General features: G+C 65.7%; 224 protein-coding genes and 3 tRNA genes (2 of these 227 cut by a window edge). 114 read left to right on the top strand and 113 right to left on the bottom strand.

Annotated features, from left to right (window positions below; all coding sequences use genetic code 11):
- The 14 genes from fliF to ssb all read left to right on the top strand — a co-directional run.
- Positions 1-151, top strand: partial view of a flagellar basal-body MS-ring/collar protein FliF gene (gene fliF, locus IEQ11_RS06490; RefSeq protein ID WP_191821657.1) — the 3' end only. 1277 nt of this gene lie to the left of the window's left edge; 151 of the gene's 1428 nt are visible here — the last part of the coding sequence; its start codon lies beyond the left edge, outside the window; its stop codon occupies positions 149-151.
- Positions 148-624 (top strand): hypothetical protein, encoded by a 477-nt coding sequence (locus IEQ11_RS06495; RefSeq protein ID WP_096413909.1) that lies wholly within the window; start codon positions 148-150, stop codon positions 622-624. Before fliF ends, IEQ11_RS06495 begins: the two co-directional genes overlap by 4 nt.
- The gene (locus IEQ11_RS06500; protein ID WP_191821656.1) at positions 624-1298 is read left to right on the top strand and encodes a FliH/SctL family protein; all 675 of its coding nucleotides are present in this window, start codon (positions 624-626) and stop codon (positions 1296-1298) included. Before IEQ11_RS06495 ends, IEQ11_RS06500 begins: the two co-directional genes overlap by 1 nt.
- Positions 1295-2626, top strand: a complete 1332-nt coding sequence (locus tag IEQ11_RS06505; RefSeq protein WP_191821655.1) for a FliI/YscN family ATPase — start codon at positions 1295-1297, stop codon at positions 2624-2626. Before IEQ11_RS06500 ends, IEQ11_RS06505 begins: the two co-directional genes overlap by 4 nt.
- Positions 2623-3072, top strand: coding sequence for a hypothetical protein (locus IEQ11_RS06510; RefSeq protein WP_191821654.1), 450 nt, complete (start codon positions 2623-2625; stop codon positions 3070-3072). The genes IEQ11_RS06505 and IEQ11_RS06510 overlap by 4 nt, the downstream gene beginning before the upstream one ends.
- Positions 3069-3866: a hypothetical protein gene (locus tag IEQ11_RS06515; protein ID WP_191821653.1), complete on the top strand. Its 798-nt coding sequence runs from the start codon at positions 3069-3071 to the stop codon at positions 3864-3866. Before IEQ11_RS06510 ends, IEQ11_RS06515 begins: the two co-directional genes overlap by 4 nt.
- Entirely contained in the window at positions 3866-4285 is a 420-nt protein-coding gene (locus tag IEQ11_RS06520) for a flagellar hook assembly protein FlgD (RefSeq protein WP_036101693.1), read from the top strand. The genes IEQ11_RS06515 and IEQ11_RS06520 overlap by 1 nt, the downstream gene beginning before the upstream one ends.
- A gap of 78 nt (positions 4286-4363) precedes the next feature.
- Positions 4364-5530, top strand: a complete 1167-nt coding sequence (gene flgF / locus IEQ11_RS06525) for a flagellar basal-body rod protein FlgF (RefSeq protein ID WP_191821652.1) — start codon at positions 4364-4366, stop codon at positions 5528-5530.
- Positions 5530-6300 (top strand): FliM/FliN family flagellar motor switch protein, encoded by a 771-nt coding sequence (locus IEQ11_RS06530; protein WP_191821651.1) that lies wholly within the window; start codon positions 5530-5532, stop codon positions 6298-6300. Before flgF ends, IEQ11_RS06530 begins: the two co-directional genes overlap by 1 nt.
- Positions 6297-6599, top strand: a complete 303-nt coding sequence (locus IEQ11_RS06535) for a FliM/FliN family flagellar motor switch protein (protein WP_082124179.1) — start codon at positions 6297-6299, stop codon at positions 6597-6599. The genes IEQ11_RS06530 and IEQ11_RS06535 overlap by 4 nt, the downstream gene beginning before the upstream one ends.
- The gene (locus IEQ11_RS06540) at positions 6596-7060 is read left to right on the top strand and encodes a hypothetical protein (protein WP_191821650.1); all 465 of its coding nucleotides are present in this window, start codon (positions 6596-6598) and stop codon (positions 7058-7060) included. Before IEQ11_RS06535 ends, IEQ11_RS06540 begins: the two co-directional genes overlap by 4 nt.
- 31 nt (positions 7061-7091) lie before the next feature.
- Positions 7092-7808, top strand: coding sequence for a flagellar type III secretion system pore protein FliP (gene fliP, locus IEQ11_RS06545; RefSeq protein WP_096418215.1), 717 nt, complete (start codon positions 7092-7094; stop codon positions 7806-7808).
- A 16-nt stretch (positions 7809-7824) separates the two neighbouring features.
- Entirely contained in the window at positions 7825-8517 is a 693-nt protein-coding gene (locus IEQ11_RS06550; protein WP_191821649.1) for a sigma-70 family RNA polymerase sigma factor, read from the top strand.
- Positions 8518-8887: 370 nt separating this feature from the next.
- Positions 8888-9436 (top strand): single-stranded DNA-binding protein, encoded by a 549-nt coding sequence (gene ssb / locus IEQ11_RS06555; RefSeq protein ID WP_057921022.1) that lies wholly within the window; start codon positions 8888-8890, stop codon positions 9434-9436.
- Positions 9437-9767: 331 nt separating this feature from the next.
- Here the strand turns inward: ssb and IEQ11_RS06560 are convergent, their stop codons facing one another.
- On the bottom strand, positions 9768-10592 hold the full coding sequence (locus IEQ11_RS06560; RefSeq protein WP_228464557.1) for a universal stress protein: 825 nt from the start codon (positions 10590-10592) through the stop codon (positions 9768-9770).
- Between IEQ11_RS06560 and IEQ11_RS06565 the strand changes: the two genes are divergently transcribed.
- A complete protein-coding gene (locus tag IEQ11_RS06565) occupies positions 10533-11303 on the top strand; it encodes a GNAT family N-acetyltransferase (RefSeq protein ID WP_228464555.1) in 771 nt (256 codons plus the stop codon). The genes IEQ11_RS06560 and IEQ11_RS06565 overlap by 60 nt on opposite strands.
- Before the next feature lie 56 nt (positions 11304-11359).
- A complete protein-coding gene (locus tag IEQ11_RS06570; protein ID WP_191821646.1) occupies positions 11360-11731 on the top strand; it encodes a low affinity iron permease family protein in 372 nt (123 codons plus the stop codon).
- Between the two features lie 50 nt (positions 11732-11781).
- On the opposite strand, the gene IEQ11_RS06575 is transcribed toward IEQ11_RS06570, so the two are convergent.
- Together IEQ11_RS06575 and adhP are read right to left on the bottom strand one after the other, a co-directional pair.
- Entirely contained in the window at positions 11782-13038 is a 1257-nt protein-coding gene (locus IEQ11_RS06575; RefSeq protein ID WP_191821645.1) for an MgtC/SapB family protein, read from the bottom strand.
- Between the two features lie 15 nt (positions 13039-13053).
- Positions 13054-14091 carry an alcohol dehydrogenase AdhP gene (adhP, locus tag IEQ11_RS06580; RefSeq protein ID WP_191821644.1) on the bottom strand — a complete coding sequence of 346 codons (1038 nt, stop codon included), beginning with the start codon at positions 14089-14091 and terminating at the stop codon, positions 13054-13056.
- A gap of 143 nt (positions 14092-14234) precedes the next feature.
- Here adhP and IEQ11_RS06585 point away from each other — a divergent pair, with 143 nt between their 5' ends.
- Positions 14235-14981: a response regulator gene (locus tag IEQ11_RS06585; protein ID WP_191821643.1), complete on the top strand. Its 747-nt coding sequence runs from the start codon at positions 14235-14237 to the stop codon at positions 14979-14981.
- Positions 14978-17020: a PAS domain S-box protein gene (locus IEQ11_RS06590; RefSeq protein WP_191821642.1), complete on the top strand. Its 2043-nt coding sequence runs from the start codon at positions 14978-14980 to the stop codon at positions 17018-17020. The genes IEQ11_RS06585 and IEQ11_RS06590 overlap by 4 nt, the downstream gene beginning before the upstream one ends.
- On the opposite strand, the gene IEQ11_RS06595 is transcribed toward IEQ11_RS06590, so the two are convergent.
- Positions 17014-17736: a helix-turn-helix domain-containing protein gene (locus IEQ11_RS06595; RefSeq protein WP_191821641.1), complete on the bottom strand. Its 723-nt coding sequence runs from the start codon at positions 17734-17736 to the stop codon at positions 17014-17016. The genes IEQ11_RS06590 and IEQ11_RS06595 overlap by 7 nt on opposite strands.
- A gap of 442 nt (positions 17737-18178) precedes the next feature.
- Between IEQ11_RS06595 and IEQ11_RS06600 the strand changes: the two genes are divergently transcribed.
- Complete coding sequence (locus IEQ11_RS06600; RefSeq protein WP_191821640.1) at positions 18179-18850, top strand: hypothetical protein; 672 nt, start codon at positions 18179-18181, stop codon at positions 18848-18850.
- A 24-nt stretch (positions 18851-18874) separates the two neighbouring features.
- Here IEQ11_RS06600 and IEQ11_RS06605 read toward each other — a convergent pair whose 3' ends face one another.
- Both IEQ11_RS06605 and IEQ11_RS06610 read right to left on the bottom strand, forming a co-directional pair.
- Entirely contained in the window at positions 18875-19123 is a 249-nt protein-coding gene (locus IEQ11_RS06605) for a hypothetical protein (RefSeq protein WP_191821639.1), read from the bottom strand.
- Between the two features lie 58 nt (positions 19124-19181).
- On the bottom strand, positions 19182-20018 hold the full coding sequence (locus tag IEQ11_RS06610) for a universal stress protein (RefSeq protein ID WP_191821638.1): 837 nt from the start codon (positions 20016-20018) through the stop codon (positions 19182-19184).
- A 201-nt stretch (positions 20019-20219) separates the two neighbouring features.
- Here IEQ11_RS06610 and IEQ11_RS06615 point away from each other — a divergent pair, with 201 nt between their 5' ends.
- From IEQ11_RS06615 to IEQ11_RS06645, 7 genes are all read left to right on the top strand, one after another.
- The gene (locus tag IEQ11_RS06615; protein ID WP_191821637.1) at positions 20220-20870 is read left to right on the top strand and encodes a BON domain-containing protein; all 651 of its coding nucleotides are present in this window, start codon (positions 20220-20222) and stop codon (positions 20868-20870) included.
- Entirely contained in the window at positions 20867-21073 is a 207-nt protein-coding gene (gene cydP / locus IEQ11_RS06620; RefSeq protein WP_191821636.1) for a cytochrome oxidase putative small subunit CydP, read from the top strand. The genes IEQ11_RS06615 and cydP overlap by 4 nt, the downstream gene beginning before the upstream one ends.
- 5 nt (positions 21074-21078) lie before the next feature.
- Positions 21079-22662, top strand: coding sequence for a cytochrome ubiquinol oxidase subunit I (locus IEQ11_RS06625; RefSeq protein ID WP_191821635.1), 1584 nt, complete (start codon positions 21079-21081; stop codon positions 22660-22662).
- On the top strand, positions 22659-23792 hold the full coding sequence (gene cydB, locus IEQ11_RS06630; protein ID WP_191821634.1) for a cytochrome d ubiquinol oxidase subunit II: 1134 nt from the start codon (positions 22659-22661) through the stop codon (positions 23790-23792). Before IEQ11_RS06625 ends, cydB begins: the two co-directional genes overlap by 4 nt.
- On the top strand, positions 23792-23917 hold the full coding sequence (gene cydX, locus IEQ11_RS06635; RefSeq protein ID WP_191821633.1) for a cytochrome bd-I oxidase subunit CydX: 126 nt from the start codon (positions 23792-23794) through the stop codon (positions 23915-23917). The genes cydB and cydX overlap by 1 nt, the downstream gene beginning before the upstream one ends.
- Before the next feature lie 11 nt (positions 23918-23928).
- Entirely contained in the window at positions 23929-24171 is a 243-nt protein-coding gene (locus IEQ11_RS06640) for a cyd operon YbgE family protein (RefSeq protein WP_191821632.1), read from the top strand.
- 106 nt (positions 24172-24277) lie between these two features.
- A complete protein-coding gene (locus tag IEQ11_RS06645) occupies positions 24278-24700 on the top strand; it encodes a universal stress protein (protein ID WP_191821631.1) in 423 nt (140 codons plus the stop codon).
- A 479-nt stretch (positions 24701-25179) separates the two neighbouring features.
- On the opposite strand, the gene IEQ11_RS06650 is transcribed toward IEQ11_RS06645, so the two are convergent.
- A complete protein-coding gene (locus IEQ11_RS06650) occupies positions 25180-26049 on the bottom strand; it encodes an SDR family oxidoreductase (RefSeq protein ID WP_191821630.1) in 870 nt (289 codons plus the stop codon).
- 98 nt (positions 26050-26147) lie between these two features.
- Between IEQ11_RS06650 and IEQ11_RS06655 the strand changes: the two genes are divergently transcribed.
- From IEQ11_RS06655 to IEQ11_RS06670, 4 genes are all read left to right on the top strand, one after another.
- Entirely contained in the window at positions 26148-27038 is an 891-nt protein-coding gene (locus IEQ11_RS06655; protein ID WP_046658858.1) for a LysR family transcriptional regulator, read from the top strand.
- Between the two features lie 152 nt (positions 27039-27190).
- Positions 27191-27769 (top strand): TetR/AcrR family transcriptional regulator, encoded by a 579-nt coding sequence (locus IEQ11_RS06660; protein ID WP_057921039.1) that lies wholly within the window; start codon positions 27191-27193, stop codon positions 27767-27769.
- Between the two features lie 96 nt (positions 27770-27865).
- The gene (locus IEQ11_RS06665; RefSeq protein WP_191821629.1) at positions 27866-28693 is read left to right on the top strand and encodes an oxidoreductase; all 828 of its coding nucleotides are present in this window, start codon (positions 27866-27868) and stop codon (positions 28691-28693) included.
- Entirely contained in the window at positions 28690-29691 is a 1002-nt protein-coding gene (locus tag IEQ11_RS06670) for an NADP-dependent oxidoreductase (protein ID WP_191821628.1), read from the top strand. The genes IEQ11_RS06665 and IEQ11_RS06670 overlap by 4 nt, the downstream gene beginning before the upstream one ends.
- A 230-nt stretch (positions 29692-29921) precedes the next feature.
- Here IEQ11_RS06670 and IEQ11_RS06675 read toward each other — a convergent pair whose 3' ends face one another.
- From IEQ11_RS06675 to IEQ11_RS06685, 3 genes are all read right to left on the bottom strand, one after another.
- Positions 29922-31028 (bottom strand): MFS transporter, encoded by a 1107-nt coding sequence (locus IEQ11_RS06675; protein ID WP_343226530.1) that lies wholly within the window; start codon positions 31026-31028, stop codon positions 29922-29924.
- 145 nt (positions 31029-31173) lie between these two features.
- On the bottom strand, positions 31174-32208 hold the full coding sequence (locus IEQ11_RS06680) for an alpha/beta hydrolase (RefSeq protein WP_191821626.1): 1035 nt from the start codon (positions 32206-32208) through the stop codon (positions 31174-31176).
- The gene (locus IEQ11_RS06685; RefSeq protein ID WP_191821625.1) at positions 32205-33272 is read right to left on the bottom strand and encodes an NAD(P)-dependent alcohol dehydrogenase; all 1068 of its coding nucleotides are present in this window, start codon (positions 33270-33272) and stop codon (positions 32205-32207) included. Before IEQ11_RS06685 ends, IEQ11_RS06680 begins: the two co-directional genes overlap by 4 nt.
- A gap of 130 nt (positions 33273-33402) precedes the next feature.
- Between IEQ11_RS06685 and IEQ11_RS06690 the strand changes: the two genes are divergently transcribed.
- The gene (locus IEQ11_RS06690) at positions 33403-34290 is read left to right on the top strand and encodes a LysR family transcriptional regulator (RefSeq protein ID WP_191821624.1); all 888 of its coding nucleotides are present in this window, start codon (positions 33403-33405) and stop codon (positions 34288-34290) included.
- Positions 34291-34389: 99 nt separating this feature from the next.
- On the opposite strand, the gene IEQ11_RS06695 is transcribed toward IEQ11_RS06690, so the two are convergent.
- Together IEQ11_RS06695 and IEQ11_RS06700 are read right to left on the bottom strand one after the other, a co-directional pair.
- On the bottom strand, positions 34390-35040 hold the full coding sequence (locus IEQ11_RS06695) for an NAD(P)-dependent oxidoreductase (RefSeq protein ID WP_191821623.1): 651 nt from the start codon (positions 35038-35040) through the stop codon (positions 34390-34392).
- A gap of 214 nt (positions 35041-35254) precedes the next feature.
- Positions 35255-35659, bottom strand: a complete 405-nt coding sequence (locus tag IEQ11_RS06700) for a DoxX family protein (RefSeq protein WP_191821622.1) — start codon at positions 35657-35659, stop codon at positions 35255-35257.
- A 95-nt stretch (positions 35660-35754) separates the two neighbouring features.
- Here IEQ11_RS06700 and IEQ11_RS06705 point away from each other — a divergent pair, with 95 nt between their 5' ends.
- Complete coding sequence (locus IEQ11_RS06705; RefSeq protein WP_191821621.1) at positions 35755-36135, top strand: winged helix-turn-helix transcriptional regulator; 381 nt, start codon at positions 35755-35757, stop codon at positions 36133-36135.
- Between the two features lie 261 nt (positions 36136-36396).
- On the opposite strand, the gene IEQ11_RS06710 is transcribed toward IEQ11_RS06705, so the two are convergent.
- Both IEQ11_RS06710 and IEQ11_RS06715 read right to left on the bottom strand, forming a co-directional pair.
- Positions 36397-37992 (bottom strand): pectate lyase family protein, encoded by a 1596-nt coding sequence (locus tag IEQ11_RS06710; protein ID WP_484502702.1) that lies wholly within the window; start codon positions 37990-37992, stop codon positions 36397-36399.
- A 150-nt stretch (positions 37993-38142) separates the two neighbouring features.
- Positions 38143-38937, bottom strand: a complete 795-nt coding sequence (locus IEQ11_RS06715) for a pectate lyase (RefSeq protein ID WP_191821619.1) — start codon at positions 38935-38937, stop codon at positions 38143-38145.
- 578 nt (positions 38938-39515) lie between these two features.
- Between IEQ11_RS06715 and IEQ11_RS06720 the strand changes: the two genes are divergently transcribed.
- Positions 39516-40571 (top strand): LacI family DNA-binding transcriptional regulator, encoded by a 1056-nt coding sequence (locus IEQ11_RS06720; RefSeq protein WP_425494678.1) that lies wholly within the window; start codon positions 39516-39518, stop codon positions 40569-40571.
- A 32-nt stretch (positions 40572-40603) separates the two neighbouring features.
- Here IEQ11_RS06720 and IEQ11_RS06725 read toward each other — a convergent pair whose 3' ends face one another.
- From IEQ11_RS06725 to IEQ11_RS06760, 8 genes are all read right to left on the bottom strand, one after another.
- Complete coding sequence (locus IEQ11_RS06725; protein WP_247024742.1) at positions 40604-41044, bottom strand: cupin domain-containing protein; 441 nt, start codon at positions 41042-41044, stop codon at positions 40604-40606.
- Positions 41045-41065: 21 nt separating this feature from the next.
- Positions 41066-41827: a 2-dehydro-3-deoxy-D-gluconate 5-dehydrogenase KduD gene (kduD, locus tag IEQ11_RS06730; RefSeq protein ID WP_191821617.1), complete on the bottom strand. Its 762-nt coding sequence runs from the start codon at positions 41825-41827 to the stop codon at positions 41066-41068.
- A gap of 10 nt (positions 41828-41837) precedes the next feature.
- Entirely contained in the window at positions 41838-42683 is an 846-nt protein-coding gene (gene kduI / locus IEQ11_RS06735) for a 5-dehydro-4-deoxy-D-glucuronate isomerase (RefSeq protein ID WP_191821616.1), read from the bottom strand.
- Positions 42684-43045: 362 nt separating this feature from the next.
- Positions 43046-44116, bottom strand: coding sequence for a LacI family DNA-binding transcriptional regulator (locus IEQ11_RS06740; RefSeq protein WP_191821615.1), 1071 nt, complete (start codon positions 44114-44116; stop codon positions 43046-43048).
- Between the two features lie 135 nt (positions 44117-44251).
- Complete coding sequence (locus IEQ11_RS06745; protein ID WP_096413932.1) at positions 44252-45535, bottom strand: TRAP transporter large permease; 1284 nt, start codon at positions 45533-45535, stop codon at positions 44252-44254.
- Positions 45535-46062: a TRAP transporter small permease gene (locus tag IEQ11_RS06750; RefSeq protein ID WP_247024744.1), complete on the bottom strand. Its 528-nt coding sequence runs from the start codon at positions 46060-46062 to the stop codon at positions 45535-45537. Before IEQ11_RS06750 ends, IEQ11_RS06745 begins: the two co-directional genes overlap by 1 nt.
- A gap of 10 nt (positions 46063-46072) precedes the next feature.
- Positions 46073-47065 carry a TRAP transporter substrate-binding protein gene (locus IEQ11_RS06755; protein ID WP_191821614.1) on the bottom strand — a complete coding sequence of 331 codons (993 nt, stop codon included), beginning with the start codon at positions 47063-47065 and terminating at the stop codon, positions 46073-46075.
- Between the two features lies 1 nt (position 47066).
- Positions 47067-47897: a 2-keto-4-pentenoate hydratase gene (locus tag IEQ11_RS06760; RefSeq protein ID WP_191821613.1), complete on the bottom strand. Its 831-nt coding sequence runs from the start codon at positions 47895-47897 to the stop codon at positions 47067-47069.
- Between the two features lie 2 nt (positions 47898-47899).
- Between IEQ11_RS06760 and IEQ11_RS06765 the strand changes: the two genes are divergently transcribed.
- Both IEQ11_RS06765 and IEQ11_RS06770 read left to right on the top strand, forming a co-directional pair.
- Positions 47900-49405: a pectate lyase family protein gene (locus IEQ11_RS06765; protein ID WP_247024746.1), complete on the top strand. Its 1506-nt coding sequence runs from the start codon at positions 47900-47902 to the stop codon at positions 49403-49405.
- Between the two features lie 7 nt (positions 49406-49412).
- Positions 49413-51002 (top strand): carboxylesterase/lipase family protein, encoded by a 1590-nt coding sequence (locus IEQ11_RS06770; protein WP_191821611.1) that lies wholly within the window; start codon positions 49413-49415, stop codon positions 51000-51002.
- On the opposite strand, the gene IEQ11_RS06775 is transcribed toward IEQ11_RS06770, so the two are convergent.
- Together IEQ11_RS06775 and IEQ11_RS06780 are read right to left on the bottom strand one after the other, a co-directional pair.
- Positions 50999-51901: a rhamnogalacturonan acetylesterase gene (locus IEQ11_RS06775; protein ID WP_247024748.1), complete on the bottom strand. Its 903-nt coding sequence runs from the start codon at positions 51899-51901 to the stop codon at positions 50999-51001. The genes IEQ11_RS06770 and IEQ11_RS06775 overlap by 4 nt on opposite strands.
- A 34-nt stretch (positions 51902-51935) precedes the next feature.
- On the bottom strand, positions 51936-54734 hold the full coding sequence (locus tag IEQ11_RS06780; RefSeq protein ID WP_191821609.1) for a TonB-dependent receptor: 2799 nt from the start codon (positions 54732-54734) through the stop codon (positions 51936-51938).
- Between the two features lie 201 nt (positions 54735-54935).
- Between IEQ11_RS06780 and IEQ11_RS06785 the strand changes: the two genes are divergently transcribed.
- Complete coding sequence (locus IEQ11_RS06785; RefSeq protein ID WP_191821608.1) at positions 54936-55955, top strand: sugar kinase; 1020 nt, start codon at positions 54936-54938, stop codon at positions 55953-55955.
- 126 nt (positions 55956-56081) lie between these two features.
- On the opposite strand, the gene IEQ11_RS06790 is transcribed toward IEQ11_RS06785, so the two are convergent.
- The 7 genes from IEQ11_RS06790 to IEQ11_RS06820 form a co-directional block, all read right to left on the bottom strand.
- Entirely contained in the window at positions 56082-56333 is a 252-nt protein-coding gene (locus IEQ11_RS06790) for a hypothetical protein (protein ID WP_191821607.1), read from the bottom strand.
- Positions 56334-56478: 145 nt separating this feature from the next.
- Positions 56479-57255 (bottom strand): hypothetical protein, encoded by a 777-nt coding sequence (locus IEQ11_RS06795; RefSeq protein WP_191821606.1) that lies wholly within the window; start codon positions 57253-57255, stop codon positions 56479-56481.
- Positions 57256-57432: 177 nt separating this feature from the next.
- Positions 57433-58086 carry a DUF6766 family protein gene (locus IEQ11_RS06800; protein WP_191821605.1) on the bottom strand — a complete coding sequence of 218 codons (654 nt, stop codon included), beginning with the start codon at positions 58084-58086 and terminating at the stop codon, positions 57433-57435.
- Between the two features lie 138 nt (positions 58087-58224).
- The gene (locus IEQ11_RS06805) at positions 58225-59490 is read right to left on the bottom strand and encodes a phospholipase D-like domain-containing protein (protein WP_191821604.1); all 1266 of its coding nucleotides are present in this window, start codon (positions 59488-59490) and stop codon (positions 58225-58227) included.
- Positions 59491-59693: 203 nt separating this feature from the next.
- Positions 59694-60539 (bottom strand): exodeoxyribonuclease III, encoded by an 846-nt coding sequence (gene xth / locus IEQ11_RS06810; RefSeq protein WP_191821603.1) that lies wholly within the window; start codon positions 60537-60539, stop codon positions 59694-59696.
- Between the two features lie 42 nt (positions 60540-60581).
- Positions 60582-61199: a ferritin-like domain-containing protein gene (locus tag IEQ11_RS06815; protein ID WP_046655934.1), complete on the bottom strand. Its 618-nt coding sequence runs from the start codon at positions 61197-61199 to the stop codon at positions 60582-60584.
- Positions 61200-61340: 141 nt separating this feature from the next.
- Complete coding sequence (locus IEQ11_RS06820) at positions 61341-62390, bottom strand: SDR family oxidoreductase (RefSeq protein WP_191821602.1); 1050 nt, start codon at positions 62388-62390, stop codon at positions 61341-61343.
- Between the two features lie 216 nt (positions 62391-62606).
- Between IEQ11_RS06820 and IEQ11_RS06825 the strand changes: the two genes are divergently transcribed.
- Positions 62607-63104: a hypothetical protein gene (locus IEQ11_RS06825; RefSeq protein ID WP_191821601.1), complete on the top strand. Its 498-nt coding sequence runs from the start codon at positions 62607-62609 to the stop codon at positions 63102-63104.
- 154 nt (positions 63105-63258) lie between these two features.
- Entirely contained in the window at positions 63259-63606 is a 348-nt protein-coding gene (locus IEQ11_RS06830; protein WP_191821600.1) for a hypothetical protein, read from the top strand.
- Between the two features lie 50 nt (positions 63607-63656).
- Here IEQ11_RS06830 and IEQ11_RS06835 read toward each other — a convergent pair whose 3' ends face one another.
- The 6 genes from IEQ11_RS06835 to IEQ11_RS06860 all read right to left on the bottom strand — a co-directional run bounded on the left by IEQ11_RS06835 (position 63657) and on the right by IEQ11_RS06860 (position 69494).
- Positions 63657-63935, bottom strand: coding sequence for a hypothetical protein (locus IEQ11_RS06835; protein ID WP_191821599.1), 279 nt, complete (start codon positions 63933-63935; stop codon positions 63657-63659).
- A gap of 155 nt (positions 63936-64090) precedes the next feature.
- Entirely contained in the window at positions 64091-65197 is a 1107-nt protein-coding gene (nagA, locus tag IEQ11_RS06840; RefSeq protein ID WP_191821598.1) for an N-acetylglucosamine-6-phosphate deacetylase, read from the bottom strand.
- Complete coding sequence (locus tag IEQ11_RS06845; RefSeq protein ID WP_191821673.1) at positions 65194-65970, bottom strand: DeoR family transcriptional regulator; 777 nt, start codon at positions 65968-65970, stop codon at positions 65194-65196. Before IEQ11_RS06845 ends, nagA begins: the two co-directional genes overlap by 4 nt.
- 33 nt (positions 65971-66003) lie before the next feature.
- Positions 66004-67326: a D-tagatose-bisphosphate aldolase, class II, non-catalytic subunit gene (locus IEQ11_RS06850; protein ID WP_191821597.1), complete on the bottom strand. Its 1323-nt coding sequence runs from the start codon at positions 67324-67326 to the stop codon at positions 66004-66006.
- A 49-nt stretch (positions 67327-67375) separates the two neighbouring features.
- Positions 67376-68317: an ROK family protein gene (locus IEQ11_RS06855; protein WP_057921067.1), complete on the bottom strand. Its 942-nt coding sequence runs from the start codon at positions 68315-68317 to the stop codon at positions 67376-67378.
- A complete protein-coding gene (locus IEQ11_RS06860) occupies positions 68310-69494 on the bottom strand; it encodes an SIS domain-containing protein (RefSeq protein ID WP_191821596.1) in 1185 nt (394 codons plus the stop codon). Before IEQ11_RS06860 ends, IEQ11_RS06855 begins: the two co-directional genes overlap by 8 nt.
- A gap of 334 nt (positions 69495-69828) precedes the next feature.
- Here IEQ11_RS06860 and IEQ11_RS06865 point away from each other — a divergent pair, with 334 nt between their 5' ends.
- The 3 genes from IEQ11_RS06865 (at position 69829) to IEQ11_RS06875 (ending at position 77135) form a co-directional block, all read left to right on the top strand.
- Positions 69829-73179, top strand: a complete 3351-nt coding sequence (locus IEQ11_RS06865; RefSeq protein WP_191821595.1) for a TIM-barrel domain-containing protein — start codon at positions 69829-69831, stop codon at positions 73177-73179.
- 217 nt (positions 73180-73396) lie between these two features.
- A complete protein-coding gene (locus IEQ11_RS06870) occupies positions 73397-76399 on the top strand; it encodes a TonB-dependent receptor domain-containing protein (RefSeq protein ID WP_191821594.1) in 3003 nt (1000 codons plus the stop codon).
- 190 nt (positions 76400-76589) lie between these two features.
- Positions 76590-77135, top strand: coding sequence for a DUF2867 domain-containing protein (locus tag IEQ11_RS06875; protein ID WP_191821593.1), 546 nt, complete (start codon positions 76590-76592; stop codon positions 77133-77135).
- Between the two features lie 34 nt (positions 77136-77169).
- Here IEQ11_RS06875 and IEQ11_RS06880 read toward each other — a convergent pair whose 3' ends face one another.
- The 3 genes from IEQ11_RS06880 to IEQ11_RS06890 all read right to left on the bottom strand — a co-directional run bounded on the left by IEQ11_RS06880 (position 77170) and on the right by IEQ11_RS06890 (position 80865).
- Entirely contained in the window at positions 77170-77940 is a 771-nt protein-coding gene (locus tag IEQ11_RS06880; protein WP_057921071.1) for a thioesterase II family protein, read from the bottom strand.
- 319 nt (positions 77941-78259) lie between these two features.
- Positions 78260-79408, bottom strand: coding sequence for a carbohydrate-binding protein (locus tag IEQ11_RS06885; RefSeq protein ID WP_191821592.1), 1149 nt, complete (start codon positions 79406-79408; stop codon positions 78260-78262).
- A 524-nt stretch (positions 79409-79932) separates the two neighbouring features.
- Positions 79933-80865 (bottom strand): SDR family oxidoreductase, encoded by a 933-nt coding sequence (locus tag IEQ11_RS06890; RefSeq protein WP_228464549.1) that lies wholly within the window; start codon positions 80863-80865, stop codon positions 79933-79935.
- A gap of 206 nt (positions 80866-81071) precedes the next feature.
- Between IEQ11_RS06890 and IEQ11_RS06895 the strand changes: the two genes are divergently transcribed.
- The 6 genes from IEQ11_RS06895 (at position 81072) to IEQ11_RS06920 (ending at position 89262) form a co-directional block, all read left to right on the top strand.
- A complete protein-coding gene (locus IEQ11_RS06895; protein WP_191821591.1) occupies positions 81072-83102 on the top strand; it encodes a hypothetical protein in 2031 nt (676 codons plus the stop codon).
- Between the two features lie 400 nt (positions 83103-83502).
- Entirely contained in the window at positions 83503-84555 is a 1053-nt protein-coding gene (gene rfbB, locus IEQ11_RS06900) for a dTDP-glucose 4,6-dehydratase (RefSeq protein ID WP_191821590.1), read from the top strand.
- Between the two features lie 24 nt (positions 84556-84579).
- Complete coding sequence (gene rfbA, locus IEQ11_RS06905) at positions 84580-85464, top strand: glucose-1-phosphate thymidylyltransferase RfbA (protein WP_036101814.1); 885 nt, start codon at positions 84580-84582, stop codon at positions 85462-85464.
- Between the two features lie 10 nt (positions 85465-85474).
- Positions 85475-86032, top strand: a complete 558-nt coding sequence (gene rfbC, locus IEQ11_RS06910; protein WP_191821589.1) for a dTDP-4-dehydrorhamnose 3,5-epimerase — start codon at positions 85475-85477, stop codon at positions 86030-86032.
- A gap of 11 nt (positions 86033-86043) precedes the next feature.
- Positions 86044-86946, top strand: a complete 903-nt coding sequence (gene rfbD, locus IEQ11_RS06915) for a dTDP-4-dehydrorhamnose reductase (RefSeq protein ID WP_191821588.1) — start codon at positions 86044-86046, stop codon at positions 86944-86946.
- Positions 86947-87243: 297 nt separating this feature from the next.
- Positions 87244-89262 (top strand): alpha/beta hydrolase family protein, encoded by a 2019-nt coding sequence (locus tag IEQ11_RS06920; protein WP_191821587.1) that lies wholly within the window; start codon positions 87244-87246, stop codon positions 89260-89262.
- 270 nt (positions 89263-89532) lie between these two features.
- Here the strand turns inward: IEQ11_RS06920 and IEQ11_RS06925 are convergent, their stop codons facing one another.
- Positions 89533-91323 (bottom strand): peptide MFS transporter, encoded by a 1791-nt coding sequence (locus IEQ11_RS06925; RefSeq protein ID WP_425494664.1) that lies wholly within the window; start codon positions 91321-91323, stop codon positions 89533-89535.
- Between the two features lie 389 nt (positions 91324-91712).
- Between IEQ11_RS06925 and IEQ11_RS06930 the strand changes: the two genes are divergently transcribed.
- The 4 genes from IEQ11_RS06930 to IEQ11_RS06945 all read left to right on the top strand — a co-directional run bounded on the left by IEQ11_RS06930 (position 91713) and on the right by IEQ11_RS06945 (position 98712).
- Positions 91713-93659 carry an OPT family oligopeptide transporter gene (locus tag IEQ11_RS06930; RefSeq protein ID WP_036102120.1) on the top strand — a complete coding sequence of 649 codons (1947 nt, stop codon included), beginning with the start codon at positions 91713-91715 and terminating at the stop codon, positions 93657-93659.
- 87 nt (positions 93660-93746) lie between these two features.
- A complete protein-coding gene (locus IEQ11_RS06935) occupies positions 93747-95828 on the top strand; it encodes an alpha/beta hydrolase family protein (protein ID WP_191821586.1) in 2082 nt (693 codons plus the stop codon).
- Positions 95829-96647: 819 nt separating this feature from the next.
- Positions 96648-97907 carry a DUF819 family protein gene (locus IEQ11_RS06940; protein ID WP_191821585.1) on the top strand — a complete coding sequence of 420 codons (1260 nt, stop codon included), beginning with the start codon at positions 96648-96650 and terminating at the stop codon, positions 97905-97907.
- A gap of 133 nt (positions 97908-98040) precedes the next feature.
- Complete coding sequence (locus IEQ11_RS06945; RefSeq protein ID WP_191821584.1) at positions 98041-98712, top strand: SMI1/KNR4 family protein; 672 nt, start codon at positions 98041-98043, stop codon at positions 98710-98712.
- 123 nt (positions 98713-98835) lie between these two features.
- Here IEQ11_RS06945 and IEQ11_RS06950 read toward each other — a convergent pair whose 3' ends face one another.
- From IEQ11_RS06950 to IEQ11_RS06970, 5 genes are all read right to left on the bottom strand, one after another.
- Complete coding sequence (locus tag IEQ11_RS06950) at positions 98836-99057, bottom strand: YbdD/YjiX family protein (protein ID WP_036101825.1); 222 nt, start codon at positions 99055-99057, stop codon at positions 98836-98838.
- Between the two features lies 1 nt (position 99058).
- Positions 99059-101131, bottom strand: coding sequence for a carbon starvation CstA family protein (locus IEQ11_RS06955; protein WP_191821583.1), 2073 nt, complete (start codon positions 101129-101131; stop codon positions 99059-99061).
- Positions 101132-101884: 753 nt separating this feature from the next.
- Positions 101885-102877, bottom strand: a complete 993-nt coding sequence (gene corA, locus IEQ11_RS06960; protein ID WP_036101827.1) for a magnesium/cobalt transporter CorA — start codon at positions 102875-102877, stop codon at positions 101885-101887.
- A 39-nt stretch (positions 102878-102916) separates the two neighbouring features.
- Positions 102917-104248 (bottom strand): lipoprotein N-acyltransferase Lnb domain-containing protein, encoded by a 1332-nt coding sequence (locus IEQ11_RS06965; RefSeq protein WP_096413963.1) that lies wholly within the window; start codon positions 104246-104248, stop codon positions 102917-102919.
- A gap of 639 nt (positions 104249-104887) precedes the next feature.
- Positions 104888-105757, bottom strand: coding sequence for a CorC family transporter (locus IEQ11_RS06970; protein WP_036101828.1), 870 nt, complete (start codon positions 105755-105757; stop codon positions 104888-104890).
- A 537-nt stretch (positions 105758-106294) separates the two neighbouring features.
- On the opposite strand from IEQ11_RS06970, the gene IEQ11_RS06975 reads away from it, so the two are divergent.
- Positions 106295-106822: a GspH/FimT family pseudopilin gene (locus tag IEQ11_RS06975; protein ID WP_191823296.1), complete on the top strand. Its 528-nt coding sequence runs from the start codon at positions 106295-106297 to the stop codon at positions 106820-106822.
- 183 nt (positions 106823-107005) lie between these two features.
- On the opposite strand, the gene IEQ11_RS06980 is transcribed toward IEQ11_RS06975, so the two are convergent.
- Positions 107006-107539 carry a GspH/FimT family pseudopilin gene (locus IEQ11_RS06980; protein WP_343226532.1) on the bottom strand — a complete coding sequence of 178 codons (534 nt, stop codon included), beginning with the start codon at positions 107537-107539 and terminating at the stop codon, positions 107006-107008.
- A gap of 428 nt (positions 107540-107967) precedes the next feature.
- Here IEQ11_RS06980 and IEQ11_RS06985 point away from each other — a divergent pair, with 428 nt between their 5' ends.
- The 7 genes from IEQ11_RS06985 (at position 107968) to IEQ11_RS07015 (ending at position 115631) form a co-directional block, all read left to right on the top strand.
- Positions 107968-108525: a pilus assembly FimT family protein gene (locus IEQ11_RS06985; RefSeq protein WP_036101831.1), complete on the top strand. Its 558-nt coding sequence runs from the start codon at positions 107968-107970 to the stop codon at positions 108523-108525.
- Positions 108509-109054 (top strand): type IV pilus modification protein PilV, encoded by a 546-nt coding sequence (pilV, locus tag IEQ11_RS06990; RefSeq protein WP_228464972.1) that lies wholly within the window; start codon positions 108509-108511, stop codon positions 109052-109054. Before IEQ11_RS06985 ends, pilV (IEQ11_RS06990) begins: the two co-directional genes overlap by 17 nt.
- Positions 109051-110073 (top strand): PilW family protein, encoded by a 1023-nt coding sequence (locus IEQ11_RS06995; RefSeq protein WP_191823291.1) that lies wholly within the window; start codon positions 109051-109053, stop codon positions 110071-110073. Before pilV (IEQ11_RS06990) ends, IEQ11_RS06995 begins: the two co-directional genes overlap by 4 nt.
- Before the next feature lie 11 nt (positions 110074-110084).
- Positions 110085-110675 carry a pilus assembly PilX family protein gene (locus IEQ11_RS07000; protein ID WP_191823290.1) on the top strand — a complete coding sequence of 197 codons (591 nt, stop codon included), beginning with the start codon at positions 110085-110087 and terminating at the stop codon, positions 110673-110675.
- Between the two features lie 118 nt (positions 110676-110793).
- Entirely contained in the window at positions 110794-114504 is a 3711-nt protein-coding gene (locus tag IEQ11_RS07005) for a pilus assembly protein (RefSeq protein ID WP_191823289.1), read from the top strand.
- A gap of 21 nt (positions 114505-114525) precedes the next feature.
- Positions 114526-114963 (top strand): type IV pilin protein, encoded by a 438-nt coding sequence (locus IEQ11_RS07010; protein ID WP_057921087.1) that lies wholly within the window; start codon positions 114526-114528, stop codon positions 114961-114963.
- A 167-nt stretch (positions 114964-115130) separates the two neighbouring features.
- On the top strand, positions 115131-115631 hold the full coding sequence (locus IEQ11_RS07015) for a hypothetical protein (protein WP_191823288.1): 501 nt from the start codon (positions 115131-115133) through the stop codon (positions 115629-115631).
- Between the two features lie 294 nt (positions 115632-115925).
- Here IEQ11_RS07015 and ybeY read toward each other — a convergent pair whose 3' ends face one another.
- From ybeY to IEQ11_RS07035, 4 genes are all read right to left on the bottom strand, one after another.
- Positions 115926-116408: an rRNA maturation RNase YbeY gene (ybeY, locus tag IEQ11_RS07020; RefSeq protein ID WP_036101849.1), complete on the bottom strand. Its 483-nt coding sequence runs from the start codon at positions 116406-116408 to the stop codon at positions 115926-115928.
- A 205-nt stretch (positions 116409-116613) separates the two neighbouring features.
- Positions 116614-117600: a PhoH family protein gene (locus IEQ11_RS07025; protein WP_046655969.1), complete on the bottom strand. Its 987-nt coding sequence runs from the start codon at positions 117598-117600 to the stop codon at positions 116614-116616.
- Positions 117601-117761: 161 nt separating this feature from the next.
- Positions 117762-118004, bottom strand: coding sequence for a hypothetical protein (locus IEQ11_RS07030; protein WP_191823287.1), 243 nt, complete (start codon positions 118002-118004; stop codon positions 117762-117764).
- An 81-nt stretch (positions 118005-118085) separates the two neighbouring features.
- Positions 118086-118739: a phosphatase PAP2 family protein gene (locus IEQ11_RS07035; RefSeq protein ID WP_191823286.1), complete on the bottom strand. Its 654-nt coding sequence runs from the start codon at positions 118737-118739 to the stop codon at positions 118086-118088.
- A gap of 497 nt (positions 118740-119236) precedes the next feature.
- Here IEQ11_RS07035 and IEQ11_RS07040 point away from each other — a divergent pair, with 497 nt between their 5' ends.
- The 7 genes from IEQ11_RS07040 to IEQ11_RS07070 all read left to right on the top strand — a co-directional run bounded on the left by IEQ11_RS07040 (position 119237) and on the right by IEQ11_RS07070 (position 126261).
- Positions 119237-120328, top strand: coding sequence for a 3-oxoacyl-[acyl-carrier-protein] synthase III C-terminal domain-containing protein (locus tag IEQ11_RS07040; RefSeq protein ID WP_191823285.1), 1092 nt, complete (start codon positions 119237-119239; stop codon positions 120326-120328).
- Between the two features lie 75 nt (positions 120329-120403).
- Positions 120404-121420, top strand: coding sequence for an NAD-dependent epimerase/dehydratase family protein (locus tag IEQ11_RS07045; protein WP_191823284.1), 1017 nt, complete (start codon positions 120404-120406; stop codon positions 121418-121420).
- Entirely contained in the window at positions 121417-122328 is a 912-nt protein-coding gene (locus IEQ11_RS07050) for an MBL fold metallo-hydrolase (RefSeq protein ID WP_191823283.1), read from the top strand. Before IEQ11_RS07045 ends, IEQ11_RS07050 begins: the two co-directional genes overlap by 4 nt.
- A 120-nt stretch (positions 122329-122448) precedes the next feature.
- Positions 122449-123132: a TetR/AcrR family transcriptional regulator gene (locus tag IEQ11_RS07055; protein WP_191823282.1), complete on the top strand. Its 684-nt coding sequence runs from the start codon at positions 122449-122451 to the stop codon at positions 123130-123132.
- Positions 123133-123197: 65 nt separating this feature from the next.
- On the top strand, positions 123198-124169 hold the full coding sequence (locus IEQ11_RS07060; RefSeq protein WP_191823281.1) for an HlyD family secretion protein: 972 nt from the start codon (positions 123198-123200) through the stop codon (positions 124167-124169).
- A gap of 74 nt (positions 124170-124243) precedes the next feature.
- Positions 124244-125176, top strand: coding sequence for an ABC transporter ATP-binding protein (locus IEQ11_RS07065; RefSeq protein WP_425494679.1), 933 nt, complete (start codon positions 124244-124246; stop codon positions 125174-125176).
- A complete protein-coding gene (locus IEQ11_RS07070) occupies positions 125173-126261 on the top strand; it encodes an ABC transporter permease (RefSeq protein WP_036101861.1) in 1089 nt (362 codons plus the stop codon). The genes IEQ11_RS07065 and IEQ11_RS07070 overlap by 4 nt, the downstream gene beginning before the upstream one ends.
- A gap of 79 nt (positions 126262-126340) precedes the next feature.
- Here IEQ11_RS07070 and IEQ11_RS07075 read toward each other — a convergent pair whose 3' ends face one another.
- Entirely contained in the window at positions 126341-126784 is a 444-nt protein-coding gene (locus IEQ11_RS07075; protein ID WP_191823280.1) for a hypothetical protein, read from the bottom strand.
- A 191-nt stretch (positions 126785-126975) separates the two neighbouring features.
- Here IEQ11_RS07075 and IEQ11_RS07080 point away from each other — a divergent pair, with 191 nt between their 5' ends.
- The 3 genes from IEQ11_RS07080 (at position 126976) to IEQ11_RS07090 (ending at position 130803) form a co-directional block, all read left to right on the top strand.
- Positions 126976-127383 (top strand): hypothetical protein, encoded by a 408-nt coding sequence (locus IEQ11_RS07080; RefSeq protein WP_191823279.1) that lies wholly within the window; start codon positions 126976-126978, stop codon positions 127381-127383.
- Positions 127384-127556: 173 nt separating this feature from the next.
- On the top strand, positions 127557-129386 hold the full coding sequence (locus IEQ11_RS07085; RefSeq protein WP_191823278.1) for a DUF1800 domain-containing protein: 1830 nt from the start codon (positions 127557-127559) through the stop codon (positions 129384-129386).
- A 22-nt stretch (positions 129387-129408) separates the two neighbouring features.
- The gene (locus IEQ11_RS07090) at positions 129409-130803 is read left to right on the top strand and encodes a DUF1501 domain-containing protein (RefSeq protein WP_191823277.1); all 1395 of its coding nucleotides are present in this window, start codon (positions 129409-129411) and stop codon (positions 130801-130803) included.
- Between the two features lie 286 nt (positions 130804-131089).
- Here IEQ11_RS07090 and IEQ11_RS07095 read toward each other — a convergent pair whose 3' ends face one another.
- A complete protein-coding gene (locus IEQ11_RS07095) occupies positions 131090-131632 on the bottom strand; it encodes a GNAT family N-acetyltransferase (protein ID WP_191823276.1) in 543 nt (180 codons plus the stop codon).
- 23 nt (positions 131633-131655) lie between these two features.
- Entirely contained in the window at positions 131656-133068 is a 1413-nt protein-coding gene (gene miaB / locus IEQ11_RS07100; RefSeq protein ID WP_046655985.1) for a tRNA (N6-isopentenyl adenosine(37)-C2)-methylthiotransferase MiaB, read from the bottom strand.
- 169 nt (positions 133069-133237) lie between these two features.
- Here miaB and IEQ11_RS07105 point away from each other — a divergent pair, with 169 nt between their 5' ends.
- The 6 genes from IEQ11_RS07105 to IEQ11_RS07130 all read left to right on the top strand — a co-directional run bounded on the left by IEQ11_RS07105 (position 133238) and on the right by IEQ11_RS07130 (position 139029).
- Positions 133238-134257 carry a lytic transglycosylase domain-containing protein gene (locus tag IEQ11_RS07105; RefSeq protein ID WP_057921102.1) on the top strand — a complete coding sequence of 340 codons (1020 nt, stop codon included), beginning with the start codon at positions 133238-133240 and terminating at the stop codon, positions 134255-134257.
- Between the two features lie 417 nt (positions 134258-134674).
- Entirely contained in the window at positions 134675-135295 is a 621-nt protein-coding gene (gene petA, locus IEQ11_RS07110; RefSeq protein WP_191823275.1) for a ubiquinol-cytochrome c reductase iron-sulfur subunit, read from the top strand.
- A 3-nt stretch (positions 135296-135298) separates the two neighbouring features.
- Positions 135299-136558 carry a cytochrome b gene (locus IEQ11_RS07115; protein WP_096413985.1) on the top strand — a complete coding sequence of 420 codons (1260 nt, stop codon included), beginning with the start codon at positions 135299-135301 and terminating at the stop codon, positions 136556-136558.
- 160 nt (positions 136559-136718) lie between these two features.
- On the top strand, positions 136719-137378 hold the full coding sequence (locus tag IEQ11_RS07120) for a cytochrome c1 (protein ID WP_228464974.1): 660 nt from the start codon (positions 136719-136721) through the stop codon (positions 137376-137378).
- A 174-nt stretch (positions 137379-137552) separates the two neighbouring features.
- Positions 137553-138188: a glutathione S-transferase N-terminal domain-containing protein gene (locus IEQ11_RS07125; RefSeq protein WP_036102142.1), complete on the top strand. Its 636-nt coding sequence runs from the start codon at positions 137553-137555 to the stop codon at positions 138186-138188.
- A gap of 343 nt (positions 138189-138531) precedes the next feature.
- Positions 138532-139029 (top strand): ClpXP protease specificity-enhancing factor, encoded by a 498-nt coding sequence (locus IEQ11_RS07130; RefSeq protein ID WP_036101880.1) that lies wholly within the window; start codon positions 138532-138534, stop codon positions 139027-139029.
- A 271-nt stretch (positions 139030-139300) separates the two neighbouring features.
- Here IEQ11_RS07130 and IEQ11_RS07135 read toward each other — a convergent pair whose 3' ends face one another.
- Genes IEQ11_RS07135 through IEQ11_RS07145 form a run of 3 tightly spaced genes read right to left on the bottom strand, consistent with a single transcriptional unit; the run spans position 139301 to position 140810 of the window.
- On the bottom strand, positions 139301-139624 hold the full coding sequence (locus tag IEQ11_RS07135; RefSeq protein ID WP_036101881.1) for a DUF3301 domain-containing protein: 324 nt from the start codon (positions 139622-139624) through the stop codon (positions 139301-139303).
- 41 nt (positions 139625-139665) lie between these two features.
- Positions 139666-140544 carry a carboxylating nicotinate-nucleotide diphosphorylase gene (gene nadC / locus IEQ11_RS07140; RefSeq protein ID WP_191823274.1) on the bottom strand — a complete coding sequence of 293 codons (879 nt, stop codon included), beginning with the start codon at positions 140542-140544 and terminating at the stop codon, positions 139666-139668.
- Positions 140541-140810 (bottom strand): Trm112 family protein, encoded by a 270-nt coding sequence (locus IEQ11_RS07145; protein ID WP_036101886.1) that lies wholly within the window; start codon positions 140808-140810, stop codon positions 140541-140543. Before IEQ11_RS07145 ends, nadC begins: the two co-directional genes overlap by 4 nt.
- 64 nt (positions 140811-140874) lie before the next feature.
- Between IEQ11_RS07145 and purE the strand changes: the two genes are divergently transcribed.
- The 3 genes from purE (at position 140875) to IEQ11_RS07160 (ending at position 143122) form a co-directional block, all read left to right on the top strand.
- Positions 140875-141411 (top strand): 5-(carboxyamino)imidazole ribonucleotide mutase, encoded by a 537-nt coding sequence (gene purE / locus IEQ11_RS07150; protein ID WP_046655987.1) that lies wholly within the window; start codon positions 140875-140877, stop codon positions 141409-141411.
- Positions 141408-142547: a 5-(carboxyamino)imidazole ribonucleotide synthase gene (locus IEQ11_RS07155; RefSeq protein ID WP_191823273.1), complete on the top strand. Its 1140-nt coding sequence runs from the start codon at positions 141408-141410 to the stop codon at positions 142545-142547. The genes purE and IEQ11_RS07155 overlap by 4 nt, the downstream gene beginning before the upstream one ends.
- Before the next feature lie 107 nt (positions 142548-142654).
- Complete coding sequence (locus IEQ11_RS07160) at positions 142655-143122, top strand: hypothetical protein (RefSeq protein ID WP_191823272.1); 468 nt, start codon at positions 142655-142657, stop codon at positions 143120-143122.
- 58 nt (positions 143123-143180) lie between these two features.
- On the opposite strand, the gene IEQ11_RS07165 is transcribed toward IEQ11_RS07160, so the two are convergent.
- On the bottom strand, positions 143181-143708 hold the full coding sequence (locus tag IEQ11_RS07165) for a CcdC protein domain-containing protein (RefSeq protein WP_191823271.1): 528 nt from the start codon (positions 143706-143708) through the stop codon (positions 143181-143183).
- A 307-nt stretch (positions 143709-144015) separates the two neighbouring features.
- The gene (locus IEQ11_RS07170; RefSeq protein WP_036101893.1) at positions 144016-144594 is read right to left on the bottom strand and encodes a superoxide dismutase; all 579 of its coding nucleotides are present in this window, start codon (positions 144592-144594) and stop codon (positions 144016-144018) included.
- A 192-nt stretch (positions 144595-144786) separates the two neighbouring features.
- Between IEQ11_RS07170 and grxD the strand changes: the two genes are divergently transcribed.
- The 6 genes from grxD (at position 144787) to IEQ11_RS07200 (ending at position 151987) form a co-directional block, all read left to right on the top strand.
- Complete coding sequence (gene grxD, locus IEQ11_RS07175) at positions 144787-145107, top strand: Grx4 family monothiol glutaredoxin (protein WP_036101896.1); 321 nt, start codon at positions 144787-144789, stop codon at positions 145105-145107.
- Complete coding sequence (locus IEQ11_RS07180; protein ID WP_247024752.1) at positions 145104-145862, top strand: SDR family NAD(P)-dependent oxidoreductase; 759 nt, start codon at positions 145104-145106, stop codon at positions 145860-145862. Before grxD ends, IEQ11_RS07180 begins: the two co-directional genes overlap by 4 nt.
- Positions 145863-145875: 13 nt before the next feature.
- Positions 145876-146469, top strand: a complete 594-nt coding sequence (locus tag IEQ11_RS07185; RefSeq protein ID WP_036101900.1) for a MarC family protein — start codon at positions 145876-145878, stop codon at positions 146467-146469.
- A 456-nt stretch (positions 146470-146925) separates the two neighbouring features.
- Positions 146926-150237, top strand: a complete 3312-nt coding sequence (locus IEQ11_RS07190; RefSeq protein WP_191823270.1) for a TonB-dependent receptor — start codon at positions 146926-146928, stop codon at positions 150235-150237.
- 202 nt (positions 150238-150439) lie between these two features.
- Positions 150440-151822 (top strand): nucleotide 5'-monophosphate nucleosidase PpnN, encoded by a 1383-nt coding sequence (gene ppnN / locus IEQ11_RS07195; RefSeq protein WP_046655992.1) that lies wholly within the window; start codon positions 150440-150442, stop codon positions 151820-151822.
- A gap of 88 nt (positions 151823-151910) precedes the next feature.
- Positions 151911-151987: transfer RNA gene (locus IEQ11_RS07200), tRNA-Asn, on the top strand.
- Between the two features lie 68 nt (positions 151988-152055).
- On the opposite strand, the gene IEQ11_RS07205 is transcribed toward IEQ11_RS07200, so the two are convergent.
- The 17 genes from IEQ11_RS07205 to IEQ11_RS07285 form a co-directional block, all read right to left on the bottom strand.
- On the bottom strand, positions 152056-153051 hold the full coding sequence (locus tag IEQ11_RS07205) for a tyrosine-type recombinase/integrase (protein ID WP_191821344.1): 996 nt from the start codon (positions 153049-153051) through the stop codon (positions 152056-152058).
- The gene (locus IEQ11_RS07210) at positions 153051-153293 is read right to left on the bottom strand and encodes a DUF4224 domain-containing protein (RefSeq protein WP_191821345.1); all 243 of its coding nucleotides are present in this window, start codon (positions 153291-153293) and stop codon (positions 153051-153053) included. Before IEQ11_RS07210 ends, IEQ11_RS07205 begins: the two co-directional genes overlap by 1 nt.
- Positions 153290-153562, bottom strand: coding sequence for a hypothetical protein (locus IEQ11_RS07215; protein ID WP_191821346.1), 273 nt, complete (start codon positions 153560-153562; stop codon positions 153290-153292). The genes IEQ11_RS07210 and IEQ11_RS07215 overlap by 4 nt, the downstream gene beginning before the upstream one ends.
- A complete protein-coding gene (locus tag IEQ11_RS07220; protein WP_191821347.1) occupies positions 153559-153894 on the bottom strand; it encodes a hypothetical protein in 336 nt (111 codons plus the stop codon). Before IEQ11_RS07220 ends, IEQ11_RS07215 begins: the two co-directional genes overlap by 4 nt.
- Complete coding sequence (locus IEQ11_RS07225; protein WP_194735088.1) at positions 153887-155680, bottom strand: DNA cytosine methyltransferase; 1794 nt, start codon at positions 155678-155680, stop codon at positions 153887-153889. The genes IEQ11_RS07220 and IEQ11_RS07225 overlap by 8 nt, the downstream gene beginning before the upstream one ends.
- Complete coding sequence (locus IEQ11_RS07230) at positions 155677-155970, bottom strand: hypothetical protein (RefSeq protein ID WP_191821348.1); 294 nt, start codon at positions 155968-155970, stop codon at positions 155677-155679. The genes IEQ11_RS07225 and IEQ11_RS07230 overlap by 4 nt, the downstream gene beginning before the upstream one ends.
- 49 nt (positions 155971-156019) lie before the next feature.
- Positions 156020-156295, bottom strand: a complete 276-nt coding sequence (locus tag IEQ11_RS07235; RefSeq protein ID WP_191821349.1) for a hypothetical protein — start codon at positions 156293-156295, stop codon at positions 156020-156022.
- Entirely contained in the window at positions 156285-156671 is a 387-nt protein-coding gene (locus IEQ11_RS07240) for a DUF7673 family protein (RefSeq protein WP_191821350.1), read from the bottom strand. The genes IEQ11_RS07235 and IEQ11_RS07240 overlap by 11 nt, the downstream gene beginning before the upstream one ends.
- Positions 156668-156850, bottom strand: a complete 183-nt coding sequence (locus IEQ11_RS07245; RefSeq protein ID WP_191821453.1) for a hypothetical protein — start codon at positions 156848-156850, stop codon at positions 156668-156670. The genes IEQ11_RS07240 and IEQ11_RS07245 overlap by 4 nt, the downstream gene beginning before the upstream one ends.
- Positions 156843-157256 carry a hypothetical protein gene (locus IEQ11_RS07250; RefSeq protein ID WP_191821351.1) on the bottom strand — a complete coding sequence of 138 codons (414 nt, stop codon included), beginning with the start codon at positions 157254-157256 and terminating at the stop codon, positions 156843-156845. Before IEQ11_RS07250 ends, IEQ11_RS07245 begins: the two co-directional genes overlap by 8 nt.
- A gap of 79 nt (positions 157257-157335) precedes the next feature.
- A complete protein-coding gene (locus IEQ11_RS07255) occupies positions 157336-157605 on the bottom strand; it encodes a hypothetical protein (protein ID WP_191821352.1) in 270 nt (89 codons plus the stop codon).
- Entirely contained in the window at positions 157602-157823 is a 222-nt protein-coding gene (locus tag IEQ11_RS07260; RefSeq protein WP_191821353.1) for a hypothetical protein, read from the bottom strand. The genes IEQ11_RS07255 and IEQ11_RS07260 overlap by 4 nt, the downstream gene beginning before the upstream one ends.
- A 311-nt stretch (positions 157824-158134) precedes the next feature.
- Complete coding sequence (locus IEQ11_RS07265) at positions 158135-160855, bottom strand: toprim domain-containing protein (protein WP_191821354.1); 2721 nt, start codon at positions 160853-160855, stop codon at positions 158135-158137.
- Positions 160856-160860: 5 nt separating this feature from the next.
- A complete protein-coding gene (locus IEQ11_RS07270) occupies positions 160861-161079 on the bottom strand; it encodes a hypothetical protein (protein WP_191821355.1) in 219 nt (72 codons plus the stop codon).
- The gene (locus IEQ11_RS07275) at positions 161076-161363 is read right to left on the bottom strand and encodes a hypothetical protein (protein WP_191821356.1); all 288 of its coding nucleotides are present in this window, start codon (positions 161361-161363) and stop codon (positions 161076-161078) included. The genes IEQ11_RS07270 and IEQ11_RS07275 overlap by 4 nt, the downstream gene beginning before the upstream one ends.
- A gap of 7 nt (positions 161364-161370) precedes the next feature.
- Positions 161371-161697: an ogr/Delta-like zinc finger family protein gene (locus IEQ11_RS07280; protein ID WP_191821357.1), complete on the bottom strand. Its 327-nt coding sequence runs from the start codon at positions 161695-161697 to the stop codon at positions 161371-161373.
- Positions 161697-161927, bottom strand: a complete 231-nt coding sequence (locus IEQ11_RS07285) for a DNA-binding protein (RefSeq protein ID WP_191821358.1) — start codon at positions 161925-161927, stop codon at positions 161697-161699. Before IEQ11_RS07285 ends, IEQ11_RS07280 begins: the two co-directional genes overlap by 1 nt.
- 85 nt (positions 161928-162012) lie before the next feature.
- Here IEQ11_RS07285 and IEQ11_RS07290 point away from each other — a divergent pair, with 85 nt between their 5' ends.
- Positions 162013-162627 (top strand): helix-turn-helix domain-containing protein, encoded by a 615-nt coding sequence (locus IEQ11_RS07290; protein WP_191821359.1) that lies wholly within the window; start codon positions 162013-162015, stop codon positions 162625-162627.
- A gap of 73 nt (positions 162628-162700) precedes the next feature.
- Entirely contained in the window at positions 162701-164236 is a 1536-nt protein-coding gene (locus IEQ11_RS07295; protein ID WP_191821360.1) for an MASE1 domain-containing protein, read from the top strand.
- Here the strand turns inward: IEQ11_RS07295 and IEQ11_RS07300 are convergent.
- The 26 genes from IEQ11_RS07300 to IEQ11_RS07425 all read right to left on the bottom strand — a co-directional run bounded on the left by IEQ11_RS07300 (position 164185) and on the right by IEQ11_RS07425 (position 182855).
- Positions 164185-164628, bottom strand: a complete 444-nt coding sequence (locus tag IEQ11_RS07300) for a hypothetical protein (RefSeq protein ID WP_191821361.1) — start codon at positions 164626-164628, stop codon at positions 164185-164187. The two genes, IEQ11_RS07295 and IEQ11_RS07300, sit on opposite strands and share 52 nt — an antisense overlap.
- Positions 164629-164867: 239 nt before the next feature.
- Complete coding sequence (locus IEQ11_RS07305; protein ID WP_191821362.1) at positions 164868-165116, bottom strand: LPXTG cell wall anchor domain-containing protein; 249 nt, start codon at positions 165114-165116, stop codon at positions 164868-164870.
- A gap of 40 nt (positions 165117-165156) precedes the next feature.
- A complete protein-coding gene (locus tag IEQ11_RS07310; RefSeq protein WP_191821363.1) occupies positions 165157-166170 on the bottom strand; it encodes a phage late control D family protein in 1014 nt (337 codons plus the stop codon).
- Complete coding sequence (locus IEQ11_RS07315; protein ID WP_191821364.1) at positions 166167-166583, bottom strand: phage tail protein; 417 nt, start codon at positions 166581-166583, stop codon at positions 166167-166169. The genes IEQ11_RS07310 and IEQ11_RS07315 overlap by 4 nt, the downstream gene beginning before the upstream one ends.
- 11 nt (positions 166584-166594) lie before the next feature.
- Positions 166595-169285, bottom strand: coding sequence for a phage tail tape measure protein (locus tag IEQ11_RS07320; protein WP_191821365.1), 2691 nt, complete (start codon positions 169283-169285; stop codon positions 166595-166597).
- A gap of 1 nt (position 169286) precedes the next feature.
- The gene (locus tag IEQ11_RS07325; protein ID WP_191821366.1) at positions 169287-169400 is read right to left on the bottom strand and encodes a GpE family phage tail protein; all 114 of its coding nucleotides are present in this window, start codon (positions 169398-169400) and stop codon (positions 169287-169289) included.
- A gap of 8 nt (positions 169401-169408) precedes the next feature.
- A complete protein-coding gene (locus IEQ11_RS07330; RefSeq protein ID WP_191821367.1) occupies positions 169409-169711 on the bottom strand; it encodes a phage tail assembly protein in 303 nt (100 codons plus the stop codon).
- Between the two features lie 51 nt (positions 169712-169762).
- Positions 169763-170272: a phage major tail tube protein gene (locus IEQ11_RS07335; RefSeq protein WP_191821368.1), complete on the bottom strand. Its 510-nt coding sequence runs from the start codon at positions 170270-170272 to the stop codon at positions 169763-169765.
- 31 nt (positions 170273-170303) lie between these two features.
- A complete protein-coding gene (locus IEQ11_RS07340) occupies positions 170304-171473 on the bottom strand; it encodes a phage tail sheath protein (protein WP_191821369.1) in 1170 nt (389 codons plus the stop codon).
- Between the two features lie 14 nt (positions 171474-171487).
- On the bottom strand, positions 171488-171847 hold the full coding sequence (locus tag IEQ11_RS07345; RefSeq protein ID WP_191821370.1) for a GPW/gp25 family protein: 360 nt from the start codon (positions 171845-171847) through the stop codon (positions 171488-171490).
- Positions 171844-172416 (bottom strand): phage baseplate assembly protein V, encoded by a 573-nt coding sequence (locus tag IEQ11_RS07350; RefSeq protein WP_191821371.1) that lies wholly within the window; start codon positions 172414-172416, stop codon positions 171844-171846. Before IEQ11_RS07350 ends, IEQ11_RS07345 begins: the two co-directional genes overlap by 4 nt.
- An 84-nt stretch (positions 172417-172500) precedes the next feature.
- On the bottom strand, positions 172501-173286 hold the full coding sequence (locus tag IEQ11_RS07355; protein WP_191821372.1) for a Hint domain-containing protein: 786 nt from the start codon (positions 173284-173286) through the stop codon (positions 172501-172503).
- Positions 173286-175145: a tail fiber domain-containing protein gene (locus tag IEQ11_RS07360; protein ID WP_191821373.1), complete on the bottom strand. Its 1860-nt coding sequence runs from the start codon at positions 175143-175145 to the stop codon at positions 173286-173288. The genes IEQ11_RS07355 and IEQ11_RS07360 overlap by 1 nt, the downstream gene beginning before the upstream one ends.
- Positions 175146-175174: 29 nt before the next feature.
- Complete coding sequence (locus IEQ11_RS07365) at positions 175175-175717, bottom strand: phage tail protein I (protein WP_191821374.1); 543 nt, start codon at positions 175715-175717, stop codon at positions 175175-175177.
- Positions 175710-176600, bottom strand: a complete 891-nt coding sequence (locus IEQ11_RS07370) for a baseplate assembly protein (protein ID WP_191821375.1) — start codon at positions 176598-176600, stop codon at positions 175710-175712. Before IEQ11_RS07370 ends, IEQ11_RS07365 begins: the two co-directional genes overlap by 8 nt.
- Before the next feature lie 104 nt (positions 176601-176704).
- Complete coding sequence (locus IEQ11_RS07375; RefSeq protein ID WP_191821376.1) at positions 176705-177151, bottom strand: phage virion morphogenesis protein; 447 nt, start codon at positions 177149-177151, stop codon at positions 176705-176707.
- A gap of 2 nt (positions 177152-177153) precedes the next feature.
- Positions 177154-177642, bottom strand: a complete 489-nt coding sequence (locus IEQ11_RS07380; RefSeq protein ID WP_191821377.1) for a phage tail protein — start codon at positions 177640-177642, stop codon at positions 177154-177156.
- Complete coding sequence (locus tag IEQ11_RS07385; RefSeq protein WP_191821378.1) at positions 177639-178157, bottom strand: hypothetical protein; 519 nt, start codon at positions 178155-178157, stop codon at positions 177639-177641. Before IEQ11_RS07385 ends, IEQ11_RS07380 begins: the two co-directional genes overlap by 4 nt.
- The gene (locus IEQ11_RS07390; protein WP_191821448.1) at positions 178157-178795 is read right to left on the bottom strand and encodes a glycoside hydrolase family 19 protein; all 639 of its coding nucleotides are present in this window, start codon (positions 178793-178795) and stop codon (positions 178157-178159) included. Before IEQ11_RS07390 ends, IEQ11_RS07385 begins: the two co-directional genes overlap by 1 nt.
- A complete protein-coding gene (locus IEQ11_RS07395; protein ID WP_191821379.1) occupies positions 178795-179070 on the bottom strand; it encodes a phage holin family protein in 276 nt (91 codons plus the stop codon). The genes IEQ11_RS07390 and IEQ11_RS07395 overlap by 1 nt, the downstream gene beginning before the upstream one ends.
- Positions 179063-179419, bottom strand: coding sequence for a putative holin (locus IEQ11_RS07400; protein ID WP_191821380.1), 357 nt, complete (start codon positions 179417-179419; stop codon positions 179063-179065). Before IEQ11_RS07400 ends, IEQ11_RS07395 begins: the two co-directional genes overlap by 8 nt.
- Positions 179420-179424: 5 nt before the next feature.
- Positions 179425-179640 (bottom strand): tail protein X, encoded by a 216-nt coding sequence (locus IEQ11_RS07405; RefSeq protein WP_191821381.1) that lies wholly within the window; start codon positions 179638-179640, stop codon positions 179425-179427.
- Positions 179640-180104 (bottom strand): head completion/stabilization protein, encoded by a 465-nt coding sequence (locus IEQ11_RS07410; protein ID WP_191821382.1) that lies wholly within the window; start codon positions 180102-180104, stop codon positions 179640-179642. Before IEQ11_RS07410 ends, IEQ11_RS07405 begins: the two co-directional genes overlap by 1 nt.
- 97 nt (positions 180105-180201) lie before the next feature.
- Positions 180202-180921, bottom strand: coding sequence for a phage terminase small subunit (gene gpM, locus IEQ11_RS07415; protein WP_191821383.1), 720 nt, complete (start codon positions 180919-180921; stop codon positions 180202-180204).
- A 5-nt stretch (positions 180922-180926) separates the two neighbouring features.
- On the bottom strand, positions 180927-181943 hold the full coding sequence (locus IEQ11_RS07420; RefSeq protein ID WP_191821384.1) for a phage major capsid protein, P2 family: 1017 nt from the start codon (positions 181941-181943) through the stop codon (positions 180927-180929).
- Positions 181944-181994: 51 nt separating this feature from the next.
- Positions 181995-182855, bottom strand: a complete 861-nt coding sequence (locus IEQ11_RS07425; RefSeq protein WP_191821385.1) for a GPO family capsid scaffolding protein — start codon at positions 182853-182855, stop codon at positions 181995-181997.
- Positions 182856-183010: 155 nt separating this feature from the next.
- On the opposite strand from IEQ11_RS07425, the gene IEQ11_RS07430 reads away from it, so the two are divergent.
- From IEQ11_RS07430 to IEQ11_RS07445, 4 genes are read left to right on the top strand one after another with little or no spacing between them, the layout of a single operon-like run.
- Positions 183011-184774 carry a terminase ATPase subunit family protein gene (locus tag IEQ11_RS07430; protein ID WP_191821386.1) on the top strand — a complete coding sequence of 588 codons (1764 nt, stop codon included), beginning with the start codon at positions 183011-183013 and terminating at the stop codon, positions 184772-184774.
- Positions 184774-185781, top strand: a complete 1008-nt coding sequence (locus IEQ11_RS07435; RefSeq protein WP_191821387.1) for a phage portal protein — start codon at positions 184774-184776, stop codon at positions 185779-185781. The genes IEQ11_RS07430 and IEQ11_RS07435 overlap by 1 nt, the downstream gene beginning before the upstream one ends.
- On the top strand, positions 185781-186005 hold the full coding sequence (locus IEQ11_RS07440) for a Com family DNA-binding transcriptional regulator (RefSeq protein ID WP_191821388.1): 225 nt from the start codon (positions 185781-185783) through the stop codon (positions 186003-186005). The genes IEQ11_RS07435 and IEQ11_RS07440 overlap by 1 nt, the downstream gene beginning before the upstream one ends.
- Positions 185953-186663 carry a DNA-methyltransferase gene (locus IEQ11_RS07445; RefSeq protein ID WP_191821389.1) on the top strand — a complete coding sequence of 237 codons (711 nt, stop codon included), beginning with the start codon at positions 185953-185955 and terminating at the stop codon, positions 186661-186663. Before IEQ11_RS07440 ends, IEQ11_RS07445 begins: the two co-directional genes overlap by 53 nt.
- A 60-nt stretch (positions 186664-186723) precedes the next feature.
- Here the strand turns inward: IEQ11_RS07445 and IEQ11_RS07450 are convergent, their stop codons facing one another.
- The 4 genes from IEQ11_RS07450 to IEQ11_RS07465 all read right to left on the bottom strand — a co-directional run bounded on the left by IEQ11_RS07450 (position 186724) and on the right by IEQ11_RS07465 (position 191453).
- Positions 186724-188163, bottom strand: a complete 1440-nt coding sequence (locus tag IEQ11_RS07450) for an XVIPCD domain-containing protein (RefSeq protein ID WP_191821390.1) — start codon at positions 188161-188163, stop codon at positions 186724-186726.
- Positions 188160-188789, bottom strand: a complete 630-nt coding sequence (locus IEQ11_RS07455) for a hypothetical protein (protein ID WP_191821391.1) — start codon at positions 188787-188789, stop codon at positions 188160-188162. Before IEQ11_RS07455 ends, IEQ11_RS07450 begins: the two co-directional genes overlap by 4 nt.
- Positions 188790-190078: 1289 nt before the next feature.
- Complete coding sequence (locus tag IEQ11_RS07460) at positions 190079-190432, bottom strand: hypothetical protein (protein WP_191821392.1); 354 nt, start codon at positions 190430-190432, stop codon at positions 190079-190081.
- A 487-nt stretch (positions 190433-190919) separates the two neighbouring features.
- The gene (locus tag IEQ11_RS07465; RefSeq protein WP_191821393.1) at positions 190920-191453 is read right to left on the bottom strand and encodes a GspH/FimT family pseudopilin; all 534 of its coding nucleotides are present in this window, start codon (positions 191451-191453) and stop codon (positions 190920-190922) included.
- 225 nt (positions 191454-191678) lie between these two features.
- Here IEQ11_RS07465 and IEQ11_RS07470 point away from each other — a divergent pair, with 225 nt between their 5' ends.
- The 8 genes from IEQ11_RS07470 to IEQ11_RS07505 all read left to right on the top strand — a co-directional run bounded on the left by IEQ11_RS07470 (position 191679) and on the right by IEQ11_RS07505 (position 201065).
- A complete protein-coding gene (locus IEQ11_RS07470) occupies positions 191679-192197 on the top strand; it encodes a GspH/FimT family pseudopilin (protein WP_096418239.1) in 519 nt (172 codons plus the stop codon).
- On the top strand, positions 192194-192679 hold the full coding sequence (gene pilV, locus IEQ11_RS07475) for a type IV pilus modification protein PilV (RefSeq protein ID WP_191821395.1): 486 nt from the start codon (positions 192194-192196) through the stop codon (positions 192677-192679). Before IEQ11_RS07470 ends, pilV (IEQ11_RS07475) begins: the two co-directional genes overlap by 4 nt.
- Positions 192676-193902: a PilW family protein gene (locus tag IEQ11_RS07480; RefSeq protein ID WP_191821396.1), complete on the top strand. Its 1227-nt coding sequence runs from the start codon at positions 192676-192678 to the stop codon at positions 193900-193902. Before pilV (IEQ11_RS07475) ends, IEQ11_RS07480 begins: the two co-directional genes overlap by 4 nt.
- 8 nt (positions 193903-193910) lie before the next feature.
- Positions 193911-194432, top strand: a complete 522-nt coding sequence (locus tag IEQ11_RS07485; RefSeq protein ID WP_191821397.1) for a pilus assembly PilX family protein — start codon at positions 193911-193913, stop codon at positions 194430-194432.
- A gap of 10 nt (positions 194433-194442) precedes the next feature.
- Complete coding sequence (locus IEQ11_RS07490) at positions 194443-198243, top strand: pilus assembly protein (protein WP_191821398.1); 3801 nt, start codon at positions 194443-194445, stop codon at positions 198241-198243.
- 12 nt (positions 198244-198255) lie between these two features.
- Positions 198256-198693 carry a type IV pilin protein gene (locus IEQ11_RS07495; RefSeq protein WP_191821399.1) on the top strand — a complete coding sequence of 146 codons (438 nt, stop codon included), beginning with the start codon at positions 198256-198258 and terminating at the stop codon, positions 198691-198693.
- Between the two features lie 159 nt (positions 198694-198852).
- Positions 198853-200883 (top strand): excinuclease ABC subunit UvrB, encoded by a 2031-nt coding sequence (gene uvrB / locus IEQ11_RS07500; RefSeq protein ID WP_046656008.1) that lies wholly within the window; start codon positions 198853-198855, stop codon positions 200881-200883.
- A gap of 107 nt (positions 200884-200990) precedes the next feature.
- Positions 200991-201065: transfer RNA gene (locus IEQ11_RS07505), tRNA-Val, on the top strand.
- Here the strand turns inward: IEQ11_RS07505 and IEQ11_RS25865 are convergent.
- Entirely contained in the window at positions 201036-201161 is a 126-nt protein-coding gene (locus IEQ11_RS25865; protein ID WP_281439912.1) for a hypothetical protein, read from the bottom strand. The genes IEQ11_RS07505 and IEQ11_RS25865 overlap by 30 nt on opposite strands.
- 983 nt (positions 201162-202144) lie before the next feature.
- Here IEQ11_RS25865 and IEQ11_RS07510 point away from each other — a divergent pair.
- The gene (locus IEQ11_RS07510) at positions 202145-202312 is read left to right on the top strand and encodes a hypothetical protein (RefSeq protein ID WP_157753871.1); all 168 of its coding nucleotides are present in this window, start codon (positions 202145-202147) and stop codon (positions 202310-202312) included.
- Positions 202313-202504: 192 nt separating this feature from the next.
- Here IEQ11_RS07510 and IEQ11_RS07515 read toward each other — a convergent pair whose 3' ends face one another.
- Together IEQ11_RS07515 and IEQ11_RS07520 are read right to left on the bottom strand one after the other, a co-directional pair.
- Positions 202505-203638 (bottom strand): MvdC/MvdD family ATP grasp protein, encoded by a 1134-nt coding sequence (locus IEQ11_RS07515; protein ID WP_191821400.1) that lies wholly within the window; start codon positions 203636-203638, stop codon positions 202505-202507.
- Positions 203635-205461, bottom strand: coding sequence for an ABCB family ABC transporter ATP-binding protein/permease (locus IEQ11_RS07520; protein WP_228464505.1), 1827 nt, complete (start codon positions 205459-205461; stop codon positions 203635-203637). The genes IEQ11_RS07515 and IEQ11_RS07520 overlap by 4 nt, the downstream gene beginning before the upstream one ends.
- Before the next feature lie 656 nt (positions 205462-206117).
- Here IEQ11_RS07520 and thrS point away from each other — a divergent pair.
- The 12 genes from thrS to IEQ11_RS07580 all read left to right on the top strand — a co-directional run bounded on the left by thrS (position 206118) and on the right by IEQ11_RS07580 (position 218148).
- On the top strand, positions 206118-208019 hold the full coding sequence (thrS, locus tag IEQ11_RS07525; protein WP_191821402.1) for a threonine--tRNA ligase: 1902 nt from the start codon (positions 206118-206120) through the stop codon (positions 208017-208019).
- Between the two features lie 73 nt (positions 208020-208092).
- Positions 208093-208617, top strand: a complete 525-nt coding sequence (infC, locus tag IEQ11_RS07530) for a translation initiation factor IF-3 (protein WP_198339052.1) — start codon at positions 208093-208095, stop codon at positions 208615-208617.
- Between the two features lie 463 nt (positions 208618-209080).
- Positions 209081-209278, top strand: a complete 198-nt coding sequence (rpmI, locus tag IEQ11_RS07535; protein WP_027083463.1) for a 50S ribosomal protein L35 — start codon at positions 209081-209083, stop codon at positions 209276-209278.
- Between the two features lie 12 nt (positions 209279-209290).
- The gene (gene rplT, locus IEQ11_RS07540) at positions 209291-209650 is read left to right on the top strand and encodes a 50S ribosomal protein L20 (protein WP_036101921.1); all 360 of its coding nucleotides are present in this window, start codon (positions 209291-209293) and stop codon (positions 209648-209650) included.
- A gap of 33 nt (positions 209651-209683) precedes the next feature.
- Positions 209684-210220 (top strand): hypothetical protein, encoded by a 537-nt coding sequence (locus tag IEQ11_RS07545; protein ID WP_228464506.1) that lies wholly within the window; start codon positions 209684-209686, stop codon positions 210218-210220.
- A 15-nt stretch (positions 210221-210235) separates the two neighbouring features.
- Positions 210236-211246 carry a phenylalanine--tRNA ligase subunit alpha gene (gene pheS / locus IEQ11_RS07550; RefSeq protein ID WP_057921155.1) on the top strand — a complete coding sequence of 337 codons (1011 nt, stop codon included), beginning with the start codon at positions 210236-210238 and terminating at the stop codon, positions 211244-211246.
- Between the two features lie 136 nt (positions 211247-211382).
- Complete coding sequence (gene pheT, locus IEQ11_RS07555) at positions 211383-213812, top strand: phenylalanine--tRNA ligase subunit beta (RefSeq protein WP_191821403.1); 2430 nt, start codon at positions 211383-211385, stop codon at positions 213810-213812.
- Positions 213813-213870: 58 nt separating this feature from the next.
- Entirely contained in the window at positions 213871-214185 is a 315-nt protein-coding gene (locus IEQ11_RS07560; protein WP_036101930.1) for an integration host factor subunit alpha, read from the top strand.
- Positions 214166-214522, top strand: coding sequence for a MerR family transcriptional regulator (locus IEQ11_RS07565; protein ID WP_036101932.1), 357 nt, complete (start codon positions 214166-214168; stop codon positions 214520-214522). Before IEQ11_RS07560 ends, IEQ11_RS07565 begins: the two co-directional genes overlap by 20 nt.
- 132 nt (positions 214523-214654) lie before the next feature.
- A tRNA-Pro gene (locus IEQ11_RS07570) sits at positions 214655-214731 on the top strand.
- A gap of 285 nt (positions 214732-215016) precedes the next feature.
- Positions 215017-215283, top strand: coding sequence for a hypothetical protein (locus tag IEQ11_RS07575; RefSeq protein WP_036101934.1), 267 nt, complete (start codon positions 215017-215019; stop codon positions 215281-215283).
- Positions 215284-216198: 915 nt separating this feature from the next.
- Positions 216199-218148 (top strand): acyltransferase family protein, encoded by a 1950-nt coding sequence (locus IEQ11_RS07580; protein ID WP_191821404.1) that lies wholly within the window; start codon positions 216199-216201, stop codon positions 218146-218148.
- A gap of 131 nt (positions 218149-218279) precedes the next feature.
- On the opposite strand, the gene IEQ11_RS07585 is transcribed toward IEQ11_RS07580, so the two are convergent.
- Positions 218280-219293: a TraB/GumN family protein gene (locus IEQ11_RS07585; RefSeq protein WP_036101941.1), complete on the bottom strand. Its 1014-nt coding sequence runs from the start codon at positions 219291-219293 to the stop codon at positions 218280-218282.
- A gap of 258 nt (positions 219294-219551) precedes the next feature.
- Here IEQ11_RS07585 and IEQ11_RS07590 point away from each other — a divergent pair, with 258 nt between their 5' ends.
- From IEQ11_RS07590 to IEQ11_RS07600, 3 genes are read left to right on the top strand one after another with little or no spacing between them, the layout of a single operon-like run.
- On the top strand, positions 219552-219902 hold the full coding sequence (locus IEQ11_RS07590) for a hypothetical protein (RefSeq protein WP_228464507.1): 351 nt from the start codon (positions 219552-219554) through the stop codon (positions 219900-219902).
- A gap of 19 nt (positions 219903-219921) precedes the next feature.
- Positions 219922-221502, top strand: a complete 1581-nt coding sequence (locus IEQ11_RS07595; RefSeq protein WP_191821405.1) for a PepSY-associated TM helix domain-containing protein — start codon at positions 219922-219924, stop codon at positions 221500-221502.
- A 12-nt stretch (positions 221503-221514) separates the two neighbouring features.
- The gene (locus IEQ11_RS07600; protein ID WP_051546703.1) at positions 221515-221847 is read left to right on the top strand and encodes a DUF3325 domain-containing protein; all 333 of its coding nucleotides are present in this window, start codon (positions 221515-221517) and stop codon (positions 221845-221847) included.
- 24 nt (positions 221848-221871) lie between these two features.
- Here the strand turns inward: IEQ11_RS07600 and IEQ11_RS07605 are convergent, their stop codons facing one another.
- From IEQ11_RS07605 to IEQ11_RS07615, 3 genes are all read right to left on the bottom strand, one after another.
- Positions 221872-222150 carry a hypothetical protein gene (locus tag IEQ11_RS07605; protein ID WP_191821406.1) on the bottom strand — a complete coding sequence of 93 codons (279 nt, stop codon included), beginning with the start codon at positions 222148-222150 and terminating at the stop codon, positions 221872-221874.
- A 13-nt stretch (positions 222151-222163) separates the two neighbouring features.
- Positions 222164-224071, bottom strand: a complete 1908-nt coding sequence (dxs, locus tag IEQ11_RS07610; protein WP_191821407.1) for a 1-deoxy-D-xylulose-5-phosphate synthase — start codon at positions 224069-224071, stop codon at positions 222164-222166.
- A gap of 195 nt (positions 224072-224266) precedes the next feature.
- Positions 224267-224375: the 3' end of a hypothetical protein gene (locus IEQ11_RS07615; protein ID WP_191821454.1), read on the bottom strand. Its footprint extends 1079 nt past the window's final position; 109 of the gene's 1188 nt are visible here — the last part of the coding sequence; its start codon lies beyond the right edge, outside the window — the gene reads right to left on this strand; it ends in the stop codon at positions 224267-224269.

Below are 224375 nucleotides of genomic sequence, written 5' to 3' on the forward strand. Positions count from 1 at the left end.
GCTCGGCGCGATCTTCGCCTTCGCCGCGCAGCGCAAGCCGCGCAAGCTCAGCGCCGAAGAACGCGAAGCGGTGCTGGCCAAGCTGCGCGGCTGGCTGTCGGAAGGGCAGATGCCGGTCGAGCATCGCATCGTCGCGAGCAAAACCCCATGAGCACCCTGGGCGAACGCAAGAGCGCGCTGTTGCTGCTGAGCCTGGGCGCGTCCGACCAGCGCCAGCTGCTGGCGCGGTTGCCGGCGGCGTCGGCGCGCACCATCCGCGCGCTGATGCACGACCTGCGTCGCAGCCAGCTGCCGGCGGCGGAACTCGTCGACGCCTTGCTCGGCGACGAGATGCGCGGCCTGACCGCGCGCACCTCGCTGGACGTCGATCAACTGGTCGCGTTGTCGACCACCTTGCCGCATGCCTGGTTCGCGCGGGTGCTGTCGGTGTGGACCGGGGTCGATCGCAATTTCTGCCTGGCCTTGCTCGATAATCGGGTCGCCGCGTCGGTGCGCGAGGAACTCGATCGCATCGGCCGGATGCCGCCGAAGCTGGCCGATGCCCTGCGCGCCGAATCGCTGCAACTAGTGTCCGAAGCGATGGCCGTGCCCGTCGCCGCGTCGCCGGCCAGGGGGCGCGTGTGATGGAGCGCATTCCCGCCAGCCACGGGCGCATCGTCGACTTGTCGACCTTGTTGCAGCCGGCCGCGGCGCCGAACACGGCGCCGTCGCAGCCGCGCCCGGATCCGGCCGCCGAACTCGAACGCGAACGCAAGGCGGTGCTGGAGCGCGCCGAAGCCGAAGGGCTCAAGCGCGGCCTGCAGCGCGCCGACGAACAGATCCTCGCCAGCCAGCAGAAGGCCGAGGCGCGGATCGAACAGGCGCATGCCGCGCAGACGCGCAAGCTGGATAACGCCAATGCACAACTCGCCGCCTTGCTGAAGGCCTGGCCGGCGGCCGCGGACGAACTCGACCAGCGCCTGGAAACCCTGTCGCTGGATATCGCGTTCGCCTGCGTGACCCGTCTGCTCGGCGAAATCGGCGCCGACGGCGAACTGATGAAGCGCTTGTGTCGTCAGGCCTTGAGCGAATACCGCCAGCGCCCGGTGACCGTGCGCGTGGCCGCGGCCGATGTCGAAGCGGTCAGCGAACTCGCGTCCGATGCCGAGGTGCGGGTGATCGCCGATGCGCGCCTGAGCCCCGGACAGTGCCGCCTGGAAACCCACAAGGGCCTGTACGACACCAGCCTGGAAGTGCGGCTGGACGCGTTGAAGCAGGCGCTGCTGCGCAGCGTCGACGGCGGAGACGCCGACGCATGAACGCTTTGACGGCGCGCGCCCAGGCCCATATTCAACTTGCGCCGATGGGACGCAGGCTGGGCCGCATCGTCTCGTTCAACGGTCTGGTGATCGAAGCGCTCGGGCCCGAAGCGCACCTGGGCGAATTGTGCGAGATCGAATCGGCCGCGCCGGGTCCGCGGGTGATGGCCGAAGTGGTCGGCTTCCGCGACGAGCGCGTGCTGTTGATGCCGTACGGCCATGTCGGCGCGATCTCCACCGAAAGCCATATCCGCGCGACCGGTCAGCCGGTCACCGTGCCGGTCGGCGAAGCCATGCTCGGCCGGGTGATCGGTGCGTTCGGCAATCCGCTCGACGATCACGGCCCGATCACGTACTCCGATGCGTACCCGCTTTACCGCGAACCGATCAATCCGATGGCGCGCGCGCCGATCGACAGCGCGCTGGACACCGGCGTGCGCGCGATCGACACCTTGCTGACCCTCGGCGCCGGCCAGCGCGTGGGCGTGTTCGCCGGCAGCGGCGTGGGCAAGAGCACCTTGCTCGGCATGCTCGCGCGCCAGGTGCGCAGCGACGTGACCGTGTTGGCGCTGGTCGGCGAACGCGGCCGCGAAGTCGGCGAATTCCTGACCCACGCGCTCGGCGCCGAAGGCCTCAAGCGTTCGGTGGTGGTGGCGGCGACCTCCGACGAACCGGCGCTGCTGCGCGCGCATGCCGCCCACGCCGCGCACGCGATCGCCGAATACTTCCGCGACCAGGGCCGCTCGGTGCTGCTGATCGTCGATTCGATGACCCGCTTCGCCATGGCCCAGCGCGAGATCGGCCTGGCGATCGGCGAGCCGCCGACCTTTCGTGGCTACACCCCGTCGGTGTTCAGCCAATTGCCGAAATTGCTCGAACGTTGCGGGCGTTTGCGCGGCGGCGGTTCGATCTCGGGCATCTACAGCGTGCTGGTCGAAGGCGACGACATGAACGAGCCGGTCACCGATCACATGCGCGCGATTCTCGACGGCCATATCGTGTTGACCCGCGACCTGGCCGCGCGCGGCCACCATCCGGCGATCGACCTGCTGCAAAGCACCAGCCGCCTGATGAGTCAGGTCGCCAGCGAATCCGAACAGGCCATCGCCCGCGATGCGCGCAAGCAGATCGCCGCCTATGCCGCATCGCGCGATCTGATCGAACTGGGCGCGCATCAGCGCGGGGCCAATCCGGCGCTGGATCGCGCGGTCGACCTCAAGCCGGCGCTGGACCGGATCATGCAGCAGACCCCGCTCGAAGCGACCGCGCGCGCCGAGGCCTATCGCCAGCTCGCCGTCGCGATCAAGCACGAAGACGGCGCGGCATGAACCGCAAACCTTCCGCCGCCGTTTCGACCCTGCTGCGCTGGCGCGAATTCGAAGAAGCGCGCGCCTCGACCGCGTTCCTGCAGCGCTGCCACGAAACCCGCCAGGCGTTCAGCCGCATGCAGGAAGCGCAGGACGTGCTGCAGGCGATCAACGCGCGGCGCGAGGAACTGCTCGCCGCCGACAGCGTCGACCTGGTGTTGCTGCAGGCGGTGGATAGTTTCGAAGCGCAGGCATGGAGCCGGCTCGACACCCGCCGCGACGAACACGCCGCCGCGCGCCGGCAACAGGATGCCGCGCAGGACGAACACGTCGCCGCGCGCGCCCGCACCCGCGTGGCCCAGACCCGGCACGAGCGCCTGCGCGCCGGCGAACGCGATCAAGAGGAAAAACTGATGTTCGATCGCATGGCCGATCTGTACGCGAGTCACCGGAGCGATCGCGCATGATCAAACCCACCTCCATCGCCGCCGCGGCCTTGTTGCCGCGTCACAACGCGACCCCGCGCGAAGGCGGCTCCGATTTCAGTCGCTGGATCGGTTCCGACCAGGGCCGCGCGCCGGCCTCGGATGCGCCCGATGCCCACCGAGATGCTCAACGCGAATCGCGCGCGGCCGGCGACATCGATGCGCCGTCGTTGGCGTTCGACCTGGCGATGGCCGACAAGGCCGATCTGCTGCTGGAGTTCCACGTCAGCGGCCGCGGCGGCGAACAGGAACTGCTGGCCCTGCCGTGGCGGCTGTCGGCCAACGGCCGCCTGTCGCAATTGCTCAGCGCAACGCAGCGGCCGGGCGGGCAGGGCTTGGCCTCGTCGCCCGCGCGCGACGCCGCGACCCGCGCCAACGCGAGCCTGGCCGATGCCTGGGTCGAATACAGCATTCGCCATTTGGCCCAGGCCGACGCGGCGTCGCCGCAGGTGTTGCCGATGCCGAACCTGGCCGATCCGCTGCAGTCGAGCGCCGCGAGCTCCAGCGAATCCACCGCTTCGGCGAGCGCGTCGCGCAACGCATCCGACGGCGCGGCCGCGCCGTGGGCCAGCCGATTGCTGCGCTGGATCGAGAGCGAGGGCGGCGACGCCACCTTGTGGATCCGTGACTACCGACTCGACCCGGACGCCGCGCAACGGCTCAGCCGGCTGATGCACACGCTCGCCGAAGAACACGGCACCCAACTGCAACGCATCGTCGTCAACGGCCGCGAACACTGGCGCGCCGATCGCAACAGCTCACAGGAGAACCTCTAATGGCCATCGACGCCATCGGCAGCACGCCGAATCCGCAGAACCAGGTCCTGACCCGGCAGAAGAGCATCGACCAGGAAGATTTCATCAAGCTGTTCCTGGCTCAGCTGCAGTTTCAGGACCCGCTGGAACCGGTCGACAACCGCGAGTTCCTGGCTCAGCTGGCCCAATTCACCTCGCTGGAGCAATCGCGCCAGACCAGCGAGAACACCAACGAGCTGTTGTCGATGAACGCCACCAGCCAGGCCCTGGCGCTGATCGGCCGCGGCGTCGACGTGCAAGGTCAGGCGATCCCGCTGACCGGTTCGGTCACCGCGGTCCAGTTCACCGAAAACGGCCCGACCCTGAGCGTCACCGACGCCAACAAGCAGGTCACCACCGGCATCCGCCTGTCCCAGGTCACCCTGGTCAAGCAGCCCTAACCGACCGCCGCGGCAGCCTGAGTAAACCGTCGTACCAAGCAGCCATACCAAGCAGTCTTAAGTCGCAGGAGCGCGCTCATGTTCCAAGCCTTGTTCAACAGCCTGTCGGGACTATTCAGTTTCTCGCGCGGGCTCAACACGATCAGCAACAACGTGTCCAACATGAACACGCCCGGGTTCCGCGGCAGCGATGCGTTCTTCGAGAACGTGCGCGGCGGTCTGGGCTCGCGCATCAGCGGCGAGGGCATGCGCACCGAACCGGGCGACATCCGCCAGACCGGCAACGCCACCGACATGGCGGTCGACGGCGAGGGCTATTTCATTCTTCGCGATCGCAGCGGCGAGTTGCACTACACCCGCGCCGGTCAGTTCCGTTTCAACGAGAAGGGCGTGCTGGTCGACACAGTGTCGGATTACGAGGTGATGGGCTACGACGGCGACGGCAACCTGGCCGCGATCGATCTCACCCCGATGCGCACCTTGCCGCCGGAGCTGACCAGCAAGGTCAACTTCAAGGGCACGCTGACCCCGAGCATGACCACGCCGTACACGATCACCTCGATCGACGTGTTCGATTCCAACGGCACCGCGCGGCGCCTGTCGGCGGTGTTCACCCGCACCAGCGCCAACAACATGCCGGCCGAGTTCAACGTGGTGATCAAGGATTCCACCGACGCCACTATCGCCACGCATACCTTGAAGTTCGATACGCTCGGCACGCCGACCCGCGAGACCAACGAGTTCACCGCGCAGTTCGCCTTCGGCGGCGCCACGCCGCAGCCGGTGACGTTCAACTTCGGCACGCCTGGCGGCTTCGACGGCATTTACTCGTTCAGCGGCGGCAGCGTCAACGTCACCGCGACGGTCGCCGACGGTCACGCCATCCTCGGTTACAACGACGTGGCCTTCGACGAGAAGGGCGTGTTGCAGCTGTCGTATTCGGCCAAGGAAAAGCGCCAGGGCCCGCGTCTGGCGCTGGCCTCGCTGCCTAACGAAAGCTCGCTCAAGCTCGACGGCGGCCGCCTGGTGTCGGGGCCGAGCGTGCAGGACAAGGAACTCGGCCGTCCCGGCGAATCGCGTTACGGCCGCATCGTCGGGCGCAGCCTGGAACTGTCCAACATCGACCTGACCCGCGAGTTCGCCGACATGATCATCATCCAGCGCGGCTATCAGGCCAGCTCGCGGGTGATGACCGTGAGCAACGAGATGATCGAGCAGCTCTACAACAGCACGAGGGGCAGCTGATGGCCGTGTTGTTGCCGGTGCGCTGGCATGGCGCGAGCCGCCTGGCGCGTCTGCGTTCGCTGCTGTCGGCGCGCGGCGGCGAATGGCTGCGCGAGTGGTCGAGCGACAAGGCCGCGCTGGAGTTAGGCCTGGAACCGCTCGACAGCGGCGTCGGCGCCGGCCAGTGGTTCGCCACGCGCGCCAGCGGCGGCACCGTGCATGCGTGCATGGCGTCGGCCGCGTTCGATCAACTGGGCCGGCGCCTGCTCGGCAGCAACGAATCCGACACGCTCGGTCTGGCCGAAGGCGTCGGCCGCCGCGCCTGGAGCGATCTGATGCGCGCCTGGTTCGCCGCCGCGTCCGACGCCGATGCGTTGAGCGACGCGGTCGCGCCGAGCGAACGCGCGCTCGCCGCGCGTCACGGCGTGGTCGGTCTGCTGGTGCAGGTGGCCGGCGTGCGCATCGCCTTGTACCTCGACGCCGGCGTCTGCGATGTGCTGGTGCCGGTCGACAAACCCGCCGCGGCGCTCGCGTTGAGCAAGCGCGGCGACGCGATGACCCAGGCGCAGGTTGGCCTGGACGTCGTGCTCGACTTGGGCATGGCCGAAATCGGCCAGGCCTTCGATCTGCGCCCGGGCGAAATCATTCGCACCGCGGTCAAGCTCGACACCGCATTGATCTTGCGTTCGGCGACCGGCGCGGCGCTCGCGCGCGGTCAGCTGATCGCCCAGGACGGCCAACGCGCCATTCGTATTTCCTCGATTTCCATGCAGCAAGGGGCAACCTCATGAAGAACAGTGCAGCCGCCGAAGTCATCCCGGCCGACAAGACCACCCTCGATCTGCGCGACGCCGGCGCGCGCCAGGACATCGGCCTGATCGGCCACGTGCAGGTTTCGCTGGCCGCCCAGGTCGGCACGATCAATCTGTCGGTCGAGCGTCTGTTCGGCCTCAAGGCCGGCGACGTGATCGACATGAACGAAGCGCTGGAAGCGCCGATCACCTTGATGCTCAACGGCCGCGCGGTCGCGCGCGCCGAGCTGCTCGCGGTGGACGACCACTTCGGCGTGCGGATCCTGGAACTGGCGTGAGCGCCGAGGCAACGCAAACCGCCGCGAAGCAGAGCGCGCCGAAGGCGACCACGCCTGACGTTGCGCCTGTCGCCGCGCCCGCAACGGCGCCTGTCGTCGCGCCCGGCGCGGTGCACAGCGCGGCGCCGATCGGCTTTCGCGACGAGCACGCATCGGTCGCCGATTCGGCGGTCGGCGTGCTGCTGGTGTTGGTGGTGCTGCTCGGCGCCTGCCTCGGCGGCCTGCTGTTCGCCAAGCGCAAGGGCTGGTTGAACCGCTGGCTGCCGGCACCGAGCGGCGCGGCCGACGACGCCTCGCGCCTGCGCGTGGAGCAGGTGCTGCGGCTGAGCCCGCGCACCGTGCTGTATCGCGTGGCCGACGAACGCAACCGTTATCTGATTCTCGAATCGACCGCGAGCGCCCAGCTCGGTCCCGCGCAACCTCTCGATCAAGCGACCCCGCCTCATGACCCGCACGCCTGACCGCCGCCGTTGGCCGATCGCTGTCGGCGTCATGGCCGCAAGCTTATTGTTCGCCGGCGCCGCCGTGGCCGCGGGCGCGACCGCGCCGAGCGACTTGGTGGGCGAAGCGCTCAAGCAGGACTATTCGCCGGCGATCCGCAATCTGATCGCGCTGACCGCGTTGTCGCTGTTGCCGGTGGCGCTGATCGCGATGACCTCGTTCACCCGCATCGTGATCGTGCTGTCGCTGCTGCGTCACGCCCTGGGCCTGCCGCAGACGCCGCCGAACGCGGTGGTGGTGACCTTGTCGATCTGCCTGACCTATTTCTCGATGGCGCCGGTGCTCGACAAGGTCAACGACAGCGCGCTGCAACCCTACATGGCCGAGCAGATCGGCAGCGGCGAAGCGGTGCGTCGTGGCCTGCTGCCGATGCGCGAGTTCATGGTCGGCCAGACCCGCGAATCGGACCTGACCGCGGTGCTGGAAATGGCCCGCGTGCCGGCGCCGAAGACCATCGACGACATCCGCTTCCGCCATCTGCTGCCGGCGTTTCTGCTCAGCGAGCTCAAGACCGCGTTCCAGATCGGCTTTGTGATTTTCCTGCCGTTTCTGTTGATCGACCTGGTGGTGGGCGCGGTGCTGATGGCCTTGGGCATGATCATGGTGCCGCCGGCGACGATCAGCCTGCCGCTGAAGATATTGCTGTTCGTCTTGATCGATGGTTGGGTGCTGGTGTCCAGGGCCTTGTTGAGCAGTTACTGGACGTGAGGGACGCCGGGACGTGATGGAAGCGGCGACGGCCGACGGCGAGGACGCCGAACTGTGGCAGCGCTACCGCGGCGGCAGCGACGACGCGCGCGACCGGCTGTTCCTGCGTCACGTCGGCTGGGCCAGGGCGATCGCCTCGCAGGTCCACAGCCGCATACGCGCCTATCCGGTCGACCGTCAGGATTTCATCCAGAACGCGACCATCGGCCTGCTCGATGCGATGAGCCGCTTCAACCCCGAGCGCGGCGTGACCTTCCGCGTCTACGCCAAGCCGCGCGTGCGCGGCGCGGTGTTCAACGGCTTGCGCGCGATCCTCGGCGACCGCCCGCCGCCGCGCGATGAGGCCACCATCCGCGAACGCCTGCAGAGCCTGCAGGACAACGGCGGCCAGGACACGCTGGAAAGCATCGTCGACTCGGTGGTCGGCCTGGGCCTGGGCTTCCTGCTCGACGAAGCCGGCCGCCATGGCGGCGCCAGCGACACCCGCGACGGGCTGGCCTATGTCGACCGCCAGCAGACCGAGCATCGCCTGAGCGCCGCCCTGAACAACCTGCCCGAGCGGCTGAAGCTGATCATCCAGACCCACTATTTCCACTATGTCCCGTTCCAGGACATCGCCCAGAGCCTCGGCCTGACCAAGGGCCGGGTGTCGCAGCTGCACCACGCGGCCTTGACCAAGCTGCGCGAGAGTTTGCGGGATATGCAGTAGGCCGGGCCAGGGCAGCCCGGGCGGGTGGATCGCGATGGCTTGGCATGTGCCTGGGCGGAGGCGGTCATCCCGCCCTTGGCAAAAGCGGCCAGCCCGGTCCCGCGGTGAGAGGCTTCAGCCCCGACGCCTTTCGTTCCAGGCGCCGCGCAGCCTGCCCAGGCCGGCGCGCCCGGCCGAAGCCGGCTTGCACAGACGACAGCGAACAGCCGTTCAGAGCCCCTTTCGAGCCCGCAAGCCCACCCGGCGAGGCCCGTCCGGCCTACGCTTCAACCGGATTAGTCCGACCCGCCGCCGCGCCCGGGACCCATGGCGGAGCGGGGGGCTATAATCCATCATCTCAGCCGTATCCCGGCAATAGTTAAGGAATCCCATGGCACGCGGCGTCAACAAAGTCATCCTGGTCGGCAACCTCGGTAACGATCCGGAGACCAAATACACCCAGGGCGGCATGGCCGTGACCACCCTCAGCCTGGCGACCACCAGCGTCCGCAAGGACAAGGACGGCAATCAGCAGGAACGCACCGAGTGGCACCGGGTCAAGCTGTTCGGCAAGCTCGGCGAGATCGCCGGCGAGTACCTGAAGAAGGGCCGTCAGGTCTACATCGAAGGCTCGATCCGCTACGACAAGTTCACCGGTCAAGACGGCGTCGAAAAGTATTTCACCGACATCATCGCCGACGAGATGCAGATGCTCGGCGGCGGCGGTGAAGGCGGCGGTGGCGGCGCGCGCGAAGGCGGCGGCCGCAGCGACTTCCGCGGTGGCGGCGGTGGCGGTGGCGATCGCCCGGCGCGCGCGGCCGGCGGCGGTGGCGGCAACTACGGCGGCAATCGCGATGCCGGTCCGCCGCGCCGCGAAGCGCCCCCGGCCAAGTCGAACGACTTCGGCGACGACTTCGCCGACGACGATATTCCGTTCTGATCCGCGGTTCGCGTTGTTCGCTGCATCTGTCGCAAAAGGCCCGCAAACGCGGGCCTTTTGCTGTCTCCGGTTGGACGCCGCATCTTCGGCAACGGGGCGGCGGAGACCATCCAGGGACATCGCGCAGCGAGTCGATATTGAAGCCGGTATCGCGTCCGCGGCATTCGCAGTTGACGCTCGCGGCTGACGGGCGATACCCGATACAGCCGGTGGGCGCAGGTCGACGCGCGTAGGCTGACGCCAGGGCCACGGTACGGGCCGCGACCTGAAGACCCGGGCGACCCTTCGCCAGGTTCGACGGACATCCGTTCGTCTCGCCGAACCCGGCGACCTAATGCGAAAACAGCACCGGGCAAGGCGCGTGGTCCGAAAGGTGGCGGGTCGTTCCGCCCAGGATCTGCTCGATCAGCCGGGAATGGCTGTAGGCGCCGGCCACGATCAATTCGGCGTGATATTCGCTCGCATGATCGACGATTGCGCGCCCGACGTTGGCATGCGCCGCGGATCTGCGAACCCATTTGACCTGTACCCCATGGCGCTCCAGATAGCTCGGCAAGAATGCATCCAGCGGGTACGCGATCGATGAGGTTTCGTCCACGCTCAGCAGGTCGACCGAGCGCATGCGGACCAGCCAGGGCAAGGCATCGCGCAGCGCCCTGGCCGCTTCCCGGGAGGCCTTCCAGGCCACCACCGCATGGCCGAAGTTCGTCGGCAGGGCCTTGAAGGCCGGCACGCACAGGACCGGTCGGCCGGAGCCCGCGGCGACGGCCGCGAACACGCGGTGGCGGGCGTCGCGCTCGTTCGCGCCCATGCCGAGCACGGTGACGTCGGCATAGCGAGCGTGTTCGACGGTGATCTCCGAGGGCGTCAGCCAGAAGGATTCCGAGCGGCGAATCTCATAGGGCACCTCGTCGTAACGCAATCGCGCGTCCGCGGCTTCGGCCATGCTTTCGACGGTGGCCAGCGCGCATTCGCGCATGCTTTCGTAGACGCCCGCGGGGTAGTACTCCCAGGCCTCCGGAATCGGCGCGACCTGGCTCACGCCCACCAGGGCGACCACCCTGCCGCGCCAGGCCTTGGCCATCGCGCAGGCGGTTTGCAGCACGGGCGAGGGAATGTCGCCCATCAACAGCGGTACGAGGAACTCCTTGAACATGGCACGCGCTCCGAAATCCGTGTCTGCAGCGTGGCAGTCGCGGCGACGGAGGCATTGACGCGGATCAATCAAGCCGATGTGGCGCCGTCGCGGCGATTGATCCAGATCAAGAGCGAACTGCGGCGAAGCCCTAGGCTGGACCTGAACCCATCGCAGGAGCCCGCCGTGAACATCGCATCGCCCGCCACCCGCGTTTCAGCGCCGCTGAGATGGACGCAAACCTTGCGCGACCGCAGCCACGTCGTGATCCGATCCATTTCGCCGCTGGACCGCTCGGCCGAACGCAGTTTCCTGGAAGGGCTGTCGGCGGAGACCCGTCGATTTCGCTTTCTCGGACAGATGCGTTGCCCCAGCGAGCAATTGCTCGATCAGCTCACCGATATCGATCCCGAACACGAAATCGCCTTCGTCGCGGTGATTCCGGAAGGAAGCGCCGAACGCATCGTCGGCGCCAGCCGGTACAGCGCGTCGGCGGACGGCGAGTCCTGCGAATGCGCGGTGATCGTCGCCGACGAATGGCAGAACAAGGGCCTCGGCAGCGCGTTGATGAAGCACTTGATCGAGATCGCGAGGCAACGCGGCATCCGTCGAATGTATTCGGTGGATCTGGCCGAGAACCTGCAGATGCGCGACCTGGCGACTTACCTCGGTTTTCACATGCGCGCCGACCCCGACGATGCCAACCAGGTCATACACGAGCTGTCGCTGTAAACACCGGCGCCGCGCCCAGCGCGGCGTTTTTTTTACGAAGCTGGGTGGCGCGGCGGATGAAACTCACGCATGCATTCGATCGATTTTCGAAACTGGCGGCCCGGTTTTCCGGCCGGCCGCTGGCGTTCACCGCGGCGGTGGCGATCATCGCGGCCTGGCTGGTCACCGGGCCGCTGTTCGCCTTCAGCGACACCTGGCAGCTGGTGATCAACACCGCGACCACGGTGATCACGTTCCTGATGGTGTTTCTGATCCAGAACACGCAAAGCCGCGATACCGAGGCGATCCAGATCAAGCTCGACGAGCTGATCCGCGTGACCGAGGCCGCCAGCAATTCGCTCATGGACCTGGAAGAACTCGACGAAGCCACGCTCGAAGCGTACCGGCGCAAATACGAACTGCTGGCGCGTCGGTCGCGCGAAGGCTGAGCCGCGAAGTGCGAGCCATCGCCAGGTCGCGGCGCGGGCCGGGATTGCGTTCAACCCGGCCAGGCGACGAGCACGAAGCAGGCCGCCATCAGCAGCGTTCCCGGGATCAGTCGCGAGGCGAAAGCTCGGCCGCCCCGGGCCGCGGCGACGAAGCACTTCATCAGCGAATTGGCGATGACCGCGCCCATCAGCCCCTGTTGAGCCAACGGCGCATCGAGCGGGTCGCGCGCGATCGATTGCGCGGCCGATGCGGCGGCGGCATGCACGTCGGCCAGCCCGGACAGCGCCAGCACCCACGGCAGGCTCGCGTCGCCGAGGCTGCTTCGCGCGATCGCCGAACCCAGCATGATCGCGCCGAGCAAGGCCACGAACCGCAACGCGGCCATCGGCTCGAACGGCCGTTGCGAGACCAGCTTGCGCATCGGAATGGCCGTCGTGGCGGAGGCCGAGCGAGTGGACAGCCACGCCGCCGCCGCGACGGCCGCGCCCGCCGCGATCAAGGCCGGCGTGGCCCAGCGCAGCATCGCCGGCGACAGCGCGCCGATCACGACCGCCAGTTGCACGATCGTGGCGACATTGGACATCAGCCCGGCGCTCGCCGCGGCCGGCGCCAGGGCGGGATCGGCACGCGCGCGATCGGCCATCGCGGCGATCGTGGCGGTGCTCGACACGAAACCGCCGGCCAGGCCCGCGATCGAAAGCCCCAGGCGGGCGCCGAAGATCCGAAGCGCGACATAACCCACCGAACCGATCGCCATGACCGCGACCACCAGCACCCACAGACGGTGCGGGTTGATCGATCGCCAGGGGTCGATGGTCCGGTCGGGCAGCAGCGGCAGCACCACGAAGGCCGCCGCGGTCAGCAACAGCAGATCGTGCAGTTCCTGCCGCGTCAGCACCCGCCGGCTGAATCGGTGCAGGCGCTGTTTGCTGGCCAGGACGATGGCGACCAGCACGCCGAGCGCTGCGGCGATGTCGGGTGAGCGCATCGACAATGCGCCCAGCAGCCAGGTGACCAGCAATGCGATTTCCGTGCTCAGTCCTGGGTCGCGATCGCGCGTGCTCAGGTACCCGGCGGTGACCAGCGCGCTCAGGAACAATCCGGCCGTCAGCAGGCCGAACTCGCCAAGGCTGACGGCGACCGCGCCGGCCAGGCTACACAGCACGAAGCTGCGAATGCCCGCCGGTTCGTGCAATGGGCCGCGTCCCCTGGCGCGTTCGCGATCCAGACCCACCAGCAGGCCGATGCCCAGCGCCACGCTCAGGCCGGTGATCGGAGACGGCGGGGTGATCGAAAGCGGCATCATGGGGCGGCAACCCGCCTAAGCGACCAGGCTCATGTCGAGCACCGCGCGGCCTTCGATTCCGCCCACCCGCAAACGGTCGAGCACCGTGTTGACCTGGCTCAGCGGAAAGGGTTCGACCTGGGCCCGCACCTTGCCGTAGGCCGCCATCGCGACGGCTTCGGCCAAGTCCTGACGATTGCCGACGATCGACCCGCGCAAGGTGATGCGCTTGAGCACGACATCGAAGATCGGCGTGGCGAATTCGCCCGGCGGCAAACCGACCAGGCTGATCGTGCCTTTGCGGCGGACCATGCCCAGCGCCTGAGTGAACGCACTGGGCGACACGGCGGTGACCAGCACGCCTTGCGCGCCGCCACCGGTGGCGCGGCGAATGTCTTCCAGCGCGTTTGCATCGTTGGCGTTGACGACGATTTCCGCGCCCAGCGAACGCGCCAGCGCGAGCTTGCTTTCGCTGACGTCGATCGCCGCGACATGCAGGCCCATGGTCTTTGCGTACTGGATGGCCAGATGGCCCAGACCGCCGATACCGGAAATCGCGATCCACTCGCCGGGTCGCGCCTCGGTCTCGCGAATGCCCTTGTAGCTGGTGACGCCCGCGCACAGGATCGGCGCGAGGGCGATGAAGTCGCAATTGTCCGGCAGGCGCGCGACATAGGCCGCGTTGGCGATGGCATAGTCGCTGAAGGTGCCGTTGACGCTATAGCCGCTGTTGCGCTGGCGTTCGCACAAGGTTTCCCAGCCGCTGATGCAATACTCGCAATGCCCGCACGCGTCGTGCAGCCAGGCGATTCCCACCGGATCGCCGCCGCGCAGATGTTTCACTCCCGCGCCGACCTCGGTGACGACGCCGGCGCCCTCGTGTCCGGGAATGAACGGAAGGCCGGGTTGGATCGGCCAATCCCCCTGCACCGCATGCAGATCGGTATGGCAGACCCCGCTGGCGCGGATCTTGACCAGCACCTCGCCGGGGCCGGGACTGGGGATGGGCAGATGCTCGATCGACAGCGGTACCCCGAGGCGATGCGCGACCGCCGCTCGCATGGTGCCCTTCATCGCATGCTCCAGGTAGTGAGTCGATCTGGACTCTAGGCCCGCGCGCGAACGACGCCTTGATTTGGATCAATGGGGGCCGACGGTTGCGATGATCGGGGGATCGGACCATTCTTTCCGCCTACCCACGGAGTTATTCGATCGCCATGTCACCGGGAGCGAAGGACAAGGCATCGTCGGCCGGGCACCTGCCTGGTCTGCTGATAATCGACGACGACCCCGATATCGTCGCGCTGTTGTCGCGTTACTTCGGCGCCAACGGTTATCGGGTGATCGGTGCCGCCAACGCGGCCCAGGCGCGGGCGCTGATCGTGTCGGAGACGGTCGAACTGGTGCTGCTGGACCTGGGCCTGCCGGACGAGGACGGTCTGTCGCTGCTGCGCCATCTGCAGATGAACTGGCGAGGGCCGGTGATCGTGGTCAGCGGGCGGGGCGAAGCGGTCGAGCGCGTCGTCGGCCTGGAGCTGGGCGCCGACGATTACGTGACCAAGCCCTTCGATCTGCGCGAGCTGCTGGCGCGAACCCGATCGGTATTGCGCCGCTCGGTGGTCAAGGCGGAGGCGCCGGTCGCGGGCGAGTGCCTGGTCTTCGAAGGATTCAGCCTGGACATGCCCGCGCGCCGCCTGACCGATGCGTCGGGCAATGAGGTGCCGCTGACCACCGGCGAGTTCGAATTGCTCAAGGCGCTGCTGCAGCGTCCGCGCCAGGTGCTCAGCCGCGATCAGCTGATGACCAGCGTGCATGGCCGCGACGCCGGTCCGTTCGATCGAACCATCGACGTCGGCATCGGCCGGCTCAGGCGAAAAATCGAACGCAATCCCAGCGAGCCGACGCTGATCAAGGCGGTGCGTGGCGCCGGCTACCTGCTGGCCGCCGAGGTGCGCAGGACATGAGCGAAGACGCGCTGTTGCACGGCCTGTTCGAAGCCGTTCCGGATGCGCTGGTCGTCGTCGACGGCAACGGACGCATTGTTCAGGCCAACCGTCAGGCGGAACGACTGTTCGGTTATCCGCAAGGCGGCTTGAACGAGATCGCCGTCGAACAGCTTATTCCCGAGGACGCGCGCGAGCGGCATCACGCCCATCGCGCGGGCTATATGGCGCGGCCGCATGTGCGCCCGATGGGCGTCACCGGCCAGAGTTTGATCGGGCAGCGACTGGATGGAACGAAATTTCCGGTCGAGATCGCCCTGAGTCCGATCGACAGCGATCAGGGGCCGCGTTATCTGGCGTCGGTTCGCGACATCTCCGAATCGCAGCGCGCGCGCCAGGCGCTGGTACGCGCGCGCTACGACGCCTTGGCGGCGAGAATCGGACAACTCGCCCTGGAGGCCCAGGACGAGTCCGCCGTGGTCGACCATGTGCCCGCATTGTTGGCCGCGGCGTTGGACGCGCAAATCGTTGCCGTCGTGTTCGTGTCCACCGATCGGCAGACGGTCGAGACCCGAGCCTCGATCGGGTTGGATGGTACGGACGCCGGCGACGGGTCGCTCGCCCGATTCGACGAATCAATGTTGCTGGAGTTGATTGCCAAGGGCGAAACCCTGGTGGTGGACGATCTGCAAGGCACCGCCGCTGCGGCGAGCGGCTTTCCGATAAGCGCCGCGCGCGAGGGCAGCGGCGTGCTGCTGCCGCTGTCGGACCGCGGCTGGGCGATGGGGGCCTTGCTGGTGATGTCGGAAAAATCGCGTCACTTCGATCATGACGCCTTGCACCTGCTGCAATCGGTGGCCAATCTGATCGCCGCGTTCGTGCAGCGACGGCGTACCGAGGAACAGCTGGCGCATTCCCAGCGTCTGGACGCGGTGGGCCAGCTCACCGGCGGCATCGCCCACGATTTCAACAATCTGCTGACCGTGATATCCGGCAGCCTGCAGTTGCTGGAAATGGAGTGCGAGGACAAGCCCGACGCCAGCGAGATCATCGCCAGCGCATTGCGCTCGGTGGGGCGCGGCGCGGAACTCACCGGCAAGCTGCTGGCGTTCGCGCGTCGGCAGCGACTCATGCCGCACGCCGTCGATACCTCGGCATTGCTTCGCGACCTCGAACTGATGCTCAAGCGCACCCTCGGCGAAAGCATCCGGCTGCAGGTCCATTGCGACGACGATCTGCCCGCGGCCTATGTCGATCCCACCCAGTTGGATGCGGCGCTGGTGAATCTCGCCCTGAACGCTCGCGATGCGATGCCGCGCGGCGGGGAAATCATCATCGAGGCACGCGCGCATCACAATGGCGATCAGGCCATGCCGGGCGAACTCGCCATCGGCCGCTACGTCAGGATCAGCGTGACCGATACCGGCCGCGGCATGGGGCCGGACACCTTGGCCAGAGCGATGGAGCCGTTCTTTACCACCAAGGAAGCCGGGCGCGGCAGCGGCCTGGGCTTGAGCATGGTCTACGGCTTCGCCAAGCAGAGCGGAGGGCATCTGCGGATCGAAAGCGCGCTTGGATACGGAACGCGCGTGGACTTGTTCGTGCCGTCGGCTCAGGCGAACGCGACCGCCGCGGCGCCGGCCAACGCCGTACGCATCCAAGGCAAGGGCGAGACGGTGCTGGTGGTCGAGGACGACGAGGCCGTGCGCAATATCGCCGTCGCGTTCCTGCGTTCGTTCGGCTATCGGGTGCTTGCGGTCGGCTCGGCCGAAGCGGCGCTGAGCCGACTGGCGAGCGACGAGTCCATCCGCATCCTCTTCAGCGATGTGATGCTCGGCGAGGGCATGAACGGCAAGGAGCTGGCATTGGCGGCGCGCGCGCTCCGGCCCGATCTGCCGGTGCTGCTGACATCGGGTTACGAGACCCAGAGCGTCGGCGAAAAGGATGCGCCGGCCGACAGTTTCGAACTGCTGCGCAAGCCGTATCGGCGCGAACAGCTCATGGCGGCGGTCGGTCGTGTACTCGATCCGCGCGAACAGGCACCGCCCGCGGCTCAGTGACAGGCGGTGCTTTCGCGCAGCACGGTCTGCAGTCCGGCGCGGTTCTGGATCCGGATCTCCCGGCCGGCCACCGCGATCAGGCCCCGTGCCTGCAGGCGCGACAGCACCCGGGTCACCGTCTCCAGCGTCAGCGACAGGAAGTTTCCGAGTTCGGCGCGGGTCATCCGCAGTTGCAGATGGCTCGGGCTGAAGCCCAGCCGTTCGAATCGCGACGCCAGATCGAACAGAAACGTAACCACGCGCTGATCGGCGCCGAGGGTGCCCAGCGCCAGCATCCAGCCCCAGTCGCGGCGGATCTCGCCCGCGAGCAAGGCGGTAATGCGTTCCTGGAACTGGGGCATTTCGTCGCGCAATTGCGCGTACGGCAGTTCCCACAGTTCGCCGGTGTCCAGCGCGATCGCATCGCAGGTGTAGGTCGGCATGTCCAGCGAGTCCAGTCCGAGCAGATCGCCGCGCATGCGAAAGCCGGTGATCTTTTCGCGGCCGTCTTCGCTGATGAGGGCGGTCTTGAAGAATCCCGCGTGCACCAGATACAGCGCGTGGCGAGGCTGCCCGGCGCGGAACACATGCTGCTTGGCATGGACCCGCCGGCGTTGCAGCGGCCAGTTCTGCAACAGTTGCTCGAGACTGTGGGTTTCCCGCGCGCGTCCCGCCGAGGATGCGCCGGAATAGGTTTCGAACGACGGCTCTGGGCGGGAGGCGGTTTCGAGCAACATGGCGGTGATCCGACGGCTGGGTTGGGATGAGCCTAGAGCGCTCGGGCGCCGGAATGATTCCAGCGCGGTAACCAGCGGTAACAGTTTGTAACAAGCGCACGGAAGCGGTCGCCGGCTGACGAGACGCGCGCGGCCATCGAAGCTTGATCCGGATCAAGGCCCGATCGGCAGCGCAGGTCACAGTGGCGGGGACGCAGCGCGGCGATGGCCGCTGGAAAAGGCTTTGACCTCCCCGACGCGATTCACGGACCCGCATGCGGTCGATCTTTGGGACAGCCAGTTCCGCTGGCGCAGCGGCCATCGGCTGTGCGACCGGACGATCGATGCGACATGGCAACGCGTCGCCACGGCCCTGGCGGATCGCGAAGGCGAAGAGTGCGCGTACTGGCGCAGCCGCTACGCGTTCGCATTCGGTCAGTGGCAGCTGTTGCCCGATCCGAGGTTGCTGCGTTTCGCCGGAACCGACATGCCGGTTCCGGCGTTGCGCGAGCCGATCGCCGCCGTCAACGCCGCAGCGTTCGTCACCGATTCGCATACGCGACGCGCCCGCTTCGACCATCAGCGCTTCGGCGCGGCCGCGGCCGTGGCCGTGCGGATGCTCGACGATGCCGCGATCGCCTTCGGACCCGACGACGATCCGTCGATGCGTTTTGGAATCGGGATGATCGGCCTGGGCGATGCCCTGGCCTCGCTGGGACTGGCTTACGACTCTCCGCAAGCGATCCGCGCGGCGCAGGCCATCGCCCGGAGCCTGGCGCTGGGCTGTCTGCACGGTTCGCTGAAGATGGCCCAAGAACGCGGCGATCGGTGCGGCCAGGGCGGTCAGGGCGGTCAGGGCCTGGCGGAGCTTTGGAGAAACCGCGCGCTCCCGGCCGAACTGGCCGAGGCGGTCGCACGCAATCATCGGCACGAAGGCTTGACGCGCATCGATGGGTTTTCCGAACTCGCGCGTCTCGCCAACGGGGCCAGCGATGGGTTCGACCCGTCGAAGGATGCACTGCACGATTCGCTCGGGGCGGCGTCGGTCGACAGGCAGGCCGCGCAACGGGCGATCCGCGGCGCGGTCGCGCCCTGGATCGACGCGCAGCCGCAAACCTCGCCGCTCGAGGCCTGATCGCGGCGCAGCCGGTGCGCAGCGCTAGACGTCGCCAGCGACGCGGCGACGCAAGGCCGACCACCAGCGGTGAACGCGCGCGATCGCGCGGGTCCATCCGGATGGCGCGGTCGCCGGCGGTAGCGCCGCCGACAAGCGATGCAATGTCGCGTCGGCACGATCGGCTTGCGGATCGCGGCCGCGCAACGTGATCATGACATCGTCTTCGATCCAGCGCAGCTGGCGCCGGAGATCTTCTTCAACGCGGCGGGAATCGTCCGGGCCGTCAGGCATTGCCATGGTGTGCTTCCACGAATGAGGATGCATCGACAGGGGCGCGCAGCCGTCGATGTCAATGTCCGAACAACATGGGAAGGTCGGTGGCGATCAGCAGTTCCCGCGTGACCCCGCCCAGCGCCCACTCGCGCAGACGCGAGTGGCCGTAGCCGCCCGCGATCAGAACGTCCGCGCGCATTTCGCGGGTGTATTGCAGGATCGCGGTCGCCACGGTCTGACCGAGCGTCGGGCGGCTGACGAGATACGCTTCCACGCCATGCCGCGCCAGGCACTTCACCATGCGCCGTCCGGACGGTTCGACATCCGGCATGTCGTCACCATGGACGATCAGCACGTCCACCCGCTCCGCGGCCTTTAAGAAGGGCAATGCATCGTGCACGGCGCGGGTGCTTTCGCGCGTCGGTTGCCAGGCGATGGCGATGCGCTTCATCGGGGTGGTCGCCACGCAGCGCGGTGGAATCACCAGCAACGGACGCCCCGATTCGAGCAACAGGGCTACGAAGTAGTCGTGCGGCACGATGGCTTCGACCGTATCGCCGACCGATCCGGCCACGACGACCAAGTCGGCGTCGAAGGCCTCGCGCGCCGCCAATCTCGGCGACTCGGTGTATAGGGCCTCCACCAGCCGTGCCTCCGACGAGATGGGCTCGCCGGCGAGTTGTTGCTTGAGTTTTTCCAGGTTCTCCCGGCCGCGCTCGCGAAGGCTGTCGTGGATGCCGGCCGAGATGGAGTCGGGGATCAAACCCCAGGGATGGGCGAGCGGCATGGGCAGGTCGACCATCTCCAGCACCGACAGATGCGCGGCATGGAGCCGGGCCAGGGCCATCGCGACGTTCAGGGCGCCGACGTCGCCTTCGGTGCCGGTCATTGGAATCATCAGATTCTTGTACATGCGGGCTCTCCACGGGCCGGGGTTGGCCGACATCTCAAGGTCCGTCCGCCGGTGGCGGCGCGTATTGATCTGAGTCAAGCCGGGGCGTTCAAGGTGAGCCGCGGCTGGATCGCCATGCCGCGGTGCGGGTGGTTGATCTGGATCAAGTCGTCCCGCGGCGGCCGCTGGCGTAATGAGGCCGGGTTTTCACCGGAGCCGGGCATGAACAGCGAACGTTTGCGCAAGTACGTGGTGGAGGAATTGGCGTTCGACCCGCGGGTCGATGCTTCGGGCATCGGCGTGAGCGTGGACGAGCGCATCGTCAAGCTCACCGGGCACGTCCACAGCCTCGCCGACAAGATCGCGGTGGCGCAGGCGGTGGAGCGGGTGAAGGGCGTGCGTGGCGTGGTGCTCGATGTCGAGGTCCGTTGCCCGCCCGACGCGCATGTGTCCGACGAGGTTCTGGTCAAGCGCGCCACCGACGTGCTGGCCTGGGACACTTCGCTGCCGAAAGGATCGGTGAAAGTCACCGTCGACCATGGCTGCCTGACCTTGACCGGCTCGGTCGACTGGCAATTCCAGCGCAGCGAGATCGAGAACGATCTGCGCTGCCTGGCCGGTGTGATCGACATCGACAACCAGATCGCGATTCGCGCGATTTCGTGCAAGCAGGACGTCAAGCGTTCGATCAAGGACGCGATGCACCGTCGCGCCGACGTGCAGGCCTCGAATATCCGCGTCGACGTGGACGAGGGCGGGCGGGTGACCCTTAAAGGCAAGGTCGACGACTGGCAGGCGCGAAACGCGGTCGAGGACGCCGCCTGGCTGATCGCCGGCGTCAAGGATGTCGACAACCGGGTCCGCATCCGGTGAGCACGCCCGCCGCGCCGCCACGTCGCGCGCGCAAGCGCGATACGACGGCGCGCCACGGCGGCCGGCTCAAGCGACGAGTCGCCATGGCGATCGCGGCGAAGCTGGTCTTGTTGACCTTCCTGTACCTGATGTTCTTCTCGCCGTCGCACCGGCCGCGCATCGACGATGCCGCGGTGGACCGGCATCTGATTCCCACAAGGTGAACGCCATGCCGGATCTCCATGTCGTCGATCTGTCCCGATTGCAGTTCGCGCTGACCGCGCTGTACCACTTCCTGTTCGTGCCGTTGACCATCGGCCTGGCCCTGATCATGGCGATCATGGAAAGCGTCTACGTGATGACCAACCGGGTGATCTGGAAGCAGATGACCCGGTTCTGGGGTGTGCTGTTCGGCATCAACTTCGCCATGGGGGTGGCCACCGGCATCACCATGGAGTTCCAGTTCGGAACCAACTGGGCGTATTACTCGCATTACGTCGGCGATATCTTCGGCGCGCCGCTGGCCATCGAAGGGCTGATGGCGTTCTTTCTGGAAAGCACGTTCGTGGGCTTGTTCTTCTTCGGCTGGGGCCGGTTGACCAAGCTGCAGCATCTGATCGTGACCTGGCTCACCGCGCTGGGCGCGAATCTGTCCGCGCTGTGGATATTGATCGCCAACGGCTGGATGCAGAACCCGGTCGGCGCGCAGTTCAACTTCCAGACCATGCGCATGGAAGTCACCGACTTCGCCGCGGTGGTGTTCAATCCGGTCGCTCAAGCGAAATTCGTGCATACCGTCAGTGCCGGCTATGTCACCGGCGCGATGTTCGTGCTGTCGATCAGCGCCTGGTATCTGCTGCGCGGGCGCAACATCGAGATCGCGCGCCGTTCCATCGTGGTGGCCGCGAGCTTCGGCCTGGCGTCGGCCTTGTCGGTCGCCGTGTTGGGCGACGAGAGCGGCTACACCGCCTCGGAAAACCAGAAGATGAAGGTCGCCGCGATCGAGGCCGAGTGGCGCACCCACCCGGCGCCGGCGTCGTTCACCCTGGTCGGATGGCCGGACATGCAACGGCGCGAAACCGCGCATGCGGTGCATATCCCCTGGGCACTGGGCCTGATCGCCACGCGCTCGCTCGACAAGGAAGTGCCTGGCATTCACGACCTGGTCGAGGTCAATCGCCAGCGCATCCGCCGCGGCATCGGTGCGTACGCGGCGCTGCGCGAATTGCGCGCCGACCGCGACGATCCGGACAAGGCCGCCGCATTCCTGGCCCTGCGCGAGGATCTCGGTTTCGGCCTGTTGACCCTGCGCTATGTCACCGATCCCGCGCTCGCCGACGAAACCGTCATCGATCGCGCGGCCTGGAGCACGGTGCCGAACGTACCGGTGCTGTTCTGGTCGTTCCGGATCATGGTGGGGCTGGGCGTGTTCTTCATCGTGCTGTTCGGCTGGGCGTTCTATCTGGCCACGCGCGGACGATTGGAACGTCCGCTGTTCCTGCGTGTCGCCTTGTGGAGTCTGCCGTTGCCGTGGGTCGCGGCCGAACTGGGCTGGATCGTCGCCGAGTACGGCCGCCAGCCGTGGGCGATCGACGGCGTGTTGCCGACCTTCCTGGGCGTGTCCTCGACCAGTTCCACGCAAGTGATCGCGAGCCTGGTGGGCTTCGTCGTGCTCTACACCGGACTGGCGGTGGTCGACGTGATGCTGATGCTGCGCGCGATCCGTTCCGGGCCGGATCGACTCAAGTTCTGGCCGGCGTCGCGCAGCGGCCACGCCGTCGTCCCAACCCAACTTGCGAGGACCGACCGATGATCGACTATTCGCTGCTACGCATGATCTGGTGGGTGCTGCTCGGGGTGCTGCTGATCGGCTTCGCCGTGACCGACGGCTACGACCTGGGCCTGGGCGCGATCCTGCGGTTGATCGGCCGCGACGATGTCGAACGGCGCATGGCGCTGGAGTCGATCGAGCCCAACTGGGAAGGCAACCAAGTCTGGTTCATCCTCGGCGGGGGCGCCGTGTTCGCTGCTTGGCCGCTGCTGTACGCGGCATCGTTTTCCTCGTTCTACTTCGCCATGTTGCTGCTGTTGGTGGCATTGATCCTGCGGCCGGTCGGCTTCGCCTTCCGCAACCGATTGCCGCATGCGCGCTGGCGCGGCGCGTGGGACTGGGCGCTGACGATCGCGGGCGCGGTGCCGTCGCTGGTGTTCGGCGTGGCTTTCGGCAATCTGCTGCTCGGCGTGCCGTTCCACTTCAGCGACGAAATGCTGCCGATCTACGACGGCAGTTTCATCGGCCTGTTCCGGCCGTTCGCCCTGCTCGCCGGCGTGGTCAGTCTGGCGATGCTGGTGATGCACGGCGCGTGCTTCGCCGCCATGCGCGTCGAGGATCCGGTCGGACAACGGGCGCGGCGTATCGCCCGCATCGCCGCGATCGTGGCCTCGATCGGTTTCGTGGTGGCGGGCCTCTGGCTTCGCTATCTTCCTGCCCCGGCGATCGTCGGCGGTCTGCACGCGGATGCGCCGTCCGACCCGCTGGTCAAGCATGTGACGCTGATCGACGGAGGATGGTTCGCCAACTACGCGCTCAATCCCTGGATGATCGCGGTGCCGGTGCTGACGGTGCTGCTGTTGATCGCGGTGGTGCTGTGCCGCGTGCGTTGGCTGGCCTTTCTGGCGAGCGGCGCAGCGGTGGCGGGGATCATCCTGACCGCCGGTCTGGCGATGTTTCCGTTCCTGATGCCGTCCTCAACGAATCCGGGCCACGGCCTGACGGTCTGGGACGCGTCTTCGAGCCAGCGCACGCTGGGGATCATGCTCGTCGCCGCGGCGATCTTCCTGCCGCTGATCCTGGCCTACACCAGTTGGGCGTTCCGGGTCATGCGCGGCACGGTGACGCGCGCTCATGTGCAGTCGCAGGACGAACTCGGAGGTGGCTACTGATGTGGTATTTCGCCTGGATACTGGGTTTGTCCCTGGCCTGCAGCTTCGGCGTGCTGAACGCCATGTGGTACGAATTGCGCAGCGACGAGGAGCGCGATCGTCGCGAAGTGCTGGAGGACGACTGATGGCGCGGGTCGTGTCCCTGCTGCTGGCCTGCGGCCTGACGCTGGGATTGCTGTTCCTGCCGGCGATGCGCGGCGGCGGCATGACCGCCGCCGGGCACGGCTTGCTCAGTCCGCTGTTGCTGTCGATCTGCGCCGGATTCGTCCATGGCGTCGGTTACCGGCCGCTGCGGCCGTGGCTGCGCGCGCTTGTGCATCCGTTGCTGCTTTGGCCCGCGATGCTCGGACTGGCCATCTTGTGGGCACGCAGCTTCTGAGAAGCTCCGGGGCACCGCGCAGGATTGATCTGGATCAAATCGGCGCTGCCCGGCCCGGACGAAGCTGTCGGCTCACCGGCGCACTCGCGTCGACCGGAGAAGATCGATGCGTATCCTGATTGCGATCGACGGCAGCGACGTCGCGCTGCGCGCGGCCCGTTACGCCATAAAGCTCGCTGGTAATCTGAAGAAGACGCCCGAGCTGCATCTGGCGTATGCCGACGAGCCGCTCATGCGCAGCGTCGCCCTCAACCTCGGCCTGGAAGGCACGGCGCGTTATCACGCCGAGAACAGCGACGCGGCGATGCGCAAGGCTCGTGCGGCGTTCAATCGCGCCAAGCTCGAGGTGCGCGAGCATCTGTCCGTAGGCGATCCGGCCGCCACGATCCTCAAACTGGCCCAGTCCAATCGCTGCGATCTGATCGTCATGGGGTCGCATGGCCGATCGCCGATCAAGAGCCTGTTCCTGGGCTCGGTGACCAGCAAGGTGCTGGGCGCCGATGCGGTGCCGGTGCTGATCGTGCGCTGAGGCCTGGGTTCGTGCGCGGCGCCTCGGCGCGGCGCCGCGTCCGGTTCAAGGAGTCGCTCGATCATGTGGGATGTGCTTGCTGCATCTCATGACACCGGACGGTTGCAGGTGCCGGCGTCGATCATGATCCGCTATGGTTTTGGCGACCTGGTCCATCGGCTGAGCCTCGCCACGACGCTCGCACGTGTCGGCAAGATCCTGCGATTGGACCATTCGAAGCACTGGCCGCGCCGCCGAGCGTTGCGCGCATCCGGCGGAACCCGCAGTGCGAGATCAAGATGGTCGCCTCGCGAGCCAGATACGAGGCGTTTTCTTCGACGATCTCGCAGCGTGTGCATTCATCGGGCGCGAATAATAGTCTGGCGTCGCGCGTGTCTCGCGGACCAACCCCGCCCATGCTCGAGCGCGGCTGAGCGGTGCCTCGCCCGGGGCATTCACCGGCACGGTGGCGCTTGCATGCGAGCGGGGTTGGTTTCGAGTCAGACGGCGGCCGCGGTTTCAGCGGCGAAGTCGCGATAGGAGCGCAAGGGGCGGCCCAGCAGCCGGGTCAGTCGCTCGACGTCGCCCTGATCGGGCACCATGCCCTCGGTGAGAAAGCCTTCGGCCATCTGGCGCATGTCGTAGGCCATCCACGCCGGCATGAACTGGCGCAGGTTCTGCTCGAAGCCGGCGGTGTCGTCCCCGCCGTAGGCAATCGCGCGACCCAGCGCATCCGACCAGATGCCTGCCACGTCGGTACCGGTCAGCGTGTCTGGACCGACCAGGTTGATGCGGGTCAGCGCGCTGCCATCGGGTGCCCGCTCGCGAGAGAGCAATTCGATAGCGGCGATCTCGCCGATATCGCGCGCATCGATCATGGCCAGGCCCTTGCCGCCGATGGGCATGGGATACACGCCGTAACCCAGCACTACGTCCTTGATCGTCAGGTCGTTGTCCATGAAATAGGCCGGACGCAGGATGGTGGCGTTGAAGCCCATCTGCTCGATCATGCGCTCCACCCCGAACTTGCCCGCGAAGTGCGGCACGTTCACATAGCGATCGCTGTGGATGACCGAGAGGTAGACGAGCCGCTTGACGCCGGCCTCGCGGGCCACGTTGAGCGTGATGAGGGCTTGAGTGAATTCATCGGCCGCCACTGCGTTGAGCAGGAAGAGGGTGGAGACGCCCTCGAAGCCGCGCCGCAAGGCGTCGACATCGAGCATGTCGCCCTGGACGACGTCCACCCCGTCGGGCAGGTCGGCGGCGGCCGGATCGCGCACCAAGGCCCGCGGCTTGGCGCCGCGCTGGATGAGTTGCTGGATGACGTGCCGGCCGATTTTGCCAGTGGCGCCGGTTACGAGAATGGTCATGGGACTGCTCCGGTTTGGTTTGGAGTCCCTATGGTTGGTGATTCGCCAATGAGCCGATAGACCATATAATTAGACCTGCTGTCTTGCTGGTGGAACACATGGACCTGTTGGCTCTGGCTGATTTCAATCTGGTGGCGCGCCATGGCGGCTTTGGCCGGGCGGCCAGGGCGGCCGATCGACCCAAGGCGACGCTGTCGCGGCGGGTCGCGGAGTTGGAGGCCAGCTTGGGCGTACGCCTGTTCGAGCGTGGCTCCCACGCCTTGAAGCTGACTCAGGAAGGCCGGGCCTTGTTCGAGCGCACCGACACCTTGCTTGTCGAGCTGGGCGAAGCGACCTCCGCGGTCGCCGCTGGCGGCGAAACGCCCCGCGGCAGGTTGCGCATCAGCGCGCCGTTGCTGTTCTCCCAGACCGCCATGGGGAAACTGTCCGCGCAGTTCGCGATGCGATACCCGCAGGTGCGCCTGGAAGTTACGACCGAAGACCGGCCGGTCGACATGGTGGAAGAGGGCTACGACCTGGTGATCCGGGTCAATCCCGATCCGGCCGAGCATTTGATCGGGCGCATCCTGCTTCGCGATCGGCTGGTGGCGGTGGCCAGGCCTGAGTTGCAAAGGCCGACGGCGGGTGCATCGGCGCCGGCGGTGGTGCGTTTGTCCAGCAATCAATCCGGCTGGGATCTGCTCACCCCTGAGGGCGAGGTGCGCGTGGCCATCGACCCGATCCTGCGGTTGGGCTCGCTCATCATGATTCGCGATGCGGTGCGCACCGGGATAGGCGCCGCTGTGCTTCCTCTGTCGCTGGTCGCTGGCGACCTGCGATCGGGGGCGCTGGTGCAGTGGGGCGACGGAAAGGGCCCGCCTATTGAGATCTGGGCGCTTTACCCATCGCGCCGCCTGCTCAGCGTGCGCGTCCAGGCCTTCCTGGATTTCCTGAAGCAAGCCTTTCCGCTGGGACAACCCGAAGAGCTGGCTGCCTACATCAAGGGTTGAGGATCGGCTTGCTGCAGCCCTGGCCGGGCCGATGGCGGCCGCCGATGCGAGGGGATCGGTGAGAGGTCGTCATTGGCGTGCAGCTACTGTTCCAGGCATGACTCGAAAACACTGTTGCGGTGGATAGCGGGGTCATATATGATGAGCGTCATATGGCAAGAACGCCCGCCAGCTCGAAAGAAGCCACCCGCGATCGCATCGTCGACGCTGCCGCGCGCGCCATCCGGCGCAGCGGTTATAACGGCACCGGCGTCGCGGACATCATGAAAGCCGCCGGCCTCACCCATGGCGGCTTCTACGCCCATTTCGACTCCCGCGAGGCCATGCTCGCCGAGGCCGCCGATCGCGCGGGCAGGGACGCCGTGGTGCTGATGGAACGCGTCGCCGCTTCGGTGCCGCCACAACAGGCGCTGCAGGCGATGGCGCGGGCCTATCTATCCGAAACCCACGTAAAAAGCATCGAAACCGGGTGCGCGACTGCCGCGCTCGGCTCCGAAATGCCGCGTCAGGCGCCCGATGTACGGCGTGCCGCCACGCGGCGGATCAAGGAAATGATCGATCTCGTCGCCCGCCATTCGCCCGATTGGGGCCAGGCCGGCGCGCATGAGCACGCTCTCGTCGCGGTATCGACGATGGTCGGCGCACTCGTGCTGGCTCGCGCGGTCGACGACGCACGACTGTCCGATGCGCTGCGCGAGGCAGCGCTGAACCACCTCACCCCGGCCGACTGATATGGCTCGCCGTATCGGCTCTCTTTTCGCTAATTATTATGATGATCGTCATATTCGATTGGGCAACATCTACCAGTCATTGCACGCAGGCACACCATGAAGCTTAAAAAATCCATAGCGCTCGTCACCGGCGCCTCCTCGGGCATCGGCAAGGCCACGGCGGAGCGTCTGGCGGCCGCGGGGTACACGGTCTACGGCACCAGCAGGCGCGGGGCTCAGGCGGGCCAGCTGCCTTTTTCGATGCTGCCGCTCGACGTGACCCGCGATGAATCGGTCGACGCCGTCGTCAAGGACCTGCTGCGCCTTGAGGGACGCATCGACCTGTTGGTGAACAATGCCGGATTCGGCGTCGCTCCGGCCGGCGCGGAAGAAAGCTCCATCACCCAGGCTCAGGCCATCTTCGATACCAACTTCATGGGCATCGTGCGGATGACGCGCGCCGTCGTCCCGCACATGCGGCGCCAGGGCGGCGGACGCATCATCAACATCGGTTCCGTGCTCGGTTTCCTGCCGATGCCGTACGGCGCGCTCTATGCCGCGACCAAGCACGCCGTGGCGGGCTATTCGGAATCGCTCGACCATGAGCTGCGCACGCGAGGCATCCGTGTTTCGGTGATCGAGCCCGCGTACACGAAGACGCAGTTCGACGCGAACTTCCTCGAGCCCGACGCGAAGCTCGAGGAGTACGATCAGATCCGTGCGTCGCTTGAGGTAACACTCAAGAACGTGATGACCGCCGCCGACCCGCCCGAGGTGGTGGCGGACGCGGTGCTCACGGCCGCCACCGCGGCGCATCCGAAGCTGCGATACACCGCCGGCAAGCTCGCCGGGCGCTTGCGGATGCTTCGCCGGTTCGCGCCGGCCGCGGTATTGGATTCGGGAATCCGCAAAGACCTGCGTCTCGATGCGAGGAGCGTGCCATGAAAGCCTTCATTCTCGATCGCTACGGAAAAACCACCGGCTTGCGCATGGGCGACCTGCCCGAGCCGAAGGTGGGCGAGGCCGACGTTCTGGTCCAGATCCACGCCGCCAGCGTGAACGTCCTGGATTCCAAGATCAGGAACGGCGATTTCAAGCTGATTTTGCCCTATCGCCTGCCGATGGTGCTGGGAAACGACCTGGCTGGCGTCGTGGTTCGCGTCGGCGCCAAGGTGCGGCGGTTCAAGCCGGGCGATGAGGTCTATGCCAAGACCGACAGCACGCGGATCGGCGCGTTCGCCGAAATGATCGCGATCAACGAAGATGCGGTAGCGCACAAACCCAAGACGCTCAGCATGGAAGAGGCTGCATCGCTCCCGCTGGTCGCGCTGACCGCGTGGCAGGTTCTCGTCGAACGGGCGAAGCTGAAGCGAGGACAAAAAGTCTTCATCCACGCCGGTTCCGGTGGCGTGGGAACCGTTGCCATCCAACTGGCGAAGCATCTCGGGGCCTTCGTGGCGACCACCACCAGCGCGGCCAACGCGGACTGGGTGAAGCGGCTCGGCGCGGACGTGGTCATCGATTACGCCAAGCAGGATTTCGAGCAGGTCCTTCAGGGCTACGACGTCGTCCTGAACAGCCTCGGCGCGGACGTACTCGAAAAATCGCTAAGTGTGCTGAAACCCGGCGGCAAGCTGATCTCGATCTCCGGCCCGCCCGATCCCGAGTTCGCGAACGAGATCGGCGCTTCTTGGTTCATGAGGCAGATGGTGCGCCTTCTGAGCCATAGCATCAGGACGAAAGCCAAGCGCCGTGGCGTGAACTATTCATTCCTCTTCATGACACCGAGCGGCGATCAGCTGCGCGAGCTGGGTTCCCTCATCGATTCCGGAGCGATTCGCCCGGTAATCGACCAGACATTCGCGTTCTCATCGACGAACGAAGCGATGGCGTACGTCGACAAGGGCCGGGCAAAGGGCAAGGTCGTCGTAAAAATACGCTAGGAACCTTCTGATGAACCGGCGAGACTGAGCGAGGTACTAAAGCCGAGACCGCTTCGCGGCCCGACGCCGTCTCGGCGCTGTCGTGATCAATTCTTTTCCGACAGACGAAGCGGCAGTGCGTTTGAGAGGTCAGTGGACCTCATCACTCGCATGAGCCGCCGCTTCGGCACGCGATGCGCAATGGAAAAACATCGCCCGCATTCAAGACGCGCTCCCTGGCCGGGCGCGGATCAGGTGGATTGCGATCGCGACGTCATCCAGGACAGGAATGCCGCGAGCAACAAAACCGCCGCACTCGCCATGAAGCTGGCCTGGTAGCCGGCGCCATCGAACAGCGCGCCGCCGATGGTGGAGCCCAGGGCGATGGCCAACTGGATCACCGCCACCATCAGGCCGCCTCCGGCTTCGGCGTCCTTCGGCAAGACCTGGGCAATCCAGCTCCACCAACCCACGGGCGCCGCGGTGGCGAGCAAGCCCCATAGGCCGAGCAGAACGGCCACGGTGTCGACCCAGGCGCCGAAGGGAATCAAGGACAAGGCGATGGTCGCCATCAACACCGGAATGATGATCAAGGTGCGGTAAAGGCTAGCCTTGAGAAACGCGCCGACGATCGTGGTGCCGACGAAGCCGGCCAGTCCTATCCCCAACAGGATCAGCGACAGCGTCGACACATCCACATGCGCCACCGTTTCCAGGAACGGACGCACATACGTGAACAACACGAACTGCCCCATGAAGAACGTTCCGCAGGCGGCCATGCCCAAGGCAACGGTTCGACGCTTGAGAAGACGAAACACGTTGCCGGAGTCCGCCGCGCGCGTCGCGGTGATGGCCGGCAAGGCGGCCCACTGCCAGATAAATGCAATCACCGCCACGGGGATCAAGCACCCGAACGCGCCGCGCCAGCCGATGATCGAACCCAGGTAACTGCCAAGGGGCGCTGCGATCACCGTGGCGAGCGCGTTGCCGCCGTTGAAAATAGCCAATGCGCGTGGAACTTGCGCGGCCGGCACCAGGCGCATGGCGGTCGCCGCGGACATCGACCAGAAGCCGCCGATCACCACGCCGATGAGCGCGCGACCGATCATGTAGGTCGGGTAGTTCGGCGCCAGCGCGACCACGGCGCCGGACAAGGCCATCAGGGCGGTCAACCCCAGCAACAGGATCTTGCGATCCATGCCGCCGGCCAGCGCGGAGATCGACAGGCTCGTAAGCACGGCGAATGCGCCGGAAATGGCGATGCCATATCCGGCCAGGCCTTCGCTGACGCGAAGGTCGGCGGCCATCGGCGTGAGCAGACTGACCGGCATGAACTCCGATGCGATCAGCGCGAACACGCACAATGTCATGGCGAACACGCCGCCCCAGTGAGTGGTTGGCGCGGTGGCTTCGTTCTGTTCGATGCCCGATCGAGCCTCCAGCGGGATGGTCATGATTTCGTCTCCGGGAATGGATGGCGACGCGTGTCGGCCAAGCGCCAACTCAGTTCGCGCCCAGGTTCTGCCGGAAGAACGCCGTCAGCTGGTCGAACGGAATCAGCTCGACGCGGTCGTAGAGATCCACGTGGCCCGCGCCCTTCACCCACAGCAACTGCTTGGGTTGACCGGCCAGGCGATACGCCTCCTCGCTGAATTCTTTGGAGTGCGCCTGGTCGCCCGCGATGAACAGCATTGGCCGCGGCGAGATGGTCCCGATGTCGTTGAACGGGTAGAAATTCATGAACTTGACGTTGCTGGTCAGGGTCGGGTGGGTCGTCAGTTCGGGCGACGAGCTCGCCGGCGTGAACTCGCCGCGCGCGGTGCGATAAAAATCGTAGAACTCGCGCTGGATGGGGTGGGTATTCGCATCGAGTCGATGCACCGTCCCGCTGGTGTATTGCGTTTCGCCCCCATCCGCTTCAACCCAACGCTGCTTCGCGGCCTGCGCGATGATCGCCTTGCGTTGTTCGATGGTCTGCGAATGATTCAGCGCATCGCGGTTGGCCGCGCCCATGTCGTACATGCTGACGGTCGCGATGGCTTTCATGCGCGGATCGATCTTGGCCGCGCTGATGACGAAGCTGCCGCTGCCGCAGATGCCGAGCACGCCGATGCGCTCGCGGTCCACGAACGCCTGGGTGCCCAGGAAATCCACCGCCGCGCTGAACGCCTCGGCATAGATGTCCGGCGCGACCACGTTGCGCGGCTGGCCCTCGCTCTCGCCCCAGAACGACTGGTCGATCGCCAGGGTGACGAATCCCTGCTCGGCCAGTTTCTGCGCGTAGAGGTTGGAGCTTTGCTCCTTCACCGCGCCCATCGGATGCCCCACGATGATCGCTGGGTAGCCGACACCCGGTTTGCGATCCTTGGGCAGGAACAGGTTGCCCGCGATCTTCATCCGGTATTGGTTGTTGAAGGAGACCTTTTCCGCGATCAGCCTGTCGCTCTTGTAGAAATTGTTCGCGCCGTTCGACATGTCTTGCCCCACCGCGGTGAATGAGCTGGCCGCCAAGGCCAGCGACAGAAGCAGCTTTTTCATTGGTCTTTCCTTGCTGGAGCGGACAAGGTCGCGTTGTCGATCACGAAGCGATACTCGACCTCGCCCTTGAGCATGCGTTCGTAGGCCTGGTTGATCTGATCGGCCCTGATCAGCTCGACCTCGGCCACGATCCCGCGCTCGGCGCAGAAATCGAGCATCTCCTGGGTTTCCGCGATGCCGCCGATCATCGAGCCGGCCAAGGTGCGGCGCTTGGTGATGAGGTTGAACACGCCCGCAGACGGATGCGGGCTGGCCGGCGCGCCGACCAGCACCATCGCGCCGTCGCGTTTGAGCAATACGAGAAACGCGTCCAGGTCGTGCGGCGCGGCCACGGTGTTGACGATCAGGTCGAAGCTTTTGGCGTGCGCCGCCATTTCGTCCGAGTTGCGCGAAACCACGACCTCATCTGCTCCCAACGCCAGGGCGGCCTCGCGCTTGGACTGTGAGGTGGTGAACGCGACGACATGCGCGCCCATGGCATGGGCGAGCTTGATGCCCATATGGCCCAGGCCGCCGATGCCGACCACGCCGACCTTCTTGCCGGGGCCGACGTTCCAGTGTCGCAGCGGCGAGTAGGTGGTGATGCCCGCGCACAGCAACGGCGCGACCGCCGCGAGTTGCGCCTCGGGGTGACGTATACGCAGTACGTAGCGCTCGTGGACGACGATTTGCTCGGAATAGCCGCCCAGCGTCCAGCCCGGAGCATCCGCGGTCGCGAAGTTGTAGGTTCCGACCATCGCGTCGCAGTAATTTTCCAAGCCGCTCGCGCAGTCTTCGCAATGCTTGCAGCTGTCCACGATGCAGCCGACGCCGACCAGATCGCCTTGCTGGAAGCCCGTGACATGCGCGCCCACCGCCGTGACCCGCCCCACGATTTCATGGCCGGGCACGCACGGGAATTGGGTGCCCGCCCACTCGCCGCGCACTTGATGGAGGTCGGAATGGCAGATGCCGCAGTAGGCGATGTCAATCCGCACGTCGTGGGGCCCGGGCGCGCGACGGGTGATTTCCATCGGCTCCAGGGGCTTGTCGCCGGCATACGCGCCGTAGGCTTGAACAGGCATGAGTGAGTTCCAAAGGTCCGCCAGGAAAGGTGCGGGCCATTGTGCTCACCCGTGATCTACTTGATTAGGCGATCAATTCTTTTAGGCCTTATAAGTTTCACTAATCAATCAGCCATGCCAGACTGAGCCCATGGCACGCCGCAACCTCAACGATTTGCTGGCTTTCGTCTGCGTGGCCCGGGAAGGGAGCTTCACCCGCGCGGCCGCTGTGCTGGGGGTTTCCCAATCGGCGCTCAGCCAGGCCATCAAGGCCTTGGAGGAGCGGTTGCAGATCCGGCTTCTGACCCGCACCACGCGCAGCGTATCGCCCACGCCGGCCGGCGAGCGGCTGCTGCTGGCGATCGGAAACCGCTTCGACGAGATCGAGGCCGAACTGGATGCGCTGACGGAACTACGCGACAAACCCGCCGGCTCGGTTCGAATCACCAGCGGCGACCACGTCCTGCGAACGATCCTGTTGCCCAAGTTGTTGCCGCTGATGCGTCGTTACCCGGATATCAACATCGAGTTCGATGTCAGTTACGGGCTGCGCGACATCGTCGCCGATCGCTTCGATGCCGGCGTCCGCCTGGGCGAAAGCATCGACAAGGACATGATCGCGCTGCCGATCAGCCCGAAGCTGCGAATGGCCGCCGTCGCGACGCCGGCGTATTTCGAAAAGCACCCGATGCCGAAGGTTCCGGACGACCTGACCCGACACAATTGCATCAACATCCGCTTCCCCACTTCCGGCGGCCTGTATGTCTGGGAGTTCGAGCGCCGCGGCCGACAGGTGAACGTGCGCGTGGCCGGGCAAGCGGTGTTCAACACCTCGCCCCACATCGTGCTCGCCTCACTCGACGGACTGGGCATCGCGTTCCTTCCGGAAGAAGAATTCGCGCCCCACATCGAAGAGGGACGTCTGGTTCGCGTGCTGCAGGACTGGTGTCCGCCTTTCTCCGGCTATCACCTTTACTACCCCAGCCGTCGGCAGCACTCGCCGGCATTCTCGCTGGTCGTGGATGCGCTTCGGATGTGACAGCGCTGCTTGCTTGATGACCGCGCGAATCGCACGGCGGCATTCACTCGCGTTCGCGCTCACGCGATTGCGACAGGGGAATTTTCAGTAGCGCTGCATTCAGGCCGAGCTGATTCCAGGCGCTTTATTGAGGTGCTCGTTATTGACGACCTCGCGGCTCGATATCTGGTTGAACATGAATATGGCCACATCCTCGCGGGCCACTGTCATCGAATGCCTGGTGTGGCCATACAGACCGACAATCGGCTGCCGCGCGGCGGGGCGATGGGTCAAGATCGCGACACGCACCATCGTCCAGTCCAGCTGCGAAGAACGTATCGCTCGCGAAAGTCCGATGATGTCGCGATAGGAACTCGGCAGCAGAAGCTTGATCATCAGCGCCTGAAGCCGGACCTTCCAATCCGGGCCGTCCTCCGGGTCCGGGGCCGTGCCGGTCGAAATAGCAATCAGCCGCTTCACGTTCTCGAGCTTCATCGCCGCGATGATGGCTTGCGTGGCTGCGGTAATCGGCAGGTCGTCGGGATGTCGCGGCGAAGTCGGGCCGAGCGCCGACAACACGGCGTCGGACCCGCGAATCGCCACCCTAAGCAACTCCACGTCGGTCAGATCGCCACGGATGATGCTCACCATGGGGTGCTCGAACGGGCTGTTCGATCGCGCAACCACGGTGATTTCGAAGCCGCGCTTCAAGCCTTCGTCGATCAAGTACTTTCCGGTCTTGCCGGTGGCGCCAAAAATCGTAACTTTCATATGCGTTCTCTGATAAATCCCGTCTGTGGGCACGGCGCGTCGCGGTGCCCATCGCCCGGTACGGTCTTTCAGCCTTCGCCCCGATGGATCAGCGCGCGCTGTCGATGATCATTCCGCCATCGGGGGCGAGGCTGTATCCGGTCAAGAACCGGGCATCGACCGGCGCCGGTCACCACGGCGACCTTTCCGGCGAGTCGAGCCATCCTGATATCCATTAGTTGGCCACCTGGTGCTCCACCGCTGCGGGGGCGTAGGGCGAAGCAAGTTCGCGGGCGGCGTTCTGGGTCATGAACGATGCGATCAGCAGTGCCAGACCCGCCGCCGCCGGCAGGGCGCCGCCGGGTTTGCGGGCATTGAGATGCGCCGATGCGGACAGCAGCAGGTGATAGAACATGCCGGCATAGGCCAGGTCGCTGAGCGCCACGCTGATGCGCGAAACAATCGCCGCCACCGCCAGGATCTTCACCGTGGTGAGAATCGGTATGAGATAGCCGGGATAGCCAAGCTCGGTGAGTGCCTGACGAACCCAATTTGTTTTCACGACGTAGGTCGCCGCGGATGCCATGTAAAGCAGGCACAGCAGCGCCGTGCTGATCCAGTAGGCGTAAAGTTGAAACATGAGGTCTTCCTTCGCGAAGTCCTTTGCTTGGACTTTCGCGAAGAATGTCGCCTAACATGGAAGGCGACAAGCAGGATGAATAACTGGTGGCTAGCATGGAAAACCAGACTATTGGCGACCGCGAGATCAACATGCACGAGGAAATGCGGCGGGCGTTCGCGCTGCTCTCGGGCAAGTGGAAGCTTGAGATCATGTGGTTGCTCAACCAGCGCACGTATCGCTTCGGCGAACTGCGCAAGGCGATACCCGGAATCAGTCAGCACATGCTGACCGCTCAGCTGCGCGAGCTCGAGATGGACGGCCTGGTGTTGCGTACCGTCTTCGCCGAGGTGCCGCCCCGGGTCGAGTACGAAATCACGGCGAAGGCGCGAGGGCTTTGGCCCGCAATGCAGGCGCTGACCGCGTGGTGGAACGAGTACGGAATGAGCGTTCCGATAAAGCCAGGTACACGTGGGCGCAAAGCCAAGGGCGTTTGAGTATCGCGGTACTCGGTTGATGCCAGGAAAATTCAGTTGTAGCTAACCGGACCACCGGTTTCTTTGTCCGAGCGTCCGCCTCATCGAGCGTGGTGCCCGCAAGTTGAGGCTGACGCCCGAGGGCGCCAGCCTGCATGCGCGAACCGTTGATCGTTTCGGCGAGATCGCGTAGAGGGCGAGGATTGAAGTGCGTTATCGGCCGACCGCGCGGCGTTCGCCAGACAGTCAGGCCGTTGCGTTCGAACTGTCTTCGACAAAGCCTTAGTTGACGACTCGCATCCATTGCTCCGCCGTCATGCTCAGCTTCCCGGCGCCCATCGAGGCACGCAAGGCGCCGAGCTCATCGATCCGATGCATCGTCATCGGGTAGGAAGGCACGCCATTGCGCCAGACGAACGGCACCTGCGCCGCCTGCGCCGGGCCAAGCGTGCTTCCCGCTGCGCCGCTGTCTCCTTCCCAACTGGCCCAGACGATGCCGCGATCGAGGAACGTCGCCTGCTGCGACGACACCGGCATGTACTGGGTGTCGCTGGCAAACAGCACATGGCGAACGCCGAAGGCCCGGATAGCGCCGGTGTAACGCGAATCGTTGGGATCGGTCTGATTGTTCCTAAGCGGGGTGAACACACCCCAGAACAGGCTGCGCTCGACCTGGACCGCGCCGCCTTCGGTCGACACCGAACCATTCAACACCACATCGAATTTGTAGGTCGGCGAACTGCCCTCGACCTTGGAACGCAGGGCCGGATTGGCCTGGACGACGGCGTCGCGGGTGGCCTTCATGATCCGCGCATTGGAGCTGTCGACGTACAGGTTGTAGGCGTGCACGTCGCCGCCGCGCAACCGCGGCATGCGGTCTTGCAGGTCGCGATAGTGGTTGTGATGCAGGGTCACCGTATAGGACGAAAGCCCTTCCAGATCGTTGGAGCCGATCAGGTGTCCCTTCTTTTGCGGCAGCGAGATGTCGACGATTTGCTGCCTGGTGAAGAAGCCGCGCAGGAAGTCGTACATCGCATTGGCCGAGCGATTGGCTTCGAGGTAATCGAACTGGCGCGCCACGAAGCTGCCCGGCCCGCTGGGCGGAGGAGCGGTTTCGATCCACGACACGGTGATGTTGTTCGCGCCCTTCTTGATGTCGACCACGCCGTCGTAGGCTTTGCTGAAACTGCAATGGTCGATCCAGATGCCCGAGGTCACGCCGCCGCCGTCGCCGAGGGTGACGAAATCCCAGTCGTTGCTGTCGTAATCGCCGCGGGTTCCCTCGTCCCATTCCCACAGCTCGTCGAAACGCAGATTGCGCAGGACCAGATTGGTTCCGCTTTTGATGTTCAGCTCGACATGGCGCAGGGTGGATCCGTTCCTGGAATAAATCGTCAGCCCGTTGAAGTTGGTTACATCGAGCAGGGACACGCCGCTCGCGATCAGCGACGGATGCTTCTTGGGCGCCTTGTTCTGACGCAGCAGCCCATCGGCGCGGGCCGCGTCGTCGACTTCGTTCCAGCCCATGTCGAGGTCGTTGGCGATCTCGATGACCTTGACCGGGGTGGAACTCGACGTGCGCGCGGCGCGCAGCGCGGCGATGAAACCGGCCGGCGTGGTCACCCGCCGGTACCTGGCGTCGGTTTCGGCGATATAGCCGCCGCCGGTGACGCTGGCCGCCGCATAGCCTTCGATGTTGTACATCGAAATGCCCGCGGCCGCGGCCGGCATGAGGCTTGCGACGCCGAGGATCAGCGTCGCAATCAAGCATCGACCGCGGCGGCGCCGCTGCTGGGCTTGGTGGTGCAAGCGCGGCGGGGGCGCTGAAACGACGGCGCGCGCGATCTGTAACGAACGACGGCTGGCGACGGTTTGCATAGGGACTCCAGTGACCGCGCGCGGCACGCGCGGTCGGTCGATTGATCTTCGGGATCGAAGCAGCGGACCGGCATGCCGTCGCGCTGTTCATCGATGACTGCCGAAAGCGCTTGTATGTCGGCGGCCGCGAACGGCGGCGTCGACGCGGCCTTAGCGGATGGTGCAGGCCCCGGGAACCGGCGAGATTTCGCTGGGTTCGCCGCTGGTCAGCCCGAGATATTCGACGCATTTGCGCCCGGAGGTCGAAACGCTGGTGAGCACGGCCTTGTCGCCGGCCACGCCGTTGGCGTAGCGCGAATTGATGCCGGCGATCGCGCCGGTCTCGGTGGCGACGACATTGCTGACCTGCACGGTCCGGCTGTACTGGGTCGAGCAATTGCCGCATGAGCGATACAGCTTGCCGGCCTTCTCGATCTCGAAGTATTCGATCTTCATCGTGCCCGGGCCGTTGTGCTGAAAGACCTTGTCCTTCGCCAGCCGCGCCCCGCCGCCCTGGATGAGAAACACGTCGGAGGCCTTGTTGTTCTTGAACGTCGCCGCGTCTTCGCCGACGTCGTCCCAATAGACTTCCGACAGCGTGCAGGTGCCGTAGCAATGAATGCCGTCGCCGCCGCGGCCGCGATAATCGCGATTGGTTCCCGATTTCGAACCGTCGCCGATCACCACGTTCCTGAGCACCGCGTTGTTCCTCAGGATGAAGGTCGGTTTCTGCTTTTCGGTCTGGTCGCCAGGGTCGCCGACATAGCGCACCGCGGTGCCGGCGGCGCAGTTGTTGCGCTGCGCCGCATCGTAGGTCTCGCCATCGACGGTGATGGTCTTGATGGCGCTGCCGCTGCCTATGTCGATGGTCTTGCACACGTTCGGAAGATCCAGCGCGAAACAGGAAGGAGACACCAACAGCAGCGCCAGATAGATGCAGTGCCGGAATCCTTGTGTTGTGTTCATGATCGAACTCTCCTTCAGCAGGTTGATTGGAATGTCGTGCGTGCTGCATCGACGCCGTCGCATGGCTGCAGCGGGCGTCAGTTATAGGGAGCTCATGCGGCGCAGCATGATGATGCGAGTCACAAGGCCTGCATCGGATCGCGGTCGCGGCGATGTCCCCGGACAGGCGTGTTGTCCGGGGACAAGTGTTCAATCCCGCGTCACGGTTGGTTGCGCGCCACCGGATGCAAGTCGACTCGGTCGGTCTTTGCGCGTCGCACGCGATCTTGTTTCTACGATGTCGGTCGCGGCGCAACAGACGATTCCGACGGTTCGAACGCCATGATCGAATCGCGAGGGTTGACGCAGCTCACGAAAGAACCGGTACCAGGCATGACGCCGGTTCCAGATCGGCCCGCCTTGAGCGAATCCAGTGGTCTTCCCGCACCGCAGCATGCGCCGCGTTCGGGCCTCTGCTAGTGTATGACTACCGGTGTCATATTCTGGCGATCAGGATGATGCATGACGACATGTCCAGGGCGAAACGCGCGCGTGGGCTTCGTGACGGGGCGTTGAGCGGATCGGCGCTCGCGGACCGCATGGCGATGGCCGGATCGTCGACCGTGGACGACATCGCGCGCTTGGCCAATGTCTCGACCAAGACCGTATCGCGGGTGATCAACAAGTCGCCCCTGGTCAATGCCGAGACCCGCGAGCGCATCCTCGCGCTGATGAGCGGCCTGCGTTATCCGGGCGGCAGTCAAATGCCGGCGGAGACCGCGCCGCGGCGAAACTTGATCGGGCTGGTCTACGACAATCCCACCGCGCACTACGTCATCGAGATCCAGCGCAGCGTGCTCGCTGCGCTGAAGGACAGCGGCTTCGAACTGGTCGTGCACCCCTGCGACAGCAATCGCTCGGATTATGTCGACGGCGTGCGCCGTTTCAGTCTGCAGCACAAATTGCACGGGCTGATCCTGATTCCACGTGTGTCGGAGGATGAGCTGCTGGCGACGGCGCTGCGCGAAACCGGCTGTCGTTATGTCCGCGTCGCCTCGATTCCCCTGGACGACCCGATGCGAACGGTGCTGACGCGCGATCGCCAGGCCGGTATCGAAGCCGCCCATCATCTGCTCTCGCTGGGGCATCGGCGGCTGGGCGTGATCACCGGGCCGCGGCGTTATCGCTCATCGATCGAGCGCGCGGAAGGTTTCGCCCAGCACCTGGCCGAAAGCGACGTCGGGCTGTCGTCGAAATGCGTGTATCTGGGCGGCTATACCTTCGAATCCGGCGTGGCCGGCGCGGAGTATCTGTTGGCGCAGACGCCGCGACCGACCGCGATCTTCGCCTGCAACGACGAGATGGCGGCGGGCATCTACAAGGCGGCCATGCGTCTGGGGCTGTCGATTCCGGACGACCTGTCGGTGGTCGGTTACGACGACAGCCCGCTGGCTTCGCAACTTTGGCCCAGCCTGACCACGATCCACTTGCCGGTTTCCGATGTCGGACGTCTGGCGGTGCAGTCGTTGCTGGGTCGCCCGGCAGCGGACAAAGCCGCGGCTGCGATGGTGGGTTGGCAGGCGGCGGTGACGCCTCGCCTCACCATTCGCGACTCTACCGGCGTACCGACCGGGCATCGATCGGAGGCGTGCTGAATTCGCCGCAAACCCGCGGTCGGATCGAATCGTCAGCGTTTGCGCCTGTAGACGACGATGATGCTCAGGTCTTGCGCGCCGGTCTGGCGAAGGCCGTGGCGGCTGCCGTTCCGGGTCAGCACGGCGTCGCCGGCAACCACGTTGCGTCGTTTCCCATCCAGGGTCAGCTCGCCCTGTCCCGACACGATATAGTAGATCTCGTCCTTGTCGTTGGTGTGTTCGCCGATCGACGCACCCGGATGCAGCGCGCGTTGGCGGAACACGATGTCGAAATCGCTGGCGTGTTCGAAGAACGGATACGCGGTCGTCGTGCCGTCGCCTTCATGCGGTCCGGGCTGCTCCACCGCGATGTCGGCGGCGCGCTCGACGTACGAATCCGAGCGCGAGAGCAGGGCGCGATCGGCGGCCAGGGCCGCCGGTGCCGCGAGCGCCGACGCGATGACGATGGCTTGGCTGAAGGCGTGGAGATTCACGATGAAAGCTCCGATTGGAGGTCAGCGGGCCAGCCAGCCGCCATCGACTGGCAGGATCGCGCCGTTGACGTAGTCCGAGGCGCGGCTGGCCAGAAACACCGCCGCGCCGCCGAGGTCGGAGGGCTCGCCCCAGCGCCCGGCCGGAATGCGCGCGAGGATGTCGCGATTGCGCGACTCGTCGGCGCGCAGTTGCGCGGTGTTGTCGGTGCTCATATAGCCCGGCGCGATCGCGTTGACGTTCAGCCCCTTGCCGGCCCATTCGTTGGCGAGCAGACGGGTGATCCCGGCCAGACCGGATTTGCTGGCGGTGTAGGAGGGCACGCGGATCCCGCCCTGGAACGACAGCATCGAGGCGATGTTGATGATCTTGCCGCGTCCGCCGGCGATCATGCGCTTGCCGGCGGCCTGGGCGAGAAAGAACGCGCTCTTGAGATTGACGTTCATCACCGCATCCCAATCGGCCTCGCTGAAATCGATCGCGTCGGTGCGCCGGATCAGGCCGGCGTTGTTGACCAGGATGTCGACGCCGCCCAGCGTCCGCACGGTGTCGTCGACGATGCGTTCGATCGGCTCCAGGCTCGACAGATCGGCCTCGATCGCATGCGCGCGCCGGCCCAGGCCGCGCACTTGCTCGAGGGTGTCCTGCGAGGAGCCGCTGGCGACGCAGGCGATGTCGGCGCCGGCTTGCGCGAGCGCGAGCGCGATGCCCTGGCCCAGGCCGCGATTGGCGCCGGTGACCAGGGCGACCTTGCCGTTGAGGCTGAAAGGATGGTCGTGGCTCACGCGCGCGTCCTCACTTGAGCTGGCAGATGTCGAGTTGATGCATGTCGGTGTAGTCGAGGTTCTCGCCGCCCATGGCCCAGATGAAGCAGTAGTTCTTGGTGCCCGAGCCCATGTGGATCGACCACGGCGGCGAGACTACGGCCTCGTCGTTGCCGATCACCAGATGGCGCATGTCGGCCGGTTCGCCCATGAAATGCATGACCCGCTGATCGCCCAGATCGAAGTAGAAATACACCTCCGAGCGACGATCGTGCAGATGCGGCGGCATGGTGTTCCACACGCTGCCCGGCTTGAGCACGGTCAAGCCCAGCAGCAGCTGGCACGAGCGGCAGGTGGCCGGAACGATGTACTGATAGATCGTGCGTTCGTTCGAGGTTTCCAGCGCGCCGCGTTGCAGCGGCACGGCCTGGTCGATCGAGATATGCACGGTTTCGTAGCGCGCGTGCGCCGGCGTCGAAGCGAGATAGAACTTGGCAGGCTGCGCGGCATCGGCTGAGGCGAAGCTCACTTCGGCGCTTCCCATCGGCACGTACAGGCCGTCTCGGGGTTGCAGCGAATAGCTTTGCCCATCGACCACGACCGTGCCGGCGCCGCCGCCGACGTTGACGATGCCCAGTTCGCGGCGCTCGAGGAACGGCTTGCCCGCGGCCGAGGCCGGTTCGCTGTGGACCGGCAGACTGACCGTCGCATGCGTGGGCGCGGCGCCGCCGATCACGAAACGTTCGTTGTGCGAATAGTTCAGGCGCACCTCGCCGTCGGCGAACAGGTCGCCGATCAGATAGCGATCGCGCAGTTGCTGGTTGCTGGCGCCGGCCATCATGTCCGGATGGGTCGCGTGATACGTCTTTTGGAACATCGGGGAACTCCCTGGAAGCGGGCGCGCACGGCGCGGCGTCGGTTTCGAGCGATTCTAGTCCCGAAAGGTAACCGGTGTCATTAGCCTGGACAAGAGCTGTCAGGTGGGGGTTGGCGGTCGGGATTCATGGCCGCGCCTGCGTTGCCGGCAGCGGTATGGGCGGGGCATCGCGGGTCGATGCGCGCGCGGTGGTGAGCGCGTTCGCTAGGCCACATTCGCCACCGGATTCGCCAGCGGCGTGACGCCGGATCGCTGGCCGGCGTTCTATTGCGTGGCCGGTCGCAAACGATGCGCGATCACACGCTCAGGACCCGCGTGCTTTCGCGCGCAATCGCTGTTGATATGGCCGTACTTGCGCTCGCTCAATACGCCGGCGGCTGACAGGAATCGCGCACGATCAGATGCGGCCGCACGCTGGCCGAGGCCACCACCGCGGCGGCGCCGGACTCGGGCTGCAGCAGCATCGAAGCGGCGATGCGGCCCATGTCGCGCACCGGCAGACGCACCGAACTGAGCGCCGGCCACAACCGCGAGGCCAGCGGGCTGTCGTCGAAACCGATCACCGACAACTGCTGCGGAATGCTGATGCCCGAGCGCAGCGCGACCTTGTATACGCCGGCGGCCATTTCGTCGTTGCCGGTGAAGATCGCGCTGGGCCGCTGGCTGCCGGAGAGCAGCAGTTCCGCCGCCGCGACGCCCGATTCGAAGGTGTAACCGGCCTCGACGATGCGCGTGGACGGCAGTTCTATGCCGCGCTTGGCCAACGCATCGACGAAACCGGCGGTGCGCTCGTGGGCCGAGCGGTAGCTCGACGGACCGGTGATCAGGGCGATGTCGCGATGTCCCAGCGATTGCAGATAGTCGGCCGCTTCGGCGGCGCCGTCGCGGTCGTGGGTGATGACCATGCGCGAAGATTCGTCCAGCGACACCGAGGCGATGCGCGAGTAGCGACAGCCGATATCGGCGAGCATGTCGGCCAAGGCCTGGTCTTCCGACACGCGCGGCACCAGCATCACCCCGTGCAGTTTCTGCTGCTGGACGAAGCGGCGCACGCCGTCGATATAGCCCGGGCTGCGGCTGTCGCAAGGGTGCACGACCAGCTCGAAACCCGAATCGCGGATCGCGTCGAGCGCGCCGTACTGCATGTTGACGATGTACTGCGCGGTCGGGTTGTCGTAGACCATGCCGATCAGGAACGAGCGGCGGAACGCCAGCCCGCGCGCGAACGGATCGGGGGTGTAGTTGAACTCGCGCATCACCGCTTCGACCCGCTCGCGGGTTTCCTGATGCACCAGCGGCGACTGATTGAGCACCCGCGATACGGTCTTCTTCGACACGTCGGCCAGACGCGCGATGTCGTTGATCGTCTTGGCCCGATCCGGGATCGTCCGCGCCTGGGCCGGAACAGGTGCTTCAGTTTTCTTGCGCGGCATGGGCGAGGGAGCCGGGGGAGCGTTGTGGGGATTCTAGCCCGCATCGCCGGGTCAGGGCGCCCGGCTCCGCCCTCGCGTGTCCGCGTCCACCGCCATCGGCCGCGCCGGGACGAACCCGGCGCGGACGCGGGCGCATCAGTGCTTGAGCAGGGACGGCAGCCACAACGACAGCTGCGGGACAAAGGTCACCACCAGCAGCACCGCCAGCGCCGACAGCCAGAACGGCCAGATCGTGCGCAGGGATTCGCCGATGGTGATCTTGCCGATCGCGGTGCCGACGAACAGCACCGAGCCCAACGGCGGCGAGATCAGGCTGATGCCGCCCTTGAGGATCAGGATGATGCCGAAATGCACCGGGTCGACCCCGATGGCCTTGGCCAGCGGCAGGAAGATCGGCGTGCAGATGATGATCATCGGCGCCAGATCCATGAACGTGCCCAGCACCAGCAGGATCAGGATCATCAGCAGCAACAGCAGGTTCTTGTCGGTGGTCAGGCTGGTCAACGCGTCCACCGCGGCGGTCGGCACCTGCAGATACGCCAGCAGCCAGCCGAACGACGCGGCCGAGGCGATCACGAACAAGATCATGCCGGTGGTGCGCGCCGCGCTGGCCACGGTCTCGAGAAAATCGCCCCAGCGCAGGTTGCGGTACACCAGCGCGGTGACCAGCAGCGCATACACCACCGCGATCGCCGCGCTCTCCACCGCGGTGAAGATGCCGGCGCGGATGCCGACGAAGATCAACGCGACCAGCAGCAAGCCCGGCAGCGCGGCGACGAAGCGGCGCGCGACCACGGCGAAGCCGGGGAAGGCTTCGACCGCGTAGCCGCGGCGGCGGGCGATGATCCAGGTCGTGGTCATCAGCGTCACCGTCATCAGCAGCGCGGGCACGATGCCGGCGGCGAACAGGTCGGCGATCGAAATGCTGCCGCCGGCCGAGGCCGAGTACAGGATCAGATTGTGCGAGGGCGGCACCAGCAGCGCGACCATCGCCGCGGTCATGGTGACATTGACGGCGAAATCGCGATCGAAGCCGCGCTTGGCCATCTGCGGAATCATCGCGCCGCCGATCGCGGACACGTCGGCGATGGCCGAGCCGGACACGCCGCCGAAGAACAGCGACGACAGCACGCTGACCTGGCCCAGTCCGCCGCGCAGATGCCCGACCAGGGCCGAGGCGAGACCGATCAGGCGCTCGGAGATGCCGCCGCGCAACATGATCTCGCCGGCGAAGATGAACAACGGAATCGCGATCAGCGAGGCCGAGCCCGCGCCCGCGGCGGTCTGCTGCACCACCACGATCGGCGGCAGGCCGATATAGATCAAGGTCGCCAGCGCCGAGGCCGACAACGAATACGCCACCGGCACGCCGATGATCAGCAGCGCGGCGAATACGCCAAACAAAATCGCGACTTCCATTATTCGCTCCGGGCCGGGGCGGGGGAAACCAGCACGGTGAACAGCCGTTGCAGCGCGAACAGCGCCATCAACGCGCCGCCCGTAGCCATCGGCGCGAACACCGCGCTCTGCGGCAGCGGCGCGCCCGCCATCGGGATGTCGATGCCGTCGAGCAGCAACTGCGTCCCCCACACCGCCAGGGCGCCGCCGATGATCGCGATCACGCTGTTGGACAGCGCCAGCAGCACGCGCTTGATCGGCGGCGGGGCGGTATGCACCAGCACGAAGAAACCGAAATGCGCGCCGCGATGCACGCCCGCGGCGGCGCCGAAGCTCATCGCGGTGTTGAGCAGGATCAAGGCCACAGGTTCCGTCCAGCCCGGCGAGTCGTTGATCACGTAGCGCGCGAACACCTGCAGCGCCTGCACCGCGACCATGCCGAGCAAGGCCGCCCCGGCGATCGCGACTGCGCCGGCGGCGATGCGGTCCAGCAGGCCGAGCGCCACCGGCTGTTCGGCGTGCTCATGCGTATCGAGAGTCTCTTCCACGGTCGATGCCTCAAGCCAGGGAGCGGATGTCGCGGTACAGCGCTTGCAGCGCCGGCACGCGGTGGTAGTCGGACAGCAGCGGCTGCACCGCCTTGCGGAACGCGGGCAGGTCGCATTCGTTCATCCGTACGCCGGCGGCGATCAAGGCGGTGCGCGCCTGCGCTTCGGACTCGTCCCACAGCTCGCGCATCACCGCGACCGAGCGGCGGGCGATGTCGAGCAACAAGCTGCGATCGTCGGCGCGCAGCGAATCGAAGCTGCGCCTGGACATCAGCAGCACATCCGGCGCGTAGGAATGCTCGCTCTGCGACCAGTAACGCGCCGCCTCGAACTGGCGGCTGGAATGGAAGCTGCGCAGATTGTTCTCGGCGCCGTCGATCAGATGGGTCTGCAGCGCGGAGAACACCTCGCCGTACGCGAGCGGCGTCGGATTGCCGCCGAGCATGCGGATCATGCGCATGAAGATGTCCGACGAGGGCACCCGGAACTTCAGCCCGTGCAGATCGGCCGGGCCGACGATGGGCTTGCGCGCGTTGTAGAAGCAGCGCGCGCCGCAGTCGTAGATCGCCAGGCCGACCAGATCGCGCGCGCCGAAGCCGCGCAGCACCTGCGCGCCGACCGGGCCGTCCAGCGCGCGGCGCAGATGCGCCACCGAATCGAACACATACGGCAGCGATAGCACCTGGGTCAGCGGGAAGGCGTTGTTGAGCGCGCCGCTGTAGACGCGGGTGATGTCGATCGCGCCGAAGCGCGCCATGTCGATGGCTTCGGACTCGCGGCCGAGCTGGCCGGAGTGATACATGCGCAGGCGCAACCGTCCATCGGTGGCGCGCTCGAGTTCGCGGCCGATCCACTCGATCGCCGCGACCGTCGGGTAATCCTTGACGTGCACGTCGGTCGCGGTCAGCAGCCGATGGCCATCGCCCGCCCGCAGCGCGGCCGGCACCGCGGTCGCCACGCCGGCGGCGCCCAAGCCCAACAGGAAGTCGCGTCGCGTCGTCATGTCATGCGTTCCTCGGATCGGTGGCCGTCATCGTTTCGCAAAACACGCTGCCCCAGCGGCCGAAATCGACCCGCGCGCGCTGACCGGCGACGATATCGTGGATGCCGGTGGTAGCGCCGGTGGCGATGTGCATGCCGGCCTTGAGCGGATAACCGCGACGCGCGCAACGCGCAAGCGCGAAACGCAATGCCGCCAGCAGGCCGCCGGGAATGGAGGCGCTGCCGCCTCGGCCCACCGAACGATCGTCGATGAAGGTTTCGCAGACCAGTTCGGCGTCGTCGATGTGCTGCCAGTCCTCGATCCGCGGCCCGAGGATCAGGCCGGAGTTGTTGCCGAAGTCGGAGACCACCACCGCCGGGCCGAGGATATTGATCAAGGGCAGCGGACTGCCGGCCAGTTCGACGCCGACCGCGAGCGAATCCACCAGTGAGGCCGCTTCGGCCGCGCTGTACTCGGTCTTGTCCGCGGGCGCGTCGTCGCGCAGGGTGAACACGTACTCGGCCTCGACCGCGGCGAAGCCGTCGCGAATGATCGGGAAGCGGCCGCTTTGCCCAGCCGCGACGCGCTGCACGGCGTCGGCGAAAATCGGGCCGACCAGACGCTCCTCGCCGAGCACGCGCTCCCATTGCTCGGGAATGCGCCCGACCTTCCAGCCGGCCAGCGGCCGATCCCACAGCGCGATCGCGCGATCCTGCACGCGGTAACCCTCATCCAGGCTCTGCGGCTGCGGCCCCGGGTAAAGCGCGAGTGCCTGGGCGCCCAGGCGGGCGTCGACCAACCGGGTCGCGAGCGCGGCCGCGTCGATAGGGTCGTGGAGAGGTTGGTTCGCCATGCTTGAGCCGATCCCGGGGCAAATCCTGTCTGCGGCTGTTGTATAGGAAACCGGTGTCATTGACAATCCGGTCGTATGCTTGGCTCACAACCTGGGAGGGTGGGATGGGGATTGGACACGTGCTGCGGGATCTCGGCGGCGACGCCGCGCAAGCGGGCCTGATGGATTTCGGCAAGGCCGCGGCGCGAGGGTTTCTGCTCGCCTCGCTGACCGTCGCGTCGTTTGCCGGCATAGCCAAAGATCGCATTTCACCCGGGGAAAACGCGGCCCTGGCATTTCCTGGCGCGCAAGGCTGGGCCGCGCACACGCCCGCCGGCCGCGGCGGAAAACTGTTGCGGGTGACCACGTTGGCGTCGAGCGGCCCGGGCTCTTTCGCCGAGGCGGTCGCGACGCCCGGACCGCGCATCGTGGTGTTCGAGGTCGGCGGCGTGATCGATCTGGAACGCAAGGAGCTGCGGATCAGCGAGCCGTATTTGACCATCGCTGGACAAACCGCCCCGCAGCCCGGAATCACCTTCATCCGCGGGGGGCTGACCATCGCGACCCACGACGTCGTCGTCCGTCATATCCGGGTCCGCCCCGGCGAGGCGGGCCTGGCCAAGCGCGCCGGTGTCGACTTCGATGCGATCAACACCGTGCGCGGCGCGGCCGACGTGATCGTCGACCACTGCTCGCTGACCTGGGCCACCGATGAGAACCTGTCGGCCTCGAGCACGCGTTTTTTCGGCGAAAGCGAAGCCGACTGGATGCGCGCGGCGTCCAGGCGGATCACCTTCAGCAACAACCTGATCGCCGAAGGCCTGGCCAACGCCACCCACGGCAAGGGCGAGCACTCCAAGGGTTCGTTGATACACGACCACGTCAACGACATCCTGATCGTCGGCAATCTGTACGCGCACAACTACGAGCGCAACCCCCTGTTCAAGGGCGGCGCGCGCGGACAGGTGATCAACAACCTGATCTACAACCCCGGCCAGCGCGCCGTGCACTACAACCTGATCGCCGAGGAGTGGCTGGGGCATGCGTACTCGACCGGGCAGATGGCGGTGCGCGGCAACGTGATGCGCGCCGGTCCGTCCACCCAGACGCTGGCGTTCTTCAGCATAGGCGGCTCCGGCGACCTGGACTATTACGCCGACGACAACCTGGTCGTCGACCGCATCGGCCAGCCGCTGCCGCAGATCGGGCGCTACACCACCGCGCCGCTGAAATTGAACGAACTCGCGCAGGCGCCGCGGCTTGCGTTCGGAGTGAAGCTGCTGCCGTCGGCGCAGGTGCAGGACGCGGTGATCGCCAACGTCGGCGCGCGGCCGTGGGACCGCGACGACATCGATCGCCGCATCCTGGCCGACACCATCGAGGGCCGCGGCAAGATCATCGACGGCGAAAACGAGGTCGGCGGCTATCCGAAGTTCGAGCAAACCCGGCAGGCCTTCGTGCCCGCCGATTGGGATCTGGCGACGATGGAGCCGTTGAAGCCGTTGCCGCGACGCGCGCCGCTGCGCTGAGGCGGACATGCGCCGTCGCGAGGTGCTCAAGGCGATAGCGGGCGGCGCGGCCGCGGCGATGCCCTGCGTCGCGCTGGCCGCTCTCGCCGGCGGCGGCGACGAGGCGCCGCTGGCGGTCACGCGCAGCGGCCGTATCCGCGGCTACCGCGATCGCGGCATTCTGGTGTTCAAGGGCGTGCCCTACGGCGCCGACACCGCCGCGCGTCGCTTCATGCCCGCGCTGCGCGAACTGCCCTGGCAGGGCGTGCGCGATACCATCGAACACGGGCCGTCCGCACCGCAGAAGCGCGCCGACGGCCGCATCAGCGAAGACTGCCTGTATTTGAACGTATTCACGCCAGCACTGCGCGACGGCGCGCGGCGACCGATCCTGGTCTACCTCCACGGCGGCGGCTACGACAGCGGCTCGGGCAGCAGTGCCTTGTACGACGGCGTCAACCTGTGCCGGCGCGGCGATGCGGTGGTGGTCACGCTCAATCACCGCCTCAATGCCTTCGGCTATCTGTATCTGGCGCAGTTGGGCGACGACAGCTTCGCCTGGTCCGGCAATGTCGGCCAGCTGGACTTGATCCAGGCGCTGACCTGGGTGCGCGAACATGCGGCACAATTCGGCGGCGAAGCCGCCAACGTCACCGTGTTCGGCCAGTCCGGCGGCGGCGCCAAGATCGCCACGCTGATGGCGATGCCGGCCGCGCGCGGCCTGTTCCATCGCGCGATGACCATGAGCGGGCAGCAGGTCACCGCGGCCGGGCCGCGCGCGGCGACCCAGCGCGCGCAACGCTTTCTCGATGAGCTGAGCCTCGCGCCGACGGATCTGCAACGCCTGCGCACGCTGCCGTTCGAACGGCTGATCGAGGCGAGCCGGGTGCGCGACCCGTCGCGGATCGAAGACACCTCGCTGTACTTCGGGCCGGTGCTCGATGGGACGTCGCTGCACCGGCATCCGTTCTATCCTGATGCGCCCGGGCAATCGGCGCGCATCCCGATGCTGATCGGCACGACCCGCGACGAAACCCGCGCCTTCCTCGGCCACGACCCGGCCAATTTCGATTTGAGCTGGGAGCAGTTGCCGGACAAGTTGCGCGATCATCAGTACGTCGATCTGAACCCGCACACGGTGATCGCGGAGTATCGGCGCCTGTACCCCGATTACACACCGTCGCAAGTGTTCTTCGCCGCGACCACGGCCGGGCGCTCATGGCGCGCCGCGATCGTGGAAGCCGAGGCGCGCGCGGATCAGGGCGCGCCGACCTGGGCCTATCAGCTGGACTGGGGCTCGCCGCTGGACGAAGGCCGCTGGGGCGCGATGCACACCCTGGATATCGCGCTGGTTTTCGACAACACCGCGCAGCCCGGCTCGAACACCGGCGACGGCGCGCAGGCGCGCGCGCTGGCCGCATCGATGAGCGATGCCTTGCTGGCTTTGGCGCGTCATGGCGATCCCGGCCACGCCGGGCTGCCCGCGTGGCCCCAGTACTCGCGGCAACGGCGCGAAACCCTGTTGTTCGATGTCCAGCCGCGGCTGGAGCACGATCCTCGCGGCGGCGAACGCAGGGTGTACGAGCGCGTGCCGTTCGTGCAGCGCGGAACGTTCTAGCGCGGCGGGGACGCGGGCTCGTTCGCCCGCAGGCATCGTGTCGGCAGCGGCCGCCGCAACATCCGGCTCAACGGCAGCTTCAACGCACTCAAGCCGTCGGCGACTTCGGCGGCCATGCAGCGCGCGCCCAGCGCCGAGAAATGGGTGTCGTCTTGCAGGCCGTCGGGATAGTTGACGCTGTCGCCGGGCCGCAGCCACAGGAACAGCTGCTTCGAATCTTCGGCGCCGTGCGAAGCCAGCACGGCTTCGCTGCGCCGCTCCAGATCGATCAGGGCCACGCCGCGCTCGGCCGCGACCGCGCGCACCAAGTCCGGATACTCGCCGTGGCTGTGCGACAGCGTGCCGTTCTGATCGAACCGCCGCCGCGCGACCGGCGTCAGCAGGATCGCGGTGGCGCCGCGTTCGCGCGCCTGATCGACGAATCGTTCGAGATTGCGACGATAGTCGGCCGGTGGCGTGTAGCGGTCGGGTTTGTTCTGCGATTGATCGTTGTGGCCGAACTGGATCAACACGTAGTCGCCGGCGACGACGGCATCCAGCAATGCCTGCCAGCGGCCTTCCTCGATGAAGGTGCGGGTGCTGCGACCGTTCATGGCGCGGTTGTCGATCTGCACGCCGCTGCCGGCGAAGGCCTCGCCCAGGGCTTCGCCCCAGCCGGTTTCCGGGCGTTTTTCCGCGCGTTTGATCGCGATCGTCGAGTCGCCGGCCAAGTGTATCGTCGGTGCTCCGTCGGCGAGCGCGTCGTCCGATAACGCCATCAGCCATAAGACGAGAAAAATCGTACGCATAAGTATTGAACCCATAAAGCGGGCGTAGAAATCGCGATGGCTGGCATCCGGCGTGGATTGCGCCGCGACCGTGGATTGAGCCGGCGACGGCATGGCGACTTGCGCCGCCATGCCGCGTGGACAGATCGCCGACCTCAGATCCGCATCACATCTTGTAGCGCAGGCCGAGGAAGTACTGACGCCCGGTATGGTGATAGACCGAAACCCGGTCGGCGGCCGAATCCACCCACTGATCGTTGTACTCGTCGGTGAGGTTGAGCCCTTCCAGGGTCAGCTCCAGCTGGTCGCTGATCTTCCACGAAGCCGACATGTCGATGGTCGTCGTGCCCTTGGTGCCTTCGACATCGGCATTGTTGCGGCCGGGCACGGTAGTCAGGTAGTCGTCGCGGTAAGCGGCCGACACGCGCGCGCTGAAGCGATCGCCCTCAAAGTACAGCGTCGCGTTGTAGGCGTTCTTGGACAGCCCCACCAGATCGGTCTTCAGCGAGGAAGCGCCGGCCGCGGTGACGTACTGGATCTTCGAATCGACGTAGGTGTAGTTGAACTGCACGCCGAAGTCGTGCCAGAAGCTCGGCAGGAAAGTGAAAGGTTGCTGATAGCTCAGCTCCAGGCCGCGCAGCTTTCCGCCCGGCGTATTGACCGGGATGTTGAACTGGAACTCATCGGTCGGCAGCGCGCCGGTACCGGCCAGCAGTTCGTCGGGAAGCCCTGAGGTGTTGTACGGCCGGATCTCGCGCGAGGTCTGCACGAAGGTGTCGATGTCCTTGTAGAACAGGCCGAGCCCCAGCAGCGATTCTTCGGCGAAGTACCACTCGAAACCCAGGTCGTAGGTCTTGGCGCGGAACGGTTCGAGCAGCGGATTGCCGCCTGACACCACGCGGTTGCCGCCGCTCACGCTCACCGTCACGCCCGGGGTGAGGTTGCCCAGGCCCGGACGCGACATCACCTTGGACGCGCCGAAGCGGATCAGGAAATCCGGGGTGATGTCGGCGACCAGATTCAACGAGGGCAGGGTGTCGCTGTAATCGCGGCCCACCGTGGTCAGCACCGGCGTGGTGCCGGCCAGGGCGAAACCGGTCGAGGACTGTTTGGTCTTGACGTGGCGCACGCCGAAGTTGCCGCTCAACGGGATGCGGCCCAGCTGAGTGGAGAAATCGGCCTGCAGGTAATAGCCCAGGTCTTTTTCCTCGACGCTGCGGTTGTTGCCGCGCGCGCTGGCGACATCGGGCGAGACCGCGAAAATCCCGCTGTTGCTGTAGATACCGAACAACCGGTTGAAGGCGTCGATGTTCGGAATCAGCCAGCTGGAATCGTTGTTGCCGCCGACGCTGGTGCCCTGCAGGGCGACGCGCTTGGTCAGGTCGGCCATATTCGTGCCAGGTGGCAACGCCGGCACCACCAGTTCCGATGCGCGCCGGCTTTCGCTGCTTTCGAACTGATATTTCTTGGACTGCACGCCGCCCTTGATCTTGAAACCCGGCGCCACGTTCCAGCGGAAATCCAGCTGCCGGTTGTCGAAGGTGTTCTGGGAGGCCTGCGGGCGCAGGCGGATTTCCGAGACCCCGTTGGCGAAGCTCCAGGCGTTGGGATCGTTGACGTCGAAGCCGTTGTCGATCACCGGCAGGCGGCTGTTGCCGCGGTAGTCGTAGCTGTAGCCCTGCACGTTGTTGCGATCCAGGGTGACCGTGGTCTGGATCGGGTTGTCGAACTGGGACTTGGCCCGGCCGATCTGGCCGCTGAGCGCGAAGTCGTCGCTGAACTTGTGCTCGCCGTAGAAATTGGCCTGGGTGAACTTGGTGCTGAGTTCGTCGTAACGCGCTTCCGAACGCACGTCGACGTTGTTGAAACGGCCGTAGACCAGATTGCCGTGTTCGTCGATCTCGCCGTCGAGCACCACGGTCTGCGGCTTGCCGGTGCCGGTGCGGCTGAAGGAGATGCCGTTGAGGAAGTTCTCGGTGCGGGTCGCGTCGAATTTGGCGTACAGCAGGTCCAGTCCCAGTTCGGTCTTGTCGCTGACCTTGAACTGCAGCGCGCTGGTGACGCCCAGGCGTTGTTGATCGTGCTCCATCACCCCGTAACGCGGAATGCGCGGGTGGAAGGTGCTCGGAAGGCGCGCGGCGGCGAACGGCGAGCTGGCGGCGAAACCGCCGCTGCTCGGCCCGTTGTCCCAGCGCACGGTGCTGTGTCCCTCTTCGGTCAGGCGGCGATCGGTGTAGGCCACCGACAGCAACGCGCCGAAGCGGCCGTCCATCCAGGTGTTGCTGATCAGCGCGGTGGCGCGCGGATCGGTGTCCCTGGACAAATCGTTGAAGCCGAGCTGGCCGCCGGCGACGAAGGTCAACCCGTCGTAATCGAAAGGCCGCGCGGTCTGCAGATCCACGGTGGCGCCGAGCGAGCCTTCCTCGACATCGGCCGAGGCGGTCTTGCGCACCTTGAGGCTGTTGAACAGCTCCGAGGCGAACACGTTGAAGTCGAAGCCGCGGCCGCGATTGGCGCCGCCGGAGCTGTCGGTGCCGCCGGCGGTGGTCAGCGCTTCCATGCCGTTGATGCGCACTCGGGTGAAGTCGGGGCCCAGGCCGCGCACCGAAATCTGCCGGCCTTCGCCGGCATCGCGCGCGATCGACACGCCCGGAATGCGCTGCAGCGATTCGGCCAGGTTGAGGTCGGGAAAATCGGCGATGTCCTCGGCGACGATCGCGTCGACGACGCCGACTTCCTCGCGCTTGATGTCCAGCGCCTGCTGCAGGCTGGCGCGGAAGCCGGTGACGACCACCGCGTCGAGGTTCTTGGCGTCCTGGGTCGATTCGGCGCCCGCCTGCGCGGGCGGTGCCGGATCGGCGGTCGTCTGCGCGCGACCGGTCATGGGCGCGATCGACAGGGCCAGCGCGATCGCGCCGGCCAGCATGGTAACCGGTGTCTTTCCTATCACTGACTGCACTTGCATTCCGCTCCCCTCCCAAAGGTGTCAGGCCGCTTCTGAGCGGCCTTGACGGGCTTGCTGCGCCTGTTATGGTGTCCCCTGAATGAAAATGACACCGCTGGTCAAAACCCTAACAAAACCTTGAGCGAACAGCATGCTGCGGTGCGCAAATAGTTACGAGAGCCCGGTCACAGGTGACCGTGCCGGCAACCTTGAGGAGGCCGTATGAGCCGGAAAGTGCTGTGTTTCGGCGAGTTGCTGCTGCGGCTCGCGGCGCCGGCCAGCGAGCGATTGTTGCAGTCGCCGCGCCTGGATATCTGCGTGGGCGGCGCCGAGGCCAATGTCGCGGTGTCGTTGGCGCGGCTGGGGCACGAGGTGGCCATGGTCAGTGTCGTTGCCGACAACGCCCTGGGCCAGGCCGCGGTGGGCGAATTGCGCCGGCACGGTGTCGACACGCGGTCGATACGCGCCGGCGCGGGCCGGATGGGGTTGTATTTTCTCGAGGCCGGCGCGATCCAGCGGCCGAGCCGGGTGCTGTACGACCGCGCCGGCTCGGCGTTCGCGCGCGCCGATGCCGACAGTTACGACTGGCCGGCGCTGCTGGACGGCGTCTCGTGGCTGCATTTGTCTGGGGTAACTCCCGCGCTGGGCGCATCGGGCGCGGCCGCGGCGATCGCCGCCGCGCGCGCGGCGCGCGCGGCCGGCGTGCGGATTTGCTTCGACGGTAATTTCCGCAGTTCGCTGTGGCAGGAGTGGGGCGTCGATCCGGCGCCGATCCTGCATGAGTTAATGAGTCAGGCCGATGTGCTGGTCGCCGATCATCGCGACATCGCTGTCGCCCTGGCGACGCAGTTCGATCCGCATGCCGCCGACGGCGGCCTGGCCAAGGCGGCCGAGCTCGCATTCGCCGCGTTCCCGAACCTGCAGCGGCTGGCCTGCACTCAGCGCCAGCAGCGCAATGTCGATCACCATGCCTTGTCGGCGGCGCTGTTCCATCGCGACGGCTCGGCGATCTCGACGCCAACGTACGAGCTGCCGTCGATCGTCGATCGCATCGGCACCGGCGATGCGTTCGCGGCGGGACTGTTGCATGGATTGCTGCGCGAAATGAGCGACGAGGCCGGGCTGCATTTCGCCTTGGCCGCGGCGAGCCTGAAGCACTCGGTGCCGGGCGATTTCAATCTGGTCGACGCGCAGGAGATCGAGGATCTGCTGAGCGGCAACGGGTTTCATGTGCGTCGCTGAGGTGTCGCGCGCCGGGCCGCTTCGCTGATCGGATCATCGGTCCGGCCGAACAGGCTGGACCTGGCTACGCTCGCGTCGCTGCGTCGCGAATGAAACCTCGCGGCTTGCGTGCAGTGAAACCGGCTGCTATCGATCAGGCCAGCCCTGCCGTCGGCGCGTCCACGCGCCGATGATCCAGCCCACGACGACCGCGATGACGAAGGTCTGCGCAGGGTGTAGGCGCGCGATCGTCACGGCCGGATCGAGCATCCCCGCCGGCTTGCCGCGATCGGCGATTGCCGGCGCCGGGATCGGGCTGGCGACGTCGACGGTCGGCGTGTCGATCGCGCCGAGCGCGGCATGGTCGTTCGCGGTGGCCGGCGGATGGGAGGCTTGCATCGTGAGGTTCCTCTGCGCGGTGATCGGTTGCTGGCTGCGAACAGATAGTCGAACAGGTATTTGAACAAAGATTCGGATAAAGATTCGGCCAAAGACTCGAACAGAACGAAGCGGCGCATTCGCGCCGCTTCGGTGGCGGTCTGTCTTATCGGCCGTCTTTGTCGGCGTCGCCAGGCAGGGCGCGCTCGACGCTGTGCCAGGCATCCTTGGTCGCCGCCTTGGCCTTGTCCCAGCCGAGCCTGGACTCGCCCTTCACCGTGTCCCAGCGCTGTCCCAGTTCGGCTTCTAGCTTGTCGTCCCAATCGCGATCGCCGTAGTGCTGGCGCGCATGCGTGCCGTAGCGATAGGCAGGACGATAATCGGAAAACTCCGCGTCGGCCGTGCGATACGAGGTCTGCTCGAACTGCGACTGGTGGTAACGATCGCTCGCGTCATAAGTGCGGTAAGTACGATCGGCCCGGGTCCACGAATCCTGCACCGCGGGCCTTGCGGCTTCCCAGTCCAGTTTCGACTGGCCGCGCGCGCCGGCCCAATCGCGTTCGAGCTCGGCCGCGGTCTGTTCGTCCCATGGGCGGTTGCCGAGGCGCGACCTGGCTTCGGCGCCGTACGAATACGCCGGCGCGTAGTCGGTGTCGTAGTTGTACTCGGGGTTGTAGTAGGGGCGACGCACATGTTCTTCCTGCCAATACTGCGTTTCGCCGGTGGGATCGATGCGTTCGGCCACGCCCTTGCCGGCCGCCGCGCCGGCGATCGCGCCGATGCCGCTGCCGACCAGCATGCCGATCGGGCCGCCGAACGCACCGACGAATGCGCCGGCCACCGCGCCGCTTACGCCGCCCACGCCGACGCCTACTGGATGCGCGCCGGGCGTTCCGGTGATCGGATCGCGGTTGAGGTCTCGCTTGTCGTTGCTGTTGCTCATGCTGTCGCTCCTTGCCTTCGGCGGAGACATCCGCTGATAGAGGTCGAGCATCGACCGCGGCGCATGTGCGCGATGTCGTCGTGTTGCGAAGCCGCTCTTAACATCGCGCGTCGGCGCCTTAGTATTCGCAACACGCTGCGCACATTGCCGCTGAATCATTAAGGCGTCGGCGTTGGATCACGCTCCGGTTTGCGAATGCGGCGCATCGACCGGCTTGGATTGCGGCGAATCCTTCTGACGCAACCAGATCGTGAGGATCACCAGCGCGGCCACCGCCAGAAATTCGCTCTGCCAGTTTTGAAACGACTCGAACCAGAACTGCGCATCGCCCACGAACGCGGCCAGCCCGACGGGAGGCTCGCCCTTCATCGCCTGTTCGGCGTTGTGCGCGCGCCAACTCCCGCACAGGTGCAGCGCGAACGAAGCAGCGAACAGCAGGCCGAACGCGATCGACAGGGAACGTTCGTAGAGCCGTCGCCACAGGCCGCCGGCCTTGACCGGCCACGGCGCGGGACCGGGCTCGATGCGTTCGCTCCGCGGTTCCAGCGGGCGCGATTCCGCCGAGCCTTTCTGGCGCAGGCTCACGGTCAACAGCACGTACAGTCCCATCTGCAGGAATTCGCTTTCCCAGTTTTCGAAAGTGGCCGAAACGAAATGGCCGCTGGTCAGGTATTGGCCCAGGGCCAGCGCCGGCAAGTGGTGTTCCAGTCGCTCGGCGTTGTAAACCGAGCGGCCCGTGGCGATCTGACCGATCAGGGCCGCGAGCAGAAAGGTGAGCAAGACGATGGATAAGCCGTTGCGGCGCCAGAAGCTCGGTGCATACAGGGGCATGCGGGTCTCCGTGTGCGCGGTCGCGGTCGCAGCCGCGCTCGACGCTGTGATGTTCATTGACGACGTGGATGGGCCGCGGCCGGATTCGTATTCATGAGCATCGACGTCAAGCGTCGATTCCGATTGCGTGAATACCGTTCAAAGCTGCGACTTGATCGGCAGGACGAACCGCTCCATGGCTTTCTCCGTCCACGGGCGATTCGTCCAGGCCTGGTAGGTGTAAGGCTTGGCCTGGGACAGATCGTCCTCGAACACCCGGGTCATCTCGTCGGCGAACCCGGATTCGTAGACGTTCAAGCTGGCTTCGTCGTTGAGCTGAAACGAACGCGAATCGAAGTTGGTCGATCCCACCGACACCAGGTGGCGATCCACGATCAACAACTTCACGTGCATCATGGTCGGGCGGTACTCGTACAGCTCGACGCCTTGGCGCAGCAGCGGCCCCCACTGCGCCTTGGACGCCAGACGCACGGCATCGGAGTCGATATGTTCGCCGGGCACGAGGATGCGCACGCGCACTCCGCGTTCTCTCGCCTCCAGCAAGGCGCGCTGGGTGAGTTCGTCGGGAACGAAATAGGCCGCGGCCAGGTCGATGGATCGCGACGCCGCCGCGATCGACATCAGATACATCAGGTGCATGCTTTCGCTGCCGCCCGAGGGCGAGCTCAGGAACACCTGCGCATCCATGTCGCCGTGCCTGGACAGGGCCGGATAGTACGACGGCCCATGCAGCACGCGTCCGGTCATCTTGACCCAGTTGTCGCCGAATGCCGCCTGCATCTGCGCGGCCGCCGGGCCTTCGATCAGAAAATGGCTGTCGCGCCAATGCCCGGGGTCCTGGGCGTGACCCTGCCATTGGTCGGCGATGCCCACGCCGCCGGTGAACGCGGTTGCGCCGTCGATCACCAGTAGCTTGCGATGCGTGCGGTGGTTGATCCGGTCGAGGTTGTACCAACGCAAGGGTCGATAGCGTTCGACCTGCACGCCGGCCTGTTTCATGCCGTCGATCAGGCGCGCATCCATCTTGCTGCTGCCGACCCAGTCCAGGGTGACATGCACCGGCACGCCGGCGCGCGCGCGTTCGGACAGCGCGTCGCTGAAGCGTTGGCCCACCTCCCCGGACCAGTAGATATAGGTTTCGAAGGCGATGGAACGGCGCGCCGCCGCGATGGCGGCGATCATCGCCGGAAAAATTTCTTCGCCGTTGCGCAGATGGCGAACGCGATTTCCGGTCAGCACCGGCGGCCCGAGCATCACGCCCATCTCGCGCCGGAACTGCGGGTCGGTGACATCGAAGCGATGCTGCACCAACTGTTGAACTTTCTTCTCCGGCCCGGTCACGTTGGCGACGACGATCACCACGGCCAGGGTCAGAAGCGCTGTAAGCAGAATCGTTGCAAGCATCGGTCGGCCATTGCGATGCGGAGCCATTGGGCGTGCTCGGCGAAAGTGGAGTGGATGTTCGTAAGCGGGCGGACGGTGCGTGCCAGGCGTGACGGACTCGCGAGCGACACACAACCGTTGCCCCTTGGCCCGCGGGCTGCACCGATCCTTGCCCACGAATGGTTAATGCCGCGTCGTGCCCAGGAGGCTGTGTGCGCCATCAATCATCCGGTGGCGGCAGTCGGTCGCGCGGATCGGCCGCGCGGCTTCGCGCGCGATGCCGATTTCCCCAGCGTGACCCAGGCCGGCGCGTGATCGCTGGGCTTGACCAGGCCGCGAACCCAGCGGTCGACGCCGGCGTCTTTCAATCGTGGAGCCAGTTGCGGACTCAACAGGATGTGGTCGATACGCAGGCCCGCATCGCGCTGCCAGTGCTGGCGGAAGTAGTCCGAGAACGTGAACAGCGGTGGATCGGGGTGGCGCTCATGCAGCGCATCGGTCCAGCCCTGCGCGAGCAAGCGGGCGTAGCGTTCTCGGCTTTCGGGTTGCAGCAATGCGTCCTTGCGCCAGGAGCGCGGATCGTAGATGTCCGCGTCGGTGGGCACGACATTGAAGTCGCCGGCCAGCACCACCGGATGACCGCTGCGTATGAGTTCGTGGGCGTGCGCGATCAGGCGGTCGAACCAGCGCAGTTTGTAATCGAATTTCGGTCCCGGCCGCGGATTGCCGTTGGGCAGATACAGGCAGGCCACGATGAGCCCGTGCACGGCGGTCTCCAGGTAACGGCCTTGATCGTCGTTGCGATCGCCTGGAAGCGCCCTGCGGCTCTCGATCGGATCCGCGTCGCGGGCGAGGATGGCCACGCCATTCCACGCCCGCTGTCCGCGCCACAATGCGCCATAACCGGCATCGTTCACCGCTTTCAAAGGAAACGCGGCATCCTCGGCTTTGAGTTCCTGCAGGCACACGATGTCCGGGGATTCGCGTTGCAACCATTGCAGCAACTGCGCAAGACGCGTGCGCACCCCGTTGATGTTGAAGGTGGCCAGCTTGAGCGTGCGCGCTGTCACGGCGTCGTGGGGGCCACGCAGCCTGTCGCCGGCCGGGTCGGATCAGTTCTTCTTCAACATCTGGTCGCGCGCCTGCTCCGCGCGCGATGCGCCAATCGCGGTTTCGACCTGCTTGATTTCCTCCGGCGGCGGCAGCACTGCGGGGAAGCCCAGCGACTGGATCCACAACTCGCGGGTCCAACCCTGGGTGTGATACAGGTGATGGTCTTCGTCCTGTTCGACCGCTTCGAACGCGGCCTGCAGGACTTTCACTTGCGGGCCCTTGCCGTGCTTGGCCACGTGGCCGATCAGTTCCCAGTTCAAATGGTCTTTGGTTTCGGCCAACACCACGCATTCGCCGGCGACCAGTTCGGCCGCGGCCGGATCGCCCGCCGCCAATGCCATTTCCATCGCCTTGACCAGGGATTTGCCGATGTGGCCGACCACCTTGCGTCCGGGCGTGGAGGTATCGGGATCGAGGCCGAGTTCCTGGAACACGTTCAACAGCACCTTGCGATGGGTGCGGGTTTCATCCAGATACTCGGTCCATTCCTTGCGCAGGTCGTCGTTGACCGCGCACCGGATAGCGGTTTCGTACACCTGGATGCCGCCGAGTTCGGTTTCCAGTGCCTGATACAGCAGTTCTTCGACTTGCGCGGAATCTTGTGCGTTCTTCGCCATTGGAGTTCTCCTCAGAGCGCCTTATGACGCCGATGCGAAAACCTTAGGCGTCGTGGTATTTGATCGACGTGAAGTTCTAAGCGGCATGGTGAACGATTCAGCGGCGATTCGCGGGCGTCGACGACGATGCCGCGCGATGCATCATCCGCGCGGTCCGCCCATGACCGGCAACACCACGCCGTTGATGTAGGAGGCGGTCACCGGCGATGCGAGGAACACGTAAGCGGGAGAGATTTCCTCGGGCTGAGCGGGCCGGCCCATGTCGCTGTCGGCGCCGAACTTCGCCACCTCCTCGGCCGATTTGTCGGCGGGATTGAGCGGCGTCCACACCGGACCTGGCGCGACCGCGTTCACGCGGATGCCGCGCGGCAGCAACTGGCTGGCGAGCGACAGAGTGAAGGCATGGATCGCGCCCTTGGTCGCCGAATAGTCCAGCAGTGCCTTGTGTCCGAACAGTCCGGTCTCCGAGCCGGTGTTGATGATCGCCGAACCGTTGCCCATGTGCGGCAAGGCCGCGCGCGCCATGTGGAAGTAACCGGCGATGTTGGTCTGCAGGGTTTCCTGCAGATGTTCGTCGCTGAGGTCTTCCAACGCGTCGCAATGCGCCTGGAACGCGGCGTTGTTGACCAGGATGTCGAGCCGGCCGAAGGCGGCGACGGTTTGCGCGATCGCATCGTCGCAGAACGCCCGGTCGCGCACGTCGCCGCTGATCGCCAGGCTGCGCTGGCCTTCCTGGTCGATGAACATGCGGGTGTCCTGCGCGTCCTGATGTTCGTTGAGATAGACGATCGCCACGTCGGCGCCCTCGCGCGCGAACAGCACCGCCACCGCGCGGCCTATTCCGGAATCGCCGCCGGTGATCACGGCGACCTTGCCCTGCAGTTTTCCGCTGCCGCGATAATCCGGCGCCATGAATTTCGGCGCCGGGTTGAGCAGATGCTCGTGCCCGGGCTTGACTAGGTGCTGCTTAGGCAACGGGTTTTCCGGTTGCGCGCGTTCGCCGGCCTGCACCGCGGTTTTTTTCGCCGGCTTCGCCTGCTTGTCGGGCTTGCCCTGGTCGAGCGCGTCGACCTGGCGCTGGATCGCCTTCTGGCGGCGGACGGTCGCGCCCGCGCTGGTCCGAGAGGCGGAGTCCGATGGATTGTCTGTCGACGGAATCGCGCGTTGACCCTCTACGTTCTTCTTGGCCATGACGCCTCCTGCTGATGCGATCAACAAGGAACCTAAGCCAGCGTATCTTTCACCGACGTGAAATCCGCGATGAGCGATGGTGATGTCCTGGTTATGTCGTCGATTGAAGCTGTACGGTTAATGTCGAAGCCGATGAATGCGAAACAGTTCGCAGTCTTCGCGGTCGGCTAACGATGGGCCGTGCAGGTTTGAGTCATCCAACGGCAGGTGATTCCCATGAAACAGCGCCGCGTCTACCGCACCGACGACATCGCCCAGGCCACGCGCGCGGTCGAGGCATTGCGGGCCCAGGGAATCGGCGACGACGATATTTCGCTGGTGGCCCGTTCGGATATCGAGTTGCAGAGCGTTCCCAACCGGCACAAGGAAGCCGACACCGACTTCATGCCGGCGGCGATCCGCGGCGCCGGCATCGGCGGCGCGACCGGTTTGCTGGCCGGTCTGGCCGCGACGGTCGTCACGCCGGTCGGCATCACCTTGGCGGGCGCGGCGGTGGTCGGCGCGGTTGGGGCGCTGGTCGGCACCTGGGCGTCGGCGCTCATGGGCGCGGCCTTGCCCGATCCGATCCGGCAGAAATTCGACGACGAGATCGCCGCCGGTCGCATTCTGGTGCTGGTCGATGCCGAATCGTCGGTGCACGAGCGCCTCGGCGATGCGTTGGCGAACGTCGGCGCGACGCTGCTGGACTATGACGCGCTTGCGTCTATGACGTGAGGCTGCGCGTGCTTGTCGCGTGTCCGGCTGCGAATGACGTTTCTTGCGTGCGTATTGGAATCTTGTTCGAGCGGACATCCCACGGGAGGAAATGAATTGGCGCGAGCTCAGCCTTATCCGACGCGCCGATTGCGGGACAGGGAAATCTGACGGCATGAGCGACGCTGCATCAGGCGCATTGTTCACGCCGGATCGACGTTATCTGATCGTGCGCGGCCGTCTGTGGCGCGCGGCCAATCCGGATCTGACCGACAACGAGCGCGCGGCGCTCGTCGCCGAACTGATGGCGGCCCGTCGCGCGGTCAAGCACGACCGCGACGATCTCGTCGCGCTGGCGAAGGCGAGGCGGCGCGTGCATCTGGCCAAGGTCGCGCTCGGCGAGCGCGGGCCGGTGTGGTGGAGCGGCGGCGCGCCCGATATGAATCGCAAGCTGGTGGTCAATACGCCCTATGCGGCGTGGTTCGCGTCGTTGGCCGCGGGCATACCAGCGCAGCGCGATTGAGTCGGCGCGACACTGCTCGCGTATCGATCCCGGTCAAGCTCGAACCGTGGTCATGTTTCGCGTTTCCGACCGCGCTTACGCCTGACCATCATGATCTGACCGACGATGGCGGTGATCAGCACGCAGCTGTTGGTGACGATGAACACCCAGTTGCCGACCAGCACGCTGTAGACCACGAACCCGGCCGAAGCGGCGCATTGGCCCGCGAACAGCCACTTCGACACCGCCTGCGCGTCCTGATCGCGCGATTGGTCCTGCTTGACGATTTGCCTCAGCAGCGTCGCGATCAGGATTGCCGAAGCCAGCCAACCGATCCAATCGGGATTCATCGCGGGTCTTCCCTCTGCAGTGGCGGGCGTCGATTGGCTTCGCGCGTTTGCGGATCGAACGCGAAGCGGACGGCTTGCAGGGTAAACGCAGTTCTCGCCGGGCGCAGTGAACTTGAGTGCGACTTCGAAGCAGGGATGCGATCGGCCTGAACCGGTCAGGAAAAAGCGACGGCGCGGCCGGCGACATGCACCTCGATGATGCGCAACTGCGGGTCCAGCACAACGAAGTCGGCGCAGGCGCCAAGTTCAATGCGGCCGCGGTCGGACAGGCCCAGGTAGTCGGCGGGGAAGGTGGAAACGCGATGCGCGGCATCGGCGAGGTCCAGGCCGACCTCGACCAGATTGCGCAGCGCCTGGTCCATGGTCAATGCGCTGCCGGCGAGCGAACCGCTGGCCAGGCGCACGCAGCCCAGGCATTTGTGCACGCGCTGCGAACCCAGCGCGTATTCGCCGTCGGGCATGCCGGTCGCGGCGGTGGCGTCGGTGACCGCGTACAGGCGCGGAATCGCGCGCAGCGCGAGGCGGATCGCGCCGGGATGCACATGCTGCAGATCGGGGATCAATTCGGCGTACTCGGCATGCGCCAGCGCGGCCGCGGCGATGCCGGGCTTGTAGTGGTCGACCCCGGTCATGCCGTTGAACAGATGAGTGAAGCCGGCCGCGCCGGCGCGCAGCGCGGCGACGCCATCCTCGTAGCTGCCGGCGCTGTGGCCGAGCTGGACGCGGATGCCCATCGCGCTCAGCTGCGGGATCAACTCGTTGTGTGAGCCGATCTCCGGCGCCAGCGTCAGCACCTTGATCGGCGCCAGCGCGTGCAGGCGTTGCACCGATTCCAGGGTGGCTTCCACTGTCAGCGGCGGCTGCGCGCCGAGACGTTGCGGGCTGATGAAGGGGCCTTCCAGATGCACGCCGAGCACGCGCGCCGCATCCGGATCGGGTTCGGCGATGGCGGTGGCGAGCCCGCGCAGCGCGTGGACGATATCGGGCTCAGCCGCGGTCATGGTGGTGCCGAGCAGGGCGGTGGTGCCGTGGCGGACGTGCGCGCGCGCGACGGTGCGCGCGGCGTCGCCGCCCTGCATCAGGTCGACGCCGGCGGCGCCGTGCACATGCAGGTCGATGAAGCCGGGCAGAATGATAGTCTCGCCGATGTCGCCGTCGGCGACTTCTTCGATGGCGCGGATTTTCTGGTCGAAGCGGATGCGGCCGCGGCGCCAGCCTTCGGAAGTGAGGATCCGGCCTTGCAGATTGCGCAGTTCGGTCACGGCGTCGCCTCGGCGATGATCACTTCGATGCCCAGTTGTTGCAGACCCTCGCGATAGCGGTCGTCGATGCCGGCGTCGGTGATGATGGCGTGGATCTGATCGAGACGGGCGATGCGGTGCAGGCTGACCCGGCCGAATTTCGAGGCGTCGGTCAGCACCACGATGCGGCGCGCGTGTTCGACCATGCGATGGTTGAGCCGCGCCTCGGCTTCGTCGTGGGTGGTCAGGCCGAACTGCAGGTCCAGGCCGTCCACGCCGAGAAACAAGGTGTCGAAGCTGTAGGCATTGAGGCTGGCCTCGGCCTGGCTGCCTTGCAGCGACAGCGATTGCTTGCGCAGCACGCCGCCGCTGAGCAGCACGTCGACGCCGGGCGCGTTGGCGAGTTCCCAGGCGATGTTGAGGCCGTTGGTCATCACCGTGACATCGCGATGGCCGCGCAGATGGCGGGCCAGGGTCATGGTGGTCGAACCCGAGTCGATGATGATGTTGTCGCCGGCCTGCACCAGTTGCGCGGCGCGCGCGCCGATGCGCTCTTTCAGAGGCAGGTTCAGCGCGTCCTTCTCGTGGATGTCCTGTTCCTGCGGCGGCGTGCGCACCAGCGCGGCGCCGCCGTGGGTGCGGGTGGCCAGGCCCTGCGATTCGATATGGCTCAGGTCGGCGCGGATGGTCACCGCCGACACGCCGAAGCGCTCGACCAGCTCGGCCACCTGCACCGAGCCGAGCTCGATCAGGCATTGCAGGATCTGTTGCCGGCGGGCGCGGGTGTTGCGAATGGCCATCGGTGGGTCCGCGGTAAAGGTCGAAGATTAGCCGTTCGCGGCGGCAGTGGCGCGGGATGCGCGCGCACCGGCCGTGTTCGCCGAGCAGGCGCGGGCGTATTCGTCCAGGCACAGGCCGATGCGATGGCGTACCAGCGCTTCGGGCGTGTTGGCCAGGGTGCCGGCGCGCACCGCGCGGTATTGCTCGGGCAGGTGCTGGCTCAGCAGGAACAGCGGCGGCGCATGCGCGCGCAGGTTGTCGAACAGGCGTTGCACGGCGGCGATCAGGGCCGGTTCGCCCCAGTAATAACGGCAGCGATCGCTGAGTGCGTACAGCCGCAGCAGATGCAGTTCGCGTTCGTCGCCGTGGTAGTGCTGCCGCCAGTGGCGCGGGTTGTCGAGCATGCACTGCTCCAGCGCCTGCGGCAGATTCGAGCGTTGCTGCGGCGGCAACAGTTCGGCTTCGATCGCGGCCAGCGCGAACAGCGCTTCGCGATAGGCGAAGGTCGCGGCCGGGCCGACCTTGAGGATTGCGAAATGATCGCGCACCAGCGCGTGCAGGCCGTCCTCGCGCTGGTAGTCGGTGGAATGCGCTTCGAACACGATGCGCGGCTGGCGTTCGAGAAAATCGGCCAGCGCTTGCGCGGCGACCGGATCGTAGTCGTGCACGCTGCTGTGATCGAAGTCGACACCGGGTTGCACCACCATCGCGATCACCCGCTCCCAGGCCGGCGCCAGATCGGGCGCGGCGAAGGCGTCGCGGTGGATCGCCAAAGTCTGTTCGGCGGCCTGCGGCGTGGTCACCGCCAGACCGCCGGCCAGCGAGGCTTCGCCGCCGGGCACCGGCACTTCGGTGCCGATCACGTACACCGGCGGCGGCAGGCCATGCGCGGCGGCGGTGCGTTCGGCGATGCGCGCAAGTTCGGCCGAACGCGCGGCGACGGTGGCGTCCGGCAGCGGGGTGGGGTCGTCGGCGCAGGACATGCTGCAGTCCAGATGGATCTTGTGGAAACCGGCGGCGACATAGGCTTCGATCAGCACCCGCGCATGCGCCATGGCTTCCTCGGCCGGCCGTTTCTGCCACGCGTTCGGACCGAGATGATCGCCGCCAAGCACCAGCCGGTCGGCCGGGAACTGTTCTTCGCGGGCCAACGCGAGCACGTAGTCGCGGTACTGCGGCGGGGTCATGCCGGTGTAGCCGCCGAACTGGTCGACCTGGTTGGAGGTCGCTTCGATCAGCAGCAAGGTGTCGTGACGGCGGGCCACGTCCATCGCGGCGCGCAGCACCAGTTCATTGCTGCAGCACACGCTGTACAGACCGACGTTGCGGCCCTGGCGGTGGGAGGCGATCAGCGATTGCACGGGCGACATGGCGAAACTCCAACGCGATTCGGGACGACTCGGTACGAGCCGGGAAAACTCAGGACAACGTCGGCGCCCAGGCCAGCAACGCCGCGCCGCGCGCGCCGCCGGCGCCGCCGAAGCGCGGCGGCACGATCGGCGGCACCTGCACGCCATCGAACAGATGCGCGGCGACCGCCGCCGGCAACACGCCGTACAGCGGTGCGTGTTGCGACAGACCGCCGCCGAGCACGATCACGTGCGGATCCAGCACCAGCACCAGCTTGGCCAAACTGTGGCCGAGCAAATCCAGATGGATGGCCATGACTTCGCGCGCCCGCACATCGCCCGCGTCGGCCAGGGCGAGCACCGCGGCGGCATCGGCCGCTTCGCCGCCGAAATGACGGTGCAGCGCGACCAGACCGCTGCCCGAGACATAACGCTCGACGCAGCCGCGCAAACCGCAGGCGCAATCCAGCACCGGCAACGCATAGCGCTGCAGCAGTTGCCCGGGCACGCTCCAGTGGCCCCATTCGCCGGCCAGGCCGTTGAAACCGGTCACCAACCGACCGTGCAGGCAGTAGCCGCCGCCCGCGCCGGTGCCGAGGATCGCGCCGAACATGCTCGGATAACCCTCGGCGGCGCCGCCATGCGCTTCGGACAAGGCGAAGCACTGCAGATCGTTGCCGAAGTGCAGCGGCCGCCGCAGCCGCGCCTGCAAGTCGGCGGCGACCTTCTGGCCGGTCAAGGCCGGCACGTTGGCGCTGAGCTGACGGCCGCTGCGCGGATCGCGCACGCCGGGCAGGGCGATGCCGATCGCGGCGTCGGCGAGTCCGAGTTCGGCGTCGGCCGCGGCGACCAGCGCTTCGAGCGCGGCCAGGAAACCCGGGTATTTGCCCTGCGGCGTGGCGATGCGCCGACGATGGCGCACTTCCAATGCGGCATCGCAGGCGACCAATTCGATCTTGGTGCCGCCGATGTCGATGCCGTAACAGATCGCGGAAGCGGCGGCGTCAGCCATGGTGAATGGTGACGCCCTTGACCACCCGGTTGACGGTGCCGTCCGGGAAGGGATTGTCGGGGGTCAGGCCGAGCGCGGCCGAACGCTGGAGCGCGTACATCTGCGCGAAGGTCAGCCAGACCGGCGCCAGCCAGCCGTCGGAAAACATGCCGTCGGCGAACGTGCTGTCGTGTTGCGGCGGCAGCCGCAGGCTGTAGTCGTCGCCGCCGCCGATGTCGGCATGCGGACCGATCGACAGCACTTGCCCGGCGACGCCATCGCGGCGCAGTTCGTCGAGCAGATCGTGTTCGTAACGGCGCGCGAGCGCGTGATTGCTGCGCATCACCACCACCAGCGTTTCGCCGTCGAGCGTGGACTTGGGCCCGTGGCGAAACCCCAGCGGCGTATTGGCCAAGGCCAGGACGCGACCGGCGGTGAGTTCGAGCACCTTCAACGCGGCTTCGCGCGCCAGCGCTTCCAGCGGGCCGCTGGCCAGGTAGATCACGCGAGTGAACGGACGCTGCGCCAATGCCGCGACCGGCGCATCCCACTGCGCCAGACCTTCGCGCGCGAGCTCGGCTAATTGTTGCAGGCGTTCGATCCGCCGCGGCCACGGCGCGCGGTCGAACACGCTCAGCGCGGCCAGCAGCATGCAGCTCAGGCTGCTGGTCATGGCGAAGGCGCGGTCGCAACTCGCCGCCGGCATCAGCACGGTGCAGGTGTCGTCGCGGCCGGCGCCGCGGCGGGCGAGTTCGCCCTGCGGATTGCAGGTGATGTCGAGAAAGCGCGCGTGTTCGACTTGCGCGCGCACCAGTTCGACCGCGGCCACGCTCTCCGGGCTGGAACCGCTGCGGCCGAACGACACCAGCAGGGTCGGGCGGTCGCGCTGCAGGTACAGCGCCGGATGAGTCAGCAGATTGGTGGTATGCAGCGCGCGCACTTCGGCCGGCCATTGCGCGTTGATGGCGTCGGCGACCAGATCGGCGATGAAGCCCGAACTGCCGGCGCCGGTGAACAGCACGCGCTGGCGCGGGTCGTCGAGGCAGTCGCCGAGAAAGGCCTGCACGCGTTCGCGCGCCTGCGCCAGATCGCGGGCCAGTTCGTCCCACAACGCGGGTTGCTGGGCGATTTCGGCGGCGGTATCGGCTCCGCCCAGGCGCTGCCAGGCGGTCGAGTCGGGGAGCGGGGTGAGGTCCATGGAGAATCCCTGTTGAGCGCGGTGACGATCTGCGTTTTCTTTCGGAAAGTCAATTATCGAAAGTAAAACAAAAGAAATAGGCCGGATGAGTTTGTTGTCGGAACCGGTTCGGAAAAAACGAAAGATCGGCTTGGATTTGCTTTCGTTGCGTGCTTAACAGGGGTTTTTGCCAGGTTTAGAAAGTATTGCATCGCACAATCTTTCGTTTTGCCCGATAAATTCTTCCTTTTTTCTTTCAATTCATTGACAGCTTTCGAATCACTGCCCTAGAGTCGGTCGCAACAGGTTTCGAATGCCCGCCGAGCGGGTCCTTGGGGGCAAGGTGATATTCCGCATGCGTCGTCCGCGTCCGTCGATCGCGATTCTTTCGAGCACGATTCTGGCCGCGCTGCTGGCGTCGCCGGCCGTGGCCGAGCCGGTCGGCAATCTGCGCGCGGTCCGCGCCGAGGCCGGCGCGACGCCGAGCTGGGAGCTGAGCACCGACACCGGCAGCGTGCTGCGTATCGAAGTGCTGGCGCAGGACATCGTGCGGGTGCAGGCCGGGCGCCGCGGCAAGCTGACGCCGGCGGGCGACAAGGCCGCGCCGATCGTGCTGCCGCAACCGACGGCGAAGGTCGACGCCACGTTGGAGGAAGACGCCGCCGAAGTGCGCGTGCGCACCGGCGCGCTGGTGCTGCACGTGCAACGGCAACCGTTGAAGCTGCGGCTGGAGCGGATCGATGGCGAACGCCGCACCGCGCTGTGGCAGGAACTGCAACCGCTGGACCTCGACGCGACCCAGAGCGTGCAGGTGCTGTCGTCGCAGGCCGACGAGGCGTTCTATGGCGGCGGCCAGCAGAACGGGCGTTACCAGTTCAAGGGCCGCGAACTGGAGGTCTCGTACTCCGGCGGCTGGGAAGAAGGCGACCGCCCGAGCCCGGCGCCGATGCTGCTGAGCTCGCGCGGCTGGGGCATGTTGCGCAACACCTGGAGCGACGGCAGTTACGACCTGCGTCAGCCCGATCAATCCACCTTGCTGCATCGCGAAGATCGCTTCGACGTTTATTACTTCGTCGGCGAACTGCCGCGCCTGCTCGAACGCTACACCCTGCTGACCGGCCGTCCCGGCCTGTTGCCGCGCTGGGCGCTGTCGTACGGCGACGCCGATTGCTACAACGACGGCGACAACGGCAAGAAGCCCGGGACCGTGCCCGAAGGCTGGCACGATGGCCCGACCGGCACCACGATCGATGTGGTCGAGAGCGTCGCGCGCCAGTATCGCGAACACGACATGCCCGGCGGCTGGATCCTGCCCAACGACGGCTACGGCTGCGGCTACAAGCAATTGCCCGAAACGGTGAAGGGGCTAGCGAAATACGGCTTCCGCACCGGCCTGTGGACCGAGAACGGCGTCGACAAGATCGCCTGGGAAGTCGGCACCGCCGGCAGCCGGGTGCAGAAGCTCGACGTGGCCTGGACCGGCAAGGGCTATCAGTTCGCGATGGACGCCAATCAATCGGCGTTCAACGGCATCTTGCACAACTCCGATTCGCGCCCGTTCCTGTGGACGGTGATGGGCTGGGCCGGCATCCAGCGCTATGCGGTGGCCTGGACCGGCGATCAGAGCGCGAGCTGGGATTACATCCGCTGGCATGTGCCGACCCTGATCGGTTCGGGCCTGTCGGGCATGGCCTACGCCACCGGCGACGTCGATGCGATCTTCGGCGGCAGCGCCGAAACCTATACCCGCGATCTGCAATGGAAAGCCTTCACCCCGGTGCTGATGGGCATGTCGGGTTGGTCGTCGAATGCGCGCAAGCATCCGTGGTGGTTCGACGAGCCGTATCGCAGCATCAATCGCGATTATCTGAAATTGAAGATGCGGCTGACGCCGTACATGTACGGCCTCGCGCACGATGCCGCGCAGACCGGCGCGCCGCCGGTGCGCGGGCTGATGTGGGATTACCCGCAAGACCCGCATGCGCGCGACGAGGCCTACAAGTACCAGTTCCTGCTCGGCCGCGATCTGCTGGTGGCGCCGGTCTATCGCAGCCAGGCCGCGAGCCGCGGCTGGCGGCGCGGTATCCATCTGCCGGCCGGACGCTGGATCGATTACTGGGACGGACGCAGCGTGCAGGCCGGCGCCGCCGGGCGCGAACTCGATCGTCAAGTCGATCTCGCCACGCTGCCGCTGTTCGTGCGTGCCGGCGCGATCGTGCCGATGCATCCGGCGATGCTGTTCGACGGCGAAAAGCCGCTCGACGAAATCACCTTCGACCTGTATCCGCAGGGCGATTCGCAGTACACGCTGTACGAGGACGACGGCAATACGCGCCGCCATGAGCAAGGCGAGTCGAGCACCCAGCAGGTGCGCATGAGTGCGCCGGCGCAGGGCAGCGGCCCGGTGAATGTGCGGATCGATGCGGTGCAGGGCCAGTACCAGGGCCAGTTGCCGCAACGCCGCTACGGCTTGCGCGTGCTCAGCCGGCAGGCGCCGCGCGCGGTGTCGGTCGACGGTCGCGCATTGCCGAAGCTGGCCGATGCCGCAGCGCTTCAAGCCGCGACCGAAGGTTGGTATTTCGATCCGGCCGAGCGCAAGGGCAGCGTGCATGTGCGTACCGCCGCGGTCGACATTCGCAAGCCGTTGCAGGTCGCGCTCGACATCGCCGTCGCCGCGGCGCCCGCCGACGATGCCTTCCCGGCCGCGCCGGCGCTCGGTCGCGCGCTGCCGGCCGACAGCTTGCTGGTGGTCAATCGTCCGGCCGAAGAACCCGGGCATGCGTTGGAAAATGCCTTCGACGACGATCCGGCGACGTGGTTCCGCAGCGTGCGCAATCAGGCCGTGCGTACCGGGGCGCACGAATGGACGGTTGGTTTCGGCGAACGCAAGTTGATCGACGGCATCGAGATCGCGCCGCGCAACGACAAGAACTGGAAGCACGGCCAGGTCCGCGACTACGAGGTGTACCTGGGCGACAGCAACGGCGAATGGGGCGAACCGATCGCGCGCGGCCGTCTGCAGCTCAAGCAGGAAACGCAGCGCATCGATTTCCCCGCGCGCGCCGGCCGGCTGCTGCGCTTCCGCGTGCTCAGCGTGCAGAACCCCGAGGGCGACGGCGCATCGGCGACCGATCCGATGGTCACCGCTGCTCAAGGCAATGCGGCGCGCGCGGTCGATGCATTGCAGCCGCGCGATGTCGGCCCGATCGCGCTGTCGAGTTTCCACATCCTCGAACACCAGGAACCCGAGCGTCCGGCGCAGCAGCGCTATCTGTCCGAGCTGGCGTTGCCGGCCGCGTTGAAGAGTCAGGTGCATGCCGATCGCGCCTTCCGCGGCGACGACGCGCTGCGCATGAACGGTCTGCTGTTCCGCCGCGGGTTGGGCGTCGGCCCGGCCAGCCGCATCGATCTGCGTCTGCAAGGCCAGTGGCGATTGCTGCGCGCCGACCTCGGCATCGACGATGCCTGCCGCGCCGCCGGCGGCCTGCAGTTCCAGGTCTGGGGCGACGAGCGTCTGCTTTACGACAGCGGCTTGGTGAAGGCGCCGGGCGTGGTCAAGCCGGAGCTCGATATCCGCGGTCTGTCGACCTTGAGCCTGCGCACGCTCGGCGCGCAGGGCAGCCAACCCGCGCAGGTGTGCGCGAACTGGGCCAACGCCGTGCTGATCGGCCAGGAGGGCGACAGCGCCAGCGTGGTCGCGCCATGAACCTTGCGAATCCCCAATCCCGAACACGCCCTCGAACACGCAACACAACCGCCGCACCGCACCCGCCAAACCCCGTCAGCAACGCCGAACCCGTAACCCCGAACCCGTAACACCGCTCCTCCCCCGCCCATACCGACTGCGGCCTTTTGGCCGCGGCCCGGGATCGCTGTTGCCCTTCGTCCGCCATCCGCGCCGCAGTCCTGCCAGGAGAGTTCCGATGTTGCCCGCAAGCCGCCGTACGCGCCGTCCACGCGCCAACCGCATCCCCGCCACCCCGTTGTCGCTGGCCCTGGCCGTCGCGCTGCTGGGTCATGTATCCCTCGCAGCCGCACAGGATGGCGCGGCCAGCACGGACAGCAAGGACAAGACCACCGAACTGTCGCGGGTGGAAGTCACCGGTTCCAACATCCGCCGCACCGATGTGGAAACCGCATCGCCGGTGCAGATCGTCAGCAAGCAGGACATCGAGAACATGGGCGCGCGCACCTTGTTGCAGGTGCTCGACAACCTGCCGGCCGCGCGCCCGGCGCAGCAGGATTCGCGCTCGCTGTTCACCGGGTCCGACGGCGCCTCGCAGGCCAATCTGCGCGGCCTCGGCGCGCAGGGCACGCTGGTGCTGTTGAACGGCCGGCGCCTGTCGTACTACGGCGCGCCGGCCGGGTTCCAGACCCAGTTCGTCAACATCGACGCGATTCCCGCCGCGGCGATCGAACGCATGGAAGTGCTGACCGACGGCGCCTCGGCGGTGTACGGCACCGACGCGGTGGCCGGCGTGATCAACGTGATCACCAAGCGCAATTACCAGGGCGCGGAGGTCAACCTGACCACCGACATGTCCTCGCGCATCGATTCCTACGGCGAGCATCAGGCCAGCATCACCGCCGGCTTCGGCGACCTCGACGAAGACCGCTACAACGTCTACGCCTCGGTCAACCTGTACCGCCGCGACGCGATTCCGCTGAGCGATTTCTACGACAAGCGGCCCAAGCAGTACTACGTCAACAACCCGAACTACCTCAACAACCTGCGCCTGGGCACCGGCAGCAAGCCGGGCGTGTTCAACCCAGGCAGCTACTTCGCCTTCGACCCGGTCACAGGCCGGCGCGTGCAGGAAGCCGCGCCGGGCTGCAACAACGTGCTCACCACCGAAGCCGCGGGCCCGCGTTGCATCTGGCAGACCTGGATGAACAACGAGATCGACGCCGGCGCCAAGTCCGAACGCAACACCGCCTACGTCAACGCGCATTTCCTGATCGGCGACAGCACCGAGGCCTTCGCCGAGGCGACCTATACCGACATCGACCTGCGCGCCAACGGCGGCACGCCGCGCGCCTACAACACCACCACCGGCAATCCGACCAGCTGGTTCTCGCGCAACACCGGCACCTCGGTCAATCAGTTCCTGTATCCCTTCCTCGGCCCGAACAACGAGTACAACCACGCCAGCCCGCAGCTCAGGGCGATGATGGGCGGCGTGGTGGGCCTGCAGTATCTGTTGCAGGACGCGGGCGCGAACTACTTCGGCCAGCGCAACACCGACAAGAGCTATCGCGCGCTCGGCGGCCTGCGCGGCGCCATCGGCGACTGGAACTGGGAAACCGCGTTCGCCACCGCCGGCACCCACTCGACCACCTACCAGACCATCAACGTCAACCTGGAAGGCTTCGAGAAAGCGTTCGGCCCGTACACCACCGACCCGGGCACCGGCCGGGTGATCATCTCCGACCATCCGGCGTACAAGTTCGGTCAGATCAGCGACGCCAACGCGGCGCTGATCCGCGCGGCGTTCCCGACCTTCGACATCCAGTCCTGGACCCGCCTGCACACCCTCGACGGCAAGATCGAAGGCCCGCTGTTCAAGCTGCCGGCCGGCGAAGTGCGCGCGGCGTTCGGCTTCAACGTCAGCCGCGAGACCTTCTACACCCCGGGTAACGAAGACGCGGCCAACGGCCTGATCACCCAGCAGGGCGGTTCATGGTTCGACGGCAAGCGCAACACCTATGCGGTGTTCGCCGAGGCCGTCGCGCCGCTGACCGACAAGCTCGAACTCGACGCCGCGCTGCGCGTGGACAAGTACCCGAACTTCAGCGCCAACGTCGCGCCGAAGATCGGCCTGAAATATCAGGTGTTGCCGCAACTGCTGTTGCGCGGCACCTATTCGGAAGGCTTCCGCGCGCCGAGCCTGGCCGAGTCCGGCACCGGCGGCGTGTTCGCCCAGCTCGGCGGTTACCGCGACGAGGTCCGCTGCGACGAGACCAACGCCATCGCCAACCTGCTGCGTCAATCGCGCCGCAGCGGCGATGTGGACCTGGGCAATTCGCTGCTCAACGCCGACTGCAGCCGCACCGTGGCGCGCATGACCCAGCCCAATCAGGACCTCAAGCCGGAGAAGGCCAAGATCGGCACCCTGGGCTTCGTGTTCGAGCCGCTGGACTGGCTGTCGGTGTCGGCCGACTACTGGTTCATCTATCGCCGCAACGAGATCGCCGCGCCGGACTACAGCAAGGACGAAGACATCCTGTCGTCGACGCGTTCGCCGATCACCGAGTCCGACCGCGCCGCGGTGGCCGCGCTGGCGGCGATGTGCGCCGATCCGGCCAGCGGCGTGAGCTGTCCGGGCGCGCTGCCGGGCTACAGCGTCGGCAACGTCGCCAGCGTCGTCGGCCAGTACAAGAACAAGGGCCGCACCCTGATCGACGGCTTCGACATCGATGCGCGCAGCCGCTTCTCGCTGGGCGAGTGGGGCAGCCTCAACATCGGCCTGGCCGCGACCATCGCGCGCCGCAATCAGGCCTATCTGGACGACGAGAACGGCTGGTACTACGGCAACACCGTGGGCTATTACGGCAATCCGCGTCTGCGCGCGACGATCAACGCCGACTGGAACTACCGCCAGGTGACCACCAGCTTCTTCGTGAACTACGTCGGCACCACCAAGTGGGCCTGGGAACGCATCGACGCGGAGGACAACAATCCGCAGACCTGCACCGCCGGTTACCTGCCGGTGGCCAAGGCCCAGTGCGACGGCGTGCCGTCGTGGTGGACGGCGAATCTGAGCCTGACCTGGCGTCCGACCGAAAAGCTCAACGTCGGCGTCACCGTCAAGAACCTGTTCGATCGTCTGCCGTTCTACGATCCCAACAGCTTCCTCGGCGATTCCAGCGACTACGCCAGCATCTTCGGCCGCAGCTACAGCTTCACGGTCGGCTACAAGTTCTGACGGTCGCATCGCGCCGGCGATGTCGTCGGCGCGATCCTTGGGGTGTTCCATCGCTCGCGGCCGACGGGTCTGCGGCGCGGAGCATGGCGCCTGCGACTCTGCATCGCAGGCACGGCGTGGGCGATGGGACGATACTGGCGGCGGCGACGGTGCGCGGCTGCGCACCGGGCCGAAACCAGGAGTCCGGACCATGTCGATTGCGCTGCATCGAGTGACCGACGTCGCGCCGCCGCCGCATTCGCGGGTGGCCGGCGCGTACCCGTCGACGGATTTGTACGACGCCTATTCGATCGAGCTGCCGGACGAGGCGTCCGGCGATCCGGAAACCCTGGCGCGATTCGTGTTCGCGCGCAGCCCGGCCTGGATCGGCGGACTGATGCGCGTACGCGATGCGCTGGTGGCGGGGCTCGGCCTGAAGACCGCGCGGCGATTGCACCGGCTCGGCGCGAACGGCGGCGAGCGCGTCGGCATGTTCCGCATCTACGAACGGCAGCCCTCGGAGATCGTGCTGGGCGAAGACGACAAGCATCTGGATTTCAAGCTGTCGCTGCTGTGCCAGCCGCCCGGGGAGGCCGTCGCGCGGCGGCGATTGATCGTCTCGACCGCGGTGCATTGCCACAATCGCCTGGGCCGCGCGTATATCGCGGTGATCGCGCCGTTTCACCGGCTGATCGTGCGTTCCTGCCTGCGCCACGCCGCGCGCATCGGATGGCCGCCCCGACAGCCCGCGGGTTGAGTGCGATAGCCCGGCCGCGGCGCGGCCGATGCGTTCAGCCCGGAACGGGCTCGGTCTGCGGCGCGCAGTGCGCGCGCACGAAGGCGTCCAGCTTGCGGGCGAAGCCGGGATTGGTGTTGATGAAAAAATGGCCGCCGGTCATCGCCGCGCGTTGCGCATCCGCGAACAGATCGCCCCAGGCGAACACGTCCTCGACCCGGGTTTCGTCCTGTTCTCCGGCCAGGATCAGCGCCGGGATCCGCGTCAGATCCGGATGCAGCGGCGGCAGGCGGAAGTTCTCGCCGAGGGCGAAATCGGCGCGCAGCGCGGGGAAGAACAGTTGCATGACCTCCGGGTCGTTGAGCAGTTCGCGCGGCGTGCCGTCGAGGCTGCGCAGCTTGGCCAGAAAGCGGTCGTCGGGCAGCTCGCTGACCCGCTCGCGCGGACGGTCCACGGTGGGCGAGCACTTGGCCGACAGCGCGATCGCGCGCGGCGCCGGCGCGCCCAGTTGCAGCAGGCGGTTGGCCGCGGAAAAAGCCATCAGCGCGCCGTTGCTGTGGCCGTACAGCAGGTAAGGCCGGTCGAGCAGCGGCAGCAGCTCGGGCAGCAGCTGCGTCAGCAGAGCGTCGATGTCGCGGATCAGCGGCTCGGCCATGCGCATGCCGCGTCCGGGCGGTTGCACGCACAACAGCTCGACCTGCGGGCTTAGCCATTTGCGCCAGGACGCGTACGAACTCGCGCTGCCTCCGGAGAAAGGAAACGCGAACAGGCGCAGGCGCGCGTGTTCGGAATTGCCGGATCGGACCAGCCAGGGCGAAGGTTTCATGATGGCGCGCGCAGTGGAGTGGGGCGATGCGGACGCGCGCCGCGTCGCCGCACATTCGCGACGGACCCGGAGCACGATCGATCGGTGACGAATGTCGGCAAAGCCATGGCGTCATCGCGGCGATCGTCGCGATCCGCCACGCGCATCGACATCGACCGCGATTCTATGCGGTTCTTCATGACGAAGGCGCTCAGGCGGTCACGATCCCGGCGCCGCGGTCACCATCGCCCGCGTGACGGACGTCCCTCGGCGATAACCGCGGTGGGCGCCGCTTCGTGGCGCCGCCCACCGGGTCAGCTAACCTGGCAATTCGTCATGCTCACAAGCGAGTGACGCGAATCCAGTTGATGTTCCAGCCGCCCTGTTGCGCGTAGACGCCGAGGTTGTACGTGCCCGCGTTGACGTTGACCGTGTGCGCGACGGTCTGCCAGTTCTGCCAGCCGCCGGTGGCCGGCACCTGCACCTGGCCCAGCACCGTGCCGCCGGCGTTGAGGTCGAGCGACAGCGCGCCGCCGCTGGGGCTCGCCACGCGATATTCGACCCGATAACTGCCGCCGCTGGGGAAGTTGACGTTGCTGTACGACAGCCAGTCGCCGGTGTCGATCCAGCCGACGTTGGAGCCGCCTTCCGAGCAGGCCTCCACCTGCACGCCGCTTTGCGCGGCGAAACTTTCGGCTTCCAGCGTCCGCGACCACGGGCTGCTGCCGCCGTCGTTGTAAACGCGCACGTAGTCCACGAGCATCTTCGCCGGCAACTTGCTTTCGTCGACGTTGAAGCCCGGCCAGTTGCCGCCGATGGCGAAGTTCAGCAGCAAGAAGAAGTCGCGATGGAACTCCTCGGTGCCGTTGACGCTGTTCTGGATGCTGGCTTCATGGAACTTGTTGCCGTCGACGTACCAGCGGATCGCGTTCGCGTCCCACTCGACCGAATACACATGCCAGTCGGTGACGCTGAGCAGGGTGTTGCCGCCGTACTGCGCGTAGTTGCCGTTGTGGTCGCGCCAGTGGATGGTGCCGTAGGTGCGGTCTTCGTTGTTGACGTGTTCCATGATGTCGATCTCGCCCGAGTCGGGCCAGCCGACCTGCGGCAGATTCGCGCCGAGCGCCCAGAACGCCGGCCATGCGCCCATGAACGAGGGCAGCTTCATCCGCGCTTCGATCTTGCCGTATTTGAAGTTGCGGATGCCCTGGGTCTTCATCCGCGCCGAGGTGTAGCGGAAGCCGCCGAAATCCTCGCGCCGGGCGTTGATGACCAGGGCGTTGTTCTCGATGCCGGCGTTCTCGCGCCGGTAGTACTCCAGCTCGTTATTGCCCCAGCCGCTGCTGCCGTTGCCGGTTTCGAACACCCAGTCCGGGCCGATCGATCCGTTGAACTCGTCGCTCCATACCAGTTGCCAGTTCTGCGCCCAGGCGCTGCCGGCGAACAGGGAAACGACGAGAAAAACCACGCCCTTCATCAACAGTTTCATGCTGTCTTCTCCTCGTGGGGAAACATGGGAACCGCGTCACGCCGGCAAACGGCGCGAAGCCGCGACTGCGCGTGGGCGACACCCGCGGAAACAATCCGGCATGCAGCGACGGCGCGAATCCGGTCCGTCCTCCAGCGACCGCGGCGCGGTCGCGGATGCGCTCGATCCTATGCGAGCGCATGAGCCCGCGCAGGGCGCTGCGCCACAGCTTTTTCGCTTTCGCGCGGATGCGTGACGCAGGCACGTTCGGTGCGTGAGGGCGATATGTCCGCGCCTGCGTCGATGGTTATGCGCAGGTTCAAGCGAGCATTTGCAGTGTCATGGTCGCGGCGGCGGGACAGTCGCGAGGACTTTCGATGGCGACATGGGGAATGTCTTGTGTCGTCTCGTCGCGATCGCTTGAAGCCATTGGGTTGACTCGTATCCGATCGATCGACGCGATTGCTTCGATCCGGCGCCGATCCGCGGGCCGACCCGGGAGCTGATGCTCCGCTCCCGGGTCGGGCCATTCCCGGGCGCCGCGCTCAATCCGGATTCATGGCCGCGAAGGTCTCTTCGTAGCGGCCGTCGCGCTCGGCCCATCTCCGCGCGCGGTCGCGTTCGACCAGCACCTCGCCTCGGGGATGATCTGCGCGCTCGAGCAACTGCATCACCTCCGCCACGTAGACCTCGACCGGCGTGGCGCGCGGGTCCTCGGCCTGCTGTGGTCCGGTGAGCCGCGTGCGCACGTACGGCGGCGCGAGTTCCAGCACTTCGACCGGAACCTTGCGCAGCTGATGACGCAACGATTGCAGCCATGAGTGCACGAACGCCTTGCTCGCGCAGTAGGTCGGGAAGTCCGCGCGCGGTACGAAGGCGAGGTTGGAACTGGTCGCCATGATCGTCGCGTTCGCCTGCCGTTTCAGCACCGGCAGCAGCGCCGCGATGACCCGCAGCACACCCAGGATGTTGGTCTGCACGATCGCCTGCGCATCGGCGGGATCCCAGTCGTCCGCGGCCAGATTCTCGCCGCGCGAAATGCCGGCGTTGGCGATGAGCGCATTGAGGTCGGGAAAGCGCGCGCGCACCTCGCTCGCGAACGAGGACAGCGAGGCTGGATCGTCGAGGTCGACGCATAGGCCGACCATGCCGGGACGGGCCGCGGTCATGCGGTCGAGCAGGGCGCGCCGTCTCCCGGCGACGATGACGCGGTTGCCGCGATCGTGAAACGCTTCGGCGAGTGCGCGGCCGATGCCGCTGGTGCCGCCGGTGATGAGCAGGGTGTTGCCGGTCGTTTTCATGCTTGCCTCGTGTCGGGCCAGAGAGTGAGGAAAGGCCACGGCAAGCTCCGGAACGCGCCCACGGCGCTGTTCCGGCGAGACAGACAGCATCACCAGGAACCGTGCACCGCGAAGGTCTTGATCGGGCGAAGGCCCGCGGGGCAGGGAAGTGATGGCGTACCGTGGCACCTGTTGCATCGAGATCCCCTGCTGGGGCCCGCTCGACGAAGGGTGCGTTGGATGACGGTAACGCCTACGGCAGCGCCGTTGAGGCGACTGCGGGCGAAAGGCTAGGGTCGCCGGCCGCCGTCGTCAAGCGCGGACCGGTCCGCGGCCGCGATACTCGCGCGGAGTTTTCGTTTCCAGGCAATGCGCGCCGCGGCGGCCCCGCGCGCGCCTTCGTCATGGACAATGACGCAAACCGCGCCGAGCACCGCCCCGTGATCCCCAACACCACTCCGTACTACCTGCCGGTGACCCGCGAGGTCGCGCAGGCCTTCGTCGACGACGGGCGCCTGCCCGAGTCGTCGATAGAGCGCGCGGCGCTGTCGGTGATGCTGGTCCTGCTTGCGCAGGAATACTCCAACGCCGCGATCAGTCGCCTGATTTTCGAAACCCACGGCCTGATGACGGCGAGTTCGCCCGAGGTCGCCGCGGCGCATCTGGACGCGGGCCGGCGCGGCATCGCGGAACCGCAGCGCGCCGACGCGCTGGAGCGCCTGGCCGACAAGGGCGTGAATTTCGCCGACCCCGAGGACATGCAGCACGAGGCCTGGCGCGACGACGACGGCCGCTACGCGCATGCGTTCCAGGAGCGCTATCGCCAGCCGATGGACAGTTTCCAGATCGGTTTCGATCGCGCCGACCAGATCGACGAGCCGGCCACCGACGCGGATATTCCCTACGACACGCCAGTCGCCGATGCCCAGACCGCGCCGCGCAGGACCCACCTGGTCATGGAGGGCACCCGCGATCAGGCCGTGGCCGCCCAGGTGATCGCGGCGGCGCCGGACGAACTGGTCAACCTCGACGCTTACGCCGGCACCGGCAAGACCCATCTGTTGCTGGCGATGGCCGGCGGGCTGACCGGCGGCATGACCTACCTGGCGCCGACCGTCGCGCATATCCACGGTTTCAAGATCCGCGCCGGCGGCGCCGCGGCGGGCATCCAGACCGTCACCCAGACCGTGCTGGCCAACGCGACCGCCGCGGCTCACGCCCGCGCCGCGCGCCTGCGCTGGGCGCCGCGGGTGATCAAGACCACCCAGAGCCTGACCGCCCAGACCAAGATCGCCGGTGTCCCAAGCATCGACGCACGTCCGCCCGAGGCGGTGCTGGCGATCGTCCACAAGGCGCTGCGGGCTTGGTGCTACAGCGCGGCGCCGGCGCTGGGCCAGTTCCATTTCGCGCGCTATGTGCCGTATGCGGCGATCGACGCCAAGCGCTGGATCGAGATCGGCCACCGGGTGTGGGAGTGCATGTTCGCCGGGCTCGGAACCAACGACGCCGGCGCGGCCTTCGATATCAACACCGTGCATCTGGTCAAGTGGCTGGCGGTGCGCGGCGCGGCCGTTCCCGACGGCTACGGCACCTTGCTCGTCGACGAAGCCCACGATCTGTCCGCGCCGTGGCGGGCCTTGCTGCAGGCGTATCGCCATGGCTGCGTGCTGATGGGCGATCCGTATCAGCGTTTGTTCGGCCATGTGCCCAGGGCGACCCAGGCCAAGACCATCGTGATGAGCCAGTCGGTGCGCATGGGCGTGCAGGCCGCGCCCTTGATCGACCAGACCCTCGCGGTGGCGCAGGAGCGCCTGATCGAGTTTCCGCTGATCGGCGCGCCCGATCGCTTGACCCGCCACCGGATCTACCGCAACCGCGACGAATTGCCCGGCCGCGCGCTGCGCGTGTTCGGCGGCGGCTGGGCCTTGCTGGAAGAGGCGCTGCGGATCAAGGCCGCGGGCGGCCGCTTCCGCCTGGTGCCGGCCTCGGCCGACGAAGTCGCCCGGCTGGCCCGGGCGGCGATTTCCCTGCACCTGGGCGGCGACACCTACGGGCGCCGCAGCCTGGGCGATTTCCGCTCGTGGCCTGCGTTTTCGCAGCATCTGGCCGATACCGGGCAGGGCTCGGTGGCGCGGATGATCGAACGCGGCTTCGGCGCCGACGATATCGACGCGTTGATGGCCGCGCAGGCCGAGCCGGGCAGCGAGCAGGTCACCCTTAGCCTGGTCCAGCACTGCAAGAACATGGAGGCCGATGCGGTGGTGCTGAGCCCGTGCTGCTATCTCGTGAACCGCGACGGCGAACCGCATAGTCCGGTCCGCGCCGCCTACCTGGCCATGACCCGCGCGCGTTTCGAGGTGTGGACGCCGGGCGATGGCCTGGACCGGTTGAAGGATGCGCAGCGCGATTTCGAGGTGGGCGCGGTCAAGCCGTGAGCGCAGGCCGCGAGCGGCCGCTGCGGGTCGGCGGGGTCCAGTCGGGCCCGATCGTCGCGGATGGCCGGATCGGCAAAGCGCGCGGCGCTTTCCTATGCGACCGCACGGCATAAAACTGTGGCCGATTCGAGGATTTCATCTGTGCATCGCCGGGCTGGCTCGCGGTGGCGAAATGCCGTTTTTTTAGTTGATTTCGGCATGGAAGCTGTAGCGCAACTTATCGATGCGACCGTGTCGACGCCGGCCGCGGGGCGATAGGCTTTACAATCGCGCGATTGTTCGGGCCGGCCGGTCAAGGTGAACAGGTTGCGGCGGTCGCGCACCGTTGCGCCGCGCGGGACGGGGCCTGGACCGGCTCAATCGAATTTCGCCAATCGATCATTTGTAAGGAGTGTCCTGAGTGCCCACTTGGCTTGTAACCGGCGGCGCCGGCTTCATTGGCGGTAATTTCGTCCTCGATGCGGTGCGGCGCGGAATCAAGGTCGTCAACCTCGACGTCCTGACCTACGCCGGCAATCTCGACACCCTCAGCGTTCTCGATGGCGATGCGCGTCACATCTTCGTCCAGGGCGATATCGGCGATGCGGCCCTGCTCAAGCGCCTGCTGGCCGAGCACCGACCCGACGCGGTGATCAACTTCGCCGCCGAGAGCCACGTCGACCGTTCCATCGACGGCCCGGCCGCGTTCGTGCAGACCAACGTGGTCGGCACCCTGAGCCTGCTCGAGCAGGTGCGCGATTACTGGAAGGCGCTCGATGCGCCGGCGCGTGACGGCTTCCGCTTCCTGCACGTGTCGACCGACGAGGTCTACGGCTCGCTCGGCGACAGCGGCAAGTTCAGCGAGACCACGCCGTACGCGCCCAACTCGCCGTACTCGGCGTCGAAGGCCGCGTCGGATCACCTGGTCCGCGCGTTCCATCACACCTACGGCCTGCCGGTGCTGACCACGAACTGCTCGAACAACTACGGGCCGTTCCAGTTTCCGGAAAAACTCATTCCGCTGATCATCGCCAAGGCCCTGGCCGGCGAGCCGCTGCCGGTCTACGGCGACGGCCTCAACGTGCGCGACTGGCTGTTCGTCGGCGATCACTGCTCGGCGATCGCGCGCGTGCTCGAAGCCGGCCGCGTCGGCGAGACCTACAACGTCGGCGGCGACGCCGAGCGTCCCAACATCGTCGTGGTCCAGACCATCTGCGCGCTGCTCGATCAGCGCCGTCCGCTGGCCGACGGCCGCGCGCGCGAATCGCTGATCACCTACGTCAAGGACCGCCCGGGCCACGATCGCCGCTATGCGATCGACGCGTCCAAGCTCAAGAACGAACTGGGCTGGACCCCGACCCTGACCTTCGAACAAGGCATCGCCCGCACCGTCGACTGGTATCTGGACAACCAGCCATGGGTGCAGCGCGTGCTCGACGGCAGCTACCGGCTCGAACGCATCGGCCAGGCCTGAGCCCGGCCCACTGAGGAGTTAGGCATGAACCGCAAGGGCATCATCCTCGCCGGCGGCTCCGGCACGCGGCTGTATCCGCTGACCCAGAGCATCAGCAAACAGCTGTTGCCGGTGTACGACAAGCCGATGATCTATTACCCGCTCAGCGTGTTGATGCTGGCGGGCATCCGCGAAGTGCTGATCATCAATACCCCGCACGAGCAGGCGCTGTTCAAGACCCTGCTCGGCGACGGTTCGCGCTGGGGGATGAAGATCGAATACGCGCAGCAGCCCAGCCCGGACGGACTGGCGCAGGCGTATCTGATCGGCCGCGAGTTCCTCGCCGGCCAGCCCAGCTGTCTGGTGCTGGGCGACAACATCTTCCACGGTCCGGGCCTGACCGCGATGCTCAAGCGCGCCGATCAGCGCGAGCACGGCGCGACCGTGTTCGGCTATTGGGTGCGCGATCCGGAGCGCTACGGCGTGGCCGAGTTCGACGCCGACCGCAAGGTCATCGGGCTGGAGGAAAAACCGCTCAAGCCGCGTTCGAACTACGCCGTCACCGGCCTGTATTTCTACGACGGCCGCGCCAGCGACTTCGCCGCGACCTTGAAACCCTCGGCGCGCGGCGAGCTGGAGATCACCGATCTCAATCGCCTGTATTTGGACGAAGGTTCGCTGCATCTGGAACAGCTCGGCCGCGGTTATGCCTGGCTCGACACCGGCACACATCAATCGTTGCTGGAAGCGTCCAACTTCATCGAAACCATCGAAGCGCGCCAGGGCCTGCGCATCTGCTGTCCGGAAGAGATCGCCTGGAACAACGGCTGGATCGATAACGCGCAACTGAGCGAACTGGCCCGGCCGCTGGCCAAGAACGGCTACGGCCAATACCTGCTCGGCCTGGCCGAGCGCGGCTTCGTGCCCTGAGGAAACCGTTTTGAAGATCATCGAAACCGATCTGCCGGGCTGTCTGATCGTCGAACCGCAGGTGTTCGGCGACGCGCGTGGGTATTTCTACGAATCGTTCAATCACGACAAACTGGCGGCGGTGGGGCTGAAGCCGAATTTCGTCCAGGGCAACGTCTCGTCCTCGGCGCGCGGCGTGCTGCGGGGCGTGCATTACCAGTGGCCTAATCCGCAGGGCAAGTACGTGTCGGTGATCGAAGGCGAAGTGTGGGACGTCGCGGTCGACATCCGTCGCGGTTCGCCTCACTTCGGCCGTTGGACCGCTGTGGTGTTGAGCGAAGAGAACAAGCGTCATTTCTGGATTCCCGAAGGCTTCGCCCACGGTTTCGCGGTGCTCAGCGAACGCGCGGTGTTCAGTTATCTGTGCACGAATACCTACGACGCCAAGGCCGATGCCGGCGTGCGCTGGGACGATCCGGATCTGGCGATCGACTGGCCGATCAGCGAGCCCTCGCTGTCGGCCAAGGACACCAACGCGCCTTGGCTCAAGGACATCGCCGAAGAGCGGTTGCCGGTGTACATGCCATGACAGGGCCGGCCATGAAGCTGTTGCTGCTCGGCGGCGACGGCCAGGTCGGTTTCGAATTGCGCCGTTCGCTGGCGCCGCTGGGCGAGGTCGTCGTCACCACTCGCGGCGGGACGCTGGCCGACGGCGGCGCCTGCGAAGCGCTGGATCTGACCCAGATCGACACGATCGAGCCGCTGCTGCGACGCGTGCGCCCCGACTACGTGGTCAACGCCACCGCCTACACCGCGGTGGATCGCGCCGAAACCGAACGCGAACTCGCCTTCATCGTCAACGCGCAGGCGCCGGGCCGGCTGGCCGAGCTGTGCGCGGCCGACGGCATCGGGCTGGTGCATTACTCGACCGACTACGTGTTCGACGGCAGCGGCACCCGGCCTTACCTCGACACCGACCCGACCGGCCCGCTCGGCGCTTACGGTCAGAGCAAACTCGCCGGCGAACAGGCGATCGGCGCCAGCGGCGCGCGTCATCTGATCCTGCGCACCGCCTGGGTCTACGCCACCCGCGGCGGCAACTTCCTGCGCACCATGCTGCGCCTGGGCGCCGAGCGCGAAGAGTTGCGCGTGGTCGCCGACCAGCACGGTTCGCCGACCCCGGCCTGGCTGCTGGCCGATGCGGCCGCGCAAGTGCTGGGGCAGGGCATCGCCGAATCGGGCGTGCGCCACCTGGTCGCCGCCGGCCAGACCAGCTGGCACGGTTTCGCCGAGGCGATCTTCGACGAAGCCCACGCGCGCGGCCTGATCGAACGCAAGCCGCGGGTGCTGCCGATCACCACCGCCGAGTACCCGACCCCGGCCCGCCGTCCGGCCTATTCGGTGCTCGACAGCCGCCATCTGCAGGCCGAGTACGGCCTGACGATTCCGGACTGGCGCGAGGCCTTGCGCACGACCCTGGATCGCGACAGGCTGGGCGCGTAAACCCCGCCCGCGCCCGCGCCGCCTACCTGGGCCCCCTGTAGGAGCGGCGCAAGCCGCGACCGCGAACCCGCCACCGCGACGAAACCCCGCCCACCCGCCGCGCGCCGCGCCATCGCCGATTGTGCCGCCCCCGTCCTCCTGCCTATGATCGCCGCGTCGCGGATGCGACGGCGGTCGCGGGTCCGGGGAGGACGCGGCGGTCGGGATTCGCCGCGCGCACCTTCGCGTACGGTGGATGCACAGGGACTTCGCCGCCTCACGGTTGCGATCGAATCGATACGGTCACAGGGGACCACCATGAACCATCTGCGATGCGCGCTGCTGCTGGCGGGCGTGCTTACGGCCGCCGCCGCCACGTCCGCGTTTGCGGCCACCGAATCGGCCGGCGCCGCCACCGTCGATGTCGACGCCTTCGTCAAGGCCGACACCTTCAGCGACATCAAGCTGTCGCCGACCGGCGAGTTCTACGCCGCCTCGGTGCCGATGGGCGATGAAACCGGCCTGGTGATCTTCACCCGCACCGACATGAAGATGGCCGGCTCGTTCCGGCTCGGCAAGAACAACCACGTCGCCGATTTCGATTGGGTCAGCCCGACCCGGCTGCTGATCAGCATGGCGCAGAAACTCGGTTCGCGCGACGAGCCGATCCCGACCGGCGAGATCTACGCGATCAACGCCAACGGCACCGGCGTCGACGTGCTGGTCGGTTACCGCCTGCAGGTCAACAACACCGGCACCCGCATCCAGCCCAAGAAGGTGGAAGCGGTGGCCGCGTACCTGGTCGACGACCTACCGGACGACGACAAGCGCGTGGTGATCTCTGTGCAGCAGTTCAGCGCCGACGCCTACACCCGCGCCGAGCATCTGGACGTGTTCAGCGGCCGCCGCAACGCGATCACCATCGCGCCGGTGCGCAACGCCGACTACTACACCGACAACGCCGGCGTGGTCCGCTTCGCGCTCGGCTACGGCACCGACTACGTGCGCAAGCTGTTCTATCGCGGCAACGACAAGGCCGATTGGGAACTGCTGCGCTCGGACGATGACGACGAGGGCATGGACATCCCGATCGGCTTCTCCGCCGACAACGTCACCGCGTATTTCCGCAGCGAACAGGCCCAGGGCCCCGACGCGATCGTCGCTTACGACACGGTGGCCAAGACCCGCAAGGAACTGCTGCGCGACAAGGTCGCCGACCCGGCGCGGATCATCTACAAGCTGCGCAGCCACGTGCCGGTCGGGGTGTTCTATTACGACGGCAAGCCGCGCACCGAGTTCTTCGACAAGACCTCGCCCGAAGCGCGCCAGTACCGCAGTCTGGAAGCGGCGTTCGCCGGCGATGCGGTGCGCATCACCTCGCAGACCGACGACGGCAAGCTGGCGCTGGTGCAGGTCTGGAACGACCGCAATCCCGGCGACGTGTACCTGTTCGACAACGAAAGCAAGCATGCCGCGCATGCGGTCAGCCGGCGCGCCTGGTTCGATCCAGCCAAGACCGCGCCGGTGCGCGCGATCACGCTCAAGGCGCGCGATGGCCTGAGCCTGTCGGGCCTGTTGACCACGCCCAACGGCAGCAGCGGCAAGTCGTTGCCGCTGGTGGTGATGCCGCACGGCGGTCCGTTCGAGATCCAGGACATGTGGCACTTCGACGACGACCCGCAGTTGCTCGCGGCCGCCGGTTACGCGGTGCTGCAGCTCAATTTTCGCGGCTCGGGCGGTTACGGCCGCGCGTTCCTGCACGCGGGCAAGCGCGAGTGGGGCGGCAAGATGCAGGACGATCTGACCGACGCGACGCGCTGGGCGATCGAGCAGGGCATCGCCGATCCCTCGCGCATCTGCCTGTACGGCGCCAGCTACGGCGGCTACGCCTCGCTGATGGGCGTGGCCAAGGAACCGACCCTGTACAAGTGCGCGGCCGGCTATGTCGGCGTGTACGACCTGCCGATGATGCACACCACCGGCGACGTGCAAAAGCGCGGCTCGGGCGAAAGCTATCTGCGCAGCTGGCTCGGCCCGCCGGAGACGCTCGACAAGGTCTCGCCCACGCGTCTGGCCGACCGGATCAAGGTGCCGGTGTTCCTCGCCGCGGGCGGCGAAGACCAGCGCGCGCCGCAGGCGCACAGCGAGAAGATGGAGAAAGCGCTGCGTCAGGCCGGGGTGCCGGTGGAGACGCTGTACTACAAGACCGAAGGCCATGGCTTCTACGAGGAAGCGCACAAGCGCGAGTTCTATTCGCGGTTGCTGGCGTTTTTGTCGCGGTCGTTGGGCGGCAAGACCGCGGCGCCGGCCAAGGTTGAGGCGGCGGGGAAGAAATGATTTCGGTTGTAGGCCGTAAGCCGTGAGCGATAGGCGGTAAGTCGCGGAACGGGCCGCGCGATCGGCGACGGCGCGGGTGAAGGTGGTTTCGTCGTGGTTGCGGATTCGCGGTCGCGGCTCGCGCCGCTCCTACAGCTAGCCCATGTAGGAGCGGCGCGAGCCGCGACCGCGACAATAAAAAAACGGCGCCGCCCGGCGCCGTTTTCGTTCTACAAAATCCGAATCCCGAATCCCGAATCCCGAATCCCGAATCCCGAATCGCGGCACCAATCACTTCAACCCGTGCATCCACCGCTTAAGCAACGGCGCCAACAACAAAAACAGCACGCCCGACCCGATCCCCAACCACATCAGCATCGAGAACAGTTCGCCGTACTTGACCGAAGCCGCCGCCATATCGATCGCACCGCCTTCGGGAATCTCGACCGACGCGATCTTCGCGAACTGCGCCGCCAGCACTTCCGAAAACGCGGTCGCCAGCCAGAACGCGCCCATCATCAGCCCGACCACGCGCGCGACCGACAGCTGGGTCACCGCCGACAGGCCGATCGGCGACAGGCACATCTCGCCGACTTCGAGAATGAAATACGCCGCGACCAGATACCACACGCTGGCCATCTCGCCGCCGCCGGACACCTTGGCCGCGGCCATCAGCGGCAGGAACGACAGGCCGGCGAAGATCAGGCCCAGCGACATCGTCAGCGGCTTGCTCGGGTTGCGGCCCTTGCGCGCCAGCCACGGCCACAACCACGAGAACAACGGCGCCAGCACCACGATGAAGAACGCGCCCAGATACGTCAGCGAACCGGCGGTCTGCGGCACCAGCACCACGTCGTGCGCGGTCGCCAGGGCCAGGCCGAGGGTCAACACGCCGACCAGCGCCTTGGCCAGACCGTCGCGGCCGCGATCGCTGGCGGTCAGCGCGGCGATCATCAGCGGCGGGCTCAGCGCCATCGAGAACAGCGACCACGGCAACGTCGGCGAATACTGGCCCAGCGCCATGCCGAACATGTCCTTGGTCATCAGCCGGTCGTTGAACGTCACCCACGAGCCGTAGGTCTGCTCGTACAGGGTGAAGAAGATCAGCACCGCGAAGATCAGGATCACCAGCGCGAGCATGCGTTCGCGTTCGACCCGGTCGCAGCCGCGCGCGATGAAGCCGAAGAACCAGATCAGGAACACCAGCAAGGTCGCGAGCATGATCCCCAGCGCGGCGGTGAAACTCAGGCTGCCGATGGCGAGGGTGACCTGCGAGGCGACCTGGATCGTGCCCCACAGCACCAGCACGCCGAGCGCGGTGCCCAGATAGATCCACAGCTCGCGCGACAGCCTGAAAGCGGCCGGGCCGACTTTCTCGCGCAGCCTGGCTGGTTCGGCCGGCTCGGCGTGGCCGTGCAGATAGCGCTGGCCCCACAGGAACATCGCCAGGCCCGCGATCATGCCGATGCCGGCCGCGCCGAAGCCGTATTTCCAGCCGTAGGTTTCGCCGAGGAAGGCGCAGATCAGCGCCGAGAACAGCGCGCCGACGTTGATGCCGGCGTAGAACAGGGTGAAGCCCGAGTCGCGGCGCGGATCGTCGAGCGCGTACAGCTTGCCGACGATGGTCGAGATGTTCGGCTTGAGGAACCCCACGCCGCCGATGATCAGCGCCAGCGACAGGTAGAACACCTGCAGCGCGGTTTCGTCGCGCACCACCACGCCGTTGACCAGCTTCGCCGCGTGGCCCTCGTAGGCCATGCCCAGGTGGCCGAGCACCAGCAGCACGCCGCCGAGCACCACCGCCTTGCGCATGCCCAGGTAGCGATCGGCCAGCAGGCCGCCGATCACCGGCACCGCGTAGACCAGGCCGCCGTAGGCGCCGATCAGGTCGTAGCCGGCGTCGTCGCCGAACAGGTGGTACTTCAGCAAGTACAGCAGCAGCAGCGCTTTCATTCCGTAGAACGAAAAGCGCTCCCACATCTCGGTGAAGAAGCACACGTACAGGCCCTTGGGGTGGCCGAGGAAGTCGTTGCCGCGGGGCGCGGCGGGCGCCGGGGTCGACAGGGTGCTGGCTGCGGGCACGAGTGGATTCCCTTCGGTCCGGGAGCGGGCCGGGACGCGGAGTATAGGGTTATGGACGATAGCGGCCCTCATCCGGCCTGTCGGCCACCTTCTCCCGCAGGCGGGGTGAGGGGCCGCGCTTGCGAGCCACTGGCTCGCGCGGCACCGAACGCCCGAACGCTATGCGTTCGGGCCGGGAGGTTGGAGTCGCCCCCATCCACCGTTACCACTTTCCCCAGCCAAATCCGGAAAAACCCCGCATTTGCCCAATCCCGCCTTTTGCCGCACTGCACTTTTACAGCGGCCCGCGGCGGATGCGATCATCGGCGGATTGCGTGGCGCCCGGCCCCTGGCGGCCGGGTCCGCCCATACACCGCCGCACTGCCCGATCACCCGCGATGGAGACGCCGATGGCCTCGTCCGCACAACCGCAATTGACCCTCCGAGCCGTCCTGCTATCCGTCTTCCTGGCGGTGATCCTGGCTGCAGCCAATGCCTACCTGGGCCTGTTCGCCGGCCTCACCATCGCCACCGCGATCCCCGCCGCCGTGATCTCGATGGGCGTGCTGCGCCTGCTCGGCGGCGGCACGATCCTGGAAAACAACATCGTCCAGACCGGCGCCTCGGCCGGCTCCTCGATCGCCGCCGGCGTGATCTTCACGATCCCGGCGCTGGTCATCCTGGGCTACTGGCAGGACTTCCGTTACTCCTGGGTGCTCGCGATCGCCGGCCTGGGCGGCCTGCTCGGCGTGCTGTTCTCGGTGCCGCTGCGCCGGTCGATGATCGTCGAAGACCCGCTGCCCTTCCCGGAAGGCAAGGCCGCGGCCGAAGTGCTCAAGGCCGGCGAAAACCCCGGCCCGGGCCTGAAGATCCTCGGCCTGGCCGGCGGCATCGGCGCGCTGGTCAAGCTCGCCGCCGAAAGCGGCATGCGCCTGATCCCCGACAACGCCATCGCCTCGGGCTGGCTGGGCAAGTACCTGGGCTTCATGGGCACCAACCTGTCGCCGGCGCTGCTCGGCGTGGGCTACATCGTCGGCCTCAACGTCGGCATCGTGGTGCTGTCGGGCAGCGTGCTGTCGTGGCAGTTCGCGATTCCGATCTATCACGCCTTCTTCCTCAACTCCGATCCCGAACTCGCCGCGCGCATCGTCGACGGCAGCGCCGAGCAGATCGGCCGCGCGATCTGGTCGGCCAAGGTGCGCTATCTGGGCGTGGGCACGATGCTGATCGGCGGCGTGTGGACCTTGTTCTCGCTGCGCAAGTCGCTGCTGTCGGGCGTCAAGAGCGGTCTGGCCGCGGCGCGCAAGGGCACCAGCGGCGTGGTCGCCGAAACCGATCGCGACCTGCCGATGAAGTGGATGCTGATCGCGCTGGTCGCGTTCGTGATGCCGCTGCTGCTGCTGTATCAGGCCATCGTCGGCAACTGGTTCGTCAGCGTGCCGATGACCATCATCATGATCGTCGCCGGTTTTCTGTTCGTGTCGGTGTCGGCCTACCTGGCCGGCCTGATCGGTTCGTCCAACAACCCGGTTTCGGGCATCACCATCTCGACCATCCTGTTCGCCTCGGCGGTGCTGGTGCTGATGCTCGGCCGCGACTCGCCGATCGGCGCCGTCGCCGCGATCATGATCGGCGCGGTGGTGTGCTGCGCGGCGGCGGTCGGCGGCGACAATCTGCAGGATCTCAAGGCCGGTTACATCGTCGGCGCGACGCCGTGGAAGCAGCAGCTCATGCTCGGCATCGGCACGTTCTCGTGCGCGCTGATCATGGCGCCGATCCTCAACCTGCTCGCCGCGGCCTACGGCATCGGCGCGCCGACGCCGGAGCATCCGAATTCGCTGGCCGCGCCGCAGGCAACGCTGATGGCGTCGGTCGCCAAGGGCATGTTCGGCGGCGAACTGCCGTGGACGATGATCGGCATCGGCGCCGGCATCGGCGTGGTCATCATCGCCTTCGACGAATGGCTCAAGTCGCGCAAGTTCAAGTTCCGCGTGCCGGTGCTGGCCGCGGCGATCGGCATCTACCTGCCGCTGGAACTGATGGTGCCGATCTTCCTCGGCGGCCTGCTGTCGCACATCGTCGGCCGCCGTCGCGGCCTGACCAAGCACAGCGACGAAGCCGAGGTCGATCGCGTGCATCGTCCCGGTACCTTGTTCGCGGCCGGCCTGATCACGGGTGAAGCGCTGATGGGTATCGCGATCGCGTTCCCGATCGTGATCTCGACCCGCGCCGACGTGCTGGCGCTGCCCGAGCGGTTCCACTTCGGCGCCGGTATCGGCCTGCTGGTGCTCGCGGCGGTGGTGTGGCTGTTCTACCGCAGCAGCCGCAACGCGCCGGTGCCCGCGCCGAGCGCCTGATCCCTGCGACGGCCCGGCGCGATGCCGGGCCGTTCCTGTTTCTGTCGCGTGCTCGCGCACGCCTTCGATAACGCTAGAGGTTTCGCCATGACGCCACGCCACGCACTCCTGCCGATGGCCCTGCTGCTGGCCTGCGCATCCGCGCCGGCCCTGTCCCTCACGCCGCCGCTCGCGCGCGGCCTGGAAGTGCGCGACCTGGCCGCGATGGACCGGTTCTCTTCGCCGACCCTGTCGCCCGACGGCCGCCAACTGGTGTTCGCCAAGCGCGTGGTCGATTTCGGCGCCAACAAGTCCTCGACCTCGCTGTGGATCGAAGACCTGTTCGCGCGCGATGCGGCGCCGCCCAAGCGCTTGACCCCGGACGGCTGGAACGTCAATTCGCCGGCGTTTTCCGCCGACGGCAAGACCGTGTACTTCCTCAGCAGCAAGGGCGGCAGCTCGCAGCTGTATTCGCTGCCGCTGAGCGGCGGCACGCCCAAGCAGGTCACCGCGTTCGACGGCGACGTCGGCGGTTTCCAGCTCTCGCCCGACGGCAAGCGCGTGGCGTTCAACGCCGAGGCCTATGTCGATTGCGCGGCCGACCTGGCCTGCAGCAAGAAGAAGCTCGACGCGGCCGAGAAGAGCAAGGTCAGCGGCAAGGTGTTCGACCGCATGTTCGTGCGCCACTGGGATACCTGGAACGACGGCCGCCTTAACCGCCTGTTCGTGACCGATCTGCCTGCGGCCGGCAAGACCGTCAACAGCGCCAAGCTGGTCAGCGGCGAAGTGATCGGCGACGTGCCCTCGCGTCCGTTCGGCGACAGCAGCGAATACACCTGGTCGCCCGACAGCCAGTCGCTGGTGTTCAGCGCGCGCGCGGCCGATGCGAAGGAACCGTGGTCGACCAATTTCGACCTGTACCTGGTCGGCGCCGACGGCGGCGCGGCCAGGAACCTGACCGCGTCGAACCCGGCCTGGGACACCGGCGCGGTGTTCGGCAAGGACGGCAAGACCTTGTACTACCGCGCGATGAAGCGCCCGGGTTTCGAAGCGGATCGTTTCGGCCTGTTCGAACTCGACCTGGCCAGCGGCAAGGCGCGCGAGATCGCGCCGCAGTGGGATCGTTCGGCCAGCGGCATCGTGCTGTCCGACGACGGCAAGACCATCTACACCACCGCCGAGGACCTGGGCCGGCAGCCGCTGTTCGGCGTCGACATCGCCAGCGGCAAGGCGAGCGAGCTGATCGCCGACGGCACCGTCGGTTCGCCGGTGCTGGCCGGCAAGACGTTTGCGTTCACCCGCAACAGCCTCAAGAGCGGCGACCAGATCTTCGTCGGCGGCCTCGACGGCGCGCCGCAGCGCGCGATCACCCCGAGCGCTAGCGAACTGCTGCCGGGCGTGAAGTTCGGCGAGGCCGAACAGTTCGAGTTCAAGGGCTGGAACGGCGACACCGTGCATGGCTACGTGGTCAAGCCGTGGAATTACCAGGAAGGCCAGAAGTACCCGGTCGCGTTCCTGATCCACGGCGGCCCGCAGGGCAGCTTCGGCGACGGCTGGAGCTATCGCTGGAACCCGCAGACCTACACCGGCCAGGGCTATGCGGTGGTCATGATCGACTTCCACGGCTCCACCGGTTACGGCCAGGCCTTCACCGATGCGATCAGCCAGCATTGGGGCGACCGTCCGCTGGAAGACCTGCAGAAGGGCTGGGCCGCGGCGCAGAAGAAGTATTCCTTCCTCAACGGCGACAAGGCCTGCGCGCTGGGCGCGTCGTACGGCGGCTTCATGGTCAACTGGATCGCCGGCAACTGGCAGCAACCGTGGAAGTGCCTGGTCAGCCACGACGGCGTGTTCGACCAGCGCATGATGGGTTACGCGACCGAAGAGCTGTGGTTCACCGAGTGGGAGCAGGGCGGTACGCCGTTCGATGTTCCGAAAAACTACGAGAAGTTCAATCCGGTCAATCACGTCAAGGACTGGAAGGTGCCGATGCTGGTGATCCATGGCCAGCTCGATTACCGCATCCCGGTCGAACAGGGCCTGGGCGTGTTCACCGCCTTGCAGCGTCAGGGCATCGAGTCCAAGTTCCTGTACTTCCCGGACGAGAACCACTGGGTGCTCAAGCCGCAGAACAGCGTGCTGTGGCACGACACGGTCAATGGTTGGCTGAAGCAGCACATCGGTCAGTAAGCGCCCGCACCGCGCCGTTCCCGCGAAGGCCGCCCACGGGCGGCCTTCGTCGTTGTGGGGCATATGCGTGGCTTCGATCCCCACTGTAGGAGCGGCGCGAGCCGCGACCGCGAAACCTCAGATGCGTCGTAACTGCGATGCCGCGATCGCGGCTCACGCCTCTCCTTCAGGGGGCTATCGTCGCAACGATGGAAGAACGACAGCTGCGCCGCGTTGGGCGCCGTTTCCCGCGAGGGTTGCGCCTTGTCCGGTTCCGACTGTAGGAGCGGCGCGAGCCGCGACCGCGAAACTCGCTTGCGTCGTAACTGCGATGCCGCGGTCGCGGCTCACGCCGCTCCTACAGGGGGCTATTGTCGCAACGATGGAAGGACGACAGCTGTGCCGCGTTGCGCGCCGTTTCCCGCGAGGGTTGTGCGTTGTCCGGTTCCGACTGTAGGAGCGGCGTGAGCCGCGACCGCGACACCTCATATGCGTCGTATGTGTGAGGTCGCGGTCGCGGCTCACGCCGCTCCTGCAGGGGCTATCGTGGTAACGATGGAAGGACGACAGCTGCGCCGCGTTGGGCGCCGTTTCCCGCGAGGGTTGCGCCTTGTCCGGTTCCGACTGTAGGAGCGGCGTAAGCCGCGACCGCGAAACCTCAAATGCGTCGTATGCGCGATGCCGCGATCGCGGCTCACGCCGCTCCTACAGGAGGCGGCCGTGGCAACGACATGCGGCAACCGTTTCGCCACCTGAACTCGCGGCATCACCCCACCGGCCCTTGCCCCGTCCGGTCGATCCGAAGTAAAAGCGATCACACCAACGCACGAGACACCCGGCATGCCCGAAACCGCCCACACGGCGCTCATCAGCAACGACATCGTCGTCCTCGGCCTGATCGCCGCCACCCTGGGCCTGGTGTTCTGGACCTCGTCGAAGCAGACCGGCTTCTGGAAAAAGTTCTACACCTTCGTGCCGGCGCTGCTGCTGTGCTATTTCATCCCGGGCATCTACAACACCGTCGGCCTGGTCGACGGCGAAAACACCAAGCTCTACAACCCGGTCGCCAGCCGCGTGCTGCTGCCGGCGGCGCTGGTGCTGCTGACCCTGACCATCGACCTCAAGGGCGTGCTCAAGCTCGGCCCCAAGCTGCTGCTGATGTACGCGGTGTCCTCGCTCAGCGTGATGCTCGGCGCGATCGTCGCCTTCGTCGCGATGCGCGCGTTCCATCCCGAAACCGTGTCCGGCGACACCTGGGGGGGCATGGCGGCTCTGGCCGGCAGCTGGATCGGCGGCGGCGCCAACATGCTGGCGATGAAGGAGATCTTCCAGGTCGATGCGACCACCTTCGGCCAGTTCGCCGTGGTCGACGTCGGCGTGGGCTACGTGTGGATGGCGGTGCTGATCTTCCTCGCCAGCCGCGCCAAGCAGATCGACGAGCGCAGCGGCGCCGACACCTCGGGCATCGAGGAACTCAAGCAGCGCATCGAAAGTTTCCAGGCTCAGCACCAGCGCATCGCCAGCCTGACCGATCTGGCGATGATCATCGGCATCGCCTTCGGCGTGGTCGGCCTGGCGCATGCGATCGCCACGCCGCTGTCGGGCTGGTTCGCCGCGAACGTGTCGTGGGCGCGCACGGTCAGCCTGCACGAACCGTTCTTCTGGGTGGTCGCGGTATCGACCTTCGCCGGCCTGGCACTGAGCTTCACCCGCGCGCGCGAACTCGAAGGCGCGGGCGCGTCGAAGATCGGCAGTCTGCTGCTGTATTTCCTGATCGCCTGCATCGGCTTGCAGATGGATATTCTGGCCTTGCTCGACAAACCGTGGCTGTTCGCGCTGGGCCTGATCTGGATCAGCGTGCATATCGCGATCCTGTGGGGCGTCGGCCGCTTGCTGCGGGTGCCGTTCTTCTATTTCGCGATCGGCTCGCAGAGCAACATCGGCGGCCCGGCTTCGGCGCCGGTGGTGGCGTCGGCGTTCCATCCGTCGCTGGCGCCGGTGGGCGCGTTGCTGGGTACGCTGGGTTACGCGACCGGGACGGGATTGGCGTACATCGTCGGCATCACCTTGCGTTCGCTCGCGGGCGCTGCGCCTGCCTGAAGTCCGACTGTAGGAGCGGCGCGAGCCGCGACCGCGACATCGCGCATACGACGCACGTGATGTTTCGCGGTCGCCGCTTGCGCCGCTCCTACATCTCGCTTGTCCGCAACCTCATTGCTTCTGACCTACAGCCATGACCTACGAGTCGTTAGCCGCACGCACCGGTATCCCCCTGCCACCGACGTTCGCCCGCCTGATCGCCGACGGCAAGACCCGCTACGGCGAAAATCTCGACGATTGGAAGGCGAACTGGAGCGACTACACCCTGCGCGCGCAGCCGCTGCTTTCGTGCGCCTACGATCTGGAATGGATCGGTCCGGAGCAGGCCGAAGAGATCGCCGAGGCCTGGCTCAATCCGGGTTTTCAGCACGCGCGCGCATTCGTGCCGTTCGCGATTTCCGGCGCCGGCGATGCCTATTGCCTGATGACGACCGCCGCGGGCACGATCGCGGTCGCACTGGTCTGGCACGATCGCGACGACAGCGCGATAGAAACGGCGTCGTTCGAACATTTCGTTTTCACCAAACTGGTGGAGAGTGCCGCCGATTTCGAACACCTGCTGGACGATTTTTCGCCCGCTCAGGCGCGCGAGTGCGTCCTGGCCAATATGCGAGCCGCTGCCGCGTATCTGCCCGCGAACTTGAATCACGCCCTGGCGGCGTTGATCTCGTCGCAACTGCCGGATGACGAAAGCGATAGCGCCATGATCTCGCAGGTGACAGCGCAAGCGGCTTTCGGCGTGCTGCCTGCATTCGCGCAGGAGCGCTTTGCGGTGGTGCCGCGCTGGCACTGCAATGAGCGTTGATGCGCGGGGCGTTGGCGCTTGATCGTCGTACGCCATGATGCCGACGGCCATCGAGTGCATCGATAATCGCGCAAAACAAAGGCCGCCCTCGGGCGGCCTTTCGTCATCCACGTGCCTGTGCGTTCAACAACATCCGATCCGCCCGCCGCCATAGCGCGCATCCTGCCGCTGGCGAAAGAACGTCGCGTAATCCGGGATCGGCCGCTCGGGATGTTTCTCCATCATGTGCCGGACATAGTTGTCGTAGTCCGGCACGCCGCAGCACAGCCGCGCGGTCTGCACCAGGCGGCGCCAGGTGCGCTTGTATAACTGATATTGGCTGGCGGGTACGAGTGCGGTGCCCATGTCAGTGGTCCGCCATCTGCGCGGGCGTCATCGTCACGTACGGCGATTCGCGATCGCTGCGCTGCGGATTGGCGCGCGCCTTGAGGATCGCGCCGATCGCGTACACCAGCACCGAGAACACCACGAACAGGAACAGCAGGGTCAGGCCGGTGTTGACGTAGCTGTTGACCATGATCTGCTGCATCTGCTCGATGCTCTTGGCCGGCGCGACCACTTCGCCCTTGGCGATCGCGTCCTGGTACTTGTGCGCCTGGGCGAGGAAGCCGACCGACGGGTTGCTGTGGAAGATCTTGATGAAACCCGCGGCGGTGGTGCAGATCAGCAGCCACGCGGTCGGCAGCATGGTGACCCAGGCGTAGCGATCGCGTTTCATCTTGAACAGCACCACCGTGCACAGCATCAACGCGATGCCGGCGAGCATCTGGTTGGCGATGCCGAACAACGGCCACAAGGTGTTGATGCCGCCGAGCGGATCGACCACGCCCTGATACAGGAAGTAACCCCACAACGCGACGCAGCCGCCGGTGGCGAGCAGGTTCGGGCCCCAGGCCTCGGTGCGGCGCAGCGCCGGCACGAAGCTGCCGAGCAGGTCCTGCAGCATGAAGCGGCCGGCGCGGGTGCCGGCATCGACCGCGGTCAGGATGAACAAGGCTTCGAACAGGATCGCGAAGTGATACCAGAACGCCATCGTGTTCTCGCCCGGCAACACGTTGTGCAGGATCTGGGCGATGCCGACCGCGAGCGTCGGCGCGCCGCCGGCGCGGGCGAGGATGGTGTGTTCGCCGATGTCCTTGGCCGTGGTCTCGAGCATTTCCGGGGTGACGCTGAAGCCCCAGCCGCTTATCGTCTGCGCGACCGCGTGCACGTCGGTGCCGACCAGGGCGGCGGGACTGTTCATCGCGAAGTACACGCCCGGCTCGATCACCGAGGCGGCCACCAGCGCCATGATCGCGACGAAGGATTCCATCAGCATGCCGCCGTAGCCGATGTAGCGCATGTGGCCTTCATTGGCGAGCAGCTTGGGCGTGGTGCCCGAGGAGATCAGCGCATGGAAACCCGACACCGCGCCGCAGGCGATGGTGATGAACAGGAACGGGAACAGCCCGCCTTTCCACACCGGGCCGGTGCCGTCGGTGAACTGGGTCAGCGCCGGCATGCGCAGGTCGGGCATCACGATCACGATGCCGATCGCCAGCGCGATGATGGTGCCGATCTTCAAGAACGTGGACAGATAATCGCGCGGCGCCAGCACCAGCCACACCGGCAACACCGCGGCGACGAAGCCGTAGCCGATCAGCATCCAGGTGATCTGGGTGCCGGTGAAGGTGAAGCGCGGGCCCCACACCGGATCGGCCGCGATCACCCCGCCGTACCAGATCGCCGCGAGCAGCAGGATCAGGCCGACCACCGAGATTTCGCCGATCTTGCCCGGGCGGATGTAGCGCATGTACACGCCCATCATCACCGCGATCGGCAAGGTCGCCATCACCGTGAACATGCCCCACGGACTTTCCGCGAGCGCCTTGACCACGATCATCGCCAGCACCGCGAGGATGATGATCATGATCAGGAACGCGCCGAACAGGGCGATGGTGCCGGGGATGCGGCCCATCTCCTCGCGCACCAGATCGCCGAGCGAACGGCCGTTGCGGCGGCTGGAGACGAACAGGACCATGAAGTCCTGCACCGCGCCGGCCAGGACCACGCCGACGATCAGCCACAGCAGCCCGGGCAGGTAGCCCATCTGCGCGGCGAGCACCGGCCCGACCAGCGGCCCGGCGCCGGCGATCGCGGCGAAGTGGTGGCCGAACAGCACGTGCTTGTTGGTCGGGACGTAGTCCAGGCCGTCGTTGTTGAGGACCGCGGGCGTGGCCCGGGTCGTATCGATCTGCATCACCTTGTTGGCGATGAACAGGGAGTAGTAGCGGTACGCGACCAGATAGATCGACACCGCCGCGACCACGATCCACAGCGCGTTGATGTGTTCGCCGCGCCGCAGCGCGATCGTGCCGAGGCAGAACGCCCCGAGAACTGCCAGGGCCGCCCAGCCCACCTTGCCGATGCCACCTTTCATGACGACCCTCCCGGTTTTTCAACTACCGAAGCGTCGCCCCTGCGTCCAGGCGGGTCAATGCGCAGTGCGGCAAAGCGGCACTAATTGGGCTGATACTTTGGTCTTAGGTGGGAGGTTCGGGGCCGTTTGAGGAGATGCGGGAAGCTGCCGCCTTCGCCTTCGCCTTCGCCTACGCTGTTCGCCGTTGCTGTTCCCCCCTTTGGAAAAGGGGGGCAGGGGGGATTCGCTTTTTACTTCAACAGCTGCATCGCCCTGATGGAAAAGCAAATCCCCCGGCGCATTGGATTTCTTTCGGCGCACACAGCGGCGCAGGCGCCAGCCCCCTTTTTCAAAGGGGGCGAATTCCAAGAGGGCGAATTGACGAGGGGCGATCTACTCAGCGATCGACATCAGCCGGAGACATCAACAAGCGATTGCCGTTGCTTTTCCCGCTTTGGAAAAGGGGGCAGGGGGGATTCGCTTTCAGCTCGACAACTGCATCGCCCCGATCGAAAAGCGAATCCCCCGGCGCATTGGATTCCTTTCGGCGGACACAGCGGCGCAGGCGCCAGCCCCCTTTTGCAAAGTGGGCTAATTGACGAGGTGGGATCTACTCAGCGATCGGCGTCAAACGGGGACGTCGGGAAGCGACAACAGCCTCAAGCTCGATCCGATTCCCGATTCCCGATTCCCGATTCCCGATTCCCGATTCCCGAATCCCGAATCCCGAATCCCAAATCCCAAATCCCAAATCCCAAATCCCAAATCCCGGCCTCAAAGCCACTTAGCCCGCTTGAACCCCACATACAACACCACGCAAGTCAGCGCGATCACCCCGACCAGAATGCCGTAGCTCCACTGGCCTTCAAGCTCCGGCATGTACTTGAAGTTCATGCCATACCAACTGGTGATCAGTGTCGGCGCGGCCAGCAGCGCGGCCCAGGCGCCCAGGCGCTTGACGGTCTCGCCCTGGCGCACGGTGACCAGCGACAGGTTCACGCTGACCGCGGCGGTCAGCATCTCGCGCAGGGTGTCGGTGGTTTCGTTGATGCGCACGGCGTGATCGAGCACGTCGCGGAAATACAGCTGGATCTCCTCGTCGATCAGCCCGCCGCGCGAACGCGCGAGCTGGCCCAGGATGTCCTGCAGCGGCGCCACCGCCATCCGCAGCCGGGTCAGTTCGCGCTTGAGGTCGTACAGTTCCTGCACGGTCTCCTTGCTGAAATCCTCGGCGAAGATGTCCTTTTCCAGCTCGTTGAGCTCCTGGGTGAAGCCCTCGACGATCGGCATGAAATTGTCGACCACGCTGTCGAACACCGCGTACAGCGCCGCGCCCGGTCCGTGTTCGAGCAGGTCCGGCTCGCGCTCCATGCGCGCGCGCGCGGCCTTGTAGCTGATCGAGGCGCCGTGGCGCACGGTGACCAGATAGCGCGGACCGACGAACATATGCGTCTCGCCGAAGCGGATGCGGTTGTCGATCTTCTGCGCGGTGTGGATGGCGACGAACAGCGAGTTGCCATAGGACTCGATCTTCGGCCGCTGATGCGCGTTGTGCGCGTCCTCGACCGCGAGGTCGTGCAGGCAGAACTCCTCCTGCAGTTTTTCCAGGATGCCTTCATCGGGCTCGTACAGGCCGACCCAGACGAAGCTGCCGTCGTCGACCGCGAGCACGTCGCTGATCGCGTCCAGGCTGATGTCGCGGCGGGTTCCGTCGCGGCCGTAGGCCGCGCAGTTGATGACGCATTGGGGCAGGGCGGGATCTTTCATCCCCGAATCGTGCCCGCGCGCGGCGGCAGCGGCAAGCCGTCAGGCCAGTCGCAATCGGGCGGCCTTGCGGAAGCCCAGCCACAGGCCCGTGTGGATCGGCAGCCACAGGGCGATCCAGTGCGCGTTGCGCTGCGGATACACCGGCAGCCAGTACATGAACAACGCCGCCAGCGAGCTCAGCGCGACCAGCGCGGTCAGCCACACGAACACCGGCCCGGTCTCGCGCCCGCGCAGCGCGCGCAAACCGCCGAACCACAGCAGCAGGCACAGCGGATTGAACAGCAGCAGGTTGCGGTTGGCCCAGATGTAGTTGTGGTTGGTGTCGACCCAGGCATAGACCAATACCGCGCCGATCAGCCCGAGCACGCCCCACAGCGGCAGCGCGACGACGGCGAGCACGCGCGGGCTGCGGTCGCCGATCCAGGCCAGCGCCGCGCCCAGCACCAGGCCGGTCAGCGCCCATGGCCACCACGGCAGCGGGGTGGCTTCGGGGTCGGGCGAGATCTGATGCGGCAGCAACTGGCGTTCCTCGGCCACCAGCGGCCGGCCTTCGTTGTTCTTGACCTCGCGCAGGGCCGCGGCGAGGCGGCCGGGCACGTAGGACTCGGCCCACACCGGCACCGGTTTGTCCGCTTCCGGACCCATCATCACGTCCAGCACCAGCCACATCCACGGCTCGGGCTTGGACAGGCGCAGCGCCTCGCTGCGCAGGGTATTGCCGTGCGAGCGGCCTTCGATCTGGCGCCGCAGCCCGCCGCCGAGCGCGGTGTCGATGGCGTCGCGCACGCGGGTGGCGCAGTTGTCGTCGAAGTACTGATAGCGGTAGTAGGAATTTTCCGGCAGCGCGTTGACCCGCAGCGCTTCGGCGATCTCGCGCGCCTGCGCGGGGGTGAGATCGAGCCACTGCACCGACACGCCGCGGCCTTCCAGCCCGTACTGGCCGATGTCGGCCTCGAACGGCAGCGCGAGCAGGCGATAGCGCATATCGTTGCGGATGAAGCGCGGCACGAAGTCGGGCTCGCTCGGGTCGAAGTAGCCGAAGTTGTAGGAGATCGCCTTGTCGGTGTTCGGGTCGAGCACCACCAGCGCGTCGTGGCCGAAGCGCGACCAGAACTCCTGGCCCGGCTGCATGGTGACCATGCCCACGCGCGGCGGCTGCGGTCCGGTCGGCCGGGGTGCCGCCGCGGGGTTCGAATCGGAGGGCGTCGGATCGGCCGGCTTGTGCTCAGCCGGGTTCGAATCGCCGGACTTCGACTCCATGGCTTTCGCCGCGGCCGTGGGCGCGTCGGCCGCGGCGGCGAGGGTCACGCTGGAAAGCGACAGCAACAGGGCCAGGGCGAACAGCCGGACGACACGGGGCAGGAAGGTCACGAGGGGCTGAGTCCGGCAGGGCGGGTGGCGGCCATTGTAAACAGCCGGTCGGGGTGTGCCGTGGCTGGAGTGGGGATTTGGAGTGCCGTCGCGTGTGACGATCTTCTGCCCCCCAGGCAGATGCGCTATCAGGCCTGGGCATCGCCGGCCCGGTTGGGTCGGCTCAGCAGGGCGCTCATGGCGAGCAAGGCCGGCGACACAGGCCGGCAGTCGTGGTCATCGACTCCTTCGTAGCGACCCGGCGCGACGAATCGTGTCGATTCGTCTCTGCCTGCTGGACGAAGTGGGTGCCGTACAGGCGACCCAGCACCCCGACATGGCCGGCGGCACTCAGGTTGCTCGCCCAGGCCCGCACGGCTTTGCGAGGCCGGCGGTCGCCATAAGCGAGCCGGCTTCAGCGGCGCCGACAACGACGCAGCCCGACCGCCGAGAACGAAACCCAGGGACGATCATTCGACACGCCCTTCTCCCGCAAGCGGGAGAAGGTGGCCCGAAGGGCCGGATGAGGGCGCGCGGCCTACGATTCGCCGCGGGTCCACCCTGCCAGATCTGATGCAAGTGCGCGCCGGCTTCAACGCGTCGAATTCAACCCGCGTAAGGACCGAGCCCGATAACCGCGACCCGCGCCGCGGCATCCCCTCACAAACTGCCCAACACCCCGACATGGAACGCATGCACGCGCCGCGCATCGGCGCTGGCCACGCGGAACACGAAGCGGTCCAGGGTCAGTTCCTCGCCGGCCTCGGGCAGGTGCCCGATCGCCGCGGTCACCAGACCGCCGATGGTGTCGTACTCGTCGTCGTCGAAATCCGCGCCGAAGCGTTCGTTGAAATCGTCGATCGGGGTCAACGCATCGACCACGTACTGACCGTCGGCCTGGGCCGCGATCAAGGCATCGGGATTCTCGGCTTCGTCGTGCTCGTCGTCGATCTCGCCGACGATCTGTTCCAGCACGTCCTCGATCGTGAGCAGGCCGGCGACGCCGCCGTGCTCGTCGATCACGATTGCCATGTGATTGCGCGACTGGCGGAACTCGCGCAGCAGCACGTCCAGGCGCTTGGACTCGGGAATCAGCACCGCCGGTCGCAGCAACTCGTGAATCGTGCCTGGACCGTTGTCGGCGACCACGCCGCGCAGCAGGTCCTTGGCCAGCAGGATGCCGAGGATCTCGTCCTTGTCCTCGCCATGCACCGGGAAGCGCGAATGACCGGACTCGACCACCATCTTCATCAGGTCGAGGAACTTGGCCTCGGCCGGCAGCGCGACCATCTGCGAACGCGGGATCATCACATCGCCGACGGTGAGGTCGGACACGGCGATCGCGCCTTCCATCATGCGCAAGGTGTCGGCGGCGATCAGCCCGTCGGATTGCGCATCGCGCAACAACTCGACCAGATCTTCGCGGGAACTGGGTTCGCCCGACAGCGCGGAGCTGATGCGGTCGAGCCAGGAGCGCCGTTTCTCGTGGTGTTCCGGCGGGTGGGTGCTACTACTGTCGTCCTCGGACATTCGGTTCTTGGCTGCGACCCTCGGGGGGAGGGCGTATGGGCCGCAGTTTAACCTGGACCCGGTTCAGGTGGTGGAACGAATGGTTCCGCCAGGCCGGGTGGCTTCTTCCTGAATAGGCAATCACAGCACAGTCTGCGAGGGTGAACGCAGTTTTGGAGAGGCTGGAGCGAGAAGGGCGGGCACAGATCCCTATATCGGCCGATTACAGGTGGCTTTCGGGCGTATGGAGTTGGCACTCGACACCGGCACCATCGCCGGCATCACTTTTCGGACGTGAGGCGGATATCGGGTTTTCTAGAGAGCGCAATTCGTCGCCCGATATGGCACGGGATGATGAATCCTTACCCGCTCAAGTTCGTCCTGCATTTTCGAAAGGTGGCACACGAAATCTAATCCTGGATCATTCCATGTGATGTTTTTACGTTCGATACAAGCCCGGTTTTCCGCTTGCCCTCGTCGATATGCCGCTTATCGGCATGGCTGTCCTCTAATCCGGCTCCGCGGAGATGTGTTCCTCAGGGGAACGTGGAAGCGGAAATGCATACTGGTCATGTCGGCGGCTTTACCGCAATCGAACTATTGGTCGGCGTCGCGCTTATCGGAATTCTGGCGGCGTTCGCGGTGCCGGGCATGCGCGAGGCATGGAATTCCAATCGCGTTGCGGTATCGGCCAATGAACTGGTCGCCGCGGTCAGCCTCGCTCGCAATATAGGATTCCGTAACTCGCACGGTGGCTATGTCTGCGCCAGTATCGACGGAGCGAGTTGCAGCAAAGACTGGAGCGACGGCTGGATCGTTTGGGCCGATCGCGACGGCGATGGGATGCCTTCCACCGTCGAGGTGTTGCGTCAGGTATCGGCCCCGGGTCGAATCGAAATCATGGCGACCGGGATGTCCGGTGGAGGCAGCGTGCTGGCCTTCGATGAGCGCGGCCGCCTTGTGGGGGCCGCGTCGCCCAGTTTCACCCTCAAGCCGGCGACATGTACGCCTGGCGCGGAAAACGTGCGCAAGATCGTGGTGAGCAGGGTCGGACGAGTCCAGCTGGGTCGTGACGTCTGCATTTGAGCCGGCCAACGAAAAAAACGGATGCCGCGACGAAAACGCCGATGACGATTGATTGCCATCCCCAAGATCTCGCCGACCGGGTCGATTGTGCTTGCGATGTCGGGTCGTTGTTAGCTCCATCAGTTCCTCAGGGCGTCGGATGTGCGCGACGGACGTCGGTGCCGGTGCCAGATCTGCATGCGCTTAAATACAGAGCCGATCGCTGTCGCTGGTGATTTTGGCGGCACGGAATCGCCCCGTGTTCGAAAGCATCAGCTGCCCGATCGCGTTGTGTCGGCGCGAGCAGAGCGTGAAAGTGACATTGGTTCCGGCGCTGTCGCCTTGCGGTTGAAAGACGATGCGCTTGCGACCTTCCGTGCTGTATAGCCGCAAACCGCCGGCGACCGGTTCGAAGCGACGGATGACGATGTCACGGCCGCCAAACCGCCGATCGTTGTCGAGGTCGGCGAAGACCAGCCAACCTCGGCTCCAGTCCGGCGCTTCTTCGCAGTCGCCGGTCTCATTCACAGGGCAGATGACGGTGGCGCTTCCGCTCGCCACCGCATGACGCGTCGCTGTCAGAAAGCTCTCTCCCAACTGGGTTTGCGCATGGGCGACGTGGGCGCGATCGACGATCCGGCCCAGCGCCGGTAGCGCGAACCCCAGCACGAGCGTGGCGATCATGAGCGCCACCACCACTTCGATAAGAGACAGTCCTCGTATCCGCCGCATGTGCATTCCTTTGCATGTGAGAGAGCGGCAGAGTGGCAGGCTGGATCGGACGCGAGAACCGGATGATGCCCCGAACTTGTATCGGAGTACGCCGACGTGGCGTTGGGAGTTCTCCGATACGAATTGAGCGAGAGAACGAAGCGATCCCGTGCGCCATGAATCGGCCGAAATCGAGTGTATTTCTATGTATGTTATGTGCCTGCTGTGCCGCTAGGCACTTGGAAATAAAGTTGGCGCCGATCGATAAGATTTGACGTCGATCGACGCCATAAAAGCCTCGTGTGCTGCTATCAAATCTTTATTGCTGATTGCGATCACATCAATTGTGTATCGCTCGCCGTTTGCCCGAACCCTTGAACCGTTCGTCCCTCGAAAGATAGTGATTCGCGTCGAGTCGCCGTTAACTTCCACACGAAGTTAGTCAGGGGCTCGCCATGAAATCGAAGCGTTCCGCCGGATTCACATTGCTGGAGTTGATCGTCGCGGTGACCGTGGCGGCGATCATGTTGGCCATGGCCGTGCCCAGTCTGGTTTCCACGATCAATCGCAACCGACTCAGTGGAACCGCCAACGAACTGGTCGCCTCGTTGCAGTACGCGCGCCTGGAAGCCATCAAGCGCAACGCCAGCGTCGAAGTGTGCCGAAGCGCCGATCAAAGCACTTGCAGCAGCGGCTCCGGGCCCTGGGCCGCCTGGATCGTGGTCGTCCCCGATGGCGACGGCAACGGCACGGCCAACGATTCGCGGGTGCTTCAGTCGTTCCAGGTGAAATCGCCGGTCGAAGTCCGCAGCGCGGTCGGCAACGGCAAATTCACCTATCGGCCGGATGGCTTTGCCCGGGCCAGCGATACGCCGCGCGGCGCTTTCCTCAACACCAGTTTCGACATTTGCATCGCGACCAGTTACCCGGCGGAGAACCTGCGCCGCGTGCGGCTGATTTCCGGTGGACGCGTCGCGACCGACTCCCTCGACGGCAATGGACGGTGCAGTTGACATGCGCACACGAGAATCGAAAAGAAACGGATCGACGAAACCTGCGGTGGCTCGGTCCTTGCGGCGCCGGCAGACCGGCGTCGGTCTGGTCGAAATTCTGGTCGCGGTGCTGGTGCTGGGTTTCGGCCTTCTGGGCGTGGCCGCGATGCAGAGCCTTGCGTTGAGGAACAGTCAAAGTTCCATGCAGCGCAGTCAGGCCGTCGTGCAGGCCTATGCCATCGTCGATTCGATGCGCGCCAACGCCGCGGAGGCCAAGAAAGGGGCCTACAACATGGCCGCGCCGCGCTGCGCGAATGGCGTGATACCCAAGCCCGATTCGACCGCGACCCTGGCCGTCGCCGACCAGGCGGCATGGATGCAGGGCTTGGCCGCGAGTTTGGGCGCGCGCGATTCGACCTGTGGCCAGGTGACTTGCGACAGCGCCGGCCTGTGCACGGTCAGCGTGCGTTGGGACGATACGCGGGGCGGCACCGCCGGCGGCGAATCGAACGCGGATAAATTGACCTACACCTTGCAGGTACGGCTATGAGCGGTCCCTCGTATCGCGCAGGCATGGCACGCCGTGCATCGGGCTTCAGTGTGATCGAACTGATGATCGCCCTGGTGCTCGGATTGCTGTTGACGATGGGGGCGCTGTCGATCTTCCTGTCCGGGCGGGCCGCCTTTCGTACGACTGAAGATCTGTCGCGAGTGCAGGAAGCGGGACGCATCGCCTTCGAATTGATGGCCAGGGATGTGCGCGAAGCCGGTGGAAACCATTGCGCGTCCACGATTCGTCTCGGCAACGTGGTGACGGAGCGGGACAACGCATTCTGGAGGAACTGGAACAACAGCCTGACTGGCGTCAGCGGCTCAACCGCATTCGCCACGCCCGCGTTCGGATTCGGCAGCGCCGCTGGCGGCAGGGTGTCGGGAACGGACGGTCTGGAAATTCATTCCACGGAAGATCTCGGCCTGTATCTCACCGCGCCGATGGCCGCCAAGGACTCCGATCTGACGGTCAGCGCCGTTCCCTCGGACGTCAAGGCCAATGACGTGCTGATGGTCTGCGATTTCCGCCTCGCTTCTCTGTTCAAGGCGACCAGTGTGGGCGCGAATTCGATCGCGCATGGAAGCGGCGGCAACTGCAGCACCGGCTTCAGTCGCGAAACTGCTTTGCTGTGCAAGGACGATGCGGCGATTCCCGATACGTCCTGGCATCGGTACGGCGCCAGCGCGACCGTCGTCAGGCCTCATCTGGTGCGCTGGTTCATCGGCAACAACGACAGCGGGAGCAAGTCGCTGTTTCGCGCGGTAGTCGATTCCAAGGGAATTCAATCGACGCCGGATGAAGTGGCCGAGGGCGTGAGCCAGATGGCCCTGACCTATCTGGTGAATGGTCGAACCGACTATCAGCCCGCGTCGTCGATCGCCGCCGCCGACTGGGCCAAGGTCAAGGCCGCGCGCGTGGTGTTGACGCTTGAAAGCGAGCGCAAAAGCGGCATTGGCAACGAAAGCATCAGCCGCAGCGTCACCGCGGTGCTGGCCATGCGCAATCGAAACCTGTGAGGAGCATCGTCATGTCGTCACGCCGAACTTCGTTCGCCGTACGTTCCAGTCAGAAAGGCGCCGCCTTGGCCGTGATCATGATCATGCTGCTGGTCATGATGTTGCTCGGGCTGGCCATATTGCGCAGCACCATGCTTGAAGAGCGAATGAGCGCCGGCATGTACGACCGCGGCATCGCGTTCGAGTTGGCCGAGCGCGCATTGCGCGAAGGCGAGCAGTCGGTGGATGCGGCGGTAAAAAACGGCAACCCGATCGGCAGAGACTGCTCCGTGCCCACCACGGCCTGCCCTACGACTCCAGCCGATACGTATATCGGTGGCGGCAGCGCATGCGCCGACGCTTCCGGGGTCGGCTGCTGGGCCAACGCCAGCGTCGGTGATTCCAAAGTGCCTGCCGCGGGTACGCCGCAGTACTACGTCGAATTCATGGGGCGGCGTACCAGTGCCGACGACATGGGCGATGTCAACGGCAATCCGTACGAACCTGGAAGCGTGCCGCAGGCCACGGCCGCGTTTTATCGCGTAACCGCGCGCAGCCACGATCCATCCAAAGTTTCCGATCGCGCTGTCGTGGTCTTGCAGTCCACCTTGATGAGCTACTGACATGAGACTGCGACTACTCGGCGAAATATCTGAACCCAATACGCGTCCGCTCGGGAGCAAGAGCATGAGATCTTTCGGTAAGCGTTGCATCGGGCGTGTTCGCGATATGGCGCCGCGAATGGCCGCCGTCCTCATTGGCATGTTGGCCGCGCTGAGCGCGACGCCGGCGGTGTCGGAGGTGCCGATCCAGTCCAGGCCGTTGGCGCTGGGTAACGACGTGCCCAACAATCTTGTATTGGTGCCCTCGGTCGAGTATCCCACTGTCAACGCCAAGGCCAACTTCACCATGGTCGGTGGCGCAGACGTTTACAATGCGAGCATCACGTATGTGGGTTATTTCGATTCCGCCAAGTGTTACAAATACAATTTCGCTACCAACGAGAAAGATCGATTTTTCGAACCGATTGGGGTAACCGCTAATCACCAGTGCTCCGGGGCGCTAAAGCAGTGGAGCGGAAACTTCCTGAACTGGGCCGTTACTCAGACCATCGACCCGTTCCGTAAGGCGCTGACAGGTGGCTATCGCGTTCGCGACACTGCCACCCAGGTCTGGCTTGAAAAGGCGAGGCACGACAATAACGACTACGGCAAGGATTTCTTCCCGGATGTGGGGATTCCAGCATCCGAGATTCAAAGCGTGTTTCCTGCCAGCGCTGAATGGCCGTTGCGCATGAAGGTGCGTAACCTGGGCAACAAGATGCGCTTCACGCGGGATGGTTCCGGCGACGTCGACGGCAATGCGGTTTCTTATAATCCCGCCACGCACGCTCTCAGCGGCAAAGCCGGTTCAGCCGCCGACAAGACGGTGTATGAGGTAAGCGTGCGGGTCGCTGTCTGCGTCAATTCGGGTGCGGTAAAGCCCGAGGCGAATTGCAAGCAATATGGGAACACGTGGAAGCCGGAAGGCCTAATTCAGAAATATAACGACAAATTGCGTTTCAGCATATTCGGTTATTTGAACGACTCCAGTCCAGATCGCGACGGCGGCGTCCTTCGGGCCAGGCAGAAGTACGTTGGGCCGTATAGCTACGATCCCGTGGCGGGGCCGAAAGACAACCCCAATAAAGAGTGGGATCCCATCACCGGTATACAGCTTGGCACTTATAATAACCCGGATCCGGTTGACGCAACGGCGACCAATACTCGTAACAACACCAGCGTCGTAGTCAATAGCGGTGTTATCAATTATCTCAACAAGTTCGCGCAGACCACCACCAACGACGCCAAGGGGGCGGATAACGTCAGCGAGCTTTACTATGCGGCGGTGCGGTACTTCAGGGGGCAGGACAATGTTCCCGAATACACCACTATCCCGGCCGGGCAGGCGGCCAAACAGACCGACCTGTTTCCGGTGATCACCGACTGGGTCAATCCGGTCCAGTATCAGTGCCAGCGCAACGTGGCGGTCGGCATCGGCGATACCTATACCCATCTGGATAGAAATCTGCCTGGGTCGACGAAGAAGGATTCGGCTCCGGCCATGCCGCCGAAGGTGGCGGCGGATACGATGGTCAACGTCGAGACCGCGCTAGGGAATTTGTTTCGGTTGGAAGGTATTGATAAATCGCTTGCCGACAAGTTCAATCCCGGTGGCAACGTCAATTCAGGTTTCATAGCCGGACTCGCGTATTACTCCCACACCAAGGACATGCAGCCGAACATGCCCGGAATGCAGACCTTAAGTACCTATTGGGTCGATGTTCTTCCTTTTAAGGTGGTGGTGAGGCGCGAAGATAATCAGTACTACCTCGCGACGAAATACGGCGGCTTCGATGTGCCGGCGGGATTTGATCCGGATACGCGCGTCGATCCACTCCCGGATGCTCTGTGGACGGATGGCGACAAGGTCGGGCTCGCCAATCAGGTGAATGAGAAGCGTCCGCGTAATTTCTACGTTGCCTATCAGGCCGAACAGATGGTGTCCGGTCTGACCCGAGCCTTTGAAAGCGCCGGCGCCGATCGCCGCGGCGCGGCCGCGGGTCTCGGCACCAATGGCGCGACCTTGGAGCAGGGTGCGACGATCTATTCGCCGACCTACTTCAATGACTGGCACGGCGATCTGACGTCGTACCGTATCGACCCGGTGACCAAGGCGAACATCCCGGTCTGGACGGCAGGAGCGGTCGTACCTGCGCCGGCTGCCCGGAAGATATTCGCCAACAGCGACGGCTATCGGGAATTCCGGTACGACCTGTTGTCGGCTGCCGACAAGACCAACCTCGGGAGCGGTAGCTTCTCGGGTGCGACCGCGGCCGACGTTGTGGATTACCTGCGCGGAGTACGAACCAAGGAAGTCTCCAATGGCGGCCCCTTGCGCAATCGCGGTGGCGTGCTGGGCGATTTCGTCAATTCGTCGCCGGTCTATGTCGGCAAGCCCTCGCCGAATCAGTACAGCTACGCGACCTTTACCGGCGGTGGCAAGGCGTATAACGACTTCGCCGCTGCCAAGGCAACGCGCACGCCGCTGGTTTATGTCGGCGGCAATGACGGCATGTTGCACGCATTCAATGCGGCCACGGGCGTGGAGGCGTATGCCTTCGTGCCCGCCGCGGCCCTCAGTATCCCGGGTGGCCTGACCGGGTACGCGACGCCCGGCTATCCGCATCGCTATTTCGTGGACGGTGAGCTCACGGTAGCCGACGTCTACCTGGACGGCGCCTGGAAGACCGTGCTGGTAGGGACCATGGGGCGCGGCGGCAAGGGGGTTTTCGCGCTCGACATCACCGATCCGGGCGACATTAAATTCCTTTGGGAAAAGTACGGAACGCAGGTTCCGAGCCTTGGCAACAACTTGGGCAAGCCGGTGATCGCGCAGACGGCCAATGGCGTGTGGCGGGTCCTGCTGGGCAACGGTCCCAATAGCGCGGACGGAAAGTCGCAGTTGGTGACCTTGGATGTAGGTACGGGCGCCGTGAGCGCGATTGATACCGGGGTCGGTTCCGACAATGGATTGTCGGGTGTGCGGACCTGGGATTCCAACGCAGACGGCTTCATCGACAGTGCTTATGCCGGTGACTTCAAGGGCAATTTGTGGAAGTTCAGCAATATCGGCACTGGAACCGCCAGCGCGGCTGTCCTTTTCCGCGCGACGGATTCGGGCGGGAACGCACAGGCAATCACCGCCACTCCGTTGGTCGGCCGCAAGCCGGACTCCTTGGAAACATGGGTGTTTTTCGGCACCGGGCGGTTTCTGGGTGGCGCCGACCTCAGCGACAAGTCGGTTCAGACCTGGTACGGCATCAGGGATACCGGAACCTTGGTGACCGCCGCGAACCTCGCTACTCGCACGATCGAGTACGAGGGGCCGCTCAAGGATAAAGATGGCAAGGATGTTGAAGTCCGCGTGATATCGGCTTCGAAGGAAGGCGATATGACCGGAAAGTTGGGCTGGAAGCTCGACCTGGTCACGCCCGCCGGTACCGCGATGGGTGAGCGGATGGTGGTTCCCAACCTGTTCGATGGCAACCGCCTGCTGGGCATCAGTCGGATTCCGAACAATAGCGATCCGTGCAACGTCGGCGGCAATGGTTGGTTGATGGAAATCGATCCGTTCACCGGCGGACGCATCGACTCCGGCATCTTCGACATCAACGGCGACGGAGTAATCGACAACAAGGATGCCGTGGCGGGCACGGGGGACAATCCTTCCAGGTATCCGTCCGGAAAGCGTACCGACGGCTCGTTGAATCCGGTCGTCATCATTCCCGGCAAGAACGGCAACTTGATCGAGGGCTCCAACCAAGACGACAAGATCGAAGGTGTGCCGACACCGGTCACTGGATTGGGCGCCAAGCGGGTCGCGTGGCGAGAAATCCTGCGGGACGGATAGTGCTAGGCGGGATCGATCTGCATGAAGTTGTCGTCTTTCAGGGGAACTGCTGTGTCAAATCGTAAATGCTCGGGTTTTACGCTCATCGAGTTGATGATCGTCGTTGCCATAGTGGCGATTCTCGCAGGGCTCGCTTACTCGTCCTATCAGGCCCAAGTGATCAAGTCGCGCCGTGCCACCGCCACGGCGTGCCTGATGGGGCAGGTGCAGTACATGGAGCGGTATTACACGACCAGGTTCACCTACACCGGCGCGACGGTGCCGGCCGGTGGCTGCGTCACCGAGCTCAACGGCTTCTACACGTTTGGCAGCGTCATCGCCGCGACGTCTTACACCTTGACCGCGACCCCGGCCGGGGCGCAGGCCAGTGGCGATGGAAAATGCATGACGATGTCGATCAACGACAAGGGGGTTAAGGCCAAGTCCGGAACAGCAACGAATGTGCTCGATTGCTGGTGAGCGACGACATGGCTGATGCGGAGCCGTCGACGACGACTTCGCCAATTCCTACAAGACAGGCGGCGGAAATCCGATTTCCGTCGCTTGTAGCTGGATCTAATATTGCTCAGTGCCGATAGATGTTGGCCAAAACGATCGATAACTATTATTCAAGGATGAGGATACGCATGCGTAAGTCGAATGTTCTTTTGCGCGCAGCCGTGGCGCTCACTATGGCGATTGCAGCACCTTCGATGGCCATGGCCGCCAACGCGACGCAGGCAGCCGAATATGTAGAAGTAGGCAGTTATTTGACCGATGACGCCGAGATCAATGCCTGGTACGAAATGCAGTACCACCTGCGCGAAAACTTCGACGACATCTGCGGCGACACGTTCTGCGAGGGCGATTACAGCAACATCTATGCGCTGCGGTTCAGATGCTCGGTCGAGCAATTCAGCGGCGTGCTCGGGCGCTGCGTGTGGGTGTTCGCGGCGAGCAACGAGGAGGTCGATCCGGCCACCGGCAAGATCCAGGTGACGCCGAAGATCTGGCGCTGCCGTAGTCCGCTGGCACCCGGGACCACGGTATCGGCCCTGCTGGGCGCGTTGGCCGGCGAGCGGCCTTTGTACGCGAAGTTGCCGGGGACGTCGGTGTCCATTTACGACGGGCTGATCGACTGCTTGTGATTGCGGTGGCAGATCGCTGCGGCTGACGCGGCTGCCTGTGAGTAATGCCTCGTCGGCGAGGCATCATCGAAGGCGTGGTGTTCTTGCTGTCGAGCCGCGATTCGATCCGTGGCTGCACGGGTTTTCGGGCGCCACCGCGGTTCTCTCAGGCGATGCTTGAGATGAATCGTCGCGTCATCGACTTCGCGTATCGAGGGCTTCCGGCGATTCGAAGCCGCTTGCGCGAACCGGATCAGAACCCGATTCGCGTTCGCCTACCAGTCCCGCAGCACCGATCGATCCGCCAGTCGTCGATCACTCTTCCAGATAAGGATCCGCGATCCCCAGCGAAGCCAGGATCTCGCGCTCCAGTTGCTCCATGCACTCAGCTTCGCGCTCGTCCTCGTGATCCCAGCCGAGCAGGTGCAGGGTGCCGTGCACGGTCAGGTGCGCGTAGTGATCGTTGAGCGGCTTTTTCTGCTCGCGCGCTTCGCGCACGACCACCGGCGCGCAGATCACCAGGTCGCCGAGCAACGGCAGCTTGACGCCCTTCGGCAGGCCTTCGGGCAGGTCGGCGGGGAAGCTCAGCACATTGGTGGCGTAGTCGCGGTCGCGGTAGTGGCGGTTGAGCGAACGGCCTTCCTTGGTGCCGACGATGCGGATCGCCAGGTCGGCTTCGCGGATGCGGCCTTTCAACGCGGCGGCGACCCACTTGCGGAAACTGTTCGCCGCCGGCAGGCCCTTGCGCGGCAGGGCGTAGCTGACGGCGACATCGAGACGGACGGGACCTTGGGTCATCGTGGTACTCACTGCGGTGCGGGCTGATGGGGGAGACGCAACGCTAAGGGTTCATCGGTAGTGCACTGCGCGGCTGATCGCGGGATCGGGCGGCGGCCGTTACGGTCGCGTGGCGCTCGCACCGACGACGGTCCGGGCCGTACCAGCGCAAACACCGGCGCCAGTGCCAGCACGGAACGCTGGCGCGACGCCGACCCCGCACCGATCAGGCGGCCGGCCCGGTCTGCGCGTCCTTCGCATCGCGCGCGTCGTAGGCGCTCACGATGCGTGCGACCAGCGGATGGCGGACCACGTCCTTGGCTTCGAAGAAGGTGAAGCTGATTCCGTTGACGTTGCGCAACACCTCGAGGGCGTCTTTCAATCCCGACTTGATGTGCTTGGGCAGGTCGCCCTGAGTCATGTCGCCGGTGACGACCGCGGTGCTGCCGTAGCCGATGCGGGTCAGGAACATCTTCATCTGTTCGATGGTGGTGTTCTGCGCTTCGTCGAGGATCACATAGGCATCGTTGAGCGTGCGCCCGCGCATGTAGGCCAGCGGCGCGATCTCGATGACGTTGCGTTCCAGCAGCTTGACCACCTTCTCGACCCCGAGCATCTCGTACAGCGCGTCGTACAGCGGGCGCAGGTAGGGGTCGACTTTCTGGGTGAGGTCGCCCGGCAGGAAGCCGAGCTTTTCGCCGGCCTCGACCGCGGGGCGCACCAGGATCAGGCGCTGCACCCGCGATTCGTTGAGCGCTTCGACCGCGCTGGCGACGGCGAGAAAGGTCTTGCCGGTACCGGCCGGGCCGATGCCGAAGTTGATGTCGTGGGTGGCGATCGCATGCAGGTACTTGGCCTGATTGACGCCGCGGCCGCGGATGGTGCCGCGCTTGACCCGGATCGCGACCTCCTGCGGCTCGATGTCCTGCGCCACCAGTTGCTCGGCGCCGGTTTCGGTCAGGGCCAGATGGATCGCGCTTTCGTCGAGGGTTTCCTCGGCGGCGTCCTTCCACAGCCGGCGCAGCAGCTTCTCGGCCTCGCCGACCACGCGCTCGGGGCCGTCGATGCGGAATATGTTGCCGCGATTGGCGATTTCCACGCCCAGGCGCAGTTCGATCATGCGCAGATGCGCGTCGAACGGTCCGCTGAGGTTGGCCAGGCGTTCGCTGTCGGCGGGATCGAGAGTGAATTCGGAAACGGTTCGGGCAGACATATACAAAGCGTAAGCAGATTCGAGCACGCAATGCGCGCCGGGGCGTCACAGCTTGCGCCTGTCGGGGCGTTTTCGCAAAGCCGCGCGGGTCGTTGCGGCCGGCCCTGGGCGGATGCAAAGCATGCCGGCGGGCGCGATGCCGGGCCGACGACGCGCCGGTGTCAGCCGCGCGGCGGGCGGCCTTCGCGCCAGGCCCGCCAGATCCGCAGCGCGCCCATCAGGGTCAGCAGGATCGAGCCGATCAGCCACAGCAGGGTGATCGCATCGGCGTCGAACGGTCCGTGGCGGGTGGCGCGCATCCACGAGCGCACCAGGCCGAGCAGGCCCAGGCCGAGGAACCAGAAACCGATCGCGCCGCGGGAAAACAGGCCGGGCGGAGTCGAGGGGGTGGGGGTGTCGGGCATGAGGCTTTCTTCGGTGAGCGGCGGCATGGGCCACGGTCGGGGCGACTATCGGACTACCCGTGGGCGCGGATCGGGCGAAGCTCAGGAGCACCCAGTTCGCCACAGCGGCCTGCCCGCGAGCAAGAGGCCGAGCGTCGCAGTCGCCAGGCCGCCGGCGATGTCCCAGACATAATGCTGGCCGGTGGTGATCACGCTGGGCGTCAGCACGACGAGCGCCGACCAGGCCCAGGGCCGCAGCCGCGGATACTGCGCGGCGAACCCGGCCGCGGCCACCACGGGGATGGTGATGTGGCCCGACGGAAAGCAGTTGTTGACCCCGTCGAGCGCGTGCAGGCAACGCCAGGCGGCTTCGGTCAGCGGGTCCAGCCCCTGCGGCACCGGCGGACGCGCGATTCGGGTCGGCCACAGCAGCCATATCGCGGCGTCGAGCCCGATCGCGACGACGTAGGCGTGTAGCGTCGCCAGCAGATAGCGGCGCTCGCGAATCGCCAGGACCAGCGCCGGGCCGGCCAGCAGCAACAGCCAGTACGGCCAGATCGTCCACGCCGGCCGGCCCAGCGCGTGGTCGAGCGCGGTGTACGGCAACAGCCGCGGTTCGCTCAGCGGATAGGCGTTGATGCCCAGGTAAAGCGCGGTGTTGATCGCCATCGCGATCAGCACGATGGCGATGCGACGCGACAGCGCGACCGTGTCGATGCCGGCGGCGGCGCGGGTGCGGACATCGGTGGCGAGCATCTGCGGTGTTCGGTCCGGCGGCGATTTATCCGCTCAGCATGGTCGATGCGGGCATGGCGACGCCAGTGTCGCGGCGTCGTTGCGCAGCGATGCCGTTGTCGGCGAGGCCCGATTCTTAAGCAGGCTTCACGCGCGGCGCCTTTCGCGCGCAGGCCGATGAAGTTACGGCTCGGTGCAATCGCCGATGCGGACGCGGCCATCCGATTGCGCCATCACAATGCATTCGGACGCGAAGCCGCGCTGGGCGCTTTTGCGCCAGCGGCAAGGCTTTGCCGATACTTTTCGCCCAGGAACGATGAAGCATCGACACGGGCGGAACGAAAAACGTCGAGCGTGAAGCCACTCCCTCAACAGGTTTCGCGATCGCCAGGAGATGCGAAGCCTCGCTTCACGTTCCCAGACACCACCGATCGAGTCATGCCACCACCGCCGACCTGATTCAGGATTCCCGCCCCATATCGGCAAATGCCCCGCACTGGCTCATACTGCCGGCGCACATGGATACCGACTCGAAGGACACGGCGCGCGCGCGCGCCGATCAAGAACACGGCGCGCAGCGCAGACGCGTCTTGGCGCATGGCCCGGGCCCCGACCTGGATTGGCGCGTGCGCATCGCCGGCCTGGGCCGTTATCTGCCGCAGCGCCGCGTCGCCAGCGCCGAGATCGAGCAGCGCGTCGGCCTGCCCGCGGGCTGGGCGCTGCACAACAGCGGCGTCGCGTTTCGCCATTGGGCGCAGCCCGAACACGAGCGCGCCAGCTGGATGGGCGCGCAGGCCGCGCGCATGGCCTGCGAGCAAGCCGGCATCGCGGTCGGCGACGTGGATCTGATCGTTAATGCTTCAGGTTCCGCCGAACGCGCGATTCCCGACGGCGGGCCGCTGCTGCAACGCGAGCTCGGCCTCGGCCGTTCCGGCATTCCCGCCTTGTCGGTGCATGCGACCTGCCTGAGTTTCGTCGCCGCGCTGGAACTGGCGGCCGAACGCATCCATCACGGCCGGATCGAGCGCGCGTTGATCGTCAGCAGCGAAATCGCCTCGGTCGGCCTGGATTTCGACAGCCCCGAGGTCTGCACCCTGTTCGGCGACGGCGCGGCCGCGGCGGTGCTCGAACGCGCGCCCGACGACAGCCCCAGCCGCATCCACCGCATCGCCTGGCGCACGATGGGCGAGGGCGTGGAAATCACCACCCTGCGCGGCGGCGGCAGTTGGCGTCCGCCGTTGGGACCGCTGACCACTCCGGCCGACGCGGTGTTCTCGATGCAGGGACAGGCCGCGCTGCGTAGCGGCATCCGCCTGGTCCCGTACGTGATGCGCCAACTCGGCCTGGACGATCGCGCCGCGCGCGATGGCTTGCGCTGGGTCGCCGCGCATCAGGCCAGCCGCGCCGCGCTCGATGTGATCGCGCAGATCGGTTTCGAACACGCGCGCATGGTCAATACGCTCGAACACACCGGCAATTGCATCGCCGCGTCGATTCCGTTGGCGCTGGAGCAGGGCGTGCGCGAAGGCACGATCCGCCGCGGCGAACCCGGGGTCTTGCTCGGCACCGGCGCCGGCTTGTCCGGTGTCGGCCTGACGATGACCTACTGACGCCATGACGACCGGCGTTGCGATGCGGTCGATGCCTGCGACGCGGATGTTGCGCGACGGCGCGGGCGATCGCGCATGAGCACGCAGCGCATCGTCGTCACCGGCGCGACCGGTTTTCTCGGCGGCGCGCTCGTGCGCCATCTGCTCGCCACGCGCCCGTGGACCCAGGTGGTCGGCCTCGGCCGCGACCTGGAGCGCGGCCGCGCGCTGCAGGCGCAGGGCATCGAATTCCTCGCCGTCGACCTCACCGACGAAGGCGCCGTGCATCGCGCCCTGCGCGGCGCCGACACCGTGGTGCATTCGGCCGCCTTGTCGAGCCCGTGGGGCCGGCGCGAGGCCTTCGTCGCGGCGAACATCGACGCCACCGATCATGTCGTGACCGCCTGCATCGCGCGGCAAGTGCGGCGCCTGGTGCATATCTCCACGCCGGGCATCTACCACGACGGCCAACCGCACCACGGCATCCGCGAAGACCACCCGCTGCCGGCGCGCGCGGTCAACGATTACGCCGCGACCAAGCTGATCGCCGAACGCCGCCTGTTCGAACGTTGCGCCGTCGGCGGGGTATCGGCGCTGGCGCTGCGGCCGCGCGCGATCTTCGGCCCCGGCGACAGCGCGATCCTGCCGCGCATCGCGCAGGCATTGCGCAGCGGCCGTTTGCGCCGGATCGGCGCGGACGATTGCACGGTCGACCTGAGCTATATCGACAACGTGGTCGATGCGGTCGTGCTGGCGATGGACGCGTCGTGGCGCTTGAACGGCCGCGTCTACAACATCAGCAACGGCGAACCGGTCGCGATCTGGGACGTGATCGACCGGCTCGCCGATGCCTTGTCGCTGCCGCGTCCGCGCAAGCGCATGCCCAAGCCGGTCGCGCTGGCATTGGCCAGCACGGTGGAAGCCTTCTATCGCCGCTTCAAACCCGACAGCGAGCCGCCGCTGCTGCGTTACGGCATCGAATTGCTGAGCGTCGACATGACTTTGGACATCACCCGCGCCCGCGACGAGCTGGGGTATCGTCCGCGCGTGAGCATGGACGAGGCCCTCAACAAAACCCTGAGCGAACTGGCGCGCGCCGAGGCACGCCGGTGAGCGGCGAGGTCGCGTTGACCCTGGCCGCCTCCGGCCACAGTTGCGCCGACCCGCGTCATCTGGGTTTCGAGGCCGGGCCGGCGATGCGGTTTCCCGCCGGCTGGGCGTTGATCGAACATCCGGTGCAGGGCGCGATTTTGTTCGACTGCGGCTACGGCCCGAGCGCGCGCGCCGCGATGCGCGGCGGCCTGCGCTGGATCTACCGGCGCGCGATCCACGCCTGTTCGTCCGCGCACACCGATGCCGGGCAGTTGCTGCGCCAGCGCGGCATCGACGCCGGGCAGGTGCGGCTGGTCGTGATCAGCCATTTCCATCCCGACCATATCGGCGGGCTAGATCAATTCCGTCGCGCGCGTTTCGTCGCTCATGCCGACGCCTGGAACCATCTGCGCGAACTGAGTTGGTTCGGCCTGCTGCATGCGCAGATCTGGAAGGAACTGCTGCCGGACGATTTCGCCGCGCGCCTGCAATTGCTCGACGAACACGGCCGCCGTCCGTTGCCGGTGGACTGGAGCGGGCTGGGCGAGGGCTGGGATCTGTTCGGCGACGGCAGCCTGCACGTGGTCGCCTTGCCCGGGCATGCGCGCGGCCAGATCGGCCTGGCCGTGCGCACCGGCGATGGCGAGCGCGTGGTGCTGGCCGCCGATGCGTTCTGGCGGCGCGAGCAGCTCGACCGCGAGCAAGCCTTGCCGTGGCTGACCCAGCGGCTGGCGATGGACGATGCGACGGCCTACCTCGACACCGTGCGTCGGCTCGCCCGGTTCCGCGACAGCCACCCCGGCGCCTGGGTGATCCCCTCGCATTGCGCCGACACTCTGGCCGCGTGGCGGCAGCGGCATCCGTCGGCGGTGCTGGATCAGGCCACGGGCGAGGACGATCTGGCGGCGCAAGAGATCGCGACCGGCTGACATGGCCGATGCCCGGCACGGTCGTCGAGGCCCAGCGTTCGATGAATCAGGCGGCGGGCCGGCCGACCGCTCATCGGCTCCCGCTTGCGAACTAATTAATCATTGAATTAAATATGGCGCATGGATTCCCCGACCCCCACCAAGCGTGGCCGCCCGCGTAAGACCGCCGCGCCCAAGCGCGCGCCCGGGCGCCCGGCCGCGGCCGACAATCCCGATTTGCGCGCGCGCCTGCTCGATGCCGCGATCGCCTGCTACGTCCGCCACGGCATCGCCGCGACCTCGCTGCGCGCGATCGCCACCGAGGCCGGGGTCAACCCGGCCCTGTTGCACTACTACTTCGGCGATAAACAGCAATTGCAGGACGCGGTCAGCAGCGAGCGCCTGGTGCCGGTGTTCCTGAGCCTGCGCGATGGCCTGATGGGCGAGGGCAAGGACGTGTTCGACCTGATCGGCGGTTTCGTCGCAGGCATCGGCCGCATCGTCGCCCTGCATCCGTGGCTGCCGTCGTTGTGGGTGCGCGAGGTGCTGTGCGAAGGCGGCGCGTTGCGCGAAAGCGTCCTGTTCCGGCAGATCGGCCCGGTGCTGCCGCGGATGATGGCCAAGCGCTTCGCCCAGGCTCAGGCCGAGGGCCGGATCAACGCCGATCTGGACCCGCGCCTGCTGATGGTCAGCCTGATCGGGCTGACTTTGTTTCCGGCCGCGAGCGCGCCGATCTGGCGGCATATGTTCGACGCGGACGATCTCGATCTGGAAGCCCAGCGCCGGCATGCGCTGGCCTTGCTCGACCGGGGTTTGACGCCATGACAGGCGAGGGCGATCGCATGAAAACGAAGCTTGTTGCACAAGCCGGCCCGGTTGATTCGGCGCGAATGTCGCATCGCCCGGGCGCAACGACGAAGACCTGGCTGCTGGTATCGTTCGCCGCGCTATCGCTCGCGGCCTGCGGCAAACACGAACCGCAGGCGCTGGGCACGCTGGAATGGGATCGGGTGACCCTGCCCGCGCCGGCCGCGGAAAAAATCGTCCGCATCGATGTGCGCGAAGGGCAACGGGTCAAGGCCGGCACGCGCGTGCTGCAGCTCGAACTCGACCGCACCCGTTCGCAATTGAACGCTGCCCAGGCGCAGGCGCGCCAATCGGCCGACGCGCTGGCCGAACTCGAAGCCGGCCCGCGCAGCGAAACCATCGCCCAGGCGCGCGCCAACCTCGCCGCCGCGCAGGCGCAGCAGCGCGACGCCAGCGCGTACTACGCGCGCGTGCAACCGCTCGGCCGAAGGCAATTGATCGCCGCTGCCGAGGTCGATCGCGCCCGCGCCGCCGCCGGCAACGCGCAGGCGCAGGTAGGCGTCGCCCAGGCCGCGTTGCTCGAACTCGAACACGGCACCCGCCGCGAACAGATCGCGCAGGGCCAATCCGCGCTCGCCGCCGCGCAGGCGCAAGCGCAGGTGCAGGCGGTGACGTTCGGCAAACTCGACGTGCTCGCGCCGCGCGACGGCGTGGTCGACAGCCTGCCGTACAAGCTCGGCGATCAGGCGCCGGTCGGTTCGCCGCTGGCGGTGATGCTGGTCGGCGCGCGCCCGTATGCGCGCGTGTACGTGCCCGAGCCGATCCGCCAGGACGTGCGCGTGGGCACCCAGGCGCGGGTCTACATCGAAGGCCGCGAGCAGGCGTGGAACGGCCGCGTGCGGATGATCCGCAGCGAATCCAGTTTCACCCCGTACTACGCATTGACCGGCGAAGACGCCGCGCGCCTGAGTTATCTGGCCGAGGTCGAACTGAGCGACGCGAAATCCGCCGATCTGCCGGCCGGCTTGCCGGTGCGGGTCGAGTTCGCGCGATGAGCGACGCCGCGCTCGCCGACTCGGACCGCATGCAGGCCGCCGCCGATCAAGCGCCCGCGATCAAGGCGCGCGGCATGAGCAAGCAGTTCGGCGAATTGCGCGCGGTCGACGATGTCGACCTGACCGTGCCGCGCGCCTGCGTGTACGGCTTCCTCGGCCCGAACGGCTCGGGCAAATCGACCACGATCCGCATGCTGTGCGGTTTGTTGACGCCGAGCGCGGGCGAGATCGAAGTGCTCGGCCTGAAGATTCCCGAACAGGCCGAAGCGCTGCGCCGGCGCATCGGCTATATGACCCAGAAGTTCTCGCTGTTCGAAGACCTCACCGTGCGCGAGAACCTGGAATTCCTCGCCGCCGTGCAGGACATCCCGAAGGCGAAAGCGCGCCAGCGCATCGACGAACTGGTCGAGCAATACCATTTTTCCGATCGCCAGAAACAGCTCGCCGGCACCATGAGCGGCGGCCAGAAGCAGCGCCTCGCCCTGGCCGGCGCGGTGATCCACGGCCCCGAATTGTTGTTTCTGGACGAACCGACCAGCGCGGTCGATCCCGAGTCGCGCCGCGATTTCTGGGAGAAGCTGTTCGAACTCGCCGATACGGGCACCACCTTGCTGGTGTCGACGCATTACATGGACGAAGCCGAACGCTGTCACCGCCTGGCGATTCTCGATCAAGGCAAGCTCGTCGCCGACGGCACCCCGGCCGAATTGACCGGCGCGCTCGCCGATCGCGCGATCGAAGTGCGCGCCGCGCAACCGCGCAAGGCGCAGCGGGTGCTGGTCGGATTGCCCGGCGTGCTCAGCGTCGCCCAGGTCGGCAACAGCCTGCGCGTGTTGCTGGCCGATGCGCATACCGCCGAGCACAGTCTGGAACAGGCGTTGCGCGAGGCGGGCTTGCCCGCGCAGGTCGACAAGGCCAAGCCCAATCTCGAGGACGTCTTCGTCTCGGCCACCCGCGGCCACGAACCGCCGGCATCGACCCAACCAGCCACGCAGGCCACGCCATGAAACTGCGCCGTCTGTGGGCGATCGTGCTCAAGGAAATCCGCCAGCTGCGCCGCGACCGCATCACCCTGGCGATGATCGTGATGATCCCGGTCGGGCAACTGGTGTTGTTCGGCTACGCGATCAATCTCAACCCGCGCGGCCTCAATGCCGCGATCGCCGACCAATCCAATACCGCAGCGTCGCGCGCGCTGGTCATGGACATGGTCGCCACCGGCGTGATCGCGCCGGTCGCGCAGGTGCAGACCCCGCAACAACTGGTCGAACTGTTGCGCCAGGGCCGGATCAGCGTCGGCGTGCACGTGCCGCCGGATTTCGAACGCCGCCGCATCGACGGCCGCGAAGTCGCCCAGGTGATGGTCGACGGCAGCGACACGGTGGTGCAGAGCGCGGCCGCGCAATTGGCGCAGTTGCCGGTCGACAGTTCGGTGGTCGCGCCGCGCAAAGTCGCGCCGATCGGCGTGGTCGCGTTCTACAACCCGCAGCGACGTTCGCCGGTCAATATCGTGCCGGGCCTGATCGGAGTGATCTTGACCATGACCATGGTGATGTTCACCTCGGTCGCGATCGTGCGCGAACGCGAGCGCGGCAACATGGAACTGCTGATCACCACCCCGGTCAGCCGTACCGAACTGATGGTCGGCAAGGTGCTGCCGTATGCGGTGATCGGCCTGATCCAGACCACGGTGGTGTTGCTGCTGGGCACCTGGCTGTTCGCGGTGCCGATCAAGGGCAGCGTGCTCGACGTCTATCTGGCCGCGGTGCTGCTGATCCTGGCCAATCTGGCGCTGGGCCTGATGATTTCGACCAAGGCCGCCTCGCAGTTCCAGGCCATGCAGATGACGGTATTCATCCTGCTGCCGTCGATCCTGCTGTCGGGTTTCATGTTCCCGTATGCCGGCATGCCGGTGGCCGCGCAATGGTTGTCCGAGGTATTGCCGATGACCCATTTCCTGCGCCTGATCCGCGGGGTGATGCTGCGCGGCGCGAGCCTGTGGGAACTGTGGCAGGACGTGCTGTATCTGAGCGCCTTCATCGCGGTGATGATGAGCGCGGCGGTGGCGCGTTTCAGCAAGCGTCTGGATTGATCGCGACGTTGCGATGACGGGCCGCATGGATCCGGACGCCGCGGACGCGGCGTCCGGATGGACTCATGCCGGCGCGCCCTCAGCGCGACTTGGTCGAGCTGACGCCTTTCTCGCTGATGCTCTTGCCCGCCGGTTCGACAACCAGATCGAGGCTGCCCTTGGCGTCGAACGAAGCGGTCGCCGCGTCGATGGCCCTGGCCGGCGCGGCTTGAATGTCGCGAACCGGCGCCGCGGTCGCGGCCCCTGCCTGCACCGCACGCGTCGGCCGCACGCCGCCCGAGGTGGCGCCGGGATCGACGCCGATGTTGCCGGCGACTCTGGCTATGGCCGGCTTGCACGGCGAACTCACCACCAGCTTGCCTTCCCAGCGGCGGTTGGTGCCCGGCGGAATCGGCTTGCCGTCCTTGTCGACGCAGCCCCAGCTGCCGTCGGGGTTGTGAACCACGGTGCCTTCCTTCGCCCAGGCCGGACCGGTCACGATCGCCAACAACAAACCGATGCAAAGCAGTGCATTCTTGCTCATGGCGTTTTTTCCTTAAAACTGCGATGGGTGTGGGGTGGACGTGTTCTATCACCCGCGACCGCCGCAGCAAGACCTGCCGAAATAAGTTGTTAACTTAAAGTTAATTGCGCGGACAGGCCGCGTTCACGCTGCGTCGAACGTCGTAACTTGGCGGCTTAGAACGGATTGCGTCGTAAGCACAGGACACCGCGATGGAAGCGAATTCACCCAAGGTTTCGGGCTCGCGCTTCAATGCGAACCCGGCGCGCGAGTCCAAGCGCGCACTGCCCGTGGTGCTGGCGTTCGCGGCCGTGCTCGCGCTGATTGCATGGTCGATGTTGCGCGAGTACCCGCTCAGCGGCGATGAGTTCAAGCGCGTGTTGAAACCGCCCATCGGTAATTCCTACGGCTACTGGCTGCTCTACCGTCGCGATCACGGCTTGTACTGTTTCAAGACTCCGCATCCGATGTACTTTCCCGATTGGCGTTACTGCGTGCCGGAAACCGAGATAGAACTGATCCGCGACGGCAAGCCGGTCGAGGTGAACGACCATCTCGGCGTCGGCGACGTAGTGCTCAAGCCCGGTCGCTATCCCGGCGCGAAACGCGAAGTGTTGTGAGCCGGTCGTAGCGATCACTCGCCGGCGATGACGATTGTCATCGGCATCGGATTTCGTGATTTGCGATCCGGATTCCCGGCCGCGGCATGACAGCGAATGTGTCGCCTATCAAGCTTCGGCCGCGAGCGCGCGCCTAGCATCGAGCGCGAACTGCCAGCCTTTGGGGGCCCGCAATGAACTCGATACTTCTGCGCGCTGCGTGGATGGGCATGCCGCGCGTGTTGCTGCTGCTGGGCCTCGTCGTCGCGTTGCGCACAGTGACGCCGACACCGGATTACGTCGGTCCTTATCCGGGCGCATTGGACCGAGCCAACGCGAACGATTCGGCAAGCGCGTTGGGCGTGGCGCCCGCGCCGCGCGCGGTCTCGGACACGGTAGCCAGCGACGCCGAAGCGGCGCGCTTCCTGGCGCAGGCGACCTTCGGCCCGACCCTGGAGGACATCGCGCGACTGCGGCAGATCGGTTATTCGGCCTGGATCAACGAGCAAGTCGGTTTCCCGATGTCGTCGCAACTGACCTTCATGAAGAACGCCGCGCAGCGCGCCGGCACCGGCGACAGCGTGCGTCGCGACTGGCGGCTGGATGCGTGGTTCGTCAACGCGCTCGGCGGCAAGGACCCGATCAAGCCGACCGTGCTGCATCGCGATCAATTGCGCCAGCGCGTGGCGTTCGCGCTCAGCGAAATCTTCGTGGTCTCCGATGCAACCTCGGACCTGCTCGGCAACACGCCGCACGGCATGACCCATTACTACGACACGCTGGCGCGCGATGCCTTCGGCAATTTTCGCACCTTGCTGGAAGACGTGACCTTGCATCCGGTGATGGGCATCTACCTGTCGATGATGCAGAACCAGAAACCCGACCCGGTCAACAACATCCGTCCCGACGAGAACTACGCGCGCGAAGTGCTGCAATTGTTCAGCGTCGGGCTGGTGCGGCTCAATGCCGACGGCACGCCGCTGCTGGACGCCAATCAGCAACCCATCCCCGCTTACGACCAGGACACGGTCAAGGGCTTCGCCCACGTGTTCACCGGCTGGACCTTCAATGGGTGCCAGGCGCAGGGCTATTTCGATTGTTACTACTACGATTCCAGCGCGCCGGCCTGGGTCACGCCGATGGAGAACCAGGCCGCGTACCACGCCTCGGCGCAGGCGAAGCAATTGTTGAACTACACCGGTGTGTCGCTGCCCGGAGGCGTGCTCGCGGCCGGCGGCAGCGGGCGCGGCGATCTGGACGCAGCGCTCGACAATATCTTCCGACATCCGAATGTCGGGCCGTTCATCGGTCGGCAGTTGATCCAGCGATTGGTCACCAGCAATCCGAGCCCGGCCTATGTCGGCCGCGTCGCCGCCGCGTTCAACGATAACGGCCAGGGCGTGCGCGGCGATCTGCGCGCGGTCGTGACCGCGGTGCTGATGGACGCGGAGGCGCGCGATCCGGCCTCGCAACCCGAGCATTTCGGCAAGGTGCGCGAGCCGATCCTGCGCCTGACCCATCTGTGGCGCGCCTTGAACGCGAAATCGAAGTCGGGCTTTCTCGACGAGTTCTGGACCCTGGACGGCAACCTCGGCCAGTCGCCGATGTACGCGTCCTCGGTATTCAATTTCTTCAGCCCGCGCTACAGCCCGGTCGGCGAGCTCTCGCAATTGCAGCTGGCCGCGCCGGAACTGCAACTGGCCACCGACTACATGCTGCCGGCGAACGAGGGCTATCTGATGCGCAAGATCTTCGATGCCTATGTCGGCAACCCCGGCGGCATCGGCGACGACGAGATCGCGATCAACCTAAGTCGCGACCTGGCATTGGCGACAAATCCCGGCGCCTTGATCGATCGCTACAACACCTTGTTCCTGTCCGGGCAGATGAGCGCACCGATGCGCCAGGTGCTGCTGGAACGGCTCAACGGCATGCCGGCCAACACCACCGCGGCCAAGCGCGAGCGGGTGCAGGAAGCCTTGTACCTGATCGTCAACTCGCCCGAATACGTGGTGCAGAAGTGACGCGTCCCTGGAGGGCACTGTGATGAAACGTCGTGAGTTCCTGCGCAATGCGATCCTGACCTCGCTCGGCGGCGCCGGCCTGTACTCGGCGCTCGGCAATCTGCGCCTGGTCGAAGCGGCGACGCGCGCCTACGGACCGGCCAGCTTCAATGATTACAAGGCGCTGGTGTGCGTGTTCCTGTTCGGCGGCAACGATTCGTTGAACATGGTGATCCCGCGCGACAACAGTCACTACGCCCAATACCGCAATGCGCGCGTGACCTTGGCGGTGGAGCAGGATCAATTGCTGCCGTTGCTGCCGCAAACCGGCGGTGGTGCGTCCGATGGGGCCGACTACGGCTTGCAGGCATCGATCGGCGGCGAGGACACGGTCGGCATGAGCGGTCTGCAAGGCCTGTTCAACAGCGGCCATGCGGCGGTGCTGGGCAATGTCGGCACGCTGATCCGGCCGACCCGCAAGATCGACTACCTCAATCACGCGGTCGAACTGCCGCCGCAGCTGTTCTCGCACAACGATCAGCAGCAGTACTGGCAGGTGTCGCGCACCGGCGACGGACGCAACCTGGGTTGGGGCGGCCGCATCGCCGATCTGCTGCACGACGCCAATCCCGATGCCTTCATTCCGATGTCGGTGTCGCTGAATTTCGAAAGCATCCTGCAGCGCGCGGGCAACGGCAGCCAGTATGTGATCGGCAATGGCGGGCCGCGTTATTTCAGCCGTTTCGAATGGGACGGCGACAGCCGGCGCGCGTTCCTGGCGCTGATGGCGCCGAACGCGCAGCCGCATGCGTTCGGCCGCAGCTACGCCGCGTCGTTCCGGCGCGCGCGAGAGAACGCTGACGCGGTCGGCACCGCGCTGGATTCGTCCTCGGACCTGCAGACCGCGTTTCCGAACAGCGACCTGGCCGAGCAGCTGAAGATGGTCGCGCGCATGATCAAGGTGCGCGAGGTGCTGGGCCTGAAGCGGCAGGTGTATTTCGTCTCGATGGGCGGCTTCGATCATCACGACCGTCTGCTCAGCGAACAGCCGGCGCTGCTGTCGCGATTGTCGCAGGCGCTGACCGCGTTTCACGCCGCGACCGTCGAACTGGGCGTGGCGGACAAGGTCACCGCGTTCACCGCTTCGGATTTCGGCCGCACCTTGTCGTCGAACGGCGACGGTTCCGATCACGGTTGGGGTGGGCATCATTTCGCCGTTGGCGGCGCGGTGCGCGGAGGACGGTTCTTCGGCACGATGCCGACCCTGGTCAACGGCGGCGACGACGACGCGGGCTGGGGGCAGATCATTCCGACCACCGCGGTGGATCAGTACGCGGCGACGCTGGCGAAGTGGTTCGGGGTGGCGGATGCGGATCTGGATCTGATCTTTCCGAACCTGGGGAATTTCGCGGTGCGGGATCTTGGGTTTATGGCTTGAGTGGCTGGTAGTGCGAATCAGGCATAGACCCAAGACCGTCATTCCCGCGAAGGCGGGAATCCAGTGACTTTAGCTCGTACATTCATCTGCTGAGTCAGTTCACGAAGCGAGCATCCGCAGGCGTTCGGGCCAGAACGTTCAAAGTCACTGGATTCCCGCCTTCGCGGGAATGACGGTAGGTGGGTTTCGGCGGGTCTTGCGCCATCAGCGAGCCCGTGGCTGTTATCGCAACGACAACGACAACGACAACGACAACGACAACGGCAACGACAGCCAAAACGGCCCCTCAAAGCACCCGATGCATCACCAGCACATCGACCAACCCCAGCCTGTCATGCCGGAACGCGCCCGGCACCCGCCCGACAATCGCGAAGCCATGCTTTTGCCACAGATGCACCGCGGCGGTATTGCTGCTGACCACGTAGTTGAACTGCATCGCCAGGAAGCCGGCGTCGCGCGCCTGGATCAGCGAGTGTTCGCACAATGCGCCGCCGATACCGCGGCCCCAGGCGCGTTCGGCGACCATGTAGCTGGCGTTGGCGACGTGGTCGCCGCGGCCGAGTTGGTTGGGGCCGAGTTTGTAGCAGCCCAAGGTTTCGCCGGTATCGGATTCGGCGATGAAGCTGCGATACGGCGGCGAGGTCCACATCGCCTGCGCGCGCTGCATCGACAGGTCGGGCGGATAGTTGTAGATCTCCCCGCGCGCCAGCACTTCGCCGAAGATCGGCCAGATCCTTGCGAACTCATCCGCGCCGATCTGGCGAATAACCACATCGCGAATCGCCGCGTCGCCGGTGGCGCCATCGCGAATGACCAAGTCGCGCTGCATGCCTGCGACCCCGCGCCCGAGACTCAAGCCGCGGCTTGATCGCCGCCCAACTGAACCCGCCCGCGCAGCGAATTCGACAGCGCCTGCGTAATCAGCACATCCACGAACTGGCCGATCAAACGCGGCGGCGCCGGGAAATTCACCGAGCGCATGTTCTCGGTCTTGCCGGTGAGTTCGTTCGGGTCTTTGCGCGACGGGCCTTCGACCAGCACGCGCTGGACGCTGCCGACCATGCTCTGCGAGATGCGCAGCGAATTGGCGTTGATCGTCGCCTGCAGGCGCGACAGGCGCGCATGCTTTTCGGCATCGGTCACGTTGTCTTCCAGGTCTGCGGCCGGGGTGCCGGGGCGGCGCGAGTAGATGAAGGAGAACGACTGGTCGAACCCGACGTCCTCGATCAGCTTCATGGTCTTTTCGAAATCCGCGTCGGTCTCGCCGGGGAAACCGACGATGAAGTCCGAGGAGATCGAGATGTCCGGGCGCACCGCGCGCAGCTTGCGGATCTTCTGCTTGAATTCCAGCGCGGTGTAGCCGCGCTTCATCGCCGACAGGATGCGGTCGCTGCCGGCCTGGACCGGTAAGTGCAGGTAGTTCGCCAGTTGCGGCACGTCGCGGTAGGCCTCGACCAGCGAATCGCTGAATTCCAGCGGATGCGAGGTGGTGAAGCGGATGCGGTCGATGCCGTCGATTTCGGCGATGGTGCGGATCAGCAGGCCCAGGTCGGCGATCTCGCCGTCTTCGCCGTACGGCCCGCGATAGGCATTGACGTTCTGGCCGAGCAGATTGACCTCGCGCACGCCTTGCGCGGCCAGTTGCGCGACTTCGACCAGCACGTCCTCGAACGGACGGCTGACTTCCTCGCCGCGGGTGTAGGGCACCACGCAGAACGAGCAGTACTTGCTGCAGCCTTCCATGATCGAGACGAACGCGCTCGGGCCTTCGGCGCGCGGCTCGGGCAGGCGGTCGAACTTTTCGATCTCGGGAAAGCTGATGTCGACCTGCGGCAGCCCGGTGTCGCGCTTGGCGCGGATCAGCTCGGGCAGGCGGTGCAGGGTCTGCGGGCCGAACACCAGGTCCACATACGGCGCGCGCTTGACGATCGCCGCGCCTTCCTGCGAAGCGACGCAGCCGCCGACGCCGATGATGACCTGGCGATCGCCCTGCTTGTGCTGCTTCCAGCGGCCGAGCTGGCTGAACACTTTTTCCTGGGCCTTCTCGCGGATCGAGCAGGTGTTGATCAGGATGACGTCGGCTTCGCTGGCGTCGGTGGTGAGCTCCAGGCCGTCGCTGGCGGCGAGCACGTCGGCCATCTTGGCCGAGTCGTACTCGTTCATCTGGCAACCGTGGGTCTCGATGAAGAGTTTCTTGGCGCCCGGCACGGAAGGGCGGGCGGCGCCCGCGGCGGGCGCCGTGGGCAGGGGATGCAGGTCGGTCATGGCGGTCCGGGTCCGGGAAGGGCGGCGGTTAATCCGCGCCGGAGTGGCTGGGTGCAGCGGGGCGTCAGTGTATCTCCTAGCCGGCGCGGGTGGGTCCAGGACGCGCCGGCGGTCACGTTTTCGAATCAAGGGCTTGGCAGGCCCGGCCGGGCAGGGGACACTCCGCCGAATGAGGGGGAGCTCGCTGCTGTTGGGACTGGTCTGCCTGTTGGCGTTCGCGCCGGCGGGGGCGGGCACCATTTGGCGTTGCGAGACCGCCGCCGGCGAGCGCAGCTACGTCAGCAAGAAGGTCAAGGGCGCGACCTGCACGGTCGCCAGCTCTTACAGCAGCGCCGCCAGCCGGCCGCGCAATCCGACCCCGGTGTCGTACGCGCCGCCGGCGCCGGCGATGGGCGCGGTCACCGCCGGCGCGGGGACGGGTGGGGTGCCGGTGTCGGCGCACAACAACCCGCCGGCCACGTTCAACGGCGCGGCCGCGACCATGGCCGCGGCCGGGCTGCGGCCCGGCGCGATGGCCCCGGCGACCGCGGACGCCGCTTCCAATGCCGCCGCGATCGCCCCGGTCAGCGCACCAGTGCAGATCCCGAAGCCGCAGCAACCGCCAACCCGATTGGTCCAGGGCCAGGTGTATTCCTTTATCAAGGATGGCGTGCGCCATTACACCAGCAAGCGACCGCAGGGGCTGGCCAACGCCAGCGCGGTGCGGACCATCCGCTACAGCTTCATTGAGACCTGCTTCGCCTGCGCCAGCCAGCCCGGGGTCAACTTCGGCACGCTGCGCCTGAACACGGCGGCGTTCTCGGCCGAGATCGCCGCGGCCGCGCGCCAGCACGGGGTCGAGGAAGCGATCGTGCGCGCGATCATCCACGCCGAATCGGCCTACAACCCCAATGCGATGTCGCGGGTCGGCGCGCAGGGACTGATGCAGCTGATGCCGGCCACCGCGCGCCGGTTCGGGGTCGGCAACGCCTTCGACGCCAACCAGAACATCCAGGGCGGGGTGCAGTACCTGGCCTGGCTGCTCAAGCGCTTCAACGGCGACCTGACCCTGGCCGCGGCCGGCTACAACGCCGGCGAGGGCGCGGTCGACAAGTACCGCGGCGTGCCGCCGTACGCCGAGACCCAGCGCTATGTGCAGCGGGTGGCGGTGCTGGCGCAGCGCTATCGTTCGGCGGTGGTCGCGCGCTGACCAGGGTTGCGGGGCGGCCGGCGCAGGCTGCCGAGCTCCGGGCGAGACGGTTCGCGATCGCGTGCAAGTCCGCCGTCGACGCCGAAATCCCGGCGACGCGGCCGATCGCGCACCGCGCGGCGGCGCGATGCCCACGCAACCCGTGCCGGGCGCGCCGCCGTTCGCCCGCCGCTGTTCCCCGCCCCTAGCCGATTAAGCGCGAATAAGCCGCCTTTTACCGGCTCGACGCCGGCCGCCGCCGCCGCCGCGCGCCACCGCGTCGTGGTTTTGCAATACCGCCGATTGTCGCGCCCTTAACGGTTCCGCTACACTTCCCCGTCTTTTGTGCCGCCAGCCTTTCGCCAGTGGTTAAGTAGTTCCCCATGGTGCCCGGTCGGTGCGGCGTAACTTCGAATTGCAGCTTTCGCGGAGTGCCGGATGGCCAACCAAGGGGTCCACGATCCTATTAACACGGGCCGACGTCGGTTCCTGACGGCGACCACGGCAGTGGTCGGTGCGGTCGGGGCCGGTTTTGCGGCGGTACCCTTCATCAAGTCCTGGAACCCCAGCGCGCGCGCCAAGCTCGCCGGTGCGCCGGTGACCGCGGACATCAGCGCCCTGGCCGAAGGCCAGCGCCTGGTCCTGGAATGGCGCGGTCAGCCGATCTGGATCGTCAAGCGCTCCGAGGCCATCCTCAAGGCGCTGCCGACCCTGGACAGGCATCTGCGCGATCCGAAGTCCGAGAACCTGGATCAGCAGCCGGCCTACGTGCGCGCCGCCAATCCGGAACTGCGCTCGATCAAGCCCGGCATCTCGGTGCTGGTCGGCCTGTGCACCCACCTGGGCTGTTCGCCGGAAATGAAGGCCGAGATCCGGCCCGAAGCCTTCGACCCCGAGTGGAAGGGCGGCTACTTCTGCCCCTGCCACAAGTCGCGTTTCGACATGGCCGGCCGGGTGTTCCAGGGCGTGCCCGCGCCGATCAACCTGCTGGTGCCTCCGCACTACTACGCAGACGACAACACCATCATCATCGGCGTTGATCCGAAGGGAGCGGCGTAAGTCATGTCCAACATCCTTACCCGAACCGCCAACAACGTCTTCGATTGGGTCACCGCTCGCGCGCCCGGCATGATGCCGGTCTATCGCAAGCACATGACCGAGTACTACGCGCCGAAGAACTTCAACGTCTGGTACTACTTCGGTTCGCTGGCGCTGCTGGTGCTGGTCAACCAGATCGTCACCGGCATCTTCCTGACGATGCACTTCAAGCCGTCCGCGGCCGATGCGTTCTCGTCGGTCGAATACATCATGCGCGACGTGGAGTGGGGCTGGCTGATCCGCTACATGCACTCCACCGGCGCATCGCTGTTCTTCATCGTCGTCTACCTGCACATGTTCCGCGGCCTGCTGTACGGCTCGTACCAGAAGCCGCGCGAGCTGGTGTGGATCCTGGGCATGCTGATCTATCTGGTGCTGATGGCCGAAGCCTTCATGGGCTACGTGCTGCCGTGGGGCCAGATGTCGTTCTGGGGCGCGAAGGTCATCATCTCGCTGTTCGGCGCGATCCCGGTGATCGGCAACGGCCTGACCGAGTGGATCATGGGCGACTACCTGCCCGGCGACGCCACCCTCAACCGCTTCTTCGCCCTGCACGTGATCGCGCTGCCGCTGGTGCTGTTGCTGCTGGTGGTGCTGCACCTGGGCGCGCTGCACGAAGTGGGTTCCAACAACCCCGACGGCGTCGACATCAAGAAGGGCCCGAAGGGCAACCGCTGGGACGCGAACAAGCCGCTCGACGGCATTCCGTTCCACCCGTACTACACGGTCAAGGACCTGGTCGGCGTCGGCTTCTTCCTGATCATCGCCGCGTTCATCATCTTCTTCGCCCCGGCGATGGGCGGCTGGTTCCTCGAGCACGACAACTTCACCGAGGCCAACCGCCTGGTGACGCCCGAGCACATCAAGCCGGTGTGGTACTACACCCCGTACTACGCGATGTTGCGGGTGATCCCGCACAAGCTGTCGGGCGTGCTGGTCATGTTCGCGGCGATCGCGATCCTGTTCCTGGTGCCGTGGCTGGACCGCTGCAAGGTCAAGTCGGTGCGTTACCGCGGCTGGATCAGCAAGTTCATGCTGATGCTGCTGGCGGCGTGCTTCATCTGGCTGGGCAAGATCGGCGCCGGCCCGGGTACCGACCCGGTCGAGACCATCGTCGGCCGCGTGCTGACCTTCCTGTACTTCGCCTTCTTCATCACCATGCCGCTGTGGACCAAGCTCGACAAGACCAAGCCGGTGCCGGAACGGGTGACGATGCATGACTAAGTCCAGCACCCAGGTCCGTCTGCAAGAGTCCGCGGCGGTCGCCGCCGACTTTCCAAACAGCCAGCCTCTGCAGAAGAATCGCATCGTGAAGAAGCTCGCCACCTTCGTCGCCGGACTGCTCGTGTCGGCCACCGCCTTCGCTTCCGGCGGCGGCAACCTGATGCAGTCGGAGACCGACCTGAGCAACCGCGCCTCGCTGCAGCGCGGCGCGCAGCTGTACATGAACTACTGCTCGGGCTGCCACTCGCTCAAGTACCTGCGCTATTCGCGCATGGCCGAGGACCTGGGGCTGACCGAAGAAGAGGTGATGAACAACCTCAACTTCACCGGCGCCAAGTTCGGCGAGCAGGTTCAGGTCAACATGACCGCCGAGCACGCCAGCCAGTGGTTCGGCAAGATGCCGCCGGACCTGAGCGTGATCGCGCGCGTGCGCGGCAGCGACTGGATCTACACCTACCTCAACGAGTTCTATCTCGACGAGACCCGTCCGCTGGGCTGGAACAACAAGCTGTTCCCGAACGCCTCGATGCCCAATCCGCTGTGGGAGCTGCAGGGCCTGCAGCACGCGGAATACGGCGAGCTCGACAAGGCCACGGGCGAACGCCCGGTCCATGCGCTCAAGGTGACCCAGCCCGGCAAGCTCGACGCCGAAGGCTTCAAGACGGCCACGCGCGACATCACCACATTCCTCGAGTACGCCGGCGAACCGGCCGCCCTGAAGCGCCAGAGTCTCGGCGTTTGGGTGATCCTGTTCCTGGCGTTGTTCACCTTCATCGCGTATCTGTTGAAGACCGAGTACTGGCGCGACGTGGAGCACTGACGTCGTTCGACTGGAAAACCCACGCCACAAGCGTGGGTTTTCCGCTAGGGTGTCGGCTCCACCGAGTCGACAACCTTGGCAAAGTCCAATGCAGGCTCGAGGCCGTGATGACCTTCCACAGCGGGTGGGGGGCGTCTTGCGACTGGCGGATTCCGGTCGTTGGAGAGGTCGATGATGGCGGCGAGCCCCCGTATGCGTAATGCACTGACTCTGTTTTCGTCCACCGATTGCGTGCTGTGTCATCGCGTCCGGCTGGTGCTGGCGGCCAAGGGCGTCACCTACGACCTGATCCCGGTCGACCCGCAGAACCCGCCCGAAGACCTGGTCGACCTCAATCCCTATCACTCGGTGCCGACCCTGGTCGAGCGCGATCTGGTGCTGTACGCGGCCAGCGTGGTCTGCGAATACCTGGACGAGCGCTACCCGCATCCGCCGCTGATGCCGGTCGATCCGCTGTCGCGCGCGCGTCTGCGCCTGGCGATGCTGCGGCTGGAACACGACTGGGTGCCGCAGGTGCAGGCCATCCAGATGGGCAACAAGGCCCAGGCCGAGGCCGCGCGCAAGCGGCTCAAGGAACTGCTGACCGCCTCGGTGCCGCTGTTCAAGGCCAGCAAGTTCTTCCTGAATCCGGAAATGAGCCTGGCCGACTGCGCCATGGCGCCGATCATCTGGCGCCTGCCGTCGCTGGACGTGCCGCTGCCGAAGGACGGCAAGGCGATCGAGGACTACGGCAACCGGATCTTCCGCAACCCCGGTTTCACCCGCAGCCTGACCGAGCAGGAGCGCAAGCTGCGCGATTTGCCGGGTTAAGGCCGGGATTGGGGATTCGGGATTCGAGATTGGGGAAGCGAGAGGCGGGAAGCGGGTTCGTGGGGCGCAGATCGTCTGGGCTGAACTTCACCCGATGTCTTGCGTTCCGATCGCGCTGAAGCGTCGCCGTTCCCGGGCCCGAAAGCGTCTGAAATCCTTCCTGTAACCATCACGAAGGATCGGCCGCGCGGGCAGGGCGGGCATGGCCTGGTTGCCGCCGGACTCGTCACCGCGTGCAGCCGGCTCGCGATCCGTCGCTGGCGGGCGTTCGTCGACGATGGCGGCGCCGCGTGAATGCGCTGCTGGCCGCCTGCCGGCCGGTGCTTTAGCTTAAAATGCGTATATGACCGAAAGCAGCACGCCGATGACCAGCCACCGCCCCTATCTGTTGCGGGCACTGTACGAATGGATCGCCGACAACGGCATGACCCCGCACCTGCTGGTCGACGCCACGCGCCCGGCGGTGCAGGTGCCGGCGCATGCGGTCAAGGACGGCAAGATCGTCCTCAACGTCGCCGCGCGCGCGGTCTCGCACCTGGAAATGGGCAACGACCTGATCCGCTTCAGCGCCCGCTTCGGCGGCGTCAGCCATGCGGTCTCGGTGCCGGTTGGCGCGGTGCTGGCGATCTATGCGCGCGAAACCGGGCAGGGCATGGCCTTGCCGGAAGACAGCAGCCTGGAAGAGTCGGCGCTGGACGAAGGGCAGGACGAAGCCGAGGCGGGTTCGCCGCCGGTGCTGAGCGCGGTGCCGAACGATCCGGCGCCCGAGGGCGACGACGACGGCCCGCAGCCGCCTTCGCCTTCGCCGCGTCGCGGCGGGCATTTGCGGATCGTCAAGTAGGCCTCGCGATTTCCTTGTCTTTCTAGCGGTGAGCGAAGGAAGTGCGGAATCGGGAAGGCGGTCCCGTGCTGGTTCTGCGTAGGGGGAGTGGCGATGCGAACTGATTTGTTTCGCTCGATCGATACCACGCGCCCTCACCCCGGCCCTCTCCCGCACGCGGGAGAGGGAGACGGAGAAAGATGGAGATACGAGGTAGGCGAGTCGCCGCCGCTTTCCCTTCTCCCGCTTGCGGGAGAAGGTGCCCGAAGGGCGGATGAGGGCAAGCGAGCGCCTAGTGCAACTGCGACGGCTCGCGCGCAATCGGCCCGCTGAACGCGATCAGCCGCTCCCCGCGCAGCACCAGCCGGCCGACATGCCGGTCTTCGCCGTCGATCGAATAGTCGAAGCGGAACGTGCGCTCGAACCCGAGCCAGCCGCTCTCGCGCCGGATCACTTTCAGCCCGATCGCATGCACGCTCTGATCGAGCCACTGCACCCCGGCCGCGCGGCAGGCGTCGCGGCCGACCGCTTCGGCGCGCTCGGCGGCGGCGCGGCCCGCGCTCCAGAACGAGAACGCGGCGGCGCCGAATATCATCAGGAAGATCAGGCTGGGCATGGCGAATGTCTGGCGGCGGCGAGGGGCAAAGCCAAGGGGCTTCAGCCCGGCGGCGGACCGAGTTTCAACGAAAGATCGATCGCCCGCACATGTTTGGTCAGGCCGCCGATCGAAATGCAGTCGACCCCGTCCTGGGCGATGGCGCGCAGCCCGGCCAGATCCACGCCGCCGGAGACTTCCAGCGGAATGCGACCGTCGAACGGCGCGGCGCGCGCGATCCGCACCGCCTCGCGCCGAGTCGGCGCATCGAAATCGTCGATCAGGATGCGATCGCAGCCCTCGGTCAATGCTTCGCGCAGCTGATCCAGCGATTCGACTTCGACGATCAGCGGCAGCTGCGGATGCTTCGCGCGCGCGCCGCGGATCGCCGCGGTCAGCGAGCCGGCCGCGCGTACGTGGTTTTCCTTGAGCATCACCGCGTCATACAGACCGATGCGATGGTTGACCCCGCCGCCGACCCGGACCGCGTACTTCTGCGCCAGGCGCAGGCCGGGCAGGGTCTTGCGGGTATCGAGAATGCGGGTGCCGGTGCCTTCGACGGCCGCGACATGCGCCGCGGTGGTCGTGGCGGTGCCCGACAGGGTCTGCAGGAAATTCAGCGAAGCGCGTTCGGCGCTGACCAGGGCGCGCGAGCGGCCCTGCAAGGTCGCCAGCACCGTGCCCTTGGCGACGCGGTCGCCTTCGGCGACCCGCCAGTCGATCTGAACGTTCGGATCGAGCGCGCGATGGCAGGCGTCGAACCACGGCCGCCCGCACACCACCGCGTCTTCCTTGCACAACAGGTAGGCGATGTCGGCCGAATCGGGCAGCAGGTCGGCGGTGACGTCGCCGCCGCCGAGGTCTTCGGCCAGCGCGTCGGCCACGTCGGCCTCGATTTCGGCCGAGGGCGGCGGGGTCAGGTCGCGGACGGGCGCGCTCATGCGCTCGGGAAGTCGCTGACTTGGGCGGTGGCGATGGCGTTTTCCGAATCCAGCAGCGGAATGCCGTCGTCGACGATGTAGACGATCTTGCGGTCGCGGGTGATCAACGCTTCGCGCAGCGCCTCGGATTGGGCCTCGCCGCCGCCGCGGACCAGGCCGCCGGCGGCGATCGCGGCGTTGAGCGCCTGCAGGCCGCGGCTTTCCAGCGGGAACAGCGGTTGGCGGGTGGTGGGGCAGACGAGCAGGTCGAGCAGTTTGCGATCCATACGGTGCGGTGCCGGTACGACGGGACAGGGCGTTAGAATACGTCTTTGCGCCAAGGCACGCCCCATGTCCCCAGCCCAGTCTTCCGCTTCTTCGTCCGGTTCCTCGTCCAACGCGCCGCCGCTGGTCGGCATCGTCATGGGCTCGCGCTCGGACTGGGAAACCATGCAGCACGCCGCGGCCAAGCTCGAGGCGCTGGGCGTGCCGCACGAAGTCCGGGTGGTCTCGGCGCATCGCACCCCGGATGTGTTGTTCGAATATGCCGACACGGCGGCCGCGCGCGGCCTGCGCGCGATCATCGCCGGCGCCGGCGGCGCGGCGCATCTGCCGGGCATGCTCGCGGCCAAGACCGCGGTGCCGGTGCTCGGCGTGCCGGTGCAGTCCAAGGCGCTCAACGGCATGGACTCGCTGCTGTCGATCGTGCAGATGCCGGCCGGCATCCCGGTCGCGACCTTCGCCATCGGCAATGCCGGCGCGGCCAACGCGGCGCTGTTCGCCGCGGCGCTGCTGGCCTGGGAACACCCCGCGATCGGCGCGGCGCTGAGCGCGTTCCGCGCGCGCCAGACCGACGATGTGCTCGCCCACGACGACCCGCGCCAATGACCACCGTCGGCATTCTCGGAGGCGGGCAGCTGGCCCGCATGCTCGCGCTTTCCGGCGCGCCGCTCGGCTTGCGTTTCCTGGTGCTCGACAGCGCGCAAGATGCCTGCGCGGGGCAGTTCGCGCCGATGGTGGTCGGCGATTACACCGATCAGGCCGCGCTGGATCAGTTCGCCTCGAACATCGACGTGGCTACCTTCGATTTCGAAAACGTGCCGGCCGAGTCCGCGCACTGGCTGGCCGAACGCCGGCCGGTGTTCCCGAGCCCGCGCGCGCTGGCGGTGGCGCAGGATCGCCTGGCCGAGAAGACCCTGTTCCTCGACCTGGGCATCCCGGTGCCGGATTTCGCCGCGATCGGCACGCGCGAATCGCTCGACGCGGCGCTGATCAAGATCGGCACGCCGTGCATCCTCAAGACCCGCCGCCTGGGTTACGACGGCAAGGGCCAGTTCCGGATCAAGACTCCGGCCGACGCCGACGCGGCCTGGGCCGCGCTCGGTCCGCAGGCCGACAAGGTCGGTCTGATACTGGAAGGTTTCGTCGCCTTCGAACGCGAGCTGTCGGTGGTCGCCGTGCGCGGCCGCGACGGCGAATTCCGCGCCTGGCCGATCACCGAGAACTGGCATGTCGACGGCGTGCTGTCGGCGAGTCTGGCGCCGGCGCGCGTCGACGACGCGCTCAGCGCCACCGCGATCGGCTACGCGAGCAAACTCGCCGAAGCGCTGGGCTACGTCGGCGTGTTCGCGCTGGAACTGTTCTGCCGCGACGGCGTGCTGCTGGCCAACGAACTCGCGCCGCGCGTGCACAACTCCGGTCATTGGACGATCGAAGGCAGCGAGACTTCGCAGTTCCAGAACCATCTGCGCGCCGTGCTCGGCCTGCCGCTGGGCGACACCCGCGTGCTCGGTCAGGCCTGCATGCTCAACTGGATCGGCGAGATGCCCGATGCGAACGCGGTGCTGAGCGAGGCCGGCGGGCATTGGCACGATTACGGCAAGCAGCCGCGCGAAGGACGCAAGGTCGGGCATGCGACCTTGCGCGCGGATTCGACGCGCGAACTCGCTGATGCGCTGCAACGCGTCGGCGATTGGCTCGATCGCCGGGAACAGGTCGCGCCGGTCATCGCACGGCTGGGATGACGGCCGCGGCTTGGTTTCATCGCCCGCCGCGCAGGCCGTGGTGGCTGGCGAAATACGGGGCGGCGTTGTTCGCGACCCTGCTGATCGGCGGCATCGGCGTGTTGTTCGTGTACGACACGCCGATGAATGCCGGTTATCACCAGGCTTTCGCTTGGCTGTGGGCGCCGTGTCTGCTCGTCGTGGCGGTATTCACCGCCCGCTACTGGGCGTGGTTGCGCTCGGGCCGGCCGGGTTGGAGAGGCCCGCTGCTGGCCGTCGTCATGTGGCCGATGTTGATGCTGGCATCGGCGCCGTATGTGTTGCTGATCAATTCGTTCGCCGACCACGGCTGGGCGGTCTATCGCGGGCCGGTGATCGACAAACACATCACCGGCGGGAGGTCGCGCGCGTCGGTCGTGACGGTTCGCGATACCGGCGGACGCGGCGAACTGTCGGTCGCGCTGGCGCCGGCGGATTACGAGCGCGCCCGCATCGGCCAGATCATGCAGTGCCGCTATCGCATCGGCGTGTTGCGGATCCCATTTCGCTGGCGCCGAGCCGATTCCGGCCCGGTCTGCGCGCGGATGGACTCGTGAACGCCCGGCCGAGACGCGGGTCGGCATCGGTGGATCGCCATGTTTGCGCAGCCCAGCCTCAAGGGTGGGTCTGATCCACCGCTTGCGGCTCGGACGCCTGCGCTGAGGCGAGCTTGCGCATCTGCAACATCAAACCGATCAGATACACCAGCGAATACACGATCAGCACCGCGGCCAGGCCGAGCGTCAGCGCGCTCGGCGCCGCTTGCGTCGCCGCCAGCCCGTCGTGGGTCCAGCGCCAGGCCAACCGACCGACCAGCAGCACGGTCAGCGCGCCGCCGATCCAGGGATTGGGCGTGTAGACGCGGCGGCCGTCGCGCATGGCGACGTGGGTGTGCTTGAGCGCGAGCAGGCCGACGCCGACGCCGAGCACCGCGCCGACGGCCATCGCCGGCGCGAGCTGCGGCTGCACCACCGCCAGGACGATCAGCATGCAGGCGACCAGCGCCAGAATTCCGAGCCGGATGCCGCTGCGCACCGGCCGCCAGGGCTGCACGCCGAAGGTGCGGCGGATGCGGCGGTAGACCATCAGCGCCGACAGCGCCGGGACCCAGTAAGGAGCGGTGGAAGCGAATGCCGAGGCCATGAGCGAGGTTAAAGCTGCCAGAGTGCGAGCGAGCTTGAGCGCGACGGGCCAAGGCCGCAAGTGCGTTCCTGCATTGCCCCGCGGCCCGAATGCCCACGCATCTTCGATCGCCCCCTGTAGGAGCGGCGCGAGCCGCGACCGCAGGGCTGCCGGTTGCGTCGCAGGCCGGAGGCGGGCGTCGTTATCGAGGGTTCGTGGTCGCGGCTCGCGCCGCTCCTACAGGGAGCTCATGAAGCCGAATCGGCAAGCCCAAAACAAAACGGCCGGGTTGCCCCGGCCGTTTCGGTATCGCGATGACGCCGTTGGCTTACTTCAGGTTCGCGGCCACGAAGTCCCAGTTGACCAGGTTCCAGAACGCCTCGACATACTTCGGACGCGCGTTGCGGTAGTCGATGTAGTAGGCGTGTTCCCACACGTCGCAGGTCAGCAGCGCGGTGTCTTCGCCGGTCAGCGGAGTGGCCGCGTTCGGGGTGCTGACCAGGGCCAGCGAGCCGTCCGGACGCTGCACCAGCCAGCCCCAGCCCGAGCCGAAGGTGCCCACCGCGGTCTTGGTGAACTCTTCCTTGAACTTGGCGAAGTCGCCGAAGGCCTTGTTGATCAGTTCGGCCAGCTTGCCGGTCGGCTCGCCGCCGCCCTTGGGCGACAGGCAGTTCCAGTAGAAGGTGTGGTTCCAGATCTGCGCGGCGTTGTTGAACATGCCGCCCTGGGACTTCTTGATGATCTCTTCCAGCGACAGCGAGGCGAACTCGGTGCCTTCGATCATCTTGTTGAGATTGTCGACGTAGGCCTTGTGGTGCTTGCCGTAGTGGTAGTCGATGGTCTCGCCGGAGATGGTGGGTTCGAGCGCGGTGCGGTCGTAGGGCAGGGCAGGCAATTCGATGGCCATTGGCGGGCTCCTAGGTTCGAGAGGGGGCTGGCTAGCGGAGGGGCGCCGCGGCCGCTGTTCCGCCGCCGGGACGATGGGGTTCCGGGGCCGACGCGTCGGCGACGCCATGAAGGCTTACAATTCATATTCTATCCCCACGTTTCGTTGCCTAACCGTCAAGGTCGGCAACAAACCCCGTCAGGAGCAGCACCCATGTCCGTTATGGAACGGATCCAGGCCGAAGTCGAAGCCCATCCGATCGTCCTTTTCATGAAGGGCACCGCGCAGTTCCCGATGTGCGGCTTCTCCAGCCGCGCGGTGCAGGCGCTCAAGTCCGCCGGCGCGACCAAGCTGCACACGGTCAACGTGCTCGAAGACGCCGAAGTGCGCGCCAATCTGCCGCGTTACTCCAATTGGCCGACCTTCCCGCAGTTGTTCATCCACGGCGAGCTGATCGGCGGTTGCGACATCACTCTCGAACTATTCGAGTCCGGCGAACTGGCGCGCATGATCAGCGAGACCCAGACGCAGTGAGTTCGACCGCCGCCAACGCCGCGGGCGATGCCCGCGCGGCGCAAGCCCTGGAAGGGCGGGTGGTGCTCGTCACCGGTGCCAACGGCGGGCTGGGCTCGGCCGCGGCCGGCGCCTGCGCGGATGCGGGCGCGACGGTGGTGCTGCTCGGCCGCAAGCTGCCCAAGTTGAACAAGGTCTACGACGCGGTGGCCAAGCGCGGTCCCGAGCCGCTGCTGTACCCGCTCGACCTGGAAGGCGCGCAGCCCGACGACTACGCCGAAATGGCCGCGCGCATCGACAGCGAGCTGGGCCGGCTCGACGGCGTGCTGCACTGCGCCGCCGATTTCCCCGGGCTGACCCCGCTGGCGCAGACCGACCCGGCCGCGTTCGCGCGCGCCGTCCACGTCAACCTGACCGCGCCGTGGTGGCTGTCGCAGGCCTGCCTGCCGTTGCTGGCCAAGGCGCCCGATGCGGCGCTGGTGTTCGCGCTGGACGACCCGCAACGGGTCGGTCAGGCCTACTGGGGCGGCTATGGCGCCGCCCAGCACGCGCTCGCCGCGCTGGTCGGCATGCTGCATGCCGAACTGCTCAATTCCAGCATCCGCGTGGCCGGACTGCGGCCGGGCCCGATGCGCACCCCGCTGCGTTCGCGCGCCTATGTGGAAGACAGCGACCGCGCCGCGCGCGATCCGTCCGCATACGCGCAGGCTTGCGTGAATCTGCTGTCGGCCGACGGCGCGGTGCATCGCGGCCAGGTCTGGTCGCCGGTTCCGTGACGGCCGCGCCGCCATGACCATCGCTTCGGCGGCGCTGCTGCTGTTCATCATTCTCGACCCGCTCGGGAACATCCCGGTGTTCCTGAGCCTGCTGCGCGGGCTGCCGCCCAAGCGCCAGCGCATCGTGCTCGCGCGCGAACTATTGATAGCGCTCGGCGTGTTGATGCTGTTCCTGTGGGGCGGCAAGTACGCTCTGGAGCTGATGCACCTGCGTCAGGAATCGGTCTCGATCGCCGGCGGCATCGTGCTGTTCCTGATCGGCATCCGCATGATCTTCCCGCCGCCGGAAGGGCTGATGGGCGAGATCCCCGACGGCGAGCCCTTCATCGTGCCGATGGCGATCCCGCTGGTCGCCGGCCCCTCGGGCATGGCCGCGGTGATGCTGATGGGCAGCAACGACCCCGCGCGCCTGGGCGACTGGAGCCTGGCGCTGATGATCGCCTGGGGCGCGACCGCGGCGATCCTGTTCTCGGCGACTTTGCTGTACAAGCTGCTCGGCCGCCGCGCCCTGATCGCGATCGAGCGCCTGATGGGCATGCTGCTGGTGGCGATTTCGGTGCAGATGATCCTGGACGGGTTCGCGGCGTTTTTGCCGGGGCCGCCGTAAGGCGGCGGCCCGGGAATCGGGAATTGGGAGTCGGGAATCGTAAGAGCAACAACCGAAGGCCCGCCGCAAGGTGGGCCTTGTTTCATTTGCCAGGCCGAAGGCTCAGGCTTTCATACGATTCCCGATTCCCGATTCCCGATTCCCGATTCCCGATTCCCGATTCCCGTGCGGCGCCCCATACGCCCCAGCACGCAACCAGGCACCCCAAGGGCGCCCGCTTATACAACTTTGCCGTGCGTGCCGGTTCAGTTGTGGCCGCCATCACCGTGTGACAAGGCTTGATGCCGGTCACGTCTCTGTCACACAGCGTCCCTAGCCTGTTAAACTGCTGTTAACCCGGCGGGCCACTGGTCGCGCGGGTAGGGGCTAGCCAAATCCAAATCTCGTGCAAGGCTGCGGCGCGAAGCTGCGCCTGCCGATAATCCGCCACGCATTTCACGTCCTGAGGCCACCGTAATGACCCATCCGAACCGCGTCCGCATGTCCAAGCTCACGCTTGGTCTGCTCGCCGTACTCGCCACCGCACCTGTGTTCGCGCAGTCCACCTCCGCTGGCGTCGCCGGTCGCATCACCAGCGCCGACGGCCAGCCGGTTGCCGGCGCCGTGGTGACGATTACCCACTCCGAGTCGGGCACGGTCAGCCGCGCTACCACCGGCGACGACGGCCGCTACAACGCGCGCGGTCTGCGCGTCGGCGGTCCTTACACGATCACCATCAGCAAGGACGGCGGCGGCACCGCCACTCAGGATGGCGTGTACCTCAGCCTCGACCAGGTCGGCAATGTCGACGCGCAGCTCGGCCAGGTCGCCACGCTCGACGCCGTCCAGGCCGTCGCGTCGGCTTCGCTGAAGACCTTCAACGCCGATAACAAGGGTTTGAGCACCAACCTGTCGCGCGTGGAAATGGACCGCATGCCGTCCCCGGACCGTTCGATCCAGAACATCGTCCGCGCCGATCCGCGCATCGTCATCACCGACCGCGACCGCGGCGCGTTCTCGGCCGCCGGCCAGAACTTCCGCTACAACAGCATCACCATCGACACCGTCAACGCCGGCGACCCCTTCGGCCTGAACGACAACGGCCTGCCGACCAAGGGCACGCCGATCTCGCAGGACGCGATCGAGAGCTACAACATCTCGACCGCCAACTTCGACGTCGCCACCCGCCGCGGCGTCGGCGCGTGGGTCAACGCGGTCACCAAGAGCGGTACCAACGACTTCCACGGTTCGGTGTACTACACCTACCAGAATGCCGACGACATGATCGGCAAGAACGAAGCCGACCGTAAGTGGACCGGCTTCACCAAGGACTCGACCATCGGCGCCACCCTCGGCGGCCCGATCATCAAGGACAAGCTGTTCTTCTTCGCCTCGTACGAAGAAAGCACCAAGACCAGCCCGGGCGCGATCTGGGGCCCGCAGGGTTCGGGTTCGACCAATGAAGTCATCGGCCTGAGCCAGGCCCAGGTCGACGCGATCAGCGCGGCCGCCTCCGCCAAGGGTCTGACCCCGGGCAGCTCGTCCTCGGCCAACGCCGACATCGAAGCCAAGCGCGGCCTGATCAAGTTCGACTGGAACATCAACGATTTCCATCGCGCCAGCTTCCGCATCAGCCGCACCGAAGAGCTCGAGCCGATCATCGTCCAAGGCAATACCTCGCGCCTGAACCTGTCGAGCAACTGGTACGTGTTCGACAAGACCAGCACCTCCTACGCGCTGAGCCTGTACGACGACTGGACCGAAAACTTCTCGACCGAAATGTCGATCGGCTACAGCGACTTCAAGCAGACCCGCGGCCCGCTGACCGGCGGCTACCAGCCGGAAGTGACCGTGCGCACCAGCGGCGCCGACACCGGCCCGGCCGTGGTCATGGGCACCGAGTTCTCCAGCCAGGCCAACGATCTGGCGGTGAAGTCCTGGAACGCCTACTTCGCCGGCAGCTGGTTCATCGGCGACCACGTGGTCAAGGCCGGTCTGGACTACCAGAGCGACGAGCTCTACAACCTGTTCCTGCAGAACTACAACGGTTCCTACGAGTTCAACTCGATCGCCGACTTCCAGAACGGCACCTACCGCCGTTACCGCGTCAACGTGCCGGCGCCGGGCTACAGCCTGGGCAACGTCGCGGCCGAGTTCAAGATGAAGCAGTACGGCTTCTTCCTGCAGGACACCTGGCAGGTCAACGACAAGCTGTCGGTCCAGTACGGCGTGCGTTACGACATCCCCAAGATCGATACCGATCCGACCTTCAACCCGTGCTTCGCCGCCGCTCCGGGCACCACCGGCGACCTCGGCCCCTGCGGTCTGCGTCGTAACACCGGCACCGCCAACGTCAACTCGGCGTTCGGCGGCTACGGCTTCAGCAACCAGGGCACGATCGACGGCAACGGCGCGATCCAGCCGCGCTTCTCGTTCAACTATGCCTTCGACACCGAGCGCTTCACCCAGTTGCGCGGCGGCGCGGGTGTGTTCATCTCCAACACCCCGGCGGTGTGGGTGGCGAACCCGTACTCCAACAACGGCGTCGCGGTGGCCAGCTACGACATCAACCGTCGCCGCGTGGCGACCGATCCGGCGTTCAGCTCCGACCCGTACAACCAGAACCTGCCCGGTTCGCTGACCAAGCCGGGCCTGGGCAGCACCCAGATGAACGTGAGCGTGGTCGATCCCGACTTCGACATCCCGAAGGTCGCCAAGTACACCCTCGGCCTGGATCACCAGCTGCCGTGGTGGGACATGGTCGTCAGCGCCGAGTACCAGTACCTCGACACGCTCAAGGGCATCAGCTACCAGAACATCAACCTGGGCGCGCCGACCGGCGTGCTGCCGGACGGCCGTCTGAGCTACGCCCGCTTCCCGAACCAGGCCCCGGGCAGCGCCAACACCACGCGTTGGAATTCCAACCCGTCGTTCGGTCAGCAGATGATCTATCTGACCAACACCGACAAGGGTCATTCCGACAGCTTCACCCTGTCGTTGAAGAAGCCGTTCGCCGACAACTGGAGCGCGATGATCGGCTACACCTTCAGCCGCGCCACCGACGTCAACCCGGGCACGTCCTCGGTCGCCAACTCGAGCTTCCAGAACCGCTCGTGGATCAACCCGAACGACGACTACGAGTCGATCTCGAACTACTCGATCCCGAACCGCATCATCGCGTCGGTGACCTGGGAGAAGGCGTTCTTCGGCGACTACAAGACCAACGTCTCGGCGTTCTACGACGGCCATAGCGGCGCGCCGTACAGCTGGATCTTCGGCAACGACGTCAATGGCGATTCCTACACCCGCGATCTGGCCTACATCCCGGCCGGCCCGAACGACGTGTCGTGGGCGCCCGGCGTGACCGCGGCGATGAAGCAGTCGTTCTTCGAGTACATCGCCCAGAATCCGGACCTGGCCCGTTACCAGGGCGACGTGTTCAAGCGCAACGCGGCGCGCGCGCCGTGGGTCAATCAGCTCGATCTGTCGATCAGCCAGGAAATTCCGGGCTTCATGAAGGAGCACAAGGGCCAGATCCGTCTGGACATCTTCAACGTGCTCAACATGATCGACAAGAGCTGGGGCGTGGAGCGTCGCGCCGACTTCCCGCTGGAGCGTCGCCTCGCCGACGTGCGTGGCGTGGATGCCAACGGCAAGTACATCTACGACATCTCCACCCCGACCTACAACGTCGGCGGCAAGTACACCCCGGCGCGTCTGCCGGTCAACGAAAGCTTCAACCCGTCGCAGCGTTGGTCGCTGCTGCTGACGCTGCGCTACACCTTCTGATCGGCTGAGCCGACGCGAACCAGCGAAACGGCCGGGGCTTCCCCGGCCGTTTTTCTTTTTATGGGGCCATGGGTTTCGCGGCCGGGCAGGGTGGGGCGGCACGGCCGCGGACCGGTACGGCGAGCGCCACGGTCGCCGCAGTCGCATAGCAAACTGCTAGAGTCCTCCCCACTAATCGATGAAGAAAACAGAGAAAAACGCAATGACCGCACCTTCCATTCCGGCCGTCCTGCCGACGGTCAACGCCCGCATCTACCCAAAGGGCGGGCTCGACGTTCTGTCCCGCGACGAGGTCGCGCGCCTGCGCGACGCCTCCACCGGCATGCACGACCTGCTGCGTCGCTGCGCCCTGGCGGTGCTGACCAGCGGCAGCGCCTCCGACGACCCGCGCGCGGCGCGTGAGCTGTATCCCGATTTCGATATCGAAGTGCATCAGCAAGACCGCGGCATGCGCATCGATCTGGTCAAGGCGCCGGCGATGGCCTTCGTCGACGGCGACATTATCCGCGGCGTCGCCGAGCTGCTGTTCGCCGTGGTCCGCGACCTGGCCTACACCGCGATCGAACTGGGCAAGGGCGGCGGCCGCGATCTCGACAGCAGCGACGGCCTGACCGACTCGGTGTTCGGACTGCTGCGCAACGCGCGCATCCTGCATCCGGCCGACCCGAACCTGGTGGTGTGCTGGGGCGGCCATTCGATCTCGCGCGACGAATACATCTACACCAAGCAGGTCGGCTACGAGCTGGGCCTGCGCGGCCTGGACATCTGCACCGGCTGCGGTCCGGGCGCGATGAAGGGCCCGATGAAGGGCGCGACCATCGCCCACGCCAAGCAGCGCAAGCGCAACATGCGCTACATCGGCATCACCGAGCCGGGCATCATCGCCGCCGAATCGCCGAACCCGATCGTCAACCACCTGGTGATCATGCCGGACATCGAGAAGCGCCTGGAGGCCTTCGTCCGCATGGGCCACGGCATCATCGTGTTCCCGGGCGGCGTCGGCACCGCCGAGGAGATCCTGTATCTGCTCGGCATCCTGCTGCGCGAAGAGAACGCCGGCCTGCCGTTCCCGTTGATCCTGACCGGCCCGACCGCGTCGGCGCCGTATTTCGAGCAGATCGACAAATTCATCCGCCTGACCCTGGGCGACGCGGCGACCTCGCGCTACGAGATCATCGTCGGCGACCCCGAGCAGGTCGCCAAGCGCATGAGCCACGGCATCCGCAAGGTCCGCGAATACCGCATCGAGCAGAAGGATTCGTTCTTCTTCAACTGGTCGATCGACATCCCGCTGACCTTCCAGCGCCCGTTCGTCCCGACCCACGAGGCGATGGCCGCGCTGGACCTGCACCACGGCCGCAAGCCGCACGAACTGGCGGCGGATCTGCGTCGTGCGTTCTCGGGCATCGTCGCCGGCAACGTCAAGGAGGACGGCATGCGCCGGATCGAGGAATTCGGCCCGTTCGAGATCCACGGCGACCCGGACATGATGCAGTCGCTGGACGAACTGCTGCGCGCCTTCGTCGAGCAGCGCCGGATGAAGATCGCCGGCGAATACCGCCCGTGCTACCGCGTGGTGACCTGAGCGAAGGCCGCTGAAAAACCGGGGTTTTTCACTTTTTTGCACAAGAGTGTTGACGCCGGTCGACTCAGTAAGCATCATATGCAGCCCCGCCCGAATAGCTCAGCCGGTTAGAGCACTTGACTGTTAATCAGGGGGTCGTTGGTTCGAGTCCAACTTCGGGCGCCAGTATTACCAAGGGCTGCGAGCAATCGCAGCCCTTTTTATTTCGCCCAAATTCTGCTATTCCGCCCAAATTATCGGGCCGGCTGCGCCCGTTTCGGCTTCGCCCGGTAGTGCTTCCGGGTCACCTTGGAGTCCTTGTGCGCGAGCAGATCGGCGGCCTGTTCGTCGGTGTCCTTGTCGCTTCCGGCCTTGCGCCGGAGATCGTTCAGGCGGACGTCCTTGACCGACGTCTTGTCGCGCGCCACGCGCCATAGCGCACGCACGCCGCCGGGGGTATACGGCCCCGGCCCGCGCTTCGCGTGCTTCCCCCTCGGCGCACTCTCGAATAGGTATTCGCGCCCCTTCCGGGTCCATAGCTGGTTGGCCTGAGCCACGCAGGCGCGCAGCTCGTCCGACCATTCGATCAATACCGGTGTGCTGGTCTTCTTCGTGACGGCGTAGATTCCTTCGTCGACGCTGATATCGCTCAATTTTACTTTCACGACGTCGCTTTGCCGCAGACCGGTGAGGTACGAAAAATTGAGCATGCACGACAGCTTCGGCGACGCCGCGTTAAGCAGAACAGCTAACTCGCCGTCATGGATATAACGCTGCCGTGGCTGCTCATCGTTACGGAACTGTAATTTCTTGGTCGGGTCTTCGCCTTTGAACGCGCCGACGCGCCGGGCGTGTGAAAACGCTGCGGACAATAGCGCGCGGTCGCGGTTCGCCTGCACGTCGCCGCGCTCGATCAAATACCGATAAATGTCGCTCGGCTCGACGTCGCTCAGATCAACATGCCCGAAGACCGGAACGAGATTACTCGTGCTGATTTGGTAGCCTTCGAGCGTCGATTTCGTGATCGGCTTTTTTCTCGTCGTCGCCCATTCGATGTAGTGCGCGATGGCCTGCTGCACGGTGCGCACTTCGGGTTTTTGGCCCACGATGGCGGCGTACTTAATCAGAGCTGGGCCGAATTCGCGGCCCAGCTTTACCCACGGCGCGGAACCGCGCACATACCAATATGTTCCGCACCGCAGCCTGATTCCCAGCGGCAAATGCGTGTTCTTTTTGCGGCGCCTTCCCATCAGCCGGCCCTCCTTATTGCGCTCCAGTTTGGCTTGGCGCGAGCGCGCGGGGTCGCCGTCGTGCTACCGCTAGCGAGGAACAGCGCCCGCTCGACAAGCGGGCGCCCATTTGCGCTAGGAACGAACTTGATGTTCATCTGCGCCAGCTTCCTGCACTGAGCCTTGTAGCTCGTCGGCAACAAACCGGTCAGCTCGCCAACCGCGGCTTCAGAAAGCCAAGGCGATTCGTGCTGGCTGCTCATCGCGCATGACCTCCCTTGAAGCGCAGCCCGAGCTGCACAAGGTTGCTCGCCGGCTCTGGCCGTTGCCGCGGCGTGCGGATTCGATGGGCGCGTTTCCACTCCGCTAGCGCATCAGTGAAGTCCGCGTGTTTACGCGTCTGGCTGCAGGCGCATTCGATCAGGTGTCCCCCGCCGGCGCCGGCGCGCCGTGCGTCGAAGATGTGCCGCGCCGCGTGGCCTTGCTTGCACGTCGGAAGAGCTTCGACATGGGTAATCTGGCGTTGGGTCATGGCCTCACCTCCGTTGCGAGTTGGGCGGCAAATAGCGCGGCGGGGGCGCTCGCGTTGCCGAGTTCCTGAATGTCGATTGTTGGGCGCTGCAGCGAATCGATCAGCGCATATGGCCGGGGAATATCCGCGCGGCGAGTCTCGTGTTGCTGGCGCTCGGCGATGTGGCCACGCAGGGCCGTGAGAATTCCGGCCGCGGCAGCGTGGCTGCAGCGGCGTTTGTATTCGTCGTGTCCGGCGGTGTCGGGGCAGTTTGCGAGTTGAAACGCCTGCGCACGCGCTGCCTCAATCTCAATGTCCAACGCCGCCAGCACATTTGGTGTGGGCTTAGACATGGCGGGCTTCTCCGGGCAGCGTTAGGGCAACTGCGACGTCGCGGACCCAGATCGGGGTGGCTCCCAGCGCAAAGGTCTGCCCGGTCCAGGCCAGCAGCAGCGTTCGGCCGATTTCCTCGCCGATCGCCCGCGCCGCCGCCGGCGGAACCGCGTTACCGATGCGCTCGCGCCAAGCCTGGTCGGACAGCCCGTCGAGCTCGAGCTTTTCTTCCGGGTCGACCAGGGACTGCAGGGCCGCAAGCTCAAGCGTGGTGAACGGCCGGTGCCACGTGCCGTCCAGGCTCCGAATCACGCATGTGACGCTCTCCCGCGCGCCAGGAAGGCGCGGGTCAGCAACGGACCACCTGCCGTTGTCGTGGCCGGCGGCGGCGCTCACAGCGCCGCTGGAGCCGTTCCAGCCCACCACGCCGTAGTGCCCATTGGTCAGGTAGGCGTCGCCCTGCTGGCGCTGATTGGCCGGGCGTGGGTCCGCAATAGCGTAGGCGCCGGCATCGTCCCCACCGATCACAGTGCCTGCAGATCCGCCCCACCGCGCAACCGGGTACTTCGACCACAGCTTGCCGGCCGCGCTCGGCCGCGGATCCGCGACACCGCCGCCACCAGCGGGCCGGAAGTCCCCAGTGACGACGCCGGCCGTGCCGGACATACGGACTATGCGGTAAGCGTTCTTGTGCCGCTCGCCGGCGCAGCGCGGATCTGCAACGCTGAAAGTTCCCTGGCCCGGCGACTTCACGCCGATGACCGCGCCTGCTGTATCGGTCATCCGCATTACGCCGTACTGCTGGTACTGCGCGGCGCCCGCGGCAGCGCGAGGATCTGCGATCGAGAATGCGCCATTGCTGGGCAGGCTCTCGCCGGCGACGGCGCCAGTCGATTCCTCCCACCGCCGGACGCCCAGCCAGCCGCCGAAGTGTTCCGGCACGATCAGATAGTCGCGCAGGTGGCCGTCTTCGATCGCCAGCTTGTTCAAGCTGCGCCAATCGCTGCCGGCTTCGACGAACGCGAGTCGCACCCAGGTTTTCCACTGCAGCGCCGGTACGCGATGCATCGGGCCGGCGCGCTCCACGTCGCCGGCGAGTGGCATCCGGTCGAGCACTGAGCCAACGGCCTGCAGCCGGCGCCGCCCGGGCTCGTACAGGAACGGTGGAACCTTGTCGCGGTGGCGCGCCACCAACAAGAAGCGTTTGCGGCTTTGAGCGAGGCCGCCCAGCTCGCCGCAATCGTGCGTGGTTTCGGCGACGACGTAGCCGTAGGCGCGCAGTAGTGCCGTGATCTGGTCCAGCAGATGACGGCCGCGGGTGGCGATGCGCGGCACGTTTTCGAATAGCAGCACTTCGACCGGATCGTCTTTGTACGCCTCCAGCGTCAACATGATCCCGCGCAGCGTCAGCCTGTTGAGCGCCAAATACTTGGGCGTCCGGCTCTTGCTTTCCGGCATCAATCCCGAAAAGCCCTTGCATGGCGCAGACAGGAAAAGCACATGCGGCCGCTGACCGTGGAAGGCCGCGTGGATCTCTGCAGTACCAGCCTCGCGCCAGCCTCGCGGCGGCTCGGCGCCGTGGAAGTCGCGGTACTGGTCGCGGTCGAACAGATCCAGGACGGTGCCGCGCACGCCGGCAATGCGGGTGAAGTCGGCGATTGCAGCAGGATCGCTGTCGATCCCGCCGATACAAACGAATCGGCCGCGCGCAGCGCCGATGTCAGGCCGCGCCTGATTGAATCCTTTGGCGCCGCCAGCGAGACCGCAGAACAGGTGGCCGTGGTTGATGGTGTAGATGGTGCTCAATTTGCACCCCCTGGAAAACGGCGCGCAATCACGGCCTCGGCGTATTCCAAGAAGGGCGCGCGCAGGTCAACGAAGCGAGTGTTGGATCGGCTGATGCCATAGCCGCGGCGAGCGGTGGCGATCGCGCTGCCGAGAAACCGCAGGGTCCAGTCCAGGCTGGCGCGGTCGGAGCTGTTGCAATCCTCCATCCATCGCGCGAGTTCGCGCTCTAGCCGATCAATCTCGGCTGTGGACAGGGTGTCCGCGTGCTTGAGCTCGGCCTGCAGGAGTTTCGCGCGGGTGGCCATCATGCGAGCGCGCTCTCGGCGCCCAGCGCGGCGCGACTCCATGCGCATGAACCTAGTCATGGCCACCTCCCGAACCGATGCAGCGCGATACGTACTCATTCTCGGCGCGGCTGTACGTTTCGTTGCAAAAGCAGCCCATGAATCGCACATCGGCGCCGCAGCAGGCGCTGCGGTGATGATCACGTGCGGCCTCCAGCTTCACTTCGTAGGTGCCGGCGCCCCAGCGCTTGACGGCAATGGGGCCGACTTTGCGTGCATCATCGGCCTTGATCGTGCCGACCTTTTCGCCGTCTTTGTAGACCTCGAAACTACTCAGGTTATCGGCCATCGTCGCCTCCGATTGCCATGCACAGAACAATCCGTGCGGGATCGAGTAGGCGAAGATCAGAGGCTTTGCAGCGACCACGTTTGAAGACGTTGTACTCGTGCGCGAGGTGTTCCAGGCGATCGCCGAAGTCAGACCGGCCGCTCGCGATGTTCAGCCATACGTGCACTTCCATCTGGCAATGAGAGGCATCGCAGCGGATGACATCGATCGCGTGCGCCAGGGTTTCGCTATCCAGCGCCCGCAGCTCGTCGAGCGGAAACGGAAATCGGTTGGAGTTGTAGATCCCGAGCAGCACGCCCGCCGCGACGCGCGCGCCGCTGGTTCCGCGATGTTGCTGGGTCATGTTCCAGAGATAGATCAGCGATGCGATCTTCATGCCGTCACCCCGCGGCGGACAGCCATGACGCGCCGGCGGCGCAAGGTGACGGGGATTTGGCCTACCGCAAGGCCGACGTGGCCGGCGCGGGGCGCGCGCGAGGACCAAAGTCGGGCAGCCAAGGCGCCGCCGGCGGCGGGCGCGATCAGGAGCATCAGGAGCGCGATCAGCTCAAGCACGGCGCACCTCCTTAGCTGCCTCGGCCATCGCGGCGGCGCCGGCCGCGGTGGGCGGCTTCGGCAGCATCTGGGCGACTCGGAAGGGCAGCTCCAGGCTGTCCAGGAACTCCACCAGCTCAATGCCGATTCGGTCCTCGGCGGCGATGAACTCCGGATCACGGGTGCGCCAAGCTCCCGAGGCGTCGAGCGACCACGTGCGGCTGACGGTGCTGTGACCGCCCATGTCGAGGGTGGCGATCACGGCAACGCGATCGCGGTGGATATGAAGCATCACGACGGCTGTGCATTCGCGCGGTCGGTCGGCGCCGTTGAGGTAAATCGCTCCCGTGGTAGCCTCCGCGCCGGGTCCGGTGCTGACCCCCTGCGACTGTGTTGCGGCTGTCGGATCATCCGTCTGCTGTTGCATGGCTAAAGCTCCTAGGCTTCGTGGTGGGAAGGCCCAGGGGCGGCGTTGGCGCGCCGCCCGCCGGACCCGCTGGTCCGGCTCAGTCGGTGACTAAGCCGCGGGTAGGGGGCGACGCAGGGCCGACGCGCTGCGCGTTATTGAGGGCGCCGTGGACGTCCTGCGCGATGTACTCGGCGACAGCGGCGATGCTGTCGTGCGACACATCGACGAAGGACACGGCCTCCGACGAAAGAGCCGCGAGAAGCGCCGCAGCCAGTTGGGCGCGGCGCAGGCGGTTCATGTCGTCTTCGCTGAAGACGTAGTTGATGCCCTCGGGGAGCGTCGGGACAGCGGCTAGGCGCGCACTCACGATTGCACCTCATCGCCGAGCAGGTCGTGGACCTGATTGATGGCGGTGACCACTTCGGCGAGCGTCAGATCGGTGACCACCTCGCGCGCGTTTTCCAGCTTGACCATCAAGGCCAGCCACGCGTGGTGGTTCCAGTCGAGGGTGTTGGCGATTTCGCCGAAGGCAGCGGCGATCTCGCGGCGCGGGTTGCCAGGCGCAACAGGGGTGTCGTGCGACATGCGGGGCTCCAGGTAGGTTGGAGTCCGGCATCCCGACGCCAATCGGGGTGACGGACGGTGCGCGGTTGGCGTACCGGACCTGGGGCCGGCAGACCTTGCGGTCTCCGCGCACCGCCCGCCGTAGAAACGGCTGGCATTTGCCCACGACGACACAGCGGGCAATAAAAAAGCGCCGTGCATCGATCGATGGGCGCTGGTGCGCCAGGAATACGGGACGCCAATCCCGGTCGCCGATTGTGCGGCGACGGCACATAGGCTGCGCCGAAGCTGCGCGCCAGTCAAGTCCGTTCGGCGAGGCGCGACCGCGGCGCTCATTTCCGGAACGTCCAGCATTTGATGACGGGAGACGCGCCCTGGTTTCCGGCGCGAATCTTGCTGTTCACCGCTACGTTGGCGTCGATGCACTTGTGGCGGCGTGAGTCGCGCAGCAGGGTGCGCAAAACTTTCAGATCGGCCAACTGCTGCGAGTGGTAGGCGGCCTTCGCTGCGAACTCGTTGAGGTTGATCGCGATCGTGTTCTCGTCGCGCGAGTGGTTCACGGTCGGCTTTTCGTGGTTGAGGCCTTCCAGGAACTCGTAGACCTCCCAGAACTCTGCGACCAGGGGATGGTCCGCGCTGATGGCGCGCTGGCGATCCAGGGCCATTTCGACGATCGCCTGCGCGGTGCCTTCGACCATTTCGGTGGTCAGCGGCACCACTAGGCGCAGGCAGTCCAGCAACGCCAGCATCTGCGCGTGGTTCTTGATCACGCGCTCAATTCGAATGTCCTTTTTCTCGCGTAGGCGCGCTTCGTACACGCGCACGCGCTCGTTGAACTTGGCGAGGATCTGGCCTTCGGCGCGGACGGCTTTGAGCAGGAAGTACGCGAGCGCGTCCACCGGCAGCGAGTTGAGGTTGTCGGCCGCTTCGCGGCTCTCCGTCGTTACCGTGGGCCGCTTGAAGTGCAGCTTGACGATGCGGGTCAGGATCGCTTCGGAAGCATCGACCGGCGCGTTTTGACTGATGACGATGGTGCCGCGGAACGGCGGCTCGTAGGTTTCATTGCCGCCGTTTCGAACGCCGCGCGTGCGCAGCGTGCCGCCGCCGAAGAAGTCCTTCAGCTCGTCCCAATCGAAGCTCCTGGCGTGCGCTTTGTCGGGCTGGCTGCGGTCTGCCTCCAGCAGCACGACGGGCATGTTCGCGATCTGGCCCATCGCGCGGGACCGGCCGGCCACGGACGACTTGGCGGGATCAAAGCCCTCGTAGTCTTGGCGGCCCAGCAGCTTCCACAGGAACGTCAGCAGCGTAGTCTTGCCGGCGCCTGCCTCGCCGGTTGCCTCCAGGAAAGGGAACGATTCGTGGGCATCGCGGATCTGTTCGGCGAACAGCGAACCGAACCAGAAGGCCAGGGCGACGATGCCGTGCGTTCCGAAGCACAACCACAGCCACGGCAGCCAGTCCTCGCGGTAGGCCTCGGCGTCGCGCTGCAGACGCAGCCGGATCGACTTCTGGGTGCTCTTCAGGCGCAGCTTGTCGAAGTCGAAGTAGTCCTCGGCATTGACCTGCACCAGTTCGCCCTCGCGGACGGCCAGTTCGCCCAGAAGATAGGCGCGGTGTTCCTTGCTGTAGCCGATGAAGTCGATTGCATCGACCGTTTTGATATTGAAGAGCTGGTCCTTCATGACGTGGATCAGCTGCGCCGCGGTGCCGTCGAACACCGCGCCCGGCGCGAAGCTCGCGAGCCGATCGCGGAACGTGGGGGCGTTGAGCGTCTGGGACGAGGTAAAGGTGCCTTTTACACTCGGTGCGTCATGCGGGAAATCGACGCGGAAAAAATACCAGGACTCGTCGGTCACTTCGTTGCGCTGGAAATAGAGCGCTTCCGGATAGCAGTTGGCGATTTCGTGAACATCAGCCGCAGCGCGGCGCAAGCGATCCTCCGCGACCTCGTCCAGCTCGTCCTCGTCCAGGCCTTTCTCGGCGGTGTACTGGCTGCGCGCCTTCTCGTAGCGCAGCTTGTCAAATTCGAACCAGTACAACCGCGAGCGATGCCCCAGATGAAAACCGGAGCGTTTGTCGTGGTCGTACATCAACAATCCCTTCTCCATCGCGCTCTTGGCCAGGAACAGCGCGCCTTGATACCGAGCTTCCGCGATGTCATCTGCCCATTGCTTCGCCGCGGTGTCGGCTTCGGCGTATGCGTGCGCGCGCAGGTGAAGATCGTTCCAGTCGGTCTTCTTCCCGTCGCGCTGAGGGATTAGCGCAGCGCGGCAGCGGAAGCCCAAGGCTTCGGCGCGGCGGACGTGCTTGCGGATGTAGTCGTGGGTGCCCGGGCGATCGCCAACAGCCGGTTCGTTGTCGAGAGCCCATATCAAAGTTGGCAGATTGCCCGAGCGCCGCTTAGCGAGAGCGCGGAGCGATTCCTCCGGGAATGCGTTGCTGCTCATCGCCGACACGGCCGCGTGGCCGTGCTGGACGTGGGCGATAGCATCGAAGATGCCCTCGGTCACCCAAACCTCGCTCGCGGTGTCGAGCATGGTGTCCACCGCAGGCATACACCACCACACCCCGGCGTAGCTCGCGCCCGGCTTGAAGCGCGCCTTTTGCTTTCCAAACCGGTGCGGTCGATCGATCAGGCGTTCCCAATACCCGCCCTTGTCGAGTGCGAAGCGCACCGTCGCGGTGCCGGCTTCGATCTTGCGGTCGTAATAGGTCTCTTGCGTGTAGAGCCCACGCAGGTCTTTGAGCGCGAAGCCGCGGTTGAACTCCAGGTACGCATCCGCTGCGGCGGTCGGATTGGCCGGTGTTGCCGTATAGCGTTTGGACCAGTCGTCGAACAGATCGTCGTACAGGTCTTTGACGTGCAATTCGCGGCCGCACTTGGACTGCCGGCCGCAGCGCAACACCCACGGTTTCAGGTGGCTGGTGTAAAGCTCTTTTTTTCCGCACGCCGGGCACTTGCCGCCGCGCATGTAGTCGGTGCCCGGGCGATGCTTGAGCCCGTAGTCGCGCTGAAGGCGGTCGATGACCTGGTGGCGGATGCTGTCCTGCATTGCGATCAGGCCTCGCGATCCCTGCACAGATAATTCCGTGCCCACGCTTCAGGGGACGGGATACGTTCGAAGTCGCCGCCGGCGGCGATGAACGCTTCGACCTCCGCGCGCAGTTCGTCGGCCTTGCGCGCCTTGATCGTCGGTTCGACGATCTCCGACTGCACCGGGAGCGGCGCTTTGCTGAAGTTCGGGATCTGTGCCGAGTACCACCCGTAGTCCTTCATCGTGTGGCCTCGCGCTCGATGCGTCCGGTGTTCAGCAGTTCGATGCCGTCGTCGGTGACGCGGACGGCGCAGAACGAAGCGCCCACCGGCGCGACCAAGCCGAGCTTGGCCAGCGCGCCGACGTCGGCTGCGGTGTGGATGGCGTCAAGCTCGCGCACGTGGAATCGGCGCGGGACATAGGCCTCGCCGGAGTTGGTCAGGACCAAACCGGCGCAGCGATCGGCTGATTGCAGGCAAAGCTGTAGCGTTGACGGCAGAGCCGCCAATTCGATTGACCGGAGCATGTGGACCTCAGTGGTCGGCGTTAGCGGGGATGCTGTCGAGCAGGTCGAGCTGCCTCTCCCCCTGGGCTTCCCGGTAGGCCTTGAGCGCGATGTTTCGCGCGTAAGACGGCGATTCGGGTAGGTCGCTGGGGCGGGCGTTCGGCAGGCCGCTGGGGCTGGCGATGCCGGTGAGTTCGGTGTGGCCGGTGTAACTGGCGCCGCACATCGGGTTGTCGCAGACGTAGGCGTCGTGCCGCAGATGCTGATGGGACAGATAGCTGGTGCGCTTGATCAGCACGCTGCCGCAGGCGTCGCAGGTGAACACCACGCGCTTCCGCTGGCTGAACACGGTCATTACTGGGCCTCCCCTAGGGGCGCGATCACGCCCGCCTTCAGGCCGAGCAGAACGGCGGCGCGATGAGCCTCGCCGTAAACGCCCTTCTTTTGCTTGTGCAGCACCTGATACACGGTCGCGTAGGGCAGGTCGTGTCGGCGCGCGAAGGCGGCGATGGTCTCGCCTCGACTCTTCAACTCGGCCAGCGCCTGTTCCGGCGTCCGGATTTTCGGCCCTTGTGCGTTGGACATGGGTTAAATAAAGTTCAGAAGTGGGAACTTGGATGGGATCATTGGGTAAAAAATTACCCATGTCAACAGGTGGATGGGTATCTGAATGGACGACCTCGTAAAAATTTGCGCACGCATCAGGGAGGAGCGCATCCGACTGGGCATGAGCCAGCAGGAAGCGGCCGACGTGGGCGGCGTGACGCGCAAGACGCAGGCGGCCTACGAGAGCGGCGCTTCGGCGCCGACTGTCTCGTATCTGCTGTTGATCGCAGCGCGGGGGATCGACGTGCAATACGTCATTTCCGGGTCTCGCGACCGCGGATTGATGGAGGGCCACGTCAGCCTCGACGTGCTGCCCGGCTTCGCGCCCGCCGACGGGCCGACAACGATTCAGCTGCCAGAGTTTTTACTGCAGCGGAAGGTTGGAATGACGGCGATCACAAACGTGCGATGGGCGCTGAATCCTTCGCGCGCGATGGAACCCGAGATAGAAAGGAACCAGCTTGTTCTGGTGGATGTATCACAGTCTCAGATTTCGGGGTTGATTGACGGTAATACTTACGCGTACACGTTGTGGGATCGGCCCGACATTCGGCGGGTGAAGTTGTGGCGCGATCGTCTGGCGGTTGTTGGGTACGGGAAGAGCCCGGAGTCAACGGACGTTTTCAAAGATGATGAAGGCAGCCTAGAGATCTTCGGTGCTGTCGTGGGTGTGCTCTAAATTTAACGAAAGGACACAGGGGGCGGGCGGCATGGAGGTAGTTAGCCGTAATTGGAGGCCCGTAGTTCAGGGCTTGATTTTCAGCGTCGTGTACGGCGCTTTGATGCTTAGTTCGTGGCGGCTCTCCGTCGATCAGTGGTATCTGCCGGCCGGCATCCGCTTGGCGGCGTTGCTGTTTCTTCCGACGCGGTTCTGGCCGTATATCCTCGCGGGCGACGCCGCCGCGTTCCTGACGCTGCGCGTGCCGAAGGCGGAACAGTACGGCGAGCTGTGGGCGTACCTGAGTCCATTTTTGCTCGGGCCTGCGGTTGCCATAGTCCCGGCGATCTTCCGCCGGCAGTTGGGCGTGATCAGCGATCGTGAGCGCTGGTTCCCCGTGATCGCGCTGGCGACTGCGGTGTGGACAGCGATCGCCAACATGACGATCAATTTCGCGCTGTCCGGCCCGTCCAGCAGCGGCACAGTTGAAAACTTCTTGCGCTTCTCGGCCGGGCAGTACCTTGGCATGGTCATCTTTGTGCCCGCCGTGATGGTTTGGATTCGGCGCAAGGACGGCATGTTCTGCCCGCGCCAATTCTCCACCCACTTGGTCGTCGCCGTCGCGCTCACTGCTGTGGCCTACTTCGCCGCGAACTACACCGGCAGCGAGCCAGCCCTGCGCCAGTTGTTACTGCTGTTGATGATTGTCCCGGCGGTTGTGCTGACTTTTATGCACGGTTGGCGTGGTGCGGCGCTTGGGATCGCGGTCGCGAGCGTAGCGTTCGGGCTCCCAACAACAGCGTTCGACGCCGCTGGTGCTCACGATGCCGTAGCTTTCGTCGTCCAGATCGCGTTGGCGATCGCGACCGTAGCGTTATACGTGTTCGGTGCAGCTATCTCCGCGCACTACGACCATGCACGAAAGCTGGGCGTCGCCGAGCGCCACGCGCTCAAGATTGCGCATAGCAGCTTTGTGTCCAGGGAGCGGCATCTGCGTGAGAGCGTGATCGCGCTGGCGCAACTGCAATCGGGTCGCGATGAGGACCGACGCAACATGGCGCGTTGGTTGGAAGAGATGGGCCACACTGCTGCGGCCGCCGATCTGCAGCGCGTCGGCAAGCAAGAGTCGCGACTGTTCGACGAGCACGCAGCGGCCTTGTATCCGCTGCGGATCGAGCGACACGGCCTTTTCGACGTGCTGCAGTCTGTTGCGTTCAGCAGCGTTTGGGCCGGCGGTAGAGACGTGCGATTCGTGTTCCGTGGCGCCGCCCGCGCGCTCTCCGTCGATCTACAGTTGGCGGCGTATCGGTGCGCGTGCAATGCGGTGGCGCTGTTGGCGCAGGGGGCACCGATTCGTCAGACCGTGCGCGCCCGCGTCTGGGCGGGTGGTGAATACCGCGGCATCGTCGTGTCGATCGAGGCGACTGCGGGACAGGCGATCCCGCCGAATCAGACGGCGACCCTGGCGGCCCTGGAGCTTGAGGGGCGCATAAACGCAAATGGCGGCGCCGTGAAGCGCCGCCATGCGAATCGGATCAGCTTCCTGCTGGTCGAGCCGGTCGGCCCGACCAGCGACCGTCAGCGCTCTCCTGCCGGCGTCACCGCCCACCAGTCGCCGCTGGTGGTCTGATAGACCCACACGTCGATCGCGTTGGTGCCGTACACCCGCTTCGCGCTGGTGTACGCCGGGATCGTGACAGCGTTGCCGGGCACGGACACGCGGTCGGCGTCAACGCCGATCGGCAGCACCCAGAACGTGTCGCCGATGCGACCCACCGCGGCCCGGACGGCGCCGGCGCTGTCGTTGGCCTGCACGTAGCGGATTCCGTCGCGCTGGAACTCGTAGACGCTCCAGGTCGAATCCGCGGCTACGTCGGCCGTAGTGGGAAAACTCTCGCCTAAGCCGACGCTGGCGAGCTTCTGAGGGCTGTTTCCATCGGATGGGCAGCATGCGAGGCTGGCCAGCGGGCTCGCGAGCAGCGCGAGGCCCAGGACCAGTGCGGATCTGGAGCGGGTGAGCATTCCTTCCTCCTTGGCGTGGTGGGCGCCGTCCCAACGGCGGCCCGGTTCGTTGTAGCCCTGCGACAGTACCGTATTGTGATTGCGGTCACCCGCCATGCCGGCATGTTGCAGGGTTGCCTACGGCCAGCCTACCCCGGAGCGGCCACGGAAACCGGCACCTTTTCCGACAACTGAGATCGCAGAACAAAAAAAAGCCGCCGGGGTTCCCGGCGGCCTGTTCTAACGCCGTCAGCGGCGCGCTACAGCTGCGCCTGCGGCGGCTGCGGGCCGAGGCCGCCACCCCCAGGGCCGGCCGGGCCGCGGCGCTTGGGGCGACGCCGGCGGCGATACAGGTAGGCCGCGGCGCCGGCGATCACCAACAACACCAAGACCAGCATGCCGAAGCCCGGCGACTCGGTGACGGAAGTGGCCGGCGGGCTGCTCGCGCACGCCGGCAAAAGGATCAGGGAACACGCGAACAGCACGAACAGGGACAACATGGGCCTCATGGTTTCCTCCTAGGGTGGGCACCGCGGGGCCGGCGTCGGATCAGGATCCGCCGCCGGCGTCGGTCTCTAACTCCAGCTTCGTGGTGAAACCCGCCGAGCTGGTGATGGTGTGCGTGGTCTTGGCGATCAACCAGGCCGTGTCGTCGATCTCCGGTTTGAAGCCGCGCAGGCGCAGTTTTTGCTCCGGGGACAGGTCGGCGCGCCCAAGCGCTAGCGTGAAATCCATCTTCGCCGCGCCGCGCTTGATGCGCTTCCATTCGGCATTGGCGTGTTCCCGCGCTTCGGTTTCGTTGTTGTAGGTCTCGCGCAATCGCTTGGCGTTGCCGCTCGCGCCTACCAGGACCGATTTTCGATTGGCGCCGGGCTTGTTGTTCCAATAGGCGCGCACGCCGCTGTAGCTGTCGCGATCTGCCGCTCCGTAGCGGTGTTTGTCGCCGCTCGCGCGCGTGATCAACGCGGTCGGCAATGCTTGACCGCTCGCGGTGGTGCCGCTTCCGATCGGCATAAACAGCAGACTCCCAGCCTTCACTGTAGCGACCGCGTCATAGCGCTGTCCGAGTCGCGTCAACAGATGCACGTCGCTTTCGCCGGTCTGGTCCAGGTGCGCGATCTGGACGCCGGTCAGAGCTGGCGCAATGCGCGCCTGCAGCCCGTGTTCTCCGGCTAAGCTGCGGATCACGTCACCCAAAGTGACCTGATGCCAGCTGCGCTCGCGCCGCGTGCGCATTGGATTACTCAGGTCGGCGCTGCGGGCGCGAACCGTGATCACGTCCGGCGCGCCACTGTGTTCGACCTCGTCGACGCGGAAGGTGCCTTTTTCGATCAGGCCGGCATCCTCCCACCCGATCGCCACGGATAGCGCAACACCGCGGCGCGGCAGCGCCATACGCCCATCGTGGTCATGAATGACCAAGTCGAGCTGGTCGGCTTCGCCGCCGCGCGACTCAGTCAGCGTCAGCTCCAGCAGGCGCGGCTTGAACCGTTCGGTCAGATCCGTGCCATCCAACACCACGCGCCACGCGGGCACAGCATAGGGTTCCGCGTTCTGGGTCATCGGGATGCTGCCTGGTCCGAGGATTCGTTCATGGCTTCGTCGTCGACGCGAAGGAGCGACAGCTGAAACTCGATGCGGCGAGCCGCACCGTCTTGAAAGAACAGCGACCGGCTGTCGCTGATCGACTTCAGCACGAACGCGCCGTAGACCAGACCTGTGCCGTCGACCAAGGCCAGTGGCCGGCCTTGATTCGCTAGGTCGCGCAGCAGATCCAGCGAAGCCGGATCGCCCGTGAGTTCGGGGGCGATCCGCCCGCTAAGCTCAATTGTCTCTTCATCGGGGCCGAGGTACTGATGCGCGGCGCGTGCGCCGATGCGATCGCTGCTGGCGTGTCGCCACGCGTTGGATCGCTGCAGCTGCTCATACGCAAGCCGCGGCAACGAGAAAACGAAAGTTCCTAGTGCCATCATCATGCGCGCGGCCCTCAGTTGTAGTCGGTGAGGCGCGAGCGTGTACGCGCAGCGTCGCGTCGATCGCGCTCATCTAGCTGGCGACGAACTTCGGCGGCGATCGCTTTCTCGTCCATGCCCGGCGCCGCGTAGATGTTGATTTCGTAGTGCCGGGCGCCGCCGGAATCGCGGGCAATAGCAGGCGCGATCGGACCGCGTGTGTCGATCGCGATGGCCGGCGATGCCGCGGCCGCGATCGCAATGCCGGCGCCAGCTTGCTGCAGTCGGCCGCCAAACGCGGCGATGCGCTGCAAAGGTGCACGCTGGCCGCGCTCCAGGCCGCCGGCGAAGCCCTGCATGGTGAAGTCGCCCAACTGCGCGAACACACGCGAAGGGCTGTGAATGCCGAGGATCCGCTTCAGGCCGCCGATAGCACCGCTGCCCAGCGACGATATGACTTCGCCTACGGCGCCGAGCCGCGAGCGGATACCGTTGACCAAGCCAGCGACCATGTCGATACCGGCCTGCAACATCTTTGCCGGCCAACCGCCCAGGATCCCATTGATCGCAGCCCACATCGATGCAAGCCCGGAGCGAATCTTGTCGCCGTCGCCGCTGAAGATGCCGGTCACCAGCGTCCACGCGCCGCTCACGTATTGCTTCACGCGCTCCCAGAGCCCGGCGAGATAGGGCGCAATCGTGCCCCAGTTGTTGATGATCATCCCCAGCGGCGAATACGCGAACAGCTTCTTGATCCACTCCCATGCCCAGGCGGCGATGGCGACGATGCCGTCCCAGAGTGCCTGGAACCAGGGGCCGAACGTGTCCCAGTTGCGATAGATCACGTATACAAGGCCCGCGATCAACATCAGCAGCACGCCTATGGGATTCGCGGTTATCGCCATACCAACCATGCGCAGGCCGGTGGCGACCAACGGCAGAACGCGTGCGCCAACGCTCATCAGCACCTTGCCGATGCCGGTGAACAGCGGCGCCGCGGCGGTGGCGGCCATTTTGAGCCCGGCGAAGGGCATCAACACGGTACCGATCGCTAAGGCGAGACTGCCCGCAGCCGCGACCACGGCGACAATCACGGCCAGCACCTTGAACAGGCCGCCGGCGAGTTCGGGGTTCGCCTTGACCCAGCCCTGGAAGCGATCCGCCAGTTGCGTAATCAGCTCGATCAGATTTTTGATGTCGGGCGCGGCGGCTTCGCCCATTGCGGCCAAGCCGTTGACGAATGTACCGGACGCGGCGTCCCAGAGATTCTTCAACGTGCCTAGCTGCGAGTTCACCCGTTGCTGCAGGCTCGCCTGCGCGGCCATCTTCGCCTGAACCTCGCCATATCCCGCAGCACCCTTGGAGATCAGCAGAGACACGACCTGCAGCGTTTCGGCGTCGTCACCGAACAGCTTTTTGATCACGGCCAGCCGGTCAGAAGTGTTGAGCTTTTCCAGCTTCTTCAGCTGCGCGAACATCTGGTCCAGGCCGCCGAACTCGCCCTTGCCGTTGCTGAAGTCCAACTTGATGCCGCTGTCCTTGACCAGCGCGTTGGCTTTGGCGAGTTTGCCTTCGTCCAGTGCCCCCTGAAACACCTTGCGGTAGGCGTTGCCGGCGGCCTCGCCCTTCATGCCGGCTTGGTCCGCCATGACCAGCAGCGGCGCGAACGCGCGGGCGGCGTCGATGCCCGACGTTTTGATCACGTCCATCGACGACGTCATCTTGCTGAAGCCCTGCAGCATGTTCTCGGCGTCGACGCCCAGATAGAACGTTCGCTGGATCACGTCGCTGAGCGCCATCATGTCGCGCTCGCTGGTGCGCGTGGCGTCCTGCAACTTGGCAGCAAACTCCGCTGCCTCGCTGTAACCCATCTTGAGCTGCACGCCGATGTAGCCGGTGGCTTCACCCAGGCCGCCAAGGATGACCTTCGCCGACATGCCTTGGCGGCGCAACATGGTCATCATCTCGTAGAAGTCGGCGGTGGTTCCCGGCAGCCGGTTGCCGAGCTTCTGCGCGAGCGCGTCGATTTGCGCGAACTCGGCTGACACCTTGCCATTGGCGCCCATCATCGACGCGCGCAGCTGCGTGGCGGCTTCCTCCTGCGCGGCGAACGCGGCGACGGGCGCGCCGAGGCCGCGGGCGGCGGCGACACTGCCGGCGACAGCTACCGCGCCGCCGGCGGCGAGCTTCGCGCCGGCGCGTTGCAGGCGTTGCATCTTTGCCTGCGCCGCGCCCAACTGGCCCAGGCGCTTGCGTTGTGCGTCGAGCGCGCGGTTGGCGCCGGCGATATCGGACTGCAGTTTGCGCTCATGCACGGCGAGACGCGACGTGCTGACGCCTGTCGCTTCCAGGGCTTGCTTGGACGCAGCAAGAGCGGCACGTTGTTTGGCTTCCGCCTCGCGCAGACGGCCCACCACTTCACCTTGCTTCTTCAGCTGCGCGGTGAGCTTCTTCGTCGGTGCGTCTGTGGCGTTGGCTGCGGCGCCGAGCTGCCGCAGCTCGCGCTGCGCCTGAACGAGCTTTGCCGACGTGCTGCCCAGCGCCGCCTCCATCTTGCGAAAGCCATCGATATCGCGCTGCGCGGCCTCAAGGCGCTTGAGTTCGGTCTGCGTGGCGCGCAGCGCCTTCGCGGTGGCGCCGCTGCCGCCCATGATGCGCTTCAGCGGACCGGACGCGCGGTCGATCGCGTCGAGCAGTACCTGCAGTTTCAGGGTGTTTCCCGCCACGCTAGTCCGCTCCGCTTCGCTCTCGGGCGCGTTCGCGCCACTCCATCAGTTCCGTCAGGGACAGCTCGTCCATCGCCGCGGGCGGCCAGTGGAAGACCGCGGCGATATCCGCCATCGCGTCCTCTACGCGCCGAGGGACAGGGCCGCCCGATCCGCCTTCGGCAAGAAAAAACCCACTACCTCGCTGCCGATCGTCATCAGATCGGGCAGGTCGAGCTGGCCGACGTCGTGCGCGGTGAGGGTCGGATTGGTGATGCGCGGCAGTACGACATGCAGGGCGGCCACGTCCAGCTTGAGCAGCTCGGCCAGGGCGATGCCGCGCAGCTCGCCGGCGGCGGGTTTGCGCAAGGTGATTCGCTCGATTCGCTGCTCGCCGCGGACGATCGGGGTTTCCAGAGTGATCTCGGTGGTCTGTGTGTTGCTCATGGGGCTCTCTCCAGGGAAGGGAACGCCCGGCAGGCGCCGAGCGTTCTAGGGTCAGATACCGATCGCGCGACGCTGTTCGGCGAGAAGATCGACGCCGTTAACGATCTCGATCATGTTCACCAGGTCGATCTCGATAACGGCCACGCCGTTGACCATCAGCTTGTAGTAGCTGCAGGCGAACTTGGCCGTGAACTCGGTCGCTTCGCCGGGCTTCGCGCTGCCGAGGTCGACCTCGCTGTAGCGCCCGCGCGTTACGACTTCCACCGAGTCCACGCCGCCGGTGTCGTCGCGCTTGTATGCGCCCGCGAAGCGCCACTGCACGGCATCGTGCCGGGTGGCGCCGTACTGCTGCAGGACCGAGCGCATGAAACCGCCGAACTTGGCCTCCATCTCGATCGCGTCCTGGCCGTTGTCGATCTTCACCGGGCCGTTCATGCCGCCGGCGCGGTAGTCCTCCATCAAGCGGGTGAGCGTCGGCAGCTTCACCTCCACGACTTGGCCGATATAGCTCTCGCCGTTGCCGAAGAGGTTGCAGTTCGCGAGGGTTTTGGGCATTGCCATAGTTGTCTCCGGAAATCGGGCGTTGCGATGGTCAGCCGTTCACGCGGTCGGCGAAGTCGGCGAGGTAACGATCGGTGATGCGTTGCTTGAGAATCAGGCTTTCCAGCGGCGGGACCGGGGTGTAGTCGTAGTCGATGTAGAGCTTGCCGCCGGCGAGGGTGTCCTTGGTGTTGATGGTTTCGTCGTACCAGGCGGACGCGTCGATCACGTAGCCATTGGCCTTGAGCTCGCGGAACTTGGCGTTGATGGATTCCACGATGTCCCGCACCAAGGTCGGGTGCATGGGCTTGTCGATCGCCCACGCAAGCCCGTCCGCGATCGTGTCCATCAGTACCTGCGCCGTGCGCGTCGCGGATTCGAACGCGAACAGCGGATCGTCGCTGCAGGTGCGCGAGCCCCAGAACCGGAAGCCGTTGTAGTTGACCAGCGTGGTCACGTCGCCGGCGTTGAGATATCCGGCGTCCGTGGTGGAGTCCTGCAAGTCCCAGTACACGTCGCGGGAGATGCCGGTAACGCCGTCGACGGCGACGTTCGACAGGGTTTTGTGCCAGCCCTGCTCCTGGTCGATCTTGGCGCGCAGACCCAAAGCCCGCGCCACGGCGAAGGCGGGCTTGGTGCTGCTGGTGGTGGTATCCCAGCCCAGGAAATCCGGCCAGATGATCATCAGCTCGCGAGCCGCGAAGCTGTCCCGGTACTGGACCACCGATTCCTTGTCTGCGCTCGCGGCGCCGCTGATGTACGCCATCGCACGCAGTTTCTTGGCGACGATGGCCAGAGCCGCAGCGACCGGCTGCGTATCCAGGCCCGGACAGCCGATGATCCGCGGCTTGATGTTGAGTTGACTCTGGGCGACAAGCAGCGCCTGCAGGCCGGTATAGGTCGCGCCGGTAGCGGAGCCGATGACGTTGGTGGTGGTGGCGGCGTCCGAGGCGCCGGCCTCGACGCGCACAACAATGGTCCACGGGTCCGCCTGGTCGGCGATGGCCTGCAGAGTCGGGCGCAGCGTGCCGTTCGTTCCCGCCTTCGCCAGCGCGGCGCGCAGGTTGGTGAACAGCACCGGCTTGTTCAGCGGGAATACGATTGGGTCGGCGTCGCTGGACGTGCAGACCACGCCGACGATTGCGGTCGACACGGTCCGAATCGGGCGGCCGCCTTCGTTGATTTCTTCGACGCGAACGCCGTGATGATAGGTGTCGACCATGTTCTTCTCCGTGATCAGTAGAAACCGCTGCGCAGCGGCAGAGTGATGCGGGTGTACTCGTTTGTTGGGCCGCTGTCGGTGCGCCGGCCCTCCAGGTAAAGCGTGAAAGCGCCCGGCTCGGCACCGGGAGTCAGATCGATACGGGTTAGGCGCAGACGGGGCTCCCAGCGCATCAGTGCAGTCGCGGTGGCGCCGTAGAGCTTCATCCGTGTGGCGCCGTTGAAGGGTTGGTCGATCAGCTCCGGCAGCAACGATCCATAGTCGCGGCGCATCACGCGCGAGCCGATCGGCGTCATCAGGATGTCGGCGATCGACTGACGAAGATGGTCAGTGCCGTCGATCCATCGGCCGGTGCTGGCGTCCATGCCCTTCACGCTGGCGGTCCCGACTGACCCGAACCCGGCTGGACATTCTTATGCGGGTGATTCTTGAGGCTCTTTCCGCCGCCGATCACGTCGACCTCGGCGGTGACCGTGCCACTCACGCCGGCGTCGCCGTTGATCTGGGTAGCGCCGTTGACGATCAGAGGGCCGTTGATGGTCACGCCGCCATCCGCCGTGATCTCGGCGGTTCCACCGGCCGGCAACGCGGCTTGAAGGGCGTGCGCCGCTTGGTCGTACTGGATCAGCGCGCCGTCCGCGAAGCGGATCAGATGCAGCGATTGCGCATTTGATGGTGCGACGAACGCATCGGAGTAAATGCCGCGCAAGAAGACGGCGCCGTGTGTGTCGCCGTTCGGGCACAGCAGGATGCCTTGCTCGCCGAGAGAAGGCGCCGACCATTCGATGGTCTCGCCGGCTCGCGGAACGAACCACGGCACCAAATCGGTCTTGATCTCGCCGGTATCGACACGACAGCGAGCTGCTGCGTGATCCACTTCGGCGATGGTGCCGAAGCGGATCGCGTTGCCGAGCTGACGCTGAAGTTCGGAGACGGAATCCATGCCGTCATGGTGTGGCCGCGCTCGCGGGCGCGCATGGATTCCGGGCTGTTAGGACGTGGATTACACGGCGAGCGATAGCCGGCGTTAGTTCTTCTGCTCGGGATTATGCGACAGGACGATCGTCCCAGGAAACGCTTCGAACATGAAGCAATCGACATCTTCCACGTCGATGTTCGCTACCTGCAGAGGCGCGTCGACGAACGCGACAGAATTGATCGGCACCTCCTCGCGGTCGATGGACAGGAAGGCGTCGCCGCTGCGCAGCTCCCGTGCCTGCCGCCACGCCCACGCGCCGTCCCGCAGCACGAAGAACCGATGTTCGTAGGTGGCGCGCAGCTCGCCATTGATTAGCCAGTGCGAGGGGTAACTGGCGTGCAGGGTCATACGAACGGTGACTGGCACCAACTGGCCACGCTTGCCCGCTTCCCGTTCAACGTTCCAGACGGTCCAGTCCGGCGAGCTTTCGTCGATCATGCCGTCGACGTAGTAGCCCACGACCTGGTCGCCGGGCTGAATGTCCTCGATCCGCTTCGTGTTGCCGCTGCACAAAGGGATCATCGTGCCTAAGGGTAGGCACCCGCCGCCGCCATCGCCGCCGCCGCCGACAGAGCCACGTTGCGCATACATCTGGCGAATGTCGACGCCCTGTTCGTTGCGATAGCCTGTGTCCACCGGTAGCGTGGTGCCGCCCAGTGATCGCGGGTAGTAGCGTGCGGACAGATCGGAAGCAGTGTCTGCGCGCATCCCCGCATCGGGCGCGGCCGCGGCGGTGCCGCGAGCATGGAAGACGTCGTCCAGGTCAACGGCGCCGTTGTACGTCACACCGGCAATGGTGACGTTGGATAGCAAGGTGCGCAGCCCCACGGCCATCAGTGCTTGCCCTCAAGGACGAAGACGCGCTCGGCCAATTCCTGGACGGCCTTGATCAGCAACGGAACTAGCTGACCATCCTCGACCGCGTCCAACTTGCGGTCGCCGTATTCGATCGCGCCAGCGAACACGGGTTCTGGCACGATTTCTGCGAGCTGTTCGGCGATCACGAAAAGACGCTTTCGCCCGCCGTCCTCGTGGTAGTCCTGCTTGTAGCTGCCGATGGCAGTTTCGATGCGCAGCAGCTCCGCTAGGCCATAGGGGATCGGCCCATCGATGTCCTTCAGCTCGCGCGACGAGCCCTTCTGGAATCCTCCGTCGACGACGAGCTGCGCGCCGGGCATTCGATACGACCCGCCATCCCAGAACAAGTAGCGGTCTCCGCGCCCAAGGAAGATCACGCCGCTGCCATCCCCGCGGCTGGCAGTGACGTCTGCGAACTGAACGGTGGCTCCAATGCTGGCCTTTGTGTTGGGGTCGAAGTTGCCGCGGCTCCAAATTTCCCACGGGCCAAACATCAGCCGCTGTCCGTCCCAGCCGAATTGGTGTCCAGAGTTGCCGAAGAGAAAATAGCCCTTGGTCGGATCTTGCAGACCGCGCACGGCGGCGGTATTCGATACGCCGACGTCGATCAGGTCAACGTCATTGCCGACCCGGAAAAAGCCGCCATTACTGCCGTAATCCAAGGCGACGAAGTTCGGAGCGGCGACCGTGCCGGTGTACTCTGTGGTCTTGCTCGATTTGTGCGTGCGGTAGATCTGGCCCTTCGACGTGGAAAACAGGCCTATGGCCTCGTTGTTGGAGTAGTAGTAGAAGTCGTCGACCCCGAAAGTGATCGCGCTCTCGCCAGCGTTGTCGACGCCGATCCGGATCCCCGTGCCGGTGAACTGCGGGTCGCGCCGTGGAGCCTTTGCCGCCAGCGCCGAGACCAAGCCGGCCACCTTCGTTTGTTCCAGGTCCGGGATCCGAGCCACGTCGAAGACGCCGGATTGCACGTCCGCAGCCGCGTGAATGTGGCCGCTCGGCGGAAAGGCGGGGGGCTTTCCGGTGACTTCCAGCCAGGTGGGCCACCGGGATGCTGTGCTGGGGACGTTGTCCAGGTTCGCCCAGTCGTGGCGATGCCCGCTGGGCGGAAAGCTCGGCGGTACTCCGGTCAGGTTGTCCCACGCCAGGTAATAGGCGCCGTGCTGGCCGTCCAGCAGGTCCGCATCTAGGCCCTTGCCGGCGCCGTCGTCTTTCAACGCCGCGGACTTGATCTCCAGCGCACCGCGCAGAAGCGCGGCCGTTGCCAGTGCGAGCAGCGGCTTTACAAACGCGCTGGGCGCGTTTGCGCCAAAGCGCGCGTTCAGCACTGCCTTGATTCCGGCCGCGGTCACGGCGCGGCTGTTGTCGACGCCTGCGATAGCTTCGTCGTTGTCCGCCAGCTCCACCACACCTTGGACCGTCGTAGTCGCCGGCGGATTCATCCAGTCGGTGTCGCCGAACGTCAGGCTGGTGGCCAGGATGTCTTCTATACGACCGTCGACTGCAAGCAACAGCATTGCCTGCGCCGCCTTCTCCATGATCGGCGACGTCGCGCAGTAGGTTGCGACCAGGATGCCGCTGTCCGCGTAGAGGCCGAAGCCCCACAACGTGTACTGGTCAGAGCTGTCGTCCCGCAGCGTGACGTGAATCGTATCGTCCGCCACTGCCGCGCCAGCGAAGGTGCGCAGGCGCTTAATCTCGCCGGGCAGCACGGTAAGTTCGGCTGTCGCCGCGAACGATTGCCCGGTTACGCCAATTTCGCTGATGCGAACGGCTGCGGTGCCGGTGTTCTCGGGGTTGACCATCGCGGCGCGGCCGGCCGTGGTCAGTTTCATGGTCGGAAGCGTCATGGCGGGCCTTTGAACTATTCGACCTGCAGCTGCAGGCGGCGATAGGAAGCGACTCGGGCGGCAAACACCACGCCAACTGGCAACTTGGCTTGGACGCCCTGCGTGAATGTGAAATGCGACCGGACGGGTTTTGTTCTGCTGACCTCGGCGATCACGTCGTTGACGTACTGGGCCGTGGCGGTTTCCCCGCCTTCGCCGGTTAACGTCAGCACCATTTCGAAGGTGTGCGGCTGTCCTGGCGGCTCTTGCTGCCACCACTCGCGTAGCTGCACCGCGCCACCGAAAGCCGCTACGACCTGCCGCACGCTTTGCGCGGTGCCCTTGCGGCGTTGGATTTCCATCGCGGTTCGAAGTCGTGCGCGCTTGACGTGTTCCGGCCAGTTGGGCTGCCACGTGTCGATCGACAAAGCCCACGCCAACCAGGGCAGCAATTCGACGGGGCACGTGTCGGCGTTCCATAGCTTCCGCATGGGGGTCGGCACGTCATCGATGCGAGCCGACGCGCGTTCCAGAGCACGTTCGAGCGACGTCGCGTTGGGCGGCAACAAGCTACTCATCGACGCCGCCAGAAGTGATCGTGATGCCTGTACACCAGGACGCTTCGGTGCGATCGATGACGAGTCCGGACGCCGGCGACGTGATCTCGACGCGCTGCACGCCTTCGGAGTGCAGTACGGAGTAGATGCCTGACAGGGGAACGTCCCGCCCGATTCGGTGTGATTCCTGGACGTAACGCTCCAGTCGGCGTTTGGATTCGGCGAGGACCAAAGCGGAATCGGGACCGGCGTAGGTGTACACCGTCGCTTCCACGGCATAGCGCACGATGGTGGCCGCGCGCACGGTCACGTGATCGGTGAGCGGGCGTACCGAGTCATCGGACAGCTTGGCGGCCACCGCGGCGACCAGGGCGGCATCGGCAGTGCCGTCGTTCTCGCGCGCCAGAACGGTCACAACGACCTCGCCGGGGGAAGGACTCGTAGCCGACGCATCCAACACGCTCGCGTGGGCGCTGAGTGCGTGGAAAATGTACGCGCCTTCCGGTCCGGCCACGCTGAGACTTTCCGGCGAAAGCTGTGCGCGGCGCCGGAACTCCAAATCGCTTTCCATCGTCGGCGGGATGGATTGCGCCGGATTGCCCGGATCGAGCACTTTTCGCGTTACACCGAAGCCGAACGCCAACTGGTCCAGATCAGATCCTGCCGCGTAGGCCAGCATTACGGCCCGACAGCCTTCATTCGCTCGCTGCCGGACTTTCACTTCGCGGTACGCAAGCACCTGCAGCGCCTTGTAGATGGGATCGGCTTCGGTGAACGCGCTGAACTCTGGCGCGAAGCGGCGGAAGTCTGCGAGGATCTGCGCCAGCACGACTTCGTAGTCGATCTGTTCGACAATGGCGGGCGCGGGCAACCGCGAGAGATCGACGGCGGTAAAGGTGGACATGGCGTGGCCGGGCGCGGGTTGATTTCAGAGTCGCCGCGCCGGCCTGATGCAACAACGCAGTCGCGTTGTAGGAGCGATTTCTACATTCGCCCTCGTTGCTCGCGCTATCGCGTGAGGTGTTCGACTAGCAGATCGCGGATCGCCTGGCGCTCTGCCTCGGTGAATCCCAGCAGTTGACGGCGCTCATAGCGCACGGATGGACCATCACGGTCTACGCGATCGGTCAGGCCTTCTTGGTGGACGCGGGCGATGCGGGCGACGCGCCCAAGAAAGCCGACCGCTGCGCCGCGTTCGCTGGCCTCGATCTTCAGATAGCGCGCTTGCGTTATGCGCTGGAACATCGCGGCCTTACGTCGCTTGATCTTGCCTGCCTCGTCGCGTTTGCGGGGCGCGTATGCGCTACCGTCCGGGTTCCGTTGATCACGAATACGCTGAATTTGACCGCGGCGCAGCTCGCCGCCAATAGTCCGGGCGAGTGCGCGACGTTGGGATGGTTCCAGCTTGGCGAGCAGCGGCGCGACCCACGCTTCCAATTGCTGCAGCTCGTCCATGATCAGCCCGCTGCAGCGTCCGGCGCGTCCCAACCGCCGATCCATTCGCCCTGCAGGTACACATCCCAGCGACCGCCGGGAAGTGTGGACTCGATCTCGGGCTCGGGGTAATGCTCCACCTTGTACCCGCCGCCTTGCTGCTTATGCACGCCGACGCGCTCGGTCAGCGGCAGCCTGATTTCCAGGTCTACCTTGTCGTTCGCCAGCAGCTCGGCCTCAAACGCGATGCCGTCGCGAAGCGAAGGATTGGCCAGCAGCTCGGATTGATTGCGCGCCAGCCACACAAGCAGCGGGACCATGACCGCGTCAGGGTGGCCGCCGAAGTCGGTGATGATCAGGTGCAGCGTATACCGATACTCAAACGACAGACCCGGCGCGAGCGTGGCCGCTAAACCGCCCTCTTTGATAAACAGCAGCATTCGGTCCGGGTCGCGCTTGAGTTCCGGTATCGCCGCGGTGAGCTGCGCTCGCAGGCTCTCCGGCTTGATCACGGCGATTCGCTCGTCGGAAGTGAATTGATGTAGTCCTGCAGGCCGATCATTTGCTCTCGGATTGTGTGACACGTGGTGTAGTTGCCCGCGACGGTGTCGGCGACGGCAGAGAGCGTAAGGCCGGCGGCGGGCGCATCAGGATCTCCGGCGCTGGCGTCCGGGGCCGTATTTGCGGCGGCGGCGTCGTGGATGCGCACGAAGCCAGCAGGAACAACGCAAGCGGCATCAGCTTTTGCGGTGACATAAACCGGGATCTCCTTGGTGATGGTGGCGCCGGTGAGGTGAACCGTCTGCACGCGGTCGACGTATTGGGTCACGATGCGAACATTGGCTCGCGCCGCGTCGCGTTCGATGCGAGCGGTATCGCGTTCGACCGTTGCTACGGCGTACCGCGCCTTTGCGTCGTCGGTGTCGCGCTGCGCCGCGGCGATTCGGCTTTGCTGGTAGGCGGCGCCGAAGGCGATGGCCGCGAGTAGCGCGACCATGAGAAGCGCGAGGATGGCGCGGGCCGACATCAGCTCACCCCCAGAATGGACAGGGCGCGGCGGGTGCGGTCGATGCGGTCCTGCAGGCCTTCCGGCGTGCGCTTCGACGTGGCCGAGCCCAGGTTGATCTTCCGGCTGACCGCGAGGATGTCGCCAGCGTCCGCTAGCGCGTTCAGCCCGTTATCCTGCCAGTACGCGGCTGCGGCCATCGCGCCGACATCGACGTCGAGCAGGAGCGCCGGCTGCTCCTCCAGCGGCTGGCCGATCAGCAGGCCCGCACGGCGATAGTTGTCGCGCCCGGTAACCTGGATCGGGCCGCGGCCGCGGAACCGGTAGCCGTCGCCGCTGGCGACGTTGCCGTTACCGTTGCGACCGGCGTAGACCTGGTTGCCCAGCTTCTCCGGTTGGCGCAGGTACTGGCTGGCGGCGTCGGGCGGCAGTCGATGCCCGAACACTTGCAGCAGTCGCGGCAGGCTGCTGTAGCTGAGGTTTTCTTCCGTCCGCGAAAGGCTGAGGCTTTCGTGTCCGAGCTCCGCGACGAAGTGCGCGATGCGCCGCGGCGTGCTGATGCTGAACTTGCGCATGGCAGCGCTCAACGCGGGATGCCAGCGGTTGGCGCGCACACTCGGGCAGCGCATGGCTTGTTGCAGTTGTTCTGCGGTGAGCATCATTCGACCCTCAGAATGCGCGCGACGTTGCCGCGGGCGCGGTAGGTAAGGACTGCGAGTACAGCCAGGACGCCCAACTGCCAGGGGCTTGCGTGGGCAGAGGCGCCCGCCAGCGTGATGTGGATGGCTTGCCCGCCGGTGCAGACGATGAGCAGCCATGCGCACAAGCCAACACCAACGCGGTGGGAAGCGTCCGGCCCGCGCTGGTAGGTGATCAAGCGGGCGCAGATGGCGACGCAGGCGATCAGCGTCAGGGCGGTAACAAGGCTATGCATTCGGCGGCCCTCCGCGGCGCAACCAGTTCAGGTCGAAGGCGCGGCTCTTTTCGATCAGCGTCAGCGTGATCGTGATGGCGACGGCCGACGCCACGAAAGCGGCCACGCCAGTGGAACGAATCGGGATCCACCGGACGATCTCGATGCCGGATTGATAGCCGGCCACAACGCTGACCAGCAGATAGACGAGTCGCTGCCAGGTCGGCAGCGATTTCGCGGACACCACGAAAAGGGTCGCGCCGGCGAAGGCGCCGATCAGTGCATCGCCGTCGATGCCCGGCCACATCGCGGCAAGGCCCACTCCTGCGGTGAGCCCGCCGGCCGTGGAAAGGGAAGTCGGTTCGGCCATCAGGTTCAGTCCCAGAGTTGGACCAGCGGCCGAACTGCGGCCGCGGTGGTGGAAGGGGTGAGTTCGGGAAGATCGACAGGCGTACCGTGCGGAAGGATGGCGCCGAGCTGGCACAAGCCCGGATTGAGCTCCAATGCCATCTCCAGCAGGCCCACGGTCCGGCCGAGGTGTCGCCAGCACAGCAGGTCAAGCGTGTCGCCTTGGCGCGCGTAGACGCGCATCAGATCAGCTCCACAGTGATGCGCGAGGCTCCCAGAAAGTCGCGCACCGCAAAGCGCAGATCCCGACGCAGCTCGTCGATGCTCGGCGTCAGATCGTCGGCACGTTTATCGCCTGCGGCCGCGGTGTCGTAGGAGCGATACCGTTGGGCCAGCTCGGCAGCCGTCCCACAAGCGATGGCTCGCAGGTATAGCTGAGCGAGACGGGACACGCCGTCGATGTGCTCGGAAGGCACGTCGTTGAGCTTTTCGAATCCCGCGTTCTGCTGCTGCGCCCGCCACTTCGCCAGATCGGCGTTGACTTCCAGCGCCACGGCGACGATGGTCGAGCGCAGACGATCGGGCGCGACGGCGCCATCGATGCGCATGGCGGCGCGCAACGCGATCGGATCGATCGATGGCCAGAACTCGCTGTTCGCAATGACCGCTTCGTCTCCAGCGTTTCCGTTTGCGATGAATCCGCTCATGACAGGATCTCAGGTCGCCGGTGGTCGGGGCGTCACCGCATCGGAGAGAGTGATGCGGATCAGCCCCGAGCCGGCGGGGTTGCGTGGGGACGCTCGGTTAGCTGCTCGCGCCGGCATCCGCCGGCGGCGCAGCGTGTTTCTTCAAGAAGCGCTCGGCGCGCTCCAGATCCTTCTTGCCGCCGCAGCTGCTGTGCAGGTCGATCGCTCGCTTGAGGTTGTCGACGCCGGCCTGGACGTCGGCCCCGGGCGGCACGGAGTCGTCGGTGACTCCGTTCAGCAGTGCCCGACCCAGCGCCAGATGGAGCTTGGCGCGCACTTCGTCGGGCATATCCTCGGTAGCCGTCAGCGCGGCGGCGTGGGCGAGGATGCCGGCGTCGAACAACTCGCCGACCTTTTGCGCCTTCAGCGCGGCTTCCGCGATTTCCTCGGCCACGAGGCAACCGGTGGTGCGTTCGAAGCGATCGGGCATCGCCAGGCCGTGCCGCAGCACGTACTCGGCGACGGTGAGGGCTTCCTGAAAGGCGCCCACGTCGATGCACCACAGCATCGTCGTGGTAAGTACTTCATCCGGCGTGCCGTTGCCGGCCTCGATCACGCCGGCGACATAGGGGCCGTAGGCGGGCAGCATGTCGCGTTTGAGTTCGGCCTTGGCCTGTGCGGACTGGACCTGCTTTAGCCGCAGACGATCAGACTGCAATTGGGCCATGTGCTGCTCATAGGCGGTGGCGCCGGCCATCAGCTCGTTGGAGCCTCGGCTGGCGGCCTCCTTGGCCGCCAGTGCCTGGACGTAGTGATTCTTAGCAGGGCTGTGCGCCATGTCGGTCAGGCCTCGATCTCGATGTGCTCGACGACGCAGCCCAGGCCGAAATCCTCGACGACATACGCGTCGTTCGACGATTCGTAGTTGGCGATCTGATTCAGTTCGGGTTCTTCCTTCATGTAGCGGCGCCGACCATTGATCTGCCAGTACAGCGACAGGTTCTTCAGCGTAGTGATCAGCAGAGTGCCGTCCGGGATGTACGGAACTTCCGCGAGCGGCAGACCGCCCGCGCGCTTCTGGGACAGGATGATGTCGGTTGCCAGCTTCTCGGTGGCCGGCTGGTCCTTGTTGACCATCGGAAAATACTTGTCGTGCACCAGCTCGCGGCCCAGCACTACGATGAGGGCCGGATTCTTCTGGTGCCACGGATCGATCAGCGCGCTGACTGCGTCGTAAACGAGAGCGTCGAGGTTCTTGTAGTCCGCATTGACGCTGGAGCCGATGACGACTTTACCGGCGGTCTTGCCCGACGCGAGCACGCGAGCGTTGGCGTGGTCGCGGTACTGCTGCAGCCAGCCCTTGTTGACGTCCTGCAGCAACGGATTGGTTGCGCGGTTGGTCGTGGGCGCCACGCTGGTGCCGTTGAAGCCGATCATCAGGCGATCGAGCGCCTGCCGTTGCACGATCGCATCGCGCAGGCGGGCCTGGAAGTCGGGGAACTTGGCCCAGGCGTCGAGCGTCGCGTATTTGATCGCGGTGTCGAAGTCGGTCTGCACCGCCTGATACCCGGTGCCGTCGACCGCGGCGACGTTGCGCGGTTGGCGCTTCTGACCGGCGCTGGTGTCGGTTCGGCCGGCAACCGTGCCGGAGACGCCCAGGGCAACCTTCTCGCCCTGAAGTTCGTCGACGCCGACGACGTTGATCTTGCTCAGGAACTCGCTGGATTCCTGAATGCGGTTTTCCAGCTTCTGCTGGACAGTGGGCGCCACAGCGAACGTGACGGCGGTCGACTCGACTTCATTGAGCTGAGCGACCTGGGCGTTATAGGCGTTGAACTGGCGACGGGTAAGCGGGCGCATTGCGTGCTCCGAGAAATTCGACTGGATGGGGCGGTGTTTGTTCTGGTGGGCTTAGCAGTCGGTGAGTTGCGCCGACCCGATGCCCGTGGCCGCGGGACGACCCGGCTGGCTGTGGTCGACAGTGGCGCCCAGTTGCGACTTCAGCGCGGTAAGGTCAGCACTCAGGCTCTGGACACGCGCCTTCAATTGCCCGTTCTCGCGCTCGATCTCGCCAAACCGTTGATCCTGCTGGCGCACGTGACTGGCCACGGCCGTGACGGCTTCGCCGACCGCGGCGAAGTCGGTGGGCGCAGTCGGCGGCGCGACCGGCTCTGCCGGCTTCTTGCCCAGCAGAGCCTCGACGCGCGAAAACAGCGCATCGACCAAGCTCGGCTTATCGTCGATCTCTTCGAATTCGATGTCCGACTCGATGGCTACGCTGAAGAAGTTGTCCGGCGATTGCTTGCGCGACTTCAGCGGGCTGGCGTCGGGATTTTTGGTGGCGAACTCGAACATCTCGGTGCCCAGGCTGGCCGGACTGTCGGTGACGCCGAGCCCGCGCAGATACGCTTTGCCAGAGCCGGCGAAGTTCGGATCCACTTCGATCGAGCTGTAGACCTTCTGCTTAGCCTTCGTCATGGACACGAACTCGGACGTGGGCTCGACCTGGGCGAACAGCGCCAAGCGATCCTTGCCGTCGATCTGCACGGTGTCGGTTTTCACCGACAACACGTCGCCCATGCAGCGGAAACCCCACTCGGGATTCATGCCGCGGATGTGCTCGATGAAGATGCGGGCGCCGTACTTTTGCGGGTCGTAAGAGCCCGCGATATCGGTGAGCCAGCTGCGCTCGATGGTGCGGCCATCGCAGGTGGCACCCTCGACCGCGACCCGGAAAAACTTCGAACGGAACTTTTTGACTTTCTCCGACATGGTGTCCTCTGCGCGTTTGGGCAGGATGCGAGTGCATCGCTAGAGGCTTAATGGTCGGCACCGGCTGCAATAGCAGCAACGCGGGCAGCATGTAGCTGCCGCGGATACACGGGGAAAAACTGTTTGCCGGGTGGGCTGCTGGGCACGCTAGCTACATGAACAGCGTTGCAGCCCAGCTACCGATGGATACGCGCCGACAGGCTAAATTCCTGTACTGGATGGGCTGGCGTATCTGCGAGATCGCCGAGGCGACCGGCGAGAAAGAGAAGACTTTACACAGCTGGAAGGCGCGCGACGAGTGGGACCGCGCAGATAACGTTGAGCGGATCGGCGGCGCGCTTGAGGCGCGCTTGGTCTTGCTCATCATGAAGGATGGCAAGACGGGGGGCGATTACAAAGAGATCGACCTTCTGCACCGCCAGTTGGAGCGGCAAGCGAGAATCCAGCGATATCAGGATGGCGGAACCGAGGCCGGACTGAACCCAAAGCTGGACAACCGCAACGCTGGGCCGAAGAAGAAGCCCCGGCGCAACGAGTTCAGCGAAGCGGATGTGGAGCGGCTGGAGCAGGCGTTCATCGACGGCTGTTTCGACTACCAACGCGACTGGTATCGCGCCAGCAATCAACGCACGCGCGCGATTCTGAAATCCCGCCAGATCGGCGCCACATACTACTTCGCCCGCGAGGCGCTGATTGACGCCCTCAAGACCGGGCGCAATCAAATTTTCTTGAGCGCGTCCAAGGCCCAAGCCTTTTTGTTCCGCGGATACATGCAGTCCTTCGTCCGTGAGGTGCTGGACCGGGATCTATTCGGCGGCGACAGCATCTTGATTCCGAACGGGGCGGAGCTGTTCTTCCTCGGAACTAATGCCCGCACGGCACAGGGCTACCACGGAAACTTCTACTTTGACGAATTCTTCTGGACGTACAAGTTCGACGAGTTGAACAAAGTGGCGTCGGGCATGGCGATGCATAAGAAGTGGCGAAAGACCTACTTCAGCACTCCGTCGAGCATGGCGCACCAGGCCTACACCTTCTGGACCGGCGAACGGTTCAACAAGGGTAAGCCAGTCGCCCAGCACCTGAAGATCGATGTTTCGCACGATGCCCTCGGCCCGGGGCGGCTGTGCGAGGATCGCCTGTGGCGGCAGATCGTCACCATTCTCGACGCCGAGCGTCGCGGCTGCGATCTGTTCGACCTGGAAGAGCTACGGCGTGAGTACAGCGCCGAAGCCTTTTCCAATCTGCTGATGTGCGAGTTCGTCGACGACGGCGCGAGCATCTTTCCGCTGGCTATGCTGCAGCCGTGCATGGTGGACAGCTGGGTAGCTTGGGGCGACGACTATCGCCCGTTTCACAAGCGACCGTACAACGATCGAGCCGTGTGGTTGGGGTATGACCCGTCCGAGACCGGCGACAGTGCTGCCTTGGTCGTTCTGGCGCCGCCGCTCACGCCGGGTGGAAAGTTCAGGTTGCTTGAGCGTCACCAGTTCCGCGGTATGGATTTCGCAGCGCAGGCGAAAGTGATCGAGCAGGTAACGAAGCGCTTCTGGGTGACGTACATCGGCATCGACACGACAGGCATGGGCACCGGTGTAGCGCAGCTGGTGCGCCAGTTCTTCCCAAACCTGACGACTTTCAGCTATTCACCCGAAGTGAAAACGCGCCTGGTTCTTAAGGCGTTCGATGTAATTCACAACGGACGGTTGGAGTTCGACGCCGGCTGGATCGACGTCGCCCAGTCGCTGATGGCGATCCGCAAGACCATGACTCCTAGCGGTCGGCAGATGACATACACCGCCGGGCGGACCGAAGCAACCGGTCACGCCGATATCGCTTGGGCACTCTTTCACGCGCTACACAACGAACCGCTGGAAGGCCAAACCGGCCGAAATACCAGCGTCCTGGAGATCATGTGATGTCTAACGCCGAATCGCAGGCGCTAACGGCGCCGGCTGGCCGTATCGAAGCTTTCACCTTTGGAGACCCCACGCCCGTACTTGAATCCCGGGGTTTTCTCGATTATGTCGAGTGCGTGGAAAATGGCAGATGGTACGAGCCCCCGGTCTCGCTCGACGGACTTGCGCGCACGACGCGTTCGAATGTCTACCTGCAATCGGGCCTGATCTTCAAGCGCAACATGCTCGCGCGGACGTTTATCCCGCATAGGCTCTTGTCGGGTGCAGCCTTCGAACAGCTGGCCTTGGACTGGGTCACGTTCGGCATGGCCTACGTCGAGGATGTGAAGTCTGTGCTGGGATCGTCCGCCAAGCTGCAGCCGTGCTTGACCAAGTACATGCGCCGCGGCGTTGACCTGGAGTCCTACTTCATGGTGCGGGGCTGGCGCGATGAGCACGCGTTCCGGCCTGGAGCCGTCTACCAGCTGCGCGAAGCCGATGTGGATCAGGAAATTTACGGCATGCCGGAGTGGTTAGCTGCGCTGCAGTCGGCGCTGCTCAATGAATCGGCGACACTTTTCCGCCGCAAGTATTACAACAACGGTTCGCATGCCGGGTTCATTCTCTATCTGACCGATGCTGGCGTGAATGAAGAGGACGTGGACAACTTGCGCACGGCGCTGCGTAGTGCGCGTGGCCCCGGCAATTTCCGGAACCTTTTCCTGCACTCCCCCAACGGAAAAAAGGACGGAATGCAGCTTATTCCGGTCAGCGAAGTTGCCGCCAAGGATGAGTTTAGCGGTATCAAAAACATCACTCGCGACGACATGCTGGGCGTCATGCGTGTGCCGCCGCAGCTTCTGGGCATCGTCCCGCAGAATGCGGGGGGCTTCGGCAATATCCGCGAGGCGACGGTGGTATGGGCCGCAAACGAGCTGGAGCCGTTGCAAACGCGCATGTGCCGGCTGAACGACCTTATCGGTGACGAAGTGATTCGCTTCCGTCCCTACGAACCGCCGGTGGCGTGATGCGCGTGGTTCTATTGCCCGTTCGTTGCGGCGAGTGCGCGCGGTTGCTGGCCAAGGCCGCGCACTACGCTGAATTACAGATCAAGTGCCCACGTTGCGGCACTCTCAATCATATGAAGGCCCCGAGCCTCTCGATAGATCGCCGCGAGCGATTAGACGAAGGCTCGATCGATGAAAAACCAGCTGTTGCAGGGCGACGCCCTGAAGTTGTTGCCGACTCTTGATGCCGGCAGTTTTGATGCCCTGATAACGGACCCGCCGTATGCCAGCGGCGGCGTACATGCCAGCGATCGACGGCGCGCCCCCTCGGTCAAGTACATGCAGGGCGGAACTCCACCGCTCCACGCGGAGTTCGCCGGAGATGAGCGTGACCAGCGATCGCACTTGCGCTGGATGGTGCTGTGGTTGTCCGAGTGCTCGCGATTGCTGAAAGAGGGCGCCCCGGTATGTCTGTTCAGCGACTGGCGGCAATTGCCGCTGACCACTGACGCGCTGCAGGCCGCAGGCTTCACCTGGCGCGGCGTCGCCGTCTGGGACAAGACCGAGGGAGTACGACCGCAGCTCGGCCGCTTCCGATCGCAGGCCGAGTACATCGTTTGGGGAAGCAAGGGCGCGATGCCGCTCGCGCGGCGGGCGCCGATCCTGCCGGGCGTCATCCGCGCGAAGGTCCGCAAGGACGACAAGCTCCACATGACCGGCAAGCCCACCGAGCTTATGCGGCAGGTCGTGCGGATCTGCGAGGAAGGCGGGCGGATCCTGGATCCTTTCGCCGGTTCCGGCACCACGTTGGTAGCCGCGCAGCTTGAGGGCTACAGCTGGACTGGGTGCGAGCTGACCCAGCACTACGCCGACGTTACCCGCGAGCGCTTGTCTACTTTGTAGCGCTCGGTGCCTTTGCTTCGAACTGAGCCGCCCATCTGGGCGGCTCTTTTTCTTGGGTGCTCAGTGCTGCGGCGTCATCTTTGGGCCATTTTGTGCTTGGGATTCAGCCAGCTGCTGTGTCTGAGTCCGCTCTTGCGCTTGCTGTAAGTTGATTTGTTCGACTTGATCGAGGCTGCGCTGCGCGGGCACTTGAGCTGACGCATTCGCGTTCACATAGGATGTAAAAACCGGGTCTTTGTTCCCGTGAGGTGCGTATACCGCGAACACGTTGGTTTCGCCGGTTGAGGTTTGATTGCCAACGACGACGCGATCAAGCCGATGGCTCAGCGGATCGGCCTTGTGCGCGCGCAACAGGTCTGCGGCTATGTTCGTAGTCTGTTCGTCGCTCCAACGCCCATCGGCTCGCACGGTCGATCGGATAGCGTCAAAGGCTTGGTAGTCGGGGTGCTGTGGGTTGTCCGCGCGAAATGGCCGCTGCGCGGGTGGATGTAATAGCGCGTTGCCTTCTCTTGGCTGCTGGGCTTTGTTATCGGCGAGATTGCTGTGCGACACGGCTCCGTGCTTGTGCTGGCCGTTGCTTATATCGATGTAGTTGAACGTGTTTCCTTTGCCATCCAGATCAACGCCTGCCCGCTCGATCTTGCGTGGATCGAGCTGGAGCTTAGCCATATTGAGTTCGATCTCGGGCACATGCATTGTTGTGCCCTTGGCGTAATCGCGATGTGCTTCGTAGATCGTTTCTACGACGCCACTGCCGTAATAGGCCCGATAACCTGAATCGCCATGTTGTCCAATACGCGACGCGGCATCGGTATAGCAGTGCGCCACAGCCTCGACTGCAGGGCTGATGAGCTTCTTGCCTGTGAATTGAATCCCGCCCGGCGACAGCTTGATTCCGTCGGCGAGAACGCCATTCTCCACGCATGGGGTGGACGGATCGGCACGCCGTAGAAAGTCCTGACGATTGAACGAGTCAGCGCGCCCATCGTTGGTGCGGCTGGCCAGCGCGTTCATTCCGACCAGTTCGGCCATTGCCTCGTTCCGGCGCATGAAGTCCATGTAGCGTCCGGCGGGCGCGGTCAGGTCGACTGAAGTTTCGTTACGCGATGCTTCGCGAATGGCCGTGGTCACGTCGTAATCGAAGCGATAGCTCTCTTCTAACTGAGCTTTTCCCAAGAGGGCGTGACCAGTTTCGTGGCCCAAAACAACGGCGAGGTTGTCGTGTCGCTTTGCCGCGCCACGCCATTGATCAGGGCTGAAGTTGTCCGGATTTAGATTGATCGTGCCGGAGATAACGTCATACCTGCCACCCTCGTGGGGGTTCTGAGCGATCGACAGATGTTTCAACGCGCCGCTTTGAATTGCCGACGACATGACGTTAGACAGGTAGGGTGAGCTGCTAATCGTGGCTTCTAGGTCGGCAATAGCGGTCGGCGGCAGTCCATCTTTGCGCGCCAACTCTTCAATTAGTGGCCGAATATCCTCGCGCACTTTGCTCATGCGCCTTCCTCGCGAGTGTTTGCGTCGATCTCAATCTCTTGAATGCACGCTTGCTCGCCGGCGGTGCGTTGGATCTTCACTTCCACTACGAATATAACGCCGTCGTTCGACGCGGGCGATCGAAAGAGAGCGTGTTCACTTCCGTCGCGCCGAATCACGCCCTCGGTCGCCTTGTATCCGAGTTGCAGGACGTGCGTGCGCAAAGTTTCCAGAGGGAAGAGGCAATCGATCTTTCCCCCTGTGGACTGTTGCGAAAGGCCAACTGTCCATTTGTTGGGATGCTCGCGATAAAGCGCGTCGGACCAGACCGAGTACGTGCCTGCAGCGACCAACTGGCCCGTTGTGCGATGCGCGGAGTCCTGTTCGAACAACGGAATTCCGAGAGTCCGCGCTACCTGTTCGGGCTTCGTATCGTCGGGCTTCTTCAGGCTGTCGATAAGCCGCAGCGTCCGCGCGAGCCAGTCGTTGACTTCCAATGACGGCCCAGCGGGTGGCGCAGCGGACGCTGGCTTTGCGTTAGCAGGGCTGACGCCCTCGGCGTTGGTAGACAACTCTGCGATGCGATCGAGTTCGGCTGCAACTGCGTCAGCGGCAGCGTCACCGCCGGCAGGGGAGGTTTGGCTCATAGCGGCGTCCTTATCCGGGGGGGCGGCCTGCGCTGGTTTCTGCGCGCAACCCACGATAGCGAGGCAGGCAACCAGGCCGCCTACGCGCGTGATTGAGGTGAGGAGGGGCATAGCACTGTCCTTTGCACCAGATCCTGATGGCAGCGCACCGCGGCGCGGCTGCGGCCGATCTGGAGTGTACCGAGGGGGCTCCCGGGCGAACATCGGACTCGTCACCAATCGGCGGCGGCGGCGCCGAGGCGCCCTGGCGCGCGCAGTCATCCCCCCGCCACGCCTGCGGGCTAGACCCCCCTCGTTCTCTGCACCCCTGCGGCGCCTTCCCGAGCCCGCCCTGCGTGGCGTGTAGGGCCGCCGCGAGCGGCCGGCAAAGCCTGCGGAACCCTGCGCCTACGGGGGTTTCCGCAGGGGCCTTACACGGCCGCTCAGGGCCGTTGGCGACGCCTCGGATTTTTCGGACGGCCATCGGAGCCGGGTAATTGGTTACAGCACCCCTGTCGCATGGGGCAAGGCATTGATTTGGCGGGGGTTTTTGGATAACTCCGAGGGGTAACACTGCGGTTACGAAAAAGGTTATCGAACTGCAAGACTTTGATTCGTAAGGGATTGTTGATAGTCAGATGTAACTCTCAAGAAAGGTTACCTAATTACCTATTCGTTACCCTTTTATAACCTTCAATACTCTCAGGTATCTGATTGATTTATCTACAATTATCGGCTCATAAAATCACCGATAACCTTTGTAACCCATTTCCGATGGGCGTCCGAAAAATTCGGCATAAAGCGCGGGCGGGCCGTCCTCGTTGACTCTCGATCGCTTGCCGCTGACGACCCGCGGCGCTGGCCAGCACCAGGTCGATGCGTGGCGCCGGCGGCGTATGCGGCGCGGCCGTGTCGATCGCGGTCGCCGCCGGCGTCGCTGGTCAGCAGCAGGTCGACGCGTGACGGCGGCGCCTGCAGCGCGGCCGTGTCGATCGCGGTCGCCGCCGGCGTCGCTGGTCAGCAGCAGGTCGACGCGTGACGGCGGCGCCTGCAGCGCGGCCGTGTCGATCGTGGCCTTCGTCGGCGGCGCTGGCCAGCACCAGGTCGACGCGTGGCGCCGGCGGCGTCTGCAGCGCGGCCGTGTCGATCGCGGTCGCCGTCGGCGTCGCTGGCCAGCACGAGGTCGACGCGTGGATCCGGCGGCGCCTGCAGCGCGGCCGCATCGATCGCGGTCGCCGCCGGTGTCGCTGGCCAGCACTAGGTCGACACGCGGCGCTAGTGGCCGCTGCAGCGCGGCCGCGGCGATCGCGTCAACGCCCGTGCTTCATCCTCTCCAGCACGTAGCTAGGCGCCACCGGCGGATGACGCGGGCCGGCGCCAATCTCGCGCAGGATCTGCCGCTCGTACTTGCGGACCCATCCGGCAATCCAGCGGACGGCCTCGGCCTCGCGCTCAAAGTTGTGCCAGGACGCGCGTTTGATCATCCGGCGATACATGCCGGTAAAAGCCTCCCAGCCACCGCCGCGCTTGCGCGGAAGCGCGGCAGCGACCCAACGCTGGCCATCCAGAACGACGATGTGTGCTTCGCGGAAGTCGGTGTGGGCCGAGTACGCCCAGGCGAAGCGATCGGGAAGGGGGTAGGGCTGGCGCAGGGTCGGGTCCATAGGCCCGCATCCTAGGCCAGGCAGTCGCGCCAAATGAGACTGTCCGAAGTCCTCGCGGTGAACGCTTCAGCGGGCAAAAAAAAACGCCCAAATTGGGCGGCGATTTGCGGAAAATTACACGTTTTGTGTTGATCGCGCGCCCTTTTTTGGGAGACGTGTCTAGAGCCATTCCTTATATATATGAATACGTTGCGACTGTTAGGCCCGTAGACTGTTAATCAGGGGGTCGTTGGTTCGAGTCCAACTTCGGGCGCCAAATACGAGAAAAGCCGCGAGCAATCGCGGCCTTTTTCATTGGCCGCGGTTTTTGTCGACGATGGCTTTACCGATCGCGACGCTCGCCGACTGCTTGCGTTCTTGTCGCGGCGGTATCGCCATGGCGACGCATCGCATCGCTGGCACGTGGCGCGGCTGAGCGCGCCCGATACGACTCCGCCCATGGCTCGGGAATATCTGCCGTCCGCCGAGGGGCCGAGGGCCGACCGGGTCATTCGAGCTGGCAATCCTGCGCCGCGCGCGGGCTCGCGGGGCGCTCGTTGATCCGGCCTTCGTCGGTCAACGCCAGGACGACCGCCTCCTGCGGACAGCGCAGGTCGCACAAGGTGAATGCGACCGCCGAGTCCGGTCGGCCGTCCAGGGGCCGGAACCGGATCCGGGTCTGGCGGCGGGCGCTGCACAGGCGCAGGCCGTCCAGCAGGGGCGGGGTCTTGTGCAGCAGTTCGTCGCCCTCGTCGAAGCGGGCGTTGCCGTTGCGATCCGCGAAGCCCATCCAGCCGTGGCTCCAGTCGTTGTCGTCCTCGCAGACGAAGCCCTCGCGCGACGGGCATAGCCAGACGGTGCTGGCGTGCTCGGCGGCATACTGGTGGGCCTGCTCGATGCTGTCGGCCAGGCCGCTGCGCACCGCGGCGACGCGGGAGGTGCCGGCCAGGGCGCCGAAGACGGAGCTGGCGATCAAGGTCAGCACGCCGGTGCAGACGATTGCGAAGACGAACTCGAGCAGTGCGAAGCCTTTGATTCGCATGGCCATTCCTTGGCAGTTGCGGGGCGCCCAGAGTCGCCGGCGCAGACTGTGATCGGAAGCAGGTGGCGCCGCGCTGCCGGGTAGGGGCTCAGGCGTGACCGGTGTCGGAGTATTCCTAGGCACCAAACCTTTGACCAACTCCGCCCGACCGCTCGTCGGTGTGGCACCTTTTCTAGGTAATTCCGACTGTTAGCATCCAGGCGTCCTCTGGGGAAGAGAAGCGCTATGGCTCTGCGTCGGTCCGCCGGCTTCACATTGATCGAACTCTTGGTGACGATCGCGATTGCCGCGATTCTGCTCGCCCTGGCACTTCCTACGTTCACCGAATCCATACGCGCCAACCGCGTCTCCACGGCGACGAACCAGATGCTGGCGACGCTCAACTTCGCCCGCGCCGAAGCGGTGCGCAGCAAGAGCAGCGCGCGGATCTGTCCGAACAACAACGGAACCGGCTGCGGCAGCAACTGGAGCACCGGCCTGTTGATCTGGACCGACGAGAACGGCGACGGCGCGCTGACCGCGAACGAGATCAAGCGGGTGGTCGACCCGCAGGACAGTATCGATTTCACCCCGCCGACCGGGGTGAACCAGATCAGCTTCGACGAGCGCGGCCGCACCCTGGACCGGGCCACCTATTCCTTCGCGCTGCAGGCGCATGAGTGCAAGCCCGGGGTCTACAACCGGCGCTCGTTCGCGATCAACCGGATCGGCCGGGTCGCGGTGACCAAGGAGACCTGCCAGTGAACGCCTGGGCCGTGCGGCGGCGCGCGCCGCGAACCTCTGGCCGGAGTCGTGGCCTGAGCCTGATCGAAGTACTGGTGGCGGTGCTCGTGCTCGGCCTGGGCCTGCTCGGCCTGGCCATGCTGCAGGCGACCAACCTGCGCCTGGCGCAGAGTTCGAACCAGCGCACGATCGCGACCAATCTGTCGAGCGACCTGCTCGACGACATCCGTTCCAACCGCTTGCTCGCGGCCCAGTACACCGGCACCTACAACGCCTCGTCGGTCGCGGCGAATACCTCGTGCGCGATGTTGGACACGGTCACCCCTGCTCAGCGCAAGACCGCATTCACCTGCCGCATGCGCGAGGCGTTGGGCGAAACCGGGGTGGCGACGGTGCTGGTGCGCAACGACAAGACAGTCCACATCGAAATCGAATGGGGCGATGCCAAGCGCTGGGATCCGAATAAAGACGTGACTAAATTCGAAATGGACAGCGCGCTATGAACCGTCGACTGCAAGCAGGTCTGTCATTGATCGAACTGATGGTCGCGTTGCTGCTGAGCACCGTGCTGGTGTTGGGACTTGTCGAGATATTTTCGGCGTCCCGCGCCTCGTACCTGATGGCGCAGGGCCTGTCGCGCGCGCAGGAAAGTTCGCGTTTCGCGATCGATTCGCTGCAGCGCGACGTGCGCATGAGCGGTCACTTCGGCTGCGTGTCGGACCAGGCGCACTTCTACGCCGGCAACGGCGCATTCGGCGAACTGTTCCTGTCCAACCGCGCGGATTTCAACGCGATCCCGGCCGGGCGCGAGGCCTTGCGCTTCGACTATTCGATTCGCGGCTACGAAGCGCGCGCCACCGCGCCGAACGACAGCCTCGCCATCAGCGCCACGCCGACCGCCGGCGCCGCGGCCGACTGGGTGCCCGCGTTGCCTGATGCGTTCCTGACCGGGGCCCAGCGTCTGCAGCCCGCGCCGATTCGCGGCAGCGACATCCTGATGCTGCGGTTCCTGTCGCCGGAAAGCGCCGAAGTGACCGGCTTTGCGACCGGCAATCCCGCCACCATCTCGGTCAACGCCGCGCAGTGGCCGGTGTTGACCGCCGCCATGCCCACGCCGGGCATATTCGGCATCGCCGACTGCCGCTCGGCGGTGATGTTCCAGGCCAGCGCGATCACCACCGGAGCGGGCGCGGTGCAGATCACCGTGCGCAACACCGGCGTGAACCAGATCGCGTTCGACGGTTCCGACACCTTCGCCTCGGGTCAGGCGCGGCTGTATCGCGCCGAAAGCTTCGTCTACTACATCGGCCTCAATCCGGCCGGCGAGCCGACGCTGTTCCGCGCGCGTTTGAACGTGCCGCCCGGCTCGGCCGGCGTGGTGCTCGATACCGGCCTGGCCGAGGAAGTGGTCGAAGGCGTGGAGAACATGCAGTTGCTGTTCGCCCAGGACATCGTCACCAATCCGGCGCAGGCGCCCACCGGCGTGATCAACGGCATCCGCACCGCGGCGGGCCTGTTGCCCGACAGCAACAGCCAAGCCGGCTGGCAGCGCGTCGGCGGCGTCCAGGTGGGCCTGCTGGTGCGCGGCAACGACCGCGCCGCGGCCCAGCAGAAAACTGCGCCGACCCGCTCGTTGGGAACCCGGCTGCAACTGCCCGCGGACGGACGCTACCGCAGCGTCTACGAAACCAATATCGCCCTGCGCAACCGGCTGTACGGAAATTGAGGCCCGCCATGACTATCGTCCGTAGCCGCCGTTTCGCATCCACGAGCTCGTTGCGCAGACAGCGCGGCGCCGTATTGTATGTCGCCTTGATGATGCTGGTGCTGCTGGCCCTGATCGGCATCACCGCGTTGCAGGTGACCGGTCTGCAGGAGCGCATGACCTCGAGCTACCGCTCGACCAACAACGCCTTCCAGAACGCCGAGGGCCGCGCGCGCGGCAACGAGGCCGATCTGCAGCGCCAAGTGCAGAGCGGCGGCACCGAGGTGATCGCCATCGACGAACCCTTCTGCGTCGCCGGCTTCGATCCCAGCGGTTGGGCGCGCACGATGAAGTACTCCGATCCGTTGCCGGCGAAGCTGAGCCATACCCGCCGCATCGACGAATGCGTTTCCGGCGGCACCGGCATCGGCATGGGCACCGTTCCGATCAGCGAAAACACCAACCTGATCTTCCAGGTCACGGCCTATGCCGTGGACCGCGGCACGAACCCCGGTTCGGACGCCGTCATCGACACCATCTTCGTACCCTGAGGGTTCCGCCATGGCATCCCCCCGCGTTTATCTCGCGATCCCGCTGATGCTGGCCGCCGCCGGCGCCGGGTATTGGCTGTACAACGCCAACGCTCTGCAAGCCGACGGTTCGTTGGCGCAGGCGCCGTTGAATTCGAGCGTCACCATTCCGCCGGCCTTCGTCATGGCGGTCGACGACTCGGGCTCGATGACCTTCCAGACCCTGTTCCCGGGCGCCGACGGCGCCGCGTTCTGGGAGTACGACGCGCGCGCGACCAACGGTTATTTCACCGGCAGCGGCGCCAACGCGCGCTTGCGCACCCAGGCCGACGGCTTCGATTCGCGCGGCTTTCACCACACCATTCCGTCGGTTGGTTACCGCATCGACACCTCGCGCTACGCGATCGCGCCGATCGACAATTTCGGCTTCGCCCGTTCGCCCGAATACAACCCGGCCTACTTCAGTCCGCTGGTGACGTACTCGCCGTGGAAGCGGCCCAATGCGGCGAACGAAATCGTCGATTATCCGCAAGCTGATATCGGCGCGACCCGGGTCAATCCCGATTCGGCCTCGCCCACCATCGGCCTGGCTTCGGACTGGTCGGCCAACAATAACGATGAGCGCTTCTACGTGCCCAACGGCGCGACCTTGCCGCGCAACACCGTGTACTGGATCGATCAGGCTTGCGGCGGCCTGAGCGGCTCGAACAATTGGCGCACGCTGGCCAACGCGGTGACCTTGAACGCGAACTGCAACGTCGCCATCCGCTACTACCCGGCGACGTTCTATCTCAAGACCGCGACCGTGGTGCAGCCGGCGGGCACGCCGGCCGCCGAGCTGTTCGGTTATTCCGCTACGCCGGTCACCGCCACCAACGCCTGCGGCGACGGCTGCAATCTCTATCGGTACGAAATCCGTCCCGGCAATTTCGGCAGCGCGGCCCAGTACAACAAGGCGATCCAGAATTTCGCCAACTGGTTCAGCTTCTACGGCAACCGCGTGCGCGCGATGCGCGCAGCGCTGACGCTGTCGCTGGAAAAGACCGAGAAGATGCGCGTGGGCATGTTCACCATCAACAGCGGCGGCGGCAGCTACAACTACGCCAACGTGACGATGCGCGACATGTCGGTCGCGACCGACAAGGCCTCGCTGTACAACGACCAGCTGCTCAGGATCGGCGCCAGCGGCGGCACCCCAAACCGTTGGGCGGTGCAGCATATCGGTCGTCAGTTCAAGCGCACCGACGCCGGCGCGCCGGTCAAGTTCGCCTGCCAGATCAACGCCGGCATGCTGTTCACCGACGGCTACAGCAATACCGACGGCCCGACGGTCGGCTCGCAGGACGCCGATATGCCGGCGCCCTTGGCCGATGCGTTCCCGAACACCCTGGCCGATACCGCCGCGTTCTACTACAAGGACACGCTGCGCACCGACCTGGGCCTGGGCAAGGTGCCGGTGCCGGAGCAGTGCAAGACCACGCCGAACGATCCCAAGCTCGATTGCCGCGCCGATCCGCACATGAACTTCTACGGCGTGACCCTCGGCGCCAAGGGCGAAATCTACGGCCGCGCCTACGATCCGATCACCAACACGCCCAATCCCTACGCCGGTTATCAGCCGCCGTGGCGCGCGTATCAGAACGATGCGCCGAGCACGGTCGACGAAATCTGGCACGCGACCATGAACGCGCGCGGCAAGTTCATCAACGCCACCACGCCGGCCGACATCACCTCGGCGATGCGCGAGATCCTGGCCTCGGTGGGCGCGGCGAACACGCCGTCGGGCACGATCGGCCTGACTGGCTCGCGCATCGGCAACAACACCTTGTCGGTCGAGCCGACCTATCAGTCGGCCAACAACGGCACTGACTGGTTCAGCCGCCTCAACGCGTCCAAGGCCAGCCACGACGCCGTGACCGGTACGATCACCTTCACCAATTTGTGGGAAGCGTCTTCGGGCCTGGAAACGGGCGGCCGCACGATCAACTTCGGCAAGACCCTGTCGGGCAACGTGGTGCCGCTGGTCAGCGACTTCACCGTCGCCGCGCTCGGCAGCAGCGATACCGCCGTGCTCAACGCACTATGCAGCGATGCCCTGCAGAATTGCGCCGGCAAGTTCAGCCGCATTCCCGGCGGCGTTACCGGGGCCGAAGCGGTCGCCTACCTGCGCGGTTCGCGCGCCAACGACGGCAACAACGGCGGCAAGCTGCGCAAGCGCACCACGCTGCTGGGCGACATCGTCAACTCGACGCCGCTGGTTTCGGCCAAGGGCGACGACTACGGTTATCGCGGCCTGCGCACCAGCGCGGGCGCCGCCGACGCGCTCAATTACGCCAATTACTTGCGGACCAAGCAGAACACCCGCAGCGCGTTCGTCTATGTCGGCGCCAACGACGGCATGTTCCATGCCTTCAACGGCGACACCGGCCGCGAAGTGTTCGCCTATATCCCGGCCACTTCGGTCGGCCACATGGGCAATCTGTTGTTCCCGTATCGCCCCGAAGATCGCAACGATCAGGTGTTCCAGCACCGCTATTACGTCGACGGTCTGGCCACGGTGTCCGATGCGCACGACGGCAGCACCTGGAAGACCGTGGTCGCGGCCAGCGTCGGCGCGGGCGGTCGCGGCGTGTTCGCGCTCGACGTGACCAATCAGAACAGCTTGCAGGTGCTGTGGGAGATCAACGACAAGGTGTCCGACGCCAACGGCGGCAAGGATATCGGCAGCGTGCTGGGCAAGATCGCGATCGTGCCGGTCAAGCTGAGCAGCGGCGTGGTCAAGTGGAAGGCGGTGTTCGGTAACGGCTACGAAAGCGTCAACGGCAGGGCCGTGCTGTTCCTGGTCGATATCGCCACCGGCGCCGTGGACCGGATCCAGGCGCAGGAAACCGATGCGCCGCTGCCGACCCGGACCAAGAACGGCCTGGGCAACCTGGTGGTGATCGACCGCTTCGACGGCACCGGTGCGACGGTCGGCCGCGACGGTTACGCCGATACGGCCTACGCGGCCGATCTCAACGGCGCGGTGTGGAAGTTCGACCTGCGCAACAACACCGTGGCCAATGCCAACAAGCCCTTGTTCATCGCCCGCAACAAGGACAACTTCAACGAGCGTCAACCCATCGTCGGCGGCCTGGAAGCGACCATGGCCGGCGACAACGTGATGGTGTTCTTCGGCACCGGCGCGTTCTCGTTCACCGGCGATCCCAGCGATCGCACCATGCAGACCATCTACGGTGTGATGGACCGCGGTTCGCAGGTGGTCGGCCGCAGCGAACTGCAGCGCCAGTACATCCTCGAGCAGACGACCTCGCAGGGCCTGCAGGTGCGCATGATCACCGGCGAGCGCCTGGATGCGACCAAGAAGGGCTGGTACCTCGACCTGGGCGTGGATGCCGGACGCACCGGCAATCCGGTCGGCACCGGCGAGCGCTCGGTCGGCAACCTGCGACTGCAGAACGGCATCCTGTTCTTCCCGACCTACGACCCGACCAGCACCGACGGCTGTTCGACCGACGGCAACAACTGGCTGTACGGCCTGGATGCGCTCAGCGGCGGTTCGGCGCTGGCCAATGCCAAGGTCAATTCGGCGATTGGCAACAATCTCGGCGCCGGGGTCGGCGCGGCCAAGCTCAATGGCGGTTCGGCGCCGGTCAAGGACGTGGTGGTGGTGGCGACGCCCAAGAGCGACATCCTGCCGGCGAACGCGACCCAGGAGCAGATCGCCCAGGCGGTGGCGTCGAAGTGCTCGATCATGGTGCAGACCTCCGGTTCGCAACCGCTTTACCTGCCACGTCCCTGCGGTCGCCAGTCCTGGCGCCAGATCCGATAACGAGGAAGCGACATGAAGCAGTTTCACTACAGGGGCGCGCGATCGATCCGGGGTTTCACCCTGATCGAACTCATGGTCGTGGTGGCCATCATCGGCATCCTGGTCGGCATCGCGGTGCCGGCCTACCAGGACAGCGTGCGCAAGAGCCGTCGCGGCCAGGCCAAGGCCGATCTGGCCGAGGTCGCGCAGGCGATGGAGCGGTTCTACACCGTGAATAACACCTATGTCGGCGCAAATCTCGCAGACATCGCCATGACTCAGTCACCGAAGGTCGGCGATCCGCGCTACACGATCTCCCTCTCCGGTGCCACGACCGCAAGCACCTTCATGCTTCGTGCGCAGCCGGTGGGTGGGCAGGCCAACGACAAATGCGGCACCTTGACCCTGAGCAATACCGGCGCGAAAACGCCGAATGCACAGACCATGCCCGAATGTTGGAACCTGCAATAACCTGACCGGTTCAGCTTACGGCCCGCTCCCTCACCGGAGCGGGCCGTTGCCTTTGCAAGGCCCGGCCAGCGCGCCACGCGCGCCATCAGACAGCCGCCATTCTCACCCGCTGAGACCGAGTTGGATAAACTGCCCGATTCGCATCGCTCGGGTAGCACGATGGACGACAGTCAGCAGTCCGCCGGTTTCCAGCTGGTTTCGCCGTATTCGCCGGCCGGCGATCAGCCGCAGGCGATCGACAAGCTGGTCGCCGGTTTCGAGGGCGGCCTGGCCCAGCAGACCCTGCTCGGCGTAACCGGCTCGGGCAAGACCTACACCATCGCCAACGTGGTTCAGGCGGTGCAGAAGCCGACCCTGGTGATGGCGCCGAACAAGACCCTGGCCGCGCAGCTGTACGGCGAGTTCAAGGCGTTCTTCCCGCACAACGCGGTCGAGTACTTCGTCAGCTACTACGACTACTACCAGCCCGAGGCCTACGTGCCGTCGAGCGACACCTTCATCGAGAAGGACAGCTCGGTCAACGAGCACATCGAGCAGATGCGGCTGTCGGCGACCAAGGCCCTGCTCGAGCGGCGCGACGCGCTGATCGTGTGCACGGTTTCGGCGATCTACGGCCTGGGCGATCCGAACGAATACTTCCGCATGGTCCTGCACATGGTCCGTGGCGAGCGCATCGACCAGCGCGAGCTGATCCGTCGCCTGACCGAGATGCAGTACACCCGCAACGACACCGAACTGCGCCGCGCGACCTACCGCGTGCGCGGCGAAGTCATCGACGTGCATCCGGCCGAAAGCGATTCGCAGGCGCTGCGCGTGGAGCTGTTCGACGGCGAGATCGAGAACCTGACCTTGTTCGATCCGCTGACCGGCGAAACCCTGGAACGCGTGCCGCGCTTCACCATCTACCCCGGTTCGCACTACGTCACCACCCGCCGCACCGTGCTCGACGCGATCGAGACGATCAAGGAAGAGCTGCGCGAGCGCCTGGAATACCTGTACGCGAACAACAAGCTGGTCGAGGCGCAGCGTCTGGCCCAGCGCACCCAGTTCGACCTGGAGATGCTGGCCGAGGTCGGCTACTGCAACGGCATCGAAAATTATTCGCGGCACCTGAGCGGGCACATGCCCGGCGAGCCGCCGCCGTGCCTGTTCGACTACCTGCCGCCCGACGCGCTGCTGGTGGTCGACGAATCGCACGTGACCATTCCGCAGATCGGCGCGATGTACAAAGGCGACCGATCGCGCAAGGAAACCCTGGTCGAGTTCGGCTTCCGCATGCCCTCGGCGCTGGACAACCGGCCGCTGCGGTTCGAAGAGTGGGAAGGGCGCTCGCCGCGCGCGATCTATGTCTCGGCCACGCCCGGTCCGTACGAACTCAAGAAATCCGAAGGGCAGATCACCGAACTGGTGGTGCGTCCGACCGGCCTGATCGATCCGGTGGTCGAGATCCGCCCGGTCGCGACCCAGGTCGACGACGTGCTCGGCGAGATCCGCGAGCGCGTGGCGATGGGCGATCGCGTGCTGATCACCACCCTGACCAAGCGCATGTCGGAAAACCTCACCGAATACCTCGGCGAACACGGGATCAAGGTGCGCTACCTGCATTCGGACATCGAGACCGTGGAGCGGGTCGAGATCATCCGCGACCTGCGTCTGGGCAAGTTCGACGTGCTGGTCGGCATCAACCTGCTGCGCGAGGGCCTGGACATGCCCGAGGTGTCGCTGGTCGCGATCCTCGACGCCGACAAGGAAGGTTTCCTGCGTTCGACCGGTTCGCTGATCCAGACCATCGGCCGCGCCGCGCGCAACCTGCGCGGCAAGGCGATTCTGTACGCCGACCGCATCACCAACTCGATGCAGCGCGCGATCGAGGAAACCGACCGTCGCCGGCAGAAACAGGTCGAGTACAACCAAGCCCACGGCATTACGCCCAAGTCGGTGGACAAGGCGGTGGTCGACATCATGGAAGGCGCCCGGGTCGATCCCGAAGCGCTCAAGGCGCGCGGCAAGGGCCGTCGGGCGACCGAGGACGCGGCGGATGTCGCGAGCCTCAGCCCGGCCCAGTTCGCGGCCAGGATCAAGGCGCTGGAGCAGCAGATGTACCAGCACGCCCGCGATCTGGAGTTCGAACAGGCCGCGGCGGTGCGCGATCAACTGCGCAAACTCAAGGACGCCGGACTGGGCGCCTGAGTCGGCCGGCCCGGCCCGCAAGGCGACGACAAAAAGGCTTGTCGCTCGCCGCGCGCTGGGCTAAACTGCGCCCCCTTCGCCGGGGAATTGCAGCAATACGGCGATGCGGGCGGTTAGCTCAGCGGTAGAGCACTACCTTGACATGGTAGGGGTCACAGGTTCGAACCCTGTACCGCCCACCAACCGATCTCCGGGCGGTTCGCGCCGGAAAAGGTTGGAACAAAACGAAGCATGCAGAAAACCGTCGCCCAGAAGCGGCGGTTTTTCGTTTTGGGCATCGTTTGAGTCCTTTGCTGCCTCGATCCCCGCGCGAGCCGTGTGCGTTGCAATGCCGGCATGATCCCGCAATTCGATTACGCGCTGGCCTTGATCTTGGGGCGGCGGACTGGCTGCGTCCGATTTGCGGCGTCTTTCCGTTGCGAGCTCAAGCCGCGCCCGTCGTGCAGCGGCGAACCGGTCCGCCATGTCCGCGAAGACCGCGTGGCCGATCCCCGTCGTCTTTCGCCTCGGCGGCCATGGAGTTGTGCGAATGCGAACGCGTGGATCGATAGCCGGCAAATCGATCGCGGGCCATCGCAGGCGCGCGGACTCCCGTTTTCCGCTCAGCCGCTCCGCTCCGGTTCGCATCCGCGCTGCCTGCGACGATGACACCGCGGCGGCGACAGGGCGATGCGCTGCCCGCTTCGACCAACGCAACAGACGCGAAGAAGACCGCGATGCCGCCGGATGAGTCGTTGCGATCCAGGCAGCGGGCAGTCGTCGCTCTGGCATCGAACACGCGGGGCGAATCGCGCCGCGGTCGAGGCCCGCGCCCGCCCGGGCATTGCGCGCCATCCGGTCGCGGTTGGTGCGACGGGCGATGCCGTCTCGACAGCGATTGTTTCGATGCGTCATCGCGTCGGCCGAGTTGCGACGCGAGGACGGTGGATCCGCCTGCGATTTTCCCCATATTCGAGGCAATTGAGACGCAAGCGGTTCGACCCGGCCGAAGCTCGCGCCCCTTCGCTCAGGCGGCTTGCCCAGACGCTCCGGCGGTCCGCCGTTGACGCGCGATCGCATCGCCAAACTAGCCTCGTTTGCCGAATTCGATGTGCGCAAATTGCGGTCAAAGATCAGCTAAGACACGGATTGTTTGTGAGTTTCTTGAGTGGCATCACACAGATCGGGTGTCTAAACGGCATGCGAAGTCTTGTTAAGCCCCCGCGCGGCTTCCTATGCTCAAGCTGCGGCCATCCCGCCGCGCATAGCTAAGGAGTAGGCAATGTCGCAGAACGAACAGACCCGCTTGATCGGCCGCATGGTCGCCATCGAGGTTTCGATGTCCGAAGACGGTGGTAACGAAGTCTCTTTCGCGGCCGCGTCGACGTTTGTCCGCACCAAGCCGTTCAACGAGATCGATCGCACCGACAACGGTGATCAGATCCCGTAATCCGCGCACCCCGGATTATCAAGACGATAGAGCCGGGAGGCACGCCTCCCGGCTCTATTTTTATGCGGCATCGATCGGCTCGTGGCTAGGCCGCGGCCCGGCGCCGCGCAGGCCGGCGCGGCCGCTGCCGCCGAACGATTCGGCTCAGGGCGGTTGCAGCGGGCGACGCGAACGGCGCCGCCCGCCCCGCGCTCACTCGCGCATTTCGAACGTGCGCGGCAAGGCCAGGTGCAAATGCGCGGGCGGATCGACATCGCCGCGCTGTTCCATCGATTCCCAGTACTCGCGATAGCGGTACACCGGCCGGCGCCAGTCGTAGACGAAGTTCGGGTCGCGGCTTTGGCTGAACTGCACGAAGCAGTCGAGCAGCTGCAGTTCGGGGTTGACCCCTTCCAGCCACAGGAACTGGCCCATTTCGTTGACTTCCAGGAACATGTACTCGCCCTGGGTCGTGACCACGAAGTCGATGCAGCCGAACACCAGGCCCATGCGCTCCATCAGCGCCAGGCAGCGTTGTTCGATCGCCTCGGGCAGCGCATAGCGCGCATAGCCCATGGCCTCGTCGAAATCGTTCGCGCGCCAGTCGACCAGATAACCGCCGGAATTCTGCGATTTGATCTGCGCGGCGACGACCGTGCGGCCCATGACCGTGACCCGCAGTTCGTAGCTCTTGTCGAGCAAGGGCTGGTAGATGCCCGGCGCATTGGACAGCGAGGCGTCGTTGCCGAGCAGTTCTTCGCCGATCGCCGCGGTGTAGGTGGCCAGCGCCTTGTCCTCCGACACCCACGACGCGCCGGTCATCGGCTTGTAGATCAGCTTGCCGCCGTGCTCATGGAAAAACGCGCGGATCGTGGCCGGGTCGTTGGAGATCAGGGTGCTCGGCACCGTCAGGCCGACGGCGGCGGCGACTTTCAGCTGCGCCGCCTTGCGGTCGGCGCGCGCCTTGGCCGCGACCGGGTTGATCCAGAAACGCGGGCTTTCGTCGAGCAGGCCGACGGTCGCGCGGATGAACTCGTTGGCCTCGGTCTGGGCGAAACGGGTGTCGGCCGGATGCAGGTCGGGCGACGCCTGTGGCTGATACCAGCGGCGCAGCCACACGGTGTCGATGTCGTGCGAGCCGAAGTCGCGATGATGACGCGCGCAGTGCAGCGTCACCTGGGCCGGATCGGCGCCCGCGCCGGCGCTGTCCACGCGCAGGCTGGCGCCGTGTTTCTGCGGGAAATCGTGGGTGTACCACAGGTGGACGTTCTCGCCTTCGTGTTCCAGTGCCCAGGCCACGGCGCGCGCGTGGATGTCCCAGGGATCGCTGACTATCAATGTCGTCATGACAGGTCCTGTGTCGTAACGGTGGAGGATGGGTGGGTGTGTGGTACGGATTCGCCGGGAGCGGCCATTGCGTCGGTGCGCGAGGGCGCGGCGGTGTCGTGTCCGCGTTGCTGCATCGCCCATAGCGCGGCGTAGCGGCCGGACGCGGCCAGCAGGGAAGCGTGGCTGCCGCGTTCGACGATGCGGCCGCGTTCGAGCACCAGGATTTCGTCGGCGCCGACCACGGTCGACAATCGGTGCGCGATCACCAGGGTGGCGCGGCCTTGCGCGGCCTGGTCGAGTTCGCGCTGGATGCCGTGCTCGGTATGCGTGTCCAGCGCCGAGGTCGCTTCGTCGAAGATCAGGATCGCCGGCCGCTTGAGCAAGGTGCGCGCGATCGCGATGCGCTGCTTCTCGCCGCCCGACAGTTTCAGCCCGCGTTCGCCGACGTTGGTGTCGTAGCCTTGCGGCAGGGTTTCGATGAACTCGTGGATATGCGCGGCGCGGGCGGCGTCGAACACTTCCTCGCGGCTGGCTTCGGGGCGGCCGTAGGCGATGTTGTAGTACAGCGAATCGTTGAACAACACCGTGTCCTGCGGCACCACGCCGATCTGTCGTCGCAGCGAATCCTGGGTGACCTCGCGCAGGTCCTGGCCGTCGACGGTGATGCGACCGCCGGCGACGTCGTAGGAGCGGTACAGCAGCCGCGCCAGGGTCGATTTGCCGGCGCCGGTGCTGCCGACCACGGCCACGGTGCGGCCGGCCGGAACGACGAAATCGATCGCCGCCAGCACTTCGCGTTCGCCGTAGTTGAACGACACCTGCTCGAAGCGCACTTCGCCGCCGGACACGGCCAGTTCCGGCGCGTTGTCGCGATCGCGCACCTCGACCGGTTCGTCGAGCAGGGCGAACATGCGCTCCAGGTTGGCCAGGGTCTGCTTGGTCTCGCGGTAGATCATGCCCAGGTAACTCAGCGGCGCGGCCAGTTGCAGCAGGAACGCGTTGACCAGCACCAGGTCGCCCAGGCTCATGCGCCCGGCGACCACGCCGTCGGTCGCGCGCCACAACAGCAAGGTCAGGCCGGTGGCGATGATCGCGGCCTGGCCGATGCCGAGCAGCGAGGCGGCCTTGAGGCTCTTGACCCCGGTGTCCTCCAGGTTGCGCAGGCGTTGATCGAAACGTCGGGCTTCGAAGCCTTCGTTGTTGAAGTACTTGACCGTTTCGTAGTTCAGCAGCGAATCCACCGCGCTGGCGTTGGCCTCGGTGTCGGCCTCGTTCATGGCCTTGTAGTAGCGCTGGCGCCACTCGGTCATGCGCACGGTGAACAGCAGATAGGCCGCCAGCGTGCCCAGGGTGATCGCGGCGAAGCTCATGTCGTAGCGGCCGACCAGGATCGCGGTCACCAGCGCGATCTCGATCACCGTCGGCACCACGGTGTACAGCGCGGTGTCGAGCAGTTCCGACACCGACGACATGCCGCGCTCGAGATCGCGGATGACCGCGCCGGTGCGCCGATCCATGTGGAAGCGCAGGCTCAGCATGTGCACGTGCGCGAACACCCGCAGCGCGACCTCGCGCGAGGTCCGCGCCAGCACCCGCGCGAACACGATGCCGCGCAGTTCCTGGAAGACCGACGACGCCAGCCGCAGCGCGCCGTAGGTGCACAGCAGCAGCACCGGCACGGTCAGCGGGGTGGGTTTTTGATCCAGCGCATCGATCAGCTGCTTGAGCAGCAGCGGCACGCCGGTGGTCGCCAACTTGGTCGCCAGCACCAGGCCCACGCCCAGCACGACCCGGCCGCGGTAATACCAGATCGTCGGCCACAGCCGGCGAATCAGCGTCATCGCGCCGGCGCCGCCGCGGGCTGCGGGCGGGCAGGGCGCTGCGGTGTCCGGCGCTGGGTTGGGAGGAATGGCGTCCGCGCTCATCCCTGGCCCGACTGAGTGGGCTTCGCGCGCGTGTCGCGGCAACGGCCGCGTCCGCCGCGGCTGGCTTCGTTATGTCCCATCACGCCCCAAGCAGATGGCTTCCCTGTGCGGTTTACGGTACCGGAAGGCTGGGTTATTGCCTATCGGCGACACATATCGGCCACAGGTCGATCAGGTACGGGCATCACAGTGCCGGCGATTGCGCCGACGGTTGACTTGCCCGGCGGCGTCCCCAACTATTGACGTCTGCGACACGGCATCCGGCCGCGTCCCGAATCGAGGTGGCCCGCGACCGATCGCCGGCCGAGCGTGCGACATGGACACTACCCGCGCCCATCGCTGAACCGCCGCAGGCTCCCGCAAGCGCAGGCGCCCTCGCGGCGCTTTTTTCTTGTCCGCCGATTCGTTCGACCCCACGCGCCGGCCGGTCCGCAAACGACCTGTCCTGTCGCGCCACCGCTTCGACTGCCCGATCCCGGGTCGTCGCATCCGCCGAGCAGCCAACCCCCGGGGCGGCGCCAGCCGATGCGGCCACCTCATCGCCACGCCTGCCCAATCAAGACCTCAACGCCATGATCGCCATTACCCTTCCCGACGGCAGCCGCCGCGAATTCGAAAACCCCGTGTCCGTGATGGACGTCGCCGCCTCGATCGGCGCCGGCCTGGCCAAGGCCACCGTCGCCGGCGAAGTCGACGGCAAGCTGGTCGACGCCAGCGACCGCATCGACCACGACGCCAAGCTGCGCATCATCACGCCCAAGGACCCGGAGGGCGTCGAGATCATCCGCCACTCCTGCGCCCACCTGGTCGGTCACGCGGTCAAGCAGCTGTACCCGACCGCGAAGATGGTGATCGGCCCGGTCATCGAGGAAGGCTTCTACTACGACATCTGGTTCGAGCGCCCGTTCACGCCCGAGGACATGGCCGCGATCGAAGCGCGCATGACCCAGCTGATCGACAAGGACTACGACGTGATCAAGAAGGTCACGCCGCGCGCCGAGGTCATCGAGGTGTTCGCCTCGCGCGGCGAGGACTACAAGCTGCGCCTGGTCGAGGACATGCCCGACGAAAAGGCCATGGGCCTGTACTACCACGAGGAATACGTCGACATGTGCCGCGGCCCGCACGTGCCGAATACGCGCTTCCTCAAGGCGTTCAAGCTGACCCGCATTTCCGGCGCGTACTGGCGCGGCGATTCCAAGAACGAACAGCTGCAGCGCATCTACGGCACCGCCTGGGCCGACAAGAAGCAGCTCGCCGCCTACATCGAGCGGGTCGAGGAAGCCGAGAAGCGCGACCACCGCAAGATCGCCAAGCAGCAGGACCTGTTCCATCTGCAGGAAGAAGCCCCGGGCCTGATCTTCTGGCACCCGAAGGGCTGGTCGGTGTGGCAGGTGGTCGAGCAGTACATGCGCAAGGTCTACCGCGACAGCGGTTACGGCGAGGTGCGTTGCCCGCAGATCCTCGACGTGTCGCTGTGGCAGAAGTCCGGCCACTGGGACAACTACAAGGAGAACATGTTCTTCACCGAGTCGGAGAAGCGCACCTACGCGCTCAAACCGATGAACTGCCCGGGCCACATCCAGGTGTTCAACCAGGGCCTGCACAGCTACCGCGACCTGCCGATCCGCTACGGCGAGTTCGGTTCGTGCCATCGCAACGAGCCGTCCGGCGCGCTGCACGGCATCCTGCGCGTGCGCGGCTTCACCCAGGACGACGGCCACATCTTCTGTCTGGAAAACCAGATCGAGTCGGAAGTGACCGCGTTCCACCAGCAGGCGCTGGCGGTGTACCAGCACTTCGGCTTCGACGAGATCCAGATCAAGATCGCGCTGCGCCCGGACTCGCGCCTGGGCGACGACGCCACCTGGGACAAGGCCGAAGGCGCCCTGCGCAGCGCGCTGTCGGCCTGCGGCGTGGAGTGGCAGGAACTGCCGGGCGAGGGCGCGTTCTACGGCCCGAAGATCGAATACCACCTCAAGGACGCGATCGGCCGCACCTGGCAGTTGGGCACGATGCAGGTCGATTTCATGATGCCCGGCCGCCTGGGCGCCGAATACGTCGACGAAAACAGCCAGCGCCAGACCCCGGTCATGCTGCACCGGGCCATCGTCGGCTCGATGGAACGGTTCATCGGCATCCTGATCGAGCACCACGCCGGCCAGTTCCCGGCCTGGCTGGCCCCGGTCCAGGCCACGGTCATGAACATCACCGACGCCCAGGCCGATTATGTGGCGGACGTCCGGAAAATCCTTGCAAATCAAGGGTTCCGGGTCGAGGCCGATTTGCGCAACGAAAAGATCGGCCGTAAGATCCGCGAGCACACGCTCGATCGCGTGCCGTACCTGCTTGTGGCCGGCGACCGCGAGAAGGACAATGGCATGATTGCAGTGCGTACGCGGGCAGGGGAAGACCTGGGGACAATGACCGTCGCCGAGTTCGCCTCGCGTTTGAACGCTGAGTCAGCCTTCTAACCGCGCACAGCGTGCAAAAGATCCCGTCCCGGCGGCAGTCCGGGACGGCGTGAACCACTTTGGAGATTCAACAATCAGTACCCCCGAGAAGCCGAATCGTAAGAACCAGGAAATCCGTGTACCGCGCGTGCGCGTGATCGGCAGCGATGGCGAAATGATCGGCGTGCTCACGCGCGACGAAGCGCTGCGCATGGCCGAAGAGGAAGAACTGGATCTGGTCGAAATTCAGCCCAACGCCGATCCGCCGGTCTGCAAGATCATGGACTTCGGCAAGTTCCGCTTCGAGCAGCAGAAGAAGGCCAACGAGGCCAAAAAGAAGCAGAAACAGGTCGAGATCAAGGAACTCAAGTTCCGTCCGGTCACCGACGAGGGCGACTACCAGATCAAGCTGCGCAACATGCGCCGCTTCCTGGAAGAAGGCGACAAGGTCAAGGTCAACATCCGTTTCCGTGGCCGCGAAATGAGCCACCAGGAACTCGGCCGCGAAATGGCGGCCCGGATCGAGGCCGACCTCGGCGAGGACATCGTGGTCGAATCGCGTCCGCGCCTGGAAGGGCGGCAGATGGTCATGATGATCGCGCCGAAGAAGAAGATCTGAAGCTCAAATCGAACAGCCCCCGGAAACCCCGGGGGCTGTTTCGTTGTGCGCGACCGATACGTGGCCGCGGCTGCGATGCGGGCTGTCGGCGCACCGGGCCGATGGCTTCGGCCGCCGCCGCCGCCGCGCAAATCGGCGCGGCCGGCGCCGTCCGCGCCCGAGGTCTTGCGCACTGTCGGCGCGGCCGACCCGCGCGGTTCAGCTCGCAGGACGCCGCCGCCGGCCGTTCTTGACGATTCGTCCGCGCATCAAGCCCCTGATTTGCAAGGGGATAGCCCGGTAGGCATAATGTGCGGCCCGGTTCTCCGGGTTTGTTGTTTGCTGCATCACGGACCTGTTGTGGATTCCTTTTGAATCAACGACTTACAAGCCGGCAAGGGCAGGACGGAAAGAGTGGCCGCGCTTCACCGCGCACAGTGCCACCGCCCAGGCCAGTGACATAAACCTCCGAAAGGACATCGCAATGCCCAAGATCAAGACCAATCGGGCGGCAGCCAAACGCTTCCGGAAGACCGCTTCCGGCAAGTACAAGTGCGGCCACGCCAATAAGAGCCACATCCTCACCAAGAAAGCGACCAAGCGGAAGCGCAACCTGCGGCAGACGAACCACGTTCGTGCCGAGGACGCTGGCCGTCTGGACCGCATGCTTCCGTATTTGTGAGGAGACTGAACAATGGCACGAGTTAAACGTGGTGTTACGGCGCGTCGCCGCCACAAGAAAATCCTGAAGCAGGCCAAGGGCTACTACCACGCCCGTCGCAAGGTCTTCCGCGTCGCCAAGCAGGCGGTCACGAAGGCGCTGCAGTACGCCTACATCGGCCGCAAGCAGAAGAAGCGCAATTTCCGTTCGTTGTGGATCACGCGTATCAACGCGGCGGCCCGCATCAACGGTCTGAGCTACAGCCGTTTCATGAACGGCCTGCTGAAGTCCGGCATCACCCTCGACCGCAAGGTGCTGGCGGACATCGCCGTGCACGACGCGGTGGGTTTTGCGGCGCTGGCCGAAAAGGCGAAGAGCGCGCTCGCGGCTTAATGCGGATCCCTCCGCGAAAGCCCGCACCCTCGTGTGCGGTCTTTCGGCGAGGAGCTTAGGCATGGGGAAGGGCGCAAGTCCTTCCCCATTGTCGTTTCTGGACCCGGCAAACCGGCCGCGCGGCGCGGCATCAACTCCAGGGAATGTGCGATGAAAGGAATCTCGAACTGTGCTTGGCTGCTGCTGGGTCTGGCGCTGGCCTCGATGTCGGTTTCGGCGCAGGAACTCAGCGCGCGCCAACAGCGCGAAGCCGATGCGCTCAAGCGGTTCGGTGAGGTGATGGGTGGAATGGCGCGCAACGAACAGTGCAAGGTGCTGGACGAGGCGCGCAGCAAGCAATATTCGGACGACGTGGCCACGATCACCCGCAAGCTCGAGCGCCAGGTGTCCGGTGAGAAACTGCTCGGGGTGGTCATCAACGCCTCGGTCGCGACCGCCGCGCCGGAACAGGCCGCGGGCTGCGACGAAGCGACCAGGGAGGCCGTCGAGGCGGCCAGCGAACAGGCGAGGGACTGGGCGAACGAAATCCGTCCGGTTCGATCGCGGGACACACAACGCACAGCACAGTGAAGGAAACCACAGCACATGGCTGAGATCGAGCAACTGACGCAGCGCGCGCTGGCCGATATCGCCGCGGCCGACTCTCCCGATGCGATCGAAGCGCTGCGCGTTTCGCTGCTCGGCAAGTCCGGCAGCGTCACCGCCCAGCTCAAGCAGCTCGGCGGCTTGCCCGCCGACGAACGCAAGGCCGCGGGCGAGGCGATCAACAAGACGCGCGATGCGCTGACCGCCGCGCTGGCCGAACGCAAGAGCGCGCTCGACGATGCCGCGCTCGACGCGCGCCTGGCCTTGGAAACCATCGACGTGACCCTGCCCGGCGTCGACGCCGTGCGCGGCGGCCTGCATCCGGTCAGCCGCACGATGGAGCGCATGGCCGACATCTTCGGCCGGCTTGGTTTCGAACTCGCCGACGGCCCCGAGATCGAGGACGACTGGCATAACTTCGAAGCGCTGAACTTCCCGCCGCACCATCCGGCGCGGGCGATGCACGACACCTTCTACTTCGCGCCCGACAGCGCCGGCGTCGCGCGTCTACTGCGCACCCACACCTCGGGCATGCAGGTGCGCTACATGCTCGAGCACAAGCCGCCGCTGCGCATGATCGCGCTGGGCAAGGTGTACCGCAGCGACAGCGACCAGACCCACACGCCGATGTTCCACCAGTGCGAAGGCCTGCTGATCGACGAGCATTCCAGCTTCGCCGACCTCAAGGGCACCCTGGCCGAATTCGTGCGCGCGTTCTTCGAGCGCGATTTCGAAATGCGTTTCCGCCCGAGCTATTTCCCCTTCACCGAACCCTCGGCCGAAGTCGACATCGCCTGGCAGCAGCCCGACGGCAGCACCCGCTGGCTGGAAGTGCTGGGCTGCGGCATGGTCCATCCGAACGTACTGCGCAACGTCGGCATCGACCCGGAGCGCTACACCGGCTACGCCTTCGGCATGGGCGTGGAGCGTTTGACCATGCTGCGCTACGGCGTCGACGATCTGCGCAGTTTCTTCGAGAACGATGTGCGGTTTCTCAGGCAGTTCGCCTGAGAAGCGGGAGTCGGGAATGGGGAATCGGGAATCGTAAGGGCGGCTGTGCCGCTATCACGGTTCCGATGGCTCTTCCCGATCTCGCGCAGCGCTTTCCGATTCTCGATTCCCCATTCCCGATTCCCGGCCTGACCCCATGAAATTCAGCGAAAACTGGCTCCGCCAGCACGTCCCGACCGCCGCCACGCGCGAGCAGCTCGCCGCGACCCTGACCGCGATCGGATTGGAAGTCGAAGAAGTTACCGAGCTCGGCGCGGCGCTGGACGGCGTGGTGGTCGCGCGCATCGTCAGCGCGGACAAACATCCGGAAGCCGATCGGCTGCAGGTGTGTCAGGTCGATACCGGCGCCGGCATGGTCCAGATCGTCTGCGGCGCGCCGAACGCGCGCGCCGGTCTGGTCGCGCCGCTGGCCACGGTCGGCGCCACGCTGCCCGGCGGCATCGCGATCAAGGCGGCCAAGCTGCGCGGCGTGGAGTCGTTCGGCATGCTGTGTTCGGCCAAGGAACTGGGCATCGACGCCGACGCCTCGGGCCTGCTCGAGCTGCCGGCCGATGCCGTCGCCGGCACCGCGCTGGCGCAGTACCTCGGCCTGCCCGACGCCAGCATCGAGATCAAGCTCACCCCCAATCGCGCCGACTGCTTCAGCGTGCGCGGCATCGCCTTCGATGTCGCCGCGGCGACCGGCAGCACGGTGGCCGCGCTGGACATCGCGCCGGTGCCGGCGGTGACCGACTCGGCGCTGCATGTCGAACTCAGCGCCGGCGCGGATGTGCCGCGCTACTGCGGCCGGGTGATCGAAGGCGTCGACGCGACCGCGCCGACCCCGGTGTGGATGGCCGAGCGCCTGCGCCGCAGCGGCGTGCGTCCGGTGTCGCTGCTGGTCGACATCACCCAGTACGTGATGCTCGATCTCGGTCAGCCCATGCATGCTTTCGACCGCGACACCCTGAGCGGCCCGGTCGGCGTGCGCCATGCGCGCGCGGGCGAGGTCACCAAGTTGCTCAACGGCCAGGATGCGAGCCTGGACGAACAGTTCATCGCGATCACCGACGGCGAAGGCGCCGCGCAACGGGTGATCGCGCTCGGCGGGATCATGGGCGGTTTCGACAGCCGGGTGACCGACGCGACCCGCAACGTGTTCCTGGAAGCGGCGCATTTCGCGCCCGCCGCGATCATCGGCCGCGGCCGCAAGCTCGGCCTGCACACCGACGCCGGCCACCGCTTCGAGCGCGGCGTCGATCCCGAACTGCCGCGCACCGCGATCGAATACGCGACCCGCCTGATCCTCGACATCGCCGGCGGCACGCCCGGCCCGGTGGTCGAATCGGCGCTGCCCGATCATCTGCCGCATCCGCTTCCGGTCGTGCTGCGGCGCGCGCGCCTGGCGCGGGTGCTCGGCCTGAATGTCGCTGACGCCGATGTCGAACGAATCCTGCAGGCGCTGGGCCTGACGGTGGAGCGCAGCGACGACGGCTGGCGGGTGACCCCGCCGAGCCGCCGCTTCGATATCGCGATCGAGGAAGACCTGATCGAGGAAATCGCCCGCATCCATGGCTACGACGCGATCCCGACCACCTTGCCCGGCGGCGCCGCGCGCCTGATCGCGCCGACCGAGACCCGCGTCGACAGCGCCACCGTGCGCCGCCAGCTGGCCGCGCGCGACTATCTGGAAGCGATCAATTACGCCTTCGTCGACGCCGCCTGGCTGCAGCTGTGGCAGGCCGAGGCCGGCGCGGTGCCGCTGGCCAATCCGCTCAGCGCCGAGCTCGGGGTCATGCGCACGATGCTGCTGCCGGGTCTGGTCGCCGCGCTGGGCCGCAATGCCTCGCGCCAGCAGGACCGGGTGCGCTTGTTCGAGCTGGGCAATGTGTTTGCCGGCCGGGATTCGGGAGTTGGGATTCGGGATTCGCAAACGCAGAGCCTGGCGCCGGTCGAGACGCAGCGGGTGGCCGCGGCGGTGTGCGGTTCGGCGCGGGCGGAGCAGTGGGCGGTCGCTTCGGCGCCGGTCGGGTTCCACGACCTGCGCGGCGATCTGGACAGCCTGGCGATCAGCGCCGGCGCGCAGCTCGAATACCGGCCGTCGCAGCCGGCCTGGGCGCATCCTGGCCGTTCGGCCGACGTGTACCGGATCGACGGCGGCCGCGAGCAGCGGCTGGGCTGGATCGGCCAGCTGCACCCGCGCCTGCAGCGCGCGCTGGACCTGGATCAGGACGTGATCGCGTTCGAGCTGGATCTCGCGCCGCTGGTCGAGCGCGCCATCCCGAAGGCCGGGGCACAGTCCAAGTACCCGTCGGTGCGCCGCGATCGCGCGTTCATCGTCGCCGATTCGGTCCCCTGGGCGGCCATTCAGGCCACCGTGAAGGCGGCCGCCGGCCCGATCCTGCGCGAACTGGTGCTGTTCGACCGCTACCAGGGCAAGGGCGTGGAAACCGGATTCAAGAGTCTCGCTATGGGCTTGATTGTGCAGGATGAATCGCGCACCCTGACTGACCGGGATGTGGATGCGGTCGTGGCTGAAGTGACGGCCGCGGTGGAGCGGGAACACGGCGCGAAACTGCGCGCCTGACCCCGATCCGGCATCACTGGCATGGACGTCCCAGCCCGGGCGTCGCGCAGAGGACAACATGGCACTAACGAAAGCGGAAATGGCGGAGCGGTTGTTCGACGAAGTCGGGCTGAACAAGCGCGAGGCCAAGGAGTTCGTCGACGCGTTCTTCGATGCGCTGCGCGAAGCACTGGAGCAGGGCCGCCAGGTCAAGCTGTCGGGCTTCGGCAACTTCGATCTGCGCCGCAAGAACCAGCGACCCGGCCGCAATCCCAAGACCGGCGAAGAAATTCCGATCTCGGCGCGCACGGTGGTCACCTTCCGTCCGGGCCAGAAGCTGAAGGAACGCGTCGAGGCTTACAGCGGAGGCGAGCATGCTGGATCCGGGCAGTAACCGCGAACTTCCGCCGATCCCGGCGAAGCGCTACTTCACCATCGGTGAGGTCAGCGAGCTGTGCGACGTCAAGCCGCACGTGCTGCGTTACTGGGAAACCGAATTTCCGACCCTCAACCCGGTCAAGCGTCGCGGCAACCGTCGCTACTACCAGCGCCACGAAGTGCTGATGGTGCGGCAGATCCGCGGCCTGCTGTACGAGCAGGGCTACACCATCGGCGGCGCGCGCCTGCGCCTGGAGGGCGAGTCGGCGAAGGACGAATCGGCGCTGAGCTCGCAGATCGTCAAGCAGGTGCGGATGGAACTGGAAGAAGTTCTACAGCTGCTGCGGCGCTGAAAGACCGGGAATCTGGAATGGAGAATCGGGAATCGGCGGTCCGCCTGCAACGATTCCCGATTCTCCATTCCCGATTCCCGTAACAAGCGGCTATACTTGCCGCCCGTTCGCAAGAGCGGATCAGCACCATGTCGGGGCGTAGCGCAGCCTGGTAGCGCATCTGCCTGGGGGGCAGAGGGTCGTCGGTTCAAATCCGGCCGTCCCGACCACTGATCGAGCCGTAAACGCAGCCCTGGCGAAAGCCGGGGTTTCGTGTTTCTGGGGATCGCCGACCCAGCGACCCGCCGGCCACGCGGCGATGCCGGTGTGGCGAGACCGGCCATGCGAGGCCGCCCCCGTGGGGGCCGTCAACGCGCTCGATGGGCCCGTCGCGCGCCGGCACCGAATCTCACGCGGGTGAGCTGCCGGCCTTATCGATTCCGACTATTGGTCGACGACAACCCGGAAATCGCGAGGGTATGCTCGGCGCTCCCCCAATGTGGAAAGGAGTTCCTATGCGCTATCTGGTCGCAATCGTCCTTTCGCTGCTGCTGGCAGTGCCCGCTTGGGCCCAGTCGGTCGCCTTCGGCAGCAAGCTGGTCACCGTCGGCGACAGTACCGGCAAGGTCTATCAAGTCGCGGGCAAGCCCGACCGCGTCGTGCAGTTGCAGAACAAGTTCGGCGCCAACAACGGCGAACGCTTCGAGTATTACGTCGGCAACAAGACGGTGCTGATCACGGTTCGTGATGGGCATGTGGTGGAGATCAGCGAGGTTTTCTAGTGCCCCTGAGACGTAGAAGATTTTAAAGGTACAGCCGGCCGCTTTCTGGTGTCGCGCAAGCCCTTGATTTAGTTGCTTCTCGTCGTCTTGGTTCGGCCTGAAGCGGCGGTGCTTCGGTTCCAGTCACTCCGGCCCGTGATCCAGTTGTAAGCGCAGCCCCGGCGATGCCGGGGTTTCGTGTTTTTGGAGTAGGTGCAGCGCGGGTTTCGTCCGCTGATACCGACGCGGCACTACGGGGATTTGTACCAAGGGTCGGTGGCGTAGCACGTGCGTCATCTCAATGGTAGATACCCATCCCCGGCATTTTCTTGGGGATGGAAATGAATAACGAAAGACGCAAAATGTTTGTCCACGGCACTGTCGATGTCGCGCGACCTGTAGGACGCTCGCACAGGGAGGCGCCAGGCCGCCGTGCTTTCCTCCGATCAGGTGACTTACCAGTTCTAGGCGCTTTCACAGTCGAGCACTCGGCGCGCGACAAATTGCGCGAGCAGGCCAGCGCAAGGATTTCGGTGCGGTCGGTGATAACGTCCGCGCGGCGATCGATCTGTCCGCGATCGATGATCTTTGGGTCGATGGCTGCGACCAGGACATCACGATCATCCGTACGAATTGGACGACGGCATCGATCGACGCCCCGTCGCATCATGGCTACTCGTACAGCCCCGCTGTAGGGTCGCCCGGTCATGCTGTCGGCGTGTTCGTTCGTCACCAATGGCCCGAAGCTGCAGGCGCTATCTTGATTCTGCGTTGCGATAGGGCGACCTGATGCTAGGTCGCGCGTTCGCGCAACCGAGGAATGATCGTATGTGATCTATGGGGTAGTCCAGATCACGGGAACTATGCGGCTTGGCACGCGCAAGCCAGTGGTGGTCTCGGTTACTGGGTAATGCCGTGCTGCGGCATAATCCAGCGATGAGCAATATCAACTATCGGCCAGAGATCGACGGATTGCGGGCGCTCGCGATTATCGGTGTGGTGTTCTACCACGCGGGGGTCAGACCGATTGCAAGTGGTTTTGTCGGCGTGGATGTGTTCTTCGCGATATCAGGCTACTTGATCACATCCCTGATTTTGCGTGAGCGGCTCGATACCGGTCGAGTGGATCTCATGGGGTTCTATGCGCGCAGGGTGCGCAGACTGCTGCCGATACTGATCGTGGTTTGCGTTGTGACGGTCCTGCTTTCCGTATGGTTTGTTCCAGGTTACTCGGACAAAAGTGCAGTCGCTTTCTCGGCGGCATCTTCTTTTGTGTTCGCAGCGAACTTCTACTTTCAGCATGTGTCGGGTGGCTACTTCGACGCCGATGCGGCCACCATGCCTTTGCTGCACTTGTGGTCGCTTGGCGTGGAGGAGCAGTTCTATCTGGTCTGGCCTATCTTTCTGATCCTGGTAACGAAGACAAAGCGTTCGCATATGGTTGCCGCGACGTTCCTGCTCGCGACGACGTCAATAGGGTTCGCGGAATACTTGATCCGTGAAGAAAGCGACAGCGCTTTTTTTCAGATGCTTCCCAGGCTATGGGAATTGGCGGCAGGCGGGCTGATCGCGATGCTTCCGTCTCGCCCATCACGTGGCGCTTTGGCGGCCGTCTACGTCGGCGCGGCTATCATAATTGCGGCAATGTGCGAGTTGCTTCCGACTACGCATTTTCCAGGGATGGGCGCTGCTGGCGCGGTCTTGGGGGCGGCATTGATCCTCTGGGGCGTACATGGCCAGGGGAATCTGGGCGGGGTCGGATATTTCTTGCGCTGGCGGCCTATGGTCATGATCGGGCGGATTTCGTACTCGCTGTACCTGTGGCACTGGCCACTATTGGCTGTAGCAAAGGCGAACAAGATCGGGTCGCTGCATTCTGTGGATCTGTTTGGACTGGTCGTCCTTGCGTTGATTCTTTCAATCGCGAGCTATCGCTGGATCGAGCAGCCTTGGCGGCAACGGGGTGGAGATCGGTCTCGCCGCACGGTTGTAACAGGCATTTTTTTGTCGGTCGTGTTGGCCGTGGCTTCGCTTGCAACGGCCTGGGTTATCGACAGCCAGGCCGCCAGCGGGCCAAGGATGACGGGCATTTCCAGCGACCGGCCGTTGAACATGGAACGTTGCCATGCGGAAGGCGGACGCGCGGTACCCAATCGCCCCGATCCGAGCTGCGCATCCAGGCCTGGCAAGATCGATACCGTGATTTGGGGCGACTCGCATGCGCTTGCATGGCAACCATTTGCCTGGGCGATCACGGATGGCGCCGCGATCAATGTGACTCGCGACGCTTGCGCGCCTGTGCTTGATTGGGGATCCAAAGAGCATGCGGTTACGAAAGTGCAGTTGTGCAGGCAATCGAACGACATGGCGATGGACTTCCTGGCCGAGCAACGGCCGCACACGTTGATCATTGCGGCCAGGTGGCATCGCTACCTTGAGTCAACAGACGCGAACGCATTCGCTTCCAAGCTGGTCGCAACGATCGCGAGAGCGAGTAAATCCGTAGGAAGAGTACTTATCATCGAACCCACGCCCGAATTGTCCGCGCGAGCTCAGCAGTGCGTCGATCTCAACAGGTTGGATGCCTGCGCCGAGCCGAAATCCAGGTATCTGGCGCGGACGGCGATTGCACGCAAGGTGCTGGCTGAAGTGGCAAGGACGAATTCAAACGTCGAGTTGATCGATCCGCTGGACTATTTCTGTAACAAGAATAGTTGCGGAGTGCTCCGCAGCGGGGTGCCTTTGTATTGGGATAGCAATCATGTTTCTGTGGCTGCTGCGACCGGGTTTGCCGAACAATGGAAACGACGCAATGCGACGCGTTGCATGCATGAGGCGTTCAACGAGGCCGGTGGCGCTGCGTGCGCGGTGGGGGCTCCACGATAGGGTGGGCTTATGGCAATGCGTTGAATTTTTTAGTTCGATCGAAACAGTGTCAGGGGCTGAAGCCAGTCCCGCAAAAGATTACGTGGCCTGCGCCGCGAAGCAACGTTCGTTCAAAAATCCCGAATCCCGACCTACGGATCCTCGACCGTATACCCCGCCGCGCGCAGCTTATCCAGCAGCCCGCCGGTTTCCAGCAGGTCGGCGACGGGCAGGGTCGCGAAGGTGCTGTTGTTTTTCGCGATCGCGTCTTCGGCGCGTTCCAGCCAATGCGCGGTGACGCGCTGGCGCAGGTCGCCCAGGTTGAGGCGCTTGGCCACGCCGGTCGCGGCGAGCGCTTCCAGGCAGGTGCGGTATTGGTCGCCCTGCGGCAGGGTGCGCAGGGTGGCGATGTCGCCGATCGCCCAGGCGTTGCCGCGCGCGCGCATCGATTCGAGGTCGCTTTCGATCCGCGACAAGGTCTTGGCGAAGCATTCGCGGTCGTCGAGCGCGCTGGCCGAGAATTCCTTCAAGGTGGCCTTGGGGTCGTCGATCTTCAGGGTCACGCGCGCTTCGGTGATCGGCACGTCGTGCTGCTTGGCGGCCTTGTCGACCACCGGTTGCACCACGCCCTTGAGCGACATCCCGGACTGCTTGATCGCCGCTTCGTAAAGCTCCTGCGCGGCGAAGATCGGGCGCCATTTCTCGACCCCGCCGTCGCGGCCGATGTAGCGCGCCTTGAGCGTGGTCCAGCGCGCGTACAGGTCGGCCGGAACCACTTCCTGCAGGGTCTTGCCGTCGGGGTTCTTGCGCGCCTTGAGCGCGGTGGGGATCAGCATCATCGTGCGCACCACGCCCAGTTCGGTGCCGAAGCTGACCGAGGGCGGGGCGATGACTTCCTGCGATTCGGCGATGGTCGCCTCGACCTGGCGCGACAGCCAGGTCATGTCCTTGGGCAGCGGGCTCAGGGTGCCGAGGATCCACAGCACGTGACCGCCGCGCATGACTTTCCACAGCCCGGGCCCGGGCTGTTCGCCGGTGACCACCAGGGTGTCGAAGTCGCGGATGTCGCCGCTCGGCGGGGCGGCGGGCTGGGCCGGCGCGGTCTGCGCGGCGGCGGCGCCGGGCAGCAGCGCCAGCAAGGCGAGGACGATGAAGGCACGACGCATCCGTAACGCTCCTGAGCGGGGGATGGGGGCTCGGCGGAAGCCGGATCGTAGCCGTTCCCCGGTCGCCGCTGTGTACTCATCTGTAACCGGACCGGTCCGGCAAGGCGGGTTTGCGCCGCCGGTTCGATCCAATTCGCGACCGCGGATGGTTTGCAAATGAGAACCATTGGCAACTAGACTGAGCGCTGGCCCGCCGCCGCGGGCGTCCGACCGCGCGGCAGGAAGCTGGCCCGGCCCTCGTCCGCCTACGAACTTCGCATGACCGACACGCTCGCCCCCACGGCCTCCGCCTCCGCTGTTTCGCGCAAGCCGCGTCCGACCCTGTCGTGGGGATATCGCGGCGGTGTCGCGTTGCGCGCGCTTGCCGCGACCGTGATCGGTTATCTGGTCGCTTATGGGTTCACGGCGTTCGGCACCGTGGTTTTGCCGTTCACGCGTAACGACAGGGTGGTGGCGGCGAGTCTGCTGTGCTTCTTCGTGTGGTGCGCGGCGGCGATGTACGCCTTCGCCGCGCGCAGCGCCTGGCGCGCGTGCTGGGTGCTGGCGCTGTGGGCGGGCGCGATGTACGCGGTGGCGTTGCTGTTCCCCGAAGCCGCGGCGCGGCCATGAGTACGGTGAGGGCGCACGCATGAAGAATTCCTTCTCCCAGGCGATGGCCTGGCTGCATACCTGGGCCGGGCTGGTGATCGGCTGGCTGCTGTTCGTGATCTTCGTCGGCGGCACCATCGCCTGCTTCGATAAGGAGCTCACTCACTGGATGCAGCCGGCGCTGCACGGCCATGAGCGCAGCGGCGAAAGCATCGATCTGGACCAGTCCATCGTCCAGTTGCAGAAAGTATCCAAGCCGCATCCGCATGCGTACTACGTGACCTTGCCGAGCGAACGCAGCAAGTCGCTGGAAGGCGGGGTGTACTACGACCTTGGCGATCCGGACCTGATCAATCTCGATCCGGCCACCGGCAAGAAAATTCCCGAAACCGCCGGCGGCGAATTCTTCTTCACCCTGCACTACAACCTGCATTCGCCGGTGTGGGGCATGTACATCGTCGGCATCGCCGGCATGTTCATGCTGATCGCGATCCTGACCGGGATCGTGATCCACAAGCGCATCTTCAAGGACTTCTTCACCTTCCGGCCGAAGACCGGCGGCCAGCGCGCCTGGCTCGACGGACACAATCTGACCGGCGTACTCGGTCTGCCGTTCCATCTGATGATCGCCTACACGGGCGTGGCGATCTTCGTCGCCAACTACATGCCGGCCGGGTTGAACGCGGCGTACAACGGCGATGTCGAGAAATTCTTTGTCGAGGCCGCGGACAGTTACGAGCGGCCGGAAACCGGCAAGGAACTGAAGACGATCTATCCGGTCGACAAATTGGTCGCCGACGCGCGCCAGCGTCTGGGCCAGCCGATCACCTGGGTCAGCGTGCATCACCCCGACGACACCAGCGCGACGATTTCCTTCGGCGGCGATCACAGCCGCGACGTGGCCTGGAATTTCAACTCGGTGTTCTACGACGCCAACGACGGCAAGTTCCTGCACCAGTCGGGCGCGCCGCAGGCCGGTTACAAGACCTATACCTTCCTCGGCGGCATGCACATGGCGCAGTGGGGCGGCAGCGCGCTGCGCTGGCTGTATTTCGTGATGGGCCTGGCCGGCTGCGTGATGATCGCCAGCGGCATGCAGGTGTGGGTCAGCAAGCGCGCGAAGAAGATCGCCGAGGCCGGCAGCGCATCGGGTTACGGCCTGGTGCAGGCGCTCAACCTCGGCGTGGTCGGCGGCTTGCCGCTGGCGAGCGCGGCGATGGTGATCGCCAATCGCCTGATCCCGGCCGAGATCGCGCAGCGCGCCAACGCCGAGATCACCGTGTTCTGCGCGGTCTGGATCGCGGCCACGCTGTACGCGGCGATCCCGGCGGTGCACAAGCGCGGCTGGGGCCAGTTCTTCGCGATCAACGCGGTGGCGTTCGCGCTGATTCCGCTGGTGAATCTGGCGACCGCGCCGAACAGCCATCTGCTCGCGACCATCGCGCGCGGCGACTGGTCGCTGGCCGCGGTCGACCTGACCGCGTTCGCGCTGGGCGCGGGATTCGCGTTGCTGGCGCGCAACAGTTTCGTCAAGGCGCGGCAGCCGATCGTCGAGCGCAAACCGCGTCGCGCCGAGCGCGGCAACGAGTCGGGCAACCAACCCGCGCTCGCGGATCGCTGAGGAGGCGCGCGCATGCTTTGGTTGGGTCTGAGCCTGGGAATCGCAGCGTGGTGCCTGTTGAGCCTGGGGCTGGAAAAGCACCATCGGCAGGTGTTCGCCAACGCTTTCGACGCCTCGCGCGCGCGCGTGCTGCGAGGCGCCGGATGGCTGCTGCTGGCGGTGGATTTCGGCTTGTTCGTGTACGGCTGGGGCTGGGCGCAGGGGCCGATCTTCTGGACCGCCGCGCTGATCATTTCGGCGTTGGCGTGGAGTGTGCTGATGACGATGCTGCCGCGCGCGAGCACGAAGATCGCGGCGGTCGCGCTGCTCAGCGCCGTGGTGTTGATTCCGTTCTGGGCTGGTTGACGCGATAGCCGCCCACGTCGCGTCTCACGCGATCCAGCGCTTCAATTTCTCGACATAGACGCCGTCGCCGTCCTGCACCGGCGCGCGAGTCAGCAATTCCTGCCTGAGCTGCGCCGGTAGCGCATCGGCCTCGATCGTATCGAGCAAGCCGCGTATCTCCCGCGACCAACCGGCGCGCAAGGCTTCGCTGTGCGCGGCATCGTGGCCGGACCACTGCCAGCCTTTGTCGTTGTAGGCGGCGATCGATCCGAGCAGGGCGAGCAGCCGCTTCATCGCCGTCGACGATGCGGCCGGTCCGCTCATCCGATCGTCTCGCTCACCTGATCGCGGTCTGCGGCGGCACCGCCAGCAACTGCGGCCAGCGCTTGAGCACCGACGCGCGAATCGACGCCGCATCCAGGCCGGCTTCGGCCAGCAGCTGTTCGCGGCTGGCGTGATGCTGGAATTCGTCGGGCAGGCCCAGGTGCAACACCGGCAGCACGATGCCTTCGGCGGCCAGCAATTCGGCCACGCCGCTGCCGGCGCCGCCGGCGACGACGTTGTCTTCGAGGGTCACGAAGCCTTCGTGAGTCTTGGCCAACTCGACAATCAGCGAACGGTCCAAGGGTTTGACGAAGCGCATGTTGACCAGCGTCAGCCCCAGTTCGGTGGCGACGGCTTCGGCCGCCGGCACGATCGCGCCGAATGCGAGCAGGGCGATGCGCGAACCTTGGCGGCGCAGTTCGGCCTTGCCGATCGGCAAGGTGTCCAGGCCGGGCTGGATCGCGACGCCCGGACCGGTGCCGCGCGGATAACGCACCGCGGCCGGGCCTTCGTAACGATGGCCGGTGCTGAGCATCTTGCGGCATTCGTCTTCGTCGGCCGGCGCCATCACCACCATGTTCGGCACGCAGCGCAGGTAGGACAGATCCAGATTGCCGGCATGGGTGGCGCCGTCCGGGCCGACCACGCCGCCGCGATCGATCGCGAACAGCACGTCGAGGTTCTGGATCGCGACGTCGTGCACCAGTTGGTCGTAGCCGCGCTGCAGGAAGGTCGAGTAGATCGCGACCACCGGTTTCGCGCCTTCGCAGGCCATGCCGGCCGCCAGCGTCACCGCATGCTGCTCGGCGATGGCGACGTCGAAATAGCGCTGCGGGTATTCCTTGCTGAAACGCACCAGGCCCGAGCCTTCGCGCATCGCCGGGGTGATGCCCATCAGGCGCTCGTCGGCGGCGGCCATGTCGCACAGCCATTCGCTGAAGATGTCGGTGTAGCTCGGCTTCTTCGCGCCGGGCTTGCTGATCAGGCCCTTCTCGGGATCGAACGGGCCGACCGCGTGATAGCCGATCTGATCGCCTTCGGCGAGTTCGTAGCCTTTGCCCTTGGTGGTGATGATGTGCAGCAGCTGCGGGCCCTTGAGGCCCTTGAGCGTCTTCATCGCGCCGAGCAAGGCGGGCAGGTCGTGGCCGTCGATCGGGCCGGTGTAATGGAAACCGACTTCCTCGAAGAACGTGGACGGCACGAACATGCCCTTCCAGTGTTCTTCCCAGCGGCGCACGAACTTGGCCGCCGGCTTGCGCTTGTCGCCGAGCAGCTTCTTGCCGCCTTCGCGGATCGCGTTGAGCGTGCGGCTGCCGGTGAGCCGGCCGAGCATCTTGGTGACGCCGCCGACGTTCTCGGAAATCGACATCTGGTTGTCGTTGAGGATCACCAGCAGGTTCGGTTCCGGATCGGTCATGCCGCCGGCATGGGCGAGCGCTTCGAACGCCATGCCGGCGGTCATCGCGCCGTCGCCGATCACCGCGACGATCTTGCGCTCGTCGTTCTTGCGCTGCGCGGCGATGGCCATGCCGAGCGCGGCCGAGATCGAAGTCGAGCTGTGGCCGACGCCGAAGGTGTCGTATTGCGATTCGTCGCGCTTCGGGAACGGAGCGACGCCGTCCTTCTGTTTGACGGTGTGGATCTCGTCGCGGCGGCCGGTCAGGATCTTGTGTGGATAGCACTGATGGCCGACGTCCCAGACCAGACGATCGACCGGAGTCTCGTACAGCCAGTGCAGGGCGACGGTGAGTTCGATCACGCCCAGGCCGGCGCCGAAGTGGCCGCCGACCAGCGCGACTTGTTCGATCAAATAGGCGCGCAGCTCCTCGGCGATGGCCGGCAGTTCCTCTTCGGGAAAGCGGCGCAGATCGGCGGGGACCTGGATGCGTGAAAGACGCGGGTAGCGCTGCGAATCGATCATTCCGACCATCTGGCTTTCTGCTAGTCGGGCATTGTCCCGCCCCCGCGTGAGGCGAGCAAGAAGTGTGACGGTTTGATGTTCAGCCCCGTGACCGAAAAAGCGTGCCTAAGCGGGCGGAATCGCGGTTCTGCGACCGTCGCGGCGTTGGCCGCGACGGTGTGGGTGGTAACGCCGCGACGATTGGTCGCAGCCGCCTCAGCGACCGCGCAGGCGCCCGAACAGGCCGCCGGACTTGGCCGGCTCGGCCGGGGTCGGATCGCCCTCGGCCTCGGCGAAGCCGGTGGCGAGGTTGGCGTTGATGAAA

Source organism: Lysobacter capsici (assembly GCF_014779555.2).
GTDB classification, from domain to species: Bacteria; Pseudomonadota; Gammaproteobacteria; order Xanthomonadales; family Xanthomonadaceae; genus Lysobacter; species Lysobacter capsici.

Coding starts and splice junctions, on each gene's coding strand:
- IEQ11_RS07260 (WP_191821353.1), bottom strand. CDS start 157,823: ATGTCGCACGACACCCCTGTTGCGCCTGGCAACCCGCGCCGCGAGATC.
- IEQ11_RS07025 (WP_046655969.1), bottom strand. CDS start 117,600: ATGTCTGCCCGAACCGTTTCCGAATTCACTCTCGATCCCGCCGACAGC.
- IEQ11_RS06785 (WP_191821608.1), top strand. CDS start 54,936: ATGAGCCGGAAAGTGCTGTGTTTCGGCGAGTTGCTGCTGCGGCTCGCG.
- IEQ11_RS06865 (WP_191821595.1), top strand. CDS start 69,829: ATGCGTCGTCCGCGTCCGTCGATCGCGATTCTTTCGAGCACGATTCTG.
- IEQ11_RS07460 (WP_191821392.1), bottom strand. CDS start 190,432: ATGGACCCGACCCTGCGCCAGCCCTACCCCCTTCCCGATCGCTTCGCC.
- IEQ11_RS07405 (WP_191821381.1), bottom strand. CDS start 179,640: ATGCGCGTCTACGCGCGCCAAGGCGACACGCTTGACCTGCTGTGCTGG.
- gpM (WP_191821383.1), bottom strand. CDS start 180,921: ATGGCGCACAGCCCTGCTAAGAATCACTACGTCCAGGCACTGGCGGCC.
- IEQ11_RS06685 (WP_191821625.1), bottom strand. CDS start 33,272: ATGCCTGTTCAAGCCTACGGCGCGTATGCCGGCGACAAGCCCCTGGAG.
- IEQ11_RS07595 (WP_191821405.1), top strand. CDS start 219,922: ATGAAGAATTCCTTCTCCCAGGCGATGGCCTGGCTGCATACCTGGGCC.
- IEQ11_RS07420 (WP_191821384.1), bottom strand. CDS start 181,943: ATGCGCCCGCTTACCCGTCGCCAGTTCAACGCCTATAACGCCCAGGTC.
- IEQ11_RS06935 (WP_191821586.1), top strand. CDS start 93,747: ATGACGCCACGCCACGCACTCCTGCCGATGGCCCTGCTGCTGGCCTGC.
- IEQ11_RS07090 (WP_191823277.1), top strand. CDS start 129,409: ATGAAACGTCGTGAGTTCCTGCGCAATGCGATCCTGACCTCGCTCGGC.
- IEQ11_RS07270 (WP_191821355.1), bottom strand. CDS start 161,079: ATGAAGGACTACGGGTGGTACTCGGCACAGATCCCGAACTTCAGCAAA.
- IEQ11_RS06660 (WP_057921039.1), top strand. CDS start 27,191: ATGGCAAGAACGCCCGCCAGCTCGAAAGAAGCCACCCGCGATCGCATC.
- IEQ11_RS06940 (WP_191821585.1), top strand. CDS start 96,648: ATGCCCGAAACCGCCCACACGGCGCTCATCAGCAACGACATCGTCGTC.
- IEQ11_RS07495 (WP_191821399.1), top strand. CDS start 198,256: ATGAAGCAGTTTCACTACAGGGGCGCGCGATCGATCCGGGGTTTCACC.
- IEQ11_RS06890 (WP_228464549.1), bottom strand. CDS start 80,865: ATGCAACAGGTGCCACGGTACGCCATCACTTCCCTGCCCCGCGGGCCT.
- IEQ11_RS07340 (WP_191821369.1), bottom strand. CDS start 171,473: ATGGTCGACACCTATCATCACGGCGTTCGCGTCGAAGAAATCAACGAA.
- IEQ11_RS07410 (WP_191821382.1), bottom strand. CDS start 180,104: ATGAGCGGATTCATCGCAAACGGAAACGCTGGAGACGAAGCGGTCATT.
- IEQ11_RS06985 (WP_036101831.1), top strand. CDS start 107,968: ATGAAATCGAAGCGTTCCGCCGGATTCACATTGCTGGAGTTGATCGTC.
- IEQ11_RS06995 (WP_191823291.1), top strand. CDS start 109,051: ATGAGCGGTCCCTCGTATCGCGCAGGCATGGCACGCCGTGCATCGGGC.
- IEQ11_RS07445 (WP_191821389.1), top strand. CDS start 185,953: ATGAAAAACCAGCTGTTGCAGGGCGACGCCCTGAAGTTGTTGCCGACT.
- IEQ11_RS07250 (WP_191821351.1), bottom strand. CDS start 157,256: ATGCAACAGCAGACGGATGATCCGACAGCCGCAACACAGTCGCAGGGG.
- IEQ11_RS06930 (WP_036102120.1), top strand. CDS start 91,713: ATGGCCTCGTCCGCACAACCGCAATTGACCCTCCGAGCCGTCCTGCTA.
- IEQ11_RS06500 (WP_191821656.1), top strand. CDS start 624: ATGGAGCGCATTCCCGCCAGCCACGGGCGCATCGTCGACTTGTCGACC.
- IEQ11_RS07185 (WP_036101900.1), top strand. CDS start 145,876: ATGACCATCGCTTCGGCGGCGCTGCTGCTGTTCATCATTCTCGACCCG.
- IEQ11_RS06945 (WP_191821584.1), top strand. CDS start 98,041: ATGACCTACGAGTCGTTAGCCGCACGCACCGGTATCCCCCTGCCACCG.
- IEQ11_RS06815 (WP_046655934.1), bottom strand. CDS start 61,199: ATGGCGAAGAACGCACAAGATTCCGCGCAAGTCGAAGAACTGCTGTAT.
- IEQ11_RS06835 (WP_191821599.1), bottom strand. CDS start 63,935: ATGAATCCCGATTGGATCGGTTGGCTGGCTTCGGCAATCCTGATCGCG.
- IEQ11_RS06820 (WP_191821602.1), bottom strand. CDS start 62,390: ATGGCCAAGAAGAACGTAGAGGGTCAACGCGCGATTCCGTCGACAGAC.
- IEQ11_RS06645 (WP_191821631.1), top strand. CDS start 24,278: ATGCGTATCCTGATTGCGATCGACGGCAGCGACGTCGCGCTGCGCGCG.
- IEQ11_RS06975 (WP_191823296.1), top strand. CDS start 106,295: ATGCATACTGGTCATGTCGGCGGCTTTACCGCAATCGAACTATTGGTC.
- IEQ11_RS07210 (WP_191821345.1), bottom strand. CDS start 153,293: ATGAGCAGCCAGCACGAATCGCCTTGGCTTTCTGAAGCCGCGGTTGGC.
- IEQ11_RS06720 (WP_425494678.1), top strand. CDS start 39,516: ATGGCGATGGCCGGATCGTCGACCGTGGACGACATCGCGCGCTTGGCC.
- pheS (WP_057921155.1), top strand. CDS start 210,236: ATGGCTGAGATCGAGCAACTGACGCAGCGCGCGCTGGCCGATATCGCC.
- IEQ11_RS07590 (WP_228464507.1), top strand. CDS start 219,552: ATGACCGACACGCTCGCCCCCACGGCCTCCGCCTCCGCTGTTTCGCGC.
- rplT (WP_036101921.1), top strand. CDS start 209,291: ATGGCACGAGTTAAACGTGGTGTTACGGCGCGTCGCCGCCACAAGAAA.
- IEQ11_RS06575 (WP_191821645.1), bottom strand. CDS start 13,038: ATGATGCCGCTTTCGATCACCCCGCCGTCTCCGATCACCGGCCTGAGC.
- IEQ11_RS06705 (WP_191821621.1), top strand. CDS start 35,755: ATGGAAAACCAGACTATTGGCGACCGCGAGATCAACATGCACGAGGAA.
- IEQ11_RS07015 (WP_191823288.1), top strand. CDS start 115,131: ATGCGTAAGTCGAATGTTCTTTTGCGCGCAGCCGTGGCGCTCACTATG.
- IEQ11_RS07310 (WP_191821363.1), bottom strand. CDS start 166,170: ATGACCCAGAACGCGGAACCCTATGCTGTGCCCGCGTGGCGCGTGGTG.
- IEQ11_RS06550 (WP_191821649.1), top strand. CDS start 7,825: ATGGAAGCGGCGACGGCCGACGGCGAGGACGCCGAACTGTGGCAGCGC.
- IEQ11_RS07385 (WP_191821378.1), bottom strand. CDS start 178,157: ATGTCGGCCCGCGCCATCCTCGCGCTTCTCATGGTCGCGCTACTCGCG.
- IEQ11_RS25865 (WP_281439912.1), bottom strand. CDS start 201,161: ATGCCCAAAACGAAAAACCGCCGCTTCTGGGCGACGGTTTTCTGCATG.
- IEQ11_RS07075 (WP_191823280.1), bottom strand. CDS start 126,784: ATGAGCAAGAATGCACTGCTTTGCATCGGTTTGTTGTTGGCGATCGTG.
- IEQ11_RS06700 (WP_191821622.1), bottom strand. CDS start 35,659: ATGTTTCAACTTTACGCCTACTGGATCAGCACGGCGCTGCTGTGCCTG.
- IEQ11_RS07480 (WP_191821396.1), top strand. CDS start 192,676: ATGAACCGTCGACTGCAAGCAGGTCTGTCATTGATCGAACTGATGGTC.
- IEQ11_RS06665 (WP_191821629.1), top strand. CDS start 27,866: ATGAAGCTTAAAAAATCCATAGCGCTCGTCACCGGCGCCTCCTCGGGC.
- petA (WP_191823275.1), top strand. CDS start 134,675: ATGGCCAACCAAGGGGTCCACGATCCTATTAACACGGGCCGACGTCGG.
- IEQ11_RS06870 (WP_191821594.1), top strand. CDS start 73,397: ATGTTGCCCGCAAGCCGCCGTACGCGCCGTCCACGCGCCAACCGCATC.
- IEQ11_RS07035 (WP_191823286.1), bottom strand. CDS start 118,739: ATGCTCGCCACCGATGTCCGCACCCGCGCCGCCGCCGGCATCGACACG.
- adhP (WP_191821644.1), bottom strand. CDS start 14,091: ATGAAGGGCACCATGCGAGCGGCGGTCGCGCATCGCCTCGGGGTACCG.
- IEQ11_RS06980 (WP_343226532.1), bottom strand. CDS start 107,539: ATGCACATGCGGCGGATACGAGGACTGTCTCTTATCGAAGTGGTGGTG.
- ppnN (WP_046655992.1), top strand. CDS start 150,440: ATGACCGCACCTTCCATTCCGGCCGTCCTGCCGACGGTCAACGCCCGC.
- IEQ11_RS07135 (WP_036101881.1), bottom strand. CDS start 139,624: ATGCCCAGCCTGATCTTCCTGATGATATTCGGCGCCGCCGCGTTCTCG.
- IEQ11_RS07375 (WP_191821376.1), bottom strand. CDS start 177,151: ATGGACGAGCTGCAGCAATTGGAAGCGTGGGTCGCGCCGCTGCTCGCC.
- IEQ11_RS07470 (WP_096418239.1), top strand. CDS start 191,679: ATGGCTCTGCGTCGGTCCGCCGGCTTCACATTGATCGAACTCTTGGTG.
- IEQ11_RS06885 (WP_191821592.1), bottom strand. CDS start 79,408: ATGAAACTGTTGATGAAGGGCGTGGTTTTTCTCGTCGTTTCCCTGTTC.
- IEQ11_RS07285 (WP_191821358.1), bottom strand. CDS start 161,927: ATGTCCAACGCACAAGGGCCGAAAATCCGGACGCCGGAACAGGCGCTG.
- IEQ11_RS07510 (WP_157753871.1), top strand. CDS start 202,145: ATGTCGCAGAACGAACAGACCCGCTTGATCGGCCGCATGGTCGCCATC.
- IEQ11_RS06495 (WP_096413909.1), top strand. CDS start 148: ATGAGCACCCTGGGCGAACGCAAGAGCGCGCTGTTGCTGCTGAGCCTG.
- IEQ11_RS07055 (WP_191823282.1), top strand. CDS start 122,449: ATGGATTCCCCGACCCCCACCAAGCGTGGCCGCCCGCGTAAGACCGCC.
- IEQ11_RS06710 (WP_484502702.1), bottom strand. CDS start 37,992: ATGCAAACCGTCGCCAGCCGTCGTTCGTTACAGATCGCGCGCGCCGTC.
- IEQ11_RS07105 (WP_057921102.1), top strand. CDS start 133,238: ATGAGGGGGAGCTCGCTGCTGTTGGGACTGGTCTGCCTGTTGGCGTTC.
- IEQ11_RS07435 (WP_191821387.1), top strand. CDS start 184,774: ATGTCTAACGCCGAATCGCAGGCGCTAACGGCGCCGGCTGGCCGTATC.
- IEQ11_RS07280 (WP_191821357.1), bottom strand. CDS start 161,697: ATGACCGTGTTCAGCCAGCGGAAGCGCGTGGTGTTCACCTGCGACGCC.
- IEQ11_RS07585 (WP_036101941.1), bottom strand. CDS start 219,293: ATGCGTCGTGCCTTCATCGTCCTCGCCTTGCTGGCGCTGCTGCCCGGC.
- IEQ11_RS07065 (WP_425494679.1), top strand. CDS start 124,244: ATGAGCAAGCAGTTCGGCGAATTGCGCGCGGTCGACGATGTCGACCTG.
- IEQ11_RS07290 (WP_191821359.1), top strand. CDS start 162,013: ATGGACGACCTCGTAAAAATTTGCGCACGCATCAGGGAGGAGCGCATC.
- IEQ11_RS06505 (WP_191821655.1), top strand. CDS start 1,295: ATGAACGCTTTGACGGCGCGCGCCCAGGCCCATATTCAACTTGCGCCG.
- IEQ11_RS07070 (WP_036101861.1), top strand. CDS start 125,173: ATGAAACTGCGCCGTCTGTGGGCGATCGTGCTCAAGGAAATCCGCCAG.
- IEQ11_RS07005 (WP_191823289.1), top strand. CDS start 110,794: ATGGCCGCCGTCCTCATTGGCATGTTGGCCGCGCTGAGCGCGACGCCG.
- IEQ11_RS06895 (WP_191821591.1), top strand. CDS start 81,072: ATGGACAATGACGCAAACCGCGCCGAGCACCGCCCCGTGATCCCCAAC.
- IEQ11_RS06830 (WP_191821600.1), top strand. CDS start 63,259: ATGAGCGACGCTGCATCAGGCGCATTGTTCACGCCGGATCGACGTTAT.
- miaB (WP_046655985.1), bottom strand. CDS start 133,068: ATGACCGACCTGCATCCCCTGCCCACGGCGCCCGCCGCGGGCGCCGCC.
- IEQ11_RS06805 (WP_191821604.1), bottom strand. CDS start 59,490: ATGCTTGCAACGATTCTGCTTACAGCGCTTCTGACCCTGGCCGTGGTG.
- IEQ11_RS07060 (WP_191823281.1), top strand. CDS start 123,198: ATGTCGCATCGCCCGGGCGCAACGACGAAGACCTGGCTGCTGGTATCG.
- IEQ11_RS07010 (WP_057921087.1), top strand. CDS start 114,526: ATGAAGTTGTCGTCTTTCAGGGGAACTGCTGTGTCAAATCGTAAATGC.
- IEQ11_RS07275 (WP_191821356.1), bottom strand. CDS start 161,363: ATGCTCCGGTCAATCGAATTGGCGGCTCTGCCGTCAACGCTACAGCTT.
- IEQ11_RS06760 (WP_191821613.1), bottom strand. CDS start 47,897: ATGGCGAACCAACCTCTCCACGACCCTATCGACGCGGCCGCGCTCGCG.
- IEQ11_RS07360 (WP_191821373.1), bottom strand. CDS start 175,145: ATGAAACTGACCACGGCCGGCCGCGCCGCGATGGTCAACCCCGAGAAC.
- IEQ11_RS07365 (WP_191821374.1), bottom strand. CDS start 175,717: ATGAGTAGCTTGTTGCCGCCCAACGCGACGTCGCTCGAACGTGCTCTG.
- IEQ11_RS06520 (WP_036101693.1), top strand. CDS start 3,866: ATGGCCATCGACGCCATCGGCAGCACGCCGAATCCGCAGAACCAGGTC.
- IEQ11_RS06970 (WP_036101828.1), bottom strand. CDS start 105,757: ATGTCCGAGGACGACAGTAGTAGCACCCACCCGCCGGAACACCACGAG.
- IEQ11_RS06655 (WP_046658858.1), top strand. CDS start 26,148: ATGGACCTGTTGGCTCTGGCTGATTTCAATCTGGTGGCGCGCCATGGC.
- IEQ11_RS06590 (WP_191821642.1), top strand. CDS start 14,978: ATGAGCGAAGACGCGCTGTTGCACGGCCTGTTCGAAGCCGTTCCGGAT.
- IEQ11_RS06825 (WP_191821601.1), top strand. CDS start 62,607: ATGAAACAGCGCCGCGTCTACCGCACCGACGACATCGCCCAGGCCACG.
- IEQ11_RS07085 (WP_191823278.1), top strand. CDS start 127,557: ATGAACTCGATACTTCTGCGCGCTGCGTGGATGGGCATGCCGCGCGTG.
- IEQ11_RS07600 (WP_051546703.1), top strand. CDS start 221,515: ATGCTTTGGTTGGGTCTGAGCCTGGGAATCGCAGCGTGGTGCCTGTTG.
- IEQ11_RS07040 (WP_191823285.1), top strand. CDS start 119,237: ATGGATACCGACTCGAAGGACACGGCGCGCGCGCGCGCCGATCAAGAA.
- IEQ11_RS06615 (WP_191821637.1), top strand. CDS start 20,220: ATGAACAGCGAACGTTTGCGCAAGTACGTGGTGGAGGAATTGGCGTTC.
- IEQ11_RS07230 (WP_191821348.1), bottom strand. CDS start 155,970: ATGATGGCCACCCGCGCGAAACTCCTGCAGGCCGAGCTCAAGCACGCG.
- nadC (WP_191823274.1), bottom strand. CDS start 140,544: ATGAGCGCGCCCGTCCGCGACCTGACCCCGCCGCCCTCGGCCGAAATC.
- IEQ11_RS06790 (WP_191821607.1), bottom strand. CDS start 56,333: ATGCAAGCCTCCCATCCGCCGGCCACCGCGAACGACCATGCCGCGCTC.
- IEQ11_RS06605 (WP_191821639.1), bottom strand. CDS start 19,123: ATGCCTGACGGCCCGGACGATTCCCGCCGCGTTGAAGAAGATCTCCGG.
- corA (WP_036101827.1), bottom strand. CDS start 102,877: ATGAAAGATCCCGCCCTGCCCCAATGCGTCATCAACTGCGCGGCCTAC.
- IEQ11_RS06715 (WP_191821619.1), bottom strand. CDS start 38,937: ATGAACACAACACAAGGATTCCGGCACTGCATCTATCTGGCGCTGCTG.
- IEQ11_RS07450 (WP_191821390.1), bottom strand. CDS start 188,163: ATGAGCAAAGTGCGCGAGGATATTCGGCCACTAATTGAAGAGTTGGCG.
- IEQ11_RS07130 (WP_036101880.1), top strand. CDS start 138,532: ATGACCGAAAGCAGCACGCCGATGACCAGCCACCGCCCCTATCTGTTG.
- IEQ11_RS06880 (WP_057921071.1), bottom strand. CDS start 77,940: ATGAAACCTTCGCCCTGGCTGGTCCGATCCGGCAATTCCGAACACGCG.
- IEQ11_RS06775 (WP_247024748.1), bottom strand. CDS start 51,901: ATGGCGGCGCAAGTCGCCATGCCGTCGCCGGCTCAATCCACGGTCGCG.
- rfbD (WP_191821588.1), top strand. CDS start 86,044: ATGAAGCTGTTGCTGCTCGGCGGCGACGGCCAGGTCGGTTTCGAATTG.
- IEQ11_RS07095 (WP_191823276.1), bottom strand. CDS start 131,632: ATGCAGCGCGACTTGGTCATTCGCGATGGCGCCACCGGCGACGCGGCG.
- IEQ11_RS06780 (WP_191821609.1), bottom strand. CDS start 54,734: ATGCAAGTGCAGTCAGTGATAGGAAAGACACCGGTTACCATGCTGGCC.
- IEQ11_RS07580 (WP_191821404.1), top strand. CDS start 216,199: ATGAGCAATATCAACTATCGGCCAGAGATCGACGGATTGCGGGCGCTC.
- IEQ11_RS07190 (WP_191823270.1), top strand. CDS start 146,926: ATGACCCATCCGAACCGCGTCCGCATGTCCAAGCTCACGCTTGGTCTG.
- IEQ11_RS07370 (WP_191821375.1), bottom strand. CDS start 176,600: ATGTCCACCTTTACCGCCGTCGATCTCTCGCGGTTGCCCGCGCCCGCC.
- purE (WP_046655987.1), top strand. CDS start 140,875: ATGTCCCCAGCCCAGTCTTCCGCTTCTTCGTCCGGTTCCTCGTCCAAC.
- IEQ11_RS07125 (WP_036102142.1), top strand. CDS start 137,553: ATGGCGGCGAGCCCCCGTATGCGTAATGCACTGACTCTGTTTTCGTCC.
- IEQ11_RS06570 (WP_191821646.1), top strand. CDS start 11,360: ATGAAACTCACGCATGCATTCGATCGATTTTCGAAACTGGCGGCCCGG.
- IEQ11_RS06800 (WP_191821605.1), bottom strand. CDS start 58,086: ATGCCCCTGTATGCACCGAGCTTCTGGCGCCGCAACGGCTTATCCATC.
- IEQ11_RS07425 (WP_191821385.1), bottom strand. CDS start 182,855: ATGTCGGAGAAAGTCAAAAAGTTCCGTTCGAAGTTTTTCCGGGTCGCG.
- IEQ11_RS06795 (WP_191821606.1), bottom strand. CDS start 57,255: ATGAGCAACAGCAACGACAAGCGAGACCTCAACCGCGATCCGATCACC.
- IEQ11_RS07300 (WP_191821361.1), bottom strand. CDS start 164,628: ATGCTCACCCGCTCCAGATCCGCACTGGTCCTGGGCCTCGCGCTGCTC.
- IEQ11_RS06755 (WP_191821614.1), bottom strand. CDS start 47,065: ATGACGACGCGACGCGACTTCCTGTTGGGCTTGGGCGCCGCCGGCGTG.
- kduI (WP_191821616.1), bottom strand. CDS start 42,683: ATGTTCCAAAAGACGTATCACGCGACCCATCCGGACATGATGGCCGGC.
- IEQ11_RS06850 (WP_191821597.1), bottom strand. CDS start 67,326: ATGTCGCCCGTGCAATCGCTGATCGCCTCCCACCGCCAGGGCCGCAAC.
- IEQ11_RS06530 (WP_191821651.1), top strand. CDS start 5,530: ATGGCCGTGTTGTTGCCGGTGCGCTGGCATGGCGCGAGCCGCCTGGCG.
- IEQ11_RS06595 (WP_191821641.1), bottom strand. CDS start 17,736: ATGTTGCTCGAAACCGCCTCCCGCCCAGAGCCGTCGTTCGAAACCTAT.
- pilV (WP_228464972.1), top strand. CDS start 108,509: ATGGACGGTGCAGTTGACATGCGCACACGAGAATCGAAAAGAAACGGA.
- flgF (WP_191821652.1), top strand. CDS start 4,364: ATGTTCCAAGCCTTGTTCAACAGCCTGTCGGGACTATTCAGTTTCTCG.
- IEQ11_RS07430 (WP_191821386.1), top strand. CDS start 183,011: ATGAACAGCGTTGCAGCCCAGCTACCGATGGATACGCGCCGACAGGCT.
- IEQ11_RS06670 (WP_191821628.1), top strand. CDS start 28,690: ATGAAAGCCTTCATTCTCGATCGCTACGGAAAAACCACCGGCTTGCGC.
- ssb (WP_057921022.1), top strand. CDS start 8,888: ATGGCACGCGGCGTCAACAAAGTCATCCTGGTCGGCAACCTCGGTAAC.
- IEQ11_RS06860 (WP_191821596.1), bottom strand. CDS start 69,494: ATGGACCTCACCCCGCTCCCCGACTCGACCGCCTGGCAGCGCCTGGGC.
- IEQ11_RS06535 (WP_082124179.1), top strand. CDS start 6,297: ATGAAGAACAGTGCAGCCGCCGAAGTCATCCCGGCCGACAAGACCACC.
- IEQ11_RS06515 (WP_191821653.1), top strand. CDS start 3,069: ATGATCAAACCCACCTCCATCGCCGCCGCGGCCTTGTTGCCGCGTCAC.
- uvrB (WP_046656008.1), top strand. CDS start 198,853: ATGGACGACAGTCAGCAGTCCGCCGGTTTCCAGCTGGTTTCGCCGTAT.
- IEQ11_RS07115 (WP_096413985.1), top strand. CDS start 135,299: ATGTCCAACATCCTTACCCGAACCGCCAACAACGTCTTCGATTGGGTC.
- IEQ11_RS06625 (WP_191821635.1), top strand. CDS start 21,079: ATGCCGGATCTCCATGTCGTCGATCTGTCCCGATTGCAGTTCGCGCTG.
- IEQ11_RS07030 (WP_191823287.1), bottom strand. CDS start 118,004: ATGCCCGACACCCCCACCCCCTCGACTCCGCCCGGCCTGTTTTCCCGC.
- grxD (WP_036101896.1), top strand. CDS start 144,787: ATGTCCGTTATGGAACGGATCCAGGCCGAAGTCGAAGCCCATCCGATC.
- IEQ11_RS07325 (WP_191821366.1), bottom strand. CDS start 169,400: ATGGCGGATATCGCCGCGGTCTTCCACTGGCCGCCCGCGGCGATGGAC.
- IEQ11_RS07240 (WP_191821350.1), bottom strand. CDS start 156,671: ATGAAGATCGCATCGCTGATCTATCTCTGGAACATGACCCAGCAACAT.
- IEQ11_RS07490 (WP_191821398.1), top strand. CDS start 194,443: ATGGCATCCCCCCGCGTTTATCTCGCGATCCCGCTGATGCTGGCCGCC.
- pheT (WP_191821403.1), top strand. CDS start 211,383: ATGAAATTCAGCGAAAACTGGCTCCGCCAGCACGTCCCGACCGCCGCC.
- IEQ11_RS07165 (WP_191823271.1), bottom strand. CDS start 143,708: ATGGCCTCGGCATTCGCTTCCACCGCTCCTTACTGGGTCCCGGCGCTG.
- cydX (WP_191821633.1), top strand. CDS start 23,792: ATGTGGTATTTCGCCTGGATACTGGGTTTGTCCCTGGCCTGCAGCTTC.
- IEQ11_RS06770 (WP_191821611.1), top strand. CDS start 49,413: ATGCGCCGTCGCGAGGTGCTCAAGGCGATAGCGGGCGGCGCGGCCGCG.
- IEQ11_RS07305 (WP_191821362.1), bottom strand. CDS start 165,116: ATGAGGCCCATGTTGTCCCTGTTCGTGCTGTTCGCGTGTTCCCTGATC.
- IEQ11_RS06560 (WP_228464557.1), bottom strand. CDS start 10,592: ATGTTCAAGGAGTTCCTCGTACCGCTGTTGATGGGCGACATTCCCTCG.
- IEQ11_RS06740 (WP_191821615.1), bottom strand. CDS start 44,116: ATGCCGCGCAAGAAAACTGAAGCACCTGTTCCGGCCCAGGCGCGGACG.
- IEQ11_RS07485 (WP_191821397.1), top strand. CDS start 193,911: ATGACTATCGTCCGTAGCCGCCGTTTCGCATCCACGAGCTCGTTGCGC.
- IEQ11_RS06585 (WP_191821643.1), top strand. CDS start 14,235: ATGTCACCGGGAGCGAAGGACAAGGCATCGTCGGCCGGGCACCTGCCT.
- IEQ11_RS07520 (WP_228464505.1), bottom strand. CDS start 205,461: ATGACGCTGATTCGCCGGCTGTGGCCGACGATCTGGTATTACCGCGGC.
- IEQ11_RS07455 (WP_191821391.1), bottom strand. CDS start 188,789: ATGAGCCAAACCTCCCCTGCCGGCGGTGACGCTGCCGCTGACGCAGTT.
- IEQ11_RS06695 (WP_191821623.1), bottom strand. CDS start 35,040: ATGAAAGTTACGATTTTTGGCGCCACCGGCAAGACCGGAAAGTACTTG.
- IEQ11_RS07515 (WP_191821400.1), bottom strand. CDS start 203,638: ATGACGACATTGATAGTCAGCGATCCCTGGGACATCCACGCGCGCGCC.
- IEQ11_RS06680 (WP_191821626.1), bottom strand. CDS start 32,208: ATGAAAAAGCTGCTTCTGTCGCTGGCCTTGGCGGCCAGCTCATTCACC.
- IEQ11_RS06955 (WP_191821583.1), bottom strand. CDS start 101,131: ATGAAAGGTGGCATCGGCAAGGTGGGCTGGGCGGCCCTGGCAGTTCTC.
- IEQ11_RS06650 (WP_191821630.1), bottom strand. CDS start 26,049: ATGACCATTCTCGTAACCGGCGCCACTGGCAAAATCGGCCGGCACGTC.
- thrS (WP_191821402.1), top strand. CDS start 206,118: ATGATCGCCATTACCCTTCCCGACGGCAGCCGCCGCGAATTCGAAAAC.
- IEQ11_RS07045 (WP_191823284.1), top strand. CDS start 120,404: ATGAGCACGCAGCGCATCGTCGTCACCGGCGCGACCGGTTTTCTCGGC.
- IEQ11_RS07330 (WP_191821367.1), bottom strand. CDS start 169,711: ATGAGCAACACACAGACCACCGAGATCACTCTGGAAACCCCGATCGTC.
- IEQ11_RS07355 (WP_191821372.1), bottom strand. CDS start 173,286: ATGGCCGTGGGGCTGCGCACCTTGCTATCCAACGTCACCATTGCCGGT.
- IEQ11_RS07120 (WP_228464974.1), top strand. CDS start 136,719: ATGCAGTCGGAGACCGACCTGAGCAACCGCGCCTCGCTGCAGCGCGGC.
- IEQ11_RS07350 (WP_191821371.1), bottom strand. CDS start 172,416: ATGGATTCCGTCTCCGAACTTCAGCGTCAGCTCGGCAACGCGATCCGC.
- IEQ11_RS06920 (WP_191821587.1), top strand. CDS start 87,244: ATGAACCATCTGCGATGCGCGCTGCTGCTGGCGGGCGTGCTTACGGCC.
- IEQ11_RS06510 (WP_191821654.1), top strand. CDS start 2,623: ATGAACCGCAAACCTTCCGCCGCCGTTTCGACCCTGCTGCGCTGGCGC.
- IEQ11_RS07440 (WP_191821388.1), top strand. CDS start 185,781: ATGCGCGTGGTTCTATTGCCCGTTCGTTGCGGCGAGTGCGCGCGGTTG.
- IEQ11_RS07575 (WP_036101934.1), top strand. CDS start 215,017: ATGCGCTATCTGGTCGCAATCGTCCTTTCGCTGCTGCTGGCAGTGCCC.
- rfbA (WP_036101814.1), top strand. CDS start 84,580: ATGAACCGCAAGGGCATCATCCTCGCCGGCGGCTCCGGCACGCGGCTG.
- IEQ11_RS07335 (WP_191821368.1), bottom strand. CDS start 170,272: ATGGCAATGCCCAAAACCCTCGCGAACTGCAACCTCTTCGGCAACGGC.
- IEQ11_RS07145 (WP_036101886.1), bottom strand. CDS start 140,810: ATGGATCGCAAACTGCTCGACCTGCTCGTCTGCCCCACCACCCGCCAA.
- IEQ11_RS06690 (WP_191821624.1), top strand. CDS start 33,403: ATGGCACGCCGCAACCTCAACGATTTGCTGGCTTTCGTCTGCGTGGCC.
- IEQ11_RS06855 (WP_057921067.1), bottom strand. CDS start 68,317: ATGGCTGACGCCGCCGCTTCCGCGATCTGTTACGGCATCGACATCGGC.
- IEQ11_RS06950 (WP_036101825.1), bottom strand. CDS start 99,057: ATGGGCACCGCACTCGTACCCGCCAGCCAATATCAGTTATACAAGCGC.
- IEQ11_RS07605 (WP_191821406.1), bottom strand. CDS start 222,150: ATGAGCGGACCGGCCGCATCGTCGACGGCGATGAAGCGGCTGCTCGCC.
- dxs (WP_191821407.1), bottom strand. CDS start 224,071: ATGATCGATTCGCAGCGCTACCCGCGTCTTTCACGCATCCAGGTCCCC.
- IEQ11_RS07465 (WP_191821393.1), bottom strand. CDS start 191,453: ATGCGAATCAAAGGCTTCGCACTGCTCGAGTTCGTCTTCGCAATCGTC.
- fliP (WP_096418215.1), top strand. CDS start 7,092: ATGGCCGCAAGCTTATTGTTCGCCGGCGCCGCCGTGGCCGCGGGCGCG.
- IEQ11_RS06610 (WP_191821638.1), bottom strand. CDS start 20,018: ATGTACAAGAATCTGATGATTCCAATGACCGGCACCGAAGGCGACGTC.
- IEQ11_RS07215 (WP_191821346.1), bottom strand. CDS start 153,562: ATGACCCAACGCCAGATTACCCATGTCGAAGCTCTTCCGACGTGCAAG.
- ybeY (WP_036101849.1), bottom strand. CDS start 116,408: ATGACCCAAGGTCCCGTCCGTCTCGATGTCGCCGTCAGCTACGCCCTG.
- IEQ11_RS07395 (WP_191821379.1), bottom strand. CDS start 179,070: ATGCATAGCCTTGTTACCGCCCTGACGCTGATCGCCTGCGTCGCCATC.
- IEQ11_RS07390 (WP_191821448.1), bottom strand. CDS start 178,795: ATGCTCACCGCAGAACAACTGCAACAAGCCATGCGCTGCCCGAGTGTG.
- IEQ11_RS07265 (WP_191821354.1), bottom strand. CDS start 160,855: ATGCAGGACAGCATCCGCCACCAGGTCATCGACCGCCTTCAGCGCGAC.
- IEQ11_RS07080 (WP_191823279.1), top strand. CDS start 126,976: ATGGAAGCGAATTCACCCAAGGTTTCGGGCTCGCGCTTCAATGCGAAC.
- IEQ11_RS07560 (WP_036101930.1), top strand. CDS start 213,871: ATGGCACTAACGAAAGCGGAAATGGCGGAGCGGTTGTTCGACGAAGTC.
- IEQ11_RS07000 (WP_191823290.1), top strand. CDS start 110,085: ATGTCGTCACGCCGAACTTCGTTCGCCGTACGTTCCAGTCAGAAAGGC.
- IEQ11_RS07315 (WP_191821364.1), bottom strand. CDS start 166,583: ATGATGATGGCACTAGGAACTTTCGTTTTCTCGTTGCCGCGGCTTGCG.
- IEQ11_RS07170 (WP_036101893.1), bottom strand. CDS start 144,594: ATGGCCATCGAATTGCCTGCCCTGCCCTACGACCGCACCGCGCTCGAA.
- IEQ11_RS07205 (WP_191821344.1), bottom strand. CDS start 153,051: ATGGGAAGGCGCCGCAAAAAGAACACGCATTTGCCGCTGGGAATCAGG.
- cydB (WP_191821634.1), top strand. CDS start 22,659: ATGATCGACTATTCGCTGCTACGCATGATCTGGTGGGTGCTGCTCGGG.
- IEQ11_RS07235 (WP_191821349.1), bottom strand. CDS start 156,295: ATGGCCGATAACCTGAGTAGTTTCGAGGTCTACAAAGACGGCGAAAAG.
- IEQ11_RS06745 (WP_096413932.1), bottom strand. CDS start 45,535: ATGGAAGTCGCGATTTTGTTTGGCGTATTCGCCGCGCTGCTGATCATC.
- rpmI (WP_027083463.1), top strand. CDS start 209,081: ATGCCCAAGATCAAGACCAATCGGGCGGCAGCCAAACGCTTCCGGAAG.
- IEQ11_RS06875 (WP_191821593.1), top strand. CDS start 76,590: ATGTCGATTGCGCTGCATCGAGTGACCGACGTCGCGCCGCCGCCGCAT.
- IEQ11_RS07400 (WP_191821380.1), bottom strand. CDS start 179,419: ATGGCCGAACCGACTTCCCTTTCCACGGCCGGCGGGCTCACCGCAGGA.
- IEQ11_RS07155 (WP_191823273.1), top strand. CDS start 141,408: ATGACCACCGTCGGCATTCTCGGAGGCGGGCAGCTGGCCCGCATGCTC.
- IEQ11_RS07565 (WP_036101932.1), top strand. CDS start 214,166: ATGCTGGATCCGGGCAGTAACCGCGAACTTCCGCCGATCCCGGCGAAG.
- IEQ11_RS07220 (WP_191821347.1), bottom strand. CDS start 153,894: ATGTCTAAGCCCACACCAAATGTGCTGGCGGCGTTGGACATTGAGATT.